Here is a 230686-nt window from a genome sequence, read left to right on the forward strand (position 1 = left end):
TTTCGATGCCGGCATGGCCATCGTCAAGGAAATCGCCGACTACGCGCCGGTGACCATCGTTAACTCGATCAATCCCTACCGGCTGGAAGGCCAGAAAACCGCGGCGTTCGAGATCGTCGACGCTTTGGGCGACGCGCCGGACTTCCATTGCTTGCCGGTCGGTAACGCCGGTAATATCACGGCGTATTGGAAGGGCTACAAAGAGTATTCCACCGATAGCGCCACGCATAAAGCCGTGACCAAAAAGCGGCCGGTGATGTGCGGTTATCAAGCTGCCGGTGCCGCGCCGTTTCTGGCCGGCCATCCGATCGAACATCCCGAAACCGTGGCCACCGCGATTCGGATCGGCAACCCGCAATCCTGGGACGGCGCCTGGACCGCGCAAAAACAATCCGGCGGTTGGTTTGCTTCGTTCAGCGACGAACAGATTCTCGCCGCGCAAAAAATGCTATCGGCTTATGAAGGCATTTTTTGCGAGCCGGCATCGGCGACTTCGCTGGCTGGGGCGTTGTTCGACATCGGCAACGGTAATATCCCGGAGGGCAGCACCATCGTCTGCACCTTGACCGGCAACGGCATTAAGGACCCCGACACGGCCATCGCCCAATGCAAGGACGATCTGCCGGTAACGGTGGAAGCCAGCTTGGATGCGGTGAAAAAAGCGATCCTGGACAACATGTGATCCAGGCCATGTTCCCGCAAAAGCCGGCTGCCGCCGGCTTTTTTATGGGCTGATATGTATCTGCAAAGCGTAAAAAAAGTCATCGTTCCACGCCCGGAGTTGGTGAAAAATCCGCATTTCGGCGAAATGGACCCGGTGTTGCAACGGATTTTCAACAGCCGCGGCGTACAGAATGCCGAGCAACTCGATCGCGGTTTGGCGCGGTTGCCGTCGCCGTGGTTGTTGTCGGGTATGAAGGCCATGGCCGAACACTTGCTCGCGGCCTTGGAGCGGCAAAGCAAAATCACCGTGGTGGCCGACTTCGATGCCGACGGCGCCACCAGTTGCGCGTTGGCGCTGAAGGGATTGGCTTTGCTGGGGGCCGAAAATTTGGATTTCGTGGTCCCGAACCGCTTCGAGTACGGCTACGGTTTGACCCCGGAAATCGTCGAGTTGGTCAAACGGCAGAAGCCGGACGTCATTCTTACCGTCGATAACGGCATCTCCAGCATCGACGGCGTCAAAGCCGCGAAAGCCGCCGGCTTTACCGTATTGATTACCGACCACCATTTGCCCGGCGCGGAATTGCCGGCAGCCGACGCCATCGTTAACCCGAACCTGGCGGACGACAAATTTCCCAGTCGGAATATTGCCGGCGTCGGCGTGATGTTTTATATCCTGATGGCGTTGCGGATCCGGTTAAGGGAAACCCATTGGTTCGAAAAACGCCGAATCGCCGAACCCAATTTGGCCCAGCTTCTGGATTATGCGGCTTTGGGCACGGTGGCCGACGTGGTGGCATTGGATCAGGTCAACCGGATACTGGTGCACCAGGGGCTGCTGCGGATTCGTTCCGGCCAATGCCAGCCCGGCATCAAAGCCCTGGTGGAAGTAGCCGGCAAATCGCTATCCGGTATACACGCCAGCGATTTGGGCTTTGCCGTCGCGCCGCGCTTGAACGCCGCCGGGCGCATGGACGATATGACCTTGGGCATCCAGTGCCTGTTGACCAACGACCCCAGTTTGGCGCGGGATATTGCCGAGCAACTGCATGCGTTGAACCAGGACCGCAAGGAAGTCGAAGGTCAAATGAAAACCGAGGCCATGGCGTTACTGGCCGAAATGAAGGCGTTGGACGAGCAGCATGTGCCGGCTGGCGTCTGTCTGTTCGATGCGAATTGGCACCAGGGGGTGATCGGTATTCTGGCGGCGCGGATCAAGGACCGCGTGCACCGGCCGGTGATTGCGTTCGCGCCGGCCGAGAACGGCGATATTAAAGGTTCCGCCCGTTCGATTGCCGGCGTGCACGTGCGCGACGTGCTCAGCGACATCGCCGCCCGGCATCCGCAGATTCTGACTAAATTCGGCGGCCACGCGATGGCGGCCGGCTTGACCATAAAACTGCACGACTATCCGCATTTTGCGCTAGCCTTCGCCGAAACGGTGGCAGGCAAGCTGGAAAACGTCGATCTGCAGCAGAAAGTTTATTCCGATGGCGAACTCGACGAGCGCCATCTGACGCTGGAATTCGCCGAAACCTTGCGCCAGGCCGCGGTGTGGGGCCAAGCCTTTCCGGAGCCCGAATTCAACGGCGTGTTCGACGTGATCCAATGCCGCATCGTCGGCCAGCAGCATTTGAAATTCGTATTACGGCTGCCGTTCAGCGGGCAAATGCTGGATGCGATTGCCTTCTTTGCCGACCACCCGGAAAAATGGCTCGGCTGCCGCAAAATCAATGCGGCGTATAAGTTGGATATCAACGAGTTTCGCGGCCAGCGCAGCCTGCAACTGTTGTTGCATTATCTGGAGAAATTGGAGTGAACCTGCCGATGGCGGAGAAAATTCTACGTTGGATCGAGAATTACCCCGGTGCAGTGATTTTGGCAGCGTTGGTGGTGCGCGGCGGATTTTTGCTGACAAACGGTCTGGATTTGATCGGCGACGAAGCGTATTACTGGGATTGGTCGCGGCGGCCTGATTGGTGTTACTACAGTAAACCGCCGATGGTGGCTTGGTTGATCGGCCTTTCCACTTGGCTGTTGGGCGATTTCACCGCTGCGGTGCGAATGCCGGCGCTGGTGTTGGGGGCTGCGTTTCTGTGGTTTTTTTATGCCACGGCTCGCGCGTTTTATGGCGCCCGTGGCGGCGCCCTGGCCTTATTGTTGGTTTTGGCTACGCCGATCAATGTGCTGGCCAATTTTTTGATGACGATCGATCCGCCGCTGTACTGCTTCTGGATCATGGCGATTTATTATTTGCGCCGCGCACTGTTCGACGGGCAAGCGCGGGCCTGGTTGTGGGCCGGATGCGCCAGCGCCGCGGCTTTGCTCAGCAAGCAGGCGGCATTGGCTTTGCCAGCGATGTTGCTGGCATTTTTATTGACCGATAGCCAGCGCCGCCATCTGTTGAAAAAGGAATTTCCGCTGTATTTGTTGCCGATTTTAATCGCTGCAGTGCCGATCCTGTGGTGGAACCAGCAGCACGATTGGGTCATGTTCGGCCATAGCCGCAGCCATTTCGGCAACCCTGAGCCGGTGCCGCTGACCAAACATCTGCAATGGGCGCGGGATTTTCTGTTGTATCAAGTGTTATTGGTATCCCCGGGCATTTTTGCCTTGCTGCTACTCAGCAGCTTGCGGACGGCGTTCAATTTCGGAAAGCTTGGTGCCGAGCAGCGCTTCCTGTTGCTGATGGGGCCAGCCTTATTGCTGGGCGTATTGTTGTTGAGTTTTCTACAGAAGGCACAGGGCAATTGGCCGATGCCGTTCTATTTTACCGGTCTGATCTTATTAGCCGGCGAACGTTGGGCCGGTTACTGGCATAGAAGTTTTAAATACGCGCTGGCTTTCGGTTTTTTGATGGTTGCGACGACCTATGCTTTACCGATCCTGTTGCAGGCGTTCAATCTGCAAAACACCGCGCTGGATCCGACCAAGCGCTTTAAAAGCTGGCGCGAATTGGCGGTCGATGTGCATTTCGAACGGTTGATCAGCGTGCCGCAAGTCGAAGATACCTTTTTGCTGGCATTGGGTCATCGTTATCTGGCCAGCGAGCTGGCGTTTTACTTGCCGGACCATCCGCGGGCTTACCGCTTCGAAACCAGCGGCGAGGTGTCTAGCCAATACGAAGTTTGGCCGGGGCCTCTGGAATATTTCGGCAAGAACGGCTTTATCATAGCCGAACAAACGGCGGAGTCGGTTCCAGCCGAATTGGTAGGCGCTTTCGAGCGATTCAGGTTTTTAGCGGAAATTGCCAATCCGGATCGGCCCGGCGCCAAATATTATTTGTATCTGGGCGAAAACCTGAAATACTGGCCGGACCCTATCAAGCGGAGAGCGGACAAGGAAAGCTATGTTGCATCGGACAATTAGGCGCGCCCGCCGCGAGCTCGAAATATGGATGATCCTGGCCAGCCTGACCACGCTGCCGTTTTGGTTCAGCGATCTGGATTTGCGTCTGGCCGCTTTGTTTTATCGACCGGACCGGGGCGGCGACGTCTGGCCCTACCAACATTGGGGGCTGTGGGAAGTACTATACGACTACGCTTTTCCGTTTACGGTTTGGTCGGGTATCGTTGCGCTGGCGGTCTATGTCGTCGGCCATTTTAACGCTTACACCCGCCGCTTCCGCTTGCGGGCTTTGTACATCTTGCTGGTGATCGCCATCGGACCGGGCTTGGTGATTAATTTGATAGTCAAAGACCATTGGGGCCGGGCTAGACCTGTGCACGTCACCCAATTCGGCGGCGAATATCAATACACGCCGCCGTTGCAATTCGGCCACACTCCCGACAAATCCTTTGTTTGCGGCCATTGTGCGGTCGGTTATACCTTTTTTGTGCTTTATTTTTTATCACAAAGCCACAAGCTGCTTTATTTCGGCTTGACTTTGGCGCTGGCTTGGACCATGGGCTTGACCCGAATGACATCTGGCGGCCACTTCGTGTCGGATATTTTATGGTCCGGTTATTTGGTATTTCTGGTGGCTTATCTGTTGTATTACGGCTGGTACGTGCGCGCCACAAAATTACATTTACGGTCCAAAAATTGACATCGGCGGTGGACCAAGGCCCGCGCAGTTTTTCGCTTCGCGTCGGCTGCGGCGGCGTTTTCGGTAGCTGCGCATGGACAACGGCCGGTATTAACAGGCTGAGTTTTCAAGGCCGGCTTGGTATAATGGATAGGTTTTAACTCATCTTAACGAGAGATTTGCATGATTCAAGGTAGTATTGTTGCGCTGATTACCCCGATGCTGGAAGACGGTGCGGTGGATGAGGCCAGCTTAAAAAACCTGGTGGAATTTCATATAGAGCAGGGCAGCGACGCATTGGTGGCGGTCGGTACCACCGGCGAATCGGCAACTCTCGACGAAGACGAACATTGCGCAGTCATCAAATTCGTCGTCGATTGCGTAGCCGGCCGGATACCCGTCATCGCCGGCACCGGCGCCAACTGCACCCGCGAAGCGATTCGCTTGACAGAGCGAGCCAAGCAAGTCGGGGCGGACGCCTGTCTGCTGGTCACGCCTTATTACAACAAACCGACTCAGGAAGGCTTGTATCTGCATTACAAGGCAGTGGCGGAGGCGGTGGACATCCCGCAGATTTTGTACAACGTGCCCGGCCGCACCGGGTGCGATTTGCTACCGGAAACGGTAGGTCGATTGTCTAACATAGACAATATCGTCGGCGTCAAAGAGGCCACCGGTAAACTGGAGCGCGTCGAGCAAATCCGCAATCTGGCTGGCGCCGGATTTGCGCTTTACACCGGCGACGACGCCACCAGTTGCGAATTCTGCCTGATGGGCGGCAACGGCAGTATTACCGTGACCGGCAACGTAGCGCCGCGGTTGCTGCATCAGATGTTGGCCGCTGCGCTCCGCGGCGACCGCGCCGAAGCCGAGGCGATAGACGCCCGCCTGGCCGGTTTGCATAGCGCACTGTTCATTCAATCCAACCCAATCCCGGTGAAATGGGCCGTTGCGGAAATGGGCCTGATCGGCAAAGGCATCCGCCTGCCGCTGACCTGGCTCAGCGCGGAGTGTTTCGATACCGTGCGGGCGGCAATGCGGCAAGCCGGCGTTCTGCCCTCATGAAATTAGCGATATTTCCGCGGCTGGCGTTAGCCGGCGCTTTCGTCTGCGGTTTGCCGGCTTGCAGTTACATCAAAAGCTGGTTTCCGGACAAAGAGCGGGATTACCAATTTACCAACGAAATTCCGGAATTGGTGATCCCGGATGATCTGAAACACAAAACCCTGGCGACGCGGCCCGCTACCACGCCGGCACCGGTAGCGGCCGAGGCGGTTGCCTCGGCAACTACGGAAACAAGCGCCGCCAAAGCCGAGCAGGCCGACACCGAAAACCGGGCTTCCGTGCGCTCGGCTAAGGCGGCCGAAACCGCGGAGCCGGCGCCGGCCCCGCGCCCGGCAGGCACGCCCGGCGTCAGCAGTTTGCAAATCGACCAATCCGCTCAGCAAGCCTGGTGGCTGGTGGGCAAAGCTTTGAGCCGGCAAAAAATGGAGGTCGTCGAACGCAACGTCGACAAACGCTATTTCTTCGTCAAATACGACCCGAATGCCGTCAAACCGGAAGACGGCTCGTTTTGGGACGAAATTAACTTCCTGTTCGGCGAAGACCCTAGCCGGGAGCAGGAGTACAGGATTAGCGTCAACGAGCTGGACGCCCAAACGGCCGAAGTCACCGTGCAAGACGAGTCCGGCGTTACGCTGTCCAACGAGGTCGCCACCTCTTTACTCAGATTAATTACCGACGGCATCAAACAGGATTTGTCGGCGGAACCCACGGAAGCGCCGGCCGAGAAATAACCGTCTGCGCCAAATTTGCGTCCGGCGGCCATGCCGGCGCGGCAAGCACCTCTATTTTGCGTTACAAACCTTCGAATTTACTATGTTGATCCTTCCCGGCACCTCCGCATTGTCCCGTTTCCGTATCGAAAAATTGCTCGGCGATTTACAGGCTATCGACGCCGGCATCGTCGGCATCGATGCGCGCTTTCAACATTTCGTGCAACTCGACGCCGATTTAAGCCCGGCGCAACAAGCCATGCTGGCGCGCTTGCTCGACTACGGCGACGCCGCCGACCACGCGCCAGCCGCCGGCGCCAGCCTCGAACCGGCCGGGGTACTATGGGTGGTGCCGCGATTGGGGACGATTTCGCCGTGGTCGAGCAAGGCGTCCGAAATCGCCGAGCGTTGCGGTTTGAGCGCAGTGAAGCGCATCGAGCGCGGCATCGAATACCGGTTTTTTAGCGGCGCAGCGCTGGCCGATGACGTTAAACAAAATATAGCGGCGGTATTGCACGACAGGATGACCCAGCAGGTTGTATCGGACCCAACTGGGTTAGACTTGTTCGCCAAGCACGAACCCAAGCCGTTACAAACCGTTGCCGTTATCGAAAACGGCCGGGCCGCATTGGAACAAGCCAATGCCGCATTGGGCCTGGCCTTGTCGGCCGACGAGATCGATTACTTGGCCGACAGCTTCACCCGACTGGGCCGCAACCCGACCGACGTCGAGTTGATGATGTTCGCCCAGGCCAATTCCGAGCATTGCCGCCACAAAATCTTCAACGCCAGTTGGAGCATAGACGGCGAAGAACAGGCCAAGTCGCTGTTCGCGATGATACGCAACACCCACAATCTGCATCCGCAAGGCGTGTTGTCGGCTTATAAAGACAATGCCTCGGTGCTGGCGGGTCCCTCAGCGCAGGTTTTCATCCGCCACGCGGATAGCCACCGATACGGCTACGTCGAGGAAGCCGCGCACATTTTGATGAAGGTCGAGACCCACAACCACCCGACCGCGATTTCCCCGCATCCGGGCGCGGCCACGGGTTCCGGCGGCGAGATCCGCGACGAAGGAGCGACCGGCCGCGGCTCGCAGACCAAAGCCGGCCTGACCGGTTTCAGCGTGTCGCATCTGAAAATCCCCGGTTTCGCCCAACCCTGGGAGGCCGACAACGGCAAGCCGGAGCGCATCGCCTCGGCCCTGGACATCATGCTGGAAGGGCCTATCGGCGGCGCGGCGTTCAACAACGAATTCGGCCGGCCCAATCTGGCCGGCTATTTCCGCAGCTTCGAGCAGCCGGCCGAAAGCGGCGAGGTCAACCATTTTCGCGGTTACCACAAACCGATCATGATCGCCGGCGGCATGGGCAACATTCGGCCGATGCTGGTCGAGAAACAACCGATTCCGGCCGGTGCGTTGATCGTGATTCTGGGCGGCCCGGCCATGCTGATCGGCTTGGGCGGCGGTGCGGCCTCGTCGCAAACCTCCGGTGCCAGCGCGGCCGAGCTGGATTTCGCCTCGGTGCAACGCGAAAACCCGGAAATGCAGCGCCGTTGCCAGGAAGTCATCAACCACTGTAACTCGCTGGGCGAGGACACGCCGATTGTCTCTATCCACGACATCGGTGCCGGCGGCTTATCCAATGCGGTGCCGGAAATCATCCACGACGCCGGCAAAGGCGGCCGCTTCGAATTGCGCAAGGTGCAAAACGCCGACAAGGGCATGTCGCCGATGCAAATCTGGTGCAACGAGGCTCAAGAACGCTACGTGGTGGCGATCAAGCCGGAGTCGCTGGAACTGTTTCAAAGCTTTTGCGAGCGCGAGCACTGTCTATACGCCGTGATCGGCCACGCCACCGACGAAGAACATTTAACGCTGAGCGACGAGTGGTTCGGTCAATCGTCGCCTATCGATCTACCGATGTCGGTGTTGTTCGGCAAACCGCCGAAAATGCACCGCGACGTCAAGCGGCTACACAAAGCCTTGCCGGATTTGGCTTTAGATCAAGTCGAGCTGGCGGAAGCGGTCAAACGGGTGTTGGCGTTTCCGGCCGTGGCCGATAAAAGTTTCCTGATCCACATCGGCGACCGTTCCGTCACCGGTCTGGTTGCGCGCGACCAGATGGTCGGGCCGTGGCAGGTGCCGGTGGCCGACGTCGCGGTGACCGCATCCGGATTCCGGGCTTATACCGGTGAGGCGATGGCGATGGGCGAGCGCACGCCGCTGGCCTTGATCGACGGGCCCGCCTCCGGCCGGATGGCGATAGGCGAAGCCTTGACCAATTTGGCCGCCGCGCGCATCGGTAATTTGAACGACGTCAAACTGTCCGCAAACTGGATGGCGGCCTGCGGCAGCCCCGGCGAAGACGCGGCCTTGTTCGATACTGTGAAAGCGGTCGGCATGGAATTGTGTCCGGCACTGGGTATCGCGATTCCGGTCGGCAAGGACTCGTTGTCGATGAAAACCGTCTGGCAGGACGGCGGCAAAGACAAAATCATGACCTCGCCGCTATCGTTGATCATCACCGCCTTCGCGCCGGTACTGGACGTACGCAACACGCTGACGCCGGAACTGAAGAACGAAGACAGCGTATTGCTGTTGATCGATCTGGGCCAAGGCAAAAACCGCCTCGGCGGCTCGGTATTGGCGCAAGTTTACAACCAGCTCGGCAGCCAAGCGCCCGACTTGGACGATGCCAGCCTGTTCAAACGTTTTTTCGACACCATCCAAGCCCTAAACGAGCAAGGCCTGATCCTGGCCTACCACGATCGGGCCGACGGTGGCTTGCTGGCGACGGTTGTGGAAATGCTGTTCGCCGGCCGCCGCGGCGTCGATCTGGATGTGTCGGATCTGCCCGGCGATACGCTTTCGGCCCTGTTCAACGAGGAATTGGGCGCGGTATTGCAAATCAAAAACAGCGATTTGCATCAAGTCGCCCGGCTGTTGGATCAGGCCGGCCTGGATGACGATAGTTACGTGATTGGCCGTGTCGTCGATGGCCAGCATTTGCGTATTTTCAAAGCCGGTCGGGAGCTCTATAGCGCGTCGCGCACCGAATTGCAGCAAACCTGGTCGGAAGTCAGTTACCGGATGCAGGCCCTGCGCGATAATCCCGACTGCGCCCGCCAGCAATTCGAGCGGATTGCCGACGATCACGATCCCGGCCTGACCGCGCAACTAACTTTTGACCCGAACGACGACATCGCCGCCGGCTTTGTTGGGCAAGCCAAACCGAAAGTAGCGATTCTGCGCGAGCAGGGCGTCAACGGCCACGTCGAGATGGCGGCGGCCTTCGACCGGGCCGGCTTCGATGCCATCGACGTACACATGACCGACGTCATCGGTGGCCGGGTTAGTCTGAGCGAGTTCAAAGGCCTGGTGGCCTGTGGCGGCTTTTCCTACGGCGACGTGCTGGGTGCCGGCGGCGGCTGGGCCAAGTCGATATTGTTCAATGCCAAGGCCCGGGCCGAATTCGCTGCGTTCTTCGCGCGTCCGGATACCTTCGGCCTGGGCGTTTGCAACGGCTGCCAGATGATGTCCGGCTTGAAGGACATCATCCCCGGCGCCGAACATTGGCCGGCGTTCAAACGCAACCTGTCCGAGCAGTTCGAGGCGCGGGTGGCGATGGTCAAAATCCAGGCGTCGCCGTCCATTTTCTTTACCGGCATGGCGGATTCGCTGCTGCCGGTGGTCGTCGCCCACGGCGAGGGCCGGGCGGAATTCGGCACGGCGAATCCGGCGCAAGCGCAGGTCGCGCTCAGCTACGTCGACAACTACGGCCAAGTAACCGCAGCCTTCCCGGCCAATCCCAACGGTTCGCCGCTCGGCATCACCGGCCTGACCACTGCGGACGGCCGTTTCACCATCATGATGCCGCATCCGGAACGTTGTTTCAGAACGGTGCAAAACTCCTGGCACCCGGCCGATTGGGTCGAAGACGGCGCCTGGATGCGGATGTTCAGAAATGCCCGGGCCTGGGTAGGTTAGGCCGTCTCGCCCAGGTCGGATTTACTGCGGGTCGAGGTCCGAAATCAGTCTTTTCCCGAGGCTGACCACATCGTCCGGCAGGTAACCCAGGCTTTGGTAAAACGCCAGCGCGGTATCGTTGCCGACGCGAACTTGCAGGTTCAGTTTAGGGCAGCCGCGCTTGGCCAGTTCCGTTTCCGCGGCGTGCATCAACTGCCTGCCCAGCGCCGACCGGCGTTTATCCGGCGCAACGGCAAGATAGTTGACCCAGCCGCGGTGGCCATCGTAACCGGCCATTACGCTACCGATGATGTTTTGGTCGGCATCGACGCCGACCAGGAATAATTCCGGTTGTACGTCCAGCTTGCGCTCGATGTCCAGATATGGGTTGTTCCAGGGGCGCAGCAGTCCGCATGCCTGCCATAGCTGGATGATCGGCTCTTGGTCTTCCGGCCGGTAAGGTCGAATTTTCATGTCAACTTGGGCTCCGGCTGTCCGGTGTCGGCGAATGTAGTGATGGCGAATTGCCCGGTTCATAGGTGCGATCCAGAAAGTGAATTTTTCCTGTGGCTGCAATTCGGCCCACGCCGGATAATATCCGGTTTTGAGCGTCACGGTGCAATGAGTCTTCGCTACCAGATTATCTTTCGCGTGTTGTTGTCGTCGATCTGCATTTTGCTGTTGGGAGGGGCAATGGCGATATGGCAGGCCCGGCAGGCAGTGGCAAAAGAAGTCGACGCTTCCATACACTTGGCGCTGCAACTCATTACGTTGGGGATTGCCGACACTCCGGTATTTCAACAAAGCAACGATTTGTCGCGATTCAGCGCCCTGCGCCAGACCCGGCACTTGACCATCCAGCTGCAAAAACCGGACGGGCAGTTGATTCATTTTGCCGGCGAAGCCCTGCCGAGCGATCCCGAGGAAATGCCCCCCGCCTGGTTCATTGGTCTGGTGAAAAGCGATTATCCCCAGGTGGAACACCAGTTGAAAACCGAAGACGGGCAGGAGCTGAAACTGATTATTCAGGCGCAACCGCTGGACGAGATTACCGAAGTCTGGGGTGAAAGCGTCGCTTTTTTAGCGTCGATTTCGCTGCTGACCTTATTGACTTTTTTGGCCGTGAATCTGGTGTTCAACAAGTCGTTACAGTCGATTGCCGTCATTGTCGACGCTTTGCGCGTCATCGAGACCGGCCAGTACCGGCATAAGCTGCCGCCGTTTTCCACCCAGGAATTCGATGACATTGCCAATGCGATCAACCATATGACCGCGGAACTGGAAAAAGCCCGCCAGGATAACCGGGCGCTGACCCAACATTCTCTGGCGATCCAGGAAGAGGAGCGCCGGCGCTTGTCTCAGGAACTGCACGACGAATTCGGCCAGTCCTTGACGGCCATCAAGGTGATGGCCGTAACCGCTAGTCACCAAAAAGCCGACACGGCCAAGATCAGCGCCTCGATCAGCGAGATTTGCGATCATTTAATGACCGTGGTGCGCTCGATGATGCAGCAATTGCACCCATTAGTGCTTAGCGAGTTGGGCTTGAAAGCGACATTGGAAGAAATGGTCAACCATTGGTCGGAACGGAATGCCGGCTTGCAGTTGAACATTCGTTGCAGCGATGCGGTCGACGGCCTGGATAAAAATCTTACGGTGCAGATATTTCGCGTGATTCAAGAGTGCCTGACCAACGTCGTTCGCCACGCCGGCGCCCAGCGGGTGGTCATCGATCTTGATCGCGCGGAGGCGCCGGCGGCCTGTTTGCATCTGCGGGTTCAGGATGACGGCCAAGGCTGCGATCTGCAGGCGGTGAAGCGGGGGTTCGGATTGTTGGGGATTAAGGAGCGCATCAAGTCGTTGGACGGCGAATTGAAAGTTATCTCCAGTCCTGGGGCAGGTATGGTGGTGGATGCCAGGATTCCGCTGTGATGAAGAGCAAAATCAAGATATTGTTGGTCGACGACCATTTGGTGGTGCGGGCCGGATTCAAGATGCTGTTGGCGGCCGGCGACGCAATTGAAGTGATAGGCGAGGCCGAACGCGGCGAACAGGCGATTCAACTTTACCAGGAATTGAAACCCGATATCTTGGTGATGGATTTATCGATGCCGGGCATCGGCGGCCTGGAAACCATACGCCGCATCTGCCAGCGCGATCCGGCGGCGAAAATTTTGGTATTCAGCGTTCACCACGAACAGGTTTACGTTGGCCGGGCGCTGAATGCCGGCGCGCAAGGTTACATTACCAAAAACAGCGCGCCCGGCATCTTGGCCGAGGCGATCGCTGCGATTATGGACGGGGGTAGTTACGTCGAACAGGGTTTAATCAAAAGCCAACATCACAACGATGCCCCGCGCCCGGACCACCAGGCGGCGATCGCCGGTTTTTCGCCGCGGGAATTCGATGTGTTCAGTTTGTTGGCGCAAGGCATGACGGTGCATAAAATTGCCGACCAACTGTGTCTCGGTCATAAAACCGTGGCCAATTACGCCACGCAAATTAAGAAAAAGTTACAGGTCGATACCACGACCGAATTGGCGCATATCGCCGTCAATCTGGGCTTGACTCTGCGTTAAGGCCTCAGCCAAGCCCGGCGCTTCAATCCAGCAGCCCGTCGAGTTCCGATTTTTGCGCGAGAACGGCGGGCATTTTTTCGGCCAGTAGAACCGAGTCTAATTTCAGCAGGGCGGTAACGTTGCTAGGAAGGCCGGACAGTATCTCTTCGTGGTCCAGACCGCGATCTTGCCGATCGCTAATCCAGCCGGCCAGATATACCGCGCCGCTCAATTTGCTCGGCGGTTCCGCCAACCAAGGTTCTGCCGACTGCTCGAGCGTTTCGATCAATATATCGGCGAATCGCCAACGCCGGCATAGTTCGGCGCAGACTTGGTGGCTGGTAAAACCCAGACGGTTTTTCTCGATGTCCGGACGCGCGGAGCCGGCTTTGACGTGTTGGTCGACTTCGTTGGCTTCGCTCGGGCAGGCGATGTGAATCAACACGTTACCCAGATTGGCGAGCAGGCCGGCAGTGTATGCGATATCGCCGGCCGCGCCGGCTTGTTCCGCCAACCATTTGCTATAGGCCGCAGTGCGAAAACTGTTTTGCCAACTGCGTTTTATGTCGAAATTTTTTATGTCGGGCGTCGCGGCGACGATGCCGGATGCAATCACCAAGGTTTTCAGTTGGTTGAGTCCCAACATGGAAACGGCTTCGTTGATGGAACCGATTTTTCGCGACAAGCCGAAGTGTGCCGAATTGACCAGACGCAGAATTTTGAGTGCGATGACTTGTTCTTTCTCAACGTCCTTGGCGATGTTGAGCATGTCCGCATGCGGATCGTTCAGTTGGTTGATGATGGATCTGACGACCTCGGGAACTTGAGGTATCTTGTGAAGTTGATCGAACAACTGGTTTATCGAAGTGGGCATGTCCTAAATCCTTAGAGTGCTTTGATGGAATGTGCACTCTAAGTATAGCCGGCCGTCGCCGGATTTATCGGGTTCCGAGGGAGGCTGGCTTCGTGGCGAAGCCAGCCTCCCGGAACGCCGGTCGAGCTAGGTCTTGAAGTTACCTACCATAGAACGCAATTGATCGGCCAAAGCCAATAACTCGTGGCAGGCTTCGGCGGTATTTTTTGCGCCGACCGAAGTCTCCTCGGATACGCGGCTGATATTGCTGATGTTGCGGTTGATTTCTTCCGCGACCGCGGTTTGTTCCTCGGCGGCACTGGCGATCTGGTTGTTCATGTCGTTGATCGTGTCTATGCGCTCGCTGATCGACGTAATCGAGCCGCCGGCGGATGCCGCTTGTTCGACGCTGGATGTCGCGCGGCTTCTGCCGTTTTCCATTACCGCCACGGCTTGCTTGGCCCGGTCTTGTAAGCGTTCGATGGTTTTTTGAATTTCCAACGTGGAGTTTTGGGTGCGGCTGGCCAGGGTTCTGACTTCATCGGCAACCACCGCGAAGCCACGGCCTTGTTCGCCGGCGCGGGCCGCTTCGATTGCGGCGTTCAACGCCAACAGATTGGTTTGTTCGGCGATGCCCTGAATCACGCCCAATACTTCGCCGATACTGTTACTGTCGTTTTCCAGTTCGTGAATCACGTTGGCCGCATTTTCCACTTCCGAGGCCAAGTTATTGATGCCGTTCACGGCGTTCTTGACGATGTTTTTACCGGAAGAAGCCTCTTTGTCGGCGATTTCCGCCGCCTCGGAAGCGCGTACTGCATTTCGGGCAACTTCCTGCACCGTCGCGGTCATTTGTTTCATCGCGTTGGCCACCAGCGTAGTTTCGTGCAATTGGCGTTCGACTCCGGATTGGGTGGATTGGGTGATATTGGCTAATTTGTGCGACGCGCTGGCGAGTTTTTCGCTGGTCACGCTGATTTGGTCGATGGTTTTGGCGATTTTACGCACGAACGAATTGAAGCTGGAGGCTATCCAGGCGAATTCCGACTTGCCGCTGGCGTCCAACCGGGCACGCAAATCGCCGTCGCCGCTCCCGATGTCCTGCAGCTTGAGGGCCAATGCCGTCAGCGGCGCGATGATGATTTTGTTCATCATGAAATAGCCGGTGAAGCCAATGATGACCAACGTTATCAACAGAAAGCCGATAGCGTAATAAACGTGTTGCTTCAGTTCGTTCAACGCGACGCTGAACGGCGTGATGATTTCGAACGCTCCGTGCAATTCGCCGGCGCGGCGGTTTTCCATCGGATATCCCAGCAAATCGACGCCTTTGTCGTTTCGCCATAAGGTTGACGACGTTTTCGGGTCGCCGTGGCACAATTCGCACTGCTTGACCATTTTCACCGGGCGCAGATAGCGAATTTCTTCTTTCTCTTCATCGATGTAGCTGTAGTCGCTGGCGGATGGGTTGCTTCTGAAATAATCCAGGGCTTTGCGCTCGATTTCGTCGGCGGCGTTACGCGGATTACGCGGATTCAGGCTAGGCGCTTTGAAGCGGAAGCCGTGGTCTTTGGCTTCCGACTCGACCACGTCCCAAGCGTTTGCGGTCGGGACCGTCGCCACGACCAAATCCCGGGCTTTGGCTTGGCCGTGCTGTTCGATCAGATCCATCAGCAATTCCGGCGAGTAGACGCCGGTTTCCCATTTTTTCACGACGTTGTCGCGAATGGACTCGGATAGGATTAAAAGCTGGCGGGAAGCGGCTATTTCTCGGTCGATCAGTTTTTGTTTCTCGGCGCTCGAATACACAATCAGTATTGCCACGCCGACGAGTGTGAGTACGGACATGGTAATCGATACCACTTTTACCCCCACCGAATGCCAGTTCATCATTAACATCCTAAAGCTCCTGAAACATGTTGTATTTTTTATAAAGTTAGCTTGTATATGGTGGCTTGGCCCACAAGACAGACGCGCTGAGTATAGCTTACAATTTAGCGTCAACGACTCGGAAAACTTTATAACTTATGCGGAAAATCAAGGTTTTGTTTGTTTGTATGGGCAATATTTGCCGCTCCCCGACTGCGGAGGGGGTTTTTTCCAACGTGGTGGCGGAAAAGAATCTGGCGGAGCGCTTTGAAATCGATTCGGCCGGCACTCATGCCTACCATGTCGGCGACGCTCCCGACCTGCGCGCGCAAAAGGCGGCCAGGGAGCGCGGCATCGAGTTGAAACATATTCGAGCGCGCAAAGTGGTGGCCGAGGATTTCGAGAATTTCGACCACATTCTGGCGATGGATGACGATAACCATGCGGTATTGATTGAAGTCTGCCCGCAAGACCATGCGCACAAGATTCGGCGGTTTCTCGAATATGCTCCGCACTTGAATCAGCGCGAAGTGCCGGACCCGTATTACGGCGGCAGTTATGGCTTCGAGCGAGTTCTGGATCTGGTCGAACAGGCCTCGGAAGGGTTTTTGCAAGCCTTGCAAGCCAGAGGCGATTTGTAACTCGAAAGTAGAGCGGTATTAAAGATGGCAATAGTGTCGAACACGGTCGGTTATTTGGACGGCGACGTGGCTTTGGAAGGTTTTTTTGCTTACGACGATGCGATCGACGGTCCACGCCCTGTCGTGCTGATTCACCATGCTTGGGGCGGCCGCGACGGTTTCGTTGCCGAAAAGGCTAAATTACTGGCCGAACTGGGTTATTTGGGGTTCGCCGCCGATACATACGGCCGCGGCGTTCTGGGCAAGAGTCCGGAAGAAAATGCCGGTTTGATGCAACCCTTCATGGCCGATCGGGCGAAATTGCAGAAACGCCTGCACGCCGCATTGGCGGCGACGAAATTGTTGCCTTGGGCCGATAATGGCAAGATCGCGGCGATCGGCTTTTGTTTCGGCGGCTTATGCGCTCTGGATTTGGCCCGTTCCGGAGCCGATATTCGCGGCGTGGTGTCGTTTCACGGCTTATTGGTGCCGCCGGACAATATCCCGGAGCCGCGGCTTAAAGCCAAGGTATTGGTGTTGCACGGCCACGACGATCCGATGGCACCGCCGGCGCAAGTTCAGGCGTTACAGGCCGAGCTGAGCCGAGCCGGTGCCGATTGGCAAGTCCATAGTTACGGCAACACGATGCATGCCTTTACCAATCCGGTTGCCAACAATCCGAGCTTCGGAACGGTTTACCAAGCGCTGGCGGATCGCCGCTCCTGGCAAGCGATGCAAAACTTTTTGGCCGAGATTTTTGCCTGACGGCGGAGGGTGGCGTTTGCTATAATCCGCCGCTTTATAATCCGGCCGGCACCGAGTAAACGGAATTGATGCATCGGGCTGTCCTGTCGTACGGGTGAACCGTCGACCGCACTAGAATCACGGATCCATGTCAGACTTCGCTAAAGAAATTATCCCGGTCAATCTCGAAGACGAGATGAAACAATCCTACCTCGATTACGCGATGAGCGTAATCGTCGGTAGAGCGCTTCCCGACGTGCGGGACGGTTTGAAACCGGTTCATCGCCGCGTGTTGTACGCGATGAGCGAACTGGGTAACGATTGGAACAAACCTTATAAAAAATCGGCCCGTGTGGTCGGTGACGTGATCGGTAAATACCACCCGCACGGCGATACGGCGGTCTACGATACCATCGTGCGGATGGCGCAGCCGTTCTCTTTACGCTACATGCTGATCGACGGCCAGGGTAACTTCGGCTCGGTCGACGGCGATTCCCCGGCGGCGATGCGTTATACCGAAGTCCGTATGGCGAAAATCGCCCATGAACTTCTGGCCGATCTGGATAAGGAAACCGTCGATTTCGTCCCGAACTACGACGAATCGGAATCCGAACCCAGAGTGCTGCCGACCCGGGTGCCGAACTTGCTGGTCAACGGCTCGGCCGGAATCGCGGTCGGTATGGCGACCAATATTCCGCCGCATAACCTGGGCGAAATTATCAGCGCCTGTTTGGCTTTGATCGAAAATTCCGATTTATCGATCTCCGAACTGATGCAAATCGTGCCCGGCCCGGATTTTCCAACCGCCGGCATTATCAACGGCGCATCCGGTATTTACGAAGCCTATGCTACCGGCCGCGGCCGGATCTATCTGCGTGCTCGCTGCCATTTCGAGGATATCGGCGACAGCGGCCGCCAAGCCATCATCGCTACCGAGCTGCCTTACCAGGTCAACAAAGCGCGGCTGTTGGAGAAAATTGCCGAACTGGTTAAGGAAGGCAGACTGGAGGGTATCTCCGGCTTGCGCGACGAATCCGATAAGGACGGCATGCGCATGGTCATCGAATTGCGCCGCGGCGAAGTGCCGGACGTGGTGCTGAACAACCTGTATAAACAGACCCAACTGCAAACGGTGTTCGGCATCAACATGGTGGCGCTGTACGACGGCCGGCCGCATTGCATGAATTTGAAGGACATATTGCTGGCCTTCATCGACCACCGGCGCGAAATCGTTACCCGCAGAACCATTTACAACCTGCGCAAGGCGCGGGAAAGGGCGCATATCTTAGAAGGTTTGGCGGTGGCGCTGGCCAACATCGACGAGATGATCGAACTGATCAAAACCTCGCCGAATCCGCAGGAGGCCAAAGCCGGCTTGTTAGCCAGAACCTGGAGCGCCGGTCTGGTGGCTTCGTTATTGGACCGGGCCGACGCCGACCGCTCCCGCCCGGAGGACTTGGGACCCGAATTCGGTTTGGCCGACGGCGTTTACCGTTTGTCGGAGACCCAGGCTCAGGCGATTCTGGATTTACGTTTGCACCGCTTGACCGGTTTGGAACAGGAAAAAATCGTCAACGAATACCGGGAATTGCTGGCGTTGATCGACGAATATCTGCACATACTCGGCAGCGACGTACGCTTGATGGAAGTGATCCGCGAAGAGTTGGAGGAAATTCGTAGCCAGTACGCCGACCAACGCCGCACCGAGATCGTGCAGGATTATTCCGACTTGTCCGCGGAAGACCTGATCACCGAAGAGGACATGGTCGTGACCATGTCGCACGAGGGTTATGTCAAAACCCAGCCGCTAACCGATTACAAGGCACAGCGCCGCGGCGGCCGCGGTAAATCGGCGACGGCAACCAAGGAAAACGATTTCGTCGAAAAACTGATCATTGCCAATACCCACGACACGATACTGTGTTTCTCGTCGGCCGGTAAGGTCTACTGGCTACGGGTATTCAACCTGCCGGTCGCCAGCCGAGCCGCGCGCGGCAAACCCTTTGTTAATTTGCTGCCGTTGGAAGAGGGCGAAAAAATCAATGCGATGTTGCCGGTGCGCGAATACAGCGCCGATAAATACATCTTTATGGCGACGTCGTCCGGTACCGTCAAGAAAACGCCGTTGCCGGAATTCGAGCGCCAGCGCAGTAACGGCAAAATCGCAATCGATTTGAGCGAAAACGATACTCTGGTCGGCGTCGCGATTACCGACGGCCAGCAAAACGTGCTGCTATTCAGCAGCGACGGCAAGGCGGTTTGTTTCAACGAAACCGATGTCCGCTCGATGGGCAGAACCGCTGCCGGCGTGCGCGGCATTCGGTTGCAGGAAGGCCAAAAAGTCATCTCGCTGATTGTGGCCAGCGAAGGCACAGTGCTTAACATCACCGAGAACGGCTACGGCAAACGCACCCGGTTGGAGGAATTTACCCAGCACCGCCGCGGCGGCCAAGGCTTGATTGCAATTCAAACCTCGGAACGTAACGGCGCCGTGGTCGGTGCGGTATTGGTCAACGATACCGACGAAATCATGTTGATTACCGACGGTGGTACTCTGGTCCGTACTCGAGTCAAAGAGATTTCGGTCGTGGGTAGAAATACGCAGGGCGTTACCGTGATTCGGCTGGACAAAGGCGAGAAAGTGGTTGGCGTGGATCGTATCGATGGTTTGGGCGACGAAGACGGCGATGAAATCGGCGACCAGGAACAGGAAGCGGAGGACGGCAACGCGTCCATTGCAGGAGAGGAAGAGTAATGGCAAGAGTTTTTAATTTCAGCGCAGGTCCGTCGATGTTGCCGGAAGCGGTATTGCAGCAAGCGCAACGGGAAATGTTGGATTGGCAAGGTAGCGGGATGTCGGTGATGGAAATGAGCCATCGCGGTAAACATTTTATGGCGATTGCCGAACAAATGAAGGCCGACCTGATCGAACTGCTCGCGGTGCCGGCCGGTTACCAGGTGTTGTTCCTGCAAGGCGGCGCCACGGCTCAGTTTGCGATGATTCCGCAAAACATTCTGAACGGTAAAGCCAAGGCGTGCTATGTCAATACCGGTGCCTGGTCCACGGCCGCAATCAAGGAAGCCGGCAAGTATTGCGAAGTGGGGCTTGCCGCCAGTTCCGAAGCAAGTTCGTTTACGACGATTCCGGCTGTCGCCGATTGGCGGATCGATACCGGGGCCGCTTACCTGCATTACACCTCCAACGAGACCATCCACGGCGTCGAATTCAGCGACGTACCCGAGGTAGGCGGGCTGCCGCTGGTTTGCGACATGTCGTCCAATATTTTGTCGCGGCCGGTCGACGTTAGCCGCTACGGCATCATTTACGCCGGCACTCAGAAAAACATGGGGCCGTCTGGGGTAACCGTGGTTATCGTGCGCGACGACTTGGTGGGATTGGAAGCGAAAAATACGCCGGCAGTGTTTAGCTATGCCCAGCAAGCCAAGGCCGATTCGATGTTGAATACGCCTGCCACCTACAACTGGTATTTGCTGGGCCTGACCCTGCAATGGCTGAAGGGAGAGGGCGGCGTTGCCGCAATCGAACAACGCAATATCCGCAAAGCCCAAAAGTTATACGATGCGATCGATAATTCCAGCTTATACCGTAACCCGGTCGACAAACCGTTCCGGTCGCGGATGAACGTCCCGTTCGTGTTGCACGATCCGGCGCTGGACAAAGAATTTTTGGCACTGGCCGAACGCAGCGGCTTGAGTACTTTGGCCGGCCACCGCTCGGTCGGCGGCATGCGCGCCAGTATTTACAATGCGATGCCGGAAGCCGGCGTCGATGCGTTGATAGCCTTCATGGCGGAATTCGAGCGCACCCACTAAGGCTCTATGACCCCTATCATTCCGTTGTCCGAATTGCGCGATCGTATAGACGCGATAGACCAACAGATTCTGGAACTGGTCAACCGGCGCGCCGAATGTGCGATTGAAGTCGCGCGCACCAAGCAGGCCGAAGGCGAGACCGGCAGTTTTTACCGCCCGGACCGGGAAGCGCAGGTATTGCGGCGGATCAAAGAATTGAATCCGGGGCCGCTGGGCGACGATGCCGCCGCCCATCTTTTCCGCGAATTGATGTCGGCCTGTCTGGCGTTGGAAAAACCGCTGGAAGTTGCCTTTCTCGGTCCCGCCGGCACTTTCTCGCAGCAAGCGACTTTCAAACATTTCGGTCATGCGGTCAAAGATATCCCGGTACCGACGATACACGAAATCTTTCAATCGGTAGAAACCGGGCACTGCCAATTCGGCGTGGTGCCGGTGGAGAACTCGACCGAAGGCGTGATTGCCCATACCTTGGACCGTTTCATGGACAGCCCGCTGCAGATTTGTGGCGAAGTCGAAATTCGGGTGCATCAAAACTTGCTCGGCAAGATGGACACTTTGGTTGGTATTAGCGAAGTGTTCTCGCATCAGCAATCCTTGGCCCAGTGCCGGCAATGGCTGACCGCGAACCTGCCCGGTGTGCCGTGTACTGCGGTCAGCAGCAATGCCGAAGCCGCGCGCCTGGCCTCGCTGGACCACAGCAAAGCTGCCATTGCCGGTCTGACCGCCGCCGAGTTGTATGACCTCAACGTCATCGAAAAACATATCGAAGACGAAGCCAACAACACGACCCGTTTCATCGTCATTGGCCGGGTGCAACCGGTTTCGACCGGTCTGGACAAGACGTCGATTCTAGTATCCACCGGCAACCAGCCCGGCGCGTTGCACCGGATCCTGCAACCGTTTGCCCAATACGGTATCAGCATGACTCATATCGAGTCGCGGCCCTCGCGGCAAGGCTTGTGGGAATACGTGTTTTTTATCGATATCGAAGGCCACCGCGCAGACGCAGATGTCGCCGCGGCGCTGAACAGCCTGGAAAACAACGTCAAGATGTTGAAAGTATTGGGTTCCTATCCTAAAGCCGTCATTTAATCCGTTTGTTTCATGAATCAATTTTTACAACTTGCCTTGGAAGGCGTTCAGCAACTGATGCCTTACGTGCCGGGTAAACCGGCGGAAGAATTGCAGCGCGAGCTGGGTCTGAGCGAAGTCATCAAGCTGGCGTCCAACGAAAATCCGCTCGGCACCGGCCGCAAGGTGGCCGAAGCGATTCAGAACACCTTACCGGAAATCGCCCGCTATCCGGACGGCAGCGGCTACGCCTTGAAAACCACGATTTCGGCCCGCTGGGGTGTGGACCTTGCTCAAATTACGCTCGGCAACGGTTCCAGCGAGATTCTGGAACTGGTCATGCGTACCTTCGTCGCTCCCGAGCACGAAGTCGTATTCGCTCAGCATGCTTTCGCTCTATATCCGATTCTGACTCAGGCGGTCGGTGCCAAAGCCGTGGTCGTGCCGGCCAAGAATTATGGTCACGATCTGGACGCAATGCGGGCGGCGGTGACAGCTAAGACCCGGGTGGTATTCATCGCCAACCCGAATAACCCGACCGGTACTTTGTTGGCACCGCAAGCCGTGGAAGATTTCGTCGCCTCGCTGCCGAAATCGGTGCTGTGCGTGCTGGACGAAGCCTATTACGAATTCGTCGATCCGGCGCTGCGCACCGAATCCATGCAGTGGCCGAGCCAATATCCCAACCTGATTATTGCCCGCACCTTTTCCAAAGCTTACGGGCTGGCCGGTCTGCGCATCGGTTTCGGCGTGTCGTCGCCGGAAGTGGCGGATTTGCTGAATCGAGTCCGCCAGCCGTTCAACGGCAACATGCTGGCATTGGCGGCGGCGGAAGCGGCGATGACTGACGCTGACTATCTGGCCGAGACCGTGGCGGTCAACAACGCCGGCATGGCGCAATTGACCTCCGCTTTCAAGGCTTTGGATTTGCCGTGGATTCCGTCGTCCGGCAATTTCGTGTCGGTGGACATGAAACAAGCGGCCTTGCCGCTGTATCAAGCTTTATTGCAAAAAGGCGTTATCGTCAGGCCAGTGGCCAATTACGAAATGCCGAATCATTTGCGGGTTAGTATCGGCACCCAGCGAGAAAACCAAATCTTCATCGACGCTTTGACGCAGGTGTTGCAAGGTGTTTAAGCGCCTGTGCATCATCGGCATCGGTCTGATCGGCGGTTCTATCGCCAAGGCCGTCCGCGCCGAAGGCTTGTGTCAGCAGGTAGTAGCGTTGGGACGGGAAAAGAATTTACCGAATATGCAGCGTGCATTGGAATTAGGCGTGGTCGATGCGGTATACACCGATGCCGCGCAAGCGATGGTCGGGACCGATTGCGTCATCATTTGCACGCCCGTCGGCAGCATGCAGGCCATCTTTGCGCAACTGAAACCGTATTGGAATCCGCAAGCGATATACAGCGACGCCGGTAGCACCAAAGGCAGTGTGGTCGAGGCGGCGCGAGCGGTGTTCGGCGAGGTACCGAGCAATTTCGTGCCGGCGCATCCGATTGCCGGTGCCGAGCGTAGCGGTGTTGAAGCGGCGATGGCCGATTTGTACCGTAACCGCCGCGTAATCGTTACGCCGTTGCCGAATACCGATCCCCAAGCTGCTGACAGACTCAGCGAACTCTGGCAGCGTATCGGCGCCAGCGTATCGGTGATGGCTGTCGAGCATCACGATACCGTGTTGGCGGCGACCAGTCATTTGCCGCATATCCTGGCTTTCGCCTTGGTCGGCATGCTGGGACGCAAGGATGAGCAGCGCGAAATTTTCAAATATGCCGCCGGCGGTTTCAAGGACTTCAGCCGCATCGCCTCTAGCGATCCGACCATGTGGCAGGATATTTGTCTGGCCAATAAACAGGAAATTATTCCGCTGATTCAACAATTTCAAACCGAACTCGGCCAATTCGAACGCATGCTGCAGGCTGACGACGCGCAAGCTTTGTTCGACGCCTTCAGCTATGCCAAGCAAGCCCGGCAACGTTTTCTCGAAACTTTTGACGATCCAACTTAACCACTATGTCCTCATCCACTAACGTCATATTCCAAGTCCAACCCGGCGGCCGCCTGAACGGCGAAATCCGCGTACCCGGCGACAAATCCATGTCGCACCGCTCGATCATGCTCGGTTCGCTGGCCGAAGGCGTCACTCACGTCACCGGCTTTTTGAACGCCGAGGACGCGATTTCCACCTTGGAAGCGTTTCGGGCAATGGGTGTGCAAATCGAAGGTCCGGTCAATGGCGAAGTGACGATACACGGTGTGGGTAAGCACGGCCTGAAAGCGCCGGACAAGCCGTTATATCTGGGTAACTCCGGCACCTCTATGCGTTTGCTGTCCGGTCTGTTGGCCGGTCAAGCCTTCGATACCGTGTTGACTGGGGACAAGTCGCTGGAATCGCGGCCGATGAAGCGGGTGACTGTGCCATTGGCGGAAATGGGTGCCGAAATCGAAACCCAGCCCAACGGTACCGCGCCGCTGCATATCAAAGGAAAGGCTGGTAAGTTGAAAGGCATGCATTACGACATGCCGATCGCCAGCGCCCAGGTCAAGTCTTGCTTGTTACTGGCAGGCATGTACGCGGAAGGCGAGACCAGCGTCACCGAACCGGCGCCGACCCGCGACCATACCGAGCGCATGCTGGCTGGTTTCGGCTATCCCGTTATCCGTGACGGCGCCACCGCGAAAATCAGCAGCGAAGGTAAGTTGACCGCGACCAACATCGACGTGCCCAGCGACATTTCCTCGGCGGCGTTCTTTTTGGTCGGCGCCAGCATTGCTCCGAATTCCGACGTCACCCTGAAGCATGTCGGCATCAACCCGACCCGCACCGGCGTGATCGACATTTTGCGTCTGATGGGCGCCAATATCGAAGTACTCAACGAGCGCGAAGTCGGCGGCGAGCCGGTAGCCGATTTGCGCGTGCGTTCTGCTTCCTTAAAAGGCATCAATATTCCAGAACACTTGGTGCCGCTGGCGATCGACGAGTTTCCGGTGCTGTTTGTTGCCGCGTCTTGCGCCGAAGGTCAAACCGTATTGACCGGCGCAGAGGAATTGCGAGTTAAGGAATCAGACCGGATTCAGGTCATGGCGGACGGTTTACAAATCCTCGGTATCGACGCCCAGCCGACCAAAGACGGCATGGTCATCAACGGCGGCCAATTGGGTAGCGGCGAAGTCGACTCGCACGGCGATCACCGCATCGCGATGTCGTTCTCGATTGCCGGCCTGCGCGCCAACGGCCCGATTACGATTAACGATTGCGCCAACGTCAATACCTCGTTCAAGGAATTCCCGACGTTGGCGACGCAATTGGGTCTGAAATTGGGCACGCTATAACGATGTCGATTCCAGTTTTAACGATAGACGGCCCCAGCGGGGCCGGTAAGGGCACCGTCAGTCGGGCGGTCTCGAAAATTTTGGGCTGGCATTATCTGGATAGCGGATCGATATACCGGTCGTTGGCGGTTGCGGTTTTGGATGCCGGTCTGGACTTGAACGACGTTGCCAAAATTTGCGCTGTCGCTGAAGCGATGTCGTTAGAATTCGAATGCGGCGACGAACTCGTGGTGCGGCTCAACGGTGGCGATATTTCCGGCCGCTTGGCGACCGAAACTACCGGCAATGCCGCCTCGATTATCGCTGCCTATCCGGAAGTCAGAGCGATATTGCTACAAAAACAAAAGGATTTTCAACAACTTCCGGGGTTGGTCGCTGACGGGCGCGACATGGGCAGCGTGGTCTTTCCCGAAGCGAAATACAAGGTTTATCTGACCGCCAGTGCCGAAGAAAGGGCGTTGCGTAGATATAAACAGTTGATTGAAAAGGGAATTGATGCTAACCTTCCGCAAATCACTCGGGAGATAGAGGAGCGCGATCGTCGCGATAGCCAGCGGGCGTCTGCGCCGCTCACCGTGCCTGAAGGGGCGCATTATATCGATTCATCCAGCTTGTCTATTCAACAGGTGATTGATCAGGTAGTAAATTTAGTCGAATGAGACTTTTGGCAGTTATCGGCGCGAGCCGATAGCTTTTATTAATTTTTTGATAATTGTTAAAACTTGCTGGTGTTGTGGCAAGTTTGGGAAAGTAAAGATGGGCGAAAGCTTTGCAGAGTTGTTTGAAGAGAGTTATGCCAAGACCGAAATGCGTCCTGGCGCGATGTTGATCGGTACCGTTGTCGACATCGAAAACGAGTTTGTCATCGTCAGTACACAGGCGAAATCGGAAGGTGTCATTCCAAAATGGCAATTCCTGAATGCCGACGGCGACTTGGAAGTCAATATCGGTGACGAGATCGAAGTAGCTCTCGATCTGTTCGAAGATGGCTTGGGCGCCACTCTTCTTTCCCGCGACAAAGCCAAGAAAAGCAAAGCGTGGGCTGAATTGGAAAAGGCCTTCGAAACGCAAGAAACCGTTATCGGCCGTATTAACGGCAAAGTTCGCGGCGGTTTCACCGTGGCAGTCGGCGCGCTGCGCGCGTTCTTGCCGGGTTCTCTGGTTGACGTGCGTCCGATTCGCGACACCGCGTTTTTGGAAAACCGCGATCTTGAATTCAAGGTCATCAAAATCGACCAAAAACGTAACAACGTCGTGTTGTCACGTCGCGCGGTCGTCGAAAGCGAATACAGCGCAGAGCGCGAAGAATTGGTTAAAACGCTGCAAGACGGCGCGATCGTTACCGGTATCGTTAAGAACCTCACCGATTACGGTGCGTTTATCGATCTGGGCGGCGTCGACGGCCTGCTGCATATCACCGACATGGCATGGCGCCGCGTTCGCCATCCGTCCGAGTGCGTAGAGATCGGCCAGGAAGTCAAAGTCAAAGTCCTGAAATTCGACAAAGACAAAACTCGCGTGTCTTTGGGCATGAAACAAATGGATGAAGATCCATGGCAAAACATCGCCCGCCGTTACCCGGCCGGCACCCGCGTGTTCGGTAAAGTCAACAACCTGACCGATTACGGTTGCTTCGTGGAAATCGAAGAAGGCGTCGAAGGTTTGGTGCACGTTTCCGAAATGGACTGGACCAACAAAAACGTCAACCCATCCAAAGTCGTTCAGTTGGGCGATGAAGTTGAAGTCATGGTTCTGGAAATCGACGAAGAACGCCGCCGTATTTCTCTGGGTATGAAACAGTGCAAATCCAATCCTTGGGACGAATTTGCCGCTACCCATAACAAAGGCGACAAAATCACCGGCAAAATCAAATCGATCACCGATTTCGGTATCTTTATCGGTCTGGAAGGCGGCATCGACGGTCTGGTGCATATGTCCGACATCTCCTGGAACGAGAACGACGAAGAAGCGATTCGCAACTACAAAAAAGGCGACGAAGTCGAAACCGTTATTTTGGCGGTGGACTCCGAGCGCGAACGCATCTCGTTGGGCATCAAACAACTGGAGCAAGATCCTTTCCAAAACTACATCGCGCTGCATGAAAAAGGCAGCTTGGTGAAAGGCACCGTCAAAGAAGTCGACGCCAAAGGCGCCATCGTGACCTTGGCCGACAATGTGGAAGGTTATTTGCGAGCTTCCGAGATTCAGCGCGACCGCGTCGAAGATGCCAGCAAACTGCTGAAAGCGGGCGATGAAATCGAAGCTAAATTCGTCGGTGTCGATAAGAAAACCAAGTCTATTTCTTTGTCCATCAAAGCGAAGGATGCGGAAGAAGAGTCCAACGCGATTAAAGATTACTCGCAACAAAATGCAGGTACTGCAACGTTGGGCGACATCTTCAAACAAATGGACAAGTAATAAAACCATCTCCGAGGGTGGCATGGGTGTACTCATGCCACCCTTTTTTGATTATTCAGGGCTGGATGTGACGAAATCAGAATTGATAGAGATGCTGGCGAGAAAACAGCCGCATCTCGCGCTTAAAGATGTGGAATTGGCGGTCAGATGTGTTGTCGATCACTTGAGCGATACATTGGCCAGTGGCGAACGAATCGAAATTAGAGGCTTTGGCAGTTTTTCATTACACCACCGCTCCGCCCGCTTGGGCAGAAATCCGAAAACCGGAGATTCGGTCTCGCTGACGGAGAAGCACGTACCTCATTTCAAGCCTGGAAAGGAATTGCGCGACATGGTCGATGCTTCCAGGGAAAAATACAAAATAGTCGATTAACCCCTTATTCGGAACGGAGCATCCGGCTTCGTTCCGCTACTGCAGGACTCGGGCACCACGCAAGGCAATACTGCCGGCAATGCACGGCCTGAATTCATCCCGGCCTTGGGGCCGCCAATCCGCTTACAGATATCGGCAGTGAGCTCATTCCACCATCACTACAACTACGATCCGGGATACGGCTGTAGCCTCGACGATTTGTTGGCAATTCCGGCGCCGGAGGAAAATCCCGATTTTTGCCGGTTCTGGCGCGACAAATACCGGCAAGCCGTCAATATCGCAGCGGATTACGCGCTGACCTACCAGTGCTCTCGCGCCGGTTACCGGGTCTACGATATAAGCTACCGTTCCACCGGGGATTTCGCCATCGGCGGCTGGCTGTTGGAGCCGGAAAATCAAGCGGTAACGCAAGCCATCGTCGTCGGCCACGGCTACGGCGGCAGGGAGCAACCGGATTACCATCTGCAAATTGGCGGAGCCGCTTTGTTGTTCCCGTGCATGCGCGGTATCTCGCGCAGCCGCAACGGTAGTTTGCCGGAACAGCCAAACCTGCATGTATTGCATGCGATAGAAGATCCGAACCAGTACGTGATTGGCGGTTGCGTCGAGGATATCTGGCTAGCCGTAACGGTGCTCGCCGCCATTTATCCGCAATGCGCCGAGCGTATCGGCTATATGGGAATCAGCTTTGGCGGCGGGCTCGGTGCATTGGCCGCGCCGTGGGACCTAAGAATCAAACGGCTGCATTTGAACGTGCCGACCTTCGGCAACCAGCCGTTGCGCTTGAGCTTGCCCAGCAGCGGCAGTGCGGCCGCGCTGAAGGCCCATAGCCAACACCACCCTCGCATTTTTGACACATTGGCCTATTACGATGCCGCGGTTGCTGCGCGCCATGCCGTGCAGCCGTTACACGCGGCAGTCGCATTATTCGATCCCGTCGTCGCGCCGCCCGGACAATTTGCGATTTATAACGCCTGGTCCGGCGAGAAACGTTTGTTCGTGTTGGAAGCCGGGCATTTCGAATACCCGCGCCAACACGAACAGGATCGACAATTGGTTGCTGAATTGCAGCAATTTTTCGGAGTATCGCCCGTTTAGGCTATGAACCGCGAATACCACCATTGGTACAGCCCGCGACTCGGTAGAGACATGGAGTTTCTGGTATTCGGTCACGCCGGAGCCAAAGTCCTGATTTTTCCGACCCGCGACGGCCGTTTCTTCGAGTACGAAAATCTAGGTATCGTCGAACGGCTGCGCAATAAGATCGAGGCCGGTTACTTGCAGTTGTACTGCGTCGATAGCATCGACCACGAAACTTTTTACTGTTTTTGGCGAAAACCGCAAGACCGCATTCAACGCCACATGTATTTCGAAGATTATGTGTTGAACGAGATCATGCCGTTCATGGCGCTGAAAAATCCGCATCCCTGCGTCATTGCGCACGGCTGCAGTTTGGGGGCTTTTCATGCCGCCAATATCGCGTTTCGCCATCCGCAATTGTTCAAAAAATTGGTGGCATTTTCCGGACGCTTCGATTTGACCCTGGAAGTCGAATGTTTCAAAAACCTGTTCGACGGCTATTACGACGAAAATATTTACTTCCATACGCCGAGCCATTTTTTGCCTAATCTGGCCTGCGAAGCCCAATTGGCGGCCATCCGGCAGATGGACATTACCTTGGTGATCGGCAAGCAAGATCCGTTTCTGGCGAATAACCATGCGCTAAGCCGGGTTCTCGCCGAGAAAGGCGTGGCTCACGCGTTATACGAGTGGGAGGGGCGTGCCCACCAGGGGCATTACTGGCGGCGCATGGCGCCGTTGTATCTCTGATAAACTGGCAACTTTTTTTAAGCTTGGCGTCGCCGCATGATTAAGCGCATTTTGTGGGTAGTGTTGTTTACCGTGTTGCTGCTCGGCGGCTTGTTCGGTCTGAAGTTTAGGCAAATCAATCAAGCGATCGAGCACATGCAACCGCCGCCGCCCGCAGTTGTGGCGTTAGCCGAGGTCCGCCGCGAACAATGGCCAGCTAAGATCGCCAGTGTCGGCAGTCTGCGCGCAGTGGCCGGGATAAACCTCAGCAACGAGGTCGCCGGACAAATCAAAGCCATTCATTTCCAGTCCGGCCAATCCGTTAAACAAGGCCAACTACTACTCGAATTGGACAGCGCCACCGATCAAGCCGAACTCAAGGGCCTCGAAGCCGAGTTGCGTCTGGCCGAATTGCACTACCAACGTAGCGCGCAGATGTTGGAAAAAAAATTCGTCTCCCAGGCCGACTACGATCAAAACCTGGCGTTGTTGGATAAAGCCAAAGCCGCCGTCGCCGCCAAGCAAAGCGTGATCGCCAAAAAACAGATCAAGGCGCCGTTCGACGGCGAGATCGGTATCCGCCAAGTCGACCTCGGCCAGTATCTGGCGGAAGGCTCGGCCATTGTCAATCTGGAAAAACTCGACCCGATCTACCTGGATTTCAGCTTGCCGGAACGCCAACTCGGCCTACTGGGTAACGGCCAGCAGGTCGAAATCAACGTCGCCGCCTATCCCGAGCGTCGTTTCAGCGGCGCTATCACCGCTCTGAGCCCGGCCGTGGACCTGGGCAGCCGTGCCGTCAACATCCAGGCAAAATTCAACAACGCCCAGAAATTGCTGCGTCCCGGTATGTTTGCCCAAGTGGCGATCAATTCCGGAAAATCCAGCGAAGTATTGACCGTACCCGATACGGCGGTCACCTATAACCCTTACGGCGATTCGGTGTTTTTGGCGGTAACGGCCGGCAATGGATTAACGGTACAGAGCCGCCAGGTGCGGACCGGACAAAGCCGCGGCGGCAGAGTCGAAATCCTGGAAGGGTTGCAGGCGAGCGACCGGGTCGTCAGCGCCGGCCAGCTCAAATTGCGCAACGGCATGCCGATTACCGCCGACAGCCAGCCGGCACCCGGCGAGCGCGAGGCCGCGCAGTGAAATTTACCGATCTGTTTATTCAGCGCCCGGTGTTGGCCAGCGTGGTCAGCCTGTTGATTCTGATTTTAGGTTTGCGCGCGTTGACGGTACTGGAGCTACGCCAATACCCGAAGACCGAAAATACCGTCGTCACGGTGACGACCGCTTATCCCGGCGCCGGCAGCGATCTGATCAAAGGCTTTATCACGACGCCGCTGCAACAAGCGATCGCCGAAGCCAACGGCATCGACTATTTGTCCGCCAACAGCCGGCAGGGCAGTTCGGTCATCGAAGCCCACATGCGGCTGAATTACGATCCGAACGCCGCAGTGTCCGAAATCCAGGCCAAAGTCGCCAGCCAGCGTAACGTACTGCCGGCCGAAGCGGAAGATCCGGTCATCACCTCGCGAACCGGCGACGACACCGCGCTAATGTATATCGCGCTGTATAGCGATACCTTGCAAGACGCACAGCTCAGCGATTACATGTTGCGGGTGATCCAGCCCAAATTGCAGGCCGTACCCGGCGTCGGCAAAGCGGCGATGTTGGGTAACAAGACCTTTGCCATGCGGGTCTGGCTGGACCCGCAGCGAATGGCCGCCCTCGGCGTTTCTGCCGGCGAAGTAAGCGATGTACTGCGCGCCAACAACTATTTGTCCGGCGTCGGCGGCACCAAGGGCGACTACGTCAAACTCGATTTGAGTGCGACCACCGATGCCGTAGACCAACAACAATTCCGGCAACTGGTCGTCGCCAAGCGCAACGGTAGCCTGGTCCGGCTGGCGGATATCGCCACGATAGAACTGGGCAGCGAAGATTACGATACCGTGAACTGGTACAAAGGCAAGATGGCCATTTTCATGGGCATCGAACAGGCGCCGGGCGCAAACCCGTTGACGGTCGCACAAGCGGTAAAGCGGCAATTGCAGGAAATCGAACGCGATTTGCCCGATGCGATGCACGTGCTGTTGCCTTACGACGCCAGCCAATTTATCGACGATTCGATTCATGAAGTCTTCAGCACCTTGCTGGAAGCCGTCGCTATCGTACTGGCGGTGATATTCCTGTCGCTGGGTTCGTTGCGGGCGGCGTTGATTCCGGCCGTGACCGTGCCGCTGTCGCTGGTCGGCGGCGCATTCTTGATGCTGTTGCTCGGGTTTTCGCTGAATCTGCTGACTATGCTGGCCATGGTATTGGCGATTGGCTTGGTGGTGGACGACGCGATTGTCGTCGTCGAAAACATCCACCGCCACATCGAGCAGGGCAGCGGACGGATTCAGGCCGCCATCGACGGCGCGCGGGAACTGGCGCTGCCGGTGGTCGCAATGACAACCACGCTGGTCGCGGTTTACGCGCCGATCGGTTTCATGGGCGGCTTGGTTGGCGCCTTGTTCACCGAATTTGCCTTTTCGCTGGCCGGAGCGGTTTTGATATCCGGTATTGTCGCGCTGACCTTGTCGCCGATGATGAGTTCGCGGTTTTTGCAAGCGGCCGGCCGGCCCGGCGGTTTCGAACGCGGCGTCGAACATTTCTTCGACGGCTTGGCGCTACGTTACCGGGCGTTGCTGCACAGGGTGTTGGCCTATCCGGCCGCGGTGATGGCCTTTGCGCTGCTGGTGCTGGCTAGTATTTATTTCATGTTCATGCTGTCCAACAAAGAATTGGCGCCGACCGAAGATCAGAGTTTTTTATTCGCGGTATCCACCGCCCCGCAAACGGCGACCTTGAAATACAACCAGACCTATGCCCGCGAACTGATCGCGCAATTCGAGAGCATTCCCGAGCACGAAGAAAGTTTCCTGATCATGGGCTTCGGCGGCGATGCCAATATGGTGTTCAGCGGCTTGAAAATGCCGTCGGTATTCCAGCGCCAGCGCAGCGTCGGCCAAGTCGTACCGGATTTGCAGGGCAAGGTGGACCACATCGCCGGATTTCAGAGCGCCGTGATCCCGCCGCCCAGCCTGCCGGGTTCCGGCGGCGGCCTGCCGATGCAGTTCGTCATCACCAGCGACGCCGATTACGCCAAGCTCGACCAACTGGCCGACCAAGTGCTGGATAAAGCGATGCAGAGCGGCCAGTTTGCGTTTTTGATGAAAGACGTCAGCTTCAACCGGCCGAAATCGACGCTGGTCATAGACCGCGACCGCGCCGCCGATTTGGGTATCAGCATGCAGGATATCGGCAACAATCTGGCAACGCTGCTCGGAGGCCAATATGTCAACCGTTTCAGTTTGCAGGGGCGCAGTTACAAAGTGATACCGCAGGTGGACGACGCCGACCGCATCGATATCGGCAAGTTGGACGCTTATTACCTTAACAGCCGTTCGGGCGCGCAGATCCCGTTGTCTTCGCTGGTCAAAATCCAAAATTCGGTGGAGCCGGGCAAACGCAGCCAGTTTCAACAATTGAACAGCCTGACGCTGAGCGGCATGGTTCTGCCCGGAGTCGGCTTGGGCGATGCGATGGTGGGCCTCGAAAAAATTGCCCATGAGGTTTTTCCGCGCGGTTACGGCTTCGATTACACCGGCGAATCGCGCCAGTACCGGCAGCAGGGCAACGTGTTGATCGTCACCTTCTTCATGGCGCTGATCGTGATTTACCTGGTGTTGGCCGCCCAGTTCGAGAGCTGGCGCGACCCGCTGATCATTCTGATCTCGGTTCCGTTGTCTATCGCCAGTGCGATGGCGTTCCTAATGCTGGGCTTTGCCAGCGTGAACATATACACCCAGGTCGGTTTAATTACCTTGATCGGTTTGGTCGCCAAAAACGGGATTCTGATCGTCGAATTCGCCAATCAATTGCAATCCCGCTCCGGTTTGACCAAGCAGGCCGCGGTCGAGCAGGCGGCCGCTATCCGCTTGCGGCCGATTCTGATGACGACAGTGGCGATGATCGTGGCGATGGTGCCGTTGCTGCTGGCCACCGGACCCGGTGCGGCCAGCCGGTTTGCGATCGGCCTGGTCATCGCCTCCGGTTTGGGGATAGGCACGTTGTTGACCTTGTTCGTGGTACCGGCGTTTTATCTGTTGCTGGCCGGGAGCCACTCTGAAACCGCGCATCCGGCCGCTTAAGCCGGACCGGGCCGTCCCTGCAATAGCGCGGCTTCGCAGGCGTCGGCCGGCATCGGCCGGGCAAACAGGTAGCCCTGGCCGTAATCGCAGCCGATTTGTTTCAATAACGCGCATTGTTCTGCAGTCTCGACGCCTTCCGCGATCACTTTAATACCTAGTTTATGCGCCATGACGATCATAGCTTCGCACAGTGCCATGTCGCTGGAGTCGTTGGCCAGATTGCGGACAAAGGCCTGGTCGATTTTTAAATAGTCGATATCGAATTTCTTCAGATACGCCAACGAGGAATAGCCGGTACCGAAATCGTCCAAAGCCACCTGGGTGCCTTGGTCCCGGAAAGCCAGCAATTGGCCGCGGATCTTGTCGCTGGCCTCGACCAGCAAGCCCTCGGTAATTTCGATGGCGATGCTGCTTCCGGCCAAGCCTAAATCCCGCAAATGTCCGAACCACGACAGATGGCTGCCGTGGTCGGCTCTGAATTGAACCGGCGATTTGTTGACGCTGATTTGGAATTCCGGGTCGAGCAGGTTGCGCCAACGCACCGCTTGTGCCGCGGCCTGGCGAAACACCCAGTCGCCGATCTCGACGATCAGGCCGGTATCTTCGGCAATCGGAATGAATTTGGCCGGGCTGATTTGGCCGAGGGTCGGATGCTGCCAACGAATCAAGGCCTCCGCTTTATGCACCGAATTCGTTGCCAGTTCGACGATGGGTTGGTAATAAACCTCAAATTGCTTTTCGGCCAAGGCCTGATGCAAGTCGTTCGACAGCCGGGCCCGGCTGTTGGCCGCATCCTGCATCGCAGTGGTGTAATAGTGGTAGCAATTGCGGCCTTGGCGTTTTGCGGCGTACATGGCTTGGTCGGCGTTACGCAGCAGGACCGAGAAGTCGGTCGCGTCGGTCGGGTAGATCGTGATGCCGATACTGGCCGAGATGTAAGCCAATTCGTCGTCGAGCCGGTAGGGCGCCGCCAAGGCTTCCAATAAGTGGCCGGCAATGCGCGGCACGCATTCGCTATCGTCCAGGCCGGACAGCACGACCATGAATTCGTCGCCGCCCAGGCGGGATACGGTATCGCTGTCGCGCACGCAAGCCGACATGCGCCGGGCGGCTTCGACTAACAGCGAGTCGCCGACGTCGTGGCCTAGCGTATCGTTGACTTCTTTGAACCGGTCCAGATCGATGAACAACAAGGCCAGTTGTTTGCGCTCCGCCTTGCACTGCTTGATTTCGGTTTCCAGCCGCTCGCGCACCATCTGCCGGTTGGGAAGGTCGGTCAGACTGTCGTAGTTGGCCTGGCGCCAGATCAAGTCGTCGCTTTTTTTCTTTTCGGTGATATCGGAAAACATCGCGACCCGGCGTTGCACCGCGCCGTCTGTAGCGAATACGGTGTTGATCGATAGCCATTGCAGAAAAATCTCGCCGGACTTGCGCCGGTTCCAGACCTCGCCCTGCCAGGCGCCGGTGTCGGCGACGGTCTGCCATAAGGCCTGAAAAAAATGGTCGTTGTGCAGGTCGGAATTCAATATGCGCGGATTGTGGCCGACCACTTCCGCGGCGCTGTAACCGGTAATCGCCGTGAACGCCGGATTGACCGAAATGATGCGATTGCCGTTGTCCAATACCATCATGCCTTCGCTGCTGGCTTGATAGACCGTAGCGGCAATCTTCATTTCCTCCTCGTTCTGCCGGAGTTGGGTAATGTCCTCGACGATAGACCAGATGTAGCGCTGGCCGTCGCTGCCGGTAATCAACATGCCGTTCAGCCGTAACGGTTTCAGTTTGCCGTTTTTACACAAATACTCTTTTTCGTAAGGGCCGTAATAGCCGGTGCGCTGCATTTGCTCGAGTTGTTCCGCCTCTTGCTCGCGGTATTTGCTTGGCGTCAGCGTCCAGTAATCGAGGTTGGCCAATTCCTCGGCGGTATAGCCGCAAATGCGGCAGAACGCGTCGTTGAATTCGACGAAACGGCCGTTCAAGTCATTCAGGGCGATACCCAGCGGCGATAATTCGAACAGGCCGCGCAGTTTCTCCGCGTCGGCGTGCTGCCGGCGCAGGCTGCGGATCAAGGTCAGGGCGTACGAGCAGGAGGCGACCAGGAACAAGCCGGCTATGGCCAGAAAAATCCAGAGTTGTTTGTGCCAAACGCGCAAGAATTCGTCTTCGGCCAGCCCGACGTCGACCAGCAGCGGGTAGCGTTCGAATTCGAGATAAACGTGTTGCCGGGCGATGCCGTCGCCGCGATCGCTTGCGCTGCGGTAATGGCCGGCCGCCGAGTCGCGTTCCAAGGCCCGGCTGAATTCGGCGGATACGCTTTGTACGGCCTGATTGCCGTCGGCCGGTTCCGGATAACGGCTGATCGCCGCCAGGTTGCGGTCCATGACTACGACTTCGCCGTGGCGGCCGATGTCGACCGCCAATAACAATTCGTTCAAGTCCTTTAATCGCAGGGTTGCCATGACGGCACCGGCAAAAGCGCCGTCGGCAGCGGCGAGCGGTCGCGAAAACAGCAGTGCTGTTTGGCCGTTGCGCGGCTCGAGCGGGGTTGGCGAGATAAGCAAGCCGCTTCCGGGATTGGCTTGGTGCCGATTGAAAATCGAACGGTCGCCGGCGGACGCCTGTGGCGGAGCCGGGTCGCCGGTACGGTAAACCGTTGCGCCGGATGCATCGTAAACCCGCAGGCTGATCAAGTCTGGCAAGCGCTTTTGTTGCTGTCTGAACAGCTCGGCAAAATGGGCGTGGCTTGGCGGGGTATGTTCGATTTCGTCGGCCGTGGACTGCAAAGCCAGATCGATGGCATCGACCAAGCCTGAAATCGAATATTCGAGCGTATGCGCCAGGTTACCCGCCGAGACGCTCGCTAATTGCACGGCGTGTTCGCGGCTTTCGAACAGAGCGATACCACCGCCGGCCAAAACCAGCAGATTCAGCGCCGCCAAACCGAATACGATGCGTTTGATTAGATTGGCAGAGCGGATCGGGCGGGAGTGCGAGTCCGTCCCGGCAACCGGCACCGATTTCAGTTCTGTCACCATTTCGTAGCGGCCAATGAGAGTCTGCAAAGTTGGCTCGTCCGAGCGGCTAAGGTTCGGGCGACCTTGGGCGTGGTCCGGCTTGGGCCGGTGTAGCTGTAAAAGGCCGGCGGGCCAAGTCAAGACACAGCATAGGCCAAACCCGCACAAATGTAACGGTTTGGCCCAAACCTTTCGGAGAAAGCCGCTGGCCGGCGGCAACGGCGGATCAGGAGTTGTCGGCGGCGGCGGCCAGATCGGCCAACTGCTGTAAGCCGGCCCGGTAAGCGGCTTCCGAGTCGGTACGTATCGTCGCATGCGCCACTTTGCGGCCTTTGCGCGGCACCTTGTCGTATAAATGCAAATGGGCGTTGGCTATGTTCAGCAATTGGGCGTCGTCGGCGAGGCCACCGATGAAATTCACCATAGCGGCGTAACCGCGCGGTGCAGTCGAGCCCAGCGGCAGATTTAGAATCGCCCGCAAATGGTTTTCGAATTGGCTGGTTTCGCTGCCTTCGATGGTCCAATGGCCGGAGTTGTGGACTCTGGGCGCGAATTCGTTGGCCAACAATGTGCCGCCGGCATCGAACAATTCCAACGCGACGACGCCGACGTAATCGAGTTTTTCCAGCAGACGCCTGACGTAATCTTCGGCCAGGGATTGAGCCGGATCCTTATCGCAGCATTCGGCGATGCGCAAAATACCGCCGCGGTGGCGGTTTTCGGACAGCGGGTAATAGGCAATTTCGCCGGACGGGCTGCGGGCGGCAATGATCGAGACCTCGCGTTGGAAATCGACAAAGCCTTCGACGATAGCGGCGGCGCCTTGCATGCTGTCCCAGGCCGCAGCCAAATCGGCCGCCGACCGCAACACGGCTTGGCCCTTGCCGTCGTAACCCATGCGCCGGCTTTTCAAAATGGCCGGATAGCCGATATCCGCCATGGCGTTTTCTAAGTCCGCCAGACTATCGACGGCGGCAAACGGCGCGGTGCCGATCCCCAACTCGCGGAAGAAATTTTTTTCCAGCAAACGGTCCTGCGCCACCGCCAACGCGCCGGCCGGCGGATAGACTAGCGTATGGCTGGATAAAAATTCGGCGACGTGGGCCGGCACGTTCTCGAATTCGTAAGTCACCACGTCGGCTTTCTCGGCCAATTCCGCCAGCAGGGCGGGGTCGTCGTAAGCGCCGAGCAAATGTTCGCTCAGGCCGGCGGCGCCGGCATTGGCGTCGGGGTCGAGGACGATGAATTTCAGGCCCAGCGGATAGCCGGCCAGGGCAATCATCCTGGCGAGCTGGCCGCCACCCAGAATGCCTACCTTCATCCGGCCACCTGCCGCGGATCGGGCGTAGCGATGACGCTATCGGTTTGCTGTTGGCGGTAGGCATCCAGCGCCGACCGGTATTGCGGATGTTTGTTGCTGACGATGGCGGCTGCCAGCAGTGCGGCATTGATGGCGCCGGCCTTGCCGATCGCCAAAGTGCCGACCGGAATCCCGGCCGGCATTTGCACGATGGATAACAGCGAGTCCATGCCGTTCAAGGCTTTGGATTGGACCGGTACCCCCAGCACCGGCAGTGCGGTCTTCGCCGCGGTCATGCCCGGTAAATGCGCGGCGCCGCCGGCACCGGCGATGATGACTTCCAGACCTTTGCTCTCGGCGGTTTCGGCATAGCGGAACAGTTTGTCGGGGGTGCGGTGGGCCGATACCACTTCCACTTCGTGCGGAATGTCCAGATGTTCCAAGGTCTGCGCAGCATGCTGCATGGTTTCCCAGTCGGATGTGGAACCCATGATGATGCCTATCAATGCGGTCATGCAAAATCTCCGGTGTCTGCAATAAATCGTATCCGGGCGATTATCGCATAATTGCCGGGATTTTCTCGGCCGGCAAGTTGGGAAGCCGGCCGCGGTTAGTGTTAAGATAGCGCCCCTCTTATTTCTCGAACCACCGGACCCAGGAACAGTTGAATGGATAACTTGCAACACGCGGCGCTGGAAGTCAGGGATTTGTCCTGCTTTCGCGACGAACGCTTGTTGTTCTCGGCATTGAGTTTCGAGGTGCAGGCCGGGCAATCGCTGTTACTGGAAGGGGCCAACGGCAGCGGTAAGACCACGCTGTTGCGCATCCTGTGCGGATTGCGCGAAGCCGATTCCGGCCAAATCATCTGGTGCGGGCAGCCGGCCGACCGAAGTTCCTATTACCGGGATATGGCCTACGTCGGCCATGCCGACGGCACCAAGAAAGAATTGACGGTGTTGGAGAATCTTAACTTCGCGTTGGCGTTGGGCGCTCCGGGCAAATACCGAATCGATGAGGCTCTGGACAAAGTCCGGCTGGCCGGTTTCGACGACAATCCGGTGCACACCTTGTCGGCCGGACAAAAACGGCGCCTGTCTTTGGCCCGGTTGTTGATTACCCAAAACCTGTTGTGGATACTCGACGAACCTTTCACCTCATTGGATAAACACGGTATCGCCTTGATCGAATCGTTGATTGCCGACCACATCGGCCACGGCGGTATCGCCGTCTTGACCTCGCACCACGATCTGCGCATGGCGGACCTGAATCTGAAACGTATCCATCTGCAAGCATGTCATTGATCCGCGCCTTTCTGGCCATCATCCGCCGCGATTTATTGTTGGCGTTTCGGCGCCGGGCCGAAATGGCCAATCCGCTGTTTTTCTTCGTGTTGGTGGTGACCTTGTTTCCGCTGGCGATCGGTGCCCAGCCCAATTTGCTGCAAGCGATGGCGCCGGGCGTAATTTGGGTATCGGCCTTATTGGCGACTTTGCTGTCTTTGGACAGTTTGTTCCGCAGCGATTTCGAGGACGGCTCGTTGGAGCAAATGCTGCTTAGCCCGCATGCCTTGTCGGTGTTGGTGTTGGGCAAAATCGTCGCCCATTGGTTGGTTACCGGGCTGCCGTTGTTGCTGGTGGCACCGCTATTGGCCCTGTTTCTGGGATTGCCGGAGCAGGCGATGGGAACTTTATGGCTTACGTTGATCTTAGCTACTCCATTATTGAGCCTGATCGGCGCAATCGGCGTCGCGTTGACGGTGGGTTTGCGCCGCGGCGGCATGCTGTTGTCCCTGTTGGTATTGCCGTTATACGTACCGGTGCTGATTTTCGCCAGCGGCGCGGTCGACCGTGCGGCCGGCGGCCTGCCGGTCGGCGCCCAATTGAATATTTTGTTGGCGATGTTGCTGGCGGCTCTGGCCCTGGCTCCCTTGCCGGCTTCCATTGCGTTAAAAATGAGTGTTAATTGATGTCCTGGATACCTGCGCCGGTCAGCCGGTTTTTTCACCGTACTTCCTCGCCGCCGCATTTCTACGCGTTGGCCGACCGTTTCATACCGTGGTTGACGCTAATTTTTTTGCTGCTGCTCGGTGCCGGCTTGTACGGCGGTTTATACCTGGCGCCCACCGATTACCAACAGGGCGACAGTTACCGCATCATTTATATTCATGTCCCCGCGGCCTGGATGTCGTTGTTCGTCTACGTGATGATGGCGGTAATGGGCGGCATTGCCCTGATTTGGCGGATGAAACTGGCCGAGGTGATGTTGATCAGTAGCGCGCCGATCGGGGCCGGTTTCACCTTCGTCGCGCTGGTGACCGGCTCGTTGTGGGGCAAACCGATGTGGGGTACCTGGTGGGTATGGGATGCCCGCCTGACTTCCGAATTGATCCTGCTGTTTCTGTATTTGGGCGTGATCAGCCTGTACGGCGCGATCGAAGACAAACGCAGTGCGGCCCGGGCGGTGTCCATCCTGGCCCTGGTCGGCGTGGTCAATATTCCGATCATCCATTATTCGGTGGAGTGGTGGAATACGCTGCACCAGCCGGCGACGGTCAGCAAACTGGATAAACCGTCGATCCACGTCTCGATGCTAGTGCCGCTGTTGCTGATGGCGATAGCATTCAAGTTTTACTACCTGATTGCGGTGTTGCAGGCGGCCAAACTGGAATTGTTGAAACGGGAAACGGCGTCGCAATGGGTGAAAAATATGTTGGAGAAACGAGCATGAGTTGGGACAGCTTTTGGTACATGGGCGGTTACGCCGCCTATGTCTGGCCGGCATACGCCGTTACGGCGCTGGTGTTGGCGGCGAACGTGGTGTGGCCGGTCTGGCAACGCAAACAACTCTTCAGGCAACTGGCTATCAAACAAAAACGCGCGCAATCCAAATGAAACCGATCCGCAAACAGCGTCTGCTATTAATTCTGTTAATGTTGGCCGGCTTAGGCCTGGCGGCTTTTTTTGCGTTGAAAGCATTCAACGAAAACCTGATGTATTTCTTCTCGACCAGCGACGTCGTCGCCGGTAAGGCGCCGAACAACGCCGTATTCCGCCTGGGCGGCATGGTCGTCAAAGGCAGCGTGCAACGGCCCAACGCCGACTTGCTGGTGCAGTTCAAACTCAGCGATTTCAGCCAGGAAGTGACGGTCGAATATTCCGGCATCTTGCCGGATTTGTTCCGCGAAGGGCAGGGCATCGTTGCCAAAGGCCGCTTGGATAACCGCGGCGTATTCGTTGCCGAAGAAGTGCTGGCCAAGCACGACGAAAATTATATGCCGCCGGAAGTTGCCGGCAGCCTGAAAAAACCGGCGGCGCAACCATGATCCCGGAAATCGGCCATTTCGCGTTGATCCTGGCGCTATGCATGGCGTTGGTGCAAGGCACGCTGCCGATACTTGGCGCCGGCAAGAAAATTAGCGGCTGGGTACACGTCGCCCGGCCGGCCGCCTTCGGCCAGTTGGCGTTCATCGCGCTGGCCTACGGCTGTTTGACCTATGCCTTTATCAGCCACGATTTTTCGGTGGCCTACGTGGCGCAGAATTCCAACACCGCCTTGCCGTTTTTATACCTGATCTCCGGGGTGTGGGGCGCGCACGAAGGCTCGTTGCTGCTGTGGGCGTTGGCCCTGTCGATCTGGACCGGATTGGTCGCCGGTTTCAGCGCCCGGATTCCCGATCCGACCCGGGCGCGAGTACTGGGCGTGATGGGCTTGGTCAGCGTCGGTTTCATCCTGTTCTTGTTATTGACCTCGAATCCGTTCGAACGCCTGTTTCCGGCACCGGCAGAAGGCCGCGACCTGAATCCCTTGTTGCAGGACCCCGGCTTGGCGATCCATCCGCCGATGCTGTACATGGGCTATGTCGGCTTTTCGGTGGCCTTCGCGTTTTCGATTGCCGCTCTGCTGGAAGGTCGGTTGGATTCGGCCTGGGCCCGCTGGTCGCGGCCTTGGACCAACGTGGCCTGGATGTTTTTGACGCTGGGTATCACGCTGGGCAGTTGGTGGGCCTATTACGAATTGGGCTGGGGCGGCTGGTGGTTTTGGGACCCGGTCGAGAACGCCTCGTTCATGCCCTGGTTGGTCGGCACCGCCTTGATCCATTCCTTGGCCGCCACCGAAAAACGCGGCGCATTCAAGACCTGGACCGTGCTGTTGGCGATTTTCGCGTTCTCGTTGAGTTTGCTCGGCACCTTTTTAGTGCGTTCCGGCGTGTTGACCTCGGTGCATGCCTTCGCCAGCGATCCGGCCCGCGGTTTGTTCATCCTGATCTTTTTGGGCGTGGTAGTCGGCGGATCGTTACTGCTTTATGCGATCCGCGCGCCGCAGGTAAAAAGTTACGCCCGCTTCGAGTTGGTTTCCAAGGAAACGGTATTGTTGGTCAATAACGTGTTGTTGGTCGTTACCGCCGCCAGCATTCTGCTCGGTACGCTGTATCCGTTAGTGGTCGATGCGCTGGGTTTGGGTAAATTGTCGGTCGGTCCGCCGTATTTCAATGCGGTGTTCATCCCGTTGATGGCGCCGTTATCTCTGGTGGTGGGTGTCGGCGTGCTGCTGCGCTGGAAAAGCGACGACATCAATGCGCTGGGCTTACGCCTGCGCGGGTTGATTGCCGGTTGTATCGGCATCGCTTTGCTGGCACCTTTGGCGATGCCGTTTTACTCGTGGGGCGCCGCGTTGGGCGTGGCCTTGGCCTTGTGGACTCTGGCCGTCAGCGCCTTTGCCTTTAAACAACGCCTGCAAAGCTGGTCCTGGCAACGCCTGAAACAAATTCCGGCCGGGTTTTACGGCATGACCTTGGCCCATCTCGGGATCGCGGTGTTCGTGATCGGCATCAGCTTTACCTCGGTTTACAGCATCGAACGCGACGTGCGGCTGGCGCCGGACGAAACTCTGGATTTGTTCGGTTACGTGTTCCAATTTCACGGCGTCACTGCCAGCGAAGGCCCGAATTACCGCGCCGAGCAGGGCCACCTCAGCGTCAGTCATAACGGCGAAATAGTGGCCGAATTGGCCCCGCAAAAACGCGTCTACCGGGTGCAAACCATGCCGATGACCGAAGCCGCTATCGATGCCGGAATTTTTCGGGATTTATTCGTGGCCTTGGGCGAGCCGTTGGGTGAGCAGGGTGCCTGGAGCTTGCGGGTTTATTACAAAGCCTTTATCCGCTGGATTTGGCTGGGCGGCGTGTTGATGGCGTTGGGCGGAATGCTGGCCGCCTGTGACCGCCGCTACCGGTTGCCCAACAAACAAACCGCTGAAAACCGATGAAATATATATTGCCGTTACTGCTGTTTATCGCCTTGTCGGTATTTTTGGCGATAGGGTTGAAACTGAATCCGCGGGAAATTCCGTCGCCGTTGATCGATAAACCGGCGCCTGCCTTTAAGTTGCCGATCCTGGCCGCGCCGGAGCGGACTTTGAGCCAAGCCGATTTGCAAGGCAAAGTCTGGCTGCTGAACGTCTGGGCGTCCTGGTGCGTGTCGTGCCGGGAAGAACATCCGCTGTTGAACCAATTGGCGAAGATGAACAAAGTCACGTTGGTCGGCTTGAACTACAAGGACCAAGCCGACGCCGCCCAGGCCTGGCTGGCCAAGCAGGGCAATCCTTACAATGTCAGCGTGATGGACAGCGACGGCCGGACCGGCATCGATTACGGCGTTTACGGCGTGCCGGAGACTTTTGTTATCGATAAGCGCGGCGTCGTGCGTTACAAACATACCGGACCGATTCAACCCGGCGATCTGGAAAAATTGTTTTTACCGCTGATTCAACAGCTCGAGGCGGAAACCGCATGAAATATTGGTTTATCCTGACTTTATCGGTGTTTGCGGCTCAGGCCCGCGCCGACATCGAATACCGCGACTTCAAACAACCGGAACAGGAACAGGCTTACCAGAGCCTGATCAACGAGTTGCGTTGTCTGGTCTGCCAAAACCAGACCATCGCCGACTCCAACGCCGATCTGGCCAAAGATCTGCGCCGCCAAGTCTACGAAATGCTGCAACAAGGCAAGTCGCGCCAGGATGTGGTCAACTTCATGACCGAACGTTACGGCGATTTCGTCATGTACAAACCGGCCTTCAAATTAAAAACGTTTTTGCTTTGGCTGGGACCGGTACTGTTCTTGTTCGCCGGTTTGGCCGTGGTCTGGACCTTGCGCGCCAAGGGCGCCGGCGCGGACAAGGCCTTGTCGGCTGCCGAGCGCGAGAAATTAAAAAAAATTCTGGAACAGGGTGACGACGCGTGACTATCGAATTTTGGCTGGCAATTGCCGGCTTATTGGCCGCGGCGTTGGCCATTCTATTGCCGCCCCTGTTCAAAACCGCTCCGCTGCACGACGCCGACGGCGAACAACGCAATAAAGCCATCGCCCGGCAACAACTGGCCGAACTGAAACAACAACTGCAGGACGGCATCCTGTCGCAAAGCCAATTCGACGCCCAATACCAGGAACTGCAACTGGCCTTGTTGGACGAAATTCAGCAAGACGCGCCAACCCAAGCGCCGGCCCGCTCCGCTAGCGGGCGCTGGGCGATTCCCGTGGTTGGCGTGGCGCTGCCGTTGCTCAGCTTGTATCTCTATCTGACGCTCGGCGAGCCGGAAGCCATTGCCAAGGCCGAACTGGCCCAAAATCAGGCCAAGGCAGCCGACAACGTACAGAACATGGTGGCGGCATTAGCGCAACGCCTGCAGCAACGGCCGGAAGACCTGGAAGGCTGGATGATGTTGGGCCGGGCTTATCTGTACATGCAGCAATACGATAACGCCGCCCAAGCCTTTGCCGAATTGAACCGGCGTAAACCCAACGATCCGGCAGTGATGCTGCATTATGCCGATGCCTTGTCGATGGCGCGCAACGGCCAGATGCTCGGCGAACCGGCCGAATTGGTCGATCAAGCGTTGAAGCTGGTGCCGGAAGACCACACCGCACTGTGGTTGGGTGGCATGGCCAAGGCTGAGGCAGGCGATTACGCTCAAGCCATCGCCTATTGGCAAAAGCTGGCGGCGATGTTGCCAGAGCAGGACGAAACCAAACAGCAATTGCAAAAAATGATCGCAATGGCCGAAGCCGAGCAAGGCGCAGGCGCTGCCTCGACAGCCGCGGCGCCGGTCGAGATCAAGGTCGATGCCGGCCTGGCCGCCGAACTGAAAAGCAAAGCCGATCCCGCCGATACGCTGTTCGTCTACGCCCAAGCCGTGACCGGACCGAAAATGCCGCTGGCCATCGTCAAAAAACAAGTCAAAGACTTACCTTTGCAGACCGTACTGAACGACAGCATGGCGATGCAGCCGCAAACCCATCTGGCCGATTTCAAGCAACTGCGCATCGTCGCCCGTATTTCCAAGTCGGGTAACGCGATGCCGCAGCCGGGCGATCTGATCGGCACTGCCGAAGTCAATCTGGACGGTTCGCAGTCGGCAGCAGTCAACCTGACCATAGACCGGGAACTGAAATGATGGACCAATCGATTCAATTCGACCTGGACTTGATCAAACGCTACGACAAGTCCGGTCCGCGCTACACCTCGTACCCGACCGCGCTGGAGCTGCACGAGGGCTTCGGCGAGGCCGAGTACCGCCAACACATCGAAAAATCCAACGCCGCCGGCGGCCCGCTGTCGTTGTATTTGCATATTCCGTTTTGCGATACGGTCTGTTTTTATTGCGCCTGCAACAAGATCGTCACTAAAAACCGTGCGCATGCGGTGCCTTACCTGGACAATCTATGCCGGGAAATCGAAATGCAGGGCGCGCTGTTCGACCAGAATCGCCCGGTCAACCAATTGCATTGGGGCGGCGGTACGCCGACGTTTTTGAATGCCGAGCAAATGCGGCGCTTGATGGACACCACCCGCGCTCATTTCAACTTGCACACCGACGATAGCGGCGAATACTCCATCGAAGTCGATCCCCGCGAAACCAACGACCGCACCATCGCCGAATTGCGCGCACTGGGGTTCAACCGCATCAGTCTGGGCTTGCAGGATTTCGATCCGGACGTGCAAAAAGCCGTAAACCGGCTGCAAAGCAAGCAGCAAACCTTTGCGGTGTTGGCCGCGGCACGCCAGGAAGGCTTCCGCTCGACCAACATCGATTTGATCTACGGCCTGCCGCTGCAGACCGTGCAAAGCTTTGCCGACACGTTGGATCAAATATTGGCCTATGCACCGGACCGGTTTTCGATTTTCAATTACGCGCACATGCCGAGCCGGTTCAAGGTGCAACGCCAGATCGACGAAGCAGCCTTGCCGTCGCCGGCGGCCAAATTGGAGATACTGCAAATGGTCGGGCAAAAACTCACCGATGCCGGCTACGTCTACATCGGCATGGACCATTTCGCCAAACCGGACGACGAACTGGCGGTGGCCCAGCGCCAAGGCAAGCTGTACCGCAATTTTCAGGGCTATTCCACCCATTCCGATTGCGACTTGGTTGGCTTGGGCGTGACCTCTATCGGTCGGGTCGGCGACGCCTACATGCAAAATTACAAGGAACTGGACGAATACGCTGCGGCCATCTCGCAGCGGAAATTACCGGTGTTTCGCGGCGTGGATCTGGACGCCGACGACAAACTCCGGCGGGCGGTGATCACCCAACTGATTTGCCATTTCGAACTGAGTTTCGAAAAAATCGAACGGGAATTCACTATCGTCTTTAACGACTATTTCGCCGCGGAACTGGTAAACCTACAGCCGATGAAAACGGACGGTTTGTTGGATGTAACACCCGCAGGCATTCAAGTATCGACCGCCGGCCGCCTGCTGATCCGCAACATCTGCATGGTGTTTGACAAGTATCTGGCGCAGAAACAACAACAATTCTCCCGAGTCATCTGACTCATTTCGATTCCATGTTTGCGGACATTTCGGTCGAGGCTATCGAGCCTCTCCCGAATATGATTTTCATCGAATCTTAACGTTTTCCCTAGGTTTTCTTTCATTTTTCATCTGTAGATTCGGGGTCTTTTTGATCCGACGCGATAACGCGCGATTGTTTCTATCTGCATGCCGAAAGCCCGGAAATATCCCGCTTTACCTGTGGCGATATCAGGCCGTTGCAACGCGCATGCTGCCGATTCTATAAGATAAATAAGGAAATCAAATGCCATTAGCCGCTTCTCTAATCGCCGCCAATCTTTTAACTGCGCCGCTCTATTTCCCGACCCGCGAAGCCGCCGAAAAAACCCTAGTCGGCTATAACTACGGCTTGATACAGCTCACCGATGGCCGCTACCAAGCCTTCGTGTCCGGATTGAACGGCTCCGGCCAGCAAAATACTATTGGGACTCAAGCGGGAGACGCGTTGGTCCAGATATCGGCTGGGGCAGGAGGAACTGAAGCCACCGAAATGCCGTTTCCGAAAGTGACGCTTAAAGAAAAAGTCAACGGTCAGGCGGCGATAGAAGCTTTAGGCGACCAATTACCTGCGGTAGCCGAACAATACGGCATGTCGGCCGAGCGTTTGCAATCGATCTTACGCACCGACACTAGCGCCTGGATCGACCAAAGCGGGCATTTGTTGTACATCGACTCCGAGCATGAGCAGACTGTTATGCCGGACAATCGGATTACGGAGGTTAACCGCGCAAATGCCGCCACTGCCGCGGGAATCGATACGTTTAGCGCCACCGCAGCGACGAATACCGATCCATTTACACTTCACAGCAAGCCCGGATCGAACCGTACCGTGTATCTGGATTTTAACGGCTACCAAGCCAGCAACAGCGCTTGGTACAGCGGTACGCTGACGGCCAAACCCTACGATACCGACGCCAACCCGAGCGGTTTCAGCACTGCCGAACAGAACAACATACGCGAAATCTGGCAGCGGGTAGCCGAGGACTATGCTCCCTTCGATGTGGATGTGACCACCCAGGAACCGGCGGCCGACGCATTACGGCGTACCGGCAGTTCCGATGCCGTGTACGGCGTGCGCGTTGCAGTTACCCAATCGATGCCGGAGCTCTGCAGCCAATCCTGCGGCGGGGTGTCTTACATCAACGTGTTTTCCTACTACTCGTCCAGCAATCCGGACTATTACAACCCGGTCTGGGTATTTTTCGACAAATTGGGCGGGGGCTATCCGAAATACGTGGCCGATGCCGTTTCCCACGAAGTCGGCCACGCGCTGAACTTGACCCACGACGGTACCTCCACCACCAGTTACTACGCCGGCCAGGGCAGCGGCGCCACCGGCTGGGCGCCTATCATGGGGGTCGGCTATTACCAACCGCTGACGCAATGGAGCAAGGGCGAATACCCCGACGCCAACAATCCGCAAGACGACATTGCCGTGATCGCCGCGGCCGGAGCGCCGCAACGCGCCGACGATTTCGGCAACACCACGGCCACTGCGGCGCCCTTGTCCGGAACTTCGAGCGCGGTCTTGCAAACCGGAATCATCGAGCGCCGCACCGACGTCGATCTGTTTACCTTCTTCACCGATGGCGGCAGCGTGCAATTCAGCGCCGCCTCGGGTTCGAGTACTCCGAATTTGGATATCTCGTTAAAGTTGCTTAACAGTCAAGGCAGTACCCTGGTTTCGGCGAACCCGGCCGATACCTTGTCGGCCACATTGACGGCAACGCTGGCCGCCGGCCAGTACTTTCTGCAAGTAGACGGTACCGGCTACGGCGACCTAAGCACCGGGTATTCCGATTACGCCAGCGTCGGCCAATACCAGATTACCGGCAGTTATCCGAAAAGCTCAGCCACCACGCTCGCACCGAGCGCGATCCTGACGGCCTTGCCGACGAGCGGCACGGTACCGTTGACCGTCAGTTTCGATGGCTCCGGTTCCGTTGACCAAGACGGTTCGATTGTCGGCTACGACTGGAATTTTGGCGACGGCAGCGCCAATGCCGCTAGCGCGAACGCCAGCCACGTTTACAACGCGGTCGGCACCTATAGCGCAACGTTGACGGTGACCGATAACAGCGGACTGAAAAGCAGCGCGACGCAAACGATTAGCGTCGCGCAAGCGCCGGCGGCAGCAATCGGCATCAAGGTGGGCAGCACCAAACTGACGCGGAGACTGCTCGGGAAAAACAAGGCGCAATGCGTGGCAACGGTCGCCGTCAACGACGGCACGTCGGGCGTCGCCGGCGCCACCGTCTACGGTTCCTGGAGCGGCTCGATAAAAACCAATTCGGGTTCGACGACGTTGACCGGCTCGACCTCGGCGACTACCGTTACCACCGGTTCCGCCAGCATCGCCAGCGCGAACTTGCCGGCCAACTCTTCCGGCACTTGCGCCTTTACGGTCAGCAAGGTAGTCAAAGCCGGTTACAGCTACGACGGCAGCGGCCAAGTCAGCGCTAGTTTCAGTTGGTAGTTGGTTCCGAATTGGATTGGAAAGGCGCTGGGTGAAGCGCCTTTTTATTTAGGGCAGCGCAGCAGCGTTTTCCGATCAGACCCGCAACTGATTTCAATCGATAGTCGGCTGTACATTCTTCGCTATGATTGTGGAGGTTTTTGCAGCTATAAACTGACGCAATAGACCCAAAACAGGCATTGGCTTTTAAATGCCAATGCCCGTTTTAGTTTATATTTCGGCCTATTTGGTGTTGCACACAGGTTAACTTGTGCAACACCAAATAGGCACAAAAAAGCCGCTCGAAAGCGGCTTGAGTTGCAAGGTTTACAGTAGAAGCGATTACGCGGCTTTACGACGACCGAACAAACCGAAACCGGCCAAGGCCGAACCGAACAGCCAAACAGCGGCTGGAACCGGTACAGGCGCGGTATTGGCGGTTAGTAAAAAGGCATGGATTTTGCTTTGCGCATTGATGCCGGAACCGACGATTTGCCCCTGGTCGTTAATGGCTGCTGCCAGTTGCAGTGTCCAACCTGAATTGGCGGCAATCAGCGTATTCAAATCGGTCATCACGCCGTTGCTGTATAAGAAGGCATGAGAGGCCGCCGCATCGCCCGCCGTGTAGGCATTGCCCACCACTTGGCCGCTGGCGTTGATGCCGGAGGCAGCGCTATAGGTGCCTCCCAAGGTGCCGAGGTCTTGCATTGCGCCGTTGCTGTATAGGAAGGCATGGGTCGCATCGCCCGCTGTGTAGGCATAGCCCACCACTTGACCGCTGGCGTTGATGCCGGCGGGTCGGGTATAGCTGCCTCCCAAGGTGCCGAGGTCTTGCATCGCGCCGTTGCTGTACAGTAAGGCGTGATAGGCCGCATTGCCCGCCGTCGCGGAATAGCCCACCACTTAGCCGCTGTCGTTGATGCCGGCGGCATAGCTATAGGTGCCGCCCAAGGTGCCGAGGTCTTGCATTGCGCCGTTGCTGTATAGGAAGGCATGCCCGGCCGAATAGCCCGTCACTTGACCGCTGGCGTTGATGCCGGTTGCATAGCTATAGGTGCCGCCCAAGGTGCCGAGGTCTTGCATCGCGCCGTTGCTGTACAGGAAGGCGTGATTGGCCCCATTGCCCGCCGGGTAGACATCGCCCACCACTTGGCCAATGGCGTTGATGCCTCTGGCATAGCTATCGCCGCCGCCGAGGGTGCCGAGATCGGTAACGCTGTAAGTCGTCGCTTGCGCGGTCAAGGTGTTTAAGCTCAGCAGTAAGCCTGCCACCAGTAATTTTTTGGTGTGTTGCATCATTTTTCTCCGAATGTATTTTTGAAAAGTGAAGGTCTTCCCTCCCGCTTGGAGAGAAGGTCATAAATCAAAGAGGCAGTCCGGCTGTCCGTGCAACACGCACCCTGTGGATTTTCCGTCAGCTTTGGGCTGGTGGCTTTTTTCTCTTTATGAATTAACTTGCGAACTACGCCGCCATCATGCCTGGTATTGCTGTCAGCCTAGTAGGGTACGCACCGCGTACCATCAGTACGCCATCAAGGTGACGAGTGCCAAAAGGTACGCTGTGCGTACCCTACATCTGATATGGGAAAAACCAAGTCGTTGACAGAATATGGCCGGTTTGCAGTCGTTGGCTTGCATATGTTTTTTGACGGGTTTTGGAAAAATCCGTAAGCGCCACTAATTTTTCAATCGGAATCAGCAGTTGATTTGAATTGGGAACCTGCCCAATCCGCTAGACGCTCAATCCCTGACCCAATTCTCCACCAACCGGCTCGGTATGTGCGGCGACTCGCTGGATTGCGGGTAGCTTTGGCCGCTAGTTACTCGATAAATTACGCGTAGCATGTCGGCCAGTAGCAGCCAGGTGATCAGCATGAACAGGCAGGTCAGGCCGGCGTTCAGGTAGTCGTTGAAAATCAATTGCGGCGCATTTTTCAGTTGTGCCGCCGGCAGCGTGCCGCCGGCAATTTTCGCCGACAAATCGGCGGCATGTGCCAGAAATCCGATGCGTAAATCCTCGGCGAACAGTTTCTGCCAGGCCGCGCTGCTGGTGACGATAATCAGCCAGGACAAGGGCAGGGCGGTGACCCAGACGTACTTCAATTTGCCGGATTTGACCAGAATCGTCGTCGCCACGCACAGCGCGATTGCCGCCAACATTTGGTTGGCAATCCCGAACAAGGGCCACAGGCTGTTGATGCCGCCTAACGGGTCGATTGCGCCCATGTACAGGAAATAACCCCAGGCGCCGACCACAGCGGCGCTGGTCAGTACGATGCTGGCATAACCGCCGCTGCCGATATTGAAGTTACTCAGAATATCCTGCAGCATGAAGCGGGCGACGCGGGTGCCGGCGTCCAGCGTGGTCAGGATAAACAAGGCTTCGAACATGATGGCGAAGTGGTACCAGGCCGCCAGCAAATGTTGGCCGAACACCTGGGCGAACAAGCTGGCCATGCCGACCGCTAGCGACGGCGCGCCGCCGGTACGGGCGAATAAGGTCGATTCGCCCATGGTCTGCGCCAGTTGCTGCATTTGTTCGACGGCCACAGGAAAACCCCAGCCGCTGATTTTCGCCACCGCTTCCGCCGCTTCCTTACCGACCACGCCGGCCGGACTGTTGATTGCAAAGTAAACCCCCGGCTCCAACACCGACGCGGCGATCATTGCCATGATGGCGACAAAGGATTCCATCATCATCGCGCCGTAACCGATAAAGCGGGCGTCGGTTTCGTTCGCCAGCAGCTTGGGCGTGGTTCCAGAGGAAATCAGCGCGTGAAAGCCGGAGATGGCGCCGCAGGCGATGGTGATGAACACGAACGGGAACAGTTTGCCGCCGAAGATCGGACCGCTGCCGTCGATAAACTGAGTCAGGGCCGGCATTTTCAGGTCGGGCCGCAAGATCAGGATGGCGACGGCCAGCGCGGCAATCGTACCCAGCTTCATGAAAGTGGACAGGTAGTCGCGCGGTGCCAGCAACAGCCAGACCGGCAATACCGCGGCGGCGAAGCCATAAGCGATCACCATCAACGCCAGTTGCGGCGCGTCGTAATCGAACCAGGTACGAAGGGTCGGATTTTCGTCGACCCAGCCGCCGCCCACGACGGCAAAAACCAGCAACGACACGCCAATCAGCGTGGCTTCCAGTACCCGGCCCGGCCGCAGATTGTTCAAGTACAGGCCCATCAACATCGCGATCGGGATCGTCGCGGCGACGGTGGCGGTGGCCCAGGGGCTGTGTTTCATCGCATTGACCACCACTAAACCCAGTACCGCGATCAGAATCACCATAATCGTCATGACGCCGAGCATTGCCGCACCGCCGCCGATGTTGCCCAATTCGTCCTTGGCCATCTGACCCAGCGAGCGGCCGTCGCGCCTGACCGAGAAAAACAGCGTGACGAAATCCTGCACGCAACCGCCCAACACCGCGCCGATCAGGATCCACAAGGTGCCGGGCAAATAACCGAACTGCGCCGCCAACGTCGGCCCGATCAATGGGCCGGGGCCGGCGATTGCGGCGAAATGGTGGCCGAATACTACCCATTTGTGGGTGGGCATGAAATCGCGGCCGTCGTCGAAGCGTTCGGCCGGCGTGGCGCGGCTGGCATCGAGCACCAGAACTTTGGCGGCGACGAAGGCGCTGTAAAAGCGGTAGCCCAGCGCATAAACGCAGGCCGCAGCGACGATAAGCCACATGCTGCTGATGGTTTCGCCGCGCTGCAAGGCAATACCGGCAATGGCGCCGGCCGCGGCCAGGGCGACGAGGCCCCAGAATAGGTTGATGGGAAGCGAGTGCTTGCTGCCTGACATGACGATTCCTGTCTGAAAGTCGGATTGGGATGTGATGGTTTTCGCAAAATGGTAGCACGCCGCCGCCGTTCGCTGCAGGGGCTTTGTCCTCCAGTCCGGAGTCCAAGCCGGACTGGAGCATGATTTGCTGGGTGGGTGTCGAGTCCGGCCGATTCTAAAATCGGGCGAACCGCTGCCGCAGCGCAATCAGAAGTGCCAGTATCGACGCGGCCGATAACGCCTGCCAACCGGCCAAACGGTTCAGTTCGGCATAATCCATCGTCTGACGGAACTCGAAGCGCGGCAGCGCCGCTTGTTGCGCTTCGCTCCAGCCGGCGCGGGCCATGATCTGCGGCAGGAAGTATTCTCGCCAGCGGTCTTCGAATGCGTCGACGGCCGCGACGAAGCCGGCGTGGCGCGGTGCGTCCAGGCCGGATAATCGATCCGCCGCCAAGGCCAGGGCCAAGGCCGGCGACGCCCAGCACCAGCGTTGCATAAATCCGAAACGCTCGGCGCGGTGGGTTTCGAATTGCATCATCAGCGGGCGAATCTGATGGTCCAACTGCATGGCGACCGGCAGGCCGGCAACTTCGCGCGGTAACTTGGCGAGCGGCGTGTCGCCGAGCAGATCGGGATGGGCCTTGAACCAGTCAGCCAACGCCGTTTGCCGTTGCTGGTTGCTCGCTTCCTGTAAACGGCGGATCTCGATGATGGCCGCCATCCGCGACGGTTTGGGTTGGCTTTGGTCGGCGGCCCAATGCAGCGCGGCCGGCACGCCGAAGGTCAGCACCAGCCAGCTGCCGAGCAAGCCGATCGCGGCGGCGCCGGACGATATCGGCAATAACAGGAACAGGCCGGTCAAAGCGAACCAGAACACGACATAGCTCAGGCTGATCGCCGCCCAGTACGCCAGTGCCGGCCAGTCCGAGCCGCTATCCAGCAAAAAGGCCAGCGCCGAGCTGAGGCCGGCGATTAACGCGACCAACAGCAAACGCAAGCCCAGGCTAGAGAATACCAATTGCCACGGCCGCGCGGTTTGGGTGCAGACCAGACGCCAGACCCCGCTTTCGCGTTCCTCTTGCACCAGCCCGTAACTCAAGGCGATAACGACCAACGGCGTCAGCAGCGCGAACACGCTGGCGAAGTCCAGCAAACCGAATTCGTAACTCAACGGATTGAATATTTGGTCGCTGTTGCGGCCATCGGTATGGCGGCTGCGACTGGAGACTTTGATCGAGGTGCCGACCAAATCCGCTTGGCTGACGTTCAGCGCCAAGCCGCCCAATAAAGGTAGTTGCAACGGTGGCAGCTTGTTGCTGGCGGCGTAGGCCGAATCGCCGCCGCCGTCATGATCGTCCGGCTTCGGCGCATCGTGCATTTCGGCGGCGTTGGCCGGCGCTTGCGCGATTTGCGGCGCCGCGGCTGCGGCTCGAATCTCGCTGGCTCTAAAGCCGGACCAAATAGCGCTTAGCCCCAGCATAACCGCAAAAATCAGCAATATCGCACCGTTCAGCGGATTGCGCCGGATTCTGATCCATTCCACTTTGACGATATTCATCATGGCTGCAATCTCCGCGCCGATTGGGCCAACAGCCACAGTGCCGCGCAGAGCCAGGCGCTTAGCAGCGTTAGCGGCAGCAGGCTGGCGCGTAGCGAGTATCCGACCGTCGGTACGGCGTAAGCAAAGTCGCGCACGCCGCGCAAGTCGGTCTCCTCGGCTTTGGCGGAGCGCTCGGTGCCTCGGCTGCGTTCGCGGTCCCATTCTTCGGTCAGATCGATGAAATAGCGCCGGTAGTCTTCGGCGGCGTCTTCGAAATCGCGCTGATGCGCCAGATCGGTGCCGGCAATCGCCATCGACAGCGAGCGCAGCGCCAGGCTGGGCCCCAACCAACCGGCCAGTTGCGCCAACTGTTGTTGTTTGGCGAAGTTGTCGCGCAGCCAGTCGAAATGCAACTGGTGCACTTTGCTGGAATAAATATCGTTAAATTGCCGATTCAACGAAACAAAACCTACCGGTAGCTGCTCCTTGCCGGCGACGCCGTATTGAGCGAGCACTTGCGCCTCGAAAGCTTTTTCCCGCTGTTGCTTGGAGCCGTCGCCAGGCAGTCCTTGGGCGATATCGGTCTTGATAGCATCCCAAAACTGGCTGGCACTCGGATTGGGCGCCACGACGTCGCCGATTGCCGCACCCAGGCGCGGGGCGACGAACACGCTGCCCATCCAGAAACCCAGCAGGCAAAACAAGGTGTTGCGGCTGGTGCGAAAGTAAGCGGATGCGGCAATCGATAAGGCAGCGAAAATCGTGTAATACGCCACTAGGCCGACCAGCAACAGGCTCAACCGCATCAGGTCGTCGGCTGTAAGGTCGAATTGGCCGGCCAAGGTCAGCGCCGCCAGCAGCACGGCCGGCGACATTACCAACCAAAACGCCGCCAGCAGTCCGGACAATTTGCCGAACAACAAAGCCAACGGCGTCACGCCCAAGCTGTGCAACATGCGCAAGGTGCCGCGTTCGCGCTCCTGCGACACCGAATTGAAACTGAGCGCGACAATCAACAGCGGCAGCAATGCGTACAACACAAAACTGCTGCCGGCCTGGCCGAAGCGGTTGGCCAGCACGTCGTCGGCGCTGGGATTGAAGCGGGTCAGGTTACGCTTATGCGGCTCCAGCCATAACGACTGTCCGGTAAACGGCGTCAGACCAGGGTCTATCGCGGCGGCGGGCAAATCCGGTTTGAACACGTAGATACCGTAGTGCGCGGCGGAATGGGGGTTTTTGACGCTCTGCGAATTCCACTGCTCCTTGGCCGTCGCCCCGACGCGTTGTTTTTCCAGGCGCTGCGCCTGCAATTGATGAGTGGAAAGCAGAAAAAAGGCGGCGAACAGGGCAAACAGCGACAGCCCGAGCACCAGCAAACGGCCATCGCGCAGCGTGGTGAGGAGCTCCTTGCGCATCACGGTGGCGATCATGCCAGCCCCCGGGCGTGCGCCAGATATTTGGTTTCCAGTTCGTCGTGTTGCACGCTGTGCGCGTCGAACTCTTCGACCAATCGGCCTTGCTTCATGATGCCGATACGGTCTGCGACTTGCTTGGCGTTGAACAAATCGTGGGTTGCCATCAATACCGCCATGCCGCCGTCTGCGGCGGCGCGGATACGTTGGGCAAAATCGTTGGCCGCGCTCGGGTCGAGGCCGGAGGTGGGCTCGTCCAGCAACATGGCTTTGGCGTGCTTGGCGCTGGCAATCGCCAAACCGACTTTTTGCCGCATGCCTTTGGAATATTGGCCGACCCGCTTGTCGTGGGCGTCGGCCTGCAAGCCGCTGTCGCTCAGCAAGCCGCCGGCCTGATCCCGGCTCAACTCGATACCGGCCAGCGCACAGAAAAACCTCAGGTTTTCCGCACCGCTGAGCAGGTCGTACAACGCCACGTTCTCGGGCAGATAGGCCAGCTCGGCCTTGACCAAGTCCGGCTGGTCCTGCAGCGAGCGGCCGCCGATCAGGACCTGGCCGCCGGTCGGGCGGTTAAACCCCAAAAAGGTGCTGATCGTCGTGGTTTTGCCGGCGCCGTTGCCGCCTAGTAAAGCGTAAACGCAGCCGGCGGGTACCGCTAAATTCAGCCGGTCTATCGCCCGGTGCTGTTGGTAATCGACCACCAAGTCGCGGGTTTCCAGAATATTTGTCGTCGTCATGGTTTAACAATCGGGGGTTAGTACTTAACGGAGAAGCTGACCTAGTCGCTACGCTGAGCCAGCGGATAATTCGGTAGGCAGCTTTCAGGGTGAGTCAGTCGGTAGCCTGCAGTTGGTTTAAATTTATGGGTCCGAGCCGTTGCACAGGGTGGCTTCGCTGCCGACCTTGGCGATTGGGCGGAATAGGGCGCTACGCTAGCGGACCGGCACCGCCGCATGCCATGCCGGCAGCATATGGTAAGTCGTCTGCACGCCGACCTGCAAACCAGCCGTTGCGGGCTACTGGTTGCCGGCAAACGAAACCAAATGTTTCAGGGCTGAATCCGCGCGTATCGGTTCGGGCAGGCGACGGCGGCAACGGTTTAATGTTGGCCGTCACCGGGTGGAGTCGTTACAATCGGTGCCGCTGGTTCACATGACTATTTATGGAGGGTGTATGTACCAAAAGATTTTCGGCGAACGGCTGCTGGCGGCGGCCTTGATATTGGTTGCGAACGGCGTTGCGGCCGAAACCGCGCCGGCGGCGAAACCGGAGCACGGCGAGTACCGCGATTGGCGGCTGTTGGGTGTATCGCTGCGCCACGAAAAAAACAGCATGCGCGCCATCGTCGGCAACGACGTTGCCATCAACGCCGCGCGGGCCGGCAAGACCAAACCGTGGCCGGACGGCAGCATCATCGCCAAGATCAAATGGGCCGAGCGCAAACATCCGAATTGGGAGCAAGCCTCGGTGCCCGGCGAATTCACCGCAGCAGAAGCGATGGTCAAAGACAGCAAGAAATACGCGGAGACCGGCGGCTGGGGTTTCGGCATCTGGGAAGGCAAAACCCTGAAAATGTACGACAAGGAACAATCCGCGCCTTGTTTTGCCTGCCATTCGCCGATGAAGCACGCCGATTACGTTTACACCTTGCCTAACCTGCAATAACCGGTTCTGCGGAGGGCGGTCACACGCCCTCGTCAGCCAATCCCAGCAGCGCTGCTACGTGGGCGGCGGCGCTACCCGCCAACGCCTGCAAATTGTAGCCGCCTTCCAACACTGAAATCAGACGCCCCTGGCAACACTCCTCGGCAATCTCGCACAATTGCACCGTCAGCCAGCGGTAGTCCGTCTCCGTTAAGCGCAAGGAGGCGAGCGGGTCGTCCTTGTGCGCGTCGAAGCCGGCCGACAATAACACCAGTTGCGGCACGAATTTACGCAGTGCCGGGAATACCGTCTCGCGGTACTTGCCGCGCAAAACCGTACCGTCGCTGCCGGTCGCCAGCGCCAAATTAACGATATTGCCGACGCCGTGCTCGGCGGGATGGCCGCTACCGGGGTAATGCGGCCACTGGTGGCTGGAGATATAGAGTACTTGCGGCTGGTCGTAGAACGCGGCTTGGGTGCCGTTGCCGTGGTGCACGTCGAAATCGACGATCGCGATTCGCTGCAGGCCGTAGCGAGTGCGAGCGTATTCGGCAGCTATCGCCACATTATTGAACAGGCAAAAGCCCATCGGATAGTCGGGCATCGCGTGGTGTCCGGGCGGGCGCACCGCGCAGAAAGCGTTGTCGGCGCCGCCGCCGCAGACCTTATCCACCGCATCGCATACCGCCGCGACGGCCAGCAGCGCCGCCTGCCGCGAACCGGGGGAAACCACAGTGTCGGCATCCAGATTCGCCAGGCCTTGCTCGGGAATCGCGGCCAGCAGCTTGGCGATCATGGCCCGGCCGTGAACCAGCGCGATTTTGTCTTGGATATCGTCGGGCACCGCCGCCTGTAAATGCGTCAGGCCGGCGAATTGCGGCGCCGCGAGCGCTTCGGCGATCACTCGCAACCGCTCGGGGCTTTCCGGATGTGCCAGGCCGGTATCGTGGGCCAGAAAATCCGGATGGCTGTAATACAGTGTGCGCATAAACATACTCCCGCGAATCGTGCTTCAAGGTGTTCGGTTCCGGTTTGGGTTCGCCTGGGTGCAGTTTATCTTAACTTTGCGCGAAAACTCTATGGATATTAATTATTTACATGGATCAAGCCGGTCGGCGCCGCATTTGGCGCGGAATCTGCCGGGCTTTGGCGCAGCGACTCGGCTTTCCGATGCAGCTAAATTGGCTGAACCAACAATTTTTCTGGATAAAAATTAAAAATTTATTTATATCAAATAGATATTGATTGTTGTTAAAGCAATTTACGTCGCAAACTTAATGCCGGATAAGTGTTTTGTTACGAGTTTCCCGTGAAACTTCAAGCGGATAAAGCGGCTGCCGAAGCCGGCGAATTATGCGTTTTCGGCAGTCGGGAAAAGTTGGCCATACCCTGAATGGCGTAGCCAGCCCGTCTGACCGTGATCGGCTTAACCGCCTTCGGCGGCTTGCAAACGGTTTAACGCGGCTTGCGCGATGCCCGGCCAGCCACAGGGCTGCATCGATTGCCGGCAACGTTTTCGATCAAAACGGCGGTATTCGCTGCGCCGAGGTTGAGTATCGCCTTTTAGCGGCAGGAATATTGTAAAGTTATTTATCAGATAAACTTTATAAATATTTGAAATATAAATATTGATTAAGCTATATTCGGCCGCCGGAGCGCTGCCGTTGTCACGGATCGGCTCCCGTTGCGGGATGCGCCTGCGCCGGAACGGGAGCTACTTTAGCCGCTCGACCTAAAATTACCGCATCCGCCAGCATCCGTAGCGATATTAAAGTCGCTAATATCCAATAAATAACAACAAGCTATAAAACATACTTCATGTACGGACGACGCGTTTCGCTCCTCGGATATGCTGTCGTTCGCTTCGCCGTTTTTGGCGTTCGGTAAACCTAAAAATCAGGCGAAAAAACGCCGAACCGAAATCCTGAAATTCGAGGCCTTACCGGCAACGCTTTGCAAACCCGAAAATCTCGGCCGGCTCCCGCACTTGCTCCGCCAGGTAGAGCCGGTACGGCGGCCGGTGTGGCTAAATCGACCAACCTTTTGCGTAATGCTTCACTTGCCTGTCAGGTCTTTAAAGCCTCTGTAAACCAAGCCATTCGGCAGTCGGTAACCGGGTTATTCCGGACAATTGTAAATGGCAAAAATTTGCGATAGCCTTGGCAAACAATAAGACGGTAATGTGAACTTCATCCGAGTTTTTGACGACGTACTGTGGGCGGCCGAGAGACCGGTTTTACCAGCCAGCGTTTGCATCGGGAAGTAGCGGAATTGGAATTTTTCAGAGCGGGAATCGAAGGTTGAGGTGGAGCGATGGCCAAAAAAACTAAAAAAAACCGGGGCAACCAGGTTAACCAACAAACGCCCGTTACCAATCCGCAACAGCTCGACGAGCTACTAGCGTCGCCGTTGGCGCGCTTGCTGAATTATTTGCGGCCTGCGCCAGCCGACACGCTGCCGCGCAAGCGCCCCGTCGTCGAAACCTTGGAACAGCGACTGTTGCTGTCGACTTCGCCGCTACCGCAACCGGCGTTCAATACCACGCTCAGTTACACTGCGTTGCCGACCGGCCCCACAGACGCCGTCTTGCAAATCGTCGATACCGGCGGACCCAATCTGACCTTGCAACTGTTGAATGGCGGTTCGGTCGTCGGCCAGGAATTGCTGGACGAAAATATCCGCGTCGCTTTCACCGGTTCGGCCTTCAACGACAAACTCACCGTCAACCTGAACTACACCGACAGCGACGGCAATCCGGCTTTTAGCCCGTTCGCGATCAAGATCGACTTCGACGGCGGCACCGATATTCCGGCATTGAGCGACGACCAATTGGTCATTCAGTCCGCCGGGCCGCACACTTACCAAAGCGGCGGCTTATTCGTCTCCAGTACCGACGATATTCAGGTGGGCGGGGTATTGCGTTCGGTGGGCGACATCGATTTGCAGTCGGCCGAAAAAATCGACGTTCTATCCGGCGCCAATTTGAACGGCCGCGACCTGAGATTGGCCGCAATCGCCAGCAGCACCGGCGGCATACTCGGCACCGACATCCAGGCCAACGCCAATACCAGCGTCAATCTGTTCGGCGCCACGCTGGCAGGGCGCAATATCGGCATCGACGCCCAGTCTACCGTCACGCTGGACAGCGAAGATACCGAACTGTTCGGCGGCCAGGTCAAGATCGGTGCGGTCGATGCCAACGCCAGTGCCGGCATCGCATTTTCCGGCGCCAACACCGTGACCGCCACCGGCACGCTGAATTTGGACGCATCCAGCAGCGTTACCAGCAAATTGGTCGCGGCGCCGGACAGCAGCAGCAACCAATCGGATAAAGATGCCGCCGTCGCCATCAGCCACGTCAACAGCAGCGCCAACATCAGAGTCGGCGGCAGCTCGGCCTTAACCGCAACCGGCGCGATGAACATCGCGGCCAACAACAGCGTCAACGCGCAGACCCATGCCGACGGCGGCGCCGGCGGTTCGTCGGGGACCGCGCTGGGCGGCACCGTCGCCGTCGCCGTAATCGGCGGCGACACCAAGGCCGACATTGCCGACAGCGCCTCGTTGAGCGCCAGCAGCGTCAACCTGACCGCCAACGCCTTACGCACGATAGACACCCAGGCCAAATCGACCCAGGGCGGCGCCACCAGCGGCTCGACTCAAACCACCGGCCAGCAAACCCTGCAACAGCAAGACGCCAAAACCAGCGACGGCTCGTTGGGCTTGGCGGCTGCGGTAGCGGTAACCAACGTCACCGGCGACAGCTCGATCGAAATTTCCACCAGCGGCGCGCTGAGCGCCGGTTCGGCGATGGCTTTCAATGCCGGCTCGACGCTGGCCGCACCGAACGGCGGCATCACCACGTTGGCCGACGGCTCCAACACGTCGGACAACGGCACCGGCATCGGTGCCGCCGCGGCGATCAATACCGCCAACGTCACCAGCCGCGTCCGCTTTTCCGGCGCGACCACTTTAACCGCTCCGGGCGGCGTCAACGCCCAAGCCACGCTGGTCAGCAGCGGTTTCGGCGCCCAAGCCACGGCCGGTGCCGGCGCTTCCGGCGTCGGCGTGGCCGGCGCGCTGGCGATCAATGTCGGCGTCACCAAAGCGGAGGCGGTACTGGGCGCCACGGCGAATTTGACTTTGAACGGCAACACCTCGCTGTCGTTGAAATCGCAAACCACGACCACCGATCTGGCCAAGGCCTATTCCAAAACCGATGCCGGCGACAATAGCGTCGGGGTCGGCGCCTCGGTCGCGATCAACGTGTCCGATACGATTTCCCGCGCGATTGCCGACACCTCGTCGCGCCTGGCCGGTGCCGGCGCGGTGCAGTTGGATGCCAAATCCAACAATACCGTCACCACCGCAGTCAAAGGCGGCGCTGCCGGCGGCAACGCCATTTCGCCGGCTGCCGCGATTACCGTGGCCACCAGCGATACGCTGGCGGAAGTGCGCAGCGCCAGCCAGAATCTGGCCGCGCAAAGCCTGATCGTCAACGCCGAGCACACCGGCATTGCCACGACCACGGCGGAAGGCGCCGCCAAAGGCAGCAATGTCGGGGTCGGCATGGCCTTGTCGTTCGCGTCCGCGGTCGATACCACCCGCGCCTTGCTGGATCGCTCGGCTACATTGGCCGGCGCGGCGACGGTCAGTGCCAAGAGCAAGCAGGCCTCGACCTCCACCGCCAAGGCCAGCGTCAAGGGCGGCAAGGAAGACGACGGCACTCAGGACGGCAAAGTCGACCAACAAACCGGTGCCCAGCGCGGCGTGGGCGACAGCGTCGCCGCCGGCAAAGGCGCCCGCAACAGCAGCAGCGCCGCGGCCAATCCCAAAGCTGAAACCGCCAACACGGATTCCACCGGCCAATCCAGCTCCGATTCGATTTCGGTGGCCGGAGCGGTCGCGCTGAATATCGCCGAAAGCAACGTACAAGGCAGCACCGGCGTCAACCGCACCGTCACCGCTAGCGGTTCGGTCGCGATCACTGCCTCCGCCAATCTCGACGCCGGCGCCAGCGCCGACGGCTCCGCCGTCTCCGACAGCGGCAGTGTCGGCGTTGGCGCCGCGGTGGCAATCAACGTCGGCACGGTCAACAACGAGGCCCGCATCGGTTCGGGCGGCAATATCAATGCCGCCGGCCTGACGTTGGAAGCCAAAACCGGCGGCAACGAAGCCACGCCGGAACATACGCTCACTGCCAAAGCCACCTCCGGCGCCGGTTCCGACAAAGTCGGCGTGGCTGGCTCGTTCGCGCTGAACGTCGCCAACGTCAACACGGTTGCCCACATGCCCGGCTTTGCCTCGGCGACGCTGAACGGCGGCGACTTACGGGTGCGGGCGGAAAGCAGCACCCGCACCGACGGCCAGGCCTTGCCGGAAAACAACGGCGCCCAGGGCGGCAGCGTCGGCGTCGGCGCCTCGGTGGCGTTGAACGTGGTCAACACCAAAACCGAAGCCAGCATCGCCGACGGCGCCGGTTTGAACGGCACCGCCGGCAACGTGCTGATCGAGGCGGTCGGTGCCCACAACGTCAAAACGGTCGCCAAAAACGGTGCCGGTGCCGGCGCTTCCGGTAGCGGCGATGGCGTCGGTGTCGGCGCCGGTGTGGCCTTGGCCATTGTCGACCACGACAAAACCGCCTATTTGGGCGCCGGCAATCTGGCTAGCGACACGCTCAACGCCAACGGCAGCGTAACGATACGCAGCGCCCACGCCTCGGCGGCGCAAACCGAAGCCGGCGGCGACGGTGCCGGCGGCAGCGTCGGCGTCGGCGCGTCGGTGGGTATCAACATCCTGTCCGACGATATTCGGGCCCAGGCGCTACGCTCGGTAGCGGCGGGCGGCGCGATCAGCGTCGAGAGCCAGATTGCCGCCGGCAACGTCAATACCGTCACCGCCAGCGCCCAGGGCAACAAATCCGAAGGCCGCAAAGCCGACGACGAGGCCAACCACCAAGTCAACAACAACCCGAACAACGGCGGCGACAAGTCGGTACCGAAGGCTCAGGACGGCGTCAGCGAAGGCAACCAGAAAAGCGACAGCGAATCCAGCAACAAATCGGCCGACGTCGGCGTGGCTGCCGCCATTGGCGTGTCTTACGCAGCGGTCGACAACCTGGCGGAAGTCGGTAGCGGCGTATCCTTGGTTTCCAGCGGCGGCGCGGTCAGGGTATCGGCCTTGGCCGATGTCGACGGCACGGTACTGGCGACCGGTACTGCGGTGGATTTGCAAACCCAAACTAACGTCGGCGCCGCGGTCGGCGTCAACGTGGCCGACGTGGAAAGCCGGGCGCGCACCGGCAGTAACGCCGTGCTGTCCGGTAGCAACGTAACCGTCGAAGCCCGCCACGGCGACGGCCAGCGTGCCGAATTCAAAACCTGGGCGCTGGCAGCGGCCGGCGGCAAGGACTACGGCGTGGCCGGCTCCGTCGCCGTCAACCGGGTCAGTTACGTAACCGAAGCCGCGCTCGGTGCCGGTGCCGTCATCAACGCCACCAATACCGCCAACGTGCTGGCCTACAACGAAATCGGCCTGCAAGGCCTGGCCGGCAGCGCCGGTTACGGCAAGAAAGCCGGCGTCGGCATCAGCGTTGCCGTTTCCATCGTCAATCCGACCACCACCGCCAGCGTCGGCGACGGCGCGCAGATCGACGCTGCCGGCGATACCACGATCCGCGCCCGCAGCGCGATCAATCCGCTGGCGATTCCGTTGGGCGAGGACATTCCGTTGTTGCCGGATTCGATCGACGCCACTTCGGTAGCGGCCGGGGTCGGCGGCAGCGATAGCGGTCCGGGCGTTGCCGGTTCGATTGTGGTCAATGTATTTACCGACAACACCACGGCCAGTGTCGGCCGCAACGTGCTGATCAACCAAAACGTCGCCGCGCCGCAATCCGGCCAGGATATTACTGTCGAAGCCCAGGATCTGACCCGCATCGTTTCGATCGCCGGCGGCCTGGCAGCCTCTTTCGATTCCAGCAGCGCAGCGGTCGGTGCCGGCGTCGACGTCGGCGTGTTAACGAAAACGACCCGTGCCAGCGTGGGCCGCGGCTCGCAGCTCAAGGCACGTAACGATATTACCGTGCACGCCAACGGCGGCGAGGACATTATTTCCGTGGCCGCCTCGGTGGCGGTCAGCAGCAACGTCGCCGCTTCGCCGTCGGTGTCGGTCTATGTCATCAACAGCACCACCCGGGCCGAGACCGAGAACGGCAGCAGCATTCTGCAACCCGGCACGACGCTGGATGCCGGCGGCAAGGCGGCCGTGCGTGCCGAAGGCACCCTGGATTTCGTTCCGGTGGCCGGTACCTTGGCGATAGGCACCGGTAGCGCCGGCGTCGGCATTTCCAATACCACGGTCGTGCACAACGATACGGTCGAAGCCCGCGTCGGCGACCGCGCGACCTTGCGCGCTGGCGGCGGTGCCGAAGTAGTCGCCAACTCTTACGAGGATTTGGTGACGATAGCGGCCGCCGGTTCCGGCGGTAGCAGCGCCGGCATAGCGGGTTCGGTCGCGGTCAACGTATTGACCGAAAACACTTTCGCCCGCATCGGCAACGGCGTCGCGTTCGACGTGACGCCGCCCGGATTGTCTTTGACCACGCCGGATCTGCGCGTTGAAGCCGACGCCAACACCGACATCGTTGCGGTCGGCGGCGCAGCCGGCTATGGCGGTTCGGCCGGCGTCACCGCCGGCGTCGTCGTCAACAAGCTGGCAAAGAACACCGAAGCCTCCATCGGCTCGGCGGCCGGCGGCGACGTGCGCGGCGACATTCAGGTCTTGTCCGACAGCGCCGAGAATCTGGTCGCGGTGGCGGCGTCTATGGGCGTCGGCAGCGGCGCCGGCATTGGCGGCTCGGTCGGCGTGCTGGTTGCCAACGTCACCACCCGCGCCTTTATCGGCGACGATCCGGACGATGCGGTCGCCAGTCTCGGCGCCGGCAATCTCCATGCCCGCGGCAGCATCCAGGTCGCCGCCAACGATATTCTGGACAATATTAACGTGGCCGGTGCGCTCAGCGTCGGCGGTTCGGCCGGTATCGGCGCCGCCGTCGGCGTACCGGTGGTCAGCAAACGGGTCGAAGCCTTCATCGGCGCCGGCGCCAACGTTTCCGGCGACGGCCAGAGCACACTGACGGTCGATACCGGCGGCTTTGCCATCGGCTATGAAACCGGCTTAGGCGACAAACCCGGCAACGTCGACGTGCAGGGCGGCCGCAAACCGACTCGCAACGACGCCCGCTTCGCGCCGCCCGATCTCGGCCAGATGGTCGATGCCGACAGCAACGACAGCCCGGACGGCATGGTCGATACCAACGGCGACGGCGTCGACGACCGCGCCGGCGATCCGATGTACAGCGGCTTGCGCGTTGCCGGCCTGGAAAAGCAAAGCGGTTTCAGCGGCGTTTCGGTGACGGCGACCAACCGCGACAGCGTCAGTAACTTTGTCATGGTCGGCGGTATATCGGGCGGCGTTTCGGTGGCGGTCGGCGCGGCGGTCAACGTGTTCGATTCGACGGCGCGGGCCTATATCGGCAACGGTGCCGCGGTCAATGCCGACCAAAGCGACGCAGCCGCCGGCCAACAGGTCAAGGTCGGCGCCGGCAACGATTTCTACCATCTACAAGTGGCCGGGGCGTTGGCGATTGCGCCTTACGCCGGGATTGCGCCGGCAGTCGGCGTCTCGGTCAACAATTTGACCACCGAAGCCTTCATCGGCGCCGGCGCCACGGTTAAAGCGGCCGACGACGTGCTGGTCGATGCGCGGGCAGCCGAAAACTATCTGCTGATCGGCGTCGCGGTCGGCGGCGGTATTGCCGGTATCGGCGGCGCGGTCACCGTGCCGGTGATCAACGACACCACCAACGCCTATATCGGCAACGGCGCCAGCGTCGTCGCCGGCGGCGATGTCGCGGTCACTTCGCGCGACGACACCAAGATTTTGGCCGTGTCCGGGGCCGGCGGCTTCGGTCTGGCCGGAGTCGGCGCGTCGGTCGGCGTGATGTCGATGACCAAATCCACCAACGCCTGGATCGGTAACGGCGCCGACGTCCAGGCCAACGCCTTCGGCAGCGGCGTGTCCGGCATCCTGGACGGTAGCGCCAACGGTACCGCCGGTTTCAATACCGGCAGCGCCCGCGGCGTCGTGGTGCAAGCCTTGTCCAACGAAAACGTCACCCATATCGCGATTGCCGCCGGCGGCGGCGTGGTCGGCGTGGCCGGCGGCGTTGCCGTGACGCTGATCGACAGCGATACCCGGGCCTGGATCGACAACAACGCCGTGGTCAACGGTCACAATAACCCGTTAACCACCTCCTCGGCGCAAGGCGTGACGGTGCGGGCAGGCAACCGGGTCGACACCTTCTCGTTTGCCGGCGGCTTGGCCGGCGGTCTGGTCGGTATCGCCGGTGCGGTCGATGTCGGCAGCATCAAAAACGATACGGCCGCCTTTATCCGCAGCGGCGCTCAGGTCAACGCGCGTAATTCCGTCGTGGTCGGCGCCCACCATCTGGACGAAAACGACGGTTTCACCATTTCGGCGGCCGGCGGTTTCGTCGGCGGCGCGGCGGCAGTCTCGGTTTGGTCGCTGGGCACGCCGCTGTCGGCCAATTACCAGAACAGCCAGGGCCAGAACGGCAGCGCCTTCAGCGGCAATGGCGGCAATCCGCAAAACCAGGCGGCCGACCAGGGCGGCGCCCGTACCAGCGACGTCGGCAATACCGTCGGCGGCTTCTCGCAAGGTAACGTCAACGACGGCCGTACCAGCGCCAACGAACGCATGGCCGGCATCGGCAAATCGGCACAAACTACGTTGTCGAATCGCGGACCCAGCGGTACTTCGTTACGCAATCTGATCGCCAGTAACGCCGTGCCGTCCGGCACCCAAGCCTACATCGAAAACGGCGCTATCGTCACTGCCGACGGCAATATCGTCGTCGAAGCCAAAGACGTGACCGATGCCAGCTTTTTGGTCGGCGGCGGTGGCGGCGGTTTCGTCGGCATCGGTGCCGCTATCGGCGTGTTGAATATCGCCAACAACGCCCGCGCCTCGGCCGGCGGCACGCTTCGCGCCGGCGGCCAGATCCGGGTCAACGGCGAGTTGGTCGAAGAGGTGGGCCAGACTTCGTTTGCGTTCGGCGGCGGTTTCGTCGGTCTGGGCGCGTCGGTGTCGGTAATCACCGACAAAAGCACCAACCATGCCTTTATCGCCGACGGAGCGGTGGTCGACAACGCCGCGGCTATCAATATCCTGGCGTCGACCAACCAAAGTTTCGATATCGATACCGACGGCGCCACGGTCGGCGCGGTCGCGGTCGGCGCTTCGTTCAGCAAGGTCGCGGTCGGTAACGATAATGCCACCGACACCTACGCCGGTATCGGCGCCAACGCCCGCATCGGCCAAGGCAGCGGCAGCGTCGGCGCCATCACGGTACAGGCCGCGTCGCGGATACACGTCACCCAGAATACTTTCGCAATGTCGGGCGGCGTGGTCGGCCTGACCTTCAATTTCGCCTTCGCCGATATCGCGCCCGACGTGCGCGCGACGATAGGCGACGGCAGCAAAATCAACAGTACGGCCGGCATCAAAGTGCTGGCCGGCACCGACCACAACGCCAAAGTCGAAGTATTCGGCCTCAGCGTCGGCGGCCTGGCCGGCGGCTTGAGCCTGGCCCGCGCCAATCTGGACGCCATCGTTGCCGCCCGTGCCGGCGGCGAGATTACCGCCGACAGTCTGGCGATAGGCGCCGGCCACAACGTCGATCCGGCTTCGATGCAAGCCATCCATCAGGTGGCGGGCGGCGGCGTGCGCGGCGCTTACGCCACTGCCGAGGCACCGGCAGTCGGTATTGCCACGGCGCAAGCCTCGTTGGCTAATGCGCTGTCCACCGCCGATGTCAGCGCCGCCATTGGTGCCGGCGCGGTGTTCAATATCGCCGGGTCGGCCAGCGTGCGCGCCGACGGCGTCAACCAGGCCAAGGCCAAAGGCCGTTCCATCAGCGTCAGTTTGGTCGGCATGGGCTTGTTGAACGCCACCGCTACCGCGTCCGGCGACGACAAGGCAACGGTCGGCGGAGGCGCCAAGATCAAAGCCGGCAGCCTGTCGCTGCAGGCCAACGGCATCGACCATGCCGACGCCGACAACGATTCCACCGATATTTCCGGTTTGGGTAATATCGGCTTCAGTATCGCCAGTGCCACGGTCGATCCGTCGGTCGGCGCCCGGGTAGGCGAGGGCGCCAACCTGGATATCAGCGGCAATTTGACGCTGCGCGCGTCCGCAATCACCGACGGCGACGCCACTGCACGCCGCACCGGCCTGTCCTTCGGCGGCGATTTCGGCATGATCAAGGGCAATTCGACTGTGACCCCGGATGTGGCGGCGATGATCGATTCCAGCGCCGCCAATCCGACCGTGGTCAAAGCCGGCGCGGTGGATATTGAAGCCACCCACGGCTCGCCGGTGGCGATGTCCGACGGCACGCTGGCCAGCATCGACACCAATGCCGACCTGCTGACCACCTCGGCGCCGCACGGCCTGAAAACCGGCGACCGCATTACCTATACTACCAACGGCAATCCGGCTATCGGCGGCCTAGTCGCCGACCGCAGCTACGGCGTCATCGTGTTGAACGATACCGTGGTCAAATTGGGCAATCCGTTCGTGGCGGAAAACGTCAACGACGCGTTCGACACGATACGTTTCAGCACCCAGCATGGCCTGCAGACCGGCGATCTGCTCGAGTACGGCCACAAGTTCGGCGACGGCGCCAGCGCCATCGGCGGTTTGTTAAACGGCGTCAAGTATTACGTGCGGGTGATCGACTCGCTGACGGTGAAATTGGGGACTTCATTGGCCCAGGTCACGCAAGGCTTGAAGTCGTTCCAGGTTTCCGCGGTGGACGCCGCCAGTAACGTCGTTACCCTGGCCAACCACGGCTTCAGCAACAACCAGGCCGTGACCTATCGCGCGCCGCGCACCGCCAGCTTCAACGGTTATGCGGTAGACGATGCCGCCGAGAAAATCGCCATCGGACCGGCGCCGAACGGCAACGACTTCCAGACCGGCGACCGCGTGACTTACACGGTCAGCGGCGTCGACGGCCGGGCAGCGGTCGCGATCGGCGGCCTCAGCAACGGCGGCAGCTATTACGTTTACCGGGTCGATGCCGAAACGGTGAAATTGTCGACTGCGGCAATCAAAAACGACGGTACCGACGTGTTCGTCAATTTGACCCGCAGCAGCGGCGCCGACCAATCCTTGCACAAGCTGACCCGGTTCGGCGAAAAAGCCATTACCGGCCTGGAAGACGGCCGCACCTATTACGTCAAAACCATAGACGCCAACCAATTCCAATTGTCTGCTTCGGCCGGCGGTGCCGCCATCGACGTCAATACCACCGGCGTTGCCGGCGTGCAGTATATCGGCGTCGAAGGTATCGACCTGTCCGGAGCCGGCGTCCAAGGCCAGCATTATCTGGCGGTCGATTTGAGCGGTGGCTTGAGCGGCAACCAACGTCTGGCCGGTGCCGGCGGTTTGATCGCGACGCCGGACCAATACGGCATCAACGGTATTTCCTACGCCAACGGCATAGGCCCGTCCTTCGCGTTACTGATTTCCGGCGTCGGCGCCCACGCCGGCGTCGACGTCAAACCGGATGTCGATGCCGGTACCGGCGAAGGCGCGCGCATCACCGCCACCGGCGACGTCAACATCAAGGGCTTGACCTACGGCAATACCGAGAGCTATGCCGGCGCCACCACCGGCGCCTTCCTCGGCAGTCTGGGCTTCTCCGGCGTGCGGATGAATCTGCAACAAAATACGCTGGCCAACGTCGGCGCCGGCTCGGCGATAGAGGCCGGCGGCAATATTGCGGTCTGGGCCGAAAACCAGCACACGGCATTCGGTACCTCGTTCGCCGGCGGCGGCGCGGCCGGCGTCTCGGTGACCGGTGCCAAGGCGGTAGTCGAAGCCTTGCCGGTGACGCTGGCCAATATCGGCAGCGGCGCCAATCTGCACGCCAAAGGCAATATCGACATCAGCTCGCGGATGGGCGCAAAAGGCGCGGTCAAGGCCGATTCCTATGCTTACGCCGGACTCGGCTCCGGCGGTTCGGCCGAATCGTTCTGGTCCATCGGGGGCGCGGTCAACGATTTCAGCTCGGCGCCGATCAACACCACGGTCAACCTGGATGCCAATGCGAATATCCGGGCCGACGATAATCTGAACCTGTATGCGCTGGTGTCCGACGTCGATATCGCTACCCGCACCGAATCGTCGGCCGCATCGATCTTTTATTCCGATCCCGACGCCGAGTCGCGCACGCTGATCAACTCGATTGCGCTGATTACCGCCAAGGCCGGCGCCCAGGCCATCGGCGTCAACAGTTTCGACGCGGTGGCCCGCCACAACAACGTCGGCATGTACACCCGCGCCTATGCCGAGGGCGGCAGCGCATTCGGCGCGCCGGATGCGGACGCCTGGGGCATCCAGCGCAATCTGTCGCGCATCATCACCGACGCCGGCTCCGCGTTCGGCAGCAAAGACCTCAAGGTCGAGGCCAGCATCTACAGTCCGCGCAACCAGGTCTACCAAGCCGCGCCGGGATTTTCCCTGGCCGTCTGGGACGACCGCGGCGACGTGCATCCGGAATACAGCTTCAACCGCCACATTACCTTCAACGGCGACGTGATCTTGTTGTCGGCGCCGACGCCGGAACTGTTGATAGACGCCAACGGCAATATCGCCGTGGCCGAAGGCGTCGATGCGGTAGACGAGGGCAGCCGTATCGTCGTCAACAATTTGAGTAACAACGGCAACGCCGGCAAAGCCGTGTTCGACGTGGCGCCGATGAATGTCAACGGTAACCCGATCTTCGGCACCATCGACGGCAACCAAGGCACCGTGCGCGTGCGCCACACCTGGGAAACGGTGGAATTGACCAATCTGTCGTCCAAGGACTTGTGGGTCAATGCGATCGATCCGGTCGACCGTACCGGCCGCGCCAAAGTCGCGATCAACGCCGACGACAACCAGTACCGCTTCGACATCGCCCACGAATTTGCGCCGACAGTGATCGATATCGCCAATCTGGGCTTGGGCGGCGCTCCGGCCATCGTATTGAACGGTCTGATCGACAATCCGATCGGCGTTACCCGCGTGGTCAATAGCCGCGGCGACGTGTTGGGCAGCAATACCGGCAAAATTCGCAGCAACAAAACCGAGATCCAGGCCGCCGGCAACATCGGCCAAAATCCGCCGTTGGTGCTCGGTTCGACTTCGTTCGGCCGCCTGGACCTGGAGTTGGTGCAAAGCGCAGGCCGTACCACCGATTTGAACACCCAAAGCGGCGGCTACCAAAGCATGCGCCTGCGCGGCCTGGACCGCGATCCGGCCGGCGGATTGTTCGAATTGAACCTGGGCACGCTGCAAGCCGGGTCAGACATCGACCTGCTGGTACTGCCGACTTTGGAACAACTGGTCGTCGCCAACGCGCCGGCCGGTTATCTGGTCGATGTCTCCGAATACCAGCCGACATACGACCAGGTTTACGGCAACTCCGATCCCGATACCGCGCCGTTCGGCACTACCACCACCGCCTACGTCGACCATTACAAACCGGACGGCAGCGGACCCGACTTCGTCGCGCCGGTCAATATCTTCGGTACCGGCAACACCCCGGTCGATACCCACCTGCGCGTCGGCATGCTGAAAGCCGGCGGCAACATCAACGTCGTCGCCAATTACGGCAGCACCCGCATCGACATTACCGCCAATACCAATTTGACCGGCCTGGGCCGGATCGACGTCTTTACCAACGGTAACGTGATTTTGACCGAGACCGAAGGCAACTTGCGCGCCGGTACCATCACTTCGACTCAGAACGATGTGGTGTTGACCGCCGCCGCAGGCATCGTCGATGCCCAGGGCGATGCCGGCGCCGACGTCCTCGGCAACAACATCACGCTGACCGCGCAGGCCGGCGCCATCGGTTCGTTCCTGAACGATCTGGAATTGGATACCGCCTATTCGGCCGCCGGCGAACTGACCGCCCACGCCACTTCCGATGTTTACATTCAGGAAATGACCGGCAGCCTGGTGGTTAACCAAGCGGTCGCGACGGCCGGCGATTTGCGCCTGACCAGCAAAGACAGTGCCGCCGCCGGCGAAGACATCATCGTCGCGGCCGGCAAGCTGGTGTCGGCGCTGGCCGGCTCGGTCACGCTGCAATCCGGCGACTCGCTGTTGTTGAACGGCGGCGTGTTGGCGTTGACCAATCTGTTCTTCAACGTCGACCACCGCAACGCCGACCGCGGCGTCGGCGGCAACGTCAACTTGCGCAACGCCACTTTGGCCGGCAGCGCCTTACGCTTGCGCGGCGATGAAGACGACGATCTGCTCGATGCTGACGGCGTCGCCATCGCCGTCGTAGCCTACGGTTACGGCGGCGCCGACCAAATCTATGGTGGCCTGTTGGCCGACGATTTGTACGGCGGAGAAGGCGCGGATTACATCAGCGGCGGCAACGCCGACGATTTGATCGTGGCCGGCGGCGGTATCGGCGACGTTCTGTTGGGCGGTAGCGGCGACGACTTGATCTACGGCTCTGCCGACGGCGCCGACAGCGACCCCAATTTTGCCGACGCGGTGCGCTTCGGCGACTACATCGACGGTGGCGCCGGTGCCGACCGGATTTATGCGCTGGGCGGCGCCGACGACATTCTGGGCGGCGACGGCGCAGACTGGATCGACGCCGGCGCCGGCAACGACCGGGTACAGGGCGGCGCGAGCGCCGATTTGATTTACGGCCACCTCGGCAACGACCTGATATACGGTTTCGCCGTCGTCAGCGACGGCGACGACAACGCGCTGGACCAACTCTACGGCGAGTGGGGCAACGACCAAATCGTCGGCGGCGGTGGCGACGACTATATCGACGGCGGTTACGGTAACGACGTGTTGACCGGCAATGCCGGCAACGACCGCTTGCTGGCCGGTTATGGTTTGAACACGCTGAACGGCGGCGACGGCAACGATTTGTTGTACGGTTCCGACGACGGCGCCGACACTATGAACGGCAACGCCGGCGACGACCGGATTTGGGGCTATGCCGGCAACGACAATATCGACGCCGGCAGCGGCGAAGATATGGTGGACGGCGGCGGCGGCGACGATTTGATCGTCGGCGGTGCCGGCAGCGACGTGCTGCTGGGCGGTGCCGACCACGATACCTTGTACGGCCATAGCCTGAGCGGCGCCGGCGACGACAACGCGGTCGACTGGTTGTATGGCGACTTCGGCACCGGCGGTAACGAAGCCGGCTCTGGCCGCGACCACTTGTTCGGCCAGGGCGGCAACGACCTGCTGTACGGCGAAGGCAACGACGACTTGATCGAGGGTACTGCCGGATTCAACCAAAACGAGACCTCGGGCGGTGCCGGTAATCTGATCGATTTCGGCAATGCCGGCGACAATGCCGCTTTCGCGGCGCCGGCTGCAACCCCGGCCCCGGCGTTGCACGCAATCGATTACAGCAATAGCCGGGCCGCGGCCAGCTTGCCGGATTACGCCGTGCAGCGCGGCCGCTGGGCCGATCTGGCCGGCGCCGCCGGCGAAGACGGCTTGTCCGGCAGCGGCGGACTGTCCACCGATCCGGCAATTGCGGTAGCGGCGTCCGGCTCGCAATTCATTGCCTGGACCGACACCCGCAGCGGCAACCCGCAAGTCTTGGTGGCGCAATTGGTCGGCGGCGCCTGGGTGCAACTGGGCGGCAGCGCCAGCGGCGATGCGCTCGGCGCCGGCGTGTCCAAAACCGTCGCCGAAGCGGCGCGGCCCAGCATTGCCATAGACGCCAGCGGCGCGCCCGTCGTAGCCTGGACTGCCGAGCACAACGGCCAGCGCGACATTCGCGTGGCCCGCTGGAATTCCGCCGCCGGCACCTGGGAAGCCTTGGGCACCTCGCTGGCCGAGGCCGGCATTTCCGCGACCGGTACTGCCGGCGCGGCCAAATTGGTGGTTACCGCTAACGGCCCGGTGGTCGCGTGGCTGGACGGCAGTGCCGGCGCCCAGCGCCTGTATGCCCGCAGCTTCGTCGGCGGGGTCTGGCAGGAAAGCGCGGCCGGTTCGGCCAGCGGCAACGGCATCGCCGGCGGCACGCTCAGCGCCGATCTGCGCGATCTGGCCCTGGCCAGCGACGGTAACCGGGTCGCTGTGGCCTGGAGCGAGATGGTGTCCGGCGTCCGCCAAATTTATCTGCGCGAACTGAGCGGCGGCGCCTGGAACGCGCTGTCCGGTTCGGCCAGCGGCAGTGGCGTCAGCGGCATCGCCGATCCGGACTTGGCCGGCAGCATCAGCCACAACGCGATGCCGAGCTTGAGTTATTTCAACGGCCAGTTGTTCGCCGCTTGGCAAACCCATTCCGACCAAGGCGCCGCCGTCGCGGTGGCGACCTTTGCCAATACCCCGGCCCGCACTCTGGCGCTGGTCGATACCATCGCCGCACCGGAATTGCCGGCCTCGCCGTCGCTCAGCGCCGGCGGCGATGCTTTGCGTTTGTTGTGGGTGCGGCAACCGCTGGAAAATCAACCAACCGATCTGTACGCGATGCGCTACAACGGCAGCCATTTCGTTGCCGAATTGCCTGGCGAAGCCAGCCCCGGCGGTTTCAGCCGCAGCGGCGGTATCGCCACGCAACTGGTTGCCGCCACCGACGCAACCGGCCGGACCAGCGTGGCCTGGCTGGATGCGATCAGCGGCCAGCCGGAAATTCATGCCCGCGGCATGAGCGCGACGGTAAGCCGCACTTTCTACGCCAATAGCGTCACCGGCATTCAGGCGATTCTGGACGGCAACGATTTGGCCGCCGGCGACTTCATCGTCGTCAACGGCAGCGTCAACGGCGACGTAACGATTGCAGCCGGCGATGCCGGCGTGGCCATCGTCGGCGCTCCGGGTTCGCGCATCGTCGGTTCGGTGACGGTAGCGGCCGGGGCCAATAACGTCCTGCTGCAAGGTCTGGACATTTCCGGCACGGTGACGGTGCAAGGCGCCAACGGCTTTACCTTGACCGAATCCAAAGCCGGCGCGGTAACGCTGCAAGGCGGCGCCAACGCCCAGATCACCGCCAACCAATTGAGCGGCAATCTGACGCTGCAGGGCGCGGTCAACGCTGCGTTGATCGATTCCAACCGGATCAATGCGGCCACCGGCCTGGATCTGCAAGCCGGTGCCGCGGTCAGCAATTTGACCGTCAGCCGTAACAATTTCCAAGGTACCAACGGCATCGCGTTAAACGCCGCAGCCAGCGGCCGCATCCGCGACAACAGCATCAGCGCCAGCGCGACCGGTCTGAATATCGCCGCTGCGTTCAGCGGCTTGATCGACGGCAACCGGATCGCCAATGCCGGCGTCGGCGTGCGCTACGATGCCGCAGCGGCATTGGCCGGCAACACCATCAGCAACAACACGGTCGGCATTCGGACCACGGTGGCCGGCAACAGTACCGGTTTGGGTTTCGTGGCCGGTTCCGGCGTCAACGACTTGGTCGGCAACGCGACCGGCATTCAGGCCGTGGCCGCCCAATTCCAGCAACAGCACGTGCGCGGCGGCAACGTCGGCGTGACCGGCTCCGGCATTATCGGCGGCACCTCGTTGGATCTGGCCAACCTGATCGAAGGCGCTGCTACTGGTATCGCCAATTTCACCGGTATCGTTCAATACAGCCGGATCAGCGGCAACGGCGTCGGTATCGACGTGACCTCGGCCATGAGCGGTTTGAAAGTCTGGCACAACCTGATTTACCGCAATACCACCGCGGCATTGCGGATCACCGGTGCCAACGATATCCGCATTTACCAAAACACCTTCTACGCGCCCAGCGGCGACAACATTCGGATTCAGGGCGCCAGCGCCAACGTCGAGATTCAGGGCAACATCCTGTGGGCGGAAGCCGGATACGACATTTACGTCGCCAACGACTCGCAATCCGGCTTCTACAGCGACTACAACAATCTGTACAAAACCGGCAGCGGCAAACTGGTTTATTGGACCAAAGACTTCGCCGACGTATTGGATTGGCAGGCCGACGTGGCCCGCTACGATTTGCATTCGATCGGCGCCACCGTGGTCAATCCGAAATGGGCGGAACCGCGTTTCGTCGACCGGGCGGCCGACGATTACCGCCTGTACGACGTGGTGGCCGGCTTGCGCTTCACCAGCCCGGACCTCGACGCCTCCAACGTCCTGCTCGACCAGGCGGTACCGCCGCATTACCTGAATCTGATCAACAACAGCGGCTTCGAAACCGGTCTGAACGGCTGGACCGTCAACAACGGCGGCGCCATCAAAACCGGTTCGCCGTCAGCTTACGAAGGTAGCCAGTATTTCAACGCCGGCAATATCGAGCAAGGCTTTGCCGAGCAAAGCATCAACCTATTGACGGCCGGATTCACGGTACAACAGATCGATTCCGGCCTGCTGGACTTAGCCTTCGGCGGCCGGGTCCGCGCCGCGGCCGAGGCGCCGCGCGATGCCGGTAGCGTGTCCTTGATTTTCCTCGACGCGGCCGGCAACGAATTGCGCCGGCAGGATGTCGAGGCGTTGAATACCGCCGACCGCTGGGAACTGGTCGGCGCCAGAGTTACCGCGCCGGTCGGCGCCCGCTTCGCGGTATTGCGTTTCGCCGCCGACCGCAACAGCGGCAGCAGCGACGACGTTTGGTTCGATACCGGCTTTGTCTACCAGGTGGCCGACAGTTACGTCGCCAATCTGGGCGCATACGGCGCCGGCACCCACGAGCCGGCGACCACGACCGCACCGCGCATCGAATTGCGCTTCCCGGACATGTACACCGATTGGGAGAAAAACGAACCGGTGGCGATCCGTTGGGAAACACTGAACAATCTGGCGAATTCGCCGGTGCGCATCGATCTGTTGCAAGACACCGCCGACGGTCCGCGGCTTGTAACCAATATCGTCGCGTCTACCCCGGACGACGGCAATTTCATCTGGATTCCGGCCAACAGCGGTATCGACTTCGGTACCAAAGGCTTGCGCATCCAGGTCTCGCTGGTCAATGCGCCGGCGGTGATCGACCGTAGCCAGGAAACCTTCAGCGTACCGGAAGACGGCCAAAATTACTACGTCGACGACCAAAGCAACGTCGGCGATGCCTATACGCCGGGCGCGGTCGGCGACAACCGCAACACCGGCAAGACCGCCGCCACGCCGAAACCGAATCCGGTCAACGTGTTCCGCGCTTACGATCTGAAAGCCGGCGACACGCTGTATATCGACACCGGCGATTACCCGATGATCGATCCGATCGCGGTGTCCGGCACCGTCGACGTCAGTCTGGTCGCGGGTCCGGGCATGGGCCGCGACGAGGGCTTCACCATCACCGGCCCGGCCGACACCAGCCTGATCGCCAAATTGTTCCCGGCCATTCCGGGCGACCGCAGCCGGGCTTTGATCGACTTGAACGACGCCGACTTCGTCAGCGTCAACCATTTGACCTTGCAAAATGCCCAGCGCGGCCTGTACGTTCACGACGGCTCCGACAGTTTCAGCGCCAGTTACCTGACCGCCAGCGGCCACGCCCAGCAGGGTATTTCTATCGCCACCGCCTCGCAGTTCGGCGATCTGGACCATCTGGCCAGCTTCAACAACCAGGCCGGCGGCGTCGTGGTCAGCGGCAACATCCGCGCGCTGACCAATTCCGTGGCTTATGCCAATACCGGCGACGGTTTCAACGTCAGCGGCGCTATCGAAACGGCCAGCGCAAACATCGCCTACAACAACAGCGATTGGGGCTTCGAGTTCAGCCAACCGGGCGCGGCGGCCATCGTCCGTAACCAGTCCTACAATAACCGGGCCGGCATCCACGTCAGCAACAGCAGCGCCGGCATCGCCCGGATCGGCGACGACGATCTGGCGGCCGGCAACGGCAACCTGGTCTACAACAACCGCGACGGCGGCATCTACGCCTACTACGGCGCGCTGGTGGCCGGCAACACGGTTTATGGCCATCTGACCAGCGGCGCCTGGGGCATTTACGGCTACAGCAACGTCACCACTCGTTCCAACGTGGTCTACGGCAATACCCAGGGGATTTACGCCTGGTTCGGCAGCGTCGAAACCAATCGGGTTTACGCTAACAGCGCCGACGGCGTGCGCACCGAGAATTCGGATGTGGTCGGCAACGTAATTTATTCGAATGCGGTCGGCTTGCGCGTCGGCCAGAATTACAACACGCCGCGTACCGGCCGTAACAACCTGATTTACGCCAATAGCCAAGCCGGGGCCTTGCTCAGCGGCGACCGTTTTACCTTTATCAATAACACCGTGGTGCAACCTCTGGGCGATGCGCTGCGGGTCAGCGACGCCAGCAACACCGGCGTGTTCAATAACATTATCGGTGCGGACACCGGTTATACCATCAGCGTGGCGTCCAACAGCCAAGTCGGTTTCCAAGCCGATTACAACTTGTTCCTGCCGCGCAGCTCCGGCGTATTCGGCCAATGGCAGGGCATCGACCGGGCCAACCTGACCAGTTGGCGCTCCGCCTCGTTCACCGACGCCAACAGTCTGGTGGCCGACCCGCATTTCGCCGACGCCGATGGTGCCGACAACCAATTGGGTTATGTCGATGTCACTCAAGACGGCCGCGACGACGATTTCCACGAAAGCAGCGCTTACGGCGGCTTTGCCGGCGGTAGCGGTTTGGCGCCGGTGCGTAGCACGACGACCAATCTGCCGGTCATGATTGCCGCCTCGGCTTTTACCGCCACCGTGCAATCGGCTGCCATCGACCGCGGCCGCGCCAGCGACGCTTACGCCAACGAACCGGCGCCGAACGGCGGTTACATCAACATCGGTGCCTACGGCAACACGGCCCAGGCCGGCCGCAGCCCGGCGCAGTACATCACCGTGTTGTCGCCTAACGGCGGCGAACGCATCGGCCAGGACAGCGCGGTCGAAATTCGCTGGCGTTCGTTCGGCTTCGGCGGCAACGTCAACATCGAATACCGCGGCGGCAGCGCTGGCGATTTCACCACGCTGGCCAGCGGCGAAGCCAACGACGGCAGTTTCAACTGGGCGGTGAATGCCGGCCTGTTCAACGCCGCCAGCGATTACCAAATCCGGATCAGTTCGGTCGACGTTCCGGCCATAGACGATGCCAGCGACAGTAATTTCTCGGTGATCGCCCCGATCACTTACTACTACGTCAACGACAATTCGCTGACCGGCGACGAATACACCAGCGCGGTCGGTAACGACGCCAACGACGGCTTGTCGCCGGACCAACCGAAGGCGTCGATCCGTGCAATTCTCGATACCTACGATTTGAAACCGGGCGACGTGGTGCTGGTCGATGCCGGCTTATACAGCCTGGGCACCAACATCTTTGTTACCGCCCAAGACAGCGGCGTAACGATTCGCGGTGCGGTGGAACACGAGACGCGTTTGGACCGTGGCAACAAGAACAGCGGCGCTTACGTATTCGAGTTGCAAGGAGCGGACGACGTCAGTCTGGAGCACTTATCGATCACCGGCGGTTACGGCGGCATCCAAGCGGCCAACGGCCAGGACAGCGACCACCTGAGCCTCATCGACAGCCGGGTGTGGAACAACAACTACGCGATCAGCATCGACACCAGCAACGACTTCTTCGTACTGAGCGGCAGCGTGGTCGAATACAGCGCCAACCGCGGCGTCTACGTCAACGGCAGCGATGCCTTGATCGAAGGCAACGAAATCGCCCGCAACAGCGGCTGGGGCATCGACATCAGCGGCTCGCGCGGCCGGGTGCTGAACAACAGCGTCTACGCCAACAGCAGCGGCGGCATCAACGCCAGCGTCAACAACGGCTGGAACAACCGCATACTGGTGCAAGGCAACCGTTCCTTCGACAACGCCAGCGGCACCAACATCGCCGGCTACTACAACAGCGAAGTGCGCGGCAACGAAGTTTGGGGCAGCGCCTACGGCATCGCCGTCTACTACGGCGCGCAAGCCACAGGCAACCAAGCCTGGGGCAACACCACCGGTCTGTACGGCTACAGCAACGCCATCGTGCAAGACAACCGGGTCTGGGCCAACGGCACCGGCATCACGCTGTACTACGGCAGCACCGCCCAAGGCAACCGGGTTTACGGCAACAGCGGCGCCGGCGTCTACGTCAGCACCTACGACAACCTGGTGACCAACAACGTCATCGAAGCCAACGGCGGCGCCGGCGTGCAACTGGACGGCGCCTACCAATCCGGCAGCCGCACCCGGGTCGAAAACAACACCATCGTCGCCACCGGCAGCGCCTCGGCGATCCAAGTGCAGGGCAGCAGCACCAATATCCGCATCCGCAACAACATCCTCGACGTGCGCGGCAGCGGCTATGCCCTGAACGTCGCCAGCGACAGCCAACAAGGCTACCTGAGCGACTACAACCTGTTCATGCTCGGCGCCAGCGCCAAACTGGCCTACTGGGAAGACCGGCCGTTCGCCAACCGCACCGACTGGTTCTACGAAGTCGGCCAGGACCGCAACAGCCTGACCGCCGACGCCCGCTTCATCGACATCGACGGCGCCGACGGCGTGGTCGGCTGGGACGGCAGCGTAGTCACGGGCAGCGCGCGCATCGTCGACGACGGCGATCCGACCTTCGCCACGACCGGCAGTTGGACCACCGTTGCCAGCAACGGCAGCACCCAGCCGCGCGGCGGCGACGTCCGCAACAGCGCGGCCGGCGACGGCAGCAGCCAGGCCAGCTGGAGCTTCGACGGCCTGAGCGCCGGCTACTACCGGGTGGCGGCGACCTGGCCCTACCAATGGCAAAGCTCGCCCGGCTTCAGCGGCAACTCCAACTACCGCATCTACGACGGCGACGTCGTGGTCGGCTCCGATGTGGTCAACCAATATGCCAATGCCGCCTCGGCGTCCAACGGCTATAGCGCCGACGGCAGCAACTGGGACGTACTGGGCGTAGTGCGCATCAGCGGCGCCAGCCTGAAAGTCGTGCTGGACAACCTGGCCAACGGCATCGTGCTGGCCGACGCAGTGCGGATCGAACGCCTGAACGGCGACTTCGGCCAGGACGACGACCTGCACCTGCAAAACAGCTCTCCGGCCATCGACCGCGGCGACCCGAACAGCCCCAACCTGAGCGAACCGCGGCCGAACGGCGGCCGGATCGACCTGGGTGCCTACGGCAACACCAGCCAAGCCAACGTCAGCCCGGATCCGTTGATCCAGATTCTGAGCCCGAACGGCCTGGAGAAATTCGAAACCGGCGTGCCGGTCACCGTCAACTGGCGCAGCGACGGCCTGTTGCCGTACGACAGCGTGTTCCTGCTGGATACCGGCCAAGACACCGGCACCGGCGTCGACAACTGGCAGGCACAACAAGGCTACCGGACCGACGGCAACAACAACTACGGCAGCATTGCCGCCGGTACCGCCATCGACCTGAGCGGCGCCGGCGCCAATGCCGCGCCGGAAGCGGTCTACCGCAGCTACGCCTACACCCAAAGCGGCGTCGGCAGCAAACTCGGCTACACCATTGCCGCTCAAGACGGCGGCTACCAACTGGTGCTGCACTTTGCCGAACCGAGCAACGTTGCCATCGGCAGCCGGCTGTTCGACATCGTCGCCAACGGCACCACCATTGCGACCAACGTCGACGTGCGCGCCCTGGCCGGCGGCATCAACAAAGCCCTGGTGCTGAGCTACGACATCAACGTAACGGGCGGGCAAGGCCTCAACGTCGAACTGGTCAACCGCAGCAACAGCAACGCCGCCTTCCTGAACGGCCTGGAACTGCGCCAAGCCAACGCCAACGGCGTCGCCAACCCGGTACTGAGCCTGGAAGCCTCCACCGACAACGGCGCCAGCTGGACCACCGTTGCCACCGGCTTGACCATGGACCGTTACGGCCGCGGCCAGACTACCTGGACGCCGACCGACGAAACCGTCGGCAACACGGCCTTGCTGCGGATCAGCGCGACGATCAACCCGATTAGCGGCAGCATCACGGTCAACGACACCAGCGACGAAGGCTTTTTGATCGCCAACGCCGGCAAGGCGTATTACGTCAACGACGGCAGCACGGTTGGGGACGAATACACCACGGCGGTAGGCGACAACGCCAACAGCGGCAAAGACCCGAACCGGCCGATGGCCAGCTTGGCGGCCTTGCTGCGGGCTTACGACCTGGATGCCGGCGACGTGATCTACGTCGACAGCGGCAACTACAGCCTGGCGACCAACATCGTCCTCGGCAGCCAAGACAGCGGCGTAACGATCAAAGGTGCGGTGGAACACGAGACGCGTTTGGACCGTGGCAACAAGAACAGCGGCGCTTACGTATTCGAGTTGCAAGGAGCGGACGACGTCAGTCTGGAGCACTTATCGATCACCGGCGGTTACGGCGGCATCCAAGCAGCCAACGGCCAGGACAGCGACCACCTGAGCCTCATCGACAGCCGGGTGTGGAACAACAACTACGCGATCAGCATCGACACCAGCAACGACTTCTTCGTGTTGAGCGGCAGCGTGGTCGAATACAGCAACAACCGCGGCGTCTACGTCAACGGCAGCGATGCCTTGATCGAAGGCAACGAAATCGCCCGCAACAGCGGCTGGGGCATCGACATCAGCGGCTCGCGCGGCCGGGTGCTGAACAACAGCGTCTACGCCAACAGCAGCGGCGGCATCAACGCCAGCGTCAACAACGGCTGGAACAACCGCATACTGGTGCAAGGCAACCGTTCCTTCGACAACGCCAGCGGCACCAACATCGCCGGCTACTACAACAGCGAAGTGCGCGGCAACGAAGTTTGGGGCAGCGCCTACGGCATCGCCGTCTACTACGGCGCGCAAGCCACAGGCAACCAAGCCTGGGGCAACACCACCGGTCTGTACGGCTACAGCAACGCCATCGTGCAAGACAACCGGGTCTGGGCCAACGGCACCGGCATCACGCTGTACTACGGCAGCACCGCCCAAGGCAACCGGGTTTACGGCAACAGCGGCGCCGGCGTCTACGTCAGCACCTACGACAACCTGGTGACCAACAACGTCATCGAAGCCAACGGCGGCGCCGGCGTGCAACTGGACGGCGCCTACCAATCCGGCAGCCGCACCCGGGTCGAAAACAACACCATCGTCGCGACCGGCAGCGCCTCGGCGATCCAAGTGCAGGGCAGCAGCAGCAACGTCCGCATCCGCAACAACATCCTCGACGTGCGCGGCAGCGGCTATGCCCTGAACGTCGCCAGCGACAGCCAACAAGGCTACCTGAGCGACTACAACCTGTTCATGCTCGGCGCCAGCGCCAAACTGGCCTACTGGGAAGATCGGCCATTCGCCAACCGCACCGACTGGTTCTACGAAGTCGGCCAGGACCGCAACAGCCTGACCGCCGACGCCCGCTTCATCGACATCGACGGCGCCGACGGCGTGGTTGGCTGGGACGGCAGCGTAGTCACGGGCAGCGCGCGCATCGTCGACGACGGCGACCCGACCTTCGCCACGACCGGCAGTTGGACCACCGTTGCCAGCAACGGCAGCACCCAGCCGCGCGGCGGCGACGTCCGCAACAGCGCGGCCGGCGACGGCAGCAGCCAAGCCAGCTGGAGCTTCGACGGCCTGAGCGCCGGCTACTACCGGGTGGCGGCGACCTGGCCCTACCAATGGCAAAGCTCGCCCGGCTTCAGCGGCAACTCCAACTACCGCATCTACGACGGCGACGTCGTGGTCGGCTCCGATGTGGTCAACCAATATGCCAATGCCGCCTCGGCGTCCAACGGCTATAGCGCCGACGGCAGCAACTGGGACGTACTGGGCGTAGTGCGCATCAGCGGCGCCAGCCTGAAAGTCGTGCTGGACAACCTGGCCAACGGCATCGTGCTGGCCGACGCAGTGCGGATCGAACGCCTGAACGGCGACTTCGGCCAGGACGACGACCTGCACCTGCAAAACAGCTCTCCGGCCATCGACCGCGGCGACCCGAACAGCCCCAACCTGAGCGAACCGCGGCCGAACGGCGGCCGGATCGACCTGGGTGCCTACGGCAACACCAGCCAAGCCAACGTCAGCCCGGATCCGTTGATCCAGATTCTGAGCCCGAACGGCCTGGAGAAATTCGAAACCGGCGTGCCGGTCACCGTCAACTGGCGCAGCGACGGCCTGTTGCCGTACGACAGCGTGTTCCTGCTGGATACCGGCCAAGACACCGGCACCGGCGTCGACAACTGGCAGGCACAACAAGGCTACCGGACCGACGGCAACAACAACTACGGCAGCATTGCCGCCGGTACCGCCATCGACCTGAGCGGCGCCGGCGCCAATGCCGCGCCGGAAGCGGTCTACCGCAGCTACGCCTACACCCAAAGCGGCGTCGGCAGCAAACTCGGCTACACCATTGCCGCTCAAGACGGCGGCTACCAACTGGTGCTGCACTTTGCCGAACCGAGCAACGTTGCCATCGGCAGCCGGCTGTTCGACATCGTCGCCAACGGCACCACCATTGCGACCAACGTCGACGTGCGCGCCCTGGCCGGCGGCATCAACAAAGCCCTGGTGCTGAGCTACGACATCAACGTAACGGGCGGGCAAGGCCTCAACGTCGAACTGGTCAACCGCAGCAACAGCAACGCCGCCTTCCTGAACGGCCTGGAACTGCGCCAAGCCAACGCCAACGGCGTCGCCAACCCGGTACTGAGCCTGGAAGCCTCCACCGACAACGGCGCCAGCTGGACCACCGTTGCCACCGGCTTGACCATGGACCGTTACGGCCGCGGCCAGACTACCTGGACGCCGACCGACGAAACCGTCGGCAACACGGCCTTGCTGCGGATCAGCGCGACGATCAACCCGATTAGCGGCAGCATCACGGTCAACGACACCAGCGACGAAGGCTTTTTGATCGCCAACGCCGGCAAGGCGTATTACGTCAACGACGGCAGCACGGTTGGGGACGAATACACCACGGCGGTAGGCGACAACGCCAACAGCGGCAAAGACCCGAACCGGCCGATGGCCAGCTTGGCGGCCTTGCTGCGGGCTTACGACCTGGATGCCGGCGACGTGATCTACGTCGACAGCGGCAACTACAGCCTGGCGACCAACATCGTCCTCGGCAGCCAAGACAGCGGCGTAACGATCAAGGGCGCAGTGCAGCCCGGACACGCCAGCGTGCTGGATCGCGGCAACGTCAACACCGGTGCTTACGCCATCGATTTGCAAGGCGCCGATAGCGTGACCTTGGACCATCTGGGCATGACCGGCGCCAATATCGGCGTTTACGCCAGCAATTCCGCCGATTCCGACGCCGTTACCGTTAAGGACAGCCGGATTTGGGGACACAACCAATACGGTTTGTATATTAACGCCGGCAACGACAACTTCACGCTGTCCGGCTCGCAAGTGTTCGGTACCACCACTTACCACGGCGTGCACGTGCTGGCTTCCGGCGCCCGGATTTTGAATAACGACGTCTACGGCAACGCGCAATTGGGTATCTACAGCGGATACAACGGCAGCGGCACCGCGGTTCGGATCGAGGGCAACAAGGTCCACGATAACGCCGGCAGCGGTATAGACGCAGATTACAATACCGATATCGTCGGCAATGAGGTTTTCAACCAGTTGAACAACGGCCGCTACGGTATCGTCATTGCTAATAGCGCCCGCGCCAGCGCCAACTTTGTCCACCACAACGATGCCGGCATGAACGTTACCTATAGCGCTGTGGCGGCCGGCAACGAGGTGTACGCCAACACCAAGAGCGGCATCTCGCTGTATTCGGCGACCGCGCGCGGCAACCGGGTCTACAGCAACTCGACCGGTATGGTCGATACCGGCTACGCCACGATCGAGAACAACGTGGTTTACGCCAATACCAATATCGGTATCCAGTTCACCGGTACCCATACCGCGAGCGACGCCAACCAGGTGACCCGCAGCAATACGCTGTACCAGCCGGTCGGCGATGCGATTCTGATCGGCAGCGGCGGCAGTAACGTGCAGTTGCACAACAACATCGTCATGGTCGATGCCGGTTTCGGTATCAATGCCGCGACAGTCGCCAACCTGGTGCAATCCGACTACAACCTGTTCCATCTGACCCAGGCCGGCGCTCGCACCGGTTTGTGGGGCGCGGCGCAACAGGCCAGCCTGGCCGATTGGCGCACTGCCAGCAGCAAGGATGCGAATAGCAAGGCCGGTAATCCGTTGTTCCTGGATATCGACGGCGCCGACAACGTGCTGGGCGAGAAAGGTTTGGTGGCCGGCAACGGCTTCGACGACAACTTCGGATTGCGCGCCAATTCTGCGGCGATCGATGCGGCCAATATGTATACCGCGACCGCGACCGATATCGACGGACTGGCCCGCCGCGACGACCCGAGCGTGGCCAACAGCGGCGACGGCTTACCGTTATACGTCGCCACTGCCCAAGCCGGCAGCAGTTTCGCCAACGTCGGCACCAAGCTCAACCTGCGGCAAAGCGATTACGCGACGACCTACACGATACCGTTCGCCTTCCCGTTCTACGGCAAGACATACACGACGGCCTATATCAACTCGAACGGTTTTATCCAGTTCGGTTCGTCGACCAACGCCTATAACGGCAATAACAGCAATACGCTGGACGGTTTAATCAACAATGTGCGCATCGCGCCGCTGTGGGATAACCTGTCGACCTCGGTCGCCGACACTAGCCGCGACGTCTACGTCGATGCCACGGTCGCCAACCAGTTGACCGTGCGCTGGGCTGCGGTGGTCGAAGGCACCAATAATCCGGTCAATTTCTCGGTAACGTTGTTCAGCGACGGCCGCTTCCGCTTCGATTACGGTCCGAGCGCGAGCGGTTTGACGCCGACGGTCGGCGTCTCTGCGGGTAACGGCCAAACCTATGTGTTGGCGCCCTACGACGGCGTCAGCGATTTGTCGGCGGTGGCGTCGCTGGAGTGGGCGGCTACGCCGGGATTGAATTATTACGATATCGGTGCTTACGAGTTTCTCGGCAATTCCAACGATACCATCGCACCGCAAGTGGTTTCGATCAGCCAATTGCCGACCGACGGCGGCACCACCTCGGCCGCATTCAGCAGTTTGCAGATCGATTTCAGCGAAGCGCTGGACCGGATCAGCGCCCGCAGTCCGGCCAACTACGAATTGTTGGCGGCCGGTGCCGACAACAACTTCGGCACGCCGGACGATACCCGGATTGCGGTTAAACCCGGCTATTCGTTCCCGGAAACCAATTTGACGCTGCAATTGACCGACGGCGTATTGGCGGAAGGTAAGTACCGGCTGCGCCTGTCCGGCACCTTGGGCATCTTCGACACGGCCGGCAATTTGCTGGACGGCAATGCCGACGGCGTCGCCGGCGGCGATTATCTGCGCGAGTTCACGATAGACCGCTCCGGCAACCAACCGCCGACTGCAACCGATGCGGTCGCCAGCGTCAACGAAAATAGCAGCGTATTGATCACGCTGGCCGGTACCGATCCGAACGGCGATCCGTTGTCTTTCAGTTTGGTCGGCTCGCCGTTGTACGGCGCGTTGTCGGATTTCGACCCCGCCACGCGCACGGTACGTTATACGCCGAATGCGAATTTCAACGGCACCGACAGTTTCAAATTCCGCGTCGACGACGGTAGCCTGGGCACCGACGACGGCAACGTCATCGTCAATGTGTTGCCGGTCAACAGCGCTCCGGTCGCGTTGGGCGCCAGCGCCGCAACCGACGAGGATACGGCAGTGCAAATCCTGCTGCCGGCAACCGATCTGGAAACGACACAGCCGCAACTGAATTACGCGCTGGGCAGCGCGCCGGCCCACGGCAGCCTGATCCAAGGTAGTAACGGCTTGTGGACGTATACCCCCGATGCCGATTTCCAAGGTACCGACAGCTTCACCTACAGCGTGACCGACCGCGGCGATCCCGACGGTTCGCCGGGCAATGCGCTGACTTCGGCGCCGGCCACCGTGACGATTACCGTGCGGCCGGTCAACGACGCGCCGCGGATACCGGCCATCGCCGCGCAAAACGTGGCGGAAGGCGACACGCTGACCTTTAATATCGCTGCAAACGATCCGGACAATGCCAGCTTGACTTATAGTCTGGTGGGCACGCCGCCGGCGGGGGCCAATATCGATTCGGCTACCGGCTTATTTAGCTGGACGCCGACCGACGGCAATAGCGTGCAGACCTTCACGGTACGGGTCAGCGACGGTGTGCTGGCGACCGAGGCCAACTTCGACGTCAACGTCGGCAACGTCGCGCCGAGCTTAACCTTGACCGGAGCGGCCAACGTGGATTTGGGGCAATCTTACGCAGTGACTTTCTCGGCGACCGACCCCGGTACCGATACCGTCTCCGCTTGGCTGGTCAATTGGGGCGACGGTTCGACGACCGCTTTGGCCGGTAACGTCTCAGGCGCCAGCCATACCTACTCGCAGGGCGGGCAAATGGCGGTTACCGTCACGGCCACCGACGAAGACGGCAGTTACGTTTCGTCGCCGTTGGCCGTCAAAGTCATCGTGCCGAACCGGGCGCCGGTGGTGCCGGCCGGGCAAACCGCCAGCACCAATGAAGACCAGTCCGTGACCTTTACGTTGGCCTACGGCGATCCCGACGGCGATGCGTTGACGGTGGATTTCGCCAGTTTGCCGCAACACGGCAGCCTGAGTGGCTTCAACCCGGCAACTCGCCAGTTGACTTATACGCCGGACCAAAACTTTAACGGTAGCGACGGCTTCCGGATCACGGTCAGCGACGGCAAGGGCGGTACTACCAGCGCCGATATCAACCTCAATGTGGTGCCGGTAAACGACAACCCGGTGGCCGGCAACGATAGCTATAACGTGCATGGCGGCCAAACCCTGAACATCGCGGCGCCGGGCCTGCTCGCCAACGACAGCGATGGCGACGGCGATGCGTTGCAGGTGCAGTCGATCGATATCACCGGTGTCCAAGGCGTCGTCGACGCCTCCCCCGACGGCCATTTCAGCTTCAAGCCGAGCGCGGGATTCAGCGGCGATACCAGCTTCAAGTACACGGTGATCGACGGTTTCGGCGGCAGCGCCCAGGGTATTGTTACGATCAGCGTGACCAATACCGCGCCGGTGGCCGTCAATGACAGCTACACGATGCGTCCTGGCCAAACCCTGAACATCGCGGCGCCGGGCCTGCTCGCCAACGACAGCGATGGCGACGGCGATGCGTTGCAGGTGAAATCGATCGATATCACCGGTGTCCAAGGCGTCGTCGACGCCTCCCCCGACGGCCATTTCAGCTTCAAGCCGACCGCGGGATTCAGCGGCGATACCAGCTTCAAGTACACGGTGAGCGACGGTTTCGGCGGCAGCGCCCAGGGTATTGTTACGATCAGCGTGACCAATACCGCGCCGGTGGCCGTCAATGACAGCTACACCATGCGTCCTGGCCAAACCCTGAACATCGCGGCGCCGGGCCTGCTCGCCAACGACAGCGATGCCGACGGCGATGCGTTGCAGGTGAAATCGATCGATATCACCGGTGTCCAAGGCGTCGTCGACGCCTCCCCCGACGGCCATTTCAGCTTCAAGCCGACCGCGGGATTCAGCGGCGATACCAGCTTCAAGTACACGGTGAGCGACGGTTTCGGCGGCAGCGCCCAGGGTATTGTCACGATCAGCGTGACCAATACCGCGCCGGTGGCCGGTAACGATAGTTACAGCGTACAAGCGGGTCAGACCTTAACCATTGCGTCACCGGGACTGTTGGTCAACGACAGCGATGCCGATGGCGATACGTTGTTCGTGCAATCGGTCGATACCGCCGGTTTGCAGGGCAGCTTGAATTATGCGTTCGATGGTAATTTCAGTTTCACGCCAAACGCCGGCTTTAGCGGTGCGACCAGCTTCAAGTACACGGTTAGCGACGGTCTAGGCGGTAGCGCGGTAGGTGTTGTGGCAATCGATGTCGCTGCGCCCGCTACGTTGAACGTGACCTCTTTCACTCAGACCGATTCCGGTCTCAGGGTGCGTTTCAGCAGGGCTCTGGACGTCAGTGTCTTGAATCTTTACAACGGCGAACCCACCGGCTTGGGCGCGCCGGATCTGACCTTGATTGGCCCAGACGGCAAGCCGGTAGTAGGCAGCCTGATTCTCGACAACGATCATGCCGGTTTCACCTTTCTGCGCAGCGGCGGACCGTTGGCGGCAGGTAACTATGGTTTGACGTTGGTTTCCAGTGGCGCTGGTTTCAAAGACTTGAGCGGATTGCTGCTGGACGGTAACGGCGATGGCTCGGCCGGCGACAACTATCTGCATGCTTTCACGGTAACATCGAAGGGCGCGGCGGTGTTGTCGGTCGGCGAAATTGCTCGCGGCCCAGGACAAACTCTGGCTAACCCGTCGAATGGCTTCAACTTCCCGATCACGCTGGAAAATGCCGCCGGCGCCACGAGCCTGGCGTTTACGTTGAACTACAATCCGGCTTTGCTGACTGTGAACGGTTTTTCCGGCGGCAATTTGCCGGCTGGCAGTCAGGTCGTGACCGATACCACGGTAGCTGGCCAACTGAGGGTAACGATAAACGCGGCCGTGGCATTGCCGGCCGGCAAGCTGATATTGGGTAATCTGGAGGCGACAGTGCCGACGGCGGCGGTTTACGGCGCCAAGGACATGCTACGTTTGAGCGATGTATCGCTCGACGGTGGCGCCCGGCAGTTGAAAACCGACGACGGTCTGCATGTGGTGGCCTTCATCGGCGATGTCACTGGCGACGCCAATTACACCACGCTGGATTTCCAACGCATGAATCGGGTTCTGCTCGGGCAGGATAGCGGTTTCGGTGCCTGGCCGCTGGTCGATCCGTTGATCGTCGGCGACGTCAATCCGAACGGCAAATTGCAATCGGCGGATGCGCTAAAACTGGCCTACCAAATCGGCGGTACGCCGCAGAAGGACATTCCGCCGATACCGGCCGGCCTACCGCCGCTGGTATTCGCCGGCGCGGACCCTAAAGTCAGTTTGGGCACGGTCTCGGCAATTGCCGGCAGTCGGGTGTCGGTACCGGTCACTATCGATACCACGGCCGGTTTGGAGTCGATCCAAATGACCGTGCGTTACGATGCGCAGAAATTGGGCTTGGTCGAGGTGCAAAAAACCGCATTGACCGCCGGCTTCGTTTACACCGTGGTGCAGAATAATCCGGGCGAACTGCGCATCGATGCCAGCGCGCTAAAACCCTTGGCCGATGGCAATGGCGTCTTGTTCGAGCTGAATTTCGCCGTTGCCGCCAGTGCGCGAGGCTCTGCGGCCTTGGATTTCGTCTCGGTCAGGCTGAACGATACCTGGCTGACGGTCGATCCGTTGCCGGTAGCCGGCGCCGACCCGACCGACGGACTGATCGAAATTGCCGCACCGGCGCCGGCTCGGCAACCGACACTGGCGTTGCGGCAGGGTGCCAGAAGTTTCGACCTCGGTAAATCCGGCCAACATCCGTGGTTGAGCGAATGGTTGAATCCGTCGGAAAAAGACACGGCCAAAGCCAACGATTGGAGTATTTCGGCCAAACGTCCAATTAAATCGAAATTGCACTAATAGCATAATTGGCTCGAGTCCCGTTGCGCGCTGCCGGTCGAACCCGCAGGTGCGGTTCGGACTCGGCGTCGGCTATTTTTACACTGCACCGCCGCTAGGGCAGGGCGGCTAGCCGTTTTGTGGTATAAGTCGTTAATGTTTTGGCGGTGATATTAGTTGGCGCATTTTATGCTAAGCAATGGTGCCAAGCGGCTACCGACGGGCCATACCAGTTTTTCAAAAGAATCGATCAAACGGAGTTTTTATGCTTAACAGACATGCCAAATTCAGTTCCTTGTTATTTCCGCTGTTAGCTGCCGCGGCCTTGGTATTGGCCGCACCGGCGGCACGGGCCGCGATCAGCATCACCCCGCACGATGTGGCGGGCGCTCCCGGCAGCAATGTCGACGTTACCTTCGACTTCGATTTCGGCGCTAACACTTTAATTTCCTCTTTTGATTTGGGTCTGGTGTTCGATCCTGCGTTATTGACCTTGCTGGACGGCGATTTTTACCAGAATGGCGCGCCGGTTGATGCACTGAACGGGCTTGATGCTGCCGGCACTTTGATACCGAATTTCGACCTGAGTAACGGCTCCATCGGCGTAGCCTGGTATGCATTGGATTCCAACTTTCAACCGTTACCGCCGCTGGCTTTGTCGGGAACTTACTCGCTGCTGTTGAGCGTCCAACTGATCGACAATTTTCCGATCGGTCAAGATACCTCGGTGGCGCTAACGTTGGACGCAAGCGATGAAAACTTGAATCCGATCGACACCATATCCAAAATTGCCAATGTTGCGGCAGTACCGCTACCGCCATCTTTGCTGATGATGCTGTCCGGCTTGGGCATGTTGGCCGTTTCCCGAGTCCGCCGTTCAGTTTAACCGGACATGAGTGGCTCCGCCCAGCGCGGATCCGCTGCCGTAGTCGGAACGGTCAGTCCCGAATCCCGCGCGGATTCGGGATTTTCCAGCGCCGGTGCCGCACAGGGCGCGGCCGATGACTTTTGGTCGCAGTTGGTCCATGCCCAAACCTCCGAACAATTATGCCGTGCCTGGTTAGGCATTCTGTGCCAATGGATACCTAGGGCGCAGTCCGGTATTTTGCTGTTGCACGACGAAGGCGACAATTATGCGCCGGCCGCGGTCTGGCCCGATCCGCAGCGCGATATGTCGTTTCTGGCCGAAATCGCCCAAGACGCATTGGTCGAACAGCGCGGCATCGTCCGCAACGATGCCGCCGGCTTGACCCAATGTGCCTATCCCCTGCTATCCGCCGAAGAAACCTATGGCGTCGTCGTGTTGCACGTAGCCGGCGGCGGCGATGCGGCGATGCGCGACGCTTTACGCTTACTGCACTGGGGCGCGGGATGGTTGGTGGGTTTGTTCGACCGTCGCCATCTGTTGGATCGGGACCTGCGCCTGAAGCAGTCCGCGTTATTGCAGGATTTACTGCTCGGCGTATTGGCTGAACCGGCCCCGGATGACGCTGCACGCTGGATCGTCAACCGCCTGGCCGCTGCGGTGCCGTGCCGGCTTGCTGTCATCGGCCATTGCGACGCGTCCGGCCAGCACATCGAATTGGCTAGCGTGTCGGCCAGCGCCAGTTTCGAGCCGCGTTCCAACCTGATGGCCGCCGCGCGCGAAGCGATGCGGGAAGCCTTGTTGTCCGGCCAGGCCTTGGCCCATCCTGCCGCCGAAACCGGCGATAGCGCTACAATCTCTTTTAATGGCGTCGCCGATTATTGCCGGGAAGCCGAAGCGCCGGCCGCGGTAGTACTGCCGCTCAGCCAGCGCGGGCGCATGGTCGGGGCCTTGCTGCTGGACTTGGCTGCCCAACCCGCCCCGGCCGAGCTGGAATTTTTCCGCACGCTGGCATTGGCGTTGGCGCCGGCGCTGGATTTACACGCGCTCGCCGCCCGCGGTTTGGCGGCTCACGGCCGCGACAGCCTGAAGCGGATGCTGGCCGACTGGCTGGGTCCTAGTCATCCGGGTTTGAAATTTGCCGGCACCTTGGCCGTGATCGGTTTGTTGCTGGCGGCGACGGTACCGGTCGATTTTCGGGTGCGGGCGCCGGCGACGGTGGAAGGCAAGGTGCAACGCGTGGTCGCCGCGCCGTTTGCCGGCTTTATCCAGGAAGCCTATTTGCGGGCCGGAGATGCGGTCAAGCAGGGCGACATCTTGGCCCGGCTGGACGAGCGCGAATTGCGTTTGGAAGAATCGCAATGGGTGGCTCAGGCGGAACTGGCCGAACGTAAACTGCGCGAAGCGATGGCGAAAGGCATCGCCGTGACAGTCAGGCTGGCGCAAGCCGAGCTCGACGAAGCCCAGGCGGAACTGGCTTTCGTGCGCAGCAAGTTGGCGCGGGCCACCGTCGTCGCGCCCTTCGACGGCGTCATCGTCAAAGGCGATCTGTCGCAACAGCAGGGCGCACCGGTCGAACAAGGTAAAGTCTTGTTCGAGGTGGCGCCGATGTCGGCCTGGCGGGTGGTGTTGAAAGTGGACGAGCGCGACATCGTTCATGTCCGCGAAGGTGAGCAGGGCGAATTGGTGTTGACCGGCTTGCCCGGCGAGCGTTTCGCGCTGAAGGTCAACAAGGTTGCGCCGGTGGCGTTGGCGGAAGACGGCCGTAACAGTTTCCGGGTCGAAGCGGCCGTGCTGGGCGAGAGCCGCGGCGTACAGCCGGGCATGGAAGGCGTCGGTAAACTGGCAGCCGGCGAGCGGACCTTACTCTGGATTGCACTGCACCGGGTGTTCGATTGGGCGAGGTATACGCTATGGACACTGGGCTGGTAACTGCCGATTCGACGCTGGGCAGCCAGCTGGTCAACAGCCATTGGTACCGGGTCGGCGGCTTGGCGCCGCGCTTGCGCGACACCTTGCGCATCCATCCCCAATACTGGCGCCGGCAGTTGTGGTACGTAGTCGAAGACCGCATCAATGCCCGCTACCACCGTTTCGACCGTCAGGCATACCGCATCATCCGCTTACTGGACGGCCGTACCACGCTGCAACAACTGTGGCTGAGACTGGCAGCCGAAGCCGGCGAGCATTTGCCCAGCCAGGAAGAGATACTGAGTTTACTCGGCCAATTGCACAGCCTGGATTTATTGGCTAGCGACACCTTGCCGGACTTGGGCGAATTGGCCGGCCGCGGCCGCAGCCAGACATGGCGCAAGCGGGCGGCGAGCTATTTCAACCCGTTGGCGATCAGAATCCCGCTGTTCGACCCCGACCGTTTTCTGGAGCGCGCCGCCAAGCGGCTGGCACCGTTGCTGAACTGGCGCGGCGCGGCGCTCTGGCTGGCCTGTGTGCTACCGGCCCTGGTATTGGCCGCGTCGCATTGGCGAGAGCTGACCAATAATTTCGGCGAAAGGGTTATGGCCCTGGATAACCTGCTGATGCTGGCGGTACTGTTCCCGTTGGTCAAAATTCTGCACGAACTCGGCCATGGCTTGGCCTGCAAGCGCGGCGGCGGCGAGGTTCACGATTTGGGCATCATGCTGTTGCTGTTTTTGCCGGTGCCGTATCTGGAAGCCTCCAGTTCCTGGACCTTTCCCGACAAACGCGCCCGGATGCTGGTCGGTGCCGCCGGCATGCTGGTCGAAGTCTGGCTGGCGGCGCTGGCGTTCTACCTGTGGCTATGGCTGCAGCCGGGTATGGCCAAAGCCCTGGCGTACGACTTCACGGTGCTGGCCAGCGTCACTACCGTGTTGTTCAACGCCAATCCTCTATTGCGTTACGACGGCTATTACATCGCCAGCGACGCGCTGGAAATTCCCAATCTGGCGCAACGCGCCGGCCGTTGGTGGGCGTATCTGTTCGAACGCCGTCTGCTCGGCCGGCGTTACGCCGATTCGCCGGTGCAAGCGCCGGGAGAAGCGTTCTGGTTCACGTTGTATTCGCCGTTGTCGTTTCTGTACCGGACCTTCGTCATGTTCTCCATCGCCGTGTTCGTCGCCGGGCAATATTTTGCGGTCGGCGTATTGATCGCCGTGTGGAGTATCGCGGCCAGCATTGCGCTGCCGTTATGGCGGGCGCTTACCTGGCTGGCGCGAAATTTCGCCGGCGGCGGCATCGACAGCCGGCCGCGGCGGGTGATCTTGACGCTGGCCGCCGGGCTGGGTTTGTTCTTGTTCGCGCTGCCGTTACCGCACCATACCCAAGTCGATGGCGTACTATGGTTGCCGGACAGTGCCGTGGTCAGGGCGGGCCAAACCGGATTTGCCGAACGGGTTTCGGCGGCCAGCGACAGCGAGTTGCAGCCGGGCGAAACCGTCCTGGAATTGGCCGATCCCGGTCTGGCGGCCGAATTGGCGGCACAAACCGCCCGCACCGAGGCCGCGCAAGTGCGTTACGATGCCGCCCGGTTGGAAGACCCGGCCGCCGGCGAACGGTATGCAGCGGAATTGCGCCGCGAACAAAAAGCCCTGGCCCATTTGGCCGAGCGAAATGCGCGGCTGACCGTAAAAAGCGCGAGCGGCGGCCGGCTCTGGCTCAGCCAAAGCGAGGACATGCCCGGCCGCCACTTTCGCCAGGGCGACGTGCTCGGTTACGTGATTCCGCCGGCACCGCCGCGGATCCGCATCATCGTCGACCAGTCGGACGAAACGCTGATCCGCGAACACACCCGTTCTGTGCGGGTAAAGCTGCCGTTTGCGGCGGCCAGTTTGTGGCCGGCGACGATACTGCGCAGCGTGCCGGCCGCTTCCAACGAATTGCCAAGCGCCGCGTTGGGGCGTTCCGGCGGCGGCGAAATCGCCACCGATCCGCGCGACGACAGCGGCCGGCGTGCGTTGACCAGCCATTTCGAATACGAGCTGGGATTGCCCGACGATTTTCCTTACCGCTTGATCGGCAGCCGGGTCAGCGTCCGTTTCGAGCATCCGTTGGAGCCGGTGGGCAAGCGCATTTGGCGCGGCTTACGCCGTCTGTTTCTGGCGCATTTCCACTCCTGACCGGCCGGCCCGCGGAGCGCTACTATGAACGACGCCAGGATTTCGAATGTTGGGCAATGGCCGCCTGCCCAGGTTCGTTTGGCGGCGCGTATTTTTCCGGAACGGGCCGATACCGCCGATTCCGGCTTGGACCGCTGGGTGACGGGGTGGTGGCAAGGCAAACTGCGCACCTGGTATCCGCGCCAACGCGAACGCCTCCGCTTCCGCGACGCGGTGGAAGCCGAAGCCGCAGGCTTGGGGCTGGAACGGTGGGACGACGCCAGGCTGCAACGCGAAAGCCGGCCGGCGGCCAGAAACGCCTTCGTCGGTAAAGATTTCGCCAGCGGAGCGCTGGCCTTGGCACTGGTGCGCGAAGCGGCCCGGCGCCGGTTGGGGCTGTTGGCACATCCGCCGCAATTGCTGGCGGCCTGGAAATTGTTATGCGGGCACTTAATCGAGTTCGATACCGGCGAAGGTAAAACTCTGACCGCCGCGCTGGCGGCCTGTCTGGCGGCGCTGGCCGGCGTGCCGGCGCACGTGGTGACGGTCAACGATTATCTGGCGCAACGCGACGCCGAGAAAATGCTGCCGCTGTTTGCCTTTTTCGGTTTGAGCGTCGGCGTGGTCCACGGCGGCGTGGCCCAAAACGACCGGGCACATCAATATGCCCAGGATTTGACCTACTGCACCAATAAGGATTTGGTGTTCGATTACCTGCGCGACCGGGTCAACGCCGGCGGCATCAACAGCCCGGCGCAACTGGCGGTTCGGCGTTTGCACCAGCCGCAGCGCGGCGAGGAGCGGCTGCGGCTGCGCGGCTTGCATTTTGCGATTGTCGACGAGGCCGACAGCATATTGATCGACGAAGCGCGCACGCCGTTGATATTGTCGGCACTGAGCGATCGCGGCGCCGACCGGGATGTGTTTGCACAGGTATTGAATGTTGCCGAACAATTGCAGCAAGATTTGCACTTCCGGCTGATCGGCGCGCAGCGGATACCGGAATTGAGCAAGGAAGGCCGCCTGTACTTGGCGCAATTGGCCGAAGACTACCTGGCCGAGTCAGGATCGCGGCGTAAAGTCCTGGACGAATTCTGGCAGCTGGATTGGGTCCGCGAGCATTACGTGCTGCAGGCGTTGCGGGCGATCTACGTCTACCGCCGCGACCAACATTACGTCGTGCTGGACGGCAAGATCGTGATCGTCGACGAGTTCACCGGGCGTCTGTTGCCGGACCGCAGTTGGGAGCAAGGTCTGCACCAACTGGTCGAGGTTAAGGAGGGCTGTGCCGCCACCGGCCAAAACCGGACGCTGGCGCGGCTGACCTACCAAGTGTTTTTCGGCCGTTACCTGCGTTTGGCCGGCATGAGCGGAACCTTGCGCGAAGTCGCGGCGGAGATGGCGGCGGTGTACCGGGTGCCGACCTTGCGGGTCGAACCGAACCGGCCCTGCCAGCGCATCGAACGGCCGAGCCTATTGCTGCGCGACGCCGAGGCCAAACACGCGGCGATTGTCGATGAAGTCCGGCAGATTTTGACGCAGGGCAGGGCGGTATTGATCGGCACGCGCTCGGTGATGGCCTCGCTGGCGATTTCCCGCGCCTTGGCCGGCGCCGGTATCGTCCACAAGGTCCTGAATGCTTTGCAGGACGAAGACGAAGCCAGTTTGGTGGCCCAGGCCGGCCAACCCGGTGCGGTTACCGTGGCCACCAACATGGCCGGCCGCGGTACCGACATCCCGTTGGCCCCGGCGGTAGCCGAACGCGGCGGTTTACACGTCGTACTGAGCGAATGGCACGAGTCGGCGCGGATCGACCGCCAATTGTTCGGCCGCTGCGCCCGCCAAGGCGATCCGGGCAGTTGCCGCGCCATCGTCGCGTTGGACGACGAACTGCTGCAGCATTACGCTTCGGCGCTGGCCAACTGGACCGCGCTGCAATGGCCGGGATCGCCGCCGGCGTCCGCGGTCAAGCTGCTCAGGCGGACGATGCAGCGCAAGGCCGAGGCAGCCAATGCCGCGCAACGGCGGGCGACGATGCGGCAGGACCGGCAGATGCGCCGGCAATTGGCGTTTTCCGGCGCCACGGAATGACCAAAACCAATGAGGTTAACCAGAGAATGAAGCAAGCTACAGCGATGTCGGGCGGACGTTACCGATGGGTTTCCGGATTACTGTTGGCTGCCTGGATACCGGCGTTCGCGGCCGAGGTGCCAGGGCAAGCCACCTTCGATTGCCTGATCGAGCCGTCGCAGTTGCTCGAAATCCGCAGCCCGGTCACCGGCTTGATCGACCAAGTCCACGCCGGCCGCGGCGATACGGTCAAGCGCAATACGCCGTTGGTCAGCCTGGAATCCAGCGTCGAGCGTGCCGCGGCCGAACTGGCCGGGGTCCGGGCGGCGATGAACGGCCCATTGGCCGTCGCCGAAAGCCGTCTGGCCCATGCCATTCAAAGCTTGAACCGGCGAAACGCGCTGGCGCAGAAGAATTACAGCTCGGCGCAGGAACGCGACGATGCCGAGGCGGAAAAAAACGTCGCCCAGGCGGAGTTGCTGTCCGCCCGCGAGAGCAAGCAGGTGGCCAAGCTCGAACTGGCCTACGCCAACGCCCAATTGGGGCTGCGGGTAATCCATAGCCCGATCGACGGTATCGTCACCGAACAATTGATGTACCCCGGGGAAGTGGTCGAAGTCGGCGGTACCACGACTACAATTTTGAAATTAGCCCAGATCGATCCGTTACGGGTGAAAATGATATTGCCTTTGGCCTATTACACCCGGGTCAAACCGGGGATGCGCGCCGATATCGTCCCGGAAGCGCCGCTGGAGGGCCGCTATAATGTGGCGATCAATCTGGTGGACCAAGTCATCGACGCCGCCAGCGGCACGTTTCAGGTCCGCGCCGATTTATCCAATCCGTCCGGCAACCTGCCCGGCGGGGTCAAATGCAAGGCGACGCTGGCGTTGTAATCGATATCCGCAGCAATTCCGGCGGCGGGTCCGGCTAAAATCACACGCAGTAAAATAACTTAACCAGGAGAATGAGCAATGGCAACGCAATTACTGATTTACGAAAAAGTCGTACCGGTTTCCAAGGACCGCCACACCGGCTGGTCGGTCAAGGCCGGCAACGAGTATTCTTTTGCCAAACACGTCAATTCGGTGCCGATTTTGGCCGTCGAGTTCGCCAGTGCGGCCGACGAATACACTATCGTATTTGCCGGTAACGAAGAAGGCACGATGCCTATCGTGCTGCTGGGGATCAAGGAACGGGAAAACCTGTTCGTCAACGAAGCCAACCACTGGGACGCCAAATACGTGCCGGCCTTTCTCCGCCGTTATCCGTTCGTGTTCTCGGAAAGCGAAGACCGCTCGACGTTTACCTTGTGCATCGACGAGGATTTCGTCGGCTGCAACCAAGAGAATAAAGGCGAGCGCCTGTTCGATGCCGAAGGCGAAAGAACCCAATATCTGGACAACATGCTGCGTTTCGTCAACGAATACCAGGGCCAAAACCTGAGAACCCAGGCATTTTGCCAGAAACTGCGCGAACTGGATTTGCTGGAGCCGATGCAGGCCGAATTTACTTTGACTTCCGGCCAACGTTCGCGCCTGGCCGGATTCTTCGCGGTAAACCGCGAACGCCTGAAACGCCTGGCCGACGAGCAAGTGATCGATTTGTTCAAACTCGACGAATTGGAATTAATTTATCTGCACCTGCAATCGATGCGCAACTTTACCGGCATGTTGGAACGCAGTGCAGCGCACAATCCGGCGCCGGCCGCCGACGGCGACAAACCGGCCGAGGAAGCGGCTACCGGCCATGCGCCGGACGAAAAATTGCATTGATAGCGGTTGTAATTCGGTAAGGGATCGCAGCAATTCTGAGATTTTCTGACCGACGCAGCATCGAGGGAACTACCGAGCTATGACGTTGCTGCCCCGGCTGGTCAATGGCCGGGAACGGTCAACGACTTGCCGTTGTCGGCGGCGCCGAGTTTCAGCAAGAACGGCACCGCCGCCTCGGCCCAACTTTCCGCTGTCGGGTAATGCGCGGCAGCGGCACCGAAACAGGCCTGCAACATATCGGTGTCGATAATCCCCGGATTCAGCGCGACGGCCACCATGGTTGCGGGCAGTTCGGCGGCCAAGGCCTTGGTCAGCCCTTCTATGGCCCATTTGCTGGCGCAGTAGGGTGCTACGCCGGCCGCCACGCTGCGGCCCCATCCGGAACTAAAGTTGACGCAAACGCCGCGCTGCCGTTCCAGCATCGCCGGCAGGAATTGGCGGATAACGTTGGCGACGCCCTTGATGTTGATATCGACCAGCGCATCGAAACCCGCGGCCGGGATTTGCCATAACGGCTGCACCGGGTTGATGACCGCCGCGTTGTTCAGCAACAGGTCCGGAGCGCCGAACTCGGCGATGGCCGCTTGCGCCCACGCCGCCACCGCTGCGTCTTCAGCGACGTCGACCGTATCGAACCGGTGGTTGCTGCCGCATGCGGCAGCCAACTCGGCAATAGCGCCGGCGGAACGGCCGCAGCCGATGACGCGGTGGCCCAGAACGGCGAATTTCTCGGCCATAGCCCGGCCCAGGCCGCGAGTGGCACCGGTAATGACGACAGTCCTGGCTTCAACCATCAGCGTTCCCGCCAGTGTCGTTGGTTTGTTCGGCGTCTACCGGCAGCTCGATGCGTAGCGTCGTACCGCTGCCAATGCTGCTGCGTACCGTGATTTCGCCGCCGTGCTTTTTGACGATGCCGTAGGAAATCGTCAAGCCCAGCCCGGTGCCCTTGCCGACCGGTTTAGTCGTATAAAAGGCATCGAAAATTCGGCCCAATTGCTCGTCCGTCATCCCGCAGCCGGTATCGCCGATTTCGATCCAAACCTTGTCGCCGCCGCTGCCGGTGGCAACCGTGATTACGCCGTGTTTATCGATCGCATATGCGGCGTTGACCAGTAAATTGACGAAGACCTGATTCAACTGCGAGGGCAGGCAATTGACCAGCGGCAGCTCGCCGTAACGTTTGACGACGTCCGCCTTGTATTTCAATTCGTTGTAAACGATGTTCAACGCGCTATCCAGACCGGCGTGCAAATCCGCCCACTGCCAGGCGTCGTTATTGCGTTGCGGATAGGAAAAGTCTTTCAAATCCTGAACGATTTTGGTGACCCGGTTGATCCCGTCCAGCGATTCTTCCAGTAACTCCGGCGCATCGCGGCGCAGGTAATCGAGGTCGATCCGGCGCTTGACCGCGCCGATAGCGGCCAGCAGACCGGCATCGACGACGGCCGCTTCGGCCTTTTGGTAAGCGTCGGCCAGATCCAGTAAATCGGCGATATAGCGTTTCAGGGTACTCAGGTTGGATTTGACGAATCCGACCGGATTGTTGATTTCGTGGGCGACGCCGGCGGCCAATTGGCCGATGGACGACATTTTCTCCGATTGCAGCAACTGGGCCTGGATGTCCTGCAGCTGGTGGTTGGTCGCATCCAACTGCCGATTTTGCATGACGATGAACTGCATGACGTCCTGGGTTTGTTTCACCAATTGCCACTGCCTGACCATGGCGTTTACCACTTGGCGCACGACCAAATCGGAAACCGGCTGCTGCAAAATCAGCAACTGGTCGCTTTCGCCCAGTTTTTCGGCGATCTGCGGCCAATCCAAGCCTGGATCGGCGTTACAGAGCACGGCATTCAATCCGGAATCCGCTTCCCACAAACGCTTTATCAAGGCCACGCCGTTCGCTTGCCGCAACGGATGCGACACAAAGGCCAAGTTGAACGGGGCGTTGTTGGCCAAACCTGCGGCGATGGCCTGTTCCGCACACTCTGGCGTATCGGCCCAACGCACCAGATAATTCGGTTGTCCGCCGATTTCGCCGCTATCGGCAACTTCCGCCAGATTGAATAGCCGGTTCAAACGAATTGCCAGTTCGGCATCGGTAGCGACCACCAGTATCGCCGGCCTATCGGCGTCGATCACCAGGATTTTCGATAAGTTGTCGTCGTCGCTCATTTCGTCGCCTTAAGAATCCGGCGGAACTTGCGCCGTATCATCCCGCCGGTTGGCGGCTGTGCGACTGATTATAGTAAAAAGCCATGCCGCGGCATCCTGCCGGCAGGGCCAAACCGAAGCGGCTGGCGAAACGGATAGCGGCACCGATCGCGGCCTTAGCGAGACGCTAATCGCCGGCCACCGTATCCACCAATAAAATGCGCTCGTGGTCCAGCCGCAGCGCCAGAGTTTTACAGAGCTGGCTGGTCTCGAAATCGCGGTAACGTTCGGAGGTGACGATCCGGTCGCGGTCGCCGCAGTTTTCCAGCGCCAGCATTTGAAAGAAATACGGCCGCCAGGACCAGTTGAAGCCGATCTTGCGCGGATCGGTGAACCATTGGTTTTCGCTGAAATTGAAATCCGGCGAAATCTGGTCGCCGTGGTTGTTGCACAGGTAAAACCGGATCACGCCGCTTTGGGTGAAATTCCAACTGACCAGCTCGTTCAAGTTGAAATCGTCCTGCAGCGCTTCGGCCAAGCGGTAAATCAGGGCTTTGGTGGCATTGATCGCGTTGATTTCCTTTTGTACCCGCGGCAGCGTGTTCTTGACGAATTTGCCGCGCAACGAGGCCGCGTGTTGCTCGAAACTGTTGACGGGCAGGAAATCGGCTTTGGCTTTGGCAAACAAAAAGCCCTGCATGAATTGGGCGCCGCAATTCAAGCCGAATAAAAACTCCTCGTCGCTTTCCACGCCTTCACAGACGATACGGGCGCCGGTACGTTGGCCGAGGCGCGACATCAGATGGACGATGTCGGTGGCGATGCTGCTGCCTCGGGCGGCGCGCTTGAACAAACGCATATCGATTTTGATGATGTCGGGCTGGATCGCGATGACCCGTTCCAGTTGCGATGAGCCGGCACCGAAATCGCCGATCGCCACCCGCAAGCCGTGTTTGCGGTAGCGCTGCACGATCTGTTTCAACTTGTGCGGATCGACGTGGGCATCGGAAATTTCGACGACGATGCGCTGGCGGTCGATATTCAACTCTTCCAGCATGCGCAAGGTCGGCAGCGCATTGAGCTGGCGCAAGTTTTCGATCCAGGCCGCCGAAATATTCAGCGCCAGATAGGTTTGGCGATCGGCCTGTTGCGAGAACTTCTCCAAGGCCTGCCAGCGTACCTGCCGGTCCAGCTCGGTACGCCGCTTGATGTCCAGCTCGGCCGAAGAGAACAGGGCGCCGGCGGAAACCACGTTGCCTTTGGCGTCGTATTGGCGGGCCAACGCTTCGTAACCGACGATTTTGCTGCTGGCTATCGCGATGATGGGTTGAAAATAGGGAAATAGCGTTGATTTTTCTGGCATGGTCCTTGTGCGCGTCGAGTTAACCGGGCTGGGGTAAAAACTCCTTCAATTCGGCGACGCAGGAACCGCAGCCGCTGCCCGCTCCCAGGCAGGCGCTGATGGCCGCCACGCTTTGTAACTTTTGGGTTTGCACCGCTTGTTGAATGGTTTTTTCGCCGACATTGAAACACGAACAGACAATTCGGCCAATATCGGCTTCGCCTTTCGGCGGTTGGCCGCTGAGCAAGGCCAGGCGTTCGCTCCGGCTCAGTTCCGGTTTCGGGAACAGGCTGCACAGCCAACCCGGTTCCGGCAACTCGAAATCCGGCCCGACCAACAGGCAGGCTTGCAGCCGATTGCCGGCCAAATAGGCGCAGCGGTAGTAACCGGCTTGCAGATCGCTGTATTCCAACCAGTCGCCGGCGCCGGCGATGCCGTTTTCGCTAAACAACTCCCGGCTCCATTGGCGCCAGTCTTTACCGGCGCCGCTGCCGGCCAGTTCGTAACGGTAAAACTGTTCGCCGCGAATCTTGACCTGGTACTCGCAATCCCGGATCGCCAACGGTTGCCGGGCCAATATCGTCGCATACCAAGTGGCCGGCCACGCCGAAATTCGCACCGGCGTCTGTTTGCTTTCCGGCTGGCCGGAGTAGGGGTCCACTACCGGGTTGACCAAGGCGCCCATCCGGCCGTGGCTGCTGACTTGCCCGGTCCAATGCATAGGCACGAACAAGCTGCCCCGGCGTTGGCCGGCGCCGATCTCGACTCGGGCCAGCATTTGTCCCCAACGGCTTTCGATACGAGCCAGACTGCGGTTTTTGAGTTGTAAGCGCTCGGCGTCGGCCGGTTGGATTTCGACGAAGGGCTCCGGCCGGTGCGCGTTCAGTTTGGCGGCCAAACCGGTGCGGGTCATCGTATGCCATTGGTCGCGCAAGCGACCGGTATTCAGCGTGAACGGGTAGTCGGCGTCGACCTTATTCCGCGGCCCTTGTGGTGCGACCGGAATGAATCTGGCTTTGCGGTCGGCGGTATAAAAAAGTTTGTCTTCAAACAACTGCGGACTGCCTTGCGGCCGCTCGCGGGTCACCGGCCATTGCACCGGTTGCAAGCCATCGAATTCGGTTTGGCCGATCGTGGCGAAGGCCGATAAATCGAAGTCGCGCAGTTGGTGTTCGCTATCGTTTTCGAACGCCGACAGCGCGGCGTGTTCGCGAAAGATTTCGGCGCTGGATTGGTAGGCGAAGGCGTCGGCAAAGCCCATGCGCTGCGCTACCCGGCTAATGATCCACCAGTCGTGGCGGGCTTCGCCGGAGGCGGCGAACAACGGCCGTTGCCGCGAGATGCGCCGCTCCAGATTGGTCACGGTACCGTCTTTTTCGCTCCAGCCGGTGGCCGGCAACAACACGTGCGCAAGTTGGGCCGTATCGGTATTGGCGATGCAATCCGATACCACGACCAATTCGCAGCGTTGCAGCGCCTGTTTCACCCGATCGGCGTCCGGCATCGACACCACCGGATTGGTGGCCATGATCCAGACCGCCTTGACCCGGCCGTCGCCGATGGCCTCGAACATCTCCACCGCTTTCAGTCCGGGTTTGTCCGCCACCCGCTCGCTGTGCCAAAACCTGCCGACCCGGTCGACGTGGGTCGGATTGTCCAGATCCATATGCGCCGCCAGCATATTGGCTAGGCCGCCGACTTCGCGGCCGCCCATCGCATTGGGTTGGCCGGTGAACGAAAACGGCCCCATGCCGGGTTTGCCCAGCCGGCCGCTGGCCAGATGGCAGTTGATGATGGCATTGCATTTGTCCGATCCGGAGCTGGATTGGTTGATGCCTTGCGAATAGACCGTGACAGTGCGTTCGGTGCCGGCAAACCAGGCGAAAAATTGGCCGACATCGGCCGGGTCCAGCTCGCAACCGGCGGCGACCGCGGCCACCGAGCCGGCACTGGTTTCGGCTTGGTGCAAGGCCTCGGCGAAACCGTTGGTGAAATTGGCGACGTAGTCTTTGTCGATTCGGCCGTCGCGCTGCAAGTAGCACAACAATCCGTTGAACAGTAGCGCGTCCATGCCCGGCTTCAACGGCAAATGCAGGTCGGCGATATCGCAACTGGCGGTGCGACGCGGATCGACGACGACGACTTTCAACTTCGGATTGTTATCCTTGGCCTTGCGGATGCGTTGAAACGCAATCGGGTGGCACCAGGCGGCGTTGGAACCAACCAGCACGATCAAATCGGCCAGTTCCAGGTCTTCGTAGCTGCACGGCACGGTATCAGCACCGAAAGCGCGTTTATAGCCGACCACGGCCGACGACATGCACAAACGGGAGTTGGTATCGATATTGGCCGAGCCGATGAAGCCTTTCATCAGCTTGTTGGCGACGTAATAGTCTTCGGTCAGCAATTGGCCGGAAATGTAAAACGCCACGGCATCGGGGCCGTGTTTGGCGATGATTTGGCGGAAGCGGCCGGCGACGTGGTCCAGCGCCGTGTCCCAATCGCAACGCCGGCCATCGACGGCCGGATAAAGCAGACGGTTTTCCAGCGTGACGGTATCGCCCAGCGTGGCGCCTTTCGAACACAGTTTGCCGAAGTTGGACGGGTGGTCGGGATCGCCTTTAATGGTGACCCGGTGTGCGGCCGGATCGTCGACCGTGGCTTCGATGCCGCAGCCGACGCCGCAATAAGGGCAGGTGGTTTTGACGGTTGGTAGGCTCATTGGCTAATGCTTAAGCGGCTGCGGCTAAAGGCGTCTGACCGAATATCAGGCGGTCGCGGATCGCGGCAATCGGCGTTTTCTGTTTGACTAAATTCAAATACCAGGCGCTGTCGCTGGTGTCGCCGTACAGGATCACGCCGACCACGATATCGCCGCGCAATACGATTTTCTTGTAGACGCCGAGGCCGTGGTCGATCAATTGCAATACTTGGCAATCGGCGTCGCCTTCGAAATCGCCGACCGAGAACAAGTCGATGCCGGTGACTTTCAGCATTGTCGCTGAGGACAGGGTTTGGTAAATGCTGCCGGCATGGCCCGACAATTGGCGGGCGCAGACTTTGGCCTGTTCGTAAACCGGCGCGACCAGGCCGAACAATTCGCCGCGGTGTTGCACGCATTCGCCGACCGAGAAAATCCGCGGATCGCTGGTTTGCATCAGGTCGTCGACGATGACGCCGCGCTCGCACTCCAAACCGATGCGTTCGGCCAAGGCGATGTTCGGTTTGATACCGGTCGACATCACCAGCAAATCGGCTGCCAGCACCTCGCCGTTGCTGAGTTGCACGGCCTGGATCTGGCCGTCCTCGCCGAGAATGCGGCTTATCGTGCAGCCCAGATGGAAATCGATGCCTTTGCCGGCCAGTTGCTGCTGTAAAAATCCGGCCGCTTGCCGGTCCAGTTGCTTGTTCAGCAGGTGGCCGGCGCGGTTGACCACGCTGACTTGCATGCCGCGTTGCAACAGGCCGTTGGCGGCCTCCAGACCGAGCAAGCCGCCGCCGAGAATGACTGCGTGGGTTTTGCTGGCGGCCGCGGCAATCATGGTTTGCACGTCGGCGATGTCGCGAAAGCCCAATACGCCGCGCAAATCGCGGCCGGGAATATCCAGCATCAACGGCAGGGAACCGGTGGCCAGCAGCAAATAATCGTATTCGGCTTCGGTACCGTCCTTAGCTACCACGCGGCGCCGGCTGCGGTCGACGCCGACCACCGCCTTATCGGTGCCGCAATGCAGCGTGATGCCGTGTTTGCGGTACCAATCGAAGTCGTGAATCATGATCTCGGCGATGCTTTTGGCACCGAACAGCACCGGCGTCAACATGATCCGGTTGTAATTGCCGTGCGGCTCGGCGCCGAACACGGTAATTTGATAGCGTTCGGGCGCCAATTGCAGTAATTCGTCGACGGTGCGCATGCCCGCCATGCCATTGCCTATGACTACCAGTTTCAGTTTCATGTCTTTATCTAACAACGCAAGTGATAGCCGAACCGGGCGGACGACGCCCGGTCGGCCGGGGTTTTAGAAGCTGACGTTGGCTTGCAGCCAGATTTTTTGGGTATCGGTAAACGCCGCGTTTTCGGTGTTGAAATTGGCGTACTTGGCCAACAGCGTGTAGTGTTTGCCGAATTTTTTCAGGATCGAGAAATCCCATTCGCTACCGTACTCGATGCCGCCGGTATCGTCGTAGAAGTCGTGGTAGACGCCGGTGACGATCAGACTGTCGTTCATCATTTTGTAGGTCGCGGTGGCAAACACGTCGCGGATACCGGCGGCCGGCGTGGTTAGGAACAAATCCGCCCAACCCTGGAAGGCATGGTTGGTGCCGAGCGGGGTCTGGAAGGATTTGTAGGTGCTGCCGTTGGTGCTGGCGACGTTATTGGTGTAACCGTAACCGTTGAGCTGTTCGACGGCGCCTTGCAGACTCAGGTTGAAGCCGCTGACACCGCCCATGAAGTTGAAGCGGTCGGCTTGGTAATGGTTGGGGTTGTCGCCGTAGTCGAGCTGGTTGCTCCATTCCGCGGTATACAGAAAATTCAATTTATCGAAAAACTGCGGCGATTTACCGTCGAAGCGCAAGCCGTAGGTTTGCGACGATTTGTGGTAGTTCTCGCGTTGCCGGTAGTCCAGCCAATAGCCGTAACCGATCAGGTTGCCCCAATCGCTGACCTTGTAGTTCAGGTTCAGGATCGGCGCGTTGATGGTTTCGGTTTCGCCGAAGATGTTCTGGATGTGGTCGAGATAACCGGCGTTGACCGTCAGACCGAACAAGGTTTGGTTGTTGTGGGTCAACAAGATCGAATCGTAAGTCATCTCCATTTGCCGCCAACCGACGTTGCCGATGAAGCGGTCGTCGTCTAACTTAATCCGTTGCCGGCCGACTTTGACCAAGGTATCCGGGATGCCTTTGTAACTGAGCCAGAACTGGTTCAATTCGCTACGGTCGGGGTCGGCGACCAGCGAATAGTCGCGGTGGCGGTTGGTGGTGGTGCCGCCTTGGTCGTAGTCTTCCTGCAACGCATAGTTGCCTTCGTATTCGACGTAGGCCTGAAAGTCGTAGAAGGTCGGCGACAGCAACCCCAGCCGCAGGCGGGCGGTGTTGGCGTTGGCGGTCTCGACCCGGCGCGGCGCTTTGCCCGGTATGACCGGACCTTGGTCCTGGTCGACGTTTTCCCAGCGGTAGTTCAAGTCCAGTTTTACCGCGCCGTTGCTGCCGTAATGGTAAAAGTTCAGCGCGTCTTCCACCTCCTTGGTCAGATCGGCGGATACCGGTGCGCTGGCGCTGGCGATGGCCATCGACAGCAGCGTGGCGGACGGGAATTGGTTTTTCTGCAATGGCATAAAAGCCCCCTTGGCAATTAATAACGAGTAAGCGAAAAATCAGTGGGTGTGGTCGCATTCGGACAGGAAGGTCAACAGACTCTCCCGGTACCGGTAATAATCCTGATGTTCGAGCAAGGCTTTGCGGCTGCGCGGTCGGGGCAGGTCGATCTCTTGGATCTTGCCGATTTTGGCGTGCGGGCCGTTGGTCATCATCACCACCCGGTCGGCCAGCAGAATGGCTTCGTCGACATCGTGGGTCACGACGATGGCGGTAACGTGGGTGCGTTCCCAGACTTCCATCAACACTTCCTGCAATTCCCAGCGGGTCAGCGAATCGAGCATGCCGAAAGGTTCGTCGAGCAACAGCAGTTTCGGCGACAAGGCAAAGGCGCGGGCGATGCCAACCCGCTGGCGCATGCCGTTGGACAGGTCGGCGGCTTTTTTGAACATGCTGTCGGCCAGACCGACCCGGGTCAGGTAATACTCGACGATGTCCTCGCGCTCGTCCTGGCTGGCGTGCGGATAGACCTTATCGACGCCGAGCATGACGTTGTCGAACGCGGTCAGCCAAGGGAACAGGCTGGGCGCCTGGAATACCACGCCGCGGTCCGGGCCGGCGCCGGTGATTTCGCGGTTGTCCAGAATAATGCCGCCTTCGGAGATTTCGTTGAGGCCGGCAGTCATCGACAACACCGTGGATTTGCCGCAACCGGAATGGCCGATGATCGAGACGAATTCGCCTTTTTTCATTTTCAGATCGAAGCCGTCGACCACTTTGACCGTGCCGTTGCCGTCCGGGGTCGGATAGATTTTCGACAGGTTGGAAAACTCCAGGTAGCGCGGTCGGCCCAGATCGGCCTGGCTCGGTTTCAGCGCCGAAGTATCCAGTTTCCAGTCGTTGCTGGTATTCGGGCGCACGTCGGGCAGCTTCAGTTTGTCGCCGATTTCGGCTTGAGTTTTTTGCAGGCCGATATCCATCAGGTAGCGGGTAATTTCGGCGCGAAGGCGTTTAAATTCCGGATCGTGGTTCAAGGCGGTGCGGTCGCGCGGCCGCTGCAAATCGATGACGAAATCCCGGCCGAAAGTGGCATCCGGACCGGGTTTCAGCGGAATCACCCGGTCGGCCATGTAGATGGCTTCATCGACGTCGTTGGTGATCAGAATCACCGTCTTCCGGTCCTGTTCCCAGATTTGCAGAATTTCGTCCTGCAAATTGCCGCGGGTCAACGCGTCCAATGCGCTGAGCGGTTCGTCCAGCAGCAGGATGTCCGGGTTAGCCGCCAGCGCACGCGCCACGTTGACGCGTTGGCGCATGCCGCCGGACAGTTCGCCCGGTTTTTTGTCCATCGCCCGGCCCAGATTGACCATGTTGACGTATTTCTCGGTATGGGCCCGGCGTTGCTGCGGCGTCCAGTCCTTGAAGATCGCATCCACCGCCAGCGCCACGTTTTCGTAGACGGTCAGCCACGGCATCAACGAGTAATTTTGGAATACCACGCCGCGGTCCGGCCCCGGCTCGCGGATGGCCTGGCCGCTTTTCAGCAGTTCGCCGCTGTCCGGATAGATCAGGCCGGCGATCAGCGACACCAGCGTGGTTTTGCCGCTGCCGGAAAAACCGACGATGGCGATGAATTCGCCTTCCTTGATGTCCAGGTCGATGTCTTTCAGAATCGAAGTCCGGCTGTTGCCCTCGCCGTAGGATTTGCAGACGTTTTTCAGTTCCACCAACGGTTTGATCGGATCGTTGGCCGGGGAAACGGTAGCGTGTTTATGCATGGAAAGTTCGATGATTTTGGCTTGGGCTGCGTTCATGGCGGCGTCCTTAAGCTTTTTGGAACGAGAACAGGTTTTGCAGCGAATGCATGATGCGGTCCAGCGCAAAGCCGATGATGCCGATCGTGAACACGGCCACCATGATCCGGCTCAGCGAATTGGAACTGCCGTTTTGGAATTCGTCCCAGACGAATTTGCCCAGGCCGGGGTTCTGCGCCAGCATTTCGGCGGCGATCAGCACCATCCAGCCCACGCCCAGCGACAAGCGCATGCCGGTAAAGATGAAGGGCAGGGCGGACGGCAGGATGATGCGTTTGATTTGGGTCGGCCAATCCAGGCGCAGCACCTTACCGACGTTGACCAGGTCGCGGTCGATGGACGATACGCCGACGGCGGTGTTGATCAGCGTCGGCCATAGCGAGCACAGCGTCACGGTAATGGCCGATGTGATGAAGGATTTCTCGAACCAGGAGTCTTCGCTGGTGACGTACGCCGCGCTGACCACCAGCGTCACGATAGGCAACCAAGCCAGCGGCGACACCGGTTTGAAGATTTGGATCAGCGGGTTGAACGCGGTATTGATGACCGGGCTCATGCCGCACAAGATGCCGAGCGGTACCGCGATCAAGGTTGCAATCACAAAGCCGGCAAATACCGTACGCAGGCTGGTCAGGATTTTGTCGAAATAGGTCGGCTTACCGGTGTAAGGGCGAATTTTGATTTCGGCGTGCGGATCTTCGGCCAGTTTGTCCTTATTGCGTTGTTCCTGGCGTTGGTAGAACTCGGCTTTTTTGGTCTGCTCGGAGACGTGTTCTTCGATCAAGCCGCCGACTTCGCCCCAGACTGCGGCCGGGCCGGGAATCGCGCCCAAGCTGGTTTTGACGCCGGACGCGGATACGCTCCACAGCCCCAGGAACATGGCGAAGGCGATGAACGGAACGCCCATGACCAGAAACAATTGGCGCATTTGCTGGGCCGGATTCTCGCCGGCGGCAATTTTCACCAGCGGCACGAACCAAGTCAGACCGGTGATGTTGAAGAACTTAATCAGTTTGTTAGCCATCGCGCTTACCTATCGAAAGGTTATCAATCAATTCGGGTTTATTTTTTTGCTTGCGGGGGTAAAAATGCGTCCTTGCACTAACCACTTCCTTTTCAGAGCACCCACCAAGGTTCGGTTAATCCACTACTTTGCCGCCGGAGACGGTTTGCTTGCCTTTCAGGCCAATCGGGAACTTGGCCAGATAATCGTTAGGTTTGTTGGCGTCGAACGGAATTTTGTCGATGAAGAAGTTTTGCGACGGCTTGATGCCGGTATCGGCCGGAAAGTCTTCGGCCTTGGCCTTGCCTTCCGCCACCAGTTCTTTCGCGGCTGCCAGATAAATGTCAGGGCGATAGACTTTTTTCGCCGTTTCCAGGTACCAGTTATCGGGTTTGTATTCGTTGATCATGCCCCAGCGGCGCAATTGGGTCAGGTACCAGACCGCGCTGCTGTAAGACGGATAGCTGGCGCCGTGGCGGAAAAAGGTGTTGAAGTCGGGCAGCGAGCGTTTGTCGCCTTTTTCGTATTCGAAGGTGCCGTTCATACTGGCCGCCAATACCTCGACGTCGGCGCCGACGTATTGTTTTTGCGATAGCATTTCGATAGCTTCCTTGCGATTTTTGTTGTTTTCGGCATCCAGCCACATCGCGGCGCGAATCAAGGCCTTGGTGACGGCTAAATAGGTGTTGGGGTATTTTTCCGCCCAGGCTTGGGTCACGCCGAAGACTTTTTCCGGCGTGTCTTTCCACAGTTCCTCGTCGGTGATCACCGGTACGCCGATGCCTTTAAATACCGCTTGTTGGTTCCAGGGTTCGCCGACGCAGTAGCCGAAGATGGTGCCGGACTCCAGCGTGGCCGGCATTTGCGGCGGCGGCGTCACCGACAGCAAGGCGTCGGCGCCGATTTGGCCGGAAATGTCTTGCGGCGGCGAATAGTAGCCTGGGTTAATACCGCCGGCCGCCAGCCAATAACGCAGTTTGATGTTATGGCTGCCGGCCGGGAAGGTCATCGCCATATTGAACGGCTTACCTTCGGTTTTGTATTTATCGACCACCGGCTTTAAATAATCCGCTTTGATCGGATGTACCGGTTTGCCGCCGTCCATCGGCACATTGGCTTTCATCTGTTTCCAGATATCGTTCGATACGGTAATCGCGTTGCCGTTAAACCCCATGCTGAAGGCGGTGACAATATCGGCCTTGGTGCCGAAGCCGATGCCGGCAGCCAAAGGAGCAGGCGCCAGCATATGAGAACCGTCCAATTCGCCATTGACCACCCGGTCCATCACCACTTTCCAGTTGGCTTGAGCCTCCAATTGCACGAACAGGCCTTCCTCTTCGAAAAAGCCTTTCTCGGCGGCGACCGCTAACGGCGCCATGTCGGTCAATTTGATAAAGCCGAACTTCAAATCCTCTTTCTCGGGTTTGGCACCGGCCTGCAATGGATTGGAAAAACTCATTCCGGCCAGCGCTATCGCGGTGGCGACGGCAGCAAACAGTTTCTTCGGAGCGGGCTTCTGGGCTGGTTTCATGTCGGTTCCTGTCAACGATTAAGAAGTTGGGGCCAAAAAAAAGGCGTCCGCGTGAGGATTCGATAAAGAATCCTCACGCAAGACGCCTTTGTCTGGTTTGCTCAACAATGAGCGGTTAAATCAGTAACCCTGCTTTGGGTGTTGGTAAACCCTAAGCAACTGGAGTGCCATTTCTCGCGTTATCAGTGAAATTAATTTAAAGATCAATTAAAACAATGCTTTGAAAATATATTGCCGAGAGTTTTTCGAAAAGCACGGTCTTTGTTATTAGGCACCAGGGTTTAGAGCGGATACCAGTTTGGGTATTCCGCACTCCAATGGTGCGGATAAATGATGGTCAAAACGGTGCAAACCCAACTTGACTACCGGCCAAGCTGGAGCAGGCTTGAATTGAGCGGCAATTCGGTCAGGTTTTGCCAGGTTTCGAACGCAGTTGGTTTAGTTCCCGCTCGGCCATCGGCTTGGCGGATTTCGCCTTCGAAAAAAGGCTTTCATATCGAATCGATATTTATATAGAATATTTTCCGGCTGCCGGGGCGAGCCGCTGCGGAGATGCCCCAGCGGCGGCATATGTTCTATGGCACCTCTTGGCAAAACGGCAATTTTATCGGGAGACCTACTATGACTCTGAAGCAAAAAACCATACTCATGATTGCTGTGAGCTTATTGACGGCCTGCTCCGGCGATGCGCTGATCAAGCCGCAATCCTGGGCTCAGGCGGTGCAAACCGCGGAAAGCCGCGATGCCCATTTACGGCTTGCCAACCATTACGAAGAAATCGCCGGAACCTTGGAAGCGGATGCGCAAGAAGAGCGGGAAATGCTCGACCAATATCTGGCCAAGCCTTGGAAATATGGCAAACGTATCCAGGATTTAAAGTCGCAGGCGGAAGCGATGATCCGCGATCTGGGGAAAGCCGCGGCAGAAAGCCGCCATTTGGCCGACTACCACAGGCAAATGGCCGCTGAGGAACGCGATTAAACTGGCTATCGCTACGGGTTTACCTCAGGCGCGCGCCGCTTGAGTTGCATTGGATCTGGGGTAAGAAGGGCGTTGAAAGATAGCAGTTGCTTAACTGCTATCTTGAATCGAACTAATTTTACTTTAGCTGGCTTGGCCGGCGGCAGTCGCTTCCGGCACTTCCAGTAAACGTCCGGTTTTGACGTCGTAAACGTAACCGTAAACCGGAATGTAACTCGGTACCAGCGAGTGGGCTTTGATGCGTTTGACGTCTTCCAACACACTTTCGGCCTGGTTTTTTATTGTCAGCCAATTGATGTATTTGCCGTCGGTGGAACCGGGACCGTCGCCGCTGTCGTGCCAGCCGCTGGCATCTACGCTGGCGGTTTTCAGGCTGCTGGCCAGCAAATCGCTCATGATGTCGTTGGTGAAGGTTTCCATGCCGCAGTCGGTATGGTGAATGACGAACCATTCCTTAGTACCCAGCAATTTATAGGAAATCACCAGGGAACGGATGGCGTCGTCGCTGGCGCGGCCGCCGGCGTTGCGGATCACGTGGGCGTCGCCTTCGGATAAGCCGGCGTATTTAGCCGGGTCCAGGCGGGCATCCATACAGGTCAGGATGGCGAATTGGCGAGCGGGCGGCATCGCCAAACCGCCTTTATCGAAACTGGACGCGTATTCGCGGTTGGCTAGGAGTACTTCGTTGTGAATTTTGCTCATAATAACCTCGGTGGGTGAAAAAACGTCTGGCCGAAACTGCTGAGCCAGACGGTGTAACAACTATCTCCACGGCAAATTTTAACGAAGCGCGAAAATGGTTTAAAGATGCTGAAAAGTTTATAAAATATAAACTCACAGTATAAAATAAAGTATTTGACATCAACCACTTAGAACGAGGGTGTAAGAATTTTTGTGTAAACGGCCATTAGGCAGGAAACTGCCCTTACTTTGAGGAGTAACTATGACCTTACCAAAAGCCATCCCAACCGACCTAATTGATACCTTATTGTCGGGCTATCAAAAACCTGAAGACCTGCTGGGCGAAAATGGCCTGCTAAAACAACTCACCAAGGCCTTGGTCGAGCGAGCCTTAGAAGCCGAAATGACTGAACATTTAGGCCATGCCAAGCATGAGTCAGTCTGCAACGCCACCGGCAACACCCGCAATGGCAAGAGCCGTAAAACCCTCAAAGGCGATTTTGGCGCATTGCCGATTGAGATTCCCCGTGATCGTCATGGTCAGTTCGAGCCGCAAATCATTGGCAAACACCAATCCCGCTGGACGGGCTTTGATGACAAGATCATTTCACTCTATGCCCGAGGTCTGACCGTCAGGGAAATCCAGAGCCATCTGGAAGAACTGTATGGCACTGAAGTTTCACCCACCTTGATCTCCTCGGTGACGGACGCCGTGATTGAGGAAGTCAAAGCCTGGCAATTGCGGCCGCTTGATCCGGTTTACCCCATCGTTTATCTCGATTGTATCCACGTCAAAGTGCGCGATACCGGTGCCGTTCGTGTCAAGGCCGTTTATCTGGCCATAGGGATTAACCTGCAAGGAGAGAAGGAAGTGCTGGGCTTGTGGATCGCCCAAACCGAAGGCGCCAAGTTTTGGTTACAGGTCGTGACAGACCTCAAGAATCGCGGCGTGCAAGACATCTTCATTGCCTGTGTCGACGGTTTGAAAGGCTTCCCGGAAGCGATTGAAACCGTCTATCCACACGCCGCCGTCCAACTGTGTATCGTCCACCTAGTCCGCAACAGCCTGAACTATGTCAGTTGGAAAATGCGTAAACAGATCGCCGGCGATCTCAAACGAATATACCAATCCGCCAGCGTCGTTGAAGCAGAGCAAAGGCTGGCTGAGTTCGAGACGCAGTGGAACGAGGCCTACCCGCCCATTGCTCAAATTTGGCGACGTAATTGGGATAGAATCATTCCCTTCTTCGACTATCCGCCCGAGATACGCCGCATCATTTACACTACGAATGCGATCGAGTCGGTGAACATGAGTTTGCGGAAAATCACCAAGAATCGCGGCTCATTTCCCAGTGATGAAGCCTTGTCGAAATTGTTCTATTTGGCCCTGATGAATATCAGTCAAAAATGGACCATGCCGTTGCATGACTGGAAAGCGGCTTTGAATCGGTTTAGCATTCAGTTTGAAGACAGGATGCCCAATCGATAATTAAATCCCGTTTACACAAAATTCAGGACACCCTCCAAGCTGAAGAGGAAAAGCTGTTAAAAGAACTTGATCCTTCAAGAAACATTGTCAATGAAAACGACAATTTAATTCGATCTTATCAACAAGACAACTATGACCTTTGCATACTACTGCTTGACACTGGCGCAAGGCTGTCAGAGATAACTACTTTACGTTGGGAAAACATTAACTTAAAAACTGGCACAATCTCGCTTTATCGCTCAAAAGTTGGAAATGAAAGCATCTTGCATATGACTGACAGAATTAAAAACGTTTTGAACAGACGTATGAAATCTCGTTCAAGCGAATTCATCTTTACTGACAGAAATGGAAGCAGTAAAAAATCAGTTGCTGGAATTCGCTCTGCTATAAAAAGAGCTGGCTTAGAGGACTGCACACTTCATACGATGCGGCACACAGCAGCAACACGGCTTGTACAGGCAGGAATGCCACTTTATGAGGTGTCAAATATCTTAGGCCACAGCAACATTTTAATGACGGCAAGGTATGCTCACTTAGCAAAAGCTGATGTCTCAAAACGTGCCAGAGACATATTAAATGGCGACAACCATACATCTTATAAAAACCAATCAACTTCAAAAAAACCTGAAAAATATACACATTTTTATCAGGCTGGAACCCAATCAGACCCGTACAGTAGCTTGATGGATTTGGACCTCCCAATACCCGATAATTTCAGCATTTCAACAAAATGATTGAAAATCAATTAGTTATGAAAAGATTTTTGAGCTTATACGCTGATATAAGATTATACGTTGAGCTTTTTAAATGATATAAAATATAAATCTCAAGTTTATAAAGCGCCGGACAGATGGATAAGTTTAACAATATGCGGGTATTTTGCCGTATCGTCGAATTGGGAACCTTTTCCGCCGTCGCCCGCGAACTAAAGCTCTCCACCATGATGGTCAGCAAATATATCGCGCAATTGGAGGCATCGTTGGGCGTGGTTTTGTTGCACCGGACCACGCGCAGCTTGAGCCTCACCAGTGCCGGCGAAGCCTATTACCACCGCAGCAAACAGTTGCTGGAGGATTTGGCCGATCTGGAATCGTCGACGGCGCAATTGGGGGAGCGGGTCAAAGGTACCATCAAAATCAGTGCGCCTATCGATTTCGGCGGCATGTATATGGTGCCGGCCATCGAGGCTTATTTAAAAAAGTATCCGGAAGTCAGAATCTTGATGTCTTTGGATAACAAGCCGCCCAACTTGCGGGTAGGCAGCTTCGATATTTCGTTGTTGGTCACCGATACCCTGGATCCGGGGGTGGTGGCGCGGAAGATAGCGGAAACCGAATTAGGCACCTATGCCGCGCCCAAATATCTGGCGGAGAAAGGTTGTCCGCAAACGATTGATGAATTAAGCGGCCACCAATGCTTACATTACGTGGATACTCCGCACGGCGATTATTGGCTGTTCGACGTGAACGGCGAATTGAAACGGGTCAAATCCGACTGGATGCTGGCCTCCAACAACGGCCGGGCATTGTGCCAAGCCGCGGCGATGGGGATGGGCATCGTCCAGGCACCGCGCTTATCGGTTGCGCCGCATTTGCAAAACGGCGAGTTGGTCGAGATTTTGCGCGAATACCGGCGGCCGGCCTTGGCGATATACGCCACTTATTTACAACGCCGGTTCTACCCGGCCAAGTTGACCACGTTCATCAATTTTCTGCTGGCTTATTTCGGGCAATAGCCTCAGCTTGTACTTTCGGACAATGTGGCAACTTGTCGCGTGACAATATGCCGCATTCTTAATATAAGAAATTACTGATAATATACGCGCCATTGCAGAGATGTTCAGTGCAATAACTTCCTCCCCTCAAATCCGGCTTATAGCCGGATTTTTTTTGCCTGTCAGTTAGGTTTCGCCCGCGCTAGCGCCGGATTTTCCCGCCCTCTCCCATAAACCGGCCATGGTTAACACGATCAAACCGCCCCAAAGCAGCCCCGGCATTAGATAGAAATGGCGTTGGTAAAATGTGCTAGCGGGTTGTTTCAAGAACGGGACGTGGTAGCTGCCGGCCCAGCTTTTGTTCAGAGGCGACAACGGAAACACCTCGCCATCGGCTAGAGCGACCGTGGAAATGCCGGTGTTGGTGGCGCGCAGCACCGGCCGCCTGAATTCAACGCCGCGCGCCAGCGTCATATATAAATGTTGGTAAGGCTCTTGCCAGGTGCCGTACCAGGAATCGTTGGTGACGTTGACGATAAACTGCGCTCCCAGATCGGCCAGCCCTTTGGAAAACTCCGGGAATAAGCTTTCGTAGCAAACTTGCGGCCCCATGTCGAAGCCGTTCAAGTGCAGCAACAGGGTCGGTCCCGGCCCGCGGCCGAATTGGCTAACCATCGGTAACGCGGTTTTCAACCACGGCAACACGTCGGCGAACGGAATGTATTCGCCCAGGGCCAATAAGATGGTTTTGCTGTAATGCGGCTCGGTGACCGTGCCGGTTTCGTCGACGACAAACAAGGAATTGGTGATGGCATTATGCTGGTCTTTGGCGTATGCGCCGGTCAGCAAGGCCAATTGCCGATTGCGTACAAAGGTTTGTAATAGTTCGGCGTACTGCGATTGGTTGTATTCGCCGCCTAACAGGGCCGGGAATGCGGTTTCCGACCACATAACGAAGTCGACGTCCGGATTTTCCGCCAAACCGGCGTCGGTGGCCTGGAAATATTGGGTCAAAATTTCCGCGCGATAACCTTTGCCGTGTTCCATCGACTGTTTTTGCAGGTTACCGATATTGGCTTGCACCAGCAACACGTCCAACGCACTGTCGGCAGCCGGCAACCGCTGTTTCAACCAACTTCCGCCGGCATTCAGCCCGGCAAAGCCAAGCACGATTGCGAATGCCGCGGCTTTGCCGCCGCGCTGCCGCCGATTGTCCCAAGCGTACAGCGCCGCCAGATTGGCCAGTACGGTCAGCATGCTTAAACCGGCGAAGCCGACGATTTCCGCCCATTGGTACAGCGGAAAACCGGCACCGTACCAGCTATAGCCGAAATTCCATTTGAACAGCATCGGTACGTAAAATTCGGCCAATGCGGTGATGGCGGCCATCAGCGCCATCGATATTCCGGGGCCAACGCCCAGAATTCGGCGAGCATAAAACCATGCCAATCCGGCAATCGGTAAGAACAGGTGGCCGAATGCGGCGAAGATCAGCATACCGATGCCGGCGACCAGCCAATTGACATTGGCGAATTCGTGCAGGGTGTAGGTCACCCAGTTGAAGCCGATCAAGGTATAAATAAAGCTGGTCAGCACGCCGCTAAGCAAGACCGGCCGCAGCCGTTGTTGGCCTTGCCAGAACCGCCAAAGCGGCACGAAACAGAATAAGGAAGCCCAGGGAGGGAAGGGGATGTAGCTGGTACCGATGAAAATGCCGGATAACACCGGCAGCCACCATGGCGATCGAAAGGCCTGCCTCATATCTATTCCGTATGCCGCTTAAACCTACGATTGTAACCGATAGCCGTCGGCGCTCTGCCCGGTTTAGCGGAATCGGGCCGTTCAGCGTGGTGTAGGTAGGATGGGACGGACTCGCGGTTGCGCTTTAATGCGCCGGAAGCGTTAACGGCTCGACGGCTGCGGGACTCAGGTAAAAGTAGCCGTCGCCATGGCTGATTACGCGTTGGTAGGGCAGATCGTCCAGCTCGGCCAGATAAACGATGGCGTGGGTTTTGATCAGGCAATAGACGATGTCGCCTTCGCCCAGGCCCATGTTCGAGCAAGCGCCTGGTGTGATCTCCGCCAACAAGGTCCCGCCGCAATCGATTTGCACGATCAGGCTTTCGCCGTTGGGGATCAAGGCGCAGATCCGGCCCTTGAGTTGGTTTTGAATGGAAATGCCGTCGATATAGGCGCGCGACAACGCAATATCGTTGGCGCGAATCGAAATCTGGGTTTGGCTGCCGACCGCAAAGTTCGGGCGTAACGGCAATATCAGCGTGGCGCCGGCGCTGTCGGCCAGACTGCAACCGGCTTGAAAGTCATGGTGGCGGATGGTGATGGGCAGGATATTGTCGATTTGGCGGACGCCGAGATAGCGCAACACGCCGTGTTGTTTGGCGATGTCGCGGAGCGAACCGCTACGCATGACTTGGCCGTGTTCGAGCACCACCAGTTGGTCGGTAAGCTCGATGATTTCACCGACCGACTGGCTGGCGTACAGCACCGGCAGGCCGAATTCGTCCAGCAGCCGTTTCAGTATCGGCAGCAATTGCATCCGGTAAGCGTCGCCAATCGTGGCGAAGGTTTCGTCCAACAGCAGCAATTTCGGCGATTTCAGCAGGGAACGGGCTAACGCCACCCGCTGCCGTTCGCCGCCGGACAGTAGCTGGACCGGATTATCCAGAATGCCGCCCAACTCCAGCAGATTGATCAGATAATCGGGCTTGAACAAGCGCCGTTGCTTTAAGGTACGAAAATAAGTCGCCTGCAACGTGTTGCGCACCGTTTCGGCGATGTCGGCGCAATCGGTTTGCAGCACGGCGCCGATCGGCCGCTGTTCGCGCGGCATGACGATGCCTTTTTTGCTGTCGAACAAAATTTTGCCGTTCAAACTAATGTGGCCGCTTTGCGGTTGCAAGGTGCCGGCGATCAAGCTGAGCAGCGTGCTTTTGCCGGCGCCGGATTTGCCCAGCAAACCAACGCTGGCATCGTCTATCGACATTTGCGTGGCCAAATCGAAATGGCCGCGCCGCAGTTTTACATTTACGTCCAACAACATACTGACCTCAGCCTAAAAATGCCGGAACTCGATCAATTTTGCACCGCCAGAATAACGGCGCCGGCCTTGAATATCGCCGTGGCCGGTTTGCCCGCGCGCAGCCCTAATGTTTCCACGCTATCGTTGGTCACCGTTGCCACGACGATTTCGCCGCCTTTGAGTTCGATGTCGATTTCGGAATTGACCGCACCGGATTTGACGGCAACGACGGTTCCGGCGAGTTGGTTACGTGCGGAAATTTTATAACCGCCGAACTCGGTGACGACGATGATCTGCGGAGCTTTCACCAAAGCGGTAACTTCTACGCCGACTTCAATTCCGAGCGTTGCCACCGAATCTTTAGTGATCGATGCGACGAGACTGGCGCCGCCTTGCAAGCTCAGGTAAATCTCGGCATTAACTGTGCCGATCAGTACTTGTTCGACTTTGCCGCGAAATTGGTTGCGTGCACTGGTTTTCACATAAGGTTCCGGTTGTTCAATGGTGCGCTGCGGAAAGGGTTTTATTTCGCCGGGGGCAGCGCATAGCCGTACTTTTCAATGATGGCCAAAGCCTGATCGGATTTCAGGAACTCTAACAAGGCTTGGGCCGCAGGATTTTCGGCGCCGTTTTTAAGCAATACCGCATCTTGCAGAATAGGCTGATAAAGTTTTGCCGGAACCGTCCAGCCCGAACCGGATCCGATCTTGCCGTTTTCAATTACTTGGGACAGGGCGACGAACCCTAATTCGGCGTTGCCGCTACTGACGAATTGGTGGGTCTGGGCGATATTCTCGCCTTGTACGAATAAGGGTTCCAGCTTGCTCAGCAGCCCGAGGTTCTGCAATGTTTCGACCGCTGCCGCACCGTAGGGAGCGAGTTTAGGATCGGCCAGCGCCAGGTGTTTGAAATTGCCCGAATTCAATACTTGGCCCTGGGAATCGACAAAATCCGGATTAGCCGACCACAACACCAATTTGCCGATCGCATAAGTAAAGCGGCTACCGGCCACGGCCAACCCGGATTCCTCGAGTTTTGCCGGGCTCTTATCGTCCGCCGACAAGAACACTTCGAACGGTGCGCCGTTTTCGAATTGCGCGACAAATTTCCCCGACGAGCCAAAAGACAATTTCGCCGTATGCCCGGTGGATTTCTCGAACGCTTCGGCGATTTCGGTCATCGGCTTGGTGAAGTTTGCCGCTACGGCGGCCAAAGCCGTGGCGGCATTGACGGCCTGACTGGCAACGAATAGCCCGACGATTACCAATAACCGGCGATTTTCAATAAAACCCATTTTTGCCCTCCGTATTTTTGGTTGATCGGCTTAGTGTATATCGTTGTATACAAATGTAAACAACGTTTGCTTGGGAAAGTCGCCGGAATCTGCGGACCGACCACGCCTGTAAATCGAAAATGGCCTTTATATTGTGATGGAATTTGAATCGGTAACTAGATATAGGTTTTACGGATCAGGCAAGCACAGATAAATCAATCATTGGTTAACAAACTGTTTTTGTAATAGAAACGGCGGTTTATGATCGGCAAAGCCGCCGCAGGCCTAGTGCATCAGTCATTATCCGACAAGCAGACTAAGGAACTTGCGAAATTGTCCGGCTTATATAACGTTTGCCATTGTTCCAATGGCTTCCGCAATCCATCTAAGCGTCAAGAATGGTGAAGTGAAATTAGCAGCCTTGTTAAAATGCTGCAGTCTTCGACCTTTCGGGCTTGGTTTTTTAAAATCGATTAAGGAATTTGCACATGGCAGGATTTTTCTCGAAACAGCGCATTATCGCCCGGCCTGGCTACAGCCGTTGGCTGGCGCCGCCGGCGGCATTGTCGGTGCATCTGTGTATCGGCCAGGCTTATGCTTTCAGCGTATTCAACGATCCGTTAACGCGTATTATCGGCATCGACGCATCGACGGCGGACGATTGGAAATTGACCGAGTTGGGCTGGATTTTCAGCTTGGCGATCGTATTTCTGGGCTTGTCTGCGGCATTCGGCGGCAAATGGCTGGAAAAAGTCGGCCCGCGCCTGACCATGTTCGTTGCAGCCTGCTGTTTCGGCGGCGGATTTTTGATCGCGGCACTCGGGGTCAAGCTGCATCAAATCGGTTTACTTTACCTGGGCTACGGCGTGATCGGCGGCATCGGTCTGGGCCTGGGTTACGTGTCGCCGGTTTCGACCTTAATCAAATGGTTCCCGGACCGGCGCGGCATGGCGACCGGTATGGCAATCATGGGCTTCGGCGGCGGCGCCATGATCGGTGCTCCGTTATCGGTGTTGTTGATGGATAAGTTCAAATCCGCGACTTCGGTCGGCGTGATGGAAGCCTTTCTGGTGATGGGCGGCTTGTATTTTTGTTCGATGCTGATCGGCGCCCTGACTATCCGCATTCCGCCGGAAGGTTGGCAGCCAGCGGGTTGGACGCCGCCGGTTGCCGCCAACAAAATGATTACCGACAAACACGTGCATATCGACCAGGCCCTGAAAACGCCGCAGTTTTATTTGTTATGGCTGGTGTTGTGCTTGAACGTCAGCGCCGGCATCGGCGTGTTGGGGCAGGCATCGGTGATGATTCAAGAAATGTTCAAAGGCTTGGTGACGCCGGCCGCCGCCGCGGGCTTCGTCGGCTTGCTCAGTTTGTTCAACATGGGCGGCCGTTTCTTCTGGTCGTCGGCGTCGGATTATTTGGGCCGCAAACATACTTACATGATCTTTTTTGCGGTCGGCGCGGTGCTCTACGCAACGATTCCATCGATGGGCATGGCCGGCAACATGGCAATGTTCGTGTTGCTGTATGCGCTGATCATGAGTATGTACGGTGGTGGATTTTCGACGATTCCGGCCTATCTGGCCGATATTTTCGGCACCCGTTTCGTCGGCGGCATTCACGGCCGTTTGTTAACCGCCTGGTCCACGGCTGGCGTGCTGGGTCCGGTGTTGGTGAATTATCTGCGCGAATATCAGATCGGCCAGGGCGTGGCCAAAGCCGAAGCCTATAACATGACGATGTACATCATGGCCGGTTTGTTGTTAGCGGGATTTGCCGCCAATCTGGCGATTCGGCCGGTGCATGAAAAGCACCATATGAAACACGGCGATTTCGACGAGCTGGATGGCATTTATCCGGTCGGCGACTCAGACCATTAACACCAATAACGGGGGGAACGATGAACGACTCGCAAGACACTAAACCGTCCAGTCGGTTGGCCGTAGCGTTATTCTGGCTTTACGTTTTGTTGCCGCTGTCCTGGGGCGTTTGGTCGACGGTGAAGAAGGCGCTGGCGCTTTTCGCTTGATCCGGCCCAGCGATCTTTGCTGCCCCGGCACTGGCACCAGCGCCGGGAGATTCGGACTTAACGGGACTCGGAATTTTTCGTGCCGGCTGCTTGCCGCAAATATTGGTTGACCACTTCCAGATCGACTTCGCTCAAACTGCCGGCCGCTTCCTTCAATTTGATGCCGTTGATTAGATAATCGTAACGGCTTCTGGCGTAATCGCTTTTGGCTTTATACAGGTTGCGTTGCTCGGTCAATACGTCGACCATCGTGCGGGTACCGACTTCAAAGCCGGCTTCAGCGGCTTGTACCGCCATGTCTGCGGATTTGCTGGTGGCATCCAGCGCTTTGACCCGGCTGATGCTGGAAACCATGCCACGAAATGCGTCTTTGACGCCGCGGGTCACGCTACGCTTGACCTTGGTCAGGTCTTCCTTGGCGGCTTCGTATTCATGTTCGGCTTGGCGTACCCGTGACGACACGCCGCCGCCTTCGTACAGCGGCAGATTCAACTGCAAGCCGAAACTTTCGCTATTGCCGCGCAGACCGTAACGGTTACCGGTGTCCATATCGCCGTATTGGGCGACGATATCCAGCGTCGGCATGTGCTTGGACTCCTGCAAATCGATGTTCTTTCTGATGTATTCGGCCTGGTTGATTTGGGCCACGATCGAAAAATTGTTGCTCTCGGCGGAATTGGCCCAGGACGACAAATCTTCCGGCTCCGGCGGCGATAGCGGAATTTCCGGCTGTAAGCCGTCCAACTCGGCGGCGTTGTCGCCGACGATTTCGCGCAAGGCCTCCTTGCTGTTGTCGAGCAGGTTTTGCGCTTCGATTTCGCTGGCCAGCGCCCGGTCGTAACCGGCTTGGGCTTCGTAGACGTCGGTAATGGCAATGATGCCGACATCGAACCGCTGCTTGGCTTGTTCCAATTGTTTTTCGATGGCTTTCTTTTCGGCGACCGCAAATTCCAGGTTGTCTTGCGCCGCCAGTATGTTGAAGTAGGCCTCCGCGGTGCGCCGCATTAAATTCTGGTATTTGGCCTGAAATTGGGCTTCGGCCTGGGCGATTTTATTGTCGGCTTGATCCAATTGCACCCAGTGTTCCCAGTGAAACACCGGTTGTTTTAGGTTGAAGCCCAGCTTGCTGTCCCAGTAGTGCTGCAACGTGGTACCCAAGAAACTGGTACTTTCCAGGCGGTTACGGCTGCTGTTGGCACTGAACGAGAGATTCGGCAACATTTGGGCAATACTTTGCGACTTGATTTCGGCCGTCGCCAGTTTGTTGATATCCGAGCTTTTGAAATCGGGATCGTTGGCTTTTGCCAATTGGAAGGTCTCCAGCAAATCCTGGCTGAATGCCAACTTTACCGGGATTAACGCCACCAAAAGCGTGCATAACGTTCTTGTCATTGCGGTATCTCGTACGGACAGGTAAAAATAAAACGGCATTATCGCCTAAAATAGCGGAGCCACAGTGTTTAATTAAATAAGAATGCCATAAGGTTAGGCACACATTATTTATTCGTCAAAACCAAACTGAAACCTGAAAAGAGCCACTATGAGCCAGAAAATCACTAAAGCCGTTTTCCCAGCCGCCGGCCTAGGCACCCGTTCCTTGCCGGCAACCAAGGCCGTCGCCAAGGAGATGTTGCCTATCGTCGACAAGCCGTTGATCCAATATGCAGTCGAGGAAGCGGTCGCGGCCGGCATCGACACCATGGTGTTCGTAATCGGCCGTAACAAGGAATCCATTGCCAACCATTTCGATAAATCCTACGAACTGGAAAAAGAACTGGAGAAAAGCGGTAAGACCGGATTGCTAAACATGTTGCGCGACTTGCTGCCGCCGCACGTATCCTGCGTATTCGTGCGCCAAGCGGAAGCCTTGGGTTTGGGCCATGCCGTGCATTGCGCCAAACCGGTGGTCGGTAACGAACCGTTCGCGGTTATTTTGCCGGACGACCTGATCGAAGACGGCAGCCGTGGCTGTCTGAAGCAAATGGTGGATCTGTTCGAAAAAGAGCAATCCAGTATCCTCGGTGTAGAGCGGGTCGATCCTACAGAAACCCATAAATACGGCATCGTCGAGCACAGCGAAACCGCGCCGCGGGTCGGTAAGCTCAGTTCCATTGTCGAAAAACCGAAACCGGAAGTAGCACCATCCAATATTGCGGTGGTCGGCCGCTACATCCTGACGCCGGCGATCTTCCAGAAAATCGAGAGCACCGGCCGCGGCGCCGGCGGCGAAATTCAGTTGACCGATGCCATTGCCGCGCTGATGAAAGACGAACAAGTCCTGTCTTACGAATTCGAAGGCAACCGTTACGACTGCGGTTCCAAATTCGGTTTCCTGTTAGCCAACGTCGAGTACGGCTTGTTACACCAGGAAATCAACCAAGAGTTCGGCCAATATCTGAAACAACGCGCCGCTAAAATCTGACGATGGCGTCCGGAACGGCTAGCCGCAGCCGTTCCGGGCTTGCCGTCGGTTTACCGTTTCGTAAATCAACAGAGCCAACATGATCAGTGCCGTGCCGGCCAAAGTGGTCGGCGTGATCGGTTCCTGATTCACGCTATAACCCAAAAACAGCGACATTACCGGCGTCAGCAGATTCATCATCGCGACGTTGGTCGCCTGCATGTTGTTCAGCACGAAGTAATACAGCGCAAACCCCAGCGTGGTGGCGATCACGCCGAGGTAGATGATCGAATACAGCGCCTTTGGCTCGATGTTTTGCGGGAATAGCAAGCCGTCCATACCATACCAAGTCGCCAGGTACAGCGGCACCGCAAGCGATAAGCCGCCGGTGACCAACGGCAACGCTCCAAGACCGGCATCGATTTGTTTGACCCACACCGCGCTCGCGGCATGGATGAAGGTGGCGGCCAGCACGCCGATCAGGCCGGCCATTGCTTGCTGATGCAATTCCAGCGCCGAATTGAACATCACCAGCAGGCCGCAAACCCCCAGGCTGTAAGCGAACAATTTGCCCCAACCGAGGCTGCGTTCTTTCAAGTAGGCTGCCGCCATGAACGCGGTCATGAACGGGCTGAGGCCGAAAATCACCGAAATCCAGCCGGAAGGCACAAATTGCGCCGACCAATAGGTTACCAACATGCTACCGTATAGTTGTACCGCCACGGCGAAATAGCTGGCCAAAGCCGGCCGGTGCAACGGTATCGGCTGCCGCAACACTAAACTTAACAACAGCAGGCAACTGAGGCCGATGCTCATCCGCGCCGCGGCGCCGAATACGAAGCCGGCGCCTATACTGCTCCATTGGATGGCCAGCGGCGTCGTGGTCCAGATCAACACCACGCCGATATAGGCCAGGCCGAGGCGAAGTTTCACCTTAGGGCAATTTCAAGCGGTTGGCGATCAATTGTTCGACCACCGACGGATCGGCCAAAGTCGAGGTATCGCCCAAGTCGTGAAATTCGTTGGCGGCAATCTTACGCAGAATTCGGCGCATGATTTTACCGGAGCGGGTTTTAGGCAGGCTAGGCGCCCATTGGATCAAGTCGGGCAGCGCGATGGCGCTGATTTCTTCGCGAACCAAGTCTTTAAGTTCGCCCTTCAGGCTACTGCTGCCTTCGATGCCCACGTTCAACGTGACGTAGGCATAAATACCTTGGCCTTTGATTGGATGCGGAAAACCGACCACAGCGGCTTCGGCCACCAGATCGTGCAAGACCAGTGCGCTTTCGATTTCGGCGGTTCCAAGCCGGTGGCCGCAGACGTTCAGCACGTCGTCTATCCTGCCGGTGATCCAGTAATAGCCGTCTTGATCGCGGCGGGCGCCGTCGCCGGCAAAATAGTAGCCGGGAAACTTGCTGAAGTAGGTGTCGACGAAACGTTGGTGGTCGCCGTAAATAGTGCGGGCCTGGCCCGGCCAGGGATGGGTCAGCACCAGGATGCCTTCGGCTTCGCCTGCCAGTTCGTGGCCGTCCTGATCCAGAATGGCCGGCTGTACGCCGAAAAAGGGCAAAGTGGCCGAACCCGGTTTCAAGGTTGTAGCACCGGGTAGCGGTGTGATTAAAATGCCGCCGGTTTCGGTTTGCCACCAGGTGTCGACCAGCGGGCAGCGCTTGTTGCCGACCACGTGGTAATACCATTCCCAGGCTTCCGGATTGATCGGTTCGCCGACGCTGCCGAGAATACGCAGCGAGGTGCGTTGGGTACGATTGACGAATTCGTCGCCCTGCGCCATCAGCGCCCGGATCGCGGTCGGCGCGGTGTAAAAAATATTAACCCGGTGCTTGTCGATGACTTGCCAGAACCGGTCCGGATGCGGATGGGTCGGTACGCCTTCGAACATCAGCGTCGTCGCGCCGTTGCACAACGGACCGTACAACACGTAGGAATGGCCGGTGATCCAACCGATATCGGCGGTACACCAATAGATATCGCCTTCCTGGTAGTCGAATACGTATTTGTGCGTCATTGCCGCGTACAGCAAGTAACCGCCGGTGGTATGCAACACGCCTTTCGGTTGGCCGGTGGAGCCGGAGGTGTAGAGGATGAACAAGGGATCTTCGGCGTCCATCATTTCCGGCGGACACTCGGCGGAAGCGGTCGCCATCGCCGTGTGGTAACAAATATCGCGTTCTTCATGCCAGGGGATATCGTGGCCGGTGTGTTTGATGACGATGACTTTGCGCAAATTCGGACACTGGTCGGCGGCTTTGTCGACGTTCAGCTTGGAATGGACAATTTTGCCGCCGCGGTAGCTCTCGTCAGCGCAAATCAATAAGCGGCAATCGGCGTCGATTATCCGATCGCGCAACGCATCGGCCGAAAAGCCGCCGAAGACGATGGAATGCACCGCGCCGATCCGCGCACAGGCCAGAATCGCTACCGCCGCTTCGGCGATCATCGGCAGATAGATGCAGACCCGGTCGCCTTTTTCGACTCCTTGCGCTTTCAAGACATTGCCGAATTTGCAGACCTGCTCGTGCAATTCGCGGTAGGTCAGCGTGCGGCTGTCGGCAGGATCGTCGCCTTCCCAGATCACGGCGATTTGGTCGGCGCGCTTGGCTAGATGGCGGTCCAGACAGTTGACGGTGACATTCAATTTGCCGCCGACAAACCATTGAATTTCGCCTTTGGGGTAGTCGTATTGCAGTACTTTGTGCCACGGTTCTTGCCAATCCAAAAACAGTTCCGCTTGTTCGGCCCAAAAAACCTCCGGTTGCTCTACCGATTGCCGGTACAACCGCTGATATGCCGCTGCATCGATATGTGCGCTGGCCGCAATCTTGGCCGGCACCGGGTAGGTTTTTTGATCTGACATGTTTTACTCCTTGTGCTAAGTCTGGTTACTGGGCGGCGTATCGATGCCGACGCTGCGAATTCCGCTTAAACGTTCCGGTACCCAATGGGCAACGGCCCAATCCAATATTGCCGGAATTTCGGCCCGTTTCAGCGTTGGCGGCGGATTTTGTCCGAGTAAGCTTAGCAGCATGAACAGCGTTTGGTTCGCCGACGTCGCCGCCACCGCTTCCGCGCGGCTTTGTTTACTGAGTTTTTGTCCGGCGCGATCGACGATGATCGGCAGATGCAGGTACTCCGGCACCGGGTAGCCGAGCAATTTTTGCAAGTATATTTGTTTCGGTGTCGAATCGAGCAAGTCGCAGCCGCGTACGACGTGGGTGATGCCCTGCCGGTAATCGTCCACCACGACGGCCAATTGGTAGGCGACGATCAGATCCTTGCGCAAGATAATAAAGTCGCCGTGCCGTTCGCCGATATTTTCCCGGATTATGCCTTGCAATCCGTCGACGAATTCGATTTCAGCCGGTGAAGTCTTGACCCGCAGCGCCGCGGGTTGATCGGTTGGATAGTGCCGCGTCCGGCAATAGCCCGGATAAATGGGACCGGCTTCAGCCAATAAACTGCGGCTGCAACTGCAGGAATAGAGCAGATCGCGCTTCTTTAAATCTGTGATTGCTTGTTGGTATTGCAGCGCATGCCGGCTTTGAAAATCGGCTTCGCCGTCCCAATGCAGGCCGAAAGCCGCCAGACAATCCATAATCCGTTCCGCCGCGCCCGGCATGTTGCGCGGAGTATCCAAATCATCGATGCGCAATAGCCAGCGGCCGTTTCGGCGGCGGGCGTCGAGATAACTGGCCAGGGCCGTGTATAGAGAACCGAGATGGAGCGGGCCGGTGGGCGAGGGGGCAAACCGGCCGATATACGGAGGGGTGGAACGGGAATCTAGCCTAATTGTTTTTCCCTGATTTCGTCCAATGTCTTGCAATCGATGCACAAGGTCGCGGTCGGGCGTGCCTCAAGGCGGCGAATACCGATTTCGATACCGCAGGTTTCGCAGTAGCCGTAGTTGCCGGACTCGATTTCTTTCAGCGCCTCATCGATCTTCTTGATCAATTTGCGCTCGCGGTCGCGGGTACGCAACTCCAGGCTGAATTCGGACTCTTGCGTGGCACGGTCGTTAGGATCCGGAAAGTTTGCCGCTTCGTCCTGCATGTGGTGAACGGTACGGTCCACTTCCATCATCAGTTCGGACTTCCATTTGTTCAAAATGGCGGAAAAATGTTTTAACTGCGCTTCGTTCATGTACTCTTCGCCTTCTTTTTCCTCATAAGGCTTAAAAGTAAATTCCGCTGCGGCAGGGTTAGAGTTGTTCATCCAATGACTCCTGGCGGTCTGAAAAAATCGGGGCTTTTTATCAGAATAGCCGGGGGCAGGCAAGAAGTTTGTTATTATGCCAAAGCTTTGCCACCAACCGGATACTGGATTATGAAACAGCACATCGCCGACAGGATGCGCGGCATTAGTTCGTTTTATGTGATGGAATTATTACAGCGCGCCAAGGAGTTGGAGCGGCAGGGCAGAGACATCGTTCACATGGAAATCGGCGAACCGGATTTCGCCACGCCACCGCTGGTGTTAGAAGCCGGCAACCGTTTTTTGGGCAAAGGCGAAGTCAAATATACTGCCGCGGCCGGCTTGCCCGAACTGCGCGCCGCCGTGGCCGATTTCTACCGTGCGCAATACGGAGTCGATCTGGACCCGCGCCGGATATTCATCACTCCCGGCGCGTCCGGCGCCTTCCTGCTGGCGTTTGCCGCCAGCCTGAATCCCGGGGAACGGGTTCTAATGGCCGATCCCTGCTATCCCTGCAACGATAATTTCGTCAGATTGTTCGATGCCCGCACCCATTTCGTCCCGGTCGGCGCCGAAACCGACTACCAACTGAATGCCGAGCTGATTCGCCGGCACTGGCAACCGCAATGTAAAGGTGCGCTGATCGCTTCGCCGTCCAATCCGACCGGAACTATGATTGGCAATACCGATTTGCAAGCGGCGATAGCGGAAGTTAGAGCGCTGGACGGCTGCTTTTATTCCGACGAAATTTACCACGGCCTGGTATACGGCGATCCGGCCGCCAGCGCTCTGCAATTCAGCGACGAAGTCTTCGTCATTAACAGTTTTTCCAAATTTTTCGGCATGACCGGTTGGCGGGTGGGCTGGCTGGTGGTGCCGGACGAGTTCGTCGATGCGGTGGAAAAATTGGCGCAGAATATTTTCATCGCCACGTCCACCCACTCCCAGTATGCGGCGCTGGCGTCGTTCAATCCGGAAAACATGGCCGAGTTGCTGCGGCGGCGCGACGAGTTGGCTGGGCGCCGCGACTTTCTCTACGATAAATTGCTGAGTTTGGGTTTTAAAATCGCCTGCAAACCGCAAGGTGCGTTCTACATCTACGCCGATTGCAGCGAATTCTGCGACGATAGTTTCGAATTTGCCAAGCGCCTGTTGGAAACCGAAGGGGTGGCGGTAACGCCCGGCAAGGATTTCGGCGCACATCTGGCCAATCGCCATATTCGGTTTGCATATACCGCTTCAGTCGATAGAATGGCCGCCGCGCTCACCAGACTGGAACGATTCATATGCCGATAAGCCAATACACGCCGGAACAACTTCGCCAACGTTTACAGGATGAGGCACCAGTCATGTTGCTCGACGTGCGCGAGCCGCATGAATTCGCTTATGCCAAAATTGCCGGCAGCGTATTAATTCCATTACAGCAAATACCGCAAAGGCAGGACGAGATACCGTCCGATCGGGATATCGTCGTCATTTGCCACCACGGCATGCGCAGCCAACAAGCCTGCAATTACTTGCAACACGCCGGTTTTCAACGTTTGATCAATCTGCGCGGCGGTATAGACGCGTGGTCGTTAGTCTGCGATTCTTCAGTTCCACGCTATTAATAAAAAATAACTTTATGTTTTTAAAAGAATTCTATGCAATCCAGGACGGCTGTGTCGCCATCAGCGCCGCACAAGCCAGTATGTTCGCCAAAGAAGTGGCGCACGACTTCAATCCGCTACACGACGAAGATGCCAAACGTTTTTGCGTACCCGGCGATTTGCTGTTTTCCTTGGTGCTGGAAAAGTACGGCCTCAGCCGCAATATGCATTTCACGTTTTCCGGGATGGTCGGCCACGGCGTATTGTTGAATTTTCCCGACAGCGACGCGGAACGGATCGATGTCACCGATAACCAGGGAAAAACCTATCTGCAAATCGAACGTTCCGGCGAGGTGACGCGGGACGCCGATTTAATCGAAACATTGATCCGCGATTACGTGGCGTTCTCCGGGCAGAATTTCCCTTACGTGTTGGTACCTTTGCTGGCCAAAGAAAAGGTGATGTTCAACATCGACCGGCCGTTAGTCATATACGAAAGCATGACTTTAAACCTGAGTCGGCTGGATTTCGTGAAGCCCAAGCTGGAAATGCTGGAGCCGAAAATGGAAGTCAACGGCAAGCGCGCCACGGCTTATCTGTATTTTCAAATTCAGGCGAACGGCGAGGTCGTCGGCTCCGGATTCAAGAAACTGGCCGTCAGCGGCTTGCGCGATTACGAGGCCGAACCGATGCAGGCCTTTGTCGACGAATATCTGGCCCGCAAGCACGGTTATTTAGGCGAACTGGCGGCGGCCAGCGCTTAGTTTATTGGCCCCACGCAAACGGCGCAGATACGGTTCCCCGCCGTTTGCAGAATAGACGTTACAACTCGAGCGTAAACGGCTCCACCAGCACCCAGTCGCCGCGGCTAACGCCATCGCAGTCGGCGTCCAGCACGATAAAACAATTGGCCATACTGGCAACTTTCAGTTGGTGGGAGTCTTGCGGTCCGGCCGTTGCTACCGTGAGCTCGCCGTTCTCGCCCTGTTTCAAAATACCGCGCTGGTATTCGCTGCGGCCCGGTACTTTGCGCAGTTGGCTGTCGCTCCGAACCCGTAACTGTAACGGCGGACGAGGTAGGTCGCCGAGCAGGCAGTCGAGACCGGGTTTTACAAATTTGTGGTAGGTGACCAGCACCGCGACCGGATTGCCGGGTAAACCGAAATACCAGCAGTCGCCTATCTTGCCGAAGGCCAACGGCTTGCCGGGTTTGATCGCCAGTTTCCAGAAATTGACTTGTCCGCATTTTTCCAAAACCTGCTTGACGTAATCGGCGTCTCCCACCGACGCGCCGCCGGTCGACACCAGGGCGTCGTGGTTCGCCGCGGCACCGATCAACGTGGCCTCCAACGCCAGCGGATCGTCTTTGACCGTGCCCAGATCATGGACTTCGAAGTTCGGGTCGTCCAGCATGGCCGCCAGCAAATACCGGTTGCTATCGTAGATTTGGCCGACATCCAATTCGGCTCCGAGCGGCGCCAATTCGTCGCCGGTGGAAAAAAAGCCGATCCGCAGGCGGCGCCTGACCTTGACTGCAGCGATGCCGGCCGCAGCCAATAAGCCGATATCGCGCGGAGTCAGCTTTTTCGGCGCCTGCAACAGCAATTCATCGGCTTTGAAGTCGCTGCCGGCCGGGCGGATATTCTTTTGAAAAAGGCACGGCGCGAAAAACGAAATCTGATCGGCCTCGGCACCGGTTTGCTCTTGGGCGACCACGCTGTCGGCCGCGTCAGGAACCACGGCGCCGGTGAATATGCGTACGCATTCGCCCAGGCCGAGCGTCCCGTTAAACGGTTTGCCGGCCCAGGCAGTGCCGACCATGCGTAGGCGGAAATCGGCTGCTCCGGATAGGCTGGCGGCGGCGAAGGCGTAGCCGTCCATTGCCGCATTCCGTTGCGGCGGCATGTCGATTGCCGCAAAGACGTCTTCGGCCAAGGTTCGCCCTAAAGCCCGATTCAAGTCGACGATTTCCGCGCCGGATACCGGCTGCATGGTTTGACTGATTCGCGACAGTGCCTGCTCGGCGGAAAGCAGCGCGTTTTGCGGGGGGAAGCAGATATCGTTCACTGGGAATGGCTCAAAAATGGGTGCAGGATAAAATCGGCTATGGCTTTAGGATCGTTTAAATCCAAACAGGGTCGGTCGGGCGGAGTCGGCAACGGCCGATCGCTGGCTACGGCGATGATCCACGGATCGTGCGGGTACAGTAAGGGCTTACCCAGTGCCGGTCGATGCAACTCGATTTTCGGAAACGTTTCGTCTCTGAATCCCTCCACCAACACTAAATCGAGTTGGATGCCGGACAAAGCGGCCAATTGATCGGCCAATTTCACGTCGGCGGTTGGCGGCAGTTCTTCCACGATTGCGCGCCGATATTGCGAGACCAGCAGCACCGGGCTTGCTCCGGCTTTTCTCAACTCGAAGCTGTCCTTACCGGGTTTGTCGATTTCGAAATCATGGTGGCTGTGCTTGATCACACCGATTCTTAGCGCATGCGCTTTCAGCAACGGGATCAATTTTGCCAACAGTGTGGTTTTGCCGGTGCCGCTGAAGGCTGCAAAGCCCAGGACCGGAGGGCAAGAAAGGGGCATGAGAAATTCGTCGTTAACCTAACCGGCGCTATTCTAAGTTATTATGCCGGCCGGTGTAGAGAAAGGACCAGACTGGAATGGTACGGATCGGAATACTGTTGGCGCTGATAATCGGAGTTTTGGCCTACCGCTGGTACACAACGACGCCGTCGGCTGCGCTTCGTCGCCAATTTCGCCGCGTTCTTTGGATTCTGGCGGTCGTCTTGCTGGCGCTAGCGTTGTTGACCGGGAAACTGAACGGTTTGGTCGCGTTGTTGGGCGTGCTGCTGGCATTTATAGTCAGACTCATGCCGGTGCTAATGAACTATGCGCCGCAACTGCACCGGCTGTGGCGGATATTCAAGGAAAGTCCGGATGATCGCCGTCGCCAGCCGCCCCGCGCGCCAGGGCCTGACATGACTCGAGAGCAGGCTTTGCAAATCCTCGGTTTAAAGCCCGGTGCCACCGAACAGGAAATTGTCGCCGCCCACCGTATCTTGATTGCCAAAATGCACCCCGATCGCGGCGGCTCCGATTATTTGGCTGCACAAATCAACCTGGCTAAAAAAATCCTGCTCGGCCGCTAATTTGGCTTGCCGGCTGGCGCGCAATTGGTTTTTCGAGATGCGGCTTGTTTTAGATAAGCGTGAGATCCGTCACTATCTTTTTTCGATATTTTAGTGCTGGCTCGAATTTTTACCGGTTTAGCGTCGGAGGCGGCGGCAAAAGCGAACGCGGCACAGATTAAAATAAAATTAAAAAAAGAGATGTGTGCCGCAAAAAAAGCAATAAATTCAATTTATAACACGAAACTTTTAAAGTTATACTGCGACTCGCCGTTAAGGTCAGTGGCCGTATCGACCCTCCAACAATAAGCATGGCCGGCCACTTGGAGACCCGGGTTTTCAAGTTACTTAACCAACGAAAACAGGGCGCTTCGGGCCAAAGGCATAAAGAGGTTTTAAAAAGGAAGAACGGTTATCCGGCTGGATAATAAATAATAATTGAATCGGCAAGCCAAAATACCTGGGAGATTAATCATGATGGAAGAAACTTTAGACGTAATAAAAGATATGGATATTCCGGATTTTATTTCTTTTGAGGATGTGGAGGACGAAGTAGTTGAAGTCGATCCTACCGAAACTTTCAAACTTGCAGAGATAGAGAGCAACGATTCGCAGAGCGACAGCGGCTTCGACGCGACGCGCGCTTATCTCAACGAACTCAGTAAATCCCAGTTATTGACTGCCGACGAGGAAAAAATATACGGCAAACGCACCCAGCAGGGCGACCCGCAAGCACGAAAAATCATGATCGAAAGCAATCTGCGCTTGGTGGTCAAGATTTCCCGCCGCTATTTGAACAGAGGCTTACCGTTGCTCGATTTGATCGAGGAAGGCAACCTGGGTTTGATCCGGGCCGTAGAAAAATTCGATCCGGACCGCGGTTTCCGTTTTTCCACCTATGCCACTTGGTGGATTAGACAAACCATCGAGCGGGCGATTATGAACCAGACCCGGACGATTCGTTTGCCGATCCACATCGTCAAGGAAATGAATATCTATCTGAAAGCGCAACGGAATCTGGCGCAACAGCTTGACCACGAACCGACGGTCGACGAAATTGCCAAACATCTGGACAAACCGGCGAAAACCGTCAGTAAAATGCTGAAACTGAACGAACGGGTGACATCGGTCGACGTTTCTTTCGGTAAGGATTTCGATAAACCGTTGCTGGAAACCATATCCGAGGAAGAAAGCCGTAATCCTGCGGAAATACTGCAAGACGATTTCATCCAAAACAACGTCACCTATTGGGTGTACCAATTGGCCGAGAAGCAACGCGAGGTGATTTGCCGGCGCTACGGCTTGTGCGGTTTCGAAAACGCCACACTGGAACAAGTCGCGTTGGAATTAGGCGTAACTCGCGAACGGGTTCGGCAAATTCAGATGGACGGGTTGAAGCGCTTGAAGGAAATCCTGGAAAGTAGTGGTTATTCCTTCGAGTCCATCTTCAGTTGAAACAAACCGATCAATCATCCAACCGCTCCCACTGCGACAGTGGGAGCCGGTTAGACATATCAAATGCCACTATTGCGACTGGTAGAGCGGCAGATTGTCTAGTCTCTTGTCAATCTCGGAAATAAGGTCTTTGTAGGGTTTGCTACCGACATTTTCGAAACGCTGTTTAAAATCCGCTTCGTCCAACTGTTCCGGCAGGTCCTGTACGTCGGGGACAAGCGCCGAGTAGTCTTTGGTTTCGGCCATTACTTTTTGCAACCGCCGCGCCGCGGTTTTGGAAGCGATAGCCATTCGGCCGAAGCGGGTGCCGGCCATGTCGGCTGATAAATCGATGAAACTGAAACCGCTGCCTTGGCGTGCATCGCCCAACTCTTTGTCGACCCCCATTTTTTCGCTTAATAAAGACGAATCCACCGCGGCCAGCAACGCCGATGCGATGAAATGCTGCGGAATATCCACGCGTTTGTAGGCGAAAACCGGATATTCCTTGCTGTACACCAAACCCAACGGCAAATAGCGGCGCAAGTCGCGCTTGTAGATGTAACTGGCCACGGCGATGATGATGGCTCGATTTTCCTGGATGGCATCGGCTTCGCGGGTATTTTGGTAAGCGGCCGCAAATAAAGGTTGCAATAAATCGATCAAGGACAGGCGCCAGCTTGGGTCGTGCCGGCCGACGATGTCGTTGATTTGTTGTTGGTAAAGATGCAGGTTGGGATACTCGGCGTGTTTCCGGATCACCAACTGTTTGGCGGCATCGACAATCGAGCCCAAATAACCGATCTCCAGCGTTTGCGGGCCGATTCGCACATTTTTCACGTACTGTGCCAAAACCTGCCAATAGTCATTTAAAGGCGTATTTCTGACCAAGGCCGGAATTACCAGATTTGCTGCCGGGTCCGGGATCGAGATCTCGCCGACCTTGAACGACTTCAAGCGAATGGCGTCGTTTACTTGACGCACGCTGAAACTGAAATCCAGATAACGGCCCAGTAAAGTTTCCGGTACGAATACGGCAATCTGGCAGTCGATTCGGTCTTGGCCGAAATGGACCTGGGTCGTGTTTTCGACGAAATGGTCCAGCAGATAGCTGACGGCGATATTCAAGTCCTTTTGATCCAGATAGACGGTTTTCAACTGGCTGCGTTCTTCGGGCCGCACGTACAGCAGTTGTTTGGCCCGTTGGATGTCCTCGCGCGTCAAGCCCTGATTCAGGCTGGGCAACGGCGAGTCGTCTATCGCAAATAACAACACTATCGCTAACAGCGCTGCCGTCGAAAACAGCGCGAATAACAAAGCCTTCAACATTGATCGAAGATCAGCTCGAAATTTGCGTCTTCCAGGTAATGCATCTCTTTTTTCAAATCGGCGTAGGTCAACGGCGCTTGTTCCAGCCAACCGTCCGGAAACGCGAGTTTGATCTTGTTGCCGTCGATGTCGATTTTAAAATCGGCGCGTTGGCTGTGGCGGTTACGGTGCAACACAGTCGCCAGTCGAAACACGATGGTCATAATAGGCGCGTTTTGCCGCCACGGCGCCGGCAGTTCGGCAAAGCGCTCCAGGCACAACTTTTTGCGGTGGCTACGTACCAATTTCGACAACAGCAATTGGTCTTGTTTGGAAAATCCGGCCAGATCGCCGTTTTCCAGAATATAGGCGCTGTGTTTGTGGTACTGGCTATGGGCGATTTCGAAACCGATTTCGTGCAGATCCGCCGCCCATTCCAGAAATTGCAAGCTGGCGAGGTTGTCGTGAAAGCAGGGGTGTTGATCCAATTGACGTACGATGTGACGCAGGGTTTCTTTGAGTTGCTCGCTGTGGCGCTGGTCGGTATGGTAGCGGGCGGCTATGGTTTTGCTGGTTTGCGAACGAATGTCGTCGTTATAGATGCGGCCCAATAGGTCCTGAACCAAGCCCTCGCGCAACGCGCCGTCCGACACGGTCATCTGCTCGATATTCAGAGTTTTGAACGTCGCGTAAACGATAGCGACCGCGCCGATAAAGACCGGGCGACGCTCGATGCTCAGCGCCGGAAAATTGATTTGTTCGACTTTATCCAGCTTCAATAGCTGAGCGACCAATTGCTCCATCCCGGCCATCGTAATGCCGTTGTTACTCCAGCCGGAGGCCTGCAGTACATTGCTGATCGCTTTCAGGCTGCCGGAGGCGCCGATTGCCTCATCCCAGTTCTTGGAGTGGAACGTGTTTTGGAACGGTTCCAAATGCTGTTCGGCGAACAGCGTGGCTTTGCGGAACGCTCTCTTATTGATTTCGCCGTTTTTAAAAAAAAGCTGGCTGACCGTCACGCAACCCATATTCAGGCTTTCCTTGGTATGGGCGACATCGTTGCGGCCGATGATGTACTCGGTACTGCTGCCGCCGATATCCATCACGAACCGGTTGTTGGCGTTACTGGCCAGACTGTGGGCCACACCCTGGTAGATCAAACGGGCTTCTTCGATACCGGAAATAATATGGATCGGATGGCCCAACGCCCGTTCGGCCTTTTTGATGAACTGGTGAGAGTTTTTGGCGATGCGCAAGGTATTGGTGCCGACAATCGCGACGCTGTTCGGCGGAAAATTGCGGATACGTTGCCCGAAGCGTTCCAGACAAGCCAGCGCCCGTTCCTGCGTGGCCTGGTCCAGGTACTTTTGCGAATCCAGCCCCGCTGCCAGGCGCACCATTTCTTTCAATCGATCCAGGGTTTGCAACTTGCCGTCGTGCAAACTGCAAATGATCATGTGGAAACTGTTGGAGCCAAGATCGACCGCGGCGACGCTGGTCGGTATTTGCTGGGGCACGAGTCTGTTCCTGTTCGGACTACGGAGAAAAGGCGGAGTCTGATAGAATTCCGCAGCTTAACCGGCGATACCTATCCCAACAGTCGCCAGCCATCTACGACGGCCATTATAACTTAGAGCATGACGGCTTTATCCATTCAAAACTTAAAAAAAACCTATGGCAATGGCTTCGAAGCCTTGAAAGGTGTGGATTTGGAAGTCGAACGCGGCGATTTTTTCGCGCTGCTTGGCCCCAACGGTGCCGGCAAATCCACGCTAATCGGCATCATCAGTTCTCTGGTCAATAAAACCAGCGGTAAGGTCAGAATCTTCGACCACGACCTGGATACCGACCCGGTCGCGGCGAAAACCTGCATCGGCGCGGTTCCGCAGGAAATCAACTTCAACCAATTCGAAACCTGCTTTAGCGTGGTTTTCAACCAAGCCGGTTACTACGGTATTCCGCGCAAGCTAGCGATGCAGCGCACGGAGCAATGTTTGCGCCAGGTCGAGCTGTGGGATAAACGCGATACTGTGTCGCGGCGGCTGTCGGGCGGCATGAAACGGCGCTTGATGATCGCCCGGGCCATGGTGCATTCGCCGCGGCTGTTGATTCTCGACGAACCGACCGCCGGCGTCGACATCGAAATTCGGCGCTCGATGTGGGAGATGATGCAGGAAGTTAACCGGCAGGGGACAACCATCATCCTGACCACCCACTATCTGGAAGAGGCGGAAAGCCTGTGCCGCCACATCGCCATCATCAACAACGGCCAGATCATCGAGAAATCGGCGATGCACCAATTGCTGGGCCGGATGCATACCGACCATTTCGTGCTGGATGTCGGAGCCACTCTAACCGGCGCGCCGGCGATCCCCGGTTACCATATCGAATTGGTCGCGGAACGCAGCCTGGAAGTCGCCGTGCCGAAAAGCCTGGGCTTAAACCGATTGTTTCAGGAATTATCCGCGCGGCAGATCGAAGTCTTGAGTCTGCGCAATAAATCCAACCGTCTCGAACAACTTTTCCTGGACTTGGTGCAATGAACTATTCCGTGGCTTTTTTTACGATACTGATCAAGGAAATCCGCCGCTTCACCCGCATCTGGCCGCAAACTCTGCTGCCGCCGGCCATCACCACGGCATTGTATTTTCTGATCTTCGGCAAACTGATCGGCGACCGGATCGGTCTGGTGCACGGCGTGCGCTATATGGATTACATCGTCCCCGGCATTATTTTGATGTCGGTGATCAGCCATTCCTATTCGAACGTGGTGTCGTCTTTCTATTCGACCAAGTTTCAGCGCCACATCGAAGAGTTGCTGGTGGCGCCGGTGCCGAATTACGTGATTTTGTCCGGTTACGTCTGCGGCGGTATTGCCCGCGGCGTATTGGTCGGTTTGGTCGTGGCCGGCATTTCGATGGTGTTCACCGACACCGCAATTTTGCATTGGGATATCGCTGCCGCGGTATTCGTGCTGACGGCGACCTTGTTCGCTTTGGCAGGGTTTATCAATGCGGTGTTCGCCGACAGTTTCGATGACATTTCCATCATCCCGAACTTCATCCTGACGCCGCTGAGTTACCTGGGCGGCGTGTTTTATTCGGTGGAAATGCTACCTGGCGTCTGGCAAAAGATCGCCCAAGGCAATCCGATTCTGTACATGATCAACGCCTTCCGTTACGGCATGATTGGGGTCAGCGACGTCAAGATTCAGCTTGCGTTCGCGATGACGGCCGGTTTTATCCTGCTGTTGGCCAGCCTCAGCCTGTATTTATTGCATAAAGGCATCGGCATCAAAAACTGAATCATTCCAAAGGCAGCAGCATGTTGCGCAGGCCGATCGGATTTTTGATCGCGATAAAACGGTTCTGCACCACGATCAGTTCGTCGTCCTGGAATTTTTTCAACAGCCGGCTGACGGTTTCCAACGCCAAACCGAGATGGTTGCCGATTTCCTGCCGGGTCAACGATAACTTGAATTCCGACGACGAAAAACCGCGCCGTTTCAAACGTTCCGACAGGCTGATCAAAAAGTAGGCCAGACGCTCGTCGGCCGGTCGCTTGCTCAGCACCAACTGGTTTTTGTCCTCCAGCATTTTTTCACCGGTATGGCGGAACAGTTCCCGGGTCAGACTCGGCACGTTTTTGAACACGTCTTCCATGTTGTCGGCCGGCAATATGCAAAAACTCATGGTTTCCAGCGCAATTGCCGCGCAACTGTGTTTATCCTCGGACAGGCCGTCGAACCCCAACAGTTCGCCCGGCAGCAGAATATTCAGAATATGTTCGTTGCCGTGGCTGTCGTTGGCCACCAGTTTGGCGCTACCGGATTTGATCGCCAGAATGCCGCGGAAGTTGTCGCCCTCCCGATAGATGAAATCGCCGCGTTGCAAGGTCTTGCGGGCTCTTACCACTTGGCTGATGTTGTTGATCTCGCTCTGCGACAGGCCGCGCGGCAAACAAATATTGTCCAGGCCGCAGTTGGCGCAATTGACTTGATTTTTAATCGTCACGTTAAGCTAATTTTCCGATAAAGAAGGTAGATGCGCCGGCCGCGGCCGGCTACCGACTCATCCCGAGTCCGTTTTTTGTACTGAAAATCAATCCTGCTGATGGTAGGCAATGATGCGCTCGACTTCGTTTTTCGAGCCCAAAATCAGCGGCACCCGCTGATGGATACTATTCGGTTTCACATCCAGAATCCGCTCGCGGCCGGTGCTGCATAAACCGCCGGCCTGTTCGATGATAAAAGCCATCGGATTGGCTTCGTACATCAGACGCAATTTTCCGGGTTTGCTCGAGTCGCGCAAGTCGTGCGGATACAGAAATACGCCGCCGCGGTTCAGGATCCGGTAAACCTCGGCCACCAGCGACGCTACCCAGCGCATGTTGAAGTTTTTGCCGCGCGGGCCGTCTTCGCCGGCCACGCATTCGTCGATGTAGCGCTTGACCGGCGGCTCCCAAAAACGCTGGTTGGACATGTTAATGGCAAACTCGCTGCTGTCTTCCGGAATTTTCATATTGCAGTGGGTCAGGATGAACTCGCCGACGTCCTGGTCCAGCGTAAAGCCGTTGACGCCGTTGCCGGTAGTCAGCACCAGCATTGTCGACGGTCCGTACAATACGAATCCGGCGCAGACTTGTTCGGTGCCGCGGCGCAGAAAATCCTCAGTTTCCGGTTCGATGCCCTCGCGGCAGCGCAGAATCGAGAAGATGGTGCCGACGGTCATATTGATGTCGATATTGGACGACCCGTCCAGCGGATCGAACAACACCAGGTATTTGCCTTTCGGATATTGCTTCGGAATCTTGATCGGATCGTTGATTTCCTCGGAGGCCATCCCGCCCAGCGAACCGCTCCAATCCAAGGCTTTGACCATAATATCGTTGGTGATGATGTCCAGTTTTTTCTGGACCTCGCCCTGGACGTTTTCCGATTCGGCGCTGCCTAACACGCCGATCAAGGCACCGCAATTCACCCGATGCGATATTTGTTTGCAGGCGGTGACGATGTTGTTCAGCAACAAGGTAAAAGTCCCCGAGGCATCCGGCAGGCCGCGCTGCTGTTCGATGATGAACTGGGTAAGGGTGACTTGTTGGTTAGACATGAATGTGTATCTCCAATGGATAAACGGCGCGCATCGCGGCCGGTAGGCCGGAGCGAAAATGAGTGTAAAGGTTGAACGTGAGCGGGCTGTTCAAGGTTAGGGCGCTAGACTTTTTCGCTTAACAAGCTTTGCGGAGACGCTATTGGTGAGTGTTCTTGGGCAGGTTTGCCATGTTGGGCATCCATAAAACCGGGCTTCAATCCTTTTTCTTCGAATTGCCGTCTCAGATAGTCGAGACGCGCGTTAATTTTTTCGACCGTTTCGGCCGATTCGCTCCAGAAACGGGTATTGACGCTACCGTCGTAACAGGAGAGCTTGCAATGTATTGTAGCAAGTTCCGGTGGGGTAATGGTAATGCTCACTACCCAGTTATTCTGGCCCGCCGGGTTGCCGCTGCCGCCACGCTCGTGCTCTACGACCAGCTCCAGCAGGTCGGGTTTACCGTTTTGCAGGAAAGGCAGCTCCAACACCCAAACCTGGCGCGGCGCATCGTCTTTGGGCAACGAGTGCAACTGGTCCAGAGTCAATTTTGCCAGACTGCCCTCGGCTTGCTGCAACAGTTCTGTTAACAGCGGGGTGCTGGAGGCGGCGGGATGTCCCGCCGCCGCCGGCTTTAATTCCAATGCCAGTTCAGCAATAAACTTGCCCAGTCTTAGCTTGAAGTCGTCCATCAACGTTTGCGGCGTCGAACTCTGCCGGCCGGCTTGCGCCAATTTTGCTTCCAGAAACAACCCGGAACCAGCGACGGCTGTTTTCAAGCCCGCAGGCTGGAACAGCGCGGATTTATCCGGGATGGCGCGCAAAATCTGCAACGCCAAATGTTTCAGAGTTTCGCCGACGGTTTTATCGGCGACCAGTTCGCCGATGCCGCGATCCAGCCGCTCCAGCAATATCTGCGGAGAACTTTGCTGCGGCAGCGCTTGTTTGAAAGCGGCAGCGACCAGTTCTGCACCGGAATCCGCCGGCGCTAGCTTGGCGCTGAACAACGGCTGCGATCCGACCTTGACCAGTTGCAATTCGATCCGGTTGCCCGGCATCAGCGCCGGCTTGGCCGGATCGGTTTCGATTAATTGCCGGCTGTCCAACGTAATCGGCTGCGCCAGCGAACGACTAGCGGCGTTATCGGTTGCAGTGTGTCCGGCCGGCGTCGCGGTGGCTAGTTGTAGAGTCACGTTCTGTTTGCCGACGCTGACCACCTGGGCCGACACTGATTGGCCGAGTTGCAGGTTTGTTAGGGGATTGCCGGCTACCGCCGCTTGCGGCGGCGTTGGGGTAGGCACCAATTTCAGCAGCGGCGCTTCGCCGCCGGCCGTCGGGTTGGCATTGGCCGGCAGCGCCGGTGCGATCAATTTGAATTCCGGAGTCGGCAATAATTTGACCACTTGCAATTGCAAACTTTGTCCGACAGCAATCGGCAAGGGCAGGGGAGTTTGCAGCGTCAGTGCCTTGCCGGCCAGATTCACTGTCAGTAAATTCGCTTGCGCTTGATTGACAACGATCTTGGCTTCCAGAACCTGATTCAGTTTCAGCTCCGGAAAGGCTGCGCTGACTTTGTTCAGTGCGGCTTGCAGATGCGCATCCAGCGGCAATTTGATTTCCACGTGCGTCACCTTGCCGCCGGCACAGCGGCTATTCCAGCGCCAGGATAAACGCCCATTGTTCGGCGCTGACCGGCATGATCGACAACCGATTGCCGCGCCGCAACAAAGCCAACTCGCCCAGCTCGGATTTGGTTTTCAGCTCGCGCAAACTGATCGTGCGCGACAGTTTGCGCACAAACTTGACGTCAACCATAAACCAGGTCGGCTTATCCGGATTGCTTTTCGGATCGAAATGCTTGTCGTCCGGATCGAACGCGGTGAAATCCGGATAACTTTCTCTGGTCACCTCGGCAATGCCGACGATGCCGGGCTCGTCGCAGTTGGAGTGGTAAAAAAATATTTGGTCGCCGATTTTCATCTCGTCGCGCATCATGTTGCGCGCCTGGTAATTGCGGACGCCGTCCCAATGCTCGGTTTGCTGCGGCCGTGCGCACAAATCGTCGATGCCGAAGGTTTCCGGTTCCGATTTCATCAGCCAATAACGCATACATTCTCCTTAATATTCGAATCGGTCCGCTGCCGGCCAAAACTGCCCGGCAGCGGAAACGGGTGTCGGCCTAAGTTTAACAAGTTATCGGCAAGCATAGCCAAACTCCCGTTATTCCGGATCGACAGCCAAGCCTCTCACCAGGGCAACGCAATTCGAAACTTGAACTATGTTTACGCTACCCAGCAACAACGCTAGACCCGGCAAGGCGCAATCGCTTCGTTTGGCCGCTGCATTTTTGCAATTAACCCCAACCAGGAGCCACATGCCAAGCAGTCCTCGAATTTGGCCGAATCTGTTATGCCTGTTGGCCGGCATCGTTTTCGGATTTCCGTTAATCCATGCGCCGTTGAATCACCCCGTCAGTCGCATGGCGTCGGCCAATCCGGCCTATCGCGAACTGAGTCAAAATGCATTCATGGTGATGTCGAATAGGATTGAATTGAGCCGGGGGCGTTTGGTGCGCTATACCGACACCGCCGGGCAACTGCAAATCACCCGGGTGCAAGGAATGCCGGGCGACCAAATCGGTTTTGCCGGGCAAACCCTGGCGGTGAACGCCAAGCCGGTAGCCGACTATCCGCAACTGCGGATGGCGCAAGGTTCGTTAATCGTGCCGCAGGACACGGTGTTCTGGTTTCCTGACATTGCTGCGGACGCCGGCGCAAAGGAACGCAATCTGCAGCAATATTTGATTCCGGCCCATACGTTGAACGGCAGCGTGCTCTACGTGTTGAACAACGATTCAACCGTTGCGGCAAATCCGGAGTTTTTCGGCTACGGCTACGGATTGTTATTGGCCTATTTGATCGTGTTCCTGGCCTTGGCCAGAAATAAGGACCGGCTACATAAGGCGGTTTACTATCCGGTGCGATGGGTGATCGGTCTGAATCTGCTGGTCTGGACCTTTCTTGCTGTTTACGGAATTTACGCCGGTTTATCCGGAATCGTGCCGTCGATTTACTTCATTTTTCTATCGGCGCTGGCGTATTTAGGCTTTTCGGCCGCCGCGGCGAGCGCTTCGGCTTTGGCGGTCGCGCTATTCGCCTTGCTGGCCGTTTTTGCCGATAAGCCGATCACCTTGGGCCGCACCGGCCCGAATTCTTGATTCAACTCAATCGCTCGCTATGGAAAACATCCACGCCCTGATCGAAAACGTAGAACGCGTCATCGTCGGCAAACGGCCGGTCATCGAACTGGCTTGCGTCGCCATCCTGTGTAAAGGCCACATTTTGCTGGAAGACGTGCCCGGAACCGGCAAAACCATGTTGGCGCGGGCATTGGCGCGGTCGATCCGCGTCGACATGAAACGTCTGCAATGCACGCCGGATTTATTGCCGTCGGACATCACCGGCGTCGCGGTGTATAACCAGAAAACCGCGGATTTCGAATTTCGCCCCGGCCCGGTCTTCACCCAATTGCTGTTAGCCGACGAAATCAACCGGGCGACGCCGCGGGCCCAGTCGGCATTGCTGGAATGCATGGAAGAGTTCCATGTCAGCGTCGACGGCCAAAGTTACGAATTACCTAAGTTGTTCACGGTCATGGCCACGCAAAACCCTATCGACATGGCCGGCACCCACGCATTGCCGGAGGCGCAGTTGGACCGTTTTTTCATACGTTTGCATATGGGCTATCCCAACCTGGATCAGGAAATCAAAATCCTGGCGGCGCAAGCCCAGACCCATCCGATCGAAACCCTGCAACCGGTGACGAGCGAAGCCCAAATTCTGGCTGCGCGTGCCGAAGTGAAAAATGTCTACATTAGCCCGGATGTGGCGGCATACATTGTCGGTATCGGCGCCGCCAGCCGTAAACACGCCAATTTGCGGTTGGGCGCCAGTCCGCGCGCGACCCTGGCGCTGGCGCGCGCCGCGCAAGGTTTGGCCTATTTGCGCGGCCAAGCTTTCGTCACTCCGGATTTGGTGAAACAGATAGCTCCGGCGGTGCTGGAGCACCGGCTGTTGGTGCGGCCGCAGGCGGCGGTGCTGGGGCGCAGCGGCGGCGAAATTCTGGCCGAGATTCTCGGCCAATTGCCGCCGCCGGTGGTGTAGCCCGGTGGCGATTCAACGCCGGTTTTGGATACTGGCCGGTTTTGCGTTGGCGGCCTACGCCGGCGCTATCGCCCGCGAACAAAGTTTGCCTTGGCTTTTGGCGGCATTGATCGGCGGCGGTTTGCTCAGCGGTTTGCTCTGGCCTTACCTGTTATTAAAGCGGGTGGCAATTCGCCGAATCGCGCCGCAACGGGCTTTGGAAGGCGACACGGTTAGATTCGAATTCGAAGTGCGCAACCGCGGCCGGCTGCCACGCTTTATGTTGGAATTGGCCGACCGCTTGCCGTTTGTCGGTGCCGCCGAACAGGCACCCGGAGCCGATACGCGACTGTTGGGTGGGATTACTTATATTCCGGGCGGCGGCAGGCGCCGTTTCGAATTGGCTTTGCAGTGCGAAAAGCGCGGCTTTTACCGGCTAGGGCCGGTCGGCCTGGCATCGTCGTTTCCGTTAGGCTTGGCGGAAGTGCGTATTGCCGGAGAGCGGACGACGCAAGGATTTACGATCTACCCCAAATTGTTTCCGATCCAGGCATTGGGCTTGCTCGGCGCACCCCGCCAAATTCACCGCGGCGCCTACTGTTTGCCGGAAGGCGCCGGAGCGGCCGAGTTCGCCGGCCTGCGCGAATACCGCAGCGGCGACAATCCGCGCCACGTGCACTGGCTGACCACCGCGCGCATGAACGAATTGATGGTAAAAGAATTCGAACCGCTGGCTTCGGCTTGCCTATACATTGCACTGGATTTGGCCAAGGACGCCAATGTCGGCCGTGGTCGCCACAGTACCTTGGAGTACGCGATACGCATTGCCGCTTCCGTCGCCGGATATGCCTGCCGGCAAAACCTCCATAGCCGCTTGCTGGGTTACGGGACTCAAGCCGTGCGATTCGCCTCCGGCAAAGGCGACTTGCACTTTCAGAACATTTTGGACGCTTTGGCGGTGGCGGACAGCGACGGCCGCACCCCATACGCAGAACTGTTGACCGACATCGCCCTGCATTGCCAGCGCGGCGAAACCGTGGTCTTGCTGCTCAGCGAACCGCCGCACCGGGATGCGGCGACGTTGCAAGCGCTGGCGTTGCTGCGCGCCAGAGGCGCCAATTTGCTGGCGATAACCTTCGACCGCGACAGTTTTCTTCCGAGCGGCGCAGGTGTCGATGCCGCACCGCGGCGAAGGGATTTGACTCTGGGCTTGCTGGAGATGGGCGTGCCGAACCTGACCGTGCGCAAAGGCGACGATTTGACAGAGGTATTCAATCCGTGACCGAAACCAAACTTGCCGGGCCGCTGTATGCCGGGTTGTTTGCCGCGCAACTATTGGCGGTGGCCTGCAATGCGTTTTTGGATATCGGCTACGGCAGCTTCGGCCGGGAAATACTGTTTTGGTCGGTAGTACTTGGCGGCACGCTCGCCGTCGGCTGGCGCCAAAGTCGGAAAGTCGACGGCTGGGGCGGCATTGCCCAGAAGTTCGTGTTATTTTTCGGTTTGCTGTTATTCGTGTTCGCGTTTTTGCCGCTCTGGGGTATGCCGCGCGCCGGCCTGTATCTGCTGGCGATGTTGCAAGCTTCTTATAATTGCGCCACTGCCGGCCGCCGCCAGTTACACCTGGGCTTGCTGACCTCGTTGGCCTTGGTCCTGTTTGCCGCTTCCCACTACCGGGCGGATTGGACCATGCTGTTTTATATCCTGCCTTATTTGATTGCCGCCGTGTTTACTTTGGTCGCCAGCCAGATTGGCCAGCGTAGCGACGACCTGCGCCTGACCGGTCTGGCACGGACGTCGAGCGGCCAAGGGCAGGGCGCTGCCAGCTCTGCCGCCACGCTAAGCATTCTGCTGCTCGGCGGAGTCTTATACCTGCTGACGCCGCAAGTCAGTTGGCCTTATCTGGAATCGCGTTTCGGCCAGGACGTTCCGCAGGCGCCGGGCGGTGAGCTGGAACAGGCGGAGGCGGGCGGGCAGACCGGTTCCGCCGCAACCAAAAGCCAGGGTGGGACTGCCGAAAACAGTTCCGGTGGCGGGCAAGGTTTGCAATGGCCGGGCATGCACTGGCCCAGTCCGCAGGAAATGCGCGCCGCGGCGCAGCGGCCGCATATGCCGCGCTGGCAAAAATCGGCGATTGAGGAACTGGCCGGATTCAGCGAAACGCTACAGCCGGCGATATTGGTCGTCTTCGATTGGTGGCGGTGGCTGAAGCAGTGGCTGCGCGAACACTGGCTGGATTTGATGTTCGCTCTGCTGGGTTTGATTCTGTTGGCCGTGATAATCGCATTTCGCCACCTGTTGCGGGAGACGCCTTGGGCGATCTGGCTGTTAAGCCGTTGGGATTATTGGTATCTTTGCCGTTGCGGGCGCCACACCGAGGGCGAGCGCGGCGCCCGCCAATACTACCGGGCCATGGAGCGCTTGTTTGCGCTCGGGGATTTACCGAGGTCCCGATTCAGCAATTCGCAGGAATATCTGGCGCAAATTCGGCGCAGACACCGCAGCCACCTCCACACCTATGCCGAGGAACTGACGCAATTGTTCGAAGCCGCCCGCTACGGCCCAGACCGTTTCGGTATTAGCGATTTGCAACGTATGCGTCAGCTATACCGGGATATGTATCGAGAATCCATTTGATGGATGCGATACTGGTTAGCCAGGCTGCTGGGCCTGCATAACTCTTGGTATGAGTTGAGTTCCAACACGAAGCCGAAAACAACGAGCACACGCAAAGCAAAGCTGGCCATCCATCTTTGGCGATCCGAAACTTAAGGCGGTTAGGCTGTGCTGGTTCTGGCTCTTGGTTCTTTGCTCTGGTCCACGCTCTTTGGCTCTAAACCTGCTGCAAGCAAAACCGATCCGGCTAGCGCTTCGCTGGTGCCTGGTCCGCCTGCTGGGCCTGGCAATACTGGTGTAGCAAAAGCTGCTGGCGCTGTTCCTGATGTATCTCACCAGCAAAACCTTGGTTTTTTTAATCAGCTAGGCTACAAACTGCTGCAAATCGCTTACCAAGACTTTGCCGACCACTACCACAGCCGGCTAGCCTTCGCTGCCGACTCCGAGGATGGCCTAAAGACTGTCGATTTCCGGCAATTGGCATTCGACGGGGTGAGGGTGGCTATTGCTTCCGTCTGTAGCGTTACGCTGTTAGCACCCGACGGAACCCAACTAAGGCTTGGCTGTTCCGCGCCGCAAGTGAAAAACTGCGCGGTATCCTCCGACTCCGAAACCCTGATTATCCGCCACAAATATGGCGAACTGCCTAAAACCCCGCCCGCCGATCTGCGAGAAATTGAGCTGAGGCCAGCCCTAATGAATATCGCTAATGCAGGTGAGGCAATGTCGTTACCCGTCCACCACTAACAATCTATGCGCTTGTCTGCTTTGACTTCGAGTAGGGTCTGTTGAAACGTTGAATCGCCCTGGTTTCCTCGGAGGCTCCAACCTTTGAGAGAATGGAGCAATGAACGAGAAAACGAGCAAGCATTATTCATCGGAAATTCGAGAACGAGCGGTTCGCATGGTGCGAGAGCATCAAGATGAATACCCGTCGGAATGGGCCGCTATCCAATCAATTTCGGCCAAGTTTGGCTGCACGGCGGAGACGTTACGTCGCTGGCTGAGGCAAACACAACCGATCACTAGCTCGAGCATAGAAGTGTCCGGCAATGGCGCGGAACGCATCAAGGCGCTGGAGCGGGAAGTCCGGGAGTTACGCCAGGCCAACGAGATCCTGCGTAAGGCCTCGGCGTATTTTGCGCAGGCGGAGCTCGACCGCCGGTTCAAGCCATGAAAGCGTTCATCGACGAGCATCGCGATGGCTATGGGGTCGAGCCAATCTGCAAAGTTCTGCCGATTGCCCCATCGACGTATTACCTGCATGCGGCGCGCAAAGCCAATCCTGAGTTGCGGTCGCATCGCGCCAAGCAGGACGAGGCCCTCAGTCAGCAAATTCGTCGAGTTTGGAATGATAGCTTCCAAAATTACGGCGCGCGTAAAGTCTGGATTCAATTGAAACGCGAGGGCTTAACCGTGGCCCGTTGTACGGTGGAACGCCTCATGCGAAGCCTGGAGCTGAAAGGCGTCAGGCGTGGCAAAACCATCAAGACCACCTTCAGCGATGCCAACGCGGAGTGTCCTCTGGATCGGGTGAATCGGCAGTTCAGCGCCGTACGACCGAATGCCTTGTGGGTGGCGGACTTCACCTATGTCAAAACCTGGCAGGGCTTCGTTTACGTGGCCTTCGTGATCGATGTGTTTGCCCGCTACATCGTCGGTTGGAAGGTATCGTCATCGGCGCATACCGACTTTGTGCTGGACGCACTGGAGCAGGCGCTTCATGACCGGCAACCCCAGCGCGATGGCGGCTTGATTCACCATAGCGATCGAGGCGTGCAGTACGTTTCGATCCGCTATACCGAGCGTTTAGCCGAGGCCGGCGTTGAAGCTTCGGTAGGCAGTGTGGGTGACTCTTATGACAATGCCTTGGCTGAAACTATTAATGGTTTGTACAAAACCGAACTGATTCACAAGCAATCCTGGAAGAGCCGCGAAGCCGTTGAACTCGCTACATTGACTTGGGTGGATTGGTTTAATCATCGACGGCTGTTGGGATCGATTGGTAATATCCCACCAGCCGAAGCGGAGGCTAACTATTATCGGCAACTTCCCGAGTCCGTCATGGCAGCGTGACTCACAACCTATGGCCTCCGAGATTCCCGGGGCGATTCACGTTGCCCTCCATCGTCCAATTTGATTAAATGCCGGGCTGGCCAGTTGTTAGTCTATTGGCGCTTTCAATCACTTTTAATCTTTTGTATTAATCATGAAGTGTCCTCACTGCCATAAAGAAATTCACGCTGATATTATTGATTTAAGAGTTGGGACTGATTCTGATGGGTTTTGGCATATTGAAAAAATAACTTGCCCTGCATGTGAGCGATTTGTTCTTCATTTGATTTTGTCCGCTTCATACGTCGTAAACGGACATCCTATTAAAGGTTCAGAAATATCCCGTTATTTAGTTCGTCCTAGGGGAAGCATGCGGCCTAGTCCGCCCAAGGAAGTTCCTGAGGAATTTCGTTCGGACTATCGGGAAGCGGCGGCTGTGCTAGTAGATAGCCCTAAAGCCAGTGCTGCTTTAAGTCGACGCTGTCTACAACATTTGATTCGCGAAAAGGCTGGAATTAAAAAGTCTGATTTGGCAAAAGAGATAGATGCGCTGATTTCTTCAAATACATTGCCATCGCATCTTGTTGAAGCTGTAGATGCAATCAGAAACATTGGTAACTTTGCGGCCCATCCTATTAAAGCAACATCTAGTGGTGAGGTTTTGCCAGTGGAGCCTGGGGAAGCCGAATGGACGCTTGATGTTTTGGATGGGCTTTTTGATTTTTATTTTGTCCAGCCTGCGCGTCTGAAAGCAAAGCGCGATGCTTTAAATGAGAAGCTCGCCTTAGCCAACAAGCCGCCAATGAAATGAAAGTGAAGGCGAAGCGATTGGCATATTTACTTGCTCGCAATCCGGCCAGCGTCAGCCAGCCGGATTGCCCGCGCGGGAAAGCCTTCGATCCTCTAAATTCTCACATTAACCAGACCGAAACAGCCTTAAATGAAGGCAAGGGCTGTTGTGACCGGCGGCAAAGGTCTTTATGGCCAATATAACTTTCAACGCCGAATGAAGCGCCGCCTCGAACAATCCGACACAGCGGGAGACCGAACCCGGCGCGATGCACCGGAGCCGGAAGGCGATCGAAACTTGAGCCTTATTAAGTGATAGCGCCACTAGGCGCCGTTCCGGTCGGTTAGGCGCAAAGCGGAGCGCAGTGTTGCGGTCCGCTTTGCGGTTGCGAACGTAAGCTCGCCGTCATCGTAAGGGAGCGAAGCGAACCACATTTTTACAATATAGAACCAGCACCGGGCCAGCCTTGGCCCGGCTAGCCAGTTACCAGGCGCGTGGCTCTGTAAAAGCTCGATTTTGGCCGGCATCCGCGGTTGGAACATTACCATTACCATATTTAACATAATATACACTTTTGAGGTCCGGTAAATCTGGCCGTAGGGTGTTGGCGTTAGACTCTGGCCCGTTTGACACCGTTAAGAATGCCAGGCTTGCGGCAATTCCTATTTTTTTCGCGTGGCTAAGCCAGGCGGCTTTTACTGCGCCATCGCTTCTTGCAATTGCGGCAGCTATAAGTATTTCGTCCGGGTCTTTTTCTAGTATTTCAGCAATTTTTATAGCGGTTTCGTCCGCTATTGTTCCTCTGCTTCTTATCATAGAAACGGCTGATTTTCGTATGTCTAGCGCTTTAGCCGTTGCGTAGTCGCTGCCTGTCTTCGCTTTCAGTTCGTCCATGTATTCGTTTATGCTTTTCATGGCTTTATCCTTTTAAGAGTAGGCCGACTATCCAGCCTATTAGTGTAATTATTACCAGGTAACCTAAAAATATTGTTATCAGTTTTGTTTTCTTGTTTTTGTTTTTTTTATTCGCTTTTTTGGCGGTTATCTTTTTAGGTATTTCCTGATTTTTGTTCCTGTATTTGTCACGCCATCTGAATTCCTTCGGGTTGTAATATATTGAATTATTTTCCCTTTTCCCTCTTTTTGGCTTCATTGTTTTTTTGTTGGTTATCGCTTGCTGAACTTTACGCTTGACGCGCGTTAAAAACAATGGTTCACTGTGTCTGAACTGGTTCAGCAATGCTGAACGTTTTTAACGTGAAATCGAGGGCAGCCGATGACTACTACAGCGCAAAAACCGCAAATCAATACCCGGCCCGCGCCGAGTACAAAAACTGTTTTATATCTTCTAGATTTGGCTCGTGGCACTCGTTATGCCCGTCGTCAATTCCAGCCTGCTCGGGTCCTTCTTCCGGTGGGCGATTGGTCCGGCGCTGATCGTTATGCGATTGAGCGGCGCGGCCGATTCTTATTAACGGGCGCTGCCCCGGCCTCCTGCCATAGTCCCGTTGATGCTGTAGGGCAGGGGGCCATTTTTCATAGCCTCGCTAAATCTCCATTTTTGGTTTTGTCCGTTATTGGTCGCGGGGTCTGTCCTATGCGATTGATACCGTTTGATGTCCGCATGGTTATTCGGTTTGGCGATTCTCTTATGCCTCTGGCTGTTCAGTCGTGGGATGTTCGCCGCGCTGATGGCATAGGGGCTGATCTATGAAAATCCTAATCGCCGTCCAATACCAACCGTGCCCGATCTGCCAAGGCAAAGGCCACGATTGGCTAAATCTTTATTGCTGCGCTGCCTGTAATGGGGCTGGCGTCGTGCTCGTTGATCGCTCTAAAGAGCTTCCGTTCTGAGGTCTGCCGTGGCTAACAAACCCAACGACTTAAAACCCTCCGATTTCTCGGTATTCGCTGCCACGGTCTATGCCGCCAGCGCCACTATGTTGGAGTTCGAAGACTATTTCGAGACTTACGAACAATTGCTTCGAATGCTTTGGTGGAATCCCGAAGTCGATTTGCAGCTTGCGATTGAATCCAACCCGTCTGGCGTCAGTTTTGGGGAGTTCAAAGGATGACCGACTCACTTTTAGCGTTTGAAGACCTGCCGCAATCGCTGCAAGACAAAATACGCCCGCCGCGCAAGCTGACACTGGCCGACCGTATCCGCCATGCGGAAATGACGGCGTCAATTTTTCCAAGAAAGTACGCCCGCCGCGCGGAAGCGATGAGCGACGACGCCAGGAGGAGCGAAGAGCGCGAGCGCGGCTGCCCCCCCATTACTAACAGGGGGGGAAAGTCTGGGGACGCAGCCACTAGCGACAAACTGCCGAGTTGGGAAGCCAAAGAAAAATTGCAGTTTGTTGCCGTTGGTAAGCGTGGCCTGTTTCAGGTGATCGCGATACCTCGGCCGGATAAATCCAAGTCCGAAAAGCACTCGTTTATCGATTGGGTGAATTTCACTTTCAAAACCGCAGCCATGCCGATGCATTTAAAAACCGGCCATCAAGCGGTTACGGATTACGAATACGTTCAATGCCTGTCCGCGCATTTGTTCTCGATCTTCGGCTATGGCGTGCTGAACCAACGCGAAAGCGGGATGAACTTCTATAAACACTCGTTCGACGTTGGCACTCTGCTCAATCATCAACTCGGCCTGGTCTGCATTGGCGGCCAGAATGACACTGTCGCCGTGACCATTAAAGGGCAAGGCTTGATGACTGCCCAACCCGGCTGGGAAGCCAGGCTCTACGCCTTTTTGCAATCGATACCGGGGGCCAAGATAACCCGCCTCGATCTGGCGAACGACAATTTCAACAGCAAAACCAGTCTCGACGACTACTTGTCGATGTATCACGCCGGCTTATTTATCAATCGGGGCAGGGCGCCCAACATCGAACAGGCCGGCAACTGGGTTAAACCCAACGGCAAAGGCCGAACGCTGTACATCGGCAACCGCAAAAGCGGCAAGCTGCTGCGGATCTACGAAAAAGGCCTACAACTGGCGAATGGCTTCCACGAAAAATTTCCGAATTGGGTTCGGGTGGAACTCGAACTTAAAGCCGATGACCGGGTAATTCCGTTCGACGCCTTACTTCGGCCCGGTCAATACCTGGCCGGCGCCTATCCCGCCTTAGCCAACATGCACCGGGTACAAAATCGAATTGAAACCTTCAAGCGCACAGCTGAAAGCACGTTGGAAAAAGCCGAGCAAGTCACCCGCCACCAATTCGGCCGCTATATCTGGGCCTTGGCCGAATGGTATGGCGTCGAAACCGCATTTGAAAGATTAACCCAAGGCAAAGAAGAGCTGCCTAAGTCGCTCTCTAAAGTCCTTGGCTTTCAAGAACGGCAGGATGAAACCGATTTCATCCATCAACAAACCATACTGACTTTTAACCAAGGGGCAATACTGCTATGAGTACTTTATTAGTAATGGGCTGGAAACATTCGCAGGGCGAATTCAACGGCAACAGCTACGACTACACCACCATCTACACCCGCGCAAGGCTGCGGGCCGCTGATAACCAATGCGGCTATGCCGGTATCGAGATTCGCGGCGAACCCTTCCTCGTTGAAAAGCTTTCCAAGCTCGATTTCAGCAAAGGCGATGTTGAATGCGACGTGGTCACGGAACAAGTCGCCATCGGTAAGGGCATGTTCCAAGACCTTGCCGTTGATATCCGGCCGTTGCCAGCATCGGCCACGAATCAACGCACCGGCAACAGCGCAAGCGCCTCGCCTAGCACCTAGTTGATATGACCGACGTTTGCGTACTGTCCGGCCAAGCCTACACCGTCACGGAATGGCCTGGGCTAACCCAGGCGGTGTGCGAATCGTCGGCCGGGGTCTGGCAAGCCTGGCCGACCTCACTGGAAACCTTATTTACAACGTACTTTGCCTTCGATGCCGATTTTTTCCAAACCATCTTAGGCAATTCGCTCATAGCGTTCGCGCTTGGGCTTTCAGCGGGTACGGTCGTATCGATTATGCGCCGTACCTAAAACCGGGCCTTTGCCCAATTATCCAATGGAGTATTACTCATGAAAAAAGCTTATGCAGTTGTTGCAGCCACCGTTGCCTCTTTTTATGCCAGCCTGGCTAACGCCACCGTTACAGAAACCGTCGATACCGCCTTTGCCAGCGGTAAAACCATGGTCGAGGGTGGTGCCGAAGGCTGGATCGTGATGGTTGCCGTTCTGACCGGTCTGGGTATCGTCGTTTCCCTGCTGCGGAAGTAATTCAATGCTGACGACAACAATACTAGCCTCTGTATATGTCATATCGTTCCTGGCCGGGGCGGTGGTCGGTAGCGTTGTCGTCAAATAAGCCTATGCGCTCGAACATTCTCCTACTGCTATTAATATTCGCCGGGCTACTGCTGCCGTCTGCTGGGTTTTGCGCTCCGGCTCCGGTAGTAATGCCCGCAACCATCGCCACCGGTTCTCCTTCTTGGTGGTCTGGCTTCACGGCGGTGAGCAATGCCACCGGCGCCCAAGTGAGTAAAGGTGTTACCGCGTCTCTGCTTAGCAGTCTCGGCGCGTCCAACTCGCTACCTGCGACCATATCAACTACAGTTCCGCGAGCTACGCTCGCCGCCAGTGCAGCCAAAATCATTCGCGGCGCTTCGCCGGCCGGCCTTGCCTCAATGGCTCTGTTTGCTGCGCTCTCAACCGCTATTTCAATGAATCCAGATGGCACAATAAATCAGGTTAATGTTCCTTCTAGTTGTGCTGCTTATATCAATGGCAATTTTTCAGGCTGTACCGCGTCTTCTCCTTGTTATTGCACGGTTATTAGCGCCGTTCAAGTCAATATGTATTATCAAACCGGTGCTTATCGCGGCTACTTTATTGCACCTTTCCCCTGGTCGAATATTACCGAGACTGTAACCCCATCGGAAACAGATTTATCGGCGAAAATACAGGCCACCAGCGTGCCCAGCCATCAGTTGTTTGTAGCCGAAATGAACGACATTCTCGCCAATAAAGCCGGAAACATTGATTTTGGCACCCATGTAATGCCAAAAGCCCAACCCGCGACCGTGTCCGCCAGCCCAGTGACCGGGCCGGCCGAAGTGGTCGCCACCGAAACCACGCCAAACTCTGACGGCTCCACCACAACCACCACCCGCACCGCGCAAACTACCGCAACCCCAAGCCCGCGCGGCTCCACCGTCGGCGATATCGGTGTCGATTGGAAAACCGCCACCACCATGACCAGCGTCGCCCATAACAACGCCACCGGTGCCGAAACTACTGCCACTAGCACCACCAACGACGGCACCGCGACCACCAAGGCCCCGTCGAACTTCGATTGCCCGAGCTGCGCCCAAGAAACCACGTTGCAAAGCCTCAAGGCCGGCACGGCCAACACCTTGACGCCGAAAACGTTGAAGAGCTTCGATAATGCCGTCGCCGAAGATGCTATCGCCGATAGCAAAGCCGCCTATGATGCCAAGTTTCAACAGGTCAAAACCGATCTGGCTAACCTGTTCAGCCTGACCGCGTCGGCCAATAACGAACTGCCCGAATTTGATTTTGGCACTATTCACGGCCAGCATATCCAATCGAGCTTAAACAACCATTCCACTGCGCTCTCTTACGTTGGCATGACACTGATTTTCGCCGCCACCGTTTTTTCTATCTGGCTTCTATTGGGGTAAGGGCAGGGGCTACCATGTCTGTTTTCGTCGATGTCGTTAATTCTGTGGTTGAACTCGGGCAAACCGTGTCCGATTTCTTCACGGGTGGGGTCTATGACTTGATCGTTGCCGCTACGGCCTGGTTTGTGAAATGGGCCGTTGCGGTCATGTGGTCGGCCAAACTGGCCGCGCTCGAATTCTCCTGGGATGTGGCCCAGGAGCTGATAACCTCGCTCAATATCAGCAGTCACTTGAATAACGCCTGGAACTCGTTAAATTCTCAGGTGTTGCAACTGTTGACCTTCTTCCGGGTGCCGGAAGCCTTGAACATCGTGTTCAGCGCCGCGACCACTAAATTCGTGTTCCGCTTCCTCGGTTTCTCGTAACGCGTTACCCAAAATGGCAACGGCAATTCATCACGGCCCGCCTGGCTCGTTTAAGTCCTTCACCCTGGTTCAGCGCCGAGCGATCGACGCCTTAAAGGAGGGAAGGGTGGTTGTGACCAATATCCGCGGCTTTACCTCGCTGGATCGGATCAAAGACCAGTTCGAAGACATTAAATTTCCGGAATCGGCCGAGCTGATCTACATGCACACCGAAATTGCCGAGCATCGGCTATACATGGCGTCGTGGTTTCATTGGGTGCCGCTGCGGGCCTTGGTGCTGATCGATGAAGCCCAACGCATTTACCCGGATCGGCGCGACTTCAAAAAAGAAAACCTCGATACCCGTATCGCGCCGCCAGGCTTCGAAGTCCAAGAGCTGGCCGTGGAAATTGAAGACGAATACACCGGCGAACGCTATTTCGTCTACCGCCCGGAAAACGTCGATACCGCCTTCGATATGCAACGCCATTTTCAATGGGATGTTTACCTCTCCACGCCCAACATCAACAAGATAAAGGACTTTATCCGCGAAGTGGCCGAGGTGGCGTATCGGCACAAATCGCTATCCGGCAAGCTGCCGGACTGGTTAGCCAAATTGCTGGGCCTGCATAACTCCTGGTACGAGTTTCAACACGACGCCGAGAACAACGGCAAAGCCGCCACTCATTTGGTCGGCGCACCAAGGAAATATAAAGCCGATGAACGAATCTTTAAATGTTACCAATCCACCGCGACCGGCGAGCATACGCAAAGCAAAGCAGGGCAATCCATCTTTGGCGATCCGAAACTTAAGGCGGTTATGGCTGTGCTGGTTCTGGCTCTCGGTTCTCTGCTCTGGTCTACGCTGTTTGGCGCTAAACCTGCTGCAAGCAAAACCGATCCGGCTAGCACTCTGCCCGCTTCGGTGGTGCCTGGGCCGCCTGCTGGGCCTGGCAATACTGGTGTGGCGAAAGCTGTTGGCCCGGCTGCTGCTGGCGCTGTTCCTGATGTATCTCACCAGCAAAACCCTGGTTTTTTTAATCAGCTAGGCTACAAGCTGCTGCAAATCGCTTACCAAGACTTTGCCGACCACTACCACAGCCGGCTAGCCTTCGTCGCCGACTCCGAAGATGGCCTAAAGACTGTCGATTTCCGCCAGTTGGCATTCGACGGGGTGAGGGTGGCTATTGCCTCGGTCTGTAGCGTTACTCTGCTAGCACCCGACGGAACGCAACTAAGGCTTGGCTGCTCCGCGCCGCAAGTGAAAAACTGCGCCGTCGCCTCCGACTCCGAAACCCTGATTATTCGCCGCAACTGCCACAAATACGGCGAACTGCCTAAAACCCCGCCAACCGATCTGCGAGAAATTGAGCTGAGGCCGGCTTTGATGAATATCGCCAGTGCCGATCCTGCTCAACCCTTGCCGCCAGCTAAAGCAAAATAGCGTAACGCGTTACGCAAAATAATTACAGTAACGTTACCAAAAACATTGACTTAATAAAAGTAACGCGTTACTATAATTCCAACGAAACACAGTTGGAGCCGCCGCCATGATCGATCAAACCGATACCCAAACCGTCGACCCGTTCCAACCAGTCAAACGGGGCAGGGGGCGTCCATCTACCGGCAAAGCCATGACGCCCGCCGAAAAGCAACGCGCATACCGCCAGCGCCTTAAATCTGGTAACGTTACCAAAAAGGCCGAAACGCAAGAAATAAGCGTTGTCGAGTCTGTTATCGATTGTGACCTGGTGCCGTATGACGCCGCGCGCATTAAAGCGATTCTGGTCGAGTTGGCTGTCGCTTCTGCGGACGCTAAGCGGCGGCAAATGGAGGTTGAAGAGCTAAAGGCAAAACTGGAACGCGCCGGCGCGGATGCTGAGCAGTGGCGCAAACGTTACTATGATACCGTCGCAGAACATCAGAACGACGTAGCCGCCATCCTACAAGAGCAAGGCCGCAAGCTATCCGCGCAAAAGGCGTTGGCCACTAAATTTCAGAACGAACGCAACACGCAAATAGACAAAAACGAACGCCTTCGCGCCGCGTTAGCTGGTGTTCTGGATGGATACGGGGCCAAGCTTGAGTCAAAAGATGTTGCCCGCTATCGGTCGCTAATATCGTAACGTTACGAAAAACAGCGTGTTTCCCCGCAGTTGCCTAGCGATAGCCAGGCAACGCCCGCGCGGGATGGCATATAAGTTGCAAATCATCCACCTAACAAGCCAATGCAGCCGGCAGTGCTACACAGGGCGGGACTTTGGGAGGGCGGCTAGCATATGGCGCTACACCGATCATAGTTTGCCCGCGAAAAAGAGCGCCGCCGCTGTGTTTTCGGCGTGCTCATGAATTTTCCGGCGCGTAAGCCGAGGAGCCGGAAGGCGACGACAAGCACTCGTTGGGCGTGCTTGTCGTTTTTTATCGAAGCTTTGGTCTTTTGGAGTAATAGCGCCACCAGGCGCCGTTCGGGTCGGGTAGGCGTGCGGTGAGCAAAACGGAGCGCTAGCGGAGTGGTCCGCGCAGCGGTTGCGAACGTTAGCTCGCCGTCATCATAAGGGAGCGAAGCGAACCACATTTTTACAATATAGAGAACACCGGGCCAGCTCCGGCCCGGCTAGCCAGTTACCAGGCTCGCGGCTCTCGCTTCAATGCGTCCGCAGTCCAGATTCGCCGCTTATAAACTAGCCGACCACGCGAGAACACAAATCCAGCCCATTCGCCGCACAGATGCTTGCGATCCCATAACAGCAAATAGCGTTCGGCTAAGTCGTTGCCGTCCCAATCCCATTGCTCGATCTGTTCAACATCAACGCCCAGCACGTCCGCCGCGCGTGTTTGATTTATGCCAACTTTATATTGCCGCGTATAGTAAAACCGGCTTCGAGGCCGCCGGCCGCGTCGTTTTTGCGTCATGGTTTCGACTCCAGAATTTAGGGATCCTAAAAAATGCAATTAGGATGCCCGTTAGCAATTTAACATAATATACATTATGCGAAATATCGTTTGCTATGACATGCTTTGCATAACGCAAATTTGCCGTATCGATTTGTCAATATGTTATAGTGCTTATTAATGAGAACAATTATTAATTAGCCTACATGCAGACAAACTTTAAAGCATTGGCGGCTGGCGATACCGGCCGCATCGTAGGGTTCGATCAATCCGGTGGGGTTTATCGGAAAAAGCTGTTGGCGATGGGCTTGACGCCCGGTACCGAGTTTACCGTTACGCGTTTTGCGCCGATGGGCGATCCGGTTGAAATCAAGATTCGCGGCTTTTCCTTGTCGCTCCGCAAAAACGAAGCGTCGGTGCTGCTCGTAGAAAAAGTATGAGTACCGCAGTATTTACCGTTGGAGTGGTCGGCAACCCCAATTGCGGCAAAACCACGTTGTTTAACGCGCTGACAGGCTCCAAACAGCATGTCGGCAACTGGCCGGGCGTTACGGTCGAACAAAAGACCGGCGAATATTTTCATAAAGGTAAACAGATCAACGTTGTCGATTTACCCGGCACTTATTCGCTGGAAGCCGACGACGACAGCATTTCGTTAGACGAAAAAGTCGCCCGCGATTACGTGGCCTCGCGCCAAGCCGACCTAATCGTCAACATAGTCGATGCTTCTAACATCGAACGCAATCTCTATCTGACCTCGCAATTGCTCGAAATGCGAGTCCCGATGATACTGGTCCTGAATATGATGGATGCCGTAAAAAAGCGCGGGATCCACATCGATACCGAATTATTGGCTAAGCAATTGGCTTGTCCGGTCGTGCCGGTAACCGCTGCGACCGGACAAGGTATCAAGGATTTGCTCGAAGTCATCAGCAAAGCGTGCCTCGACAAACCGATTCCCCAACTCCAAGTTGCCTATCAAGCCGAAATCGAGGCGGCCGTAGCTGAGCTTGAGCCGCTATTATCGGACATCTCCGAGCCCTGCCGCAGCGATAGCCGTTGGCTGGCTTTACGCTTGTTGGAAAACGATACCTTGGCCAAGCAGATCGCCGGCCCCGAACTCAGCGAAACAGCCAGTCGTTTGCGCCGCCAAATCGAAGATCAGACTGGCGACGAGATTGACATTCTGGCCGCCGACGCCCGCTACGGACTGGTCAACCGTTTGGTACAAGCCTCGGTATGCAAATTAAACGAGGTGTCGCGTAACACCACCGATAAAATCGACGCCATCGTGCTTAACCGCTTTCTGGGCATCCCGATATTTCTGCTGGTGATGTACGCGATGTTCATGTTTACGATCAACGTTGGCAGCGCCTTCGTAGATTTTTTCGATAAAGCTGTCGGCGCATTACTGGTGGACGGCCTTAGCCAATGGCTGACTGCAATGGGCTGGCCGGATTGGCTGGTGGTGCTTACCAGTAGCGGCATAGGCGGCGGCATACAAGTCGTATCCACTTTCATTCCGATCGTCGGCTTTTTGTTTATCTTCTTGTCCATGTTGGAAGATTCGGGATACATGTCGCGCGCTGCGTTCGTAATGGACCGCTTCATGTGCATGATCGGTCTGCCGGGTAAATCTTTCGTGCCGATGATTGTCGGCTTCGGTTGTAACGTCCCTGCCATCATCGCCACGCGCACGTTGGACAACCAACGCGACCGGATTCTGACCAATATGATGAATCCGTTCATGTCCTGCGGTGCCCGCCTGCCGGTGTATGCCCTGTTCGCCGCGGCTTTCTTTCCGGTCGGCGGCCAGAATCTGGTGTTCGGCCTGTATCTGTTCGGAATTGTCGTGGCGGTATTGACCGGCCTGATCATGCGCTACACCTTGCTGCGCGGCTCCCCTACTCCTTTTTTGATGGAATTGCCCGCCTACCACTTACCGACGCTGCGCGGGGTTTACTTGAAAACCTGGGAGCGTTTGAAGACCTTCATCGTCAATGCCGGCAAAGTCATCGTGCCGATGGTATTGGTATTGAACGTGCTGAACTCGGTCGGAACCGACGGCAGCTTCGGTCAAGAAAACAGCGACAAATCGGTGCTCAGCGAAATCGGCCGGCAATTGACGCCGGCGTTTCAACCCATGGGCATCGCCCGCGATAATTGGCCGGCTACCGTCGGCATCTTTACCGGCGTACTCGCCAAGGAAGCGGTAGTCGGCACGCTGGACGCGCTGTACAGTCAGATGGTCGCCAGCGATGCCGCAACGGATGAAAAAAACTTCGATTTATCCGCGGCGCTATTGGAAGCTTGCCAAACCGTGCCGGACAATCTGATCGCGATCGCCGACAAGTTACTAGACCCGCTGGGCCTCGGTATCGCCGCAGTAGGCGACCAAGCCAGCGCCGCGGAAAAACAGCAAGTCAAATTGGATACGTTTGCCGTCATGCAGGCACATTTCGACGGCCGGGTCGGCGCTTTTGCCTATCTGCTGTTTATTCTGCTCTACGCACCGTGCGTTGCCGCGACCGCGGCCATCTATAAGGAAACCAGCGGCGGTTGGGCCTTGTTCGTGGTGTGCTGGACCACATTCCTCGCTTACCTGACCGCGACGTTGTTCTACCAAGGCATGACATTCAACCGGCATCCGCAAACGGCGTTAGTCTGGATTTCCGGCTTGACGCTGCTGTTTGCCTGCGTGCTGCTGGTGTTGCGCCATTACGGCGCCCGCCAAATCCGGAGTGCAACATCATGATATTGTCGGACTTACGCGGCTATTTGCAAGACAAACGCCGGGTTACGCTGCAAGATTTGGTATTGCATTTTCATATGGACGCCGACGCCTTGAGAGGAATGTTGGGCAAATGGATCAGCAAGGGCAAGGTTAAGCAAAGCGCGGCCGGCAGTGCTTGCGGTAGCGGCGGTTGCTGCAAATGCGACCCGCTGCTGACCGAAATCTACGAATGGGTGGATTAAAGCATTAGCGGGAGCTAATCCCCGCTAAGCGGAAGGCTCACTTACTTGTCTGCTAACCAGCCTTGCAAGGCCTCGATCAGCTCCTGAGCCTGTTTTTCGCTGGAGATGTTGAATTTGGATTTTTGTTGGTATTCGCCGTTGCGCTTTTGGTAGCGGCGGATGCTAAAACGGTCCTGGCTGTACTGGTTTTTTGCCGGTTCCCAATCCTGGTAACGGAAAATCACGGTGGCCCAAGCGCCCTTACTCAGGATTTTCTTGTCCAATTCCTTGACGGTTTCGATGCCGCCGTCTTCGTAACGAATAGTTAAATCTTCGACGTTTTCAGTCATAGTGTTCTCAACGAGTTTTAAAGCCGGCGCGCAGTCTACCACCGGAGCGGTGCCGCCTGCAAAATACCGGCGGATATTAGCGCGCGATGAACTCGCCGAAGGCGCGACTGCCTTCCCCCGTGTTGATGGTATCGACCACCTTTAAGGTATTGGCGTCGATCACCGAGACGTTGTTATCGAACCAATTGGCGACGTAAATATGCCGGTCGTCCGGATGGGCACTGATACCTTCCGGCTTGTCGCCGACCGGAATCACCGCCGTTTGTTTCAAGGTGGCGGTATCGACTACCGACACGGTGCTGTCGTCCTGGTTAGTGACGAACAATAAACCGTCGTTGTTGGCCAGTGCCACCGCGTAAGGCCGAGCGCCGACTTTAATAGTTGCCAGCCGTTTAAGACTGCGCGCATCCAACACCGTGACGTCGTCGCTTTCCACATTCGCCGAATACAGGCGCTTGCCTTGGCTATCCACCGTAATGCCGAACGGATGCGCGCCGACTTTGGTGGTGTTGCGGATCGCCAATTTGCGTAAATCGATTTGGGAAATGGAATCGTCGATTCGGTTGGCGACGTAAAGCCAGCGATTGTCCGGACTGACGGTCATGCCCGAAGGCGACTTACCCACGGTAATCGTTTTCAAGCGGGCGAAATCCTTGCTGTCGAACACGGCCACCGAATTTTCGTACCAATCGGCGACGAAAATTTGTTGGCCTTTGCGGTCGGTGGTGATGCCCAAAGATGCGCCGCCGACTTTGACGTTACGCAGCTTAGTCAGTTTGTCGCTGTCCAACACCGCAAAACCGCCGCCTTCCGGCGTGCTGACGTAAATTTGTTGCAATACCGGGTTTATCGCCACACCGGCCGGTTTGCCTTCGACTTTGATCGTTTCGATGACGCGATGGCTTTGGGTGTCGATCACCGAGACCGAATTGTCCAGTTGGTTGGTGATAAATGCGCGCGGATTGGCGTAAACCGGAAGCGCTACGATGGCAAATAAATAAACAGCCTTAAACCTGAGTCGGGACATGAAAGAGTTCGGGGCGGGAGAGAAAAGGTTCCCGGCGCGAGGCCGGGAACGGATAAAACCGATTAACGTTTGATATCGATTTCGACGTGTGCGGCAGCGGAGCCGGCTTTTTTGGCCAGGGCTTCCAGACCGGTTTTCAACACGTCGCTGACCGCTTTGTCGGCGGCTTCTTCGTTCAATTCCGCCGGCGGGTTATTGTTGACGTAAGCGCGGTAGTAAGTGGCAACCCACTCGACTTCGGTTTTGCCGCCTTTATCGCTGACCTGCAATTCGGCCGCATAGTTGCCGACCGGCAATACCGGCAACGGCTCGTCCTGGCCGGCGTGTTTGATGGTGCCGGTGTTGCTCATTTCGGTGATTTTATATTTGTAGCTCATTTTAGCGGCATCGTAGGCTTTCAATTCCTCGGTGATGGTGCCGCCGTTAGTCAACGTCAGAGTGCGCACCGCGCCTTTATCGTTACTACCGCTGCCTTTCACGCTTTTGATGCCGGGATGCCAGGACATGTCGTCGTAGTTTTTGATCAAATCCCATACCTTTGCCGCGGGAGCGTCGACGGTCACGGTAGCGGTCATTTTCGCTCTGACGGGACCGTGCGCATTGGCTAAGCCGGTGAACAGCAGCAAAACGGATGAAACGAGCAGCGAGGTTTTTTTCATAACACTTTCCTATGAAGGTCACATAAAATGGAGCGGGCGATTATAGAATAATTTTCCGCCGCCAGTATCCGCAAAAGCGCGTTTGCGGAAATTTTCCCGGCCTCCATCCTGCCCATTCCGTTCATGACCGCAACTACCTTTTTCTGGCACGACTACGAAACTTTCGGCGCCGATCCGCAGCGGGACCGGCCGTGCCAGTTTGCCGGGATTCGCACCGATACCGACTTCAACGTCGTCGGCAAACCGACGATGCTGTACTGCCGTCCCGCCGACGATTACCTGCCGCATCCGGAAGCTTGTCTGATCACCGGTATCACGCCGCAACTGGCGATGGCGCAAGGCGTATGCGAAGCGGAGTTCGCCAAAACCGTATTCGACGCATTGGCCGAACCCGGCACCTGCGGCGTCGGCTATAACAGTATCCGCTTCGACGACGAAGTCACTCGCAACCTGCTCTACCGCAACTTCTTCGACCCCTACGCCAGAGAATGGCAAAACGGCAATTCGCGCTGGGATCTAATCGACGTGGTTCGGGCCGCCCGAGCCTTGCGTCCGGAAGGAATCGTATGGCCCGACAAGGAAGACGGCCTGCCCAGTTTCCGCCTGGAAGACTTGACCCAAGCCAACGGCTTGCTGCACGCCGCAGCCCACGACGCTTTATCGGACGTGTATGCCACAATCGCCATTGCCAAGCTGGTCAAACAAAAACAACCCAAGCTGTTCGAATACCTGTTTAACCAGCGCCACAAGAGCCAAGTGTTAAAGCTACTGCAATTGGGAAGTTTCACTCCGTTGGTGCACATATCGGGACGCTTGCCATCGCGCAACCATTGCTTGGCGGTGGTGTTGCCGCTAGCGCCGCATCCGGCCAATGCCAACGAAGTTATCGTTTACGATCTGGCAAACGACCCGCAAGCTTTGTTGGAATTGTCCGCCGAGGAGATTCGGCAACGCTTGTTCGTTGCCACCGATGCGTTGCCGGCTGGCGTGGAGCGGATTCCTTTGAAAACGGTACATATCAACAAATGCCCGGTGCTGGCGCCGATGTCGGTATTGAAGCCGGCAGACCTGGAGCGTTTGCAGCTCGATTTGACCGTCCATTACCGGCATTTGCAACAAATCCAGGCGGCTCCGGCCCTGGATGCCAAACTAGCCGAGGTTTTCAGCCGGCGCTACGACGACACGCCGCCGAGCGACCCGGACCTGATGATCTACAGCGGCGGCTTTTTCAGCCAGAACGACAAGGCTTTGTGCTACCGGCTGAGACAAACCGATGCCGATAGCTTGGCCGATTTCGAATCCGAATTCGAAGATTGGCGCCTGCCGGAAATGCTGTTTCGCTACCGGGCCAGAAATTATCCGGGCACGTTGAGCGAGGCGGAAGCGCAGCAATGGTCGGCATTTTGCCGCGGCCGGCTGGCAACGGAGACGACCGGCTTTATCGATTTGGCGCAGTTTCGGGCCAAAATTTCCGCATTGAAAACCAGCCACGGCCAAGACAATCCGATTTTAGCCGCGCTAACGGCTTATGCCGACCAGTTGGCCGCAAAACACCATGTCTAAGACCGGCTTATGCCGTATAATGCCGACCATTTGAGAAAATTTCGACCGAGGAATCATGAGCATCACACTGTCCGACAGAGTTAAAGCGGTTAAACCCTCCCCTACCCTGGCCATTACCGCCAGAGCGGCCGCGATGCGCGCCGCCGGTAAGGATATTATCGGCCTGGGTGCCGGCGAACCGGATTTCGATACGCCAGACCACATCAAAACCGCTGCGATTAAAGCGATTAACTCCGGATTTACTAAATACACCGCGGTCGACGGCACTGCCGGCCTGAAGAAAGCCATCATCGCCAAGTTCAAACGCGACAATGGTCTGGACTACCAAGCCAACCAGATTCTGGTGTCTTGCGGCGGCAAGCAAAGTTTTTTCAACCTGGCCCAGGCCCTGCTGAACCCCGGCGACGAAGTCATTATCCCGGCACCATACTGGGTGTCTTATCCGGACATGGTGTTGCTGGCCGACGGCGTGCCGGTCATTTTGGAAACCGGCCAGGCGCAAGGTTTCAAAATCAGCCCGGAACAATTGCGTAGCGCGATTACCCCGAAAACCCGCCTGCTGGTCATCAACAGCCCGTCCAACCCGACTGGTGCCGCCTACAGCTTAGAAGAACTCAAAGCCCTGGGCGACGTGTTGCGCGACTTTCCCGACGTACTGATCGCCACCGACGACATGTACGAACTGATCCTGTGGAACAAAGGCCAGTTCGTCAACATCCTCAACGCCCATCCCGATTTTTACAGCCGCACCATCGTATTGAACGGCGTGTCGAAAGCCTACTCGATGACCGGCTGGCGTATCGGTTACGCCGCCGGCCCGGCCGATTTGATCGAGGCGATGTGCATCATTCAGTCGCAAAGCACTTCCAACCCGACCTCGATTTCGCAAGTCGCCGCCGAAGAAGCCTTGAACGGCGACCAAGGCTGTATCGATACGATGATGGTCGAGTTTAAAAAACGCCACGACTTCGTTGTCAACGAATTGAACAGCATAGATGGCATCGAATGCTTGCCGACCGACGGTACCTTCTACGTGTTCCCGAATGTCGAAAAACTGCTCGCCCGCCTGGACGGCATTAACGACGACCTGGAGTTCGCCGAATACCTGATCGAAAAAGCCGGCGTGGCACTGGTACCCGGCTCCGCCTTCGGCGGCCCCGGCCACATCCGGATCTCGATCGCGACCAGCATGGCGAATCTGGAAAACGCGCTGGCCCGGATCAAACAAGCGATCTAAACGGATGCCGCATCAGCGCCGGGTTTGCCAAGTTTCGATTGACAATTGCCGGCATTGCTTTAGAATTCGCGGCCTTCCAACACATGTTCGGAAAGCCTCGGTGGCGAAATAGGTAGACGCACGAGACTTAAAATCTCGCGACCGAAAGGTCGTACCGGTTCGATTCCGGTCTGAGGCACCATATAAAAATCAAGGATTTAGTCAATTTGGCTAAGTCCTTTTTTTATGCCCAATCATTCTGCGACATACTCACGTCACACTTGACCAAAACACGTCACAGCAAATGGCAATAAATTAGCCTGTTTGTTTGAGACATTATGCCCACTTCGCTATTCATAGCTCTGCTTCTGATATTCTGGAGTAAAGACATGAGCGACGAAGAAGCCAAGAAAGTCATTGTTGTTGATCTACAGATGCCGTTTTTCTCTATCGTTACATAGATGGTGAAATGGGCTTTGGCGTCTATTCCCGCCATTATCATATTGGCCGTGATCTTTAGTGTCGTATCGGGTTTGATGGGCGGCCTGTTGTTCCCACGATTCTGAAAGCCTAAATCATCGCCAGTACCAAACTAGACCAGATTGGTGATAGCTGCTGAGGTCATGGCAATAAAGGTTACTCACTCGGTGGGGCTAAAATGATGCGTGTTTACATCGTATCGATCAGAATATGAATTTCATTCGTCGAATTAAGACCCGTTATCTTCTGCATCGGTATCCCATACGCCACGATATTTGGCACAGTGTGACCGAACGGTTAGTGATTTTGCATCGGTTGAGTGCGGTAGAGAAAGCGCATTTGCGCGAACTGACCACCTTGTTTTTGCATGAAAAGCGTTTTATCTGTGTTGGGATAGAGCTAACTGACAAGATGCAGGTGACCATTGCCGTGCAAGCCTGTCTGCCGATTTTGCATTTAGGTTTTGGCTTGTTGTCAGGCTGGACCGATATTGTGGTTTATCCCGATGCGTTTTTCGTTAATCGCGAGCAAGTCGATGAAATTGGTGTGGTACACCAAGAAGAAAGACTACTGAGTGGTGAAGCGTGGTCCCGCGGGCCTATCGTGCTGTCGTGGTCGGATATTGAGCACGATATAGCCGACGCTCAGCGGGGACAGAATGTTGTCATTCATGAAATCGCCCACAAACTCGATATGCTCGACGGCAGCAGTAACGGAATACCACCGTTGCATTTCAAGATGGTGATCCCCGACTGGACTACCGCACTGACTGAAGCCTATGCCGCATTACAACAAAGTGTTGAGCATCATGAGCGAACTTGCGTAAATGCCTACGCAGCCACCAGCCCCGCTGAATTCTTTGCTGTATTGAGCGAATACTTCTTTACCAAGCCCGAGGTGCTGTTCACCCACTACCTCGCCGTCTACCGACAATTTGAGCAATACTATCGGCAATCACCATTCGGTCTGCACGTGAATTAACCTTTGAAGCTGCCCATGTTCAAAATCTACAAACGAACTGTCTGTATCGGCACGTCGGACAATCCACAGCGCCGACTTGAATATCAGGTCGAAGAAAGCACAGGTTCCAGTCTATCCAAAATCCTGGCTATTCCGGCGATGATTGCCGGTGCTGTCGTCGGCACGGTAGTCTTTTCAGCGTTTTTTGCCGTTTTGTTGATTCCGATGGGCATTATCGGCTACAAAGCATGGCGATTGATGAAAACGGTTCAGCAACAAAATTTTAGGCAAGGCGAAGGCGATAGCATTAGCGCCGAATACACGGTAATTTCCGATTTCGAACCAGATAAGAAGTAAACGAAGCCATGTCCGAAGCCTTAGCCATCACCCAGCTACTGGAAACCAGCAATCAGCTCAGTGCTTTTTGCACACAGAACGGCTGGATCATCAGTGACTCTATTGATTATGAAATCCTCGAACGGCATGCCGACCATTTGTTGATTTATGTGACGTTTCTAGAAAGCATCATGGAAGGCTCCGGTTGCCAGTGCGATCAGAAATCCTGTTATGGTCGCTTGCGGTTGAACTTGGATATTCAAGGCAACATTATCGGCGTCGAGTTGGCCTGATGAACCCCGAAGATTTAAACAAGTTAGTGATATTTGCCATGCCCTTTGGCAAATACAAAGGCCGAGTTATTGCCGATTTACCTGGTCACTATCTGAATTGGTTTGCACGAGAAGGTTTTCCCAATGGGGAACTTGGCCGATTATTGGCACTGATGCAGGAGATTGACCACAATGGCTTGAAGCCAATGCTCGATCCACTGAGAAAATAACAACGAATCAAAGGCCAACGTGATTTTTGCTGAAATGAAATACTCCGAAGACTATTGGGACTTCCACGATGAATTGGTCGCATATCTGAAGGAGAACTTTCATGAAATCCAACAAGGTCACCAATGCGATTCATGGATTTGGATTACCGATGGCAACGAGAAAGTGGCGGTTGATACCTTTACCTCAATGAAACATCAGATCAAGTCAGCACATGACGGTGCCTTGGTCCAAAATGTCATGGCTACATTGTCAGCAAAATATCCACTCATAGTTTACGCAACTCCAGGACTTGAGGCCCACGAAGAACAATGAAAAGCCTATAAACCAAAGGGGTTGCCAATAATGCTGGTATTACGGTGTACCAAAAAGCTACAAACCGCTATCCGCCTAAAGAAAACAAACTTAGTCGCATCACTGCCAGATGTTGCCGATATTCCCGACTGGCATACTGGCTGCCTCGATCCGAGTGATGCAGCAGACCAGACGGCGGTGTCTGGAATTTTCTGCTATGCAATGACCATCTCACTGAGGTGATACTGCGCCAGTAGCAATAACAGCCGATTGGCTTTAGGCCTTATCGGTCAACCGTCTGGCCGTCAACGCCGCGCGTTGCTCGATCAGTTCTACGATTTGTTCAACCAGCGGATTTCCGACAAATTCATGATCCGCCGAGGCCTGCAAAGTGCGCGCGACCAGCGGTAGCCGTTGGCATAAACCAAGGATACGTTTTCGAGTTTGCGCTACCGACAAGCCCGCCGCTTGAGCAAAACGATCCCAATGCCGGGCCTGCACTTCGCTGAACTTGTATTTGCCGCCCAACTGCATCGCCATTTTGGGCGTCAGACTGGGATAAACGGCGGTTGACAATACGTCGTAGAGCGGCGCCAGAACGGAACCCTTCTCTGCATACAAGATAGAAAAGTTCTTGGCATGGGTGTCGTGGTTGCCGATCAAGGCATTGAAAATCACTGCATCCAGCAGACGCAACACCTGCGGAGCACTCGGTCGGGTCACGCGGCGGACCAAGTCAAAGCACTGGTCCAACCCCGGCCCGCCTTCGTTCTGATATTTCAGTTCCGGCACCACGCCGAGCGCCTGACAGAAATCTTCTTGATGCAGCCGCAAGCGTTGGCCATTTGCAGCCAGTGTTCTGTCGTAACGCTCAACCAACAGAAATTGGCGTTCTCCAATTCTGCCAATTTGCGACTGTGCGGTCTGAAGTTGCATTGCTCTGGCCAATGCCATGCAAAAAGCTTCGTTGTTTACACTGTCTTCGACGTCAGCGATGGCCGGTTTGAGAATATGGCTACTGGGCGTGCCATTGCGGGGCAGACCGATTCGTTGACCATCAAACACCACTGGCAACTTATCCTGAGCGCCCGCCAACGATAGACGCAAGCCATCCTGACCTGCCAGCATCGGGCGCTGCGGTAATTCATCCAGCAAGGCAAGGACGTCAGTGTCGGATAACCAGTCAATCTCATTCGTCGTTTTCGGTACAAGCGGTGTTTGGTCAGGCTGTAGCAGTGAGACGGCACCGGCGCATTCGCCGCCGATATGATCGAGCAAGGCAAAGTCATTTTGTCTCGAGATCTGAAACTGGCGGGCGATCAGTTGGCGTAATTTGCCTTCCGGTAACAGGCCGGCAAAGAACGGCCGCGTTTGTTGGTCGTTGAACGGCTCAACTTGCAACGGTAACGAACAGGAGAGAGGGGTAGCGTCGGCTCGTTGCAGCCAGTCTGCGTCATAGCTAAATTGCAGTCTGCCCTCAACCAGAGTCAAATCCCCCACTCGACGATCAAATAAATAGACGGCAAGCAAATGGCTCATGGTGCTTCGGTGGTGTCCGGCAGGCCATCAAGCATGACCTCACCACCCAATGCCTCGATCACGCGCATCACCGTTTCCAGGCGTACGGTCGGCTTGCCGGCTTCGAGATCGACGATAAAGCGCACACCCACGCCTGCCGCCAACGCCAATTCGGATTGAGTTAATCCGAGGTGTTTGCGAGCGGTGCGTAGCGCTTGGCCAAGTTGTTGGGTGGAGTGAATGTTGATCATGATTTTTTCCCGTTCGGGAAATTATTGGGCGAACACAACTAATATGCAAGTTCAATTTCCCGAACGGGAAATTTAATTTAGAATTTGCGATAGACAAGCATCGGAGTTCCCGTTCGGGAAAAATCGAAAAGCCATTCAGCGGCCTTGGGGGTGAACCAGGCACATCAAGCCGGTGTGCCTGAAGCGTTTCCGGTCCGGCCGCGTTACTGCGCCGGTGCGGCATGGTGCTGTTGATGTCCCGGTACCGTCGCCGCACCGTGGGCAGCGGTCTGGGCGTCGAACCATTCGTGCAACGCCTGCACCAAATGCGGATATTCGCTGCTGTAATGGATCTGGGCGCCGTTCGGTAAAGCCCGGTAATCGTAGCGAATCTCGTCCGGTTTCGCGCTTTTCAGCGCTGCCAAGCCGGGCATGGTGGCACCGTGCATCCGTTCGGTCGCCGAGAAATCGCCGCTGGCGAAAGCGCCCGCCAACTGGCGCAGATGCGCTTGGATCGCATCGGTCAGCTTAGCGTCGGCGCCGGCCTTGACGACCACGTGTTGCACGCCGCCGTGGACGGTTTTACTGAAGGTTTGAACGGTGTTATCCGGCGAATACGCTGGCTTGGTTTCGCCGGCCGCAGTAGCGGCGAATGCGGCGCAGAATAGTAAAATAGCGGTGGCGATCGAGTTAAAGTTTGACATAGCGGCTCTCCTAAAAAGTGTTGAATAGCCACTTCCCCGTTGTGGGTTATCGTCCTGGCCACGTCAGACAAGCAATGTGATGCACTGGTTCAGCGCCTTGGCTTAATACCAAAACCGGAAGCCGGCGACGGCTCTGACACTGTGCTGGTGTTCGCGTAGCGATTGCTCTTCGACGTAATCGACGCCCAGATAAGGCGCAAACTCGCGTTCGATTTCGTAACGCAGCCGCAAACCGGCCTCGAATTCGGTTACCCCGGCTTTGACCCCGCGCGATTGCAAATCTGCCGCCGCCAGATTCAGCTCGATGCGCGGCTGCAAGATCAGGCGCTGGCTCAACAGCAGATCGTAACTCAGCGTCAGACGGCCCAGCACGTTGCCCTTCTCGGTGACGAACAGCGCGCTGTCCACTTCGAAAAAATACGGCGCCAAGCCCTGAAACCCGATCACCGCGTCGAAGGTGCGTTCCGGTTCGAACGCGCGGCGGGCGCCGATTTGAAAGTCCCAGAAACTATCGACGTTCCGGCTGTACAACACCTGCAAATCGGCCCGGCCGAAGATACCCTGGTCGGCGGAATAGTCGCCTTCCGTTTTCAGCCAGAGTTTGTGCTCGTCGTTGCCGAACCAATCCTGTACATCCCATTTCGCCAGATGCAAGCCGCCGTTTCCCTCGTACTCCAGACGCTCGGCGATAAAGCGGTTAAACAGCATGTGGCCGTCTTGGGCTTGGCAGTCCGGCACTAGCCACAGTAGCCCGATTGCCGCCGCTTTTATGCGGTAGCCGTTACTCACGATCCGGCGCCTCGACGATCAATTTACGAAACATGCCGGTATCCATGTGGTACAGCAAATGGCAATGAAACGCCCATTCGCCCACCGCATCGGCCGGCACGTCGACCACCGCAGTCGTCCCCGGCCGGACGTTGATAACGTGCTTTTTCGGATTGTATGCGCCGGCGCCGATATCCAGGTATTGCCACAAGCCGTGGATGTGGATCGGATGGTTCATCATGGTCTGGTTGACGTAACGAAAGCGCACCACTTCGCCTAACTTGACCCGAATCGGTTCGGCGTCGGCGTATTTGACGTCGTCGAACGACCAGATATAGCGCCGCATGTCGCCGGTCAGCCGCAATTCGATTTCCCGGTCGGGCTTGCCCAGCGGCGTGGCGGTTTCGGCGCGTAAATCGCGGTAATCGAGGGTCTGATACGACGGAATTTCCGGCGGCATGGCGGCGTGATGGTGGCCGGCATGGGCGGCATGCTCCGCGGCCGGTTTGGCCGCTTCGAGATTCTCGCCAGCCTGGGAAGCATGGCCGCCGTATTCGGCGTGTTCGGCGTGTTCGGCATGTTCGAGATGATTATCACCTTGCGCCGCGTGTCCGGCGTGGGCGCCGCCCATATCCGCCATCGTCAACAAAGTGCGCGGCGTCGGCGGCGGCACCGGCGCCAGCCAATCCGCCCGCGGCGACAGACTGGCATGAGCGTAACCGCTACGGTCCATTGCCTCGGCGAAAATGCTGTAAGCCCGTTCGGCCTGGGGTTGCACGATAACGTCGTAGGTTTCGGCGACGGCGATCCGGAATCCGTTAACGTTCAAAGGTTGCAGGTTTTGGCCGTCGGCGGCGATGACCTGCATCGTCAAACCCGGCATACGCACATCGAAATAGGTCATCGCCGAAGCGTTGATGAAGCGCAAGCGCACTCGTTCTCCGGGTTTGAACAAAAAATGCTGCGCCATCTGCGGGGTACGGCCGTTGACCAGGAAACGGTAGGTGGAACCGTTGACGTCGGCCAGATCGGTCGGGTCCATCCGCATCTCTCCCCAGGCCAAACGATCGCTCAGGGTTTCCCGCAACCCGAGCCGTTCGATGTCGGCAAAGAAATCGCCGACCGTACGCTTCTGAAAATTGTAGTAATCGCTCTGCTTTTTCAGCCGCGCCAACGTGCGGTAAGGGTCGGCCTGCGGCCAATCCGACAGCAGCACCACGTAATCGCGGTCGGCTGCTGGCTGCGGCTGCGCCGACTCTATGATTAAAGCCCCGAACAAGCCCTGCTGCTCCTGCATGCCGGAATGGCCGTGGTACCAATAGGTGCCGTTCTGCTTGACCGGGAAACGGTAACTGAAACGGGCGCCGGGCGCTATGCCTTCGAAACTGATACCCGGTACGCCGTCCATCCGGTAGGGCAATTCGATTCCGTGCCAGTGTATCGAGGTCGGCTCCGACAGCCGGTTTTCGATATGCAACACCACGTCTTCGCCTTCGCGCCAATGCAAGGTCGGCCCCGGCAGACCGTCGTCGGCCAGAATGGCGGTCTGCGGTTCGCCGCCGATATCGACTCGTTTCTCGGCTATCGTCAAATGGTATTCCCCGGCTAAAGCCTGGCCGGCCAACACCATGCCCCAACCGATACCACGGATCAATTTCGAAACACGCTTAGCCGCCGACTTGGCAGGCGCGCTGCGGCTATCGGCTTGCCGGAAGTTAACGCGCATCTTCCGGCATCTGCGGTGCCTGCCACTCGCCGCGTTGGCGGGCCTCGTCGACGGTTTTCCAGCCGGCGGCGACTTCCTGTTGGGTGATGCCCAGCCGCTGCAACAACGAATCCAGCAACGAATCGGCGGCAGCCGGCGCCGAAACCGGTGCGGCTTTGCCGGCAGACTTGGCGGCCGGCAGCTCGGTAATGACCAGGGCGCCGTTGATCGGTTTCACTTCGCCCTTGGCGCATTTTTCGGCGTCGTCGGTATACAACGTCTTACCTGCCACCACACATTTGATCGGTTCGGCCGCTACCGGCATTACTGCCGCCAGCATCATGGCCGCACTCAGTATTTTGACGAGTTGCATCGCTGCCTCCGAAAACCGCCGCTTAGCCGTGGCCCAATCGAGCGCGGATCGAACCGCAACCGCCGGGAACCGGGTTTGGAACTTTTCCCAATCGAACCCACTCCCCCAACCGCTGCCGGACAAAATCGCCGCTTCGGCCTACGGGAAAGAAATGAAATTAATCGTTGCACTGATGATAGCCGCAATTGCCTACTTGGCTCTACGCCTGATCGCCGAATTGGCCGGAGAACTGGCCGAATTCGCCGTCGAGGCGTGGCAGCATGGGCAAACGGAAAAGTAAGGCTTTTTTTATTTGGTCGTTTGGTAGGCATTTGCGCTGCCGCTCATTCGGTTGGCTTTGGCACTGGCGCATTCGCCATTGTGTTCTCGGCGGACCGCAAGGATTTCCTTCCTTGCGGTTATCGCCCAGTGTAAACGAGAGCCTAGCGACGATTCGTCGATGGGGGAGTTACTTGGTATGTACTTCGATGAGCGCTGTTTGTAAGCCCAAATTTCCTGCTTAGAAACATCGAATCAGTTTTGTTTTAAGATCGCTACCGGCCAAAAGCTGACCATCGCGCTTTGGCTTCAGTGACCGCACTGGAATGGATAGCCGCTTGATAGCATTTAGATTGCTCGACCGGAGCAGGTTTTGCGTAGCCTCGATGCAGCGTTAGCGGAATCGAGGGTGTCGCCCATCCGTCATCAGACTAGTCTCGGCAAACTTTAAGGGTGTTGGCCTTCGAATCCTCGATTCCATCGAGGCTACTTGCTAAAGTGCTTTAACTGCTAACAACAGTTCGTCTTTACTAACTGACGGTGCATTAAGTATTTTCTCAACACGATTTGTATTCTTTCTCACTGGATGTACAACTTGATTAAAGATTCTTACAAATCCATGTTTTTCCATAAGGCTTAATACTGGTGGAATGTAGTCCGCAACATCGTTTTTAGTTATACCTCGACTAAATGCCAAAATTTTTCGTCCAGCGCCGGATTGACGATAAAGTTTTCTAAGTATCGTCAATAACGCTTTTACCTGTGGCTCCAAATCGGATTGGAGAACTGCGCTGGTAGTGCCCATATTATCAAATTCAAACACCTCACATGACTTCTCAAATAACTTTTCTGGCAACCCCATTTCATTTGCAACACCTCCAATTCTGTTAATGATGCAGTTTCGAAAAGTAACATCAAAATCAATGCTGAGTGCTCCGACTGATACTTCATCAATCACGCAGTTTAAGAAAGTGACCTTACGAAAGTTACAATCTTCTAAATCTAGTCTTTGAAATAAAGCTGATTCAATAACTATTCCATAACAATCTAAAATATGTTCTTCTTCCTTTGCCATTTCCGCAGAAACAGCAAAGCAATCTGCAATGAGCTGCAAATTAGCAGGCGTTTTTACTTCATTAGATAACCGTTCAACGATTGAAAAAGGAGTGGAGCTTGTAGCACCATTTCGCCTTAGTAAATATGAAGTCATACTCACGGACTTAGACGAAATTGCTGATAGAGGTGCGGGCCCTATATTTGAGTATTGTCCCCAAATAACGCGTGCAAGAGCTCCACCTTGTAACGCGGCTAACATATCCTGATCCACAAATGATCTGGAACCCGCTTCTTGGTCACGCTGAGTTAACCCTGGTAATCTCTGCAATTGGGCCAATACGCCTTCACCAGCTGATTGCTCCGTCTCAATGTTATAAGTAGTTGCTAAATCATTCCCTGTAATTGGCCCATTTCCAGATGGAAGAGATCTAACAAAAAAAGCAAGCCGCTCCATTACGCACCTTAAAACTTGAGCATCCATTACCGATCGCTCCAGCTCTGATTCTCGATGAGCAATTTTTGAAATAAATGCATCCCAAGCATACCCATATCCCTCCGAAGAATCTATATCAAGTATTTCATTCAAAAGATTATTTTGGATTAAGTATGAAAGAATCAAAGGCTTTCGTGGCAGCCAGTCTGGCAAAGGGTGTTCAATTCCATTCTTTTTTAAAAATGAATTTGCGCCATCTTCTGTAAACTCATCCAATCTGACTAATCTATAGTTATCTCCTGTAATTCCCAATGCATGCTTTAATTCTGACATGTTGTCAAAATAATGATCTCTACCGCATATTAATGCGCCTAACCCTGTAGGTAGTTTTGTCAAAAAATCCCTAACTCCTGTTAGCGCCATTCGTCTTCCTTCTTTCATGAAATTAATATCATCTTTCCTTACAATGGCTTGAGAGGCCACCTCGTCAAAACCATCCAACAACAAACAAGCAACACCCGCTCGCCAAGCAATAACTAAATCTTCCTTCGGAGTAAAACCAATGGATCTAGCATGACGCTCAAGTATCTCATCGAAGTATTCTTGCCCCCAATGTTCACGTAGGTTTAAGCATATCGGCACTAAAGAATGCTCGGAAGTTCGATATTTTGACGCGATAATTCTGAATATTTCTCTAGTTGTTAAGCTCTTGCCCGCACCAAATGGTGCAACCAATATTACAACGTAGCCTTCTTCTATCAGGTGACATATCTCTTTTATATCAGTAGGAGTATGTCGCTCCTCAACATGACTTCCTTTTTTTCCGTTAACCATTACAGATTCGACAATCACCATCGGCAATGTAGCGTAGGCATCATCGCTTATTGTGACTGAGTTATCTGATGGATTGCGAGCAGAGCCAAATGAAGCAACTTCTCGCCTAGACAGATACGATCTACCGTCGAAAAAGCGCTGTTTAAACTGCTCAAGAGTTAAAACAGTTACATTATTTTTTCTGGCATGTCCGATATGTTCAGCATCAAGTTGCTTAGATGTAATTAGCCACTTGGAAACTGCTAGTGCTGTTTTACGCTCGATGGTTTCCGCTGCATTCAACTTTTTTGTATCACTCTTCGCCTTCTCAAGTTTTGTACTCGTTGTTACCATAATCAGATGGGTAACGTCCCTTAGTCTTGCGATGCCGTCAAGTTCACGTACAACTGGATCATTTGGATAATGACTTGGCTGACACGAGCCCGACTCTAATCCCCAAACAGCCTCAGCAATCCATCTAACCTCAGCTTCAAATTGCATATTTACTTTATAGGTTCCCATATGGCTCTGTTATTAAATGCTAAGTTATTGAATTCGAAATGTATGATTACGCAAGCTAATCGTAATTACAATCTGAATAGGAGATTGCTTGCCGACTCTTGTCATTGCAAATTATGGTCTTTCCGGCAGTTTTGGCTCGCCCAATAAAACAATTCTATTACCTCTCTAGGACTCCCTCGATACACCCTATACTCATCTGACCAGATACTCGGCGATTTTGGCATGAACCGGCAACGTTTCGAGTTGAGAAACAGGATCGGGCGTTGGCGTTACTGCACAGGCTGTGCGGCCTGGCGTCGCTACTTGACGTTGACGAGCCAGCTACTAACGTAGTGCTCGCTATTCGCAACGCAATCAGCAGAATTACTATGGCAAAGGAAGTTTCGAATCTAGCCATCAATTTATCGGCAAGTGTCGAAAATCCTTCGCCAGAATTTTTACATTCATCACGAGCATACAGCCCTCATAATTCCCCGCGCCCAACCCCAAGCATAAAAACTGATTCGCCGCATAAGAGTAGCATCGATCTCCTTTCAGCGGGCTTTGCCAACGGAACGCAGGCCCGGATCGGTTTGGGTTATGTAATTCCTGCACAAGCCATGAAAAACCGGCGGTTTAGCTTTCCGCAAAACTCGGCTTACCCTCCCCTTCGCCAATGTCATTAAATTTGGAACACACCGGCTTGTTCAAATCCTGTAGGAGCGGGCCATGCCTGCGACCGAAGCGTTTTATCACGAGCATGGCCCGCTCCTACCATCCCTAACTTAACGACATTGCCCCCTTCGCCGGCGGCAAACCCTTCAATTTTTGGGTTAACTCCGATTCGCTGCTATCTTGTTGGGCAACCTTTTCCATACTCCGCGGAGGATACGTTTTATGTGGCCGAACAAATCACTGTTACTCGCGACCGTCGTTGCCTCGCTTGCCGCTTGCAGCGCGGTGCCCACCTCCGATACGCCTGCCGGAGCGGAGCCGGCGCCAAGCGCGCATTTCCGGATTCTGCAGGTTAACGACTCCTACAAAATCGAGGGTTTGGAAAACGGCGGCGTCGGCGGCTTCGCCCGCTTGCGTACCCTGCGCCAACAATTGCAGGCCGATGCTACCCCGGTATTGCTGTTGCACGGCGGCGATTTTTTGTTTCCGTCGGTGATGAGCAAATACCTACAGGCCGATGCGATGGTCCAGGTCATGAATTTGCTCGACGGCGCGCCGGCCGCATTCGATAACGAGATGATGGCGGTGTTCGGCAACCACGAGTTCGATACGCCGGACGCCGGGGTCTTGCTGCGGCGGATCGTGCAATCCGACTTTAGCTGGATTTCGTCCAACACCCGTTTCAATTTCAGCGAAAGCGCGACAGCGGAGCCGTTCGGCAAACGCCTGCCGCAGGTGCACGACGTGTTGGTCAAACAAATCGGCGGTGCCAAGGTCGGATTTTTTGGCATTAAGCTGGATAGCCGCAAACAGCCCTATATCGAATTCGACTACGACCTGCCGGCCCGGCGCACCGCCATTCGTAGCGCAATAGACCGCTTGAAAAGTCAGGGCGCGGCGGCAATCGTCGCCCTGACCCACCAGGATTTCGACCAGGACCAATGGTTGGCGCGCGAGTATCCGGAAGTGAATTTGATCGTCGGCGGCCACGAGCACTTTTTTATCGAAAAACAGATCGGCAACACTTGGATTACCAAGGCCGACGCCGACAATAAAAGCGCCATCGTCCACGACGTTTACCTCGCCGGCGGCAAGGTCAGCAGCAGCCACCGCAAAGTCGATCTGGACCAAACCATCGCCAAAGACCCGCAGGTGGCGGCCGAAGTCGAGCGCCAGTTGCAGCGGCTGGCCGGCCTGTTCGACAAGCAAGGCAAAGACCTGAAACAGGTACTGGGCTACACCGAGCATCTGCTGGAAGGGGTGGAACCGGCGGTGCGCGGCCGGGAAACCGCGCTCGGCAATTTCCTGGCCGACACGATGCGGGAGCGGATGCAAACCGACATCGCCTTTACCAACGGCGGCGGCATCCGCATCAACGACAACATCCCGCCCGGCCCGGTCACGCTGTACGACATGGAAGGCTTGTTTTATTACGACAACAAACTGGTCAGCTTCGCGTTGACCGGGCAGCAACTGTTGGACGTGCTGAATAATTCGGTATCGAAAACCCATTTGGGCGACGGCCGCTTTCTGCAAGTATCCGGCATCCGCTTCGGCTACCACGCCGAGCCCCAAGCCGACGGCGGCGTCAAGTATCGGGTCGAAGCCGGCGACGTGCGGATCAAGCCGCGCGGCGCTAAACAAGACCAGGCGCTGGATTTGCGCAAAACCTATAGCGTCGCCAGCACCGATTTCATTTGGGAACACGGTTCCAGCGACGGCTATGAGATTTTCGGCAAAGGCGAAGGCAAAACCAGCCCGCGCCGGCTGGACGACGGCACGGCTATCGGTTTCCGCCAAACCGTGGAAACGGCGCTGGCCAAATTGCCGCAGCGTACGATTACCCAACGCGTCGAAGGCCGCATCGTCCGGCTGGCACCCTAATCCGCCGCTCCGCTGCCTCCAAAACCAGCCCGCTTACCGCCCACCTTGGAGAGACCATGGCTCAGCCCCGCTACTACTTCGCCGACGACGAACGCTTCGTCGTCGAGCAATACAACGACTGCACCGCGTTTGCCAGTTTCCTGCCCGGCATCGCCGGCGTATCGGGCCGGCCGGCCTGGGCGTTTTACGTCAACCGCGGCCAGGCCGTTGCCAGTTTCGGCGTGCGTAACAAAGACGGTGCGTTTCTGGAGTTCTTTCCGGCCGACAAGGCTTACCAACTGACCCCGGCCCGCGGCTTCCGCACCTTTTTAAAAATTTCCGGCGGCGCTGCCGTTTGTTGTTACGAGCCGTTCCAACGCGGCGCCGCGGCGGATGTGGTGCAACGGCTGAGCGTGACGCCGCACGAAGTCGGCGTCGAGGAAATCAATCCCGGCCTGGGCTTGAGTATCCGCGCCGATATGTTCACGCTACCCGAGGCCAATGTCGCCGGCCTGGTTCGCCGGGTGGAAATCGGCAATATTTCCAGCCAAAGCCAGCGCATCGAAATCGTCGACGGCTTGCCACAAGTCTTGCCTTATGCGATGAACCAATGGATTTTAAAATTCATGAGCCGCACGTCGGAGGCTTTTATGCGCGTCGAAGGCGTAGCAGAAGATCTGCCGTTTTACCGGCTCAAAGTCTGGCCGACCGATTCGCCGCAAGTGGAACCTGTCACCGCCGGCAATTTCTTTTTCGGTTGCAGTGGCGGCCGGCTGCATCGGGTTATCGTCGATCCGGAACGGGTATTCGGGTTGGCCGGCGATTTCTCCAACGCGGAACGCTTCTTTAGCGATGCGCCGCTGGATTTGCAGAACCAGGTCGCCGCCAACCAGACGCCGGCGGCCTTTCAGACCTTGACGCTGGAATTGCAGCCGGGGCAAAGCCGGGTGTTTTACGCCGTTTACGGCCACGCCGAATCGCTGGCGGCATATCAAGCCTTCGTCGGCCAGGCCGCCTGCCGCGACCAATATTTCGAGGCCAAACGCGAGGCTAACCGGGGCTTGATCGCGCAAATTAGCCGCAAAGCGTTTACCGCGACCGCCCTACCCTTGTTCGATGGCCACGTCCGCCAATGCTATCTGGATAACGGTTTGCGCGGCGGCTTTCCGCTGCCGGTTCCGGGCGGCAAACTGTTGTATTTGTTCGGCCGCAAACACGGGGATCTGGAACGCGACTACAACGACTTCTTGTTGCAGGACACGCCGTATTCGGAAGGCAACGGCGACTTTCGCGACGTGTTGCAAAACCGCCGCGTCGACCTGTTTTTCGAACCGGGCTTGGCCGGGCAAAACATCCGTTATTTCTTCAACTTGATTCAACCGGACGGTTACAACCCCTGCGCCTTGCGCAACACGCGCTTTGCCGTCGCCGCGCCGCAGGCGTTGGCGGCGCATTGCGCCGAAATTCCGGAGCTGGCAGCCTTACTTAATACCGAATTCAAATACGCCGAGCTCTGGCAATTATTGGCCGGCCATGACGCGGCTGACGAAATGATCGGCGCCATTCTCGCCGCGGCGCAGGAAGTGGCCGATGCCGAATTCGACCGCGGTTATTGGTCCGACCATTGGACGTATCTGGTCGATTTGCTGCTCAATTACCGGGCGATATTCCCGGAGCAGTTGCCCGCGCTATTGCTGGAAGCCGATTACACCTTTTTCGACCCGACCCATTACGTCGCCCCGCGCGCGCAAAAATACCGGCTTACCGGCGACGGCTTACGCCAATACGGCGCCGTACAATTCAGCGCCGAGAAAAAAGCCTTGATCGAATCGCGTAGCGGCCGGCGTTACCAGGTGCGTGCCGACCACGGCCGCGGCGGCATCGTCCGCACCACATTGCTGGGCAAAATCCTGACCTTGGTCGCCAACAAACTGGCGACGTTGGACCCGGCCGGCATCGGCATCGAAATGGAAGCCGACCGGCCCGGCTGGTGCGACGCCTTGAACGGCCTGCCCGGCATCCTCGGCTCGGCGGTCAACGAAACCATAGAACTGAAGCGGCTGATCGATGTAACCTTGCCGTTATTGGCCGAAGTAAGCGTCAGCGAGTTGCCGCTGCCGGCCGAGTTGGCCGATTTCGTCGCCGACTTGAACCGTTTGCTGGACCAACCCGAGCTGACGCCGCACCGGTTCTGGCAGGAAAGCGGCGCCGCGAAGGAGGCTTACCGCCGGCAAGTGTTCATGGGCTTTGCCGGCGCCGAAAAAGCGCTAAGTCTGGATTGGCTGCACGGTTTTTTCGAAAAAGCCTCGGCCCATCTGGCCGCCGCTGCCGCCAGAGCCGAATCCGCCGCCGGCATAAATACTTACTATACCTACAGCGCCGAGGACTACTGCACCCAGGCGGACGGCAGCGTCGAGGTTAAGCGTTTTCGCGCGGCGCCGCTGCCGCCGTTTCTGGAAGGTTTCGTGCACGCCTTGCGGATTGCCGATCCGCAGTCGGCCCGCCGCCTGTATCAAGCGGCACGCAATTCCGAGCTGTACGACCGCAAACTGGGGATGTACCGCTTGAATGCCCCGCTCGGCGATCAAGCGTTAGAGTTGGGCCGGATCGGCGTCTTCAATTACGGCTGGCTGGAAAACGGCTCGATCTTCCTGCACATGCATTACAAATTCGTGTTGGAAATGCTGCGCGCCGGCCTGGTCGACGAGTTTTACGCCGACATCGAACGCTTGTTGGTCGCGTTTCGCCCGCCCGAACAATACAAACGCAATCCGGTCGAAAATTCCAGCTTTCTGGTCAGCAGCGGCTTCGGCGTCGATCCGCGCCAACACGGCCGCGGCTGCGTTGCCCGCTTGTCCGGTTCGACGGTGGAACTGCTGCAACTTTGGACCTATCTGTTTTTCGGCGATGCGCCGTTCATTAGCGGCGACGGCGAGTTGCGTTTCCAACCCAAGCCGGTGTTGGCGGCCAGACTGTTTTCCGACTGCGAACGCAGCGCGGCGCCGTTCGCGACGGCAGAAACCTTGCCGGCCGCCAGCGCGGCCTGCACCTTGTTCGGCGACACACTGGTGGTTTACCTGAATCCGCAGCGGCGCGACTGCTTCGGCCCTGACCCGGTCAAGCCGCGGCGTTACCGCTTATATTTCCGCGACGGCGGAGAGGAAACGGTGGACACCGGCTTTTTGGGCCAGGCGGCGGCTGAAGCGTTACGTCAGAGGATGCTGCGGCGCCTGGATATCGAATTGGCTTAACGGCGGACGGCCGGATATATTTTGGTGCGCGGCAGCGCAAGTCGAACGGCGCCGCGTTTGCTAGACTGGAGCGCATATCTAACTGTTTAGGGTGGCGACCATGGCACAAAAATCTCTGATTCAGGTAGCGGGCGGCATCGCCCTGTTCGCGGCGGTTTGGCTGGGCGCCAGCTTTTATCTCGGCCGCAACGCCGAACGCGAATTGGCGGAGCGGGTGCAAAAAACCGAGACCGATTGCGGCGTACGCCTGAACAATTTGCAACAGCAATCCGGTTTGCTGTCGGCCAGCGGCACGCTGGAACTGCAAGTCGGCGATTTGTGCAATACCGACCCCGACGGCAAATACTGGGTCGTCGCCGACGTGCAATACAACATCAACCACTTGATCTTGCCCGGCTCGGTGATGCGCTTCAATTGGACCTTACGCCAGCGGCCGGAATCCGGCCAGGGCGGCCCAGGTTTGCAATTCAGCGGCAGCGGCCATTCGGCGTTCTCCGGCACGCTGTTTTCCGAGATTGCGTCCACCGAGCTATCCGGCGAAGCCGACGACGCAAGCTGGCGCGTGGAACCGTTGACCGGCCGTGTCGAGGCCGGCGAACGCAGCTTGAACCTGAGTTTACAAGTGCCGCGCTTCACGGCGCGCGGCGACGGCAACGCGCTGGACCTGCAAGGCGTCGGCCTGCAGCTCAATCTGCAGGACCGAGAACTGGGCCTTGGCAGTTCCAGTTTTACCATCGACAAAGTCGCTACCAGCAACGGCAGCGGCGAACGTCTGGCCGTCGCCAGCGAAACGGTCAGAAACGGCGACCGGATCGATGCCAAAATCCTCTATGCGCTGGGCGGCTTGGACGCGATGGGTTACTCCGCTCGGGATTTGGCGGTGGAAATTGCCGTGCGCGGCCTCTACGCCGAAAGCGTGAAAACCCTGGCCGAGATTGCCAGGGAATCCAAATCGTTCCGCAATCTGACGCAGGAAGAAAACAAACGCTACCGCAAGGCTGTGAAACAAGCCATTAACCGCGGCTTTTCCACCGGCATTACCAAATTGAGCGGCAGCGTCGGCAATGCGGAGCAACAAAGCGGCTTGAACGGCCAATTGACGATAGAAGTTAAACCGAATGCCGACCCCGATGCCGACATTCAACTGGCAAAAATGCTGCAATCCTCCGGTCAAGTCAGCCTCACCGGCAACGCCATCGGCGAGGAACAGAAAAACCAGTGGTTGGAAATGGGCGTGGCCAAGGCCGGCGCCGACGGCATCCAGGCCGGATTCGACTATTCGGCCGGCATTCTGAAAACCAACGACCGTATCGTCGAGGAGCCCTGGCTACAACAAACCCTGGCCGAAACCGATGCCCAAATCAACCGCTTTCTGAACGAAGCGGACAGCGCCGCGCCGGCGGCCGGCTTGGAGCACGTGATCGATTCGCCAACAGAAGCCGCAGCCGGAGACTCCGCTGCCGCGCCGCCGCAAGCGGCCGAGCCGGAACCGGGCACCCCGGCCGAACCCCAATCGGTCAGCATGGTAGGCCGGGTCAGCTATTCCGAATCCGGTGCGATGCTGGAAAGCGCCGACGGCCGGCGCCTGTATTTCGTCGTGGACTCGGAAGTCGGCCAATTGATCGTCGGTTTATGCAGCGAAGGCGAAACCTGCGCCGTCACCGCGCTGGTAGACGGCGACGGCCAAATCAAAGCCATTCAACAGCTCAGTGCCGTGGCTGCGGCCGAACCCGAGGCCGGCGCCGTTCCGGCGGCACCGGCCGCGAATGTACAGCCCAGCTTCGATTGCGCCAAAGCCGCAAGCAAGGTCGAATTATTGATTTGCGGCTCGCACGAACTGGCGGCCGCCGACGCCGAACTGGCCGGCCTGTACCGCAATGCCATGGCCGCCGCCGCGGACGGCGAAGCCTTGGTCGCCGCACAACGCAACTGGATCAAAACCGTGCGCAACCAGTGCGTAGACGAGCCCTGTCTAGCCGAGGCCTACCGCAACCGGATCGCGGAGCTCTCGCACTGAGGCTGGTCTAAATACCGCTGGCGCCCGGCCGGCGCCAAACCGGCTCAGCGCGCTGCCTGTAGAAAAGCGGCGAATTGGTCGGCCGGCATCGGTTTGGCGATCAAATAACCTTGGACGTAATCGCAGCCCATTTCCAGCAGCAATTGCCGTTGCAGTTCGGTTTCGACGCCCTCGGCTATCACTTTCAAACCTAACTGGTGGGCCATGATGACGATGGCCTTGGTCAAGGCCAGATCGTCGGAATCGGCCGCCAAATGGAAGATGAAGGACTTGTCTACTTTCAGATAATCGATATCGAACTTTTTCAGGTAGGACAAGGACGAGTACCCGGTACCGAAATCGTCTATCGCAATCTGCATGTTGTTGCGGGCGAAGTGCAGCAATTGCTCCGCCACCTTGTCGTTGGCCTCCAACAGCAGGCCTTCGGTAATTTCGATGATGACGTTGTCTTGGGAAACCCCGTGTTTCTCCAGATACACCGGCCAATGCGCCAAACAATTGTCCAGCCCCTGGAATTGCAGCGGCGAGACGTTAACCGATATCTGGAACCGGGTTTGCTGTTCGGCCTGTAGCGTTTTCAACTGGCTGGCCACCTGGCAGAACACCCATTCGCCGATGTCTCGGATCAGGCCGTGTTCCTCGGCGATCGGGATGAATTCGGCGGGGTTAATCAAACCGCGCTGCGGATGCCGCCAGCGGATCAAAGCCTCCGCCTTGTAGATTGCACCGGTCTGCAGATTGAGGATAGGCTGGTAGTACACCTCCAACTCGCCGCGCGGTATCGCCGAATGCAAGTCGGTCAGAATCAGCATGCGCTTTTGCGAGGCTTCCTGCATGCTGGGCGTAAAATAGCAAAAGCCGTTGCGGCCCTTGTTTTTGGCGGCGTACATGGCCTGGTCGGCGTAGCGCACCAAATCTTCGGCATCCTCGGCGTCGGACGGATAGACGGCAATACCGATGCTGGCCGAGACGTAGACGTGGCGGTTGTCGAAAAAATACGGCTGGCTGAGCACGTCGACAACGGCCTGGGCGATGCGGTCGACATCGCCGACATCGGCCAACTCGCTGACGATCACGGTGAATTCGTCGCCGCCCAAACGGGCCACGGTATCGGTCTCGCGGATGCAACCGCGGATGCGCTTGGCGGCGTCGACCAACAAGGCGTCGCCCATCCTATGGCCGAAGGTGTCGTTGACCTCCTTGAACCGGTCCAAATCCAGGAAGAACAACACCAGATACTGTTTTTCCCGCTTGGCCTTGCGGATTTCGTGCTGCAAACGGTCGGCGAACAGGCGCCGGTTAGGCAAATTAGTCAACGGGTCGTAATTGGCCTGGAACCAGATCTGCTCTTCGGTTTTCTTCTTTTCGGTAATATCGTAAAACAGCGCGACACGGCGGATGACACGGCCGTCGTCGTCGTAGACGTTGTTCAGGGTCAGCCACTGCACGTAGGTTTCGCCGTTTTTATGGCGAATCTGGATCTCGCCTTGCCAATAGCCGGTGCGCCCCAGTTGCAACCAGACGTTTTGGTAGAACTCGGCATCGTGCTTGCCGGAGTCCAGTAAGCGCGGATGTTTCCCCACCACCTCGTCCTGGCCGTAACCGGTAATGGTGGAAAACGCCGGATTTACCGACAGGATTTTGTGTTCCGGATCGGCGACCACCATCGCCTCGCTGCTGTTCTGGTACACCGAGCTGGCCAAGCGCAAATGTTCTTCGGCCTGTTTGCGCTCGGTGATATCGCGGGCCGCGGCGTAAATCAAGCCATCCTTGGGAATGCAGGACCACTCGATCCAGCGGTAAGCGCCGTCCAGATGCCGATAACGGTTGACAAAATCGGTCATTGGATGGTGTTCGCTCAGAATGCGCATCGCTTCCCGGGTTTTGGGCCAATCGTCCGGATGCACAAACTGCATAAACGGCCGGCCTTCCATTTCGGCCGTGGCGTATCCCAACACGGTCTGCCATTGCGGATTGATCTTGCGGATGATGCCGCTGAAGTCGGCAATCAGAAACAAATCCAGGGCGTAATTGAAATAGTTGTCCAACTCTTCCGATTTTGCCCGCAGCTCCTCGGTGCGTTGGCCAATTTTGATTTCGAGTTCGTTATTGAAATACAGAATCTCGGCTTCGCGCTGTTGCACGCGTTGCATCAGCAAATTGAACGCTTCGTAGAGCCGGCTGATTTCGTCGTTGGTTTGCGGTGCCGGCAGCAATAAATCGCCGCTATGGGTTTTATCGGCGCTCAAGCGGGTATGTTGTTCCAGCCGCGTGATCGGCGCCATGATGAAACGGCGCAAACTCAAGGCCAGACTGTAACTGCACATCAGCGCAATGCCCAGCACCAGCAGCATGAAGCGCAGTTCCTGCCATTGCTGTTTTTTCAGTTCGTCGAGGCGGAAGGCGCCCTTCAGAATTCCCAGTTGCCGGTCGTTTTGCATGATCGGCACTTTGAAATAAAAATGGCGCGCGCCCCAGACCCATTCCCTATTTTCCAATCCGGCCGGCAGATTTGCATCCAGTGCGTAAGGGTCGTATTTGGAGACGACGTCGCTGCCCTTGTCCAGCCGCAGATAGACGACGCGAGAATCTTTGAACAATGGGCTCAATTGTTCTTCGACGCCGGATTTGTCGTCGAAAACCAGCGGAAACACCGTAAACTCGGATACCAGCTTGGCCAATGCCAGATTGGCGTGAATGAAATCGTCGCGCTGCTGGATATTTTTTTTCCAGTATAAAAACAACAAGGTACTGGTAATCGTCGCCAATACCACGAACATGACCACCCACAGCAATCTGCGCCGTAACGGTTGTCTGCTCAGCCTGCGTTTAATTAGGGCCAACAAGGTTTGCCACCTTCAATAAATGGTAACTGGCGCTGAGGCCGCTTTTGTTCAGCGCGTTGCGGTTGACTTCCAAATTTATTTTGTTGTTGTCGATGAAAAAGTCGATGTGGGCTCCCTGCTCGGCGGCATTCTTGTTTTCCACCACCAATAGTACCGGTTGGTTCTGCACGGTCTCGACGATCGCCGGCAACTGGTCTTTCAGCTCGACGTTGACGTAAACGACTTGGCATTCGGCCACGTCGGCGGCCTTTTCGAAAACCAGCAGTTTGACCGGCTTATTGGCCAAGGTTTCATTGGCGTAATAATTCTGGATTGCGGGAAGCAACGGCGCGTTGGCCGACGCGCACAACGTGAACTGTTCGCCGCCCCATTCCGGCCAGGTGATGAAGCGGGCGATCTTTTCGATAATCGAGGCCCGGATCAAATCGCTGTCTTTGACCGCCAGCGCGGCGTTGGCAACGCAGCAGCTTGGGCCGTAACCTACCGGCAACAGCAGCAAAACCTGCGCGTAAACTCTCCAACGTTTGTTTCGGAATAGCATCTCGGGGTCGTACCTAAAATTCGAGCGCAATTTCGCCGAACAGCATACGCCCCGGAGAGGCGGGAACGGTGTTGATGTTTTTGCGGTTGAACTCCGGATAATAAAAATTCTCGTCCAGCAAATTATCCAGATACAAGGTAAAGGTCATGTGCTTGTTCTTGGCGACGCCCAACCAATTATTCAATTTGTAATTGGCGTTGACGCTGACGTTGTGGTAACCGCCGGCCGGCGGATTGACCAATAGCGCGGTCGGTGCGGCTTTGGCGGCGCTGAAATAGGTATCGAACACGCTGAGTTGCAAGCTGGTGCCGAAGTCGTAACTCAAGCCCAGCTTCGCCATGTGGTTGGGTAATAAAGTTTTGTTGTTGTGTTTGTTTTCGTCGCGGTTGGTTTGAAAAGTGTAAGAGCCCTTCCAGGACAAACCGGGCAACAGTTTGGCCTCGGTTTCCAGTTCCAGGCCTTCGAAGGTAGCGCTGCCGCCGTTGACGTACAGCAGCTGGGTCGGCACCGTGTTTGGAATCGGACTGCGCACGATCAAGTTGGTGACCCGGCTTTCGAACGCGGTCACGGATACCTGGTAATCGGCGTCGTGGTAGAACACCTGGGCGTCGGCCGTTTCGACCTTTTCCGGCTCGACGCCGCGGTTACCCAACACCACCGCCGAATTGGCGCCCAATTCGCCGGCGCTTGGCGCCCGATAGGCTTGGGCGAATAACAACTTGGCGCCCCAATTCGCCGACATTTCGTAAACCAGGCCGGCGCGGCCGACCAGGCCGTCGATTGCGCTGTCGCTTTCCGCAACACCGCTCGGCGCCGCTTTCAGATGGTCGAAACGGTGCCATTGGCCGCCCAGATTGAGTTTCAGATTATCCAGCAAGGCATAGCCGACGTTGGCGTAAATGCTCGATTTCAACTGCTCGTAAGGGGCTAGCGTATTCGGCTGCGACACTTGGGTCACCTGGCCCTGTTGCCATTCCACCAGCCCGCCCAACAGCAGGTTCAGTTTGTCGTCGAAAAACGATAGGAAATGGCTTTGTTCCAGCAACAGGTTGTTTTCCCACAAATCGGTCATGTACGGCACGCCGGCCACCGGCAGATTGTAGTTTTGGGAAAACTTGTTCAGCGTCAGATTCCATTTGCTGCGCCAAAAATCGTTGACTTGGTGGTTGTAACCGGCATCGAAAAACAAGCGGTTGTTCTCGACTTCTTGGCCGAAGCCGATAGGCACCGCCCCCCAATGCTGTTTCTGGCTGTTGACGACGTATAGATTGAAGTCGAATTCTTTCCAACCGCCCCAAATACTGGCGCTGACGTCGCCGTCGTCATTGCGGAAATTGACGTTTTGCCGGGTTTCGTCGACCGCCGCAGCCGTCCAGCCGTCGCTGGCCCGATACCTCACCGCGCCGCTGATCGCCGCGTCGCCGTTGTTCCAGCCGAACTCGGTTTCGGCTTGGCCGGTGTTGTAGCTGCCGTAACGGCCGCGCACGGTCAGCGCGTTGTCCTGTTTCTTTTTGGTGACGATGTTGATCACGCCGGTAAAGGCGTTACTGCCGTACAGCACCGAACCGGAACCGCGCACGACTTCGATTTGTTCGATATGGTGGATCGGAAAGTCGCGGAACATGGTCTCGTTCAAGCCGCCGTAGGCGCTATCGCGAAACGGCCGGCCATTGATCAGCACCAGGGTATGGTTGTTGACGTGGGTCAGCGCGTCGCCGCGCAGCGCCGCAGTACTGTTGGACCAAATGTAGGTGCTGAGCATATACACGCTGGTCACCCGGTTCAGCACGTCGGCCAGCGTGTTGGCGCCGTAACGATCGATATCGTCGCGGGTGACGATGCTGACGATGCCGGCGGCCGAGTATTGGCTTTCGGTTTTCTTCGAGACTACTTCCACACTCAAAACGTCTTCCAGCGACATTTTTTTCAGGGCTTCGATTTCGGCCGCAGCCTGATGCGCGGCAACGCTGCGGCAAGAGCTGTAGGCCAACGCAATCGCAAGAGTGGATAAATTGAGTCTGTGCATAAATCGGGAGTGACCGGTTTCCTGATGCCTGAGCGTACGAGAATCGCGCTTGCTTTAGATACGCCCAGTCTAGCGTAAATCGCGCAAATATCGATTCCGAACTTTACGCCGCCATCGGTCTAGCATGGTCCGGCCGCTATAACCGAGTGACTCCGGCCTTTGCCGAGAACGGCTCGGCAAAATCGGCAGATGGCGGATGAGGCCGAGCGGTAGCCTTGCGACACATTTCAAACTAAGCGCAATTAACCCCTATATTACTACGCCTTTTGGTGTATAAACCGCGCCCTCGCCTATCTGCAATAAGAAGAATAATTAAGAGATGCCGTTTATGAAAAACATCGTTTTATACAACGACAAGTTGCACAAATTCGTTTTATTGAACGAGAGCGAGCCTGGCGAAGAAGAAGGCATCCGTTCCAACCAATATTTGGTGATGCACGACGGCGACGGCGTACTGCTCGATCCGGGCGGATTCGGCGTGATGCCCAGCGTGCTGACCGAATTATTGCAGCACATCCGCACCGAGCGGATCAAAGCCATCGTCTTGTCGCACCAGGACCCCGACATCGTCGGCGGCCTCGCTACCTGGATCGAGCTGATCCAGGTACCGATCTACGTCTCCAGCATCTGGCTACGTTTTCTGCCCCACTACGGCATCACCGACATGACCCAGTTCGTCGGCGTGCCGGATTGCGGCATGGATTGCGAGATCGCCCCCGGCTTCTCGTTGCAACTGCTGCCGGCGCATTTTCTGCATTCGGAAGGGCAAATCAACGTCTACGATCCGGTTTCGAAGATCCTGTTCAGCGGCGATATCGGCGCGGCAATGCTGCCCGGCGAACTCGAATACGAGTTCGTCGACGATTTCGCGGCCCACCTGCCCTACATCGAAGCCTTCCATCGCCGCTACATGGGCTCGAACAAAGCCGCCCGGCTATGGGTCGACGCGGTTTCGGCACTGGATATCGCCATGATCGCGCCGCAACACGGCCCGATCTACCGCGGCCGGGCCGTGGCCGATTTTCTGGCCTGGTTTCGGCAATTGGAATGCGGCATCGATTTGATGGAAAAAAGCGGTTATTTCCGCGGGGAGAAATAGCCATGACCCATTCCGCACCCGCGACCGGCGTCGACGGCCAGGCAGACCGGTTTCCGCAGGACATGCAGCAGCTACGCAAGCTGGTCATGACCGAGCTTACCGCATTACTGGAAAGCCAGACCCGCACCCGCATTTTCGCCAGCACCATCAGTAATCAGATCCTGCGCGAACACGGCGCCATGCTGGCCGAGCTCGGCGCCAGCCTGGATCGGGTCGGCGACCGCGATGCGATGAGCCGGGTGCTGCAAACCACGTTGGCGCGCTGCGCCAACCTGGACCGGGCATTCGTCAAATTGACCGCCGAACGCCAGCGGCAATGGCGGAAAAACGGCGCGCAATTGCAGCGCGTCATCGACGATTTCAGCACCACCACCCAATACCTGGCCTCGGTCTTGGTGGAAAAAGACTTGTTCGAGCGGCAAAGCAGCGTGTTGGAAAGCATCATCCTGTCCCACGAAAAAGTTTCGCAGTGGAAGGAATTCGTCCAACAGATATTGAGCGGCTTTCACGCGATTTTTCCGTTCAATTTCTTTTTCATCGCCTTCGCCGAACAAAACGAGCTGTCGCTATATTTTTATTACCTGGGCGATTACAGCGACGAGATTCGCGGCCTGGTGCGCAGCAGAACCACGCAGGATTTGTTGCGGCAACTGGCCCTGCCCGACGACGCCCCGCTGAATATCGAGGAATTCCACATTCAGGCCAAAAACAGCAAATTGGTGACGATAGAAGACGTCAAGCTGATTTCGGTCGCGGTGCCGGAGCATACGCCGGGGCTGGCGGGATTGCTGGGCGTGGCCTTCGCCTCCGCGGTGCCGCTGAGCCACCAAGAACAGAGCATCATCCGCTCGTTGCTGTCGGTCATGGTCATGATCGTCGGCTCCAGCAAGGTGCTGAGCCGGACCCTGTCCGAGCTGGAATATTATTCGACCCACGATCCGCTGACCGGCATCCACAACCGGCGCTATTTCAACGACATGTTGGAATACGAAATTCCGCGTTCCGAGCGGCACAACCACGAATTCTCGGTGTTGCTGCTGGATTTGGACGATTTCAAGGATATCAACGATTCCTACGGCCACCCGGTTGGCGACAGCGTGCTGATCAAAATCGCCGCGACCATCTGTACCCGGCTGCGGAAAGGCGATATTCCGGTGCGCATGGGCGGCGACGAATTCGCCATTATTTTGCCGGAAACGTCGTTGCAGGGCGCCAAGGACGTGGCCGAATCGATCAGGAGCAGCCTGCACGGCATGTGTTTCGAAACCCCGGACGGCAAATCCTTTCACGTCAGTACTTCGGTCGGCGTCATTGGTTACCCCAGGGATGCGCAAAGCGTATCGGACCTGATGAGCGGCGTCGACATCGCGCTTTACCGGGCCAAGCAATTGGGCAAAAACGAAGTCTGCGTGTTCGACGCCGACGCCAATACGCCGCAGGCGCTGCAAGATAGCCGCAGCTTCGTCGAAGAACTGCGCCAGTCTTTGGCCGAAGACCGGTTTCAGCCCCATTTCCAACCCATCGTCGACTGCAAGACTGGTGAAATTTTCGCTTACGAGTCGGTCGCGCGCCTGTCCCGAGCGGACGGCACCACGATGGCGGCCGGCTTGTTTATCGAAACCATCGAAAAATACGGCCTGAGCCGGGAGCTGGACCGGATCATGGTCCGCAAAGTCATCGAAGCCAACAAAGCCAACATCGACCGCTCCGGCACGCCGCAGCGCCTGTTTATTAACCTGTCCGCCCAGGAAATCCAGGGCCGCGGCATTCTCGGCTTCGCCGAACAGCTATGCGAACAACTCGGCGTACCGCCCAGCAGCATCGTCTTCGAAATTCTGGAGCGCGACGCAATCGGCGACATGAGCCACATGGGCAAGTTTCTGGCGAATCTGCGCAAACAAGGTTTTGCCTTTGCGCTGGACGATTTCGGCAGCGGCTATAACTCCTTCCACTACCTGCGGGAACTGCATTTCGAATACGTCAAGATCGACGGCGCCTTCGTCCGCAACATCGTCGATTCCAAGATCGATCTGGCCTTGGTCTCCAATCTGTCGCGGCTGTGCCGGGATTTGGGGATTTTGACTATCGGCGAGTATGTCGAATCGGCCGATATCTTGGAGGTGTTGCAGGACATCGGCATCGACTACGCCCAGGGCTTTCATTTGGGCATTCCCCAGAGTTCGCTGCCCTAGCCCGCGGTTTGCCGCGCAACGTCTACTGATCGAGCGGCCTCGATACGGCTGCGTTCGGCACTGACGCCCGGCGCGCGTTCTCCAGTTTCGGCTTTGCATAGGCAACCCGACCGGCCTGCAATACAATAGTGCCTGCCAAACCGCCGTTCAGGCCGGTTACCGTTTCGTTTCAACCCAACCGCAAATCCACATGAGTAAAGACATCCGCATCCAACGCCTCAGCGGCGAAGCCTTGGTTCAATACATCCCGGAATTGGCGCGCCTGCGCATCGAAGTGTTCCGGGATTTTCCGTACCTGTACGACGGCGATTACGAATACGAAAAAAAATACCTGCAAACCTATATTAATTGCCCGGAAAGCGTGATCGTGCTGGCCTTCGACGGCGACAAGATCATCGGCGCCTCCACCGCAATTCCGTTGAAATACGAAACCGACGAAGTTAAAAAACCGTTCGTCGACAACGGCTATAACCCGGACGACGTGTTTTATTGCGGCGAATCGGTGTTGAATAAGGCCTACCGCGGCTTGGGGATAGGCGTGAAATTCTTCGAACAACGCGAAGCGCACGCCGCCGACCTGGGCGGCTTCAAACACATCACCTTTTGCTGCGTCGAACGCCCGGCCGACCACCCGCGCCGGCCGGCCGATTACGTGCCGCTGGACGCATTCTGGAACAAACGTAGTTATTTCAAACATCCTGAGCTGAAGACCACCTATTCCTGGAAGGATTTGGACGACAGCGAAGAAACGCCGAAACCGATGACGTTCTGGCTGAAGGAGGAACGCAATGCCTAAAATCGCCAGTGCCCAATACGACATCGGCTTCCTGGAAACCTGGGAAAACTTCGCCGCCAAGGCCAGCCGCTGGGTCAAGGAAGCCGCCGACAACCGGGCCGATATTCTGCTGTTTCCGGAATATGCCTGCATGGAACTGGCCTCGCTGTTTCCGCAGGAAATCTACGCCAGCTTGTCCGGCCAGTTGGAAGCCTTGCAAAGCCTGTTGCCGCAATACCTGGAACTATTCAAATCACTGGCCGCGCAACACCGGGTTTACATCCAGGCCGGCACCTTTCCGGTCAAACACGACAACGGCGAATTCCGCAACCACGCTTATTTCTTTACGCCGCAGGGCGAGGTCGATTATCAGGAAAAACTGACGATGACCCGCTTCGAAAACGAGCAATGGCACATTGCGCGCGGTCTGGAGATCAAGGTATTCGATACCGTATTCGGCAAAGTTGCCATCAACATCTGCTACGACAGCGAATTTCCGCATTACGCCCGCCAGCAAACCGAGCGCGGCGCCACCTTGATCCTGGTCCCGAGCTGCACCGACACCGAAGCCGGCTACTACCGGGTGCGGATCGGCTGCCAGGCCCGCGCGCTGGAAAACCAATGTTACGTAGTGCAAGCCTCGTTGGTCGGCAATGCGGACTGGTCGGAAGCGGTCGACGTCAACTGCGGCGCCGCGGCGATCTACACTCCCGTGGACCGCGGCTTCCCCAACAACGGCATTCTGGCGATCGGCGAATACAACAAAGTGCAATGGGTCTATGCCGACCTGGATTTAGCATCTGTGGAGACCGTGCGCAACGTCGGCCAAGTGTTCAATTACCGGGATTGGCCGAAACAGTTCGATTGCCGCTGACGGCGGATGCCGGCCGGCAACGGTGAGATATCAGCGGTCGTCTACCGGGCAAATGCCAGAAACTCGGCCTGCGTCATGGGTTTGGCGTACAGGAAGCCCTGCACGAAATCGCAGCCGACGGCCGCCAACAGGTCGCTTTGCGCCCCCGTCTCCACCCCCTCGGCAATGGTTTTCAATCCCAGCTTGTGCGCCATGACCACGATGGCTTCGGCGATGGCGCGGTCGTTGGAATCGCTTTCCAAATCGCGCACAAACGAACGGTCGATCTTCAGATAGTCGATGGGGAATTTCTTCAGATAGGCCATCGCCGAATAGCCGGTGCCGAAATCGTCCAGAGCCACTTGTATGCCGGCATTGCCGAGACGATTGATGATTTGCAGGATGTCGGGCCGGTCATCCAGTAGCAGGCCTTCGGTGATCTCGATGACAATATGTTCGGGCGGAACTCCGCTCTGCTCGAGATGGGCGAGCCAAGCGATATAGAAATCGCCCTTAATGAATTGGCGCGGCGACAGATTGACGCTGATTTGCCGCGCCTCCCGGCCATCGGCGTTCCAGCGGCGGGCGGTTTCCACCGCTTGGCGGAACACCCAGTCGCCAATGTCGTGGATAAGGCCAGTTTCTTCGGCTATCGAAATGAATTGGTTGGGCGGCACCAGGCCGCGCTGCGGGTGGCGCCAACGCAGTAGGGCTTCGGCTTTGACGATGGCGCCGCCGGCGATATCGACAATCGGCTGGTAGTGGACTTGCAGTTGGCCCTGGGCCAGGACGTCGCGCAAATCGTTGGCAAGCAGCAACCGGGTTTGCGCTTGTTGCTGCATGGCGGGAGTAAAAAAACTAAAACCGTTGCGGCCTTGCTCCTTGGCGGCGTACATGGCTTGATCGGCGCAACCGATCAAGCCGTCGGCTGTGTCGGTATCGAACGGGTAAGCGGCAATGCCGATGCTGGTGGACACATACACGGTATGCTTATCGAGACTGAATGGCTTGGTCATGGCATTGACGATGTTTTGAGCGACCCGCCCCAGGTGCGACATGTCGTCCACCCGCGGCAGGATGGCGATGAACTCGTCGCCGCCCAGCCGGGCTACGGTATCGGTTTCGCGAATGCCGGCGCGTATGCGCTGAGCGGCTTCCACCAATAGCAGGTCGCCGATTTCATGCCCCATGGTGTCATTGACTTCTTTGAAGCGATCGAGGTCGATAAACAACAACGCCAGACTTTCGCCGTTGCGCGCGGCTTTGCCGATTTCTTCGTGCAATCGGTCGCGAAACAGGCGCCGGTTGGGCAGTCCGGTCAAGTTGTCGTAGCTGGCCTGGTGTTGCATCTGCTCTTCGATCCGTTTGCGCTCGATGGCGATGGCGCTCAAATGGCTGGCATAGCGCAAGCGGCCCATATCCAGCTCGTTCGGCTCGCCGGCCTGGCCGCGGTATAGGGTTACCACGCCCAATGGTTGGCCGGACGATCCGCTAATCGGATCGGACCAACAGGAAACCATGCCGGTTTTACTGGCAAACGAGCGGCAGTTTTCCGAAACGGTGGCAAGGCGCATGTCCTTTATGATCAATGGTTCGGCGAGACCGAAGTCAACGGCGCAGCCGTTGCCTTCCTGGTCCAGGGCGACGCCTTGACTATGCGCGGGACATGGAATCGAAAAAGACGGTGCCGTCCCATGGATCAAACGATTGCCCGTTTGATCCAGCACTTGGATGCGGCAACGGCAACCGGGGCAGGCGGACTCGACGTAAAGGGCGATCTGCGTCAGTATTTCGTCGAGGTCGCCGCCCTGCGCCATGCGCTCGAACACCCGGCGGCGTTCGACATCCAGCAGTTGCTCGCGCCTAGGCTTGGTCATGTCGAAACCCAATACCAGCAAGCCGCGGACTTCGCCGTCGCTGCCGTACTCCGGCGAAACCCGCACCAGATGGCTGTACAAGGCGCCATGGCCGCTACGCCATTCCAGCGACACATCCTCGCGCGCGCCGGACGACAGCACCCGCATCAGCAAGGCGGTGTAGGCATCGATAGTCACATTGGTAGCGCGCCAGAATGCACCGACATGCGCACCCAGGATTTCCGCTTCGGGCAGACCCACCGCCGCCACGAAAGCCGGATTGACGTAAGTGTGGCGCAGCGCCCGATCCAAGCGCATGACATAGGTCGGCAGGTTTTCTACCAAAGTGCGAAATTCCTGTTCGCGCTCGGCTAGCGCCAATTCCATCCGCTTACGTTCGTGGATGTTGCGAATCATGGCCATGTTGTAGCCTTGGCCGTCCGATTCAAAATAATTGGCAACCACCTCGACCGGAAAAATCCGCCCATCCTTGGTCCGGTGGCGAGTTTCGAAGGTCAGCGAACCGTGGGTTTGGAGGTCCCGCCAATGATGGGGCCAGACGGCATACTGATAGTCGGGGTCGATATCCGGGATGCTCAAGCCCAGCAGTTCTTCCCTGCCGTAACCCAAGCCCTGGCAGGCATGCGCATTGACGTAATGGATGCGAGCCTGTTCGTCGATCAAGTAAACCGCTTCCTCAACGTGATCGATGGCATAGTGCAGGCGGGCCAGTTCTTGCTCGTGTCGTTTGCGCTCGGTGATGTCCAGGACGGTCCCCACCAAGAATTGTTGCCCGCGTTCGTCGTTGCAGCGGGTTTTCTTGACGATGACAGTATGGGTTTTACCCTGGCAGTCGGTAAAGGTCTCCTCGCTGACATCCTCTTCGCCGCTAGCGAACACGGCTTTGTCTTTAATCCGAAATACGGCAGCCTCGTGTGCGGAAAAAAAATCGCTATCGCGTTTTCCCAATAAGGCTGCCATCGGTTGACCGACAAAGTCGCAAAACGCTTGATTCAGTCTGACCCAGCGATGCTCGCTGTCTTTAACGAACACCGGGTCGGCGATGGTCTCGATCACCCGGTCCAGGAATTGCCGCGATTCCTGCAGCAGGCGTTCCGACTGCTCGCGCTCCAATTCCGCCGCCGCGCGGGTCGCCACCAGTTGCAGCAGCGAAGTCACCTCCGCCATGTTAAGCATCGGCTTGCCGTCCATCGCCGCAATCAGGCCGACCACCCGGCCGGAGGAATCCAGCAGCGGCAGGCCGGCATAGCTCTCGACGTCCATTTCCAACAACAGTTTATCCTCCGGGAATTGCTGCCGCACCTGTTCCGGATAACAACAAAAGGCGCCCTCCATCACGTTGCCGCAAGGCGTTCCCTTAAGACCGTATTGAACGTTGGGCAATACCTGGCCCTTGGCATAAATCACCACGGTTTCGGCAACGGCCGGGTCCTTTGTCAACCGATCGATGACGACATAATCCACCGCCAGCGTCTGTCCCAGGTAGCGGGCAAGCGCGGTTAGGAACGATTCGCCGTCCACCTGCCAGCCGCGCTGAGCGATGAATTGCAAGGTGTTCTCGATGCGCTTGCGCTCGGTAATGTCCAGCGACGTGCCGATGAAGCGCAACGGTTTGCCGTCGGCGTCGTAGTAAGGCTGGCCGCGTTCCAATATGTATTTGACGCGGCCGTCCGGAAACAGCAGACGATGCTCGACTTCATAGCGGCTGCCTTCAACAATCGATGCGTTATACACCTGAACGACGCGCGCTCTGTCTTCGGGATGAACCGTGTCGACGAAAGCCTCGAAGGTCGCCGCGAACTTGGTCTTGTCGATTTCCCAGATGCGGAAGGTCTCGTCCGACCAGGTCAGCACATCGTTGACGATATCCACATCCCAACTGCCGATATGGCCGATGCGCTGCGCCTCCTCCAACGCGACCCGGCTGGACTGCAAGGCTTGCTCGATGCGCTTGCGTTCGCTGATTTCGCGCACCACACTCAGACCGAACAGTTTGCCGTCGTCCTTGAAATGAGTGGCATTGATTTCCACCGGAAATATGCGCCCGCCGCTGTCGCGGTGCCAGGTTTCGAACATCAACGATTGGTTGAGCGGTGCGGACTGTATCTCCCGCAGCCATTCAGGCGTGGCGTGCGGGTTGATATCGAGCGGCGTCATGGCCAGCAGTTGTTCCCGGCTATAGCCGAGCGAGCGGCAGGCGGCAGCGCTGACATAGCGGAAGCGAAAATCCTCGCCCAACAGGAAAATGGCGTCGGACGACAGGTCTATGGCTCGCTCCAGCAATTCCAGGCGTTGCTGGGCCAGCTTACGCTCGGTGATGTCCAGCATCAGGCCGTGCCACTCGATGCCGCTGTCCGGCTCCGGTGCCGGCGCGGACTTGGCTTCCAACCAGCGGACGCCCTTGTCGGGGTGAATGATGCGAAACTCGATGTGAAACAGCCCGCGATACTGTACGGCGTCGGCGAGCGCGGCCTCGATTGCCTCGCGGTCGTCCGGGTGGGCCATGGCATGCAACAGCCCCATGTCCTCGGCCACTTGTTCCGGTTGCAAACCGTAAATGTCGCGAATGCCGCCACTGACATAGGGGAAACTGAAACGCCCGTCCGGCGCCAAGCTGAAGGTAAATACAAAACCGGGCAGATGCGCCGCCATGCGCGAAAAACGCTGCTCCAGATCCAAGGGAAACGGCATTGGTTTAGAGCCCTCGTTTCAGGTTAGCGAAAAACCGGTAGCCACTTTCACCCCCCTTTCGGAATTTCACAAGCTTTAGCTGGGATGCGCATTGTTTAGCGCGGGGGCAAGCCGATTGGCCGGCGTCTGCCCGATACCGACCGACTCGATTTGATCTTTGCTGCGGAGTCAGCCGCGGTTCGAAAAACATACTATTCATAAACGCTGGCGTTGGGCCGTGGCACGAGTTGCCGACACGGTGGGGAAAAGCGCCGACTCATGCAGACATTGCGCTACGCGGAGTTCCAATGTCGTTAAGTTAAGCAACAAACCGCCTTGTTCAAATGTTGTAGGAGCAGGCCAAGCCTGCGACCGAAGACTTAACGACATTGATCAGCCGTTGCTAAACCGCAATTGGCGGGCGCAACGGCTGCCGTAATAGGCGATGTACAGGTAACAAAGCAAAGGCACGAAAAACGCGTGCTGGATGCCGATACGGTCGGCGAACCAGCCCTGCAGCAGCGGGATCAAGGCGCCGCCGACGATGGCCGAGCACAGGATACCGGAGCCCTGGCCGGTATGCGGTCCCAGACCGGTCAAGGCCAGCGAGAAGATGGTCGGGAACATGATCGAATTGCATAATCCGACCGCCAGAATGGCGAGCGTGGCGACGCGGCCGCCGGCTAACATCGCGACGCCGACCAAGCCCGCCGCGCACAAGGCGTTGAAGATCAACGCCTTGCCCGGATGAACCTTACGCATTGCTACGGCACCGAGAAAACGGCCGACCATCGCCCCGCCCCAATAGAACGAAACCAGCTTGCCGGCCTCCTGTTCGGCCAAGCCGGCAATGTGGGCTTGGCCGAGGAAATTGACCAAAAAGCTGCCGATCGCCACTTCGCCGCCGACGTAAACGAAAATCGCCAGCGCGCCCAGCACCAGTAACGGAAAATGCCAAGCGCTCTGCTCGACCCGGGTAGCGGCTATGTCGCCTTGGGCCGAGGCGGGCGCCGTGGCCGATACGCTGGGCAATTTCAGCAACGAAAATACCGCCGCCAAGCCGAACAGCACTGCCGCCAACCACAAATACGGCTGTTGTACCGCCGCCGCTTCGGCCGCCTGGTAAACCGACAATTGTTCGGGTTCTAACCCGGCAATCTGGTCGGCGGTTTTCACGGCGGTAGCCAGAATCAGCAACGAGCCGAAATACGGCCCCAACGTCGTTCCCAACGAATTGAAGGCCTGGGTCATCGTCAGCCGGCTAGATGCAGTGTCCGGATTGCCCAGCACCGTCACGTAGGGATTGGCGGCAACCTGCAGTAAGGTAATGCCGGACGCCAATACGAAAAACGCGGTTAAGAACAAAGGATAGGAATGCAGTCCGGCGGCCGGATAAAACAGCAGACAGCCGCCGCCCGCCACCGCCAGGCCGACGATAATGCCGGGCTTGTAACCGACTCTGTCCACCAGATAACCGCACGGCACCGACATGACGAAATAGGCGGCAAAGAAGCAAAACTGCACCAGCATCGCCTGGGTGTAATTCAGCGTGAATACCGCTTTTAGATGCGGAATCAAAATGTCGTTCAGGCTGGTCAAGAATCCCCAGATAAAGAACAGCGAAGTTAATACCGCCAAAGCGCCGGTGTACTTGTTTTGCTGGTCGGCCATGGTCCGCTCCGCCAACTGCCGTTAGTTCAGCACGTGAAACGAAGCCGTTTCGCTGCCGACCGTGACGATGAATTCGCCCGGCTCCACCACCCGCTTCATCTCCAGGCCGATGAAGGACAGGTCGCGCGGCGTCAATTCGAACTCCAAGGTCCGCTGCTCGCCCGGCTGCAACTCCACTTTCTTGAAGGCTTTCAGTTGTTTGACCGGCCGCGTGACCGAGGCGGCGACATCGTGCAGGTAAACCATCACGGTTTCCTTGCCGGCCAGATTGCCGGTGTTTTTGACGTTGACGCTCAACTGCAGATTGTCGCCGGTTTTAATCGCAGGCTGCGCCAGCCGCAAACCGTTGGTTTCGAACGTGGTATAGCTCAGGCCGTGGCCGAACGGATACAAAGGCCGGTACTGGTTGCTTTCGTAGGCTTCGATCGGTTTATGGTCGTACGGCGTGATGTCGTTGCTATCGCGCGGATAGGAAATCGGCAGTTTGCCGCTGGGGTTAACGTCGCCGAACAGAATGTCGGCCATCGCCGCACCGCCTTCCATGCCCGGCAAAAAGCCGAGCACGACCGCCTGGGCCTGGTTGGCGATTTCGGTGATGATGCGCGGCCGGCCGCCGAAAGTGACCAATACCACCGGCTTGCCGGTTTGAAAAATCGCCCGCGCCAATTGCAGTTGCACCGGGTCCAACTGTAACGAATCGATGTTGCCCTCGGTTTCGGTGTAGGTTTTTTCGCCCAGCGCCAACACCACGATATCGTGGTGGCGCGCTTCGCTGACCGCCTGCTCGATGTTGATCTCGTCGCTGAACTGTTTGCCGCCGACGTAAGTCACCTTGCCCTCGGTTTTTTGCCGTATCGCGTCCAGCAGGGTCGGTTTGTCCTGCGGGTAAAATTCTTCCTTGTTGCCTTGCCAGGTTATGGTCCAGCCGCCGTTCATCACGCTGAGCAGGTTAGCCGCCGGTCCGGTCACCAGCACACTGGCTCGCTTGCTCAACGGCAGCAGGCGGTGGTCGTTTTTGGCCAGCACGATGGCTTCGCGCGCCGCCTGGCGGTTGACCGCAGCGGCTTCGGCGGTGGCGAAATAGCCCGCCTCGGGCAAGGCCGGCTCGCGCCGCTCGAACAGCCCGCTACGGTATTTGACGCGCAGGATGCGGGTCACCGCCTCGTCGATCCGGGCCAGCGGCACTTCGCCGGATTGGGCCAGATCCAGTAACAGGTAATAGAACGAATAATCGAACGGCACCATACTCATGTCGACGCCGGCCATCACGGCGATTTTGATGGCCTCGCGCGGCGAGTCGGCCAGTTTATCGCGGCTGTAGAGGCGGATGATGTCCTCCCAATCGGACACGGTGAAGCCGTCGAAGCCCATTTCGCCGCGCAAAATGTCGTTCAGGTAGTGGCGATTGGCATGCCCCGGCACGCCGTCGACTTCCGCCGAATTGACCATAACGGTCGGTGCGCCGGCCAGCACGCCGGCTTCGAACGGCGGCAAAAACCATTCCCGCAGTGCCCGTTCGCCGATCCAGGCCGGGGTGCGGTCCTTACCGTTCAACGGGTAGCTATAACCGACGTAATGTTTCAAACAGGTCGGCGCTTTATCGGCCGCCGCAATGTCATCGCCCTGGTGGCCGCGGATGTAGGCGCTGCCCATCGCACTGGCCAGATGTACGTCTTCGCCGTAGGTTTCCCACAAGCGCGGCCACAGCGGCTGGCGGCCGATATCCATCACCGGCGCGAAATTCCAGTCCAAACCCGACGCCTTGACTTCGCGCGCGGTGATCTCGCCTTCCCGGAACGACAATTCGGGATTGAAGGTCGCCGCCATGCTGATCGCTTGCGGAAACAACACCGCGTTTTGGGTATAAGTGGCGCCGTGAATCGCGTCGATGCCGTAAATCACCGGAATTTTCAGCCGGGTGCGGGCCGCGGCGTCGCGAATTTGTTGGGTCAGGCGCCGCCATTTGCCGATCGGTTGTGCCTTGTTATTCGGCGTGCTCGGCGCATTCAGGATCGAACCGACGTGGTACTGCAACAAGGCTTCTTCCAGCTTGGCCGGGTCGATCGGATTTTCGGCGTCCTGGCCGTCGGCGACCGAAATGACGCTGAAATCGATCTGCGTCATTTGCCCGATCTTCTCCTCCAAGGTCATTTGCGCCAACAGCGCACGGACTTGGTTTTCGACGGCCTCGTTTGATTCTTGTGCACTCACAGCGGACTCCAATACGGCGGACATTAAAATAATGGCTAAATAATTTTTTATTTTTTTTGATTTATTCATTGAGTCGCTCCAGAGCCGGAACGCAGCGCGCCGAACGGCTACAAGCGGATAGTTGAAACGATCTGCGCCGGGGTAACTATCGGCAGCGCATTGGCAGGATTTTAGCTCGATATTGGCGGATGCGCATCGGCCAAGCTACGGCCGGGTCCCGGCCGATAGGATTAATCGGTCCCGACCCGGCCGCAAACCATCGGCCACATGCAAACTAGCCTTGTAACGCATCCAATTCGTCCCAGCGGCTGTATGCCGCGGCCAGTTCGGCCTCGACCGCCTGCAACTCCGCCAGGGTCGCGGCCACGGCGTCTTGCGCCTGTTTGTAGAACTCGGCACTGCCTATGGCCGCGGCCAACTCCGTCTGCCGCGTCTCCAATCGCTCGATGCGCTCCGGCAACTGCTCCAGTTCGCGTTGTTCCTTGTAACTGAGTTTTTTGCCGGTCGCCGCCGCCGCTTTGGGTTTTTCTTTTTTGCCGGCGGCTTCCGCGCTTTTCGCCGCCTGTACTTGTTGCTGTTTGTTGCGCTCGGACAAGGCGAACCAGTCGGCGTAACCGCCGATGTATTCCTCGACCCGGCCGTCGCCTTCGAATACCAACACGCTGGTCACGACGTTATCCAAAAACTCGCGGTCGTGGCTGACCAGCAGCAAGGTGCCTTGGTACTGGACCAGCTTTTCTTCCAGAATTTCCAACGTTTCCAAGTCCAGATCGTTGGTGGGTTCGTCCATCACGATCAAATTGGCCGGCTTGGTGAACAGCCGCGCCAGCAACAGCCGGTTTTTTTCGCCGCCGGACAAACTCCGCACCGGCGACCGCGCCCGCGCCGGCGCGAACAAAAAGTCGGCCAGATACGACATCACGTGGCGTTTGCCGTCCGGGGTATCCACGAACTCGCCGCCGTCCAACACGCTGTCGGCCACCGACAGCTCCGGATCGAGCTGTTCGCGCAATTGGTCGAAATAGGCGATTTGCAGATTGGTGCCCAATTCGACGCTACCCTCGCTCGGTTGCAACTGGCCCAGCAATAATTTCAGCAAGGTCGATTTACCGGCGCCGTTGTTGCCGAGCAAACCGATCTTGTCGCCGCGCTCGATCAACAACGAAAAGTCTTTGATGATGGTTTTGTCCTGGTAGCGAAAACTGACGTTGACCGCCTCGATGACTTTTTTGCCGGAACTCTCGCCCTTGTGCAGCGCCAGTTTCGCCGAGCCTTGCCCGCTGCGGCGTTCGGCGCGCTCGGCGCGCAGTTTCTTCAAAGCCCTGACCCGGCCTTCGTTGCGGGTGCGGCGAGCCTTGATGCCTTGCCGGATCCAGGCCTCCTCCTTGGCCAATTTCTTGTCGAATTCGGCGTTCTGGTTGGCTTCGTCTTCCAGTGCCGCGGCTTTGCGCAGCAGATAATCCTGGTAATTGCCGGCCCACGAGGTCAACTGGCCGCGGTCCAGATCGATGATCCGCGTCGCCAGCTTCTGTAAAAACGCCCGGTCGTGAGTGACGAACATCACCGCGCCCGGAAACGCCAGAATCTGTTCTTCCAGCCAGGCGATGCTCTCGAAATCCAAATGGTTGGTCGGCTCGTCCAACAGCAAGACTTCCGGATCGACTACCAGCGCCCGCGCCAGCGCCACCCGCCGTTTCCAGCCGCCGGACAGGCTGCCGACCTTGACATCGGCCGGCAATTGCAGCCGGCTCAACACGGCTTCGACCCGGGTCTGAAATTCCCAGCCATTGTCCGCTTCCAACTTGTGTTGCACTTCGCCCAGCGCTTGCAAGCCTTGTTCGCTGCCGTCCATATGGCTCAGCAATTCGTGGTAGAGGGCGATCAGGCGCCCCAATTCGCCCAGGCCGCCGGCGACCGCTTCGTAGATGGTTTCGTCGCCGTTCAGGGTCGGCGACTGTTCCAGCCAGGCCAGCCGCAACTCGGGCTGTTTCCAGATTTCGCCGTGGTCGGGCGCAATCTGGCCGGCGATGATTTTCATCAGGGTGGATTTACCCTCGCCGTTGCGCCCCAATAGCCCGACCCGCTCGCCGGCGTCGAGTTGAAACGAGGCGTCGTCCAATAGAGCGTGCACGCCGAAGGCGATGGAAACATTGTTTAACCGAATTAAAGGCATGAGTTTTGAAAATAGCGTCTGAGAAGGTCCAGCGCCAACAAAGCGGCCTGGTTCTGTTTATGGATGCCCGCACCGTGCGCGGTCGATTGCCGTGAAACCACGCCTTGCGGCGTAGCCAGCGCATTATAAAGGACGATGCCGCCATCCTTGTCGTCGAAGCGGCCGGAACCGACGCGGTAAAGCTGGACCAAGGCAAAATCGGTTTGCCGCTCGGCCTGCAGTTCCCGCGCCAAAGTTGCGGCATGGCTTGCGCATTGCTGGTCGGTTCCGGCCGTTTCGTTGTGCAGCCGCAACTCGGCATGCTTCAACCATTGCCGGCCCAGACATTTCGCCGCCAGCAGGCCGTGGCTGGCCGTTTCCAGGATGGCCAGCGAATGGGCGCCGGCAGCCAGGGCCGCGTCGACGACGGCGACTAAATCGCCGTTGATGTCGGGCAGGCCGTCGACCGCGAATACGCAATCGCCGATGCGGGCGGCGGCCTGCGCGGCAATCCGCCGCCGCTCGGCTTCCGGCACATCGGCCGGAAACAGCAGTTTGGCCTGCACTTCGTCCGCCGCCGCCCGAAACCCCAAAACCACGCCGGGCGGCAAAGCCAGCGACTCCAGCTTCTGCTGAATCGCCGATTCGCCCAAGCCGATACAGCGCAAAGTCACCAGCGTATCCGGCCGTAACGCAAAACGCTGCAACAAATCGGTGCGCACCCAATCGCCGAACATTTGCTTCATCTCGAACGGCACGCCGGGCAGAAACACGAACCAGCAACGCCGAAACTGCAATGCGAAACCGGGAGCGGTACCGAAGCGGTTGTCGATACGCACTGCGCTTGCGGGCAGCAAGGCCTGTTTGCGGTTGGCCTCCGGCATAGCCCGCTGCCGCCTGGCGTAATAGGCCTGGATCGCGGCGAAGGCAGCTGCGTCGAATTCGAGCGGCAAGCCGCTGGCAACACTGACCGCTTCGGCCGTCAAATCGTCGCAGGTTGGCCCCAAACCGCCGGTACAGATACAACAATCGGCGCGGCCGGCGATTTCGCCGAACAGCTCGGCCAAATCCTGCAAATCGTCGCCGACCGCGGTATGGCGCTTCAGGGTAAAACCCAACTCGGCCAACTGCTGCGACAGCCAGGCGGCATTGGTGTCCACCGTCTGGCCGCTGACGATTTCGGCACCCTGAGAAAATATTTCGGCAATCAATGTCATAACGAATCGAACCAGAAAGGTAGGCTGAACAAGCTGCAAGCCGTGGTCAGCGTCACGGCCATCGCGTACAGGCCGCTGTCGAGCCGGTAACGGTCGCACAACACGATGCCGAGCACCATGCTGGGCATCGCGATATCGAGCACGGCCGCGGCTTTGAATTGGCCGGCCAATGCCAGATAACCGGCCAGCCACAACGCGAATAAGGGCATCAACACCAGTTTGACCAACAAAATCGGCACGACGAACGGCAGATTGCGCAAATGCACGTCGCGCCAACTCAACGCCAGCCCCAGCGAAAAGATCATCAGCGGCGCCACGGCGCCGGAGCAGGTGTGCAGCAATCCGGCCAACCAATCCGGAACCGCGATGCGGTTCAGATTCAGGGCAACGGCGAGAAAAGCCGCCCAGAACGGCGGCGCATTGAAATAAGCCAATGGCGATTTGGGTTTGGCTTCTGCCGACTCGCCGTAGTGGCGGGCCAAGCCGATGCCGAGCGTGAACACCAGCGGCGCCGCGGCAAACAAGTCGAGCTGAATCACGACCGAACGCGACCAGTGGCCGAAAGCCTGTTCCAGAACCGGCAGCCCCAAATAAGTCACGTTCGGAAACGCGGCGGCCAGGATCACCGCTCCGGTTTGCGGATTGCGGAACCGGCACAGTTTGCAGATCGCCCAACTCAGCCCGGCGCTAACCAGAATGCTGGCGCAGCCCAATAGGCTGAAACGTAACGATTGCCAACCGATATCGGCCCGCCACAGTACGTCCAGCACCATCGCCGGCAGAAAAAAATAGTAGACCACGCTGGTCAACACCAGCCGGGTTTGCTCCGCGGAGAGCCGGTTCGGCGTCAGGACGCGCCAGCCGGCGCCGCACAGCATCAGCACGGTCATTTGCATTAAAGTGGCATTCATGCCGGCATTTTAACAGGCGCAACGCTCCGGCAGCGGCCGAAACCCGCGCCAAGCCTGATAGACCCAGACGGCCCGCCATCCGGTTTAGCCGGCCACCACCGGCAGCGCGATGCCATTTGCGAACAAAAGCTCGAACTGCTCCGCCGGCACCGGTTGCGAAATCAAATAGCCCTGGCCGTAATCGCAGCCTATCCGTTGCAACAACTGGTATTGTTCCGCGGTTTCGATGCCTTCGGCGACGACTTTGATTCCCAATTTATGCGCCATCACCACAATCGCTTCGCATAACGCCATATCGCTGGATTCCGCCACCATGCTGCGCACGAACGACTGGTCGATTTTGATGTAGTCGATATCGAACTTCTTCAAATAAGCCAACGACGAATAGCCGGTACCGAAATCGTCCAGCGCCACCTGGATGCCGGCGTCGCGGAACACCAGCAACTGTTCGCGGCTGGCGCTGGTCGCTTCTAACAGGGCACCCTCGGTAATTTCGACCACCACCGCGTCGCCGGGCAGGCCCAGCTCCTGCAGCAATGCCAGCCAGCCGTTGCCTTCGATAGCCTGCTTGCGGAACTGTACCGGCGATTTGTTGACGCTAACTTGAAACCGCGGCTGGTAGCGTTCCCGCCATTGTTTGACCTGGCGGGCGGCGACGGCGAACACCCAATCGCCGATATCGACGATGCTGCCGGTATCCTCTGCAATCGGGATGAATTCGGCCGGACTGACCATGCCCAAGTCCGGATGTTGCCAGCGCAACAGCGCTTCGGCCTTGGCCAGCGTGCCGCCGCCCAATTCCACGATCGGTTGGTAATACAACAGCAGTTGGCGTTTATTCAGCGCGGCATGCAGATCGTTTGCCAGGCGCAGGCGTTGCCGCGATTGCTGTTGCATCTGCGCCGTAAAGTATTGGTAACGGTCGCGGCCCTGGTTTTTGGCGGCGTACATGGCCTGGTCGGCGTTCTTCAGCAGCGCCTCGGAGTCCATGCCGTCTTCCGGATAGACGGCAATGCCGATACTGGCGGAGATATAGGCAATCTCGCTACCCAACAGGAAAGGCTGGGCCAAGCGTTGCAAAATGCCTTCGGCGATCCGGTCCACTTTATCGGTGTGGTCCAGTTCGCCGAGAATAATCGTGAACTCGTCGCCGCCCAGCCGGGCGATGCTATCGGAATCGCGCACGCATTCGCCCAAGCGGCGCGCCGCTTCCTGCAACAACACGTCGCCCATGAAGTGGCCCAAACTGTCGTTGACGTCCTTGAACCGGTCCAAATCCAAAAACATCAGCGCTACCTTTTGGCCGCGGCGAAAGGCTTTCTTGATTTCCCGGTCCAGCCGGTCCAAAAACATGTTGCGGTTGGGCAGATTGGTCAACGGATCGAAGTTGGCCTGACGCCAAATCAATTGTTCCGATTTTTTGAGTTCAGTGATGTCGGTGATCAAAGCTACCCGCCGGTGCACGCCGCCGGTTTCGTTGTAGATGGAGTTCACCGTGACCCAGTGGATGCAATCGTCGCCGTTTTTGCGGCGGCCACCGATTTCGCCGGCCCAATGCCCTTGGGTATTGGTAACCCGCAACACGGTTTTGAAAAACGCCTGGTTGTGCTGTTCCGGGCTGAGCCCGTTGAACGAGCGGCCGACGACTTCGTCGGCGGTATAGCCGGTTACTTTGGTGAAGGCCGGATTCACGGTAATGATCAATCCGCTGCCGTCGGTGACTAACATGGCTTCGCTGCTGTTCAGATATACCAGCGAGGCCAGTTGCATTTCCTGCTCGGCCAATTTGCGCGCGGTGATGTCGTCGTAAACGCCCAGCACGCCAATCGGCCGCCGTTGCGCGTCCCGTAGCGGCACTTTCGAGGTTCTCAACCAGACAGTATTGCCGCGCGGGTCGATTTGGACTTCCTCGTAATCCAGCTTCGGCGTATTGCTTTCGATGACCTGCAAGTCGTCGGTGCGGTATTTGTCGGACACATCGCGCCATGCCAATTCGCTGTCCGATTTGCCGATCAATTGCTCCGGACCGGCCAGCCCCGCATCGCGGCTAAAAGCAATATTGGCGCCCAAATAGCGCGAATCGAGGTCTTTCCAAAATACCCGGCTGGGAATGGTATCGATCACGGTTTGCAGCATATCGACCGTTTCCGCCAAGCGCCGCATCGCTTCCACCCGGTCGGATACGTCGTGCAGGATCAAAAAATTGTTGCCGGCCGGCGTGTTGTCCAGCATCACGTTATTGATCAATACCGTGTGCCGGCTGGCGTCCTTGGCATGAACCTCCAGCTCCTGCGGCGGCGACAATTCGCCGGATTCGTCGAACAAGCGCCGATATTCGTGCCAACGGCCGATCACTTGCTGGCGGTATTCGGGGTCGGGATGCGCCAACCACCACCATTCGGCCAGCGTCGGAATATCGTTGCGGTCGTAGCCGAAGGTTTTGACGAAAGCCGGGTTCAAATAGTCGATCCGGCCTTGGGCATCGTAGACCACATAAGCCACCGGCGATTCGTCGATGATCGCATGAAACTTGGCTTCGCTGGCCGACAAGGCCTGGTGGGCCGCATACAAGTGCTGGTAAGGCCGTTGAATGCTGTTGATGAATACCGAGCGGTAGATGAAGGCGTAGGCTACGACTTTGTAGATATGGCCAAGCAGGATATACAAGTCGGAAATACTGGCGTAAAACGCGACGAACAACTCGCTCATCGCCATCACCGCGGCGGCGGCGGCCAGTCCGGCGGCATCGTAAGAACGGCGGTGCCGGGTTTGCCGGACGAACACCAGCGCACTCAAGCCGTAGATCGCCGCCAACAGGTATTCGCTGTTTTTTTTGAACGGAGTCAGTCCGGCGGATTCGTCGAACGTGGCCGGCAACCAAGCCTGGTGAAAAAACACCAGCCATGCGGCAAAACCGCACAAACCCAAAACGCCGGATAGTACGATCCAACGAAACGCCGGCAGCAATTGCCGCTTGCTGGTAACCGCACCGGCAATCAAACCCAGTGCCGCGAATACTCTGGCCAGCAGCCAGAATGCGATGGCTTTCTCCGGATCGCTCTGGCTGATGAATGCCGGCATGCCCTTGAACGACAGGGTATGCAAGAAATCCAGCAAGGCCACGCCGAGAAAACAACAGGCCAGCAGCATGAATCCGGGCGAATTTTCTTTCTGGTATACGCTCCACCCCACCGCGAACACCAGTGCCGATACCACGATGGAGAGGCCTTCCATGAAAATGTGCGCGGCAAGCGAATGCGGCTGGATCTGGCGCGCCAACTCGGCGACCGGCAACATCAGGCTAGCGAGTTGAATCAGCAGCAATGCGATGACCGCCGCCAGCAAATACCCGGTGCGCTGCGCTTCATTGCTGGGGGCTTCGGTCATTGGCAGTCCTAAGTCGGCTATGGCGGGAACTGAATCGGCGGTTATACAATGGTTAACGCAATGCGAAGGTTACGTTTGGCGGCTGACACGGATTTTAACCGTAAAACCATTTGCCTTGGCTATTTTCGGCCAGCCCAGAGTAACGGCCGCGCAAGCTTCGTAAAGCAACTGTCATTTGCCTGTTGCCCGCCGATCGGCAAAAATTGCCAGCCGGCCGCCAAATTTGCGGTTTTTGTAATTGGTTGGCGATTGGTCCACAATGTCCGGCCGGTATCGGCTTTCCACCAGCACCCTGTTCCCCCTCAGCAAGCGGCCATGGCTTTATTTTCTTACAAAGTTGTCAACAACCAAGGCGTCACCGAAGAAGGCGTGCGCGATGCCGCCGACGAAAGAGCCCTGCTGCTGGAATTGCAGAAACAGGGCCTGGTGCCGATCCGGATCGAACCGGCGCGGGACAAAACTTTTCTCGGTTTCAAACTAAAGTCGGCCGCGGTCAGGCTGTCGCAAAAAGAAATCGGCATGCTGACCGGCGAACTGGCGACTTTGCTGGAATCGGGCTTGCCGCTGGACCGCTCGTTGACGATCCTGATGCAATTGACCGAGGAAAACCCGAAACTGAACAAACTGGTCGGCGAAGTGCTGGAAAAAGTCAAAGCCGGCAAAGCCCTGGCCGACGCCTTGGAAAACCAGAGCGGCGTGTTTTCCAAATTTTATTTGAACATGATCCGCGCCGGCGAGTTGGGCGGCAATCTGGGCGGGGTGTTACAACGGCTGGCCGAGTACCTGGAGCGCTCGCAGGAATTGAAGGATACGGTCAGCACCGCGCTGATTTACCCGGCCATCCTGCTGGTCATGTCCTTGGCCTCGCTGTTCGTGATGCTGACTTTCGTCGTGCCGCAATTCAAAGAAATGTTCGACAGCGCCGGCCAGGCTTTGCCGGTGCCGACCCAGATCGTGGTCGGCTTGGCCGAATTTCTGCAAAGTTATTGGTGGGCCATGCTGCTGACTGTCCTGATCGTGGTGCAAACCTTGAAAAGCCAACTGGCCGATCCGGCCGGTAAAAAAGCCTGGGACGGCCGCTTTCTGAGAATGCCGCTGTTCGGCCAGATCGTATTAAATATGGAAGTCGCCAATTTCAGCCGCACCTTCGGCACTTTGCTGGGTAACGGCGTGTCGATCCTGAAATCGCTCGGCATCGTCCGGGAAACGGTCGGCAACACGGTGCTGGCCGACCTGTTGGAACAGGCCGAGGCGCAGTTGAAACAGGGCCGGACCATGTCCGAAGCGCTGGCCCAGCAAAACCTGTTTCCCAAACTGGCGGTGCAAATGATTAAAATGGGCGAGGAAACCGGCCGGCTGGAGGAAATGCTGATGCGGGTTGCCGTGATTTACGATAAACAGTTAAAAACCACCATTCAACGGATGCTGGCTCTGCTGGAGCCGGCCTTGATCATTTCGCTGGGATTGATGATAGGCGGCATCATCGTTTCGATACTGCTGGCGATCCTGAGCGTAAACGATCTGGCATTTTAAATAAGAAAGGAGCGACAACATGAAATTAACCCTGCGCCGCCACCGCGGTTTTACCTTACTGGAACTGCTGGTGGTATTGGGCATTATCGCGATGCTGGCCGGCATCGTCGGTCCGCAAGTCATGAAGCATATGGGCGCATCCAAAACCAAGGCGGCCAGAGTGCAAATCGAAGACCTGGCCGCGGCGCTGGACATGTACAAACTCGACGAAGGCCGATACCCGACCACGCAACAAGGCCTGGCCGCGTTGGTGGAAAAACCGGCCGAAGCCAAACGCTGGAACGGCCCTTACCTGCGCAAGGACAAGATTCCGCTGGATCCGTGGAACCAGGAATACCACTACGTTTTCCCCGGCCAACACGGCAAATTCGACTTGTTTAGCCTGGGCGCCGACGAGAAAGAAGGCGGCGAAGGCGAAGACCAGGACATCAATAGCTGGGAATAAATGACCGCCCTGCCCGCTGCGCAAACGCCGCCGCCCAACCTATTCCGACGTAGAGGACGGTCTTGCGCCGGATTCACGCTGATCGAACTGGTGGTCGTGTTGCTGGTCGCAGTGCTCGGCTTCGCGGCGTTGGGCGGCAGCATCGGTTCCGGCAATAAAAGCACCCAACTGCAAGCGCTGGCCAGAGACCTGGCCAGCGCTTTACGCTACGCCCACGGCCAGGCGCTGGCGACGCAACGGCAAACCAGCGTCGCCATCGACTTGCGTAACAACAGCTACCAAATCAGCAACCGCGACAAAGTCTATACCTTCGCCGAAGAGGTCGACGTGTCGCTGGTGATCGCCGAAGAGGAATTCGGCGCCGATCAGACCGGCAGCATCCGCTTTTTCGGCGACGGTTCGTCGACCGGCGGCAGGATTACGCTGGAATGGGGCAACCAATTGCGCCGGATCGACGTCAACTGGATCACCGGCGAAGTCAGGATATCGGATGCAGCGGCATAAAGGCTTTTCGCTGCTGGAAATTCTGGTGGCGTTTTCGATCATGGCGATTGCGTTGAGCGTATTGCTGCGCGTATTCGGCGCCGGCGTTAACAATGCCGTCATATCCGAGGAATACACTATCGCGGTGCAGATCGCCGAATCGTTGATGGCGCGAACCGGTGTGGAAACCCCACTGGCGGTCGGCGACAGCGAGGGCAGCGAGGGCGACAAATACGACTGGCTGGTCCGGGTGGCGCCGGCCGCGAACCAACCGGCAAAGCGCAGCCTGCGCGAGCCAGACCCCAACAGCCAACAGCCGGCGCAATTGTACTCGGTGCAGGTCAGCGTCAGTTGGGGCGACGGCGACCAACGCCGCAGCGTGGATTTAACGACATTGAAATTGCAACAAGGCCAGGGATAGTGCTTCCCCGCCAAGCTAACGGCTTTACCTTGATCGAAATGCTGATTGCGATCACGCTGCTCGGCGTGATGGTGACCTTGCTGTTCGGCAGTTTACGCATCGCAGCGCAGAGTTGGCATAGCGGCGAAACCAAAATCGACCAAGTCAACCGGAAGGCCGTGGTTTACCAATTTTTCAAACACCATTTGGGTTCGGCCCGGCCGCTGCCGGAATTTACCGCGGCCGACCGCGACGAGACACAGAACAATACCGACCAAGTGCCGCTCAAGCTTAGCTTTCAAGGCCTGCCGCAAAGCCTGCGTTTCGTCGCCGCGCTGCCGGCGGCTTCCGCGCGCAAAGGTTTGCAGGTGTTTGCGATAGAACCGGCCCGCGACCGGCCGTCGACGCTGACCGTCACGTTAACCCCCTACCGGCAACCGCTCGATGCCGAGCCGGAGCCGGAGCCGGTGGTATTGCTGGACGAAGTCCAAAGTTTTCGCATCAGTTATTTCGGCGCCAAAAATCCGAACGCCGGCGATCCGCCCGGCTGGCAGGACGACTGGCTGGACGCCGAACGTTTGCCTAATCTGGTCAAAATCCATATCGCCCTGAACGACGGCAGTTTTTGGCCGGACATGATCTTTCCGCTCCGAATCGACTCCACGCCGCTGGTCGGCGACATCGTCGGCCAACAAGTTCCGCCGAACGAAGATGCCAACTGAGCGTATCCCCCGCCGCCAAACCGGCTTGGCACTGGTCATCGTGATCTGGATTTTGACGCTGCTCAGCGTGATGGCCGGCAGTTTCGCGCTGACGATGCGCCGGGAAAGCAGCGTCAGCGCGGCGCTGACCGGCAATGCCCGCGCCCTGGCGCTGGCCGAATCCGGTTTGAATCTGGCGGCGTCGATGTTGCGGCAACCGGAGCCGGAACAGCGCTGGCAGGCCGACGGCAGCATCTACCGGTTGGCCGGCAGCGACCGCGAACTCAGAATCCGGATTATGGCCGAGTCGGGCAAGGTCGATATCAACGCGGCCGGCGAAGAATTGCTGACGGCGGTGTTGAGTTACGCTACCGCCGACGAAAACCGGCAGCAGCAATTGCTGGATGCGATCATCGACTGGCGCGATGCCGACGACGAGCCGCGGCCGGAAGGCGCCGAGAAAAAGCAATACCGCCAGGCCGGCCGGCCTTACCCGCCCGGCAACGCTCCGTTCCAGTCGTTGGAGGAACTGCAATTGGTGTTGGGTATGGACGACGCGTTGTTCGAGCGGATACGGCCCTGGCTTACGGTCTATTCCGGCCAGGCCGAACCGAACAAGGACCTGGCGCCGCCCGAGCTGTTGAGTGTCATCGACGCCCGGCTCAAGAAACAGAATATTCATGATGTATACTTGGAGCGGCGTCTGGCGAAACAAACAGGCGACAGCCGGCTCGACGGCGACCAGGCCGATGCGGGCTTGGCGGATCAGGAGCAAACCTTTACCATTATTTGCGAAACGCTGCTGGCCGACCAGGCCGCGGCGTCGCTGTCGGCGGTGGTAAAGTTTGAAAACCAGGATACCAGCCAGGCGCCCTACCGCATCCTGGATTGGCAGCAGGGTCGACAAGAATCGTCGTTATTCGACCCGGAAAAGGAACCCCAGTTGATTACTGTGCAAGATGAGTTCACAAACAACTATTGATTTCGACCCGAAGCGGTTCTGGCAGTGGTGGAGCGGCGAATTGGCGTTTCTGCTGCCGCCCGGCCTGAAACGGCTGCTCAGCGACCGCAGCGGCGTTGCCCTATTCCGCCCCGACGCCAACGGTTTCCGCATCGAATTCCACCGCGAATCCGCCGCCGAGGATGCCGCCGTCTGGCAACTGGACGCCAATGCCGCAGACGCCTACCGAAATCTGAAACACCTGAATCCGGAGCTGGACAAGGCCGAATGCCTGTTGCGGCTAAATCCCGGACAAGCCCTGCAAAAACGCCTGTTTCTGCCGGCCGCCGCCCAAGAGAATTTGCAACAGGTGGTCGGCTTCGAATTGGACCGCTATACGCCGTTCAGCGCGGATCAGGTCTATTACGCCGCCATCGTGCTGGGCAAGACCGAATTCGGCCAAATCGAAGTCTTGTTGGTATTAACCCCCAAGCCATTGCTGGACGATTATCTGGCGCGCCTGCAAGCGCTGGGCGTGCAAGCGACGGCCGTGGATTTCGGCCAAGCCGAAACGGTATGCCCGGCCCGGGTGCCGCGTTACACGCTGTTGCCGGAACAGTACCGGCCCCGGCCGAATAACTGGGTGCGGGCGGTGCATTGGAGTCTGAACGCACTATTGTTGCTGTTGCTGGCCAGCGTACTGGTCTGGCCGGTCTGGCAGGAAGGCGAAGCCGTTGACGCCTTGAAACGGCAACTGAAAACGCTGGAGAAGGAAACCACGCTGATCGAAGCCCAGCAAAGCGAAATCGACGCGCTGCGCGGGCAAACCCAACGCCTGATCGGCATCAAGTCCGATGCGCCGTCGTTGGTCGCGGTCTTGAACGAACTCAGCGTGTTGTTGAAGGACGACACCTGGCTGACCCACTTCCAATACGCCGAAAAACGGCTGCAGATCCAAGGCCAGTCGCCGGCCGCATCGTCGTTGATCGGCGTGCTGGAAGCCTCGCCCTTCTTCAGTAACGTCAGCTTCGTCTCGCCGTTGACGCAAGACAAAGCCACCGGGCGGGAACGGTTTCAAATCAGCATGGACGTCGCCGCCGTGCAACCGGGCCAGGCCGAGGGCGATGCGGCCACTCCCGCAGCGGCAAGCGACGACAGCGTTGGGGAGAACCCGAATGAATGATGCCCGCTACCAGCGCTGGCTGGCCCTGGGGCTGTTGGCGGCCGTGGTAATCGTCATCACGCTGGCCGTGTTGTTGCCGTTGTTCAATAGCTGGCTCGACTACCGCGAGCAGAAAGACAAGTTGCTGTTCCGGTTGCAACGTCAACAAACCATCGCCGCCCGCCGCGACAGCGTGGCCCAGAATCTGGATTTTTTGCACCAGCAATTTCGGGAGCAAGGCTATTTGAGCGATAGCGATACCGAATCGCTGGCGTCCGCCGAATTGCAGAACATCATCAAAACCGCGGTGACCGATGCCGGCGGCCAACTGACCAGTACCCAGGGCCTGCCGGGCAAAGCCGAAGACGGCTTCATGCGGATTCTGGTCAAAGTGCGGATGAGTTGCAGCATGGAGGCCTTACGCGCGGTGTTGCACACGCTGGAAAGCAACGTGCCGCTGCTGCTGGTGGACCAACTGGACATCTCGCCGGTGCGTGGCACCCGCAACCGCAGCAGCAACAAGCTGGAACCCAGCTCGCAATTGAACGTGAGTTTTCAAGTCGTCAGCTTCATGCGAGCCAAAGCGCCATGAACCGGAAATTGTTACGCTTGCAGATCTTTGCCTGTGGCACGCTCGGCGCCGGATTGATCGGCGAATGGGCCGTCAGCCGCTATGCGGCGCAACAGCTGGAACAACAACTGGCCGCCCGCGAACAGGTCGCGTTCGAAGCCGAACAACTGCCGACCATCGCCGCCACGCCGGCCAGCGTCGACAGCTACAACGACATCGTCGAACGGCCGATTTTCATCGAAGGCCGGCGGCCGATCGCCGAAGCCAAAACCAACGACGCAGGGCAAAACAGCGACACCAGCCAGATCGACGACTGGTCGCTGATCGGCGTTTACGACAAGGGCGGCAAACTGGTCGCGTTGTTCAGCAAGCGCAACGAAGCCAGGAAATTCCTGAAGATCGGCGAAGAACAAAGCATTTCCGGCTGGCAACTGAAACAGATTCTGGCCGACCGGGTGATCCTGCAACAAGCCGGCCAGGAAAAACCGGTACTGTTGCGCAAGCCGCGGCCGCAACTGAAACCGGCGCCCGGCAAACCCGTGCCCCGACCCGCCCCAGCGCCGGCCAACGTCAATGCCAGACCGATAGAACCAGCACCCAATGAAATACCCGAGACACTCAATGACAACTAACAAAATTGGCCTTCCCCCGATGTTGGTGTTGGCGCTGTCCATCGCCGGCTGCGAGTATATCGGCCCGCAGTTGCACCAAAAGCTGCCGATTGCCGAAAATCAAAGGATAGGCGACGACCAACCCATTCCGGAATTGGCCAACGCGGATAAATCCGCCGAGAACCGGACCACCAAGGTCGAATTGTTCCCCAACGGCGAAGCCAGCATCACCGCCCACAACACACCCAGCACGGCCGCCAAATCCGGCGCCAAAGGCGAGTACAGCCTGAATTTCGACGATGCCGACCTCGGAGAAGTCGCCAAAGTGATACTAAGCGACATCATGGGCCGCAATTACACGATCAGCCCGCAGGTGACCGGCAAGGTCACGTTGCAAACCTCCAAGCCGCTGACCAAGGAAGAGCTGTTACCGACCCTGGACATGCTGCTGGGTTTGAATAACGCCGCGCTGACCGAACAAGGCGGGATGTATCTGATCAAACCGGCCAACGAGGCCTTGTACAGCAGTTCGATCAACTCGCTGACCAGCGCCAGGATGCCGAACGGTTACCAGGTCAGAATCATCCCGGTGAAAAACGTCGCCGCTACCGAACTTTCCGAGATACTGAAGCCGTTGATGCCGGAAAAATCGGTGCTGCACGTCGATCCGAACCGCAACATTTTGTTGGTGGCCGGTTCCGGCAGCGAAATCGCGCGGGCAATGGAAGTGGTCAATACGTTCGACGTCGATATCATGAAAGGCCGCTCGTTTGCGTTATTCACCCCGGCCAACGTCAGTGCCGGCAAGATCATCGAAGAACTGGAACAGATTTTTAACAACAAAGCTTCCAAGGAAGACGACGCCAGTTTCTTCCGTTTCATCGAAATCGAACGCCTGAACGCGGTGTTGGCCATTACCCACCAGGCCAATTACCTGAAAGACATCGAAAGCTGGGTGTTGCGTCTGGACCGGATCAATCCGGCCGCCGCCGGCGGCGTCAACGTCTACCGCTGCCAACACGTCAGTGCCGCCGACCTGGCCGATACCTTGAGCGGCATCTTCGGCAGCGGCAGCCAACGCAGCAGCAAGGCTTCGATCGCTTCGGGCCGCAAATCGCTGTCCGCGACCAACAAAAAATCCGGCGGCAGTTCGTCGAGCTCCAGCAGCATGGGCGGCAGCGCCGGCAGCAACCGGCAGCAGGATTCCGCCAGCGAGCGGACCTTGAGCGACCGTAGCGACCGCTCCGCCAACCGTAGTTCCGGCGCTCTCGGCGGCAGTTTGAGCGGTGGCAGCAGCGGCGTTGGCGGCGGCAATAGCAACGATATGCCGAACGTCAAAATTCTGGCCGACGAGGGCAATAACGCGTTGATTATCGTCGCAACGGCGCAGGAATATGCGGTGATTCAGCGGGTGTTGAAACAGTTGGACGTATTGCCTTTGCAAGTCTTGATCGATGCGACCATCGTCGAAGTAACACTGAACGATGACTTGAAATATGGTCTTCAATGGTTTTTCAACCACAATAATGGTGGGACAAATCAGATCACAGGCGGCTCCGATCAGGGACTGGATGTATTGAATTTAACCGAGAAGGCAGCGAAAGCGCTGTCGACCGGCGGATTTACCTATGCGTTTTCCAGCGGCTCGAAAGATATTCAGGCAGTATTGAATGCCAGCGCTAAAAACAATAATGTCAACGTAATTTCATCGCCATCTTTGATGGTGCTGAATAACCAGGAAGCATCGATCAAGGTCGGTGATTCGGTACCAATCCGTTCATCCGTTTCGACGAATTTGACATCAGGCGGAGCCAATAACACCCCGATTCAAACCAGTTCAATTCAAATGATCGATACCGGGGTAAATTTATCTGTCAGGCCCCGAGTCAACGCCGGCGGCTTGGTACTGATGGACATTTTACAAAGCGTCAATCAAGCTATTAAGACGACCACCAGCGATACCATAGACTCGCCTACGATACAGAAAAGGGAAATCGAAAGCAGCGTAGCCGTACAAAGTGGAGAAACTATCGTGCTGGGCGGCTTGATCAGGGAAAACAACGACTATTTGCGCGACGGCGTACCGCTGTTGCACGAAATTCCGCTGATCGGCCCCTTATTCGGCGGCACCACCCGAAATAAGGACAAAACCGAACTGGTGGTATTGCTCACTCCGCGCGTCATGAAAAGCCGCCAAGACGCGCAAGATATTACCCAGGAATTCAAGCGTAAATTGTCCGGCATTTATTTCCAAGAACCGTTCGAGGTCGATGTCGAGAATGTCGAACCCAGCGTGCAATAACCCACCTTCATATCGGTAATTCGGCGATGAATCCGATCTCTCCCGACCGTCTGATTTCGTATTGGTCTACAGCCCAGCTCGAGGCCAGCGCCGTGATTTTAATGAACATCGTCGGTGCGTTGTTGTTGGGCATGGTGGTCGGCTACGAACGCTCCTACCACGGCCGCGCCGCCGGCATGCGCACCTATGGACTGGTCTGTATGGCCTCGGCGGCCGTGACGGTCATCGTCGGCTACCCGCAATTTTGGTTCGGCGGCTTGCTGCCGCTGACCGCGACGGCCGACCCAACCCGGGTGATTCAGGGCATCGTTACCGGCATCGGCTTTCTCGGTGCCGGCGTGATCATGAAGGAAGGTCTGAATATCAGCGGCCTGACTACGGCTGCGTCGATTTGGGCCTCGTCGGCCATCGGCATCCTGTGCGGTTCCGGGTTCTACTTGGCGGCCATCGTGCTGGCTTTGATTGCATCGGCCACGATGATTTGGGGCGGCTGGATCGAAGCCGTCCTGCCCTCGCGCCACGCGATTGCGGTGTTGCTACGCTTCAAGCCCGGCCACCATCCGCAGCCAGCCGAGCTAGCGCAGCTGGCGAACAGCATGGGTTACCGGTTGGCGGAAGGTTCGATTTCGATGTCTAAAAACGAGTCCGGCGAAGAATGGCATCTAGTGTTGATCGCCACCGGCAGCCGGCAAGTATCGATTCCGAATATCAGCGAGACGCTGGAAAAGCAGGTGTTTTTGACGGGCTACCAATTGTCTTTTGCCCGGAACTGAGCGCAGGGAAGCGAGAATAGCAAGGTAATCCGGAACCGGCATAGTTGCCGCCGGAATACCTCGCCTGCAACCATTCGAAAATTCACTTCAACACGTCCCGCACGCATTGGCGGATGAACGCGTCGATCGGCAGCGTATCGCTGACGTAATTGTTAAACAGGCCGTTGACATCCACCGGGTCCAAATAGGCGTAGACGCCGCAACCGGTTACGGCGATGAATTGGTGGCTCAGGTTTTCGATGAACATGGTCCGGGTGTAGCCGAGTTCGGTCATTTCGTTCAGTGCTTGCATGGCGATCACCATTAGGTTTTAGGAAAACACCCTGGGTGCAGCATAGCCCGCGCCAGCCGTTCAAGTCTTATTGCCAATCAAACGCTTGCAGCCGGCCGGATGCGCCGTCGATGCGGCCACTTTCCGACCGTACTGCCAGAATTGTCAGGCGTTCGTGCGCAAGTGTCACCCGACTGTCAGGCCGGCGCCAGGCAGGTTTCGGCCAATCTGACCCAGTAACTGGCACCCAGCGGCAAGATCGCGTCGTTAAAGTCGTAACTGGCGTTATGTAATGTGCATGGACCGGCGCCGTGGTCCGCCAAGCGGTGGCCGCCTGCGCCGTTGCCGATGAAACAATAGCTGCCGGGTACGCGCTGTAGCATGAAGGCAAAATCCTCGGCGCCCATGGTCGGTTGCTGCGCGAACACCAGTTCCTCGCCGACGATGGCGGCCATGACTTGCCGCGACACGGCGACCTGTTCGGCGTGGTTCACGGTGGGCGGATAGCTGCGGGTCAATTCGAAAACGCCTTCCATGCCGTGCGCCAGACAGGTATGGCGCACGATTTCGGCCATTCGGGCTTCTATCAAATCCAGCAGCTCGGCGGAAAACGTCCGCACCGTACCGGCCAGTTCGCAACGGTCGGTAATGACGTTGGTGGCTTCGCCGATATGCACCATCGTCACCGAAATCAGTCCCGCCTCCAGAGGGTTGGCGTTGCGGGTCAAAATCGTTTGCAGCGCCAAAATGATTTGTGCGGCAACCGGCGTTGGGTCCAAACCCAAGTGCGGTAGCGCGGCGTGGCAGCCTTTGCCGTTGACCTCAATGCGGAACGTATTCAACGACGCCATCACCGGTCCCGGACTGACCGCAAAACTGCCTGCCGGCAAACCCGGCCAATTATGCATGCCGAACACGGCCTGCATCGGGAAGCGCTCGAACAAACCGTCGCGGATCATCGCGTCGCCGCCGCCACCGCCCTCTTCCGCCGGTTGAAAAATGAGATACACGGTGCCGTCGAAGTTGCGTTGAGTAGCCAAATATCGGGCGGCGGCCAACAACATTGCGGTATGGCCGTCGTGGCCGCAAGCGTGCATTTTGCCGGGATAAACCGAGGCGTGGGCGAAGCGGTTTTGCTCGTGGATCGGCAGCGCATCCATGTCGGCTCTGAGGCCGATCGCTTTCGGCGACGTGCCGGATTTGACCACACCGACCACACCGGTTTTGCCCAAGCCTCGATGCAGCGGTATCCCCCATTCCGCCAGTTTTTCGGCAACGAAATCGGCGGTAGCGACTTCCTCGTAGCACAGCTCGGGATGAGCGTGGATACGCCGGCGCCAGGCGCTGATTTCTTCAGCGTAGCCGACGATTTCGGGAATAATCCCCAGATTGGGGCTGATTTCGGCGTTTGCTGGCTCCGGCATACGGGTATCGGACATGGTAAAAGGCTGATGGCTGGCAAAGCCTTAGTCTAGCACCCAAGCGGGGCGAAGATGCTAGCAGAGGTGGTTAGCGGGCAAACCGGTCAGGCGGTATCCACTTTGCGCAATTTTTCCACTAGCGTGGTTCTACGCATGTTCAGCAATTTGGCGGCATGGGCGACCACGCCGTTGCATTCTTCCAAGGCCTGGCGTATCAGTTCGTTTTCCAGGTCGGTCAAATATTCCTTCAAATCGATGCCTTGCTCCGGCAACTGCACGGCGGGCGCACCGGCTATCGGTTTGGTCAAGGCCTCGCGCGCCGCCGGCCTAATCACGTGAATCTCGGGCTCGGGAAGCTGCAATTGCACGGTATCGGGTACTTCGTATGCCTGGAATTTTTCCGGCAAATCGGCGGCATCGACCGGCGAATCGGGGCTGACGATAGCTAGACGTTCGATCAAATTGGACAGCTCGCGCACGTTACCGGGCCAACTGTGCTGCATCAGTACCGCAACCGCCCGCGGCGTTAAGGTGACGCTGCCGCGGTTGGCGGCTTCCATTCTGGCAATCAAATCGTTGATCAAATACGGGATGTCTTCCGCCCGCTCGCGCAATGCCGGCACTTCGATCGGAAACACGTTCAAGCGGTAGAACAAATCCTCGCGAAAGCGTTTTTCGGCTATTTCCTGCTCCAGATGGCGGTGGGTCGCGGCGATAATGCGCACGTCGCAGTGTATGGTTTTATTGCTGCCTACCCGCTCGAAAGTGCGTTCCTGCAACACGCGGAGCAGTTTGACCTGCATCGGCATCGGCATATCGCCGATCTCGTCCAGAAATAACGTGCCGCCTTCGGCCATTTCGAACCGGCCCTGACGGGAAGTTAAGGCACCGGTAAATGCGCCTTTTTCGTGGCCGAACAATTCGCTTTCCAACAATTCGCCCGGAATCGCACCGCAATTGACTGGCACGAACGGCCGATCCCGGCGCGGCGACGCCCGATGCAAGGCTTGAGCGACGACCTCTTTACCGGTACCGGATTCGCCCAAAATCAGCACCGTCGCATCGGATTTGGCCACCTGGTCGATCAATTCCCGGGTTTTTTGTACCGCCTTGCTGACGCCGGCCAGCCCTTTGTTGGCTTGCGGCTTTTTCGAAGACGGTTCGGGTTTGGGCAGCTCGTCCAGTATGTCGATCAATACCGGATAAACGGTCGGCCATTCCAGCACTTTACTGACCAATTGCTGGATGCTGCTGAGCAACTGCTGGCTGCTACCGGCTTCCGTCAACAGAATCAACGGCGTTTCGCCGACGGCGTCGGCAATCGCTTTGATCAGACTGGCCTGGCGTTCGCCGCTGCCGACGAACACGGCAGCGAAATCGTCGCGTTGGTTCAATGCCGCTTCATATTGGTTGCCGCTTACCGCTACCACCCGATATTCCAGAAACCGGAGCACCGTTTCGACCTGTTGTGCGCGGTTAGGGTTATCGTCGACCAGCAAAATTTCCGGCAAAGCCATGCTTATATTCTCTGCAACTACTTAATGTATACGAAGGAAGGGGACAACCGAATTTTAAGTTAAGCATCGATCCCGAGGCTTGTCAAAACCGCAAGATTTCAGCCGATTGCACCGTCTAGTTGATGTAGTTTAGTTCAATCCCGGACAAATGCAGCCAGCAAGCGCGCGGTTTTCGGCTTGACAAATTTTACCCAGCATAGAAACTAAGGTCTTGTTGCACAATCCTGAGTACGTTTGTTTTGAACGACATCTCCCTAAGTATACTGTTCGGTATGCTGGCGGTATTATTGGTAATATCCGCATTTTTCTCGGGCTCGGAAACCGCTTTGATGACGCTGAACCGTTACCGGTTACAGCATCTCGTCAAAAAAAAACACAAAGGCGCCGTTAAAACCCATCGACTTCTGAAAAGGCCCGAGCGCCTGCTCGGCTTGATTCTGATCGGCAACAATTTCGTCAACATCCTCGCCGCCGCACTGACGACCGTGATTGCGATCCGTATAGGTGGTAATCAGGCCATCCCGGCCGCCATGGCTTTGTTGACGTTAGCGATTCTGGTGTTTTCCGAGGTTACGCCGAAAACGCTGGGCACGCTGAAACCGGAATTGCTGGCCTTCTTTTCGTCTTGGTTCTACGTCCCCTTATTGAAAGTGTTTTACCCGGTGGTATGGGCCATTAACTTGATTTCCAGCGGGCTGCTGCGGCTATTCGGCATCAAAACCAGCAAAGCCGGTGCGGTAGCCGAGCCTTTGAACAAAGACGAATTGAAAAGCCTGGTGTCTCAAGCCAACCACCAGCTTCCGCCTCGCTACCGAAACATGCTGATGAGCATCCTGGACCTGGAATCGGCCAGCGTGACCGACATCATGACCCACCGCAACGATATTGTCGGCATCGATTTGGAAGAGTCGATAGAAGACATCATTCGCCAACTGCAAGACAGCCCGCACACGCGGTTGCCGGTTTACAAAAAGAACATCGACCGGGTCATCGGTTTTTTGCACATTCGCACCGCTCTGTCCCGCATCAGCCACTCGACATTGGACAAGCAAAGCATAGTCAACAGCCTGGCCAAACCGTTTTTCATTCCGGCCAG

General features: G+C 57.6%; 167 protein-coding genes, 1 tRNA gene and 1 other annotated feature (2 of these 169 only partly in view). Of the genes, 104 read left to right on the forward strand and 64 right to left on the reverse strand.

Annotated elements, in window-relative coordinates; genetic code table 11:
• The 7 genes from thrC to purL form a co-directional block, all read left to right on the forward strand.
• Nucleotides 1–682: the 3' portion of a threonine synthase gene (gene thrC / locus MKFW12EY_RS10750; RefSeq protein ID WP_221054517.1), read on the forward strand. Its footprint begins 413 nt before the window's first position; only the last 682 of its 1095 coding nucleotides appear in the window; its start codon lies beyond the left edge, outside the window; the stop codon is at nt 680–682.
• Between the two features lie 54 nt (nt 683–736).
• Entirely contained in the window at nt 737–2482 is a 1746-nt protein-coding gene (gene recJ, locus MKFW12EY_RS10755) for a single-stranded-DNA-specific exonuclease RecJ (RefSeq protein ID WP_221054518.1), read from the forward strand.
• Nucleotides 2483–2490: 8 nt separating this feature from the next.
• Nucleotides 2491–4032 carry an ArnT family glycosyltransferase gene (locus MKFW12EY_RS10760; protein ID WP_054760387.1) on the forward strand — a complete coding sequence of 514 codons (1542 nt, stop codon included), beginning with the start codon at nt 2491–2493 and terminating at the stop codon, nt 4030–4032.
• A 28-nt stretch (nt 4033–4060) separates the two neighbouring features.
• Entirely contained in the window at nt 4061–4711 is a 651-nt protein-coding gene (locus tag MKFW12EY_RS10765) for a phosphatase PAP2 family protein (protein ID WP_245006495.1), read from the forward strand.
• 162 nt (nt 4712–4873) lie between these two features.
• Complete coding sequence (gene dapA, locus MKFW12EY_RS10770) at nt 4874–5755, forward strand: 4-hydroxy-tetrahydrodipicolinate synthase (protein ID WP_221054519.1); 882 nt, start codon at nt 4874–4876, stop codon at nt 5753–5755.
• Nucleotides 5752–6486, forward strand: coding sequence for an outer membrane protein assembly factor BamC (bamC, locus tag MKFW12EY_RS10775; RefSeq protein WP_221054520.1), 735 nt, complete (start codon nt 5752–5754; stop codon nt 6484–6486). The genes dapA and bamC overlap by 4 nt, the downstream gene beginning before the upstream one ends.
• An 82-nt stretch (nt 6487–6568) precedes the next feature.
• Nucleotides 6569–10456 carry a phosphoribosylformylglycinamidine synthase gene (gene purL / locus MKFW12EY_RS10780; RefSeq protein WP_221054521.1) on the forward strand — a complete coding sequence of 1296 codons (3888 nt, stop codon included), beginning with the start codon at nt 6569–6571 and terminating at the stop codon, nt 10454–10456.
• A gap of 21 nt (nt 10457–10477) precedes the next feature.
• Here the strand turns inward: purL and MKFW12EY_RS10785 are convergent, their stop codons facing one another.
• Entirely contained in the window at nt 10478–10909 is a 432-nt protein-coding gene (locus MKFW12EY_RS10785) for a GNAT family acetyltransferase (RefSeq protein WP_221054522.1), read from the reverse strand.
• Between the two features lie 147 nt (nt 10910–11056).
• On the opposite strand from MKFW12EY_RS10785, the gene MKFW12EY_RS10790 reads away from it, so the two are divergent.
• Both MKFW12EY_RS10790 and MKFW12EY_RS10795 read left to right on the forward strand, forming a co-directional pair.
• Entirely contained in the window at nt 11057–12367 is a 1311-nt protein-coding gene (locus tag MKFW12EY_RS10790; protein ID WP_221054523.1) for a sensor histidine kinase, read from the forward strand.
• Complete coding sequence (locus tag MKFW12EY_RS10795; RefSeq protein ID WP_064021552.1) at nt 12367–13014, forward strand: response regulator transcription factor; 648 nt, start codon at nt 12367–12369, stop codon at nt 13012–13014. Before MKFW12EY_RS10790 ends, MKFW12EY_RS10795 begins: the two co-directional genes overlap by 1 nt.
• 22 nt (nt 13015–13036) lie before the next feature.
• Here the strand turns inward: MKFW12EY_RS10795 and MKFW12EY_RS10800 are convergent, their stop codons facing one another.
• Both MKFW12EY_RS10800 and MKFW12EY_RS10805 read right to left on the reverse strand, forming a co-directional pair.
• Nucleotides 13037–13867, reverse strand: a complete 831-nt coding sequence (locus MKFW12EY_RS10800) for an HDOD domain-containing protein (protein WP_221054524.1) — start codon at nt 13865–13867, stop codon at nt 13037–13039.
• A gap of 126 nt (nt 13868–13993) precedes the next feature.
• Nucleotides 13994–15745: a methyl-accepting chemotaxis protein gene (locus tag MKFW12EY_RS10805; RefSeq protein WP_064026902.1), complete on the reverse strand. Its 1752-nt coding sequence runs from the start codon at nt 15743–15745 to the stop codon at nt 13994–13996.
• Nucleotides 15746–15873: 128 nt separating this feature from the next.
• On the opposite strand from MKFW12EY_RS10805, the gene MKFW12EY_RS10810 reads away from it, so the two are divergent.
• The 15 genes from MKFW12EY_RS10810 to MKFW12EY_RS10880 all read left to right on the forward strand — a co-directional run bounded on the left by MKFW12EY_RS10810 (nt 15874) and on the right by MKFW12EY_RS10880 (nt 34122).
• The gene (locus MKFW12EY_RS10810; protein WP_054759674.1) at nt 15874–16356 is read left to right on the forward strand and encodes a low molecular weight protein-tyrosine-phosphatase; all 483 of its coding nucleotides are present in this window, start codon (nt 15874–15876) and stop codon (nt 16354–16356) included.
• A gap of 24 nt (nt 16357–16380) precedes the next feature.
• Entirely contained in the window at nt 16381–17100 is a 720-nt protein-coding gene (locus MKFW12EY_RS10815; protein ID WP_054759672.1) for a dienelactone hydrolase family protein, read from the forward strand.
• A gap of 127 nt (nt 17101–17227) precedes the next feature.
• Nucleotides 17228–19834 (forward strand): DNA gyrase subunit A, encoded by a 2607-nt coding sequence (gene gyrA / locus MKFW12EY_RS10820; RefSeq protein WP_221054525.1) that lies wholly within the window; start codon nt 17228–17230, stop codon nt 19832–19834.
• Nucleotides 19834–20913 (forward strand): 3-phosphoserine/phosphohydroxythreonine transaminase, encoded by a 1080-nt coding sequence (gene serC, locus MKFW12EY_RS10825; protein ID WP_054759670.1) that lies wholly within the window; start codon nt 19834–19836, stop codon nt 20911–20913. Before gyrA ends, serC begins: the two co-directional genes overlap by 1 nt.
• Nucleotides 20914–20919: 6 nt before the next feature.
• A complete protein-coding gene (gene pheA / locus MKFW12EY_RS10830; protein ID WP_221054526.1) occupies nt 20920–22005 on the forward strand; it encodes a prephenate dehydratase in 1086 nt (361 codons plus the stop codon).
• 12 nt (nt 22006–22017) lie between these two features.
• Nucleotides 22018–23121 (forward strand): histidinol-phosphate transaminase, encoded by a 1104-nt coding sequence (gene hisC / locus MKFW12EY_RS10835; RefSeq protein WP_221054527.1) that lies wholly within the window; start codon nt 22018–22020, stop codon nt 23119–23121.
• Nucleotides 23114–23995 carry a prephenate dehydrogenase gene (locus tag MKFW12EY_RS10840; RefSeq protein ID WP_221054528.1) on the forward strand — a complete coding sequence of 294 codons (882 nt, stop codon included), beginning with the start codon at nt 23114–23116 and terminating at the stop codon, nt 23993–23995. Before hisC ends, MKFW12EY_RS10840 begins: the two co-directional genes overlap by 8 nt.
• A gap of 5 nt (nt 23996–24000) precedes the next feature.
• Nucleotides 24001–25320 carry a 3-phosphoshikimate 1-carboxyvinyltransferase gene (aroA, locus tag MKFW12EY_RS10845; RefSeq protein ID WP_221054529.1) on the forward strand — a complete coding sequence of 440 codons (1320 nt, stop codon included), beginning with the start codon at nt 24001–24003 and terminating at the stop codon, nt 25318–25320.
• On the forward strand, nt 25317–25979 hold the full coding sequence (gene cmk / locus MKFW12EY_RS10850; RefSeq protein ID WP_172680227.1) for a (d)CMP kinase: 663 nt from the start codon (nt 25317–25319) through the stop codon (nt 25977–25979). The genes aroA and cmk overlap by 4 nt, the downstream gene beginning before the upstream one ends.
• Nucleotides 25980–26076: 97 nt before the next feature.
• Nucleotides 26077–27738, forward strand: coding sequence for a 30S ribosomal protein S1 (rpsA, locus tag MKFW12EY_RS10855; RefSeq protein ID WP_054759665.1), 1662 nt, complete (start codon nt 26077–26079; stop codon nt 27736–27738).
• Between the two features lie 67 nt (nt 27739–27805).
• Entirely contained in the window at nt 27806–28111 is a 306-nt protein-coding gene (locus MKFW12EY_RS10860; protein WP_054759678.1) for an integration host factor subunit beta, read from the forward strand.
• 138 nt (nt 28112–28249) lie between these two features.
• Nucleotides 28250–29209, forward strand: coding sequence for an acetylxylan esterase (locus MKFW12EY_RS10865; protein WP_054759663.1), 960 nt, complete (start codon nt 28250–28252; stop codon nt 29207–29209).
• 3 nt (nt 29210–29212) lie between these two features.
• The gene (locus MKFW12EY_RS10870; protein ID WP_054759661.1) at nt 29213–29941 is read left to right on the forward strand and encodes an esterase family protein; all 729 of its coding nucleotides are present in this window, start codon (nt 29213–29215) and stop codon (nt 29939–29941) included.
• Between the two features lie 36 nt (nt 29942–29977).
• Nucleotides 29978–31072: an efflux RND transporter periplasmic adaptor subunit gene (locus MKFW12EY_RS10875; protein ID WP_054759659.1), complete on the forward strand. Its 1095-nt coding sequence runs from the start codon at nt 29978–29980 to the stop codon at nt 31070–31072.
• On the forward strand, nt 31069–34122 hold the full coding sequence (locus MKFW12EY_RS10880) for an efflux RND transporter permease subunit (protein ID WP_221054530.1): 3054 nt from the start codon (nt 31069–31071) through the stop codon (nt 34120–34122). Before MKFW12EY_RS10875 ends, MKFW12EY_RS10880 begins: the two co-directional genes overlap by 4 nt.
• Here the strand turns inward: MKFW12EY_RS10880 and MKFW12EY_RS10885 are convergent.
• From MKFW12EY_RS10885 to purE, 3 genes are all read right to left on the reverse strand, one after another.
• On the reverse strand, nt 34119–37184 hold the full coding sequence (locus tag MKFW12EY_RS10885) for a bifunctional diguanylate cyclase/phosphodiesterase (RefSeq protein ID WP_245006496.1): 3066 nt from the start codon (nt 37182–37184) through the stop codon (nt 34119–34121). The two genes, MKFW12EY_RS10880 and MKFW12EY_RS10885, sit on opposite strands and share 4 nt — an antisense overlap.
• Before the next feature lie 178 nt (nt 37185–37362).
• On the reverse strand, nt 37363–38457 hold the full coding sequence (locus MKFW12EY_RS10890; RefSeq protein ID WP_054759651.1) for a 5-(carboxyamino)imidazole ribonucleotide synthase: 1095 nt from the start codon (nt 38455–38457) through the stop codon (nt 37363–37365).
• A complete protein-coding gene (gene purE, locus MKFW12EY_RS10895; RefSeq protein WP_054759649.1) occupies nt 38454–38951 on the reverse strand; it encodes a 5-(carboxyamino)imidazole ribonucleotide mutase in 498 nt (165 codons plus the stop codon). The genes MKFW12EY_RS10890 and purE overlap by 4 nt, the downstream gene beginning before the upstream one ends.
• A gap of 153 nt (nt 38952–39104) precedes the next feature.
• Here purE and ccmA point away from each other — a divergent pair, with 153 nt between their 5' ends.
• The 11 genes from ccmA to MKFW12EY_RS10950 all read left to right on the forward strand — a co-directional run bounded on the left by ccmA (nt 39105) and on the right by MKFW12EY_RS10950 (nt 49767).
• On the forward strand, nt 39105–39737 hold the full coding sequence (ccmA, locus tag MKFW12EY_RS10900) for a cytochrome c biogenesis heme-transporting ATPase CcmA (RefSeq protein WP_054759647.1): 633 nt from the start codon (nt 39105–39107) through the stop codon (nt 39735–39737).
• Nucleotides 39728–40402 carry a heme exporter protein CcmB gene (gene ccmB, locus MKFW12EY_RS10905; RefSeq protein WP_054759646.1) on the forward strand — a complete coding sequence of 225 codons (675 nt, stop codon included), beginning with the start codon at nt 39728–39730 and terminating at the stop codon, nt 40400–40402. Before ccmA ends, ccmB begins: the two co-directional genes overlap by 10 nt.
• A complete protein-coding gene (locus MKFW12EY_RS10910; protein WP_054759644.1) occupies nt 40402–41163 on the forward strand; it encodes a heme ABC transporter permease in 762 nt (253 codons plus the stop codon). Before ccmB ends, MKFW12EY_RS10910 begins: the two co-directional genes overlap by 1 nt.
• Nucleotides 41160–41327 (forward strand): heme exporter protein CcmD, encoded by a 168-nt coding sequence (ccmD, locus tag MKFW12EY_RS10915; protein ID WP_054759641.1) that lies wholly within the window; start codon nt 41160–41162, stop codon nt 41325–41327. Before MKFW12EY_RS10910 ends, ccmD begins: the two co-directional genes overlap by 4 nt.
• Nucleotides 41324–41758 carry a cytochrome c maturation protein CcmE gene (gene ccmE, locus MKFW12EY_RS10920; RefSeq protein ID WP_054759639.1) on the forward strand — a complete coding sequence of 145 codons (435 nt, stop codon included), beginning with the start codon at nt 41324–41326 and terminating at the stop codon, nt 41756–41758. Before ccmD ends, ccmE begins: the two co-directional genes overlap by 4 nt.
• Nucleotides 41755–43701, forward strand: a complete 1947-nt coding sequence (locus MKFW12EY_RS10925; RefSeq protein WP_221054532.1) for a heme lyase CcmF/NrfE family subunit — start codon at nt 41755–41757, stop codon at nt 43699–43701. The genes ccmE and MKFW12EY_RS10925 overlap by 4 nt, the downstream gene beginning before the upstream one ends.
• Nucleotides 43698–44228 (forward strand): DsbE family thiol:disulfide interchange protein, encoded by a 531-nt coding sequence (locus tag MKFW12EY_RS10930; protein ID WP_054759637.1) that lies wholly within the window; start codon nt 43698–43700, stop codon nt 44226–44228. Before MKFW12EY_RS10925 ends, MKFW12EY_RS10930 begins: the two co-directional genes overlap by 4 nt.
• A complete protein-coding gene (locus MKFW12EY_RS10935; RefSeq protein ID WP_221054533.1) occupies nt 44225–44680 on the forward strand; it encodes a cytochrome c-type biogenesis protein in 456 nt (151 codons plus the stop codon). Before MKFW12EY_RS10930 ends, MKFW12EY_RS10935 begins: the two co-directional genes overlap by 4 nt.
• Nucleotides 44677–45891 (forward strand): c-type cytochrome biogenesis protein CcmI, encoded by a 1215-nt coding sequence (gene ccmI, locus MKFW12EY_RS10940; protein ID WP_221054534.1) that lies wholly within the window; start codon nt 44677–44679, stop codon nt 45889–45891. Before MKFW12EY_RS10935 ends, ccmI begins: the two co-directional genes overlap by 4 nt.
• Complete coding sequence (gene hemN, locus MKFW12EY_RS10945) at nt 45891–47270, forward strand: oxygen-independent coproporphyrinogen III oxidase (RefSeq protein WP_221054600.1); 1380 nt, start codon at nt 45891–45893, stop codon at nt 47268–47270. The genes ccmI and hemN overlap by 1 nt, the downstream gene beginning before the upstream one ends.
• 265 nt (nt 47271–47535) lie before the next feature.
• Nucleotides 47536–49767: a PKD domain-containing protein gene (locus MKFW12EY_RS10950; RefSeq protein ID WP_221054535.1), complete on the forward strand. Its 2232-nt coding sequence runs from the start codon at nt 47536–47538 to the stop codon at nt 49765–49767.
• A gap of 321 nt (nt 49768–50088) precedes the next feature.
• On the opposite strand, the gene MKFW12EY_RS10955 is transcribed toward MKFW12EY_RS10950, so the two are convergent.
• From MKFW12EY_RS10955 to MKFW12EY_RS10980, 6 genes are all read right to left on the reverse strand, one after another.
• Nucleotides 50089–50646 (reverse strand): VPLPA-CTERM sorting domain-containing protein, encoded by a 558-nt coding sequence (locus MKFW12EY_RS10955; protein ID WP_221054536.1) that lies wholly within the window; start codon nt 50644–50646, stop codon nt 50089–50091.
• Nucleotides 50647–50649: 3 nt separating this feature from the next.
• Nucleotides 50650–51045, reverse strand: a complete 396-nt coding sequence (locus tag MKFW12EY_RS10960) for a hypothetical protein (RefSeq protein WP_054759625.1) — start codon at nt 51043–51045, stop codon at nt 50650–50652.
• A gap of 441 nt (nt 51046–51486) precedes the next feature.
• Nucleotides 51487–53559: a carbon starvation CstA family protein gene (locus MKFW12EY_RS10965; RefSeq protein WP_221054537.1), complete on the reverse strand. Its 2073-nt coding sequence runs from the start codon at nt 53557–53559 to the stop codon at nt 51487–51489.
• Nucleotides 53560–53713: 154 nt separating this feature from the next.
• Nucleotides 53714–55099 (reverse strand): DUF3526 domain-containing protein, encoded by a 1386-nt coding sequence (locus MKFW12EY_RS10970; RefSeq protein ID WP_054759624.1) that lies wholly within the window; start codon nt 55097–55099, stop codon nt 53714–53716.
• Nucleotides 55096–56508, reverse strand: coding sequence for a DUF3526 domain-containing protein (locus MKFW12EY_RS10975; RefSeq protein WP_221054538.1), 1413 nt, complete (start codon nt 56506–56508; stop codon nt 55096–55098). Before MKFW12EY_RS10975 ends, MKFW12EY_RS10970 begins: the two co-directional genes overlap by 4 nt.
• Nucleotides 56505–57227 carry an ABC transporter ATP-binding protein gene (locus MKFW12EY_RS10980; protein ID WP_082409685.1) on the reverse strand — a complete coding sequence of 241 codons (723 nt, stop codon included), beginning with the start codon at nt 57225–57227 and terminating at the stop codon, nt 56505–56507. Before MKFW12EY_RS10980 ends, MKFW12EY_RS10975 begins: the two co-directional genes overlap by 4 nt.
• 436 nt (nt 57228–57663) lie before the next feature.
• Between MKFW12EY_RS10980 and MKFW12EY_RS10985 the strand changes: the two genes are divergently transcribed.
• Complete coding sequence (locus tag MKFW12EY_RS10985; RefSeq protein ID WP_221054539.1) at nt 57664–58155, forward strand: cytochrome P460 family protein; 492 nt, start codon at nt 57664–57666, stop codon at nt 58153–58155.
• 19 nt (nt 58156–58174) lie between these two features.
• On the opposite strand, the gene MKFW12EY_RS10990 is transcribed toward MKFW12EY_RS10985, so the two are convergent.
• The gene (locus MKFW12EY_RS10990) at nt 58175–59122 is read right to left on the reverse strand and encodes a histone deacetylase family protein (RefSeq protein ID WP_221054540.1); all 948 of its coding nucleotides are present in this window, start codon (nt 59120–59122) and stop codon (nt 58175–58177) included.
• Nucleotides 59123–59213: 91 nt separating this feature from the next.
• Between MKFW12EY_RS10990 and MKFW12EY_RS10995 the strand changes: the two genes are divergently transcribed.
• The 8 genes from MKFW12EY_RS10995 (at nt 59214) to MKFW12EY_RS11030 (ending at nt 101489) form a co-directional block, all read left to right on the forward strand.
• Entirely contained in the window at nt 59214–59351 is a 138-nt protein-coding gene (locus MKFW12EY_RS10995) for a hypothetical protein (protein ID WP_172680225.1), read from the forward strand.
• 1096 nt (nt 59352–60447) lie between these two features.
• The gene (locus tag MKFW12EY_RS11000) at nt 60448–92727 is read left to right on the forward strand and encodes a cadherin-like domain-containing protein (RefSeq protein ID WP_221054541.1); all 32280 of its coding nucleotides are present in this window, start codon (nt 60448–60450) and stop codon (nt 92725–92727) included.
• 244 nt (nt 92728–92971) lie between these two features.
• On the forward strand, nt 92972–93592 hold the full coding sequence (locus MKFW12EY_RS11005; protein WP_054763458.1) for a VPLPA-CTERM sorting domain-containing protein: 621 nt from the start codon (nt 92972–92974) through the stop codon (nt 93590–93592).
• Nucleotides 93593–93598: 6 nt separating this feature from the next.
• Nucleotides 93599–95503, forward strand: a complete 1905-nt coding sequence (locus MKFW12EY_RS11010) for an efflux RND transporter periplasmic adaptor subunit (RefSeq protein ID WP_221052979.1) — start codon at nt 93599–93601, stop codon at nt 95501–95503.
• Complete coding sequence (locus MKFW12EY_RS11015; RefSeq protein WP_221052980.1) at nt 95485–97665, forward strand: hypothetical protein; 2181 nt, start codon at nt 95485–95487, stop codon at nt 97663–97665. The genes MKFW12EY_RS11010 and MKFW12EY_RS11015 overlap by 19 nt, the downstream gene beginning before the upstream one ends.
• A 24-nt stretch (nt 97666–97689) precedes the next feature.
• Entirely contained in the window at nt 97690–99735 is a 2046-nt protein-coding gene (locus tag MKFW12EY_RS11020; protein WP_221052981.1) for a preprotein translocase subunit SecA, read from the forward strand.
• Nucleotides 99732–100610: an efflux RND transporter periplasmic adaptor subunit gene (locus MKFW12EY_RS11025; RefSeq protein WP_221052982.1), complete on the forward strand. Its 879-nt coding sequence runs from the start codon at nt 99732–99734 to the stop codon at nt 100608–100610. The genes MKFW12EY_RS11020 and MKFW12EY_RS11025 overlap by 4 nt, the downstream gene beginning before the upstream one ends.
• Before the next feature lie 78 nt (nt 100611–100688).
• Complete coding sequence (locus MKFW12EY_RS11030; RefSeq protein ID WP_054762912.1) at nt 100689–101489, forward strand: SapC family protein; 801 nt, start codon at nt 100689–100691, stop codon at nt 101487–101489.
• A gap of 101 nt (nt 101490–101590) precedes the next feature.
• Here MKFW12EY_RS11030 and MKFW12EY_RS11035 read toward each other — a convergent pair whose 3' ends face one another.
• The 9 genes from MKFW12EY_RS11035 to MKFW12EY_RS11075 form a co-directional block, all read right to left on the reverse strand.
• Complete coding sequence (locus tag MKFW12EY_RS11035; RefSeq protein ID WP_054762910.1) at nt 101591–102283, reverse strand: SDR family oxidoreductase; 693 nt, start codon at nt 102281–102283, stop codon at nt 101591–101593.
• Nucleotides 102276–103664, reverse strand: coding sequence for an ATP-binding protein (locus MKFW12EY_RS11040; RefSeq protein WP_221052983.1), 1389 nt, complete (start codon nt 103662–103664; stop codon nt 102276–102278). Before MKFW12EY_RS11040 ends, MKFW12EY_RS11035 begins: the two co-directional genes overlap by 8 nt.
• A 166-nt stretch (nt 103665–103830) precedes the next feature.
• Nucleotides 103831–105006: an EAL domain-containing protein gene (locus MKFW12EY_RS11045; protein WP_221052984.1), complete on the reverse strand. Its 1176-nt coding sequence runs from the start codon at nt 105004–105006 to the stop codon at nt 103831–103833.
• Nucleotides 105007–105025: 19 nt separating this feature from the next.
• A complete protein-coding gene (locus tag MKFW12EY_RS11050; RefSeq protein ID WP_221052985.1) occupies nt 105026–107707 on the reverse strand; it encodes a nitrate reductase in 2682 nt (893 codons plus the stop codon).
• 10 nt (nt 107708–107717) lie between these two features.
• Complete coding sequence (locus MKFW12EY_RS11055; RefSeq protein ID WP_064021605.1) at nt 107718–108941, reverse strand: NAD(P)/FAD-dependent oxidoreductase; 1224 nt, start codon at nt 108939–108941, stop codon at nt 107718–107720.
• Between the two features lie 63 nt (nt 108942–109004).
• Nucleotides 109005–110324 carry an alginate export family protein gene (locus MKFW12EY_RS11060; RefSeq protein WP_054762901.1) on the reverse strand — a complete coding sequence of 440 codons (1320 nt, stop codon included), beginning with the start codon at nt 110322–110324 and terminating at the stop codon, nt 109005–109007.
• A 39-nt stretch (nt 110325–110363) separates the two neighbouring features.
• Entirely contained in the window at nt 110364–112118 is a 1755-nt protein-coding gene (locus MKFW12EY_RS11065; protein WP_172680327.1) for an ABC transporter ATP-binding protein, read from the reverse strand.
• A gap of 10 nt (nt 112119–112128) precedes the next feature.
• Nucleotides 112129–113142: an ABC transporter permease gene (locus MKFW12EY_RS11070; RefSeq protein ID WP_054762899.1), complete on the reverse strand. Its 1014-nt coding sequence runs from the start codon at nt 113140–113142 to the stop codon at nt 112129–112131.
• Between the two features lie 115 nt (nt 113143–113257).
• Entirely contained in the window at nt 113258–114652 is a 1395-nt protein-coding gene (locus tag MKFW12EY_RS11075) for a CmpA/NrtA family ABC transporter substrate-binding protein (RefSeq protein WP_221052986.1), read from the reverse strand.
• A 621-nt stretch (nt 114653–115273) separates the two neighbouring features.
• Here MKFW12EY_RS11075 and MKFW12EY_RS11080 point away from each other — a divergent pair.
• On the forward strand, nt 115274–115633 hold the full coding sequence (locus tag MKFW12EY_RS11080; protein WP_054762897.1) for a hypothetical protein: 360 nt from the start codon (nt 115274–115276) through the stop codon (nt 115631–115633).
• A 123-nt stretch (nt 115634–115756) separates the two neighbouring features.
• Here MKFW12EY_RS11080 and MKFW12EY_RS11085 read toward each other — a convergent pair whose 3' ends face one another.
• Complete coding sequence (locus tag MKFW12EY_RS11085; RefSeq protein ID WP_054762896.1) at nt 115757–116335, reverse strand: beta-class carbonic anhydrase; 579 nt, start codon at nt 116333–116335, stop codon at nt 115757–115759.
• A 241-nt stretch (nt 116336–116576) separates the two neighbouring features.
• On the opposite strand from MKFW12EY_RS11085, the gene MKFW12EY_RS11090 reads away from it, so the two are divergent.
• From MKFW12EY_RS11090 to MKFW12EY_RS11100, 3 genes are all read left to right on the forward strand, one after another.
• Nucleotides 116577–117803, forward strand: a complete 1227-nt coding sequence (locus tag MKFW12EY_RS11090) for an IS256 family transposase (RefSeq protein ID WP_221052987.1) — start codon at nt 116577–116579, stop codon at nt 117801–117803.
• Nucleotides 117804–117910: 107 nt separating this feature from the next.
• The gene (locus MKFW12EY_RS11095; protein WP_425334042.1) at nt 117911–118537 is read left to right on the forward strand and encodes a site-specific integrase; all 627 of its coding nucleotides are present in this window, start codon (nt 117911–117913) and stop codon (nt 118535–118537) included.
• Between the two features lie 116 nt (nt 118538–118653).
• Nucleotides 118654–119538 (forward strand): LysR family transcriptional regulator, encoded by an 885-nt coding sequence (locus MKFW12EY_RS11100; protein ID WP_221052988.1) that lies wholly within the window; start codon nt 118654–118656, stop codon nt 119536–119538.
• A 165-nt stretch (nt 119539–119703) separates the two neighbouring features.
• On the opposite strand, the gene lnt is transcribed toward MKFW12EY_RS11100, so the two are convergent.
• The 4 genes from lnt to modA all read right to left on the reverse strand — a co-directional run bounded on the left by lnt (nt 119704) and on the right by modA (nt 123851).
• Nucleotides 119704–121278 (reverse strand): apolipoprotein N-acyltransferase, encoded by a 1575-nt coding sequence (gene lnt / locus MKFW12EY_RS11105; protein ID WP_221052989.1) that lies wholly within the window; start codon nt 121276–121278, stop codon nt 119704–119706.
• A gap of 124 nt (nt 121279–121402) precedes the next feature.
• Nucleotides 121403–122578, reverse strand: a complete 1176-nt coding sequence (locus tag MKFW12EY_RS11110; protein WP_221052990.1) for a molybdenum ABC transporter ATP-binding protein — start codon at nt 122576–122578, stop codon at nt 121403–121405.
• Nucleotides 122579–122610: 32 nt separating this feature from the next.
• Nucleotides 122611–123039 (reverse strand): TOBE domain-containing protein, encoded by a 429-nt coding sequence (locus MKFW12EY_RS11115; RefSeq protein ID WP_221052991.1) that lies wholly within the window; start codon nt 123037–123039, stop codon nt 122611–122613.
• Between the two features lie 41 nt (nt 123040–123080).
• Nucleotides 123081–123851, reverse strand: coding sequence for a molybdate ABC transporter substrate-binding protein (modA, locus tag MKFW12EY_RS11120; RefSeq protein WP_054761428.1), 771 nt, complete (start codon nt 123849–123851; stop codon nt 123081–123083).
• 467 nt (nt 123852–124318) lie between these two features.
• Here modA and MKFW12EY_RS11125 point away from each other — a divergent pair, with 467 nt between their 5' ends.
• Both MKFW12EY_RS11125 and MKFW12EY_RS23185 read left to right on the forward strand, forming a co-directional pair.
• A complete protein-coding gene (locus tag MKFW12EY_RS11125) occupies nt 124319–125713 on the forward strand; it encodes an L-lactate MFS transporter (RefSeq protein WP_054761426.1) in 1395 nt (464 codons plus the stop codon).
• Between the two features lie 20 nt (nt 125714–125733).
• Nucleotides 125734–125862: an MFS transporter small subunit gene (locus tag MKFW12EY_RS23185; protein ID WP_256360832.1), complete on the forward strand. Its 129-nt coding sequence runs from the start codon at nt 125734–125736 to the stop codon at nt 125860–125862.
• Between the two features lie 57 nt (nt 125863–125919).
• Here MKFW12EY_RS23185 and MKFW12EY_RS11130 read toward each other — a convergent pair whose 3' ends face one another.
• Nucleotides 125920–127254 (reverse strand): TolC family outer membrane protein, encoded by a 1335-nt coding sequence (locus MKFW12EY_RS11130; RefSeq protein WP_054761430.1) that lies wholly within the window; start codon nt 127252–127254, stop codon nt 125920–125922.
• A gap of 148 nt (nt 127255–127402) precedes the next feature.
• On the opposite strand from MKFW12EY_RS11130, the gene galU reads away from it, so the two are divergent.
• Nucleotides 127403–128284, forward strand: a complete 882-nt coding sequence (galU, locus tag MKFW12EY_RS11135; RefSeq protein ID WP_221052992.1) for a UTP--glucose-1-phosphate uridylyltransferase GalU — start codon at nt 127403–127405, stop codon at nt 128282–128284.
• A gap of 18 nt (nt 128285–128302) precedes the next feature.
• On the opposite strand, the gene MKFW12EY_RS11140 is transcribed toward galU, so the two are convergent.
• Genes MKFW12EY_RS11140 through dksA form a run of 4 tightly spaced genes read right to left on the reverse strand, consistent with a single transcriptional unit; the run spans nt 128303 to nt 132493 of the window.
• Entirely contained in the window at nt 128303–129196 is an 894-nt protein-coding gene (locus MKFW12EY_RS11140; protein WP_054761423.1) for a DMT family transporter, read from the reverse strand.
• Between the two features lies 1 nt (nt 129197).
• Entirely contained in the window at nt 129198–131138 is a 1941-nt protein-coding gene (acs, locus tag MKFW12EY_RS11145) for an acetate--CoA ligase (RefSeq protein WP_221052993.1), read from the reverse strand.
• Nucleotides 131139–131153: 15 nt separating this feature from the next.
• A complete protein-coding gene (gene gluQRS / locus MKFW12EY_RS11150; protein WP_425334027.1) occupies nt 131154–132113 on the reverse strand; it encodes a tRNA glutamyl-Q(34) synthetase GluQRS in 960 nt (319 codons plus the stop codon).
• Nucleotides 132062–132493: an RNA polymerase-binding protein DksA gene (gene dksA, locus MKFW12EY_RS11155; protein WP_054761421.1), complete on the reverse strand. Its 432-nt coding sequence runs from the start codon at nt 132491–132493 to the stop codon at nt 132062–132064. Before dksA ends, gluQRS begins: the two co-directional genes overlap by 52 nt.
• A gap of 111 nt (nt 132494–132604) precedes the next feature.
• Here dksA and MKFW12EY_RS11160 point away from each other — a divergent pair, with 111 nt between their 5' ends.
• The 3 genes from MKFW12EY_RS11160 to MKFW12EY_RS11170 are packed head-to-tail and all read left to right on the forward strand — an operon-like array spanning nt 132605 to nt 134825.
• Nucleotides 132605–133768, forward strand: coding sequence for a pyridoxal phosphate-dependent aminotransferase (locus MKFW12EY_RS11160; protein WP_054761419.1), 1164 nt, complete (start codon nt 132605–132607; stop codon nt 133766–133768).
• Nucleotides 133759–134082 (forward strand): rhodanese-like domain-containing protein, encoded by a 324-nt coding sequence (locus MKFW12EY_RS11165; RefSeq protein WP_054761417.1) that lies wholly within the window; start codon nt 133759–133761, stop codon nt 134080–134082. The genes MKFW12EY_RS11160 and MKFW12EY_RS11165 overlap by 10 nt, the downstream gene beginning before the upstream one ends.
• A gap of 14 nt (nt 134083–134096) precedes the next feature.
• Entirely contained in the window at nt 134097–134825 is a 729-nt protein-coding gene (locus tag MKFW12EY_RS11170; protein ID WP_054761415.1) for a DUF3581 domain-containing protein, read from the forward strand.
• A gap of 58 nt (nt 134826–134883) precedes the next feature.
• On the opposite strand, the gene moeA is transcribed toward MKFW12EY_RS11170, so the two are convergent.
• A complete protein-coding gene (gene moeA, locus MKFW12EY_RS11175; protein ID WP_221052994.1) occupies nt 134884–136128 on the reverse strand; it encodes a molybdopterin molybdotransferase MoeA in 1245 nt (414 codons plus the stop codon).
• The gene (gene mobB, locus MKFW12EY_RS11180) at nt 136125–136652 is read right to left on the reverse strand and encodes a molybdopterin-guanine dinucleotide biosynthesis protein B (protein ID WP_054761414.1); all 528 of its coding nucleotides are present in this window, start codon (nt 136650–136652) and stop codon (nt 136125–136127) included. The genes moeA and mobB overlap by 4 nt, the downstream gene beginning before the upstream one ends.
• 98 nt (nt 136653–136750) lie before the next feature.
• Between mobB and MKFW12EY_RS11185 the strand changes: the two genes are divergently transcribed.
• Both MKFW12EY_RS11185 and rpoS read left to right on the forward strand, forming a co-directional pair.
• Nucleotides 136751–137218: a J domain-containing protein gene (locus MKFW12EY_RS11185; protein WP_245006281.1), complete on the forward strand. Its 468-nt coding sequence runs from the start codon at nt 136751–136753 to the stop codon at nt 137216–137218.
• A gap of 453 nt (nt 137219–137671) precedes the next feature.
• Nucleotides 137672–138652, forward strand: a complete 981-nt coding sequence (gene rpoS, locus MKFW12EY_RS11190; RefSeq protein WP_054761411.1) for an RNA polymerase sigma factor RpoS — start codon at nt 137672–137674, stop codon at nt 138650–138652.
• A 69-nt stretch (nt 138653–138721) separates the two neighbouring features.
• Here rpoS and MKFW12EY_RS11195 read toward each other — a convergent pair whose 3' ends face one another.
• Together MKFW12EY_RS11195 and ppx are read right to left on the reverse strand one after the other, a co-directional pair.
• Nucleotides 138722–139960 carry a YfiM family lipoprotein gene (locus tag MKFW12EY_RS11195; RefSeq protein ID WP_221052995.1) on the reverse strand — a complete coding sequence of 413 codons (1239 nt, stop codon included), beginning with the start codon at nt 139958–139960 and terminating at the stop codon, nt 138722–138724.
• Nucleotides 139954–141456: an exopolyphosphatase gene (gene ppx, locus MKFW12EY_RS11200; RefSeq protein ID WP_054761409.1), complete on the reverse strand. Its 1503-nt coding sequence runs from the start codon at nt 141454–141456 to the stop codon at nt 139954–139956. Before ppx ends, MKFW12EY_RS11195 begins: the two co-directional genes overlap by 7 nt.
• Nucleotides 141457–141576: 120 nt before the next feature.
• Between ppx and MKFW12EY_RS11205 the strand changes: the two genes are divergently transcribed.
• Both MKFW12EY_RS11205 and MKFW12EY_RS11210 read left to right on the forward strand, forming a co-directional pair.
• A complete protein-coding gene (locus MKFW12EY_RS11205; RefSeq protein WP_064028192.1) occupies nt 141577–142482 on the forward strand; it encodes an ABC transporter ATP-binding protein in 906 nt (301 codons plus the stop codon).
• Nucleotides 142479–143243: an ABC transporter permease gene (locus MKFW12EY_RS11210; protein WP_064040888.1), complete on the forward strand. Its 765-nt coding sequence runs from the start codon at nt 142479–142481 to the stop codon at nt 143241–143243. The genes MKFW12EY_RS11205 and MKFW12EY_RS11210 overlap by 4 nt, the downstream gene beginning before the upstream one ends.
• 1 nt (nt 143244) lies before the next feature.
• On the opposite strand, the gene MKFW12EY_RS11215 is transcribed toward MKFW12EY_RS11210, so the two are convergent.
• The 4 genes from MKFW12EY_RS11215 to MKFW12EY_RS11230 all read right to left on the reverse strand — a co-directional run bounded on the left by MKFW12EY_RS11215 (nt 143245) and on the right by MKFW12EY_RS11230 (nt 147135).
• Nucleotides 143245–143952: a helix-turn-helix domain-containing protein gene (locus tag MKFW12EY_RS11215; protein WP_054761407.1), complete on the reverse strand. Its 708-nt coding sequence runs from the start codon at nt 143950–143952 to the stop codon at nt 143245–143247.
• An 87-nt stretch (nt 143953–144039) separates the two neighbouring features.
• Nucleotides 144040–145047, reverse strand: a complete 1008-nt coding sequence (locus MKFW12EY_RS11220) for a class 1 fructose-bisphosphatase (protein WP_054761405.1) — start codon at nt 145045–145047, stop codon at nt 144040–144042.
• Nucleotides 145048–145151: 104 nt separating this feature from the next.
• Complete coding sequence (fliK, locus tag MKFW12EY_RS11225) at nt 145152–146648, reverse strand: flagellar hook-length control protein FliK (RefSeq protein ID WP_221052996.1); 1497 nt, start codon at nt 146646–146648, stop codon at nt 145152–145154.
• A 28-nt stretch (nt 146649–146676) separates the two neighbouring features.
• Entirely contained in the window at nt 146677–147135 is a 459-nt protein-coding gene (locus MKFW12EY_RS11230; RefSeq protein WP_221052997.1) for an EVE domain-containing protein, read from the reverse strand.
• A 265-nt stretch (nt 147136–147400) separates the two neighbouring features.
• Between MKFW12EY_RS11230 and MKFW12EY_RS11235 the strand changes: the two genes are divergently transcribed.
• From MKFW12EY_RS11235 to MKFW12EY_RS11265, 7 genes are all read left to right on the forward strand, one after another.
• Nucleotides 147401–148243 carry a hypothetical protein gene (locus MKFW12EY_RS11235; RefSeq protein WP_054761400.1) on the forward strand — a complete coding sequence of 281 codons (843 nt, stop codon included), beginning with the start codon at nt 147401–147403 and terminating at the stop codon, nt 148241–148243.
• A gap of 19 nt (nt 148244–148262) precedes the next feature.
• Nucleotides 148263–149189: an AAA family ATPase gene (locus tag MKFW12EY_RS11240; protein WP_221052998.1), complete on the forward strand. Its 927-nt coding sequence runs from the start codon at nt 148263–148265 to the stop codon at nt 149187–149189.
• Nucleotides 149190–149193: 4 nt separating this feature from the next.
• A complete protein-coding gene (locus tag MKFW12EY_RS11245; protein WP_054763725.1) occupies nt 149194–150450 on the forward strand; it encodes a DUF58 domain-containing protein in 1257 nt (418 codons plus the stop codon).
• Entirely contained in the window at nt 150447–151805 is a 1359-nt protein-coding gene (locus tag MKFW12EY_RS11250) for a DUF4129 domain-containing protein (protein WP_221052999.1), read from the forward strand. The genes MKFW12EY_RS11245 and MKFW12EY_RS11250 overlap by 4 nt, the downstream gene beginning before the upstream one ends.
• Before the next feature lie 147 nt (nt 151806–151952).
• Complete coding sequence (locus MKFW12EY_RS11255; protein WP_221053000.1) at nt 151953–152531, forward strand: hypothetical protein; 579 nt, start codon at nt 151953–151955, stop codon at nt 152529–152531.
• A gap of 100 nt (nt 152532–152631) precedes the next feature.
• Nucleotides 152632–153860 (forward strand): IS3 family transposase gene (locus MKFW12EY_RS11260; RefSeq protein ID WP_245006282.1). Its coding sequence is split into 2 segments (ribosomal slippage): nt 152632–152923 and nt 152923–153860, totalling 1230 coding nucleotides; the frame shifts between segments, so codons are not numbered across the junction.
• Nucleotides 152916–153032: a sequence feature (AL1L pseudoknot), on the forward strand. (Overlaps the previous gene by 117 nt.)
• A gap of 133 nt (nt 153861–153993) precedes the next feature.
• A complete protein-coding gene (locus MKFW12EY_RS11265) occupies nt 153994–154650 on the forward strand; it encodes a DUF4145 domain-containing protein (RefSeq protein WP_221053002.1) in 657 nt (218 codons plus the stop codon).
• 462 nt (nt 154651–155112) lie between these two features.
• Here MKFW12EY_RS11265 and MKFW12EY_RS11270 read toward each other — a convergent pair whose 3' ends face one another.
• Nucleotides 155113–155544 carry a hypothetical protein gene (locus MKFW12EY_RS11270; RefSeq protein WP_221053003.1) on the reverse strand — a complete coding sequence of 144 codons (432 nt, stop codon included), beginning with the start codon at nt 155542–155544 and terminating at the stop codon, nt 155113–155115.
• A gap of 947 nt (nt 155545–156491) precedes the next feature.
• Between MKFW12EY_RS11270 and MKFW12EY_RS11275 the strand changes: the two genes are divergently transcribed.
• From MKFW12EY_RS11275 to MKFW12EY_RS11325, 11 genes are all read left to right on the forward strand, one after another.
• Nucleotides 156492–156704, forward strand: coding sequence for a hypothetical protein (locus tag MKFW12EY_RS11275; RefSeq protein WP_054760902.1), 213 nt, complete (start codon nt 156492–156494; stop codon nt 156702–156704).
• Nucleotides 156701–158047 carry a replication initiation factor domain-containing protein gene (locus MKFW12EY_RS11280; RefSeq protein ID WP_221053004.1) on the forward strand — a complete coding sequence of 449 codons (1347 nt, stop codon included), beginning with the start codon at nt 156701–156703 and terminating at the stop codon, nt 158045–158047. The genes MKFW12EY_RS11275 and MKFW12EY_RS11280 overlap by 4 nt, the downstream gene beginning before the upstream one ends.
• Nucleotides 158048–158061: 14 nt before the next feature.
• Complete coding sequence (locus MKFW12EY_RS11285) at nt 158062–158379, forward strand: hypothetical protein (protein ID WP_054760896.1); 318 nt, start codon at nt 158062–158064, stop codon at nt 158377–158379.
• Nucleotides 158380–158669: 290 nt separating this feature from the next.
• On the forward strand, nt 158670–158867 hold the full coding sequence (locus MKFW12EY_RS11290; RefSeq protein ID WP_221053005.1) for a hypothetical protein: 198 nt from the start codon (nt 158670–158672) through the stop codon (nt 158865–158867).
• Between the two features lie 179 nt (nt 158868–159046).
• Entirely contained in the window at nt 159047–160291 is a 1245-nt protein-coding gene (locus tag MKFW12EY_RS11295; protein WP_221053006.1) for a hypothetical protein, read from the forward strand.
• A 14-nt stretch (nt 160292–160305) separates the two neighbouring features.
• On the forward strand, nt 160306–160656 hold the full coding sequence (locus tag MKFW12EY_RS11300) for a DUF2523 family protein (RefSeq protein ID WP_054760887.1): 351 nt from the start codon (nt 160306–160308) through the stop codon (nt 160654–160656).
• Nucleotides 160657–160669: 13 nt separating this feature from the next.
• Entirely contained in the window at nt 160670–162079 is a 1410-nt protein-coding gene (locus MKFW12EY_RS11305; RefSeq protein ID WP_082409763.1) for a zonular occludens toxin family protein, read from the forward strand.
• Nucleotides 162080–162185: 106 nt separating this feature from the next.
• Nucleotides 162186–162761, forward strand: coding sequence for a hypothetical protein (locus MKFW12EY_RS11310; protein ID WP_221053007.1), 576 nt, complete (start codon nt 162186–162188; stop codon nt 162759–162761).
• Between the two features lie 972 nt (nt 162762–163733).
• Nucleotides 163734–163967 carry a FeoA family protein gene (locus MKFW12EY_RS11315; RefSeq protein WP_054760881.1) on the forward strand — a complete coding sequence of 78 codons (234 nt, stop codon included), beginning with the start codon at nt 163734–163736 and terminating at the stop codon, nt 163965–163967.
• The gene (gene feoB, locus MKFW12EY_RS11320; RefSeq protein ID WP_054760880.1) at nt 163964–166282 is read left to right on the forward strand and encodes a Fe(2+) transporter permease subunit FeoB; all 2319 of its coding nucleotides are present in this window, start codon (nt 163964–163966) and stop codon (nt 166280–166282) included. The genes MKFW12EY_RS11315 and feoB overlap by 4 nt, the downstream gene beginning before the upstream one ends.
• On the forward strand, nt 166279–166503 hold the full coding sequence (locus tag MKFW12EY_RS11325; protein ID WP_054760878.1) for a FeoC-like transcriptional regulator: 225 nt from the start codon (nt 166279–166281) through the stop codon (nt 166501–166503). The genes feoB and MKFW12EY_RS11325 overlap by 4 nt, the downstream gene beginning before the upstream one ends.
• A gap of 41 nt (nt 166504–166544) precedes the next feature.
• Here the strand turns inward: MKFW12EY_RS11325 and MKFW12EY_RS11330 are convergent, their stop codons facing one another.
• The 3 genes from MKFW12EY_RS11330 to MKFW12EY_RS11340 all read right to left on the reverse strand — a co-directional run bounded on the left by MKFW12EY_RS11330 (nt 166545) and on the right by MKFW12EY_RS11340 (nt 168518).
• Nucleotides 166545–166832, reverse strand: a complete 288-nt coding sequence (locus tag MKFW12EY_RS11330) for a hypothetical protein (RefSeq protein ID WP_054760876.1) — start codon at nt 166830–166832, stop codon at nt 166545–166547.
• A 76-nt stretch (nt 166833–166908) separates the two neighbouring features.
• Nucleotides 166909–167859, reverse strand: a complete 951-nt coding sequence (locus tag MKFW12EY_RS11335) for a YncE family protein (protein ID WP_221053008.1) — start codon at nt 167857–167859, stop codon at nt 166909–166911.
• Between the two features lie 62 nt (nt 167860–167921).
• Nucleotides 167922–168518, reverse strand: coding sequence for an SRPBCC family protein (locus MKFW12EY_RS11340; RefSeq protein WP_054760874.1), 597 nt, complete (start codon nt 168516–168518; stop codon nt 167922–167924).
• A 123-nt stretch (nt 168519–168641) separates the two neighbouring features.
• Between MKFW12EY_RS11340 and sbcB the strand changes: the two genes are divergently transcribed.
• The 8 genes from sbcB (at nt 168642) to MKFW12EY_RS11380 (ending at nt 173888) form a co-directional block, all read left to right on the forward strand.
• Entirely contained in the window at nt 168642–170081 is a 1440-nt protein-coding gene (gene sbcB / locus MKFW12EY_RS11345) for an exodeoxyribonuclease I (protein ID WP_054760872.1), read from the forward strand.
• Between the two features lie 55 nt (nt 170082–170136).
• Complete coding sequence (locus tag MKFW12EY_RS11350) at nt 170137–171318, forward strand: pyridoxal phosphate-dependent aminotransferase (RefSeq protein ID WP_064021692.1); 1182 nt, start codon at nt 170137–170139, stop codon at nt 171316–171318.
• Nucleotides 171319–171412: 94 nt separating this feature from the next.
• Nucleotides 171413–171499: transfer RNA gene (locus MKFW12EY_RS11355), tRNA-Leu, on the forward strand.
• A gap of 488 nt (nt 171500–171987) precedes the next feature.
• Nucleotides 171988–172758: a M90 family metallopeptidase gene (locus MKFW12EY_RS11360; protein ID WP_054760870.1), complete on the forward strand. Its 771-nt coding sequence runs from the start codon at nt 171988–171990 to the stop codon at nt 172756–172758.
• 15 nt (nt 172759–172773) lie between these two features.
• On the forward strand, nt 172774–173094 hold the full coding sequence (locus MKFW12EY_RS11365; protein WP_054760914.1) for a hypothetical protein: 321 nt from the start codon (nt 172774–172776) through the stop codon (nt 173092–173094).
• A gap of 8 nt (nt 173095–173102) precedes the next feature.
• On the forward strand, nt 173103–173366 hold the full coding sequence (locus tag MKFW12EY_RS11370; RefSeq protein ID WP_221053009.1) for a hypothetical protein: 264 nt from the start codon (nt 173103–173105) through the stop codon (nt 173364–173366).
• On the forward strand, nt 173366–173575 hold the full coding sequence (locus tag MKFW12EY_RS11375) for a DUF3820 family protein (RefSeq protein WP_221053010.1): 210 nt from the start codon (nt 173366–173368) through the stop codon (nt 173573–173575). The genes MKFW12EY_RS11370 and MKFW12EY_RS11375 overlap by 1 nt, the downstream gene beginning before the upstream one ends.
• Nucleotides 173576–173609: 34 nt before the next feature.
• Nucleotides 173610–173888 (forward strand): hypothetical protein, encoded by a 279-nt coding sequence (locus MKFW12EY_RS11380; protein ID WP_221053011.1) that lies wholly within the window; start codon nt 173610–173612, stop codon nt 173886–173888.
• Nucleotides 173889–174143: 255 nt separating this feature from the next.
• Here MKFW12EY_RS11380 and MKFW12EY_RS11385 read toward each other — a convergent pair whose 3' ends face one another.
• From MKFW12EY_RS11385 to MKFW12EY_RS11410, 6 genes are all read right to left on the reverse strand, one after another.
• Complete coding sequence (locus tag MKFW12EY_RS11385; RefSeq protein WP_054760866.1) at nt 174144–175406, reverse strand: type II toxin-antitoxin system HipA family toxin; 1263 nt, start codon at nt 175404–175406, stop codon at nt 174144–174146.
• The gene (locus tag MKFW12EY_RS11390) at nt 175403–175636 is read right to left on the reverse strand and encodes a helix-turn-helix transcriptional regulator (RefSeq protein ID WP_221053012.1); all 234 of its coding nucleotides are present in this window, start codon (nt 175634–175636) and stop codon (nt 175403–175405) included. Before MKFW12EY_RS11390 ends, MKFW12EY_RS11385 begins: the two co-directional genes overlap by 4 nt.
• A 203-nt stretch (nt 175637–175839) precedes the next feature.
• A complete protein-coding gene (locus MKFW12EY_RS11395) occupies nt 175840–176319 on the reverse strand; it encodes a hypothetical protein (RefSeq protein WP_054760863.1) in 480 nt (159 codons plus the stop codon).
• A gap of 102 nt (nt 176320–176421) precedes the next feature.
• Nucleotides 176422–177108 carry a copper resistance protein B gene (locus MKFW12EY_RS11400; protein ID WP_245006283.1) on the reverse strand — a complete coding sequence of 229 codons (687 nt, stop codon included), beginning with the start codon at nt 177106–177108 and terminating at the stop codon, nt 176422–176424.
• Nucleotides 177101–178813: a copper resistance system multicopper oxidase gene (locus tag MKFW12EY_RS11405; RefSeq protein ID WP_221053013.1), complete on the reverse strand. Its 1713-nt coding sequence runs from the start codon at nt 178811–178813 to the stop codon at nt 177101–177103. Before MKFW12EY_RS11405 ends, MKFW12EY_RS11400 begins: the two co-directional genes overlap by 8 nt.
• Nucleotides 178803–179165: a hypothetical protein gene (locus MKFW12EY_RS11410; protein WP_157199302.1), complete on the reverse strand. Its 363-nt coding sequence runs from the start codon at nt 179163–179165 to the stop codon at nt 178803–178805. The genes MKFW12EY_RS11405 and MKFW12EY_RS11410 overlap by 11 nt, the downstream gene beginning before the upstream one ends.
• Nucleotides 179166–179316: 151 nt before the next feature.
• On the opposite strand from MKFW12EY_RS11410, the gene MKFW12EY_RS23190 reads away from it, so the two are divergent.
• Entirely contained in the window at nt 179317–179445 is a 129-nt protein-coding gene (locus tag MKFW12EY_RS23190; protein WP_256360751.1) for a hypothetical protein, read from the forward strand.
• Nucleotides 179446–179916: 471 nt separating this feature from the next.
• Here the strand turns inward: MKFW12EY_RS23190 and MKFW12EY_RS11415 are convergent, their stop codons facing one another.
• Nucleotides 179917–182247 carry an NACHT domain-containing protein gene (locus MKFW12EY_RS11415; protein WP_054760857.1) on the reverse strand — a complete coding sequence of 777 codons (2331 nt, stop codon included), beginning with the start codon at nt 182245–182247 and terminating at the stop codon, nt 179917–179919.
• A gap of 876 nt (nt 182248–183123) precedes the next feature.
• Between MKFW12EY_RS11415 and MKFW12EY_RS11420 the strand changes: the two genes are divergently transcribed.
• The 3 genes from MKFW12EY_RS11420 (at nt 183124) to MKFW12EY_RS11430 (ending at nt 190032) form a co-directional block, all read left to right on the forward strand.
• Nucleotides 183124–184785 (forward strand): bifunctional metallophosphatase/5'-nucleotidase, encoded by a 1662-nt coding sequence (locus MKFW12EY_RS11420; protein ID WP_221053014.1) that lies wholly within the window; start codon nt 183124–183126, stop codon nt 184783–184785.
• Between the two features lie 56 nt (nt 184786–184841).
• Nucleotides 184842–188015 carry a hypothetical protein gene (locus MKFW12EY_RS23040; RefSeq protein WP_245006284.1) on the forward strand — a complete coding sequence of 1058 codons (3174 nt, stop codon included), beginning with the start codon at nt 184842–184844 and terminating at the stop codon, nt 188013–188015.
• Between the two features lie 100 nt (nt 188016–188115).
• Nucleotides 188116–190032 (forward strand): DUF945 family protein, encoded by a 1917-nt coding sequence (locus MKFW12EY_RS11430; RefSeq protein WP_221053015.1) that lies wholly within the window; start codon nt 188116–188118, stop codon nt 190030–190032.
• Between the two features lie 44 nt (nt 190033–190076).
• Here the strand turns inward: MKFW12EY_RS11430 and MKFW12EY_RS11435 are convergent, their stop codons facing one another.
• Genes MKFW12EY_RS11435 through MKFW12EY_RS11445 form a run of 3 tightly spaced genes read right to left on the reverse strand, consistent with a single transcriptional unit; the run spans nt 190077 to nt 195445 of the window.
• Nucleotides 190077–192878: an EAL domain-containing protein gene (locus MKFW12EY_RS11435; protein WP_221053016.1), complete on the reverse strand. Its 2802-nt coding sequence runs from the start codon at nt 192876–192878 to the stop codon at nt 190077–190079.
• Nucleotides 192862–193419: a YfiR family protein gene (locus tag MKFW12EY_RS11440; RefSeq protein ID WP_054758747.1), complete on the reverse strand. Its 558-nt coding sequence runs from the start codon at nt 193417–193419 to the stop codon at nt 192862–192864. Before MKFW12EY_RS11440 ends, MKFW12EY_RS11435 begins: the two co-directional genes overlap by 17 nt.
• Before the next feature lie 13 nt (nt 193420–193432).
• Nucleotides 193433–195445: a TonB-dependent receptor plug domain-containing protein gene (locus MKFW12EY_RS11445; protein ID WP_054758749.1), complete on the reverse strand. Its 2013-nt coding sequence runs from the start codon at nt 195443–195445 to the stop codon at nt 193433–193435.
• A 328-nt stretch (nt 195446–195773) separates the two neighbouring features.
• Between MKFW12EY_RS11445 and MKFW12EY_RS11450 the strand changes: the two genes are divergently transcribed.
• The 4 genes from MKFW12EY_RS11450 to MKFW12EY_RS11465 all read left to right on the forward strand — a co-directional run bounded on the left by MKFW12EY_RS11450 (nt 195774) and on the right by MKFW12EY_RS11465 (nt 200385).
• Nucleotides 195774–196544: an oxygen-binding di-iron domain-containing protein gene (locus tag MKFW12EY_RS11450; RefSeq protein ID WP_064029854.1), complete on the forward strand. Its 771-nt coding sequence runs from the start codon at nt 195774–195776 to the stop codon at nt 196542–196544.
• Between the two features lie 2 nt (nt 196545–196546).
• Nucleotides 196547–198736, forward strand: a complete 2190-nt coding sequence (locus MKFW12EY_RS11455; RefSeq protein WP_221053017.1) for a putative bifunctional diguanylate cyclase/phosphodiesterase — start codon at nt 196547–196549, stop codon at nt 198734–198736.
• 190 nt (nt 198737–198926) lie between these two features.
• Complete coding sequence (locus MKFW12EY_RS11460; RefSeq protein WP_054758750.1) at nt 198927–199532, forward strand: GNAT family N-acetyltransferase; 606 nt, start codon at nt 198927–198929, stop codon at nt 199530–199532.
• Nucleotides 199525–200385: a carbon-nitrogen hydrolase family protein gene (locus tag MKFW12EY_RS11465; protein WP_221053018.1), complete on the forward strand. Its 861-nt coding sequence runs from the start codon at nt 199525–199527 to the stop codon at nt 200383–200385. Before MKFW12EY_RS11460 ends, MKFW12EY_RS11465 begins: the two co-directional genes overlap by 8 nt.
• Before the next feature lie 41 nt (nt 200386–200426).
• Here the strand turns inward: MKFW12EY_RS11465 and MKFW12EY_RS11470 are convergent, their stop codons facing one another.
• The 7 genes from MKFW12EY_RS11470 to MKFW12EY_RS11500 form a co-directional block, all read right to left on the reverse strand.
• A complete protein-coding gene (locus MKFW12EY_RS11470) occupies nt 200427–204932 on the reverse strand; it encodes a PAS domain S-box protein (RefSeq protein ID WP_221053019.1) in 4506 nt (1501 codons plus the stop codon).
• 372 nt (nt 204933–205304) lie between these two features.
• Complete coding sequence (locus MKFW12EY_RS11475; protein ID WP_221053020.1) at nt 205305–206582, reverse strand: sugar MFS transporter; 1278 nt, start codon at nt 206580–206582, stop codon at nt 205305–205307.
• A gap of 21 nt (nt 206583–206603) precedes the next feature.
• Complete coding sequence (locus tag MKFW12EY_RS11480) at nt 206604–208793, reverse strand: glycoside hydrolase family 3 N-terminal domain-containing protein (protein WP_245006285.1); 2190 nt, start codon at nt 208791–208793, stop codon at nt 206604–206606.
• Between the two features lie 274 nt (nt 208794–209067).
• A complete protein-coding gene (locus tag MKFW12EY_RS11485; RefSeq protein WP_221053022.1) occupies nt 209068–210966 on the reverse strand; it encodes an ATP-binding cassette domain-containing protein in 1899 nt (632 codons plus the stop codon).
• Nucleotides 210957–212162 carry a competence/damage-inducible protein A gene (locus tag MKFW12EY_RS11490; protein WP_221053023.1) on the reverse strand — a complete coding sequence of 402 codons (1206 nt, stop codon included), beginning with the start codon at nt 212160–212162 and terminating at the stop codon, nt 210957–210959. The genes MKFW12EY_RS11485 and MKFW12EY_RS11490 overlap by 10 nt, the downstream gene beginning before the upstream one ends.
• Nucleotides 212159–213073, reverse strand: coding sequence for an AEC family transporter (locus MKFW12EY_RS11495; protein WP_054758771.1), 915 nt, complete (start codon nt 213071–213073; stop codon nt 212159–212161). The genes MKFW12EY_RS11490 and MKFW12EY_RS11495 overlap by 4 nt, the downstream gene beginning before the upstream one ends.
• A gap of 84 nt (nt 213074–213157) precedes the next feature.
• On the reverse strand, nt 213158–216460 hold the full coding sequence (locus tag MKFW12EY_RS11500; RefSeq protein WP_221053024.1) for a bifunctional diguanylate cyclase/phosphodiesterase: 3303 nt from the start codon (nt 216458–216460) through the stop codon (nt 213158–213160).
• A 315-nt stretch (nt 216461–216775) separates the two neighbouring features.
• Here MKFW12EY_RS11500 and MKFW12EY_RS11505 point away from each other — a divergent pair, with 315 nt between their 5' ends.
• From MKFW12EY_RS11505 to MKFW12EY_RS11555, 11 genes are read left to right on the forward strand one after another with little or no spacing between them, the layout of a single operon-like run.
• On the forward strand, nt 216776–217993 hold the full coding sequence (locus MKFW12EY_RS11505; RefSeq protein WP_054758776.1) for a type II secretion system F family protein: 1218 nt from the start codon (nt 216776–216778) through the stop codon (nt 217991–217993).
• 19 nt (nt 217994–218012) lie between these two features.
• Nucleotides 218013–218438, forward strand: a complete 426-nt coding sequence (gene gspG / locus MKFW12EY_RS11510) for a type II secretion system major pseudopilin GspG (RefSeq protein ID WP_054758778.1) — start codon at nt 218013–218015, stop codon at nt 218436–218438.
• Nucleotides 218439–218942 (forward strand): GspH/FimT family protein, encoded by a 504-nt coding sequence (locus MKFW12EY_RS11515; protein ID WP_082409618.1) that lies wholly within the window; start codon nt 218439–218441, stop codon nt 218940–218942.
• The gene (locus tag MKFW12EY_RS11520) at nt 218929–219342 is read left to right on the forward strand and encodes a type IV pilus modification PilV family protein (protein WP_054758780.1); all 414 of its coding nucleotides are present in this window, start codon (nt 218929–218931) and stop codon (nt 219340–219342) included. Before MKFW12EY_RS11515 ends, MKFW12EY_RS11520 begins: the two co-directional genes overlap by 14 nt.
• Nucleotides 219342–220043: a prepilin-type N-terminal cleavage/methylation domain-containing protein gene (locus MKFW12EY_RS11525; protein WP_221053025.1), complete on the forward strand. Its 702-nt coding sequence runs from the start codon at nt 219342–219344 to the stop codon at nt 220041–220043. Before MKFW12EY_RS11520 ends, MKFW12EY_RS11525 begins: the two co-directional genes overlap by 1 nt.
• Entirely contained in the window at nt 220033–221004 is a 972-nt protein-coding gene (locus MKFW12EY_RS11530) for a type II secretion system minor pseudopilin (RefSeq protein WP_054758865.1), read from the forward strand. The genes MKFW12EY_RS11525 and MKFW12EY_RS11530 overlap by 11 nt, the downstream gene beginning before the upstream one ends.
• Complete coding sequence (locus tag MKFW12EY_RS11535; RefSeq protein WP_221053026.1) at nt 220982–222145, forward strand: PilN domain-containing protein; 1164 nt, start codon at nt 220982–220984, stop codon at nt 222143–222145. The genes MKFW12EY_RS11530 and MKFW12EY_RS11535 overlap by 23 nt, the downstream gene beginning before the upstream one ends.
• Nucleotides 222138–222716: a type II secretion system protein GspM gene (gene gspM / locus MKFW12EY_RS11540; protein ID WP_221053027.1), complete on the forward strand. Its 579-nt coding sequence runs from the start codon at nt 222138–222140 to the stop codon at nt 222714–222716. The genes MKFW12EY_RS11535 and gspM overlap by 8 nt, the downstream gene beginning before the upstream one ends.
• Nucleotides 222713–223327, forward strand: a complete 615-nt coding sequence (locus MKFW12EY_RS11545) for a hypothetical protein (RefSeq protein ID WP_221053028.1) — start codon at nt 222713–222715, stop codon at nt 223325–223327. The genes gspM and MKFW12EY_RS11545 overlap by 4 nt, the downstream gene beginning before the upstream one ends.
• Nucleotides 223317–225608 (forward strand): type II secretion system secretin GspD, encoded by a 2292-nt coding sequence (gspD, locus tag MKFW12EY_RS11550; protein WP_221053029.1) that lies wholly within the window; start codon nt 223317–223319, stop codon nt 225606–225608. Before MKFW12EY_RS11545 ends, gspD begins: the two co-directional genes overlap by 11 nt.
• A 26-nt stretch (nt 225609–225634) precedes the next feature.
• Nucleotides 225635–226381 (forward strand): MgtC/SapB family protein, encoded by a 747-nt coding sequence (locus tag MKFW12EY_RS11555; RefSeq protein ID WP_221053030.1) that lies wholly within the window; start codon nt 225635–225637, stop codon nt 226379–226381.
• 82 nt (nt 226382–226463) lie between these two features.
• On the opposite strand, the gene MKFW12EY_RS11560 is transcribed toward MKFW12EY_RS11555, so the two are convergent.
• From MKFW12EY_RS11560 to MKFW12EY_RS11570, 3 genes are all read right to left on the reverse strand, one after another.
• Nucleotides 226464–226673 carry a hypothetical protein gene (locus MKFW12EY_RS11560; protein ID WP_054758867.1) on the reverse strand — a complete coding sequence of 70 codons (210 nt, stop codon included), beginning with the start codon at nt 226671–226673 and terminating at the stop codon, nt 226464–226466.
• A 176-nt stretch (nt 226674–226849) separates the two neighbouring features.
• Nucleotides 226850–228076, reverse strand: a complete 1227-nt coding sequence (locus MKFW12EY_RS11565; RefSeq protein ID WP_221053031.1) for a M20 aminoacylase family protein — start codon at nt 228074–228076, stop codon at nt 226850–226852.
• A gap of 101 nt (nt 228077–228177) precedes the next feature.
• Nucleotides 228178–229590: a sigma-54 dependent transcriptional regulator gene (locus MKFW12EY_RS11570; protein ID WP_221053032.1), complete on the reverse strand. Its 1413-nt coding sequence runs from the start codon at nt 229588–229590 to the stop codon at nt 228178–228180.
• A gap of 239 nt (nt 229591–229829) precedes the next feature.
• On the opposite strand from MKFW12EY_RS11570, the gene MKFW12EY_RS11575 reads away from it, so the two are divergent.
• On the forward strand, nt 229830–230686 hold the 5' portion of the coding sequence (locus MKFW12EY_RS11575; protein ID WP_054758788.1) for an HlyC/CorC family transporter. It continues 394 nt past the right edge of the window; the window shows 857 of its 1251 coding nt (coding positions 1–857); its start codon is at nt 229830–229832; the stop codon falls past the right edge of the window.

Origin of the sequence: Methylomonas koyamae (assembly GCF_019669905.1) — a bacterium.
Taxonomy (GTDB): Bacteria; Pseudomonadota; Gammaproteobacteria; order Methylococcales; family Methylomonadaceae; genus Methylomonas; species Methylomonas koyamae.

What these genes read in the sequence shown, in the direction of transcription:
- MKFW12EY_RS11055 (WP_064021605.1), bottom strand. Translation starts at nt 108,941, where the DNA reads ATGAAACTGAAACTGGTAGTCATAGGCAATGGCATGGCGGGCATGCGC.
- hisC (WP_221054527.1), top strand. Translation starts at nt 22,018, where the DNA reads ATGAATCAATTTTTACAACTTGCCTTGGAAGGCGTTCAGCAACTGATG.
- MKFW12EY_RS11500 (WP_221053024.1), bottom strand. Translation starts at nt 216,460, where the DNA reads ATGACCGAAGCCCCCAGCAATGAAGCGCAGCGCACCGGGTATTTGCTG.
- MKFW12EY_RS10965 (WP_221054537.1), bottom strand. Translation starts at nt 53,559, where the DNA reads ATGTCAGGCAGCAAGCACTCGCTTCCCATCAACCTATTCTGGGGCCTC.
- gspD (WP_221053029.1), top strand. Translation starts at nt 223,317, where the DNA reads ATGACAACTAACAAAATTGGCCTTCCCCCGATGTTGGTGTTGGCGCTG.
- MKFW12EY_RS11445 (WP_054758749.1), bottom strand. Translation starts at nt 195,445, where the DNA reads ATGCACAGACTCAATTTATCCACTCTTGCGATTGCGTTGGCCTACAGC.
- MKFW12EY_RS11490 (WP_221053023.1), bottom strand. Translation starts at nt 212,162, where the DNA reads ATGACATTGATTGCCGAAATATTTTCTCAGGGTGCCGAAATCGTCAGC.
- MKFW12EY_RS10815 (WP_054759672.1), top strand. Translation starts at nt 16,381, where the DNA reads ATGGCAATAGTGTCGAACACGGTCGGTTATTTGGACGGCGACGTGGCT.
- MKFW12EY_RS11280 (WP_221053004.1), top strand. Translation starts at nt 156,701, where the DNA reads ATGACCGACTCACTTTTAGCGTTTGAAGACCTGCCGCAATCGCTGCAA.
- MKFW12EY_RS11370 (WP_221053009.1), top strand. Translation starts at nt 173,103, where the DNA reads ATGTCCGAAGCCTTAGCCATCACCCAGCTACTGGAAACCAGCAATCAG.
- MKFW12EY_RS10980 (WP_082409685.1), bottom strand. Translation starts at nt 57,227, where the DNA reads ATGACGACGACAAATATTCTGGAAACCCGCGACTTGGTGGTCGATTAC.
- MKFW12EY_RS11570 (WP_221053032.1), bottom strand. Translation starts at nt 229,590, where the DNA reads ATGGCTTTGCCGGAAATTTTGCTGGTCGACGATAACCCTAACCGCGCA.
- MKFW12EY_RS11005 (WP_054763458.1), top strand. Translation starts at nt 92,972, where the DNA reads ATGCTTAACAGACATGCCAAATTCAGTTCCTTGTTATTTCCGCTGTTA.
- MKFW12EY_RS10975 (WP_221054538.1), bottom strand. Translation starts at nt 56,508, where the DNA reads ATGATCGCCACCGTGATGCGCAAGGAGCTCCTCACCACGCTGCGCGAT.
- MKFW12EY_RS10930 (WP_054759637.1), top strand. Translation starts at nt 43,698, where the DNA reads ATGAAATATATATTGCCGTTACTGCTGTTTATCGCCTTGTCGGTATTT.
- MKFW12EY_RS11290 (WP_221053005.1), top strand. Translation starts at nt 158,670, where the DNA reads ATGAAAAAAGCTTATGCAGTTGTTGCAGCCACCGTTGCCTCTTTTTAT.
- MKFW12EY_RS11520 (WP_054758780.1), top strand. Translation starts at nt 218,929, where the DNA reads ATGCAGCGGCATAAAGGCTTTTCGCTGCTGGAAATTCTGGTGGCGTTT.
- MKFW12EY_RS10925 (WP_221054532.1), top strand. Translation starts at nt 41,755, where the DNA reads ATGATCCCGGAAATCGGCCATTTCGCGTTGATCCTGGCGCTATGCATG.
- MKFW12EY_RS11070 (WP_054762899.1), bottom strand. Translation starts at nt 113,142, where the DNA reads ATGGCTAACAAACTGATTAAGTTCTTCAACATCACCGGTCTGACTTGG.
- MKFW12EY_RS11030 (WP_054762912.1), top strand. Translation starts at nt 100,689, where the DNA reads ATGGCAACGCAATTACTGATTTACGAAAAAGTCGTACCGGTTTCCAAG.
- MKFW12EY_RS11415 (WP_054760857.1), bottom strand. Translation starts at nt 182,247, where the DNA reads ATGGGAACCTATAAAGTAAATATGCAATTTGAAGCTGAGGTTAGATGG.
- MKFW12EY_RS10890 (WP_054759651.1), bottom strand. Translation starts at nt 38,457, where the DNA reads ATGAAGGTAGGCATTCTGGGTGGCGGCCAGCTCGCCAGGATGATTGCC.
- MKFW12EY_RS11430 (WP_221053015.1), top strand. Translation starts at nt 188,116, where the DNA reads ATGGCACAAAAATCTCTGATTCAGGTAGCGGGCGGCATCGCCCTGTTC.
- MKFW12EY_RS10800 (WP_221054524.1), bottom strand. Translation starts at nt 13,867, where the DNA reads ATGCCCACTTCGATAAACCAGTTGTTCGATCAACTTCACAAGATACCT.
- MKFW12EY_RS11375 (WP_221053010.1), top strand. Translation starts at nt 173,366, where the DNA reads ATGAACCCCGAAGATTTAAACAAGTTAGTGATATTTGCCATGCCCTTT.
- MKFW12EY_RS10810 (WP_054759674.1), top strand. Translation starts at nt 15,874, where the DNA reads ATGCGGAAAATCAAGGTTTTGTTTGTTTGTATGGGCAATATTTGCCGC.
- MKFW12EY_RS11235 (WP_054761400.1), top strand. Translation starts at nt 147,401, where the DNA reads ATGCCAAGCAGTCCTCGAATTTGGCCGAATCTGTTATGCCTGTTGGCC.
- MKFW12EY_RS11505 (WP_054758776.1), top strand. Translation starts at nt 216,776, where the DNA reads ATGGCTTTATTTTCTTACAAAGTTGTCAACAACCAAGGCGTCACCGAA.
- pheA (WP_221054526.1), top strand. Translation starts at nt 20,920, where the DNA reads ATGACCCCTATCATTCCGTTGTCCGAATTGCGCGATCGTATAGACGCG.
- MKFW12EY_RS10795 (WP_064021552.1), top strand. Translation starts at nt 12,367, where the DNA reads ATGAAGAGCAAAATCAAGATATTGTTGGTCGACGACCATTTGGTGGTG.
- gspG (WP_054758778.1), top strand. Translation starts at nt 218,013, where the DNA reads ATGAAATTAACCCTGCGCCGCCACCGCGGTTTTACCTTACTGGAACTG.
- MKFW12EY_RS10950 (WP_221054535.1), top strand. Translation starts at nt 47,536, where the DNA reads ATGCCATTAGCCGCTTCTCTAATCGCCGCCAATCTTTTAACTGCGCCG.
- MKFW12EY_RS11195 (WP_221052995.1), bottom strand. Translation starts at nt 139,960, where the DNA reads ATGTTGAAGGCTTTGTTATTCGCGCTGTTTTCGACGGCAGCGCTGTTA.
- MKFW12EY_RS11270 (WP_221053003.1), bottom strand. Translation starts at nt 155,544, where the DNA reads ATGAAAAGCATAAACGAATACATGGACGAACTGAAAGCGAAGACAGGC.
- MKFW12EY_RS11420 (WP_221053014.1), top strand. Translation starts at nt 183,124, where the DNA reads ATGTGGCCGAACAAATCACTGTTACTCGCGACCGTCGTTGCCTCGCTT.
- MKFW12EY_RS11545 (WP_221053028.1), top strand. Translation starts at nt 222,713, where the DNA reads ATGAACCGGAAATTGTTACGCTTGCAGATCTTTGCCTGTGGCACGCTC.
- MKFW12EY_RS11305 (WP_082409763.1), top strand. Translation starts at nt 160,670, where the DNA reads ATGGCAACGGCAATTCATCACGGCCCGCCTGGCTCGTTTAAGTCCTTC.
- serC (WP_054759670.1), top strand. Translation starts at nt 19,834, where the DNA reads ATGGCAAGAGTTTTTAATTTCAGCGCAGGTCCGTCGATGTTGCCGGAA.
- MKFW12EY_RS11350 (WP_064021692.1), top strand. Translation starts at nt 170,137, where the DNA reads ATGAGCATCACACTGTCCGACAGAGTTAAAGCGGTTAAACCCTCCCCT.
- MKFW12EY_RS11045 (WP_221052984.1), bottom strand. Translation starts at nt 105,006, where the DNA reads ATGCCAGAAAAATCAACGCTATTTCCCTATTTTCAACCCATCATCGCG.
- MKFW12EY_RS11085 (WP_054762896.1), bottom strand. Translation starts at nt 116,335, where the DNA reads ATGAGCAAAATTCACAACGAAGTACTCCTAGCCAACCGCGAATACGCG.
- ccmA (WP_054759647.1), top strand. Translation starts at nt 39,105, where the DNA reads ATGGATAACTTGCAACACGCGGCGCTGGAAGTCAGGGATTTGTCCTGC.
- MKFW12EY_RS11555 (WP_221053030.1), top strand. Translation starts at nt 225,635, where the DNA reads ATGAATCCGATCTCTCCCGACCGTCTGATTTCGTATTGGTCTACAGCC.
- MKFW12EY_RS10935 (WP_221054533.1), top strand. Translation starts at nt 44,225, where the DNA reads ATGAAATATTGGTTTATCCTGACTTTATCGGTGTTTGCGGCTCAGGCC.
- MKFW12EY_RS11035 (WP_054762910.1), bottom strand. Translation starts at nt 102,283, where the DNA reads ATGGTTGAAGCCAGGACTGTCGTCATTACCGGTGCCACTCGCGGCCTG.
- MKFW12EY_RS11015 (WP_221052980.1), top strand. Translation starts at nt 95,485, where the DNA reads ATGGACACTGGGCTGGTAACTGCCGATTCGACGCTGGGCAGCCAGCTG.
- MKFW12EY_RS11530 (WP_054758865.1), top strand. Translation starts at nt 220,033, where the DNA reads ATGCCAACTGAGCGTATCCCCCGCCGCCAAACCGGCTTGGCACTGGTC.
- recJ (WP_221054518.1), top strand. Translation starts at nt 737, where the DNA reads ATGTATCTGCAAAGCGTAAAAAAAGTCATCGTTCCACGCCCGGAGTTG.
- galU (WP_221052992.1), top strand. Translation starts at nt 127,403, where the DNA reads ATGAGCCAGAAAATCACTAAAGCCGTTTTCCCAGCCGCCGGCCTAGGC.
- MKFW12EY_RS11285 (WP_054760896.1), top strand. Translation starts at nt 158,062, where the DNA reads ATGGGCTGGAAACATTCGCAGGGCGAATTCAACGGCAACAGCTACGAC.
- MKFW12EY_RS11040 (WP_221052983.1), bottom strand. Translation starts at nt 103,664, where the DNA reads ATGAGCGACGACGACAACTTATCGAAAATCCTGGTGATCGACGCCGAT.
- MKFW12EY_RS11090 (WP_221052987.1), top strand. Translation starts at nt 116,577, where the DNA reads ATGACCTTACCAAAAGCCATCCCAACCGACCTAATTGATACCTTATTG.
- MKFW12EY_RS11205 (WP_064028192.1), top strand. Translation starts at nt 141,577, where the DNA reads ATGACGGCTTTATCCATTCAAAACTTAAAAAAAACCTATGGCAATGGC.
- MKFW12EY_RS23190 (WP_256360751.1), top strand. Translation starts at nt 179,317, where the DNA reads ATGAAATTAATCGTTGCACTGATGATAGCCGCAATTGCCTACTTGGCT.
- mobB (WP_054761414.1), bottom strand. Translation starts at nt 136,652, where the DNA reads ATGCCCCTTTCTTGCCCTCCGGTCCTGGGCTTTGCAGCCTTCAGCGGC.
- MKFW12EY_RS11230 (WP_221052997.1), bottom strand. Translation starts at nt 147,135, where the DNA reads ATGCGTTATTGGCTGATGAAATCGGAACCGGAAACCTTCGGCATCGAC.
- MKFW12EY_RS11075 (WP_221052986.1), bottom strand. Translation starts at nt 114,652, where the DNA reads ATGAAACCAGCCCAGAAGCCCGCTCCGAAGAAACTGTTTGCTGCCGTC.
- MKFW12EY_RS11125 (WP_054761426.1), top strand. Translation starts at nt 124,319, where the DNA reads ATGGCAGGATTTTTCTCGAAACAGCGCATTATCGCCCGGCCTGGCTAC.
- MKFW12EY_RS11220 (WP_054761405.1), bottom strand. Translation starts at nt 145,047, where the DNA reads ATGTCTAACCAACAAGTCACCCTTACCCAGTTCATCATCGAACAGCAG.
- purL (WP_221054521.1), top strand. Translation starts at nt 6,569, where the DNA reads ATGTTGATCCTTCCCGGCACCTCCGCATTGTCCCGTTTCCGTATCGAA.
- MKFW12EY_RS11560 (WP_054758867.1), bottom strand. Translation starts at nt 226,673, where the DNA reads ATGCAAGCACTGAACGAAATGACCGAACTCGGCTACACCCGGACCATG.
- MKFW12EY_RS11465 (WP_221053018.1), top strand. Translation starts at nt 199,525, where the DNA reads ATGCCTAAAATCGCCAGTGCCCAATACGACATCGGCTTCCTGGAAACC.
- MKFW12EY_RS11405 (WP_221053013.1), bottom strand. Translation starts at nt 178,813, where the DNA reads ATGCGCGTTAACTTCCGGCAAGCCGATAGCCGCAGCGCGCCTGCCAAG.
- hemN (WP_221054600.1), top strand. Translation starts at nt 45,891, where the DNA reads ATGGACCAATCGATTCAATTCGACCTGGACTTGATCAAACGCTACGAC.
- MKFW12EY_RS10790 (WP_221054523.1), top strand. Translation starts at nt 11,057, where the DNA reads ATGAGTCTTCGCTACCAGATTATCTTTCGCGTGTTGTTGTCGTCGATC.
- MKFW12EY_RS10985 (WP_221054539.1), top strand. Translation starts at nt 57,664, where the DNA reads ATGTACCAAAAGATTTTCGGCGAACGGCTGCTGGCGGCGGCCTTGATA.
- MKFW12EY_RS11455 (WP_221053017.1), top strand. Translation starts at nt 196,547, where the DNA reads ATGACCCATTCCGCACCCGCGACCGGCGTCGACGGCCAGGCAGACCGG.
- dapA (WP_221054519.1), top strand. Translation starts at nt 4,874, where the DNA reads ATGATTCAAGGTAGTATTGTTGCGCTGATTACCCCGATGCTGGAAGAC.
- gspM (WP_221053027.1), top strand. Translation starts at nt 222,138, where the DNA reads ATGAATGATGCCCGCTACCAGCGCTGGCTGGCCCTGGGGCTGTTGGCG.
- MKFW12EY_RS11395 (WP_054760863.1), bottom strand. Translation starts at nt 176,319, where the DNA reads ATGTCAAACTTTAACTCGATCGCCACCGCTATTTTACTATTCTGCGCC.
- acs (WP_221052993.1), bottom strand. Translation starts at nt 131,138, where the DNA reads ATGTCAGATCAAAAAACCTACCCGGTGCCGGCCAAGATTGCGGCCAGC.
- MKFW12EY_RS11165 (WP_054761417.1), top strand. Translation starts at nt 133,759, where the DNA reads ATGCCGATAAGCCAATACACGCCGGAACAACTTCGCCAACGTTTACAG.
- MKFW12EY_RS11365 (WP_054760914.1), top strand. Translation starts at nt 172,774, where the DNA reads ATGTTCAAAATCTACAAACGAACTGTCTGTATCGGCACGTCGGACAAT.
- MKFW12EY_RS11535 (WP_221053026.1), top strand. Translation starts at nt 220,982, where the DNA reads ATGAGTTCACAAACAACTATTGATTTCGACCCGAAGCGGTTCTGGCAG.
- MKFW12EY_RS11000 (WP_221054541.1), top strand. Translation starts at nt 60,448, where the DNA reads ATGGCCAAAAAAACTAAAAAAAACCGGGGCAACCAGGTTAACCAACAA.
- ccmE (WP_054759639.1), top strand. Translation starts at nt 41,324, where the DNA reads ATGAAACCGATCCGCAAACAGCGTCTGCTATTAATTCTGTTAATGTTG.
- purE (WP_054759649.1), bottom strand. Translation starts at nt 38,951, where the DNA reads ATGACCGCATTGATAGGCATCATCATGGGTTCCACATCCGACTGGGAA.
- MKFW12EY_RS11065 (WP_172680327.1), bottom strand. Translation starts at nt 112,118, where the DNA reads ATGAACGCAGCCCAAGCCAAAATCATCGAACTTTCCATGCATAAACAC.
- MKFW12EY_RS11050 (WP_221052985.1), bottom strand. Translation starts at nt 107,707, where the DNA reads ATGAGCCTACCAACCGTCAAAACCACCTGCCCTTATTGCGGCGTCGGC.
- MKFW12EY_RS11440 (WP_054758747.1), bottom strand. Translation starts at nt 193,419, where the DNA reads ATGCTATTCCGAAACAAACGTTGGAGAGTTTACGCGCAGGTTTTGCTG.
- feoB (WP_054760880.1), top strand. Translation starts at nt 163,964, where the DNA reads ATGAGTACCGCAGTATTTACCGTTGGAGTGGTCGGCAACCCCAATTGC.
- sbcB (WP_054760872.1), top strand. Translation starts at nt 168,642, where the DNA reads ATGACCGCAACTACCTTTTTCTGGCACGACTACGAAACTTTCGGCGCC.
- MKFW12EY_RS11100 (WP_221052988.1), top strand. Translation starts at nt 118,654, where the DNA reads ATGGATAAGTTTAACAATATGCGGGTATTTTGCCGTATCGTCGAATTG.
- ccmB (WP_054759646.1), top strand. Translation starts at nt 39,728, where the DNA reads ATGTCATTGATCCGCGCCTTTCTGGCCATCATCCGCCGCGATTTATTG.
- MKFW12EY_RS11300 (WP_054760887.1), top strand. Translation starts at nt 160,306, where the DNA reads ATGTCTGTTTTCGTCGATGTCGTTAATTCTGTGGTTGAACTCGGGCAA.
- MKFW12EY_RS10910 (WP_054759644.1), top strand. Translation starts at nt 40,402, where the DNA reads ATGTCCTGGATACCTGCGCCGGTCAGCCGGTTTTTTCACCGTACTTCC.
- MKFW12EY_RS11060 (WP_054762901.1), bottom strand. Translation starts at nt 110,324, where the DNA reads ATGCCATTGCAGAAAAACCAATTCCCGTCCGCCACGCTGCTGTCGATG.
- MKFW12EY_RS11210 (WP_064040888.1), top strand. Translation starts at nt 142,479, where the DNA reads ATGAACTATTCCGTGGCTTTTTTTACGATACTGATCAAGGAAATCCGC.
- MKFW12EY_RS11450 (WP_064029854.1), top strand. Translation starts at nt 195,774, where the DNA reads ATGAAAAACATCGTTTTATACAACGACAAGTTGCACAAATTCGTTTTA.
- MKFW12EY_RS11335 (WP_221053008.1), bottom strand. Translation starts at nt 167,859, where the DNA reads ATGTCCCGACTCAGGTTTAAGGCTGTTTATTTATTTGCCATCGTAGCG.
- MKFW12EY_RS11475 (WP_221053020.1), bottom strand. Translation starts at nt 206,582, where the DNA reads ATGGCCGACCAGCAAAACAAGTACACCGGCGCTTTGGCGGTATTAACT.
- MKFW12EY_RS11130 (WP_054761430.1), bottom strand. Translation starts at nt 127,254, where the DNA reads ATGACAAGAACGTTATGCACGCTTTTGGTGGCGTTAATCCCGGTAAAG.
- MKFW12EY_RS11460 (WP_054758750.1), top strand. Translation starts at nt 198,927, where the DNA reads ATGAGTAAAGACATCCGCATCCAACGCCTCAGCGGCGAAGCCTTGGTT.
- rpoS (WP_054761411.1), top strand. Translation starts at nt 137,672, where the DNA reads ATGATGGAAGAAACTTTAGACGTAATAAAAGATATGGATATTCCGGAT.
- MKFW12EY_RS11080 (WP_054762897.1), top strand. Translation starts at nt 115,274, where the DNA reads ATGACTCTGAAGCAAAAAACCATACTCATGATTGCTGTGAGCTTATTG.
- MKFW12EY_RS11265 (WP_221053002.1), top strand. Translation starts at nt 153,994, where the DNA reads ATGAAGTGTCCTCACTGCCATAAAGAAATTCACGCTGATATTATTGAT.
- MKFW12EY_RS11170 (WP_054761415.1), top strand. Translation starts at nt 134,097, where the DNA reads ATGTTTTTAAAAGAATTCTATGCAATCCAGGACGGCTGTGTCGCCATC.
- MKFW12EY_RS11110 (WP_221052990.1), bottom strand. Translation starts at nt 122,578, where the DNA reads ATGTTGTTGGACGTAAATGTAAAACTGCGGCGCGGCCATTTCGATTTG.
- MKFW12EY_RS11495 (WP_054758771.1), bottom strand. Translation starts at nt 213,073, where the DNA reads ATGAATGCCACTTTAATGCAAATGACCGTGCTGATGCTGTGCGGCGCC.
- lnt (WP_221052989.1), bottom strand. Translation starts at nt 121,278, where the DNA reads ATGAGGCAGGCCTTTCGATCGCCATGGTGGCTGCCGGTGTTATCCGGC.
- MKFW12EY_RS11515 (WP_082409618.1), top strand. Translation starts at nt 218,439, where the DNA reads ATGACCGCCCTGCCCGCTGCGCAAACGCCGCCGCCCAACCTATTCCGA.
- MKFW12EY_RS11160 (WP_054761419.1), top strand. Translation starts at nt 132,605, where the DNA reads ATGAAACAGCACATCGCCGACAGGATGCGCGGCATTAGTTCGTTTTAT.
- MKFW12EY_RS11380 (WP_221053011.1), top strand. Translation starts at nt 173,610, where the DNA reads ATGAAATACTCCGAAGACTATTGGGACTTCCACGATGAATTGGTCGCA.
- MKFW12EY_RS10760 (WP_054760387.1), top strand. Translation starts at nt 2,491, where the DNA reads ATGGCGGAGAAAATTCTACGTTGGATCGAGAATTACCCCGGTGCAGTG.
- MKFW12EY_RS10805 (WP_064026902.1), bottom strand. Translation starts at nt 15,745, where the DNA reads ATGTTAATGATGAACTGGCATTCGGTGGGGGTAAAAGTGGTATCGATT.
- MKFW12EY_RS11410 (WP_157199302.1), bottom strand. Translation starts at nt 179,165, where the DNA reads ATGCAACTCGTCAAAATACTGAGTGCGGCCATGATGCTGGCGGCAGTA.
- MKFW12EY_RS11315 (WP_054760881.1), top strand. Translation starts at nt 163,734, where the DNA reads ATGCAGACAAACTTTAAAGCATTGGCGGCTGGCGATACCGGCCGCATC.
- MKFW12EY_RS11385 (WP_054760866.1), bottom strand. Translation starts at nt 175,406, where the DNA reads ATGAGCCATTTGCTTGCCGTCTATTTATTTGATCGTCGAGTGGGGGAT.
- MKFW12EY_RS10785 (WP_221054522.1), bottom strand. Translation starts at nt 10,909, where the DNA reads ATGAAAATTCGACCTTACCGGCCGGAAGACCAAGAGCCGATCATCCAG.
- MKFW12EY_RS10960 (WP_054759625.1), bottom strand. Translation starts at nt 51,045, where the DNA reads ATGATGCAACACACCAAAAAATTACTGGTGGCAGGCTTACTGCTGAGC.
- MKFW12EY_RS11325 (WP_054760878.1), top strand. Translation starts at nt 166,279, where the DNA reads ATGATATTGTCGGACTTACGCGGCTATTTGCAAGACAAACGCCGGGTT.
- MKFW12EY_RS10995 (WP_172680225.1), top strand. Translation starts at nt 59,214, where the DNA reads ATGGATATTAATTATTTACATGGATCAAGCCGGTCGGCGCCGCATTTG.
- MKFW12EY_RS11470 (WP_221053019.1), bottom strand. Translation starts at nt 204,932, where the DNA reads ATGCCGTTTCCCTTGGATCTGGAGCAGCGTTTTTCGCGCATGGCGGCG.
- MKFW12EY_RS11360 (WP_054760870.1), top strand. Translation starts at nt 171,988, where the DNA reads ATGAATTTCATTCGTCGAATTAAGACCCGTTATCTTCTGCATCGGTAT.
- MKFW12EY_RS11565 (WP_221053031.1), bottom strand. Translation starts at nt 228,076, where the DNA reads ATGCCGGAGCCAGCAAACGCCGAAATCAGCCCCAATCTGGGGATTATT.
- ccmD (WP_054759641.1), top strand. Translation starts at nt 41,160, where the DNA reads ATGAGTTGGGACAGCTTTTGGTACATGGGCGGTTACGCCGCCTATGTC.
- dksA (WP_054761421.1), bottom strand. Translation starts at nt 132,493, where the DNA reads ATGAACAACTCTAACCCTGCCGCAGCGGAATTTACTTTTAAGCCTTAT.
- MKFW12EY_RS11310 (WP_221053007.1), top strand. Translation starts at nt 162,186, where the DNA reads ATGATCGATCAAACCGATACCCAAACCGTCGACCCGTTCCAACCAGTC.
- MKFW12EY_RS11240 (WP_221052998.1), top strand. Translation starts at nt 148,263, where the DNA reads ATGGAAAACATCCACGCCCTGATCGAAAACGTAGAACGCGTCATCGTC.
- bamC (WP_221054520.1), top strand. Translation starts at nt 5,752, where the DNA reads ATGAAATTAGCGATATTTCCGCGGCTGGCGTTAGCCGGCGCTTTCGTC.
- MKFW12EY_RS10875 (WP_054759659.1), top strand. Translation starts at nt 29,978, where the DNA reads ATGATTAAGCGCATTTTGTGGGTAGTGTTGTTTACCGTGTTGCTGCTC.
- MKFW12EY_RS11340 (WP_054760874.1), bottom strand. Translation starts at nt 168,518, where the DNA reads ATGAAAAAAACCTCGCTGCTCGTTTCATCCGTTTTGCTGCTGTTCACC.
- modA (WP_054761428.1), bottom strand. Translation starts at nt 123,851, where the DNA reads ATGGGTTTTATTGAAAATCGCCGGTTATTGGTAATCGTCGGGCTATTC.
- MKFW12EY_RS11025 (WP_221052982.1), top strand. Translation starts at nt 99,732, where the DNA reads ATGACCAAAACCAATGAGGTTAACCAGAGAATGAAGCAAGCTACAGCG.
- MKFW12EY_RS10765 (WP_245006495.1), top strand. Translation starts at nt 4,061, where the DNA reads ATGATCCTGGCCAGCCTGACCACGCTGCCGTTTTGGTTCAGCGATCTG.
- MKFW12EY_RS10870 (WP_054759661.1), top strand. Translation starts at nt 29,213, where the DNA reads ATGAACCGCGAATACCACCATTGGTACAGCCCGCGACTCGGTAGAGAC.
- MKFW12EY_RS11485 (WP_221053022.1), bottom strand. Translation starts at nt 210,966, where the DNA reads ATGCCTTTAATTCGGTTAAACAATGTTTCCATCGCCTTCGGCGTGCAC.
- MKFW12EY_RS11020 (WP_221052981.1), top strand. Translation starts at nt 97,690, where the DNA reads ATGAACGACGCCAGGATTTCGAATGTTGGGCAATGGCCGCCTGCCCAG.
- rpsA (WP_054759665.1), top strand. Translation starts at nt 26,077, where the DNA reads ATGGGCGAAAGCTTTGCAGAGTTGTTTGAAGAGAGTTATGCCAAGACC.
- MKFW12EY_RS10990 (WP_221054540.1), bottom strand. Translation starts at nt 59,122, where the DNA reads ATGCGCACACTGTATTACAGCCATCCGGATTTTCTGGCCCACGATACC.
- gyrA (WP_221054525.1), top strand. Translation starts at nt 17,228, where the DNA reads ATGTCAGACTTCGCTAAAGAAATTATCCCGGTCAATCTCGAAGACGAG.
- MKFW12EY_RS11010 (WP_221052979.1), top strand. Translation starts at nt 93,599, where the DNA reads ATGAGTGGCTCCGCCCAGCGCGGATCCGCTGCCGTAGTCGGAACGGTC.
- MKFW12EY_RS23040 (WP_245006284.1), top strand. Translation starts at nt 184,842, where the DNA reads ATGGCTCAGCCCCGCTACTACTTCGCCGACGACGAACGCTTCGTCGTC.
- MKFW12EY_RS11390 (WP_221053012.1), bottom strand. Translation starts at nt 175,636, where the DNA reads ATGATCAACATTCACTCCACCCAACAACTTGGCCAAGCGCTACGCACC.
- MKFW12EY_RS10970 (WP_054759624.1), bottom strand. Translation starts at nt 55,099, where the DNA reads ATGATGAATATCGTCAAAGTGGAATGGATCAGAATCCGGCGCAATCCG.
- MKFW12EY_RS11295 (WP_221053006.1), top strand. Translation starts at nt 159,047, where the DNA reads ATGCCCGCAACCATCGCCACCGGTTCTCCTTCTTGGTGGTCTGGCTTC.
- MKFW12EY_RS23185 (WP_256360832.1), top strand. Translation starts at nt 125,734, where the DNA reads ATGAACGACTCGCAAGACACTAAACCGTCCAGTCGGTTGGCCGTAGCG.
- MKFW12EY_RS11330 (WP_054760876.1), bottom strand. Translation starts at nt 166,832, where the DNA reads ATGACTGAAAACGTCGAAGATTTAACTATTCGTTACGAAGACGGCGGC.
- aroA (WP_221054529.1), top strand. Translation starts at nt 24,001, where the DNA reads ATGTCCTCATCCACTAACGTCATATTCCAAGTCCAACCCGGCGGCCGC.